The 168,200-nt window shown below is 49.1% G+C and carries 155 protein-coding genes, 14 pseudogenes and 1 riboswitch; of the genes and pseudogenes, 117 read left to right on the top strand and 52 right to left on the bottom strand.

The features are described from left to right. Nucleotides 1-266: 266 nt before the first annotated feature. The 33 genes and pseudogenes from DXA97_RS08180 (at nucleotide 267) to DXA97_RS08025 (ending at nucleotide 31,113) form a co-directional block, all read left to right on the top strand. Nucleotides 267-683 (top strand): hypothetical protein, encoded by a 417-nt coding sequence (locus tag DXA97_RS08180; RefSeq protein ID WP_118719386.1) that lies wholly within the window; start codon nucleotides 267-269, stop codon nucleotides 681-683. Then, on the top strand, nucleotides 667-789 hold the full coding sequence (locus tag DXA97_RS21530) for a hypothetical protein (protein WP_279221141.1): 123 nt from the start codon (nucleotides 667-669) through the stop codon (nucleotides 787-789). Before DXA97_RS08180 ends, DXA97_RS21530 begins: the two co-directional genes overlap by 17 nt. 234 nt (nucleotides 790-1,023) lie before the next feature. Next, nucleotides 1,024-1,218: a hypothetical protein gene (locus tag DXA97_RS08175; RefSeq protein WP_118726331.1), complete on the top strand. Its 195-nt coding sequence runs from the start codon at nucleotides 1,024-1,026 to the stop codon at nucleotides 1,216-1,218. Nucleotides 1,219-1,645: 427 nt separating this feature from the next. Then, nucleotides 1,646-1,804 carry a hypothetical protein gene (locus DXA97_RS20135; protein ID WP_182436837.1) on the top strand — a complete coding sequence of 53 codons (159 nt, stop codon included), beginning with the start codon at nucleotides 1,646-1,648 and terminating at the stop codon, nucleotides 1,802-1,804. A gap of 31 nt (nucleotides 1,805-1,835) precedes the next feature. Then, entirely contained in the window at nucleotides 1,836-2,180 is a 345-nt protein-coding gene (locus tag DXA97_RS08170) for a UxaA family hydrolase (protein WP_118719382.1), read from the top strand. Between the two features lies 1 nt (nucleotide 2,181). Further along, nucleotides 2,182-3,342, top strand: a complete 1,161-nt coding sequence (locus DXA97_RS08165; RefSeq protein ID WP_118719380.1) for a UxaA family hydrolase — start codon at nucleotides 2,182-2,184, stop codon at nucleotides 3,340-3,342. A gap of 32 nt (nucleotides 3,343-3,374) precedes the next feature. Continuing rightward, nucleotides 3,375-3,668: a hypothetical protein gene (locus DXA97_RS08160; protein WP_243107590.1), complete on the top strand. Its 294-nt coding sequence runs from the start codon at nucleotides 3,375-3,377 to the stop codon at nucleotides 3,666-3,668. A 141-nt stretch (nucleotides 3,669-3,809) separates the two neighbouring features. Beyond that, nucleotides 3,810-4,346: a V4R domain-containing protein gene (locus tag DXA97_RS08150; RefSeq protein WP_118719378.1), complete on the top strand. Its 537-nt coding sequence runs from the start codon at nucleotides 3,810-3,812 to the stop codon at nucleotides 4,344-4,346. Between the two features lie 81 nt (nucleotides 4,347-4,427). Beyond that, the gene (locus tag DXA97_RS21525; protein WP_182436836.1) at nucleotides 4,428-5,147 is read left to right on the top strand and encodes a diguanylate cyclase; all 720 of its coding nucleotides are present in this window, start codon (nucleotides 4,428-4,430) and stop codon (nucleotides 5,145-5,147) included. Continuing rightward, nucleotides 5,128-5,325 carry a diguanylate cyclase gene (locus DXA97_RS21520; RefSeq protein ID WP_118719374.1) on the top strand — a complete coding sequence of 66 codons (198 nt, stop codon included), beginning with the start codon at nucleotides 5,128-5,130 and terminating at the stop codon, nucleotides 5,323-5,325. The genes DXA97_RS21525 and DXA97_RS21520 overlap by 20 nt, the downstream gene beginning before the upstream one ends. Nucleotides 5,326-5,638: 313 nt before the next feature. Continuing rightward, entirely contained in the window at nucleotides 5,639-6,388 is a 750-nt protein-coding gene (locus DXA97_RS08135) for a 4'-phosphopantetheinyl transferase superfamily protein (protein WP_182436835.1), read from the top strand. A gap of 35 nt (nucleotides 6,389-6,423) precedes the next feature. Then, nucleotides 6,424-7,127 (top strand): annotated as a pseudogene (gene pyrH, locus DXA97_RS08130) (UMP kinase). Between the two features lie 12 nt (nucleotides 7,128-7,139). After that, nucleotides 7,140-7,694 (top strand): ribosome recycling factor, encoded by a 555-nt coding sequence (gene frr, locus DXA97_RS08125; RefSeq protein WP_118540426.1) that lies wholly within the window; start codon nucleotides 7,140-7,142, stop codon nucleotides 7,692-7,694. A gap of 137 nt (nucleotides 7,695-7,831) precedes the next feature. Continuing rightward, complete coding sequence (locus DXA97_RS08120) at nucleotides 7,832-8,560, top strand: isoprenyl transferase (RefSeq protein ID WP_118719370.1); 729 nt, start codon at nucleotides 7,832-7,834, stop codon at nucleotides 8,558-8,560. 12 nt (nucleotides 8,561-8,572) lie between these two features. Continuing rightward, a complete protein-coding gene (locus DXA97_RS08115) occupies nucleotides 8,573-9,373 on the top strand; it encodes a phosphatidate cytidylyltransferase (protein WP_118706034.1) in 801 nt (266 codons plus the stop codon). 76 nt (nucleotides 9,374-9,449) lie between these two features. Then, nucleotides 9,450-10,592 carry a 1-deoxy-D-xylulose-5-phosphate reductoisomerase gene (locus DXA97_RS08110; RefSeq protein WP_118719368.1) on the top strand — a complete coding sequence of 381 codons (1,143 nt, stop codon included), beginning with the start codon at nucleotides 9,450-9,452 and terminating at the stop codon, nucleotides 10,590-10,592. Between the two features lies 1 nt (nucleotide 10,593). Beyond that, nucleotides 10,594-11,730, top strand: a complete 1,137-nt coding sequence (locus DXA97_RS08105) for a site-2 protease family protein (RefSeq protein WP_347561504.1) — start codon at nucleotides 10,594-10,596, stop codon at nucleotides 11,728-11,730. A 104-nt stretch (nucleotides 11,731-11,834) separates the two neighbouring features. Then, nucleotides 11,835-12,908 carry a flavodoxin-dependent (E)-4-hydroxy-3-methylbut-2-enyl-diphosphate synthase gene (gene ispG, locus DXA97_RS08100; protein WP_118719366.1) on the top strand — a complete coding sequence of 358 codons (1,074 nt, stop codon included), beginning with the start codon at nucleotides 11,835-11,837 and terminating at the stop codon, nucleotides 12,906-12,908. A 3-nt stretch (nucleotides 12,909-12,911) separates the two neighbouring features. After that, nucleotides 12,912-17,547: pseudogene (locus DXA97_RS08095) on the top strand (PolC-type DNA polymerase III). A gap of 212 nt (nucleotides 17,548-17,759) precedes the next feature. Next, nucleotides 17,760-18,689, top strand: a complete 930-nt coding sequence (locus DXA97_RS08090; protein ID WP_118719364.1) for a PfkB family carbohydrate kinase — start codon at nucleotides 17,760-17,762, stop codon at nucleotides 18,687-18,689. Between the two features lie 22 nt (nucleotides 18,690-18,711). Continuing rightward, nucleotides 18,712-19,338, top strand: a complete 627-nt coding sequence (gene udk, locus DXA97_RS08085) for a uridine kinase (protein ID WP_118540433.1) — start codon at nucleotides 18,712-18,714, stop codon at nucleotides 19,336-19,338. Between the two features lie 14 nt (nucleotides 19,339-19,352). Beyond that, complete coding sequence (nhaC, locus tag DXA97_RS08080) at nucleotides 19,353-20,729, top strand: Na+/H+ antiporter NhaC (RefSeq protein ID WP_118719362.1); 1,377 nt, start codon at nucleotides 19,353-19,355, stop codon at nucleotides 20,727-20,729. Continuing rightward, nucleotides 20,730-20,978 carry a hypothetical protein gene (locus DXA97_RS22005; protein ID WP_182436834.1) on the top strand — a complete coding sequence of 83 codons (249 nt, stop codon included), beginning with the start codon at nucleotides 20,730-20,732 and terminating at the stop codon, nucleotides 20,976-20,978. It abuts the gene before it with no gap. Then, nucleotides 20,950-21,141, top strand: coding sequence for an amidohydrolase family protein (locus DXA97_RS08070; protein WP_118719360.1), 192 nt, complete (start codon nucleotides 20,950-20,952; stop codon nucleotides 21,139-21,141). The genes DXA97_RS22005 and DXA97_RS08070 overlap by 29 nt, the downstream gene beginning before the upstream one ends. A 24-nt stretch (nucleotides 21,142-21,165) precedes the next feature. After that, a complete protein-coding gene (gene iadA, locus DXA97_RS08065; protein WP_118719358.1) occupies nucleotides 21,166-22,326 on the top strand; it encodes a beta-aspartyl-peptidase in 1,161 nt (386 codons plus the stop codon). A gap of 54 nt (nucleotides 22,327-22,380) precedes the next feature. Beyond that, nucleotides 22,381-23,475: a GGDEF domain-containing protein gene (locus DXA97_RS08060; RefSeq protein WP_243107589.1), complete on the top strand. Its 1,095-nt coding sequence runs from the start codon at nucleotides 22,381-22,383 to the stop codon at nucleotides 23,473-23,475. Further along, complete coding sequence (locus DXA97_RS08055; RefSeq protein WP_182436833.1) at nucleotides 23,472-23,726, top strand: Smr/MutS family protein; 255 nt, start codon at nucleotides 23,472-23,474, stop codon at nucleotides 23,724-23,726. Before DXA97_RS08060 ends, DXA97_RS08055 begins: the two co-directional genes overlap by 4 nt. A 613-nt stretch (nucleotides 23,727-24,339) precedes the next feature. Next, nucleotides 24,340-25,880 (top strand): annotated as a pseudogene (locus DXA97_RS08050) (L-lactate permease). An 88-nt stretch (nucleotides 25,881-25,968) separates the two neighbouring features. Beyond that, nucleotides 25,969-27,105, top strand: a complete 1,137-nt coding sequence (locus tag DXA97_RS08045; protein WP_118719356.1) for an acyl-CoA dehydrogenase family protein — start codon at nucleotides 25,969-25,971, stop codon at nucleotides 27,103-27,105. A 92-nt stretch (nucleotides 27,106-27,197) separates the two neighbouring features. Further along, a complete protein-coding gene (locus DXA97_RS08040; RefSeq protein WP_118719354.1) occupies nucleotides 27,198-27,983 on the top strand; it encodes an electron transfer flavoprotein subunit beta/FixA family protein in 786 nt (261 codons plus the stop codon). Nucleotides 27,984-27,997: 14 nt separating this feature from the next. Further along, a complete protein-coding gene (locus DXA97_RS08035; RefSeq protein WP_118719352.1) occupies nucleotides 27,998-28,927 on the top strand; it encodes an electron transfer flavoprotein subunit alpha/FixB family protein in 930 nt (309 codons plus the stop codon). A 57-nt stretch (nucleotides 28,928-28,984) separates the two neighbouring features. Further along, a pseudogene (locus DXA97_RS08030) lies at nucleotides 28,985-30,402 on the top strand (FAD-binding oxidoreductase). Between the two features lie 15 nt (nucleotides 30,403-30,417). After that, nucleotides 30,418-31,113 (top strand): FCD domain-containing protein, encoded by a 696-nt coding sequence (locus tag DXA97_RS08025; RefSeq protein WP_118719350.1) that lies wholly within the window; start codon nucleotides 30,418-30,420, stop codon nucleotides 31,111-31,113. A gap of 152 nt (nucleotides 31,114-31,265) precedes the next feature. On the opposite strand, the gene DXA97_RS08020 is transcribed toward DXA97_RS08025, so the two are convergent. Next, nucleotides 31,266-31,394: an SDR family oxidoreductase gene (locus tag DXA97_RS08020; RefSeq protein WP_118719405.1), complete on the bottom strand. Its 129-nt coding sequence runs from the start codon at nucleotides 31,392-31,394 to the stop codon at nucleotides 31,266-31,268. A 299-nt stretch (nucleotides 31,395-31,693) separates the two neighbouring features. Between DXA97_RS08020 and DXA97_RS08015 the strand changes: the two genes are divergently transcribed. The 4 genes from DXA97_RS08015 to DXA97_RS08000 all read left to right on the top strand — a co-directional run bounded on the left by DXA97_RS08015 (nucleotide 31,694) and on the right by DXA97_RS08000 (nucleotide 36,517). Next, entirely contained in the window at nucleotides 31,694-32,737 is a 1,044-nt protein-coding gene (locus DXA97_RS08015; RefSeq protein WP_118719348.1) for a transglutaminase domain-containing protein, read from the top strand. 1 nt (nucleotide 32,738) lies between these two features. Then, entirely contained in the window at nucleotides 32,739-33,602 is an 864-nt protein-coding gene (locus tag DXA97_RS08010) for a DUF3878 family protein (protein ID WP_118719346.1), read from the top strand. A gap of 193 nt (nucleotides 33,603-33,795) precedes the next feature. Then, nucleotides 33,796-34,431: a biotin transporter BioY gene (locus DXA97_RS08005; protein ID WP_347561503.1), complete on the top strand. Its 636-nt coding sequence runs from the start codon at nucleotides 33,796-33,798 to the stop codon at nucleotides 34,429-34,431. 115 nt (nucleotides 34,432-34,546) lie between these two features. Further along, nucleotides 34,547-36,517, top strand: a complete 1,971-nt coding sequence (locus tag DXA97_RS08000; protein ID WP_118719344.1) for an oleate hydratase — start codon at nucleotides 34,547-34,549, stop codon at nucleotides 36,515-36,517. Between the two features lie 75 nt (nucleotides 36,518-36,592). Here the strand turns inward: DXA97_RS08000 and DXA97_RS07995 are convergent, their stop codons facing one another. Together DXA97_RS07995 and DXA97_RS07990 are read right to left on the bottom strand one after the other, a co-directional pair. Continuing rightward, nucleotides 36,593-37,798, bottom strand: a complete 1,206-nt coding sequence (locus DXA97_RS07995) for an iron-containing alcohol dehydrogenase (RefSeq protein ID WP_118719342.1) — start codon at nucleotides 37,796-37,798, stop codon at nucleotides 36,593-36,595. Nucleotides 37,799-37,869: 71 nt separating this feature from the next. Beyond that, nucleotides 37,870-38,718 (bottom strand): polysaccharide deacetylase family protein, encoded by an 849-nt coding sequence (locus tag DXA97_RS07990; RefSeq protein ID WP_243107588.1) that lies wholly within the window; start codon nucleotides 38,716-38,718, stop codon nucleotides 37,870-37,872. Between the two features lie 254 nt (nucleotides 38,719-38,972). Here DXA97_RS07990 and DXA97_RS07985 point away from each other — a divergent pair, with 254 nt between their 5' ends. The 8 genes and pseudogenes from DXA97_RS07985 to hflX all read left to right on the top strand — a co-directional run bounded on the left by DXA97_RS07985 (nucleotide 38,973) and on the right by hflX (nucleotide 45,673). Continuing rightward, complete coding sequence (locus DXA97_RS07985; protein WP_118719340.1) at nucleotides 38,973-40,136, top strand: D-alanyl-D-alanine carboxypeptidase family protein; 1,164 nt, start codon at nucleotides 38,973-38,975, stop codon at nucleotides 40,134-40,136. 88 nt (nucleotides 40,137-40,224) lie between these two features. Beyond that, nucleotides 40,225-41,094 (top strand): metallophosphoesterase, encoded by an 870-nt coding sequence (locus tag DXA97_RS07980; RefSeq protein ID WP_347561502.1) that lies wholly within the window; start codon nucleotides 40,225-40,227, stop codon nucleotides 41,092-41,094. Nucleotides 41,095-41,237: 143 nt separating this feature from the next. Continuing rightward, on the top strand, nucleotides 41,238-42,038 hold the full coding sequence (locus DXA97_RS07975) for a segregation/condensation protein A (RefSeq protein WP_118719336.1): 801 nt from the start codon (nucleotides 41,238-41,240) through the stop codon (nucleotides 42,036-42,038). Nucleotides 42,039-42,045: 7 nt separating this feature from the next. Beyond that, entirely contained in the window at nucleotides 42,046-43,035 is a 990-nt protein-coding gene (scpB, locus tag DXA97_RS07970; protein ID WP_347561501.1) for an SMC-Scp complex subunit ScpB, read from the top strand. Further along, complete coding sequence (locus tag DXA97_RS07965; protein ID WP_118719334.1) at nucleotides 43,016-43,450, top strand: dUTP diphosphatase; 435 nt, start codon at nucleotides 43,016-43,018, stop codon at nucleotides 43,448-43,450. The genes scpB and DXA97_RS07965 overlap by 20 nt, the downstream gene beginning before the upstream one ends. An 8-nt stretch (nucleotides 43,451-43,458) precedes the next feature. Continuing rightward, complete coding sequence (locus tag DXA97_RS07960) at nucleotides 43,459-43,713, top strand: hypothetical protein (RefSeq protein WP_147355550.1); 255 nt, start codon at nucleotides 43,459-43,461, stop codon at nucleotides 43,711-43,713. Beyond that, complete coding sequence (locus DXA97_RS07955) at nucleotides 43,713-44,342, top strand: tetratricopeptide repeat protein (protein WP_118719330.1); 630 nt, start codon at nucleotides 43,713-43,715, stop codon at nucleotides 44,340-44,342. The genes DXA97_RS07960 and DXA97_RS07955 overlap by 1 nt, the downstream gene beginning before the upstream one ends. A gap of 78 nt (nucleotides 44,343-44,420) precedes the next feature. After that, a pseudogene (hflX, locus tag DXA97_RS07950) lies at nucleotides 44,421-45,673 on the top strand (GTPase HflX). A 133-nt stretch (nucleotides 45,674-45,806) separates the two neighbouring features. Here the strand turns inward: hflX and DXA97_RS07945 are convergent. Beyond that, on the bottom strand, nucleotides 45,807-47,081 hold the full coding sequence (locus DXA97_RS07945; RefSeq protein WP_118719328.1) for a peptidoglycan-binding protein: 1,275 nt from the start codon (nucleotides 47,079-47,081) through the stop codon (nucleotides 45,807-45,809). Between the two features lie 274 nt (nucleotides 47,082-47,355). Between DXA97_RS07945 and DXA97_RS07940 the strand changes: the two genes are divergently transcribed. The 41 genes and pseudogenes from DXA97_RS07940 to DXA97_RS07745 all read left to right on the top strand — a co-directional run bounded on the left by DXA97_RS07940 (nucleotide 47,356) and on the right by DXA97_RS07745 (nucleotide 92,310). Then, nucleotides 47,356-48,447 (top strand): carbamoyl phosphate synthase small subunit, encoded by a 1,092-nt coding sequence (locus DXA97_RS07940; protein WP_118719326.1) that lies wholly within the window; start codon nucleotides 47,356-47,358, stop codon nucleotides 48,445-48,447. After that, entirely contained in the window at nucleotides 48,447-52,052 is a 3,606-nt protein-coding gene (carB, locus tag DXA97_RS07935; protein WP_118719324.1) for a carbamoyl-phosphate synthase large subunit, read from the top strand. Before DXA97_RS07940 ends, carB begins: the two co-directional genes overlap by 1 nt. Nucleotides 52,053-52,509: 457 nt before the next feature. Next, on the top strand, nucleotides 52,510-53,739 hold the full coding sequence (locus DXA97_RS07930) for a transglutaminase-like domain-containing protein (RefSeq protein ID WP_118719322.1): 1,230 nt from the start codon (nucleotides 52,510-52,512) through the stop codon (nucleotides 53,737-53,739). Between the two features lie 23 nt (nucleotides 53,740-53,762). After that, nucleotides 53,763-54,245: an S-ribosylhomocysteine lyase gene (locus tag DXA97_RS07925; protein ID WP_118719320.1), complete on the top strand. Its 483-nt coding sequence runs from the start codon at nucleotides 53,763-53,765 to the stop codon at nucleotides 54,243-54,245. Between the two features lie 17 nt (nucleotides 54,246-54,262). Further along, nucleotides 54,263-55,324 (top strand): diguanylate cyclase, encoded by a 1,062-nt coding sequence (locus DXA97_RS07920; protein ID WP_118719318.1) that lies wholly within the window; start codon nucleotides 54,263-54,265, stop codon nucleotides 55,322-55,324. Continuing rightward, a complete protein-coding gene (locus DXA97_RS07915; protein WP_118719316.1) occupies nucleotides 55,321-55,941 on the top strand; it encodes an EAL domain-containing protein in 621 nt (206 codons plus the stop codon). The genes DXA97_RS07920 and DXA97_RS07915 overlap by 4 nt, the downstream gene beginning before the upstream one ends. Before the next feature lie 26 nt (nucleotides 55,942-55,967). Next, complete coding sequence (locus DXA97_RS07910; RefSeq protein WP_118719314.1) at nucleotides 55,968-56,489, top strand: sigma-70 domain-containing protein; 522 nt, start codon at nucleotides 55,968-55,970, stop codon at nucleotides 56,487-56,489. Nucleotides 56,490-56,653: 164 nt separating this feature from the next. Beyond that, a pseudogene (locus DXA97_RS07905) lies at nucleotides 56,654-60,417 on the top strand (phosphoribosylformylglycinamidine synthase). Nucleotides 60,418-60,575: 158 nt separating this feature from the next. After that, nucleotides 60,576-61,892 (top strand): annotated as a pseudogene (locus tag DXA97_RS07900) (aspartate kinase). Between the two features lie 287 nt (nucleotides 61,893-62,179). Continuing rightward, nucleotides 62,180-62,815, top strand: a complete 636-nt coding sequence (locus DXA97_RS07895) for a hypothetical protein (RefSeq protein WP_118719312.1) — start codon at nucleotides 62,180-62,182, stop codon at nucleotides 62,813-62,815. Next, nucleotides 62,764-64,287, top strand: a complete 1,524-nt coding sequence (locus DXA97_RS07890) for a hypothetical protein (protein ID WP_118719310.1) — start codon at nucleotides 62,764-62,766, stop codon at nucleotides 64,285-64,287. Before DXA97_RS07895 ends, DXA97_RS07890 begins: the two co-directional genes overlap by 52 nt. 3 nt (nucleotides 64,288-64,290) lie before the next feature. Then, nucleotides 64,291-65,526, top strand: coding sequence for an NAD(P)/FAD-dependent oxidoreductase (locus DXA97_RS07885; RefSeq protein WP_118719308.1), 1,236 nt, complete (start codon nucleotides 64,291-64,293; stop codon nucleotides 65,524-65,526). Between the two features lie 126 nt (nucleotides 65,527-65,652). Further along, nucleotides 65,653-66,342 carry a (d)CMP kinase gene (cmk, locus tag DXA97_RS07880; protein WP_118719306.1) on the top strand — a complete coding sequence of 230 codons (690 nt, stop codon included), beginning with the start codon at nucleotides 65,653-65,655 and terminating at the stop codon, nucleotides 66,340-66,342. After that, complete coding sequence (gene ispH, locus DXA97_RS07875; RefSeq protein WP_118719304.1) at nucleotides 66,342-67,193, top strand: 4-hydroxy-3-methylbut-2-enyl diphosphate reductase; 852 nt, start codon at nucleotides 66,342-66,344, stop codon at nucleotides 67,191-67,193. The genes cmk and ispH overlap by 1 nt, the downstream gene beginning before the upstream one ends. Further along, entirely contained in the window at nucleotides 67,174-68,256 is a 1,083-nt protein-coding gene (gene rpsA, locus DXA97_RS07870; RefSeq protein WP_118719302.1) for a 30S ribosomal protein S1, read from the top strand. The genes ispH and rpsA overlap by 20 nt, the downstream gene beginning before the upstream one ends. Before the next feature lie 241 nt (nucleotides 68,257-68,497). Next, complete coding sequence (locus DXA97_RS07865; protein WP_118719300.1) at nucleotides 68,498-69,037, top strand: nitroreductase family protein; 540 nt, start codon at nucleotides 68,498-68,500, stop codon at nucleotides 69,035-69,037. Between the two features lie 360 nt (nucleotides 69,038-69,397). Continuing rightward, a pseudogene (gene gltS, locus DXA97_RS07860) lies at nucleotides 69,398-70,605 on the top strand (sodium/glutamate symporter). A 57-nt stretch (nucleotides 70,606-70,662) separates the two neighbouring features. Further along, a complete protein-coding gene (locus DXA97_RS07855; RefSeq protein ID WP_118719298.1) occupies nucleotides 70,663-70,854 on the top strand; it encodes a hypothetical protein in 192 nt (63 codons plus the stop codon). A gap of 290 nt (nucleotides 70,855-71,144) precedes the next feature. Further along, entirely contained in the window at nucleotides 71,145-71,468 is a 324-nt protein-coding gene (locus DXA97_RS07850; RefSeq protein WP_118719296.1) for a PadR family transcriptional regulator, read from the top strand. Beyond that, the gene (locus tag DXA97_RS07845; protein ID WP_118719294.1) at nucleotides 71,461-72,303 is read left to right on the top strand and encodes a DUF1700 domain-containing protein; all 843 of its coding nucleotides are present in this window, start codon (nucleotides 71,461-71,463) and stop codon (nucleotides 72,301-72,303) included. The genes DXA97_RS07850 and DXA97_RS07845 overlap by 8 nt, the downstream gene beginning before the upstream one ends. Continuing rightward, nucleotides 72,287-72,469, top strand: coding sequence for a hypothetical protein (locus DXA97_RS07840; protein ID WP_118719292.1), 183 nt, complete (start codon nucleotides 72,287-72,289; stop codon nucleotides 72,467-72,469). The genes DXA97_RS07845 and DXA97_RS07840 overlap by 17 nt, the downstream gene beginning before the upstream one ends. Beyond that, nucleotides 72,459-72,659: a PspC domain-containing protein gene (locus DXA97_RS07835; RefSeq protein WP_347560284.1), complete on the top strand. Its 201-nt coding sequence runs from the start codon at nucleotides 72,459-72,461 to the stop codon at nucleotides 72,657-72,659. The genes DXA97_RS07840 and DXA97_RS07835 overlap by 11 nt, the downstream gene beginning before the upstream one ends. Nucleotides 72,660-72,728: 69 nt before the next feature. Then, entirely contained in the window at nucleotides 72,729-72,938 is a 210-nt protein-coding gene (locus tag DXA97_RS07830) for a small, acid-soluble spore protein, alpha/beta type (RefSeq protein ID WP_118719290.1), read from the top strand. Between the two features lie 110 nt (nucleotides 72,939-73,048). After that, nucleotides 73,049-74,227 carry a cobalt-precorrin-5B (C(1))-methyltransferase CbiD gene (cbiD, locus tag DXA97_RS07825; RefSeq protein WP_118719288.1) on the top strand — a complete coding sequence of 393 codons (1,179 nt, stop codon included), beginning with the start codon at nucleotides 73,049-73,051 and terminating at the stop codon, nucleotides 74,225-74,227. 103 nt (nucleotides 74,228-74,330) lie between these two features. Further along, entirely contained in the window at nucleotides 74,331-75,434 is a 1,104-nt protein-coding gene (locus DXA97_RS07820) for a cobalt-precorrin 5A hydrolase (protein WP_118719286.1), read from the top strand. A 14-nt stretch (nucleotides 75,435-75,448) separates the two neighbouring features. Beyond that, nucleotides 75,449-76,951 carry a precorrin-6A reductase gene (gene cobK / locus DXA97_RS07815; RefSeq protein WP_118719284.1) on the top strand — a complete coding sequence of 501 codons (1,503 nt, stop codon included), beginning with the start codon at nucleotides 75,449-75,451 and terminating at the stop codon, nucleotides 76,949-76,951. After that, nucleotides 76,948-78,102 (top strand): precorrin-6Y C5,15-methyltransferase (decarboxylating) subunit CbiT, encoded by a 1,155-nt coding sequence (gene cbiT / locus DXA97_RS07810; RefSeq protein WP_118719282.1) that lies wholly within the window; start codon nucleotides 76,948-76,950, stop codon nucleotides 78,100-78,102. The genes cobK and cbiT overlap by 4 nt, the downstream gene beginning before the upstream one ends. Before the next feature lie 2 nt (nucleotides 78,103-78,104). Beyond that, nucleotides 78,105-78,983: a hypothetical protein gene (locus DXA97_RS07805; RefSeq protein ID WP_118719280.1), complete on the top strand. Its 879-nt coding sequence runs from the start codon at nucleotides 78,105-78,107 to the stop codon at nucleotides 78,981-78,983. Beyond that, on the top strand, nucleotides 78,980-79,504 hold the full coding sequence (locus DXA97_RS07800; RefSeq protein ID WP_118719279.1) for a bifunctional adenosylcobinamide kinase/adenosylcobinamide-phosphate guanylyltransferase: 525 nt from the start codon (nucleotides 78,980-78,982) through the stop codon (nucleotides 79,502-79,504). Before DXA97_RS07805 ends, DXA97_RS07800 begins: the two co-directional genes overlap by 4 nt. Continuing rightward, a complete protein-coding gene (locus DXA97_RS07795; protein WP_118719277.1) occupies nucleotides 79,504-80,268 on the top strand; it encodes an adenosylcobinamide-GDP ribazoletransferase in 765 nt (254 codons plus the stop codon). Before DXA97_RS07800 ends, DXA97_RS07795 begins: the two co-directional genes overlap by 1 nt. A gap of 39 nt (nucleotides 80,269-80,307) precedes the next feature. Next, complete coding sequence (locus DXA97_RS07790) at nucleotides 80,308-80,700, top strand: bifunctional adenosylcobinamide kinase/adenosylcobinamide-phosphate guanylyltransferase (RefSeq protein ID WP_118719275.1); 393 nt, start codon at nucleotides 80,308-80,310, stop codon at nucleotides 80,698-80,700. Nucleotides 80,701-80,766: 66 nt separating this feature from the next. Further along, nucleotides 80,767-81,768 carry an adenosylcobinamide-phosphate synthase CbiB gene (gene cbiB, locus DXA97_RS07785; RefSeq protein ID WP_243107587.1) on the top strand — a complete coding sequence of 334 codons (1,002 nt, stop codon included), beginning with the start codon at nucleotides 80,767-80,769 and terminating at the stop codon, nucleotides 81,766-81,768. Continuing rightward, nucleotides 81,768-82,703 (top strand): histidinol-phosphate transaminase, encoded by a 936-nt coding sequence (locus DXA97_RS07780; protein ID WP_118719273.1) that lies wholly within the window; start codon nucleotides 81,768-81,770, stop codon nucleotides 82,701-82,703. Before cbiB ends, DXA97_RS07780 begins: the two co-directional genes overlap by 1 nt. Then, the gene (locus DXA97_RS20125) at nucleotides 82,697-82,843 is read left to right on the top strand and encodes a hypothetical protein (protein ID WP_182436832.1); all 147 of its coding nucleotides are present in this window, start codon (nucleotides 82,697-82,699) and stop codon (nucleotides 82,841-82,843) included. Before DXA97_RS07780 ends, DXA97_RS20125 begins: the two co-directional genes overlap by 7 nt. Next, nucleotides 82,827-84,476, top strand: a complete 1,650-nt coding sequence (locus tag DXA97_RS07775; protein ID WP_347561500.1) for a response regulator — start codon at nucleotides 82,827-82,829, stop codon at nucleotides 84,474-84,476. The genes DXA97_RS20125 and DXA97_RS07775 overlap by 17 nt, the downstream gene beginning before the upstream one ends. A 12-nt stretch (nucleotides 84,477-84,488) precedes the next feature. Continuing rightward, on the top strand, nucleotides 84,489-86,291 hold the full coding sequence (locus DXA97_RS07770; protein ID WP_118719271.1) for a sensor histidine kinase: 1,803 nt from the start codon (nucleotides 84,489-84,491) through the stop codon (nucleotides 86,289-86,291). Continuing rightward, nucleotides 86,288-87,259, top strand: coding sequence for a substrate-binding domain-containing protein (locus DXA97_RS07765; RefSeq protein ID WP_118719269.1), 972 nt, complete (start codon nucleotides 86,288-86,290; stop codon nucleotides 87,257-87,259). Before DXA97_RS07770 ends, DXA97_RS07765 begins: the two co-directional genes overlap by 4 nt. Nucleotides 87,260-87,272: 13 nt before the next feature. Next, the gene (locus tag DXA97_RS07760) at nucleotides 87,273-88,304 is read left to right on the top strand and encodes a galactose ABC transporter substrate-binding protein (RefSeq protein WP_118719267.1); all 1,032 of its coding nucleotides are present in this window, start codon (nucleotides 87,273-87,275) and stop codon (nucleotides 88,302-88,304) included. 151 nt (nucleotides 88,305-88,455) lie between these two features. After that, a complete protein-coding gene (locus tag DXA97_RS07755; protein ID WP_118719265.1) occupies nucleotides 88,456-89,568 on the top strand; it encodes a galactose ABC transporter substrate-binding protein in 1,113 nt (370 codons plus the stop codon). Nucleotides 89,569-89,723: 155 nt separating this feature from the next. Beyond that, nucleotides 89,724-91,235, top strand: a complete 1,512-nt coding sequence (locus DXA97_RS07750) for a sugar ABC transporter ATP-binding protein (RefSeq protein WP_118719263.1) — start codon at nucleotides 89,724-89,726, stop codon at nucleotides 91,233-91,235. A gap of 85 nt (nucleotides 91,236-91,320) precedes the next feature. Next, nucleotides 91,321-92,310 (top strand): beta-methylgalactoside transporter, encoded by a 990-nt coding sequence (locus DXA97_RS07745; protein WP_118719261.1) that lies wholly within the window; start codon nucleotides 91,321-91,323, stop codon nucleotides 92,308-92,310. A gap of 61 nt (nucleotides 92,311-92,371) precedes the next feature. Here the strand turns inward: DXA97_RS07745 and DXA97_RS07740 are convergent, their stop codons facing one another. Then, nucleotides 92,372-92,836 carry a CYTH domain-containing protein gene (locus DXA97_RS07740; RefSeq protein WP_118719259.1) on the bottom strand — a complete coding sequence of 155 codons (465 nt, stop codon included), beginning with the start codon at nucleotides 92,834-92,836 and terminating at the stop codon, nucleotides 92,372-92,374. A 209-nt stretch (nucleotides 92,837-93,045) separates the two neighbouring features. Here DXA97_RS07740 and DXA97_RS07735 point away from each other — a divergent pair, with 209 nt between their 5' ends. The 11 genes from DXA97_RS07735 (at nucleotide 93,046) to DXA97_RS21995 (ending at nucleotide 105,720) form a co-directional block, all read left to right on the top strand. Continuing rightward, complete coding sequence (locus DXA97_RS07735; protein WP_147355549.1) at nucleotides 93,046-94,209, top strand: extracellular solute-binding protein; 1,164 nt, start codon at nucleotides 93,046-93,048, stop codon at nucleotides 94,207-94,209. A gap of 17 nt (nucleotides 94,210-94,226) precedes the next feature. After that, complete coding sequence (locus DXA97_RS20120; RefSeq protein ID WP_118719255.1) at nucleotides 94,227-94,481, top strand: hypothetical protein; 255 nt, start codon at nucleotides 94,227-94,229, stop codon at nucleotides 94,479-94,481. A gap of 10 nt (nucleotides 94,482-94,491) precedes the next feature. After that, the gene (locus tag DXA97_RS07725) at nucleotides 94,492-97,449 is read left to right on the top strand and encodes a bifunctional diguanylate cyclase/phosphodiesterase (protein WP_118719253.1); all 2,958 of its coding nucleotides are present in this window, start codon (nucleotides 94,492-94,494) and stop codon (nucleotides 97,447-97,449) included. A gap of 96 nt (nucleotides 97,450-97,545) precedes the next feature. Beyond that, nucleotides 97,546-98,832, top strand: coding sequence for a trigger factor (gene tig / locus DXA97_RS07720; protein ID WP_118719251.1), 1,287 nt, complete (start codon nucleotides 97,546-97,548; stop codon nucleotides 98,830-98,832). A 156-nt stretch (nucleotides 98,833-98,988) separates the two neighbouring features. Next, the gene (clpP, locus tag DXA97_RS07715; protein WP_279221137.1) at nucleotides 98,989-99,576 is read left to right on the top strand and encodes an ATP-dependent Clp endopeptidase proteolytic subunit ClpP; all 588 of its coding nucleotides are present in this window, start codon (nucleotides 98,989-98,991) and stop codon (nucleotides 99,574-99,576) included. A gap of 56 nt (nucleotides 99,577-99,632) precedes the next feature. Next, complete coding sequence (gene clpX, locus DXA97_RS07710; RefSeq protein WP_118719249.1) at nucleotides 99,633-100,943, top strand: ATP-dependent Clp protease ATP-binding subunit ClpX; 1,311 nt, start codon at nucleotides 99,633-99,635, stop codon at nucleotides 100,941-100,943. An 83-nt stretch (nucleotides 100,944-101,026) separates the two neighbouring features. Continuing rightward, nucleotides 101,027-103,339 (top strand): endopeptidase La, encoded by a 2,313-nt coding sequence (lon, locus tag DXA97_RS07705; protein ID WP_118719247.1) that lies wholly within the window; start codon nucleotides 101,027-101,029, stop codon nucleotides 103,337-103,339. Nucleotides 103,340-103,358: 19 nt separating this feature from the next. After that, nucleotides 103,359-104,012 carry a ribosome biogenesis GTP-binding protein YihA/YsxC gene (gene yihA / locus DXA97_RS07700; protein ID WP_118719245.1) on the top strand — a complete coding sequence of 218 codons (654 nt, stop codon included), beginning with the start codon at nucleotides 103,359-103,361 and terminating at the stop codon, nucleotides 104,010-104,012. Nucleotides 104,013-104,149: 137 nt separating this feature from the next. Then, nucleotides 104,150-104,620 carry a methylglyoxal synthase gene (locus tag DXA97_RS07695; RefSeq protein ID WP_182436831.1) on the top strand — a complete coding sequence of 157 codons (471 nt, stop codon included), beginning with the start codon at nucleotides 104,150-104,152 and terminating at the stop codon, nucleotides 104,618-104,620. 66 nt (nucleotides 104,621-104,686) lie between these two features. Further along, the gene (locus DXA97_RS22000) at nucleotides 104,687-105,175 is read left to right on the top strand and encodes a membrane dipeptidase (protein WP_347561499.1); all 489 of its coding nucleotides are present in this window, start codon (nucleotides 104,687-104,689) and stop codon (nucleotides 105,173-105,175) included. Between the two features lie 29 nt (nucleotides 105,176-105,204). Next, entirely contained in the window at nucleotides 105,205-105,720 is a 516-nt protein-coding gene (locus DXA97_RS21995; protein ID WP_347561498.1) for a membrane dipeptidase, read from the top strand. 21 nt (nucleotides 105,721-105,741) lie between these two features. Here DXA97_RS21995 and citG read toward each other — a convergent pair whose 3' ends face one another. Together citG and citX are read right to left on the bottom strand one after the other, a co-directional pair. Next, nucleotides 105,742-106,608 (bottom strand): triphosphoribosyl-dephospho-CoA synthase CitG, encoded by an 867-nt coding sequence (gene citG / locus DXA97_RS07685; protein WP_118719243.1) that lies wholly within the window; start codon nucleotides 106,606-106,608, stop codon nucleotides 105,742-105,744. Between the two features lie 40 nt (nucleotides 106,609-106,648). Beyond that, nucleotides 106,649-107,155: a citrate lyase holo-[acyl-carrier protein] synthase gene (gene citX / locus DXA97_RS07680; RefSeq protein ID WP_118719241.1), complete on the bottom strand. Its 507-nt coding sequence runs from the start codon at nucleotides 107,153-107,155 to the stop codon at nucleotides 106,649-106,651. A gap of 449 nt (nucleotides 107,156-107,604) precedes the next feature. Here citX and DXA97_RS07675 point away from each other — a divergent pair, with 449 nt between their 5' ends. Beyond that, nucleotides 107,605-108,255: a cytidylate kinase-like family protein gene (locus DXA97_RS07675; protein ID WP_118719239.1), complete on the top strand. Its 651-nt coding sequence runs from the start codon at nucleotides 107,605-107,607 to the stop codon at nucleotides 108,253-108,255. 90 nt (nucleotides 108,256-108,345) lie between these two features. On the opposite strand, the gene DXA97_RS07670 is transcribed toward DXA97_RS07675, so the two are convergent. Continuing rightward, entirely contained in the window at nucleotides 108,346-109,146 is an 801-nt protein-coding gene (locus DXA97_RS07670; protein WP_118719237.1) for a hypothetical protein, read from the bottom strand. A 456-nt stretch (nucleotides 109,147-109,602) separates the two neighbouring features. Beyond that, the gene (gene lexA, locus DXA97_RS07665; RefSeq protein WP_118719235.1) at nucleotides 109,603-110,220 is read right to left on the bottom strand and encodes a transcriptional repressor LexA; all 618 of its coding nucleotides are present in this window, start codon (nucleotides 110,218-110,220) and stop codon (nucleotides 109,603-109,605) included. Nucleotides 110,221-110,408: 188 nt separating this feature from the next. Here lexA and DXA97_RS07660 point away from each other — a divergent pair, with 188 nt between their 5' ends. The 6 genes and pseudogenes from DXA97_RS07660 to thiE all read left to right on the top strand — a co-directional run bounded on the left by DXA97_RS07660 (nucleotide 110,409) and on the right by thiE (nucleotide 115,827). Beyond that, nucleotides 110,409-110,732: a LysM peptidoglycan-binding domain-containing protein gene (locus DXA97_RS07660; protein WP_243032134.1), complete on the top strand. Its 324-nt coding sequence runs from the start codon at nucleotides 110,409-110,411 to the stop codon at nucleotides 110,730-110,732. 74 nt (nucleotides 110,733-110,806) lie between these two features. After that, nucleotides 110,807-111,628: pseudogene (locus DXA97_RS07655) on the top strand (RNA methyltransferase); the annotation flags it as partial. Between the two features lie 296 nt (nucleotides 111,629-111,924). Next, complete coding sequence (locus DXA97_RS07650) at nucleotides 111,925-112,944, top strand: MATE family efflux transporter (protein ID WP_118719231.1); 1,020 nt, start codon at nucleotides 111,925-111,927, stop codon at nucleotides 112,942-112,944. Between the two features lie 139 nt (nucleotides 112,945-113,083). After that, nucleotides 113,084-113,187, top strand: a riboswitch (TPP riboswitch). Nucleotides 113,188-113,636: 449 nt separating this feature from the next. After that, nucleotides 113,637-114,230, top strand: a complete 594-nt coding sequence (gene thiW, locus DXA97_RS07645) for an energy coupling factor transporter S component ThiW (RefSeq protein WP_118719229.1) — start codon at nucleotides 113,637-113,639, stop codon at nucleotides 114,228-114,230. Next, nucleotides 114,154-115,116: a hydroxyethylthiazole kinase gene (locus tag DXA97_RS07640; protein WP_118719227.1), complete on the top strand. Its 963-nt coding sequence runs from the start codon at nucleotides 114,154-114,156 to the stop codon at nucleotides 115,114-115,116. The genes thiW and DXA97_RS07640 overlap by 77 nt, the downstream gene beginning before the upstream one ends. Nucleotides 115,117-115,197: 81 nt before the next feature. After that, nucleotides 115,198-115,827: a thiamine phosphate synthase gene (thiE, locus tag DXA97_RS07635; protein ID WP_118719225.1), complete on the top strand. Its 630-nt coding sequence runs from the start codon at nucleotides 115,198-115,200 to the stop codon at nucleotides 115,825-115,827. A 139-nt stretch (nucleotides 115,828-115,966) separates the two neighbouring features. Here the strand turns inward: thiE and DXA97_RS07630 are convergent, their stop codons facing one another. The 5 genes from DXA97_RS07630 to DXA97_RS07610 form a co-directional block, all read right to left on the bottom strand. Next, entirely contained in the window at nucleotides 115,967-116,467 is a 501-nt protein-coding gene (locus tag DXA97_RS07630; protein ID WP_147355548.1) for a hypothetical protein, read from the bottom strand. 334 nt (nucleotides 116,468-116,801) lie between these two features. Next, nucleotides 116,802-117,218 carry an ABC transporter permease gene (locus DXA97_RS20805; RefSeq protein ID WP_243107586.1) on the bottom strand — a complete coding sequence of 139 codons (417 nt, stop codon included), beginning with the start codon at nucleotides 117,216-117,218 and terminating at the stop codon, nucleotides 116,802-116,804. Continuing rightward, nucleotides 117,218-118,063: an ABC transporter ATP-binding protein gene (locus DXA97_RS07620; RefSeq protein ID WP_118719221.1), complete on the bottom strand. Its 846-nt coding sequence runs from the start codon at nucleotides 118,061-118,063 to the stop codon at nucleotides 117,218-117,220. Before DXA97_RS07620 ends, DXA97_RS20805 begins: the two co-directional genes overlap by 1 nt. Before the next feature lie 326 nt (nucleotides 118,064-118,389). Beyond that, complete coding sequence (locus DXA97_RS07615) at nucleotides 118,390-119,442, bottom strand: tyrosine-type recombinase/integrase (RefSeq protein ID WP_118719219.1); 1,053 nt, start codon at nucleotides 119,440-119,442, stop codon at nucleotides 118,390-118,392. A gap of 52 nt (nucleotides 119,443-119,494) precedes the next feature. Further along, nucleotides 119,495-120,220, bottom strand: coding sequence for a tRNA 2-thiocytidine biosynthesis TtcA family protein (locus tag DXA97_RS07610; RefSeq protein WP_118719217.1), 726 nt, complete (start codon nucleotides 120,218-120,220; stop codon nucleotides 119,495-119,497). A 289-nt stretch (nucleotides 120,221-120,509) separates the two neighbouring features. Here DXA97_RS07610 and rbr point away from each other — a divergent pair, with 289 nt between their 5' ends. Next, entirely contained in the window at nucleotides 120,510-121,049 is a 540-nt protein-coding gene (rbr, locus tag DXA97_RS07605; protein ID WP_118719215.1) for a rubrerythrin, read from the top strand. Nucleotides 121,050-121,518: 469 nt separating this feature from the next. Here the strand turns inward: rbr and DXA97_RS07595 are convergent, their stop codons facing one another. Beyond that, nucleotides 121,519-121,764 carry a hypothetical protein gene (locus tag DXA97_RS07595; protein ID WP_118719211.1) on the bottom strand — a complete coding sequence of 82 codons (246 nt, stop codon included), beginning with the start codon at nucleotides 121,762-121,764 and terminating at the stop codon, nucleotides 121,519-121,521. A 234-nt stretch (nucleotides 121,765-121,998) separates the two neighbouring features. Here DXA97_RS07595 and DXA97_RS20115 point away from each other — a divergent pair, with 234 nt between their 5' ends. From DXA97_RS20115 to DXA97_RS07555, 9 genes are all read left to right on the top strand, one after another. After that, entirely contained in the window at nucleotides 121,999-122,172 is a 174-nt protein-coding gene (locus tag DXA97_RS20115) for a hypothetical protein (RefSeq protein WP_182436830.1), read from the top strand. A gap of 199 nt (nucleotides 122,173-122,371) precedes the next feature. Next, entirely contained in the window at nucleotides 122,372-122,623 is a 252-nt protein-coding gene (locus tag DXA97_RS07590; protein ID WP_118719209.1) for a hypothetical protein, read from the top strand. 226 nt (nucleotides 122,624-122,849) lie between these two features. Next, nucleotides 122,850-122,978 carry a hypothetical protein gene (locus tag DXA97_RS21510; RefSeq protein ID WP_279221135.1) on the top strand — a complete coding sequence of 43 codons (129 nt, stop codon included), beginning with the start codon at nucleotides 122,850-122,852 and terminating at the stop codon, nucleotides 122,976-122,978. A 1-nt stretch (nucleotide 122,979) separates the two neighbouring features. After that, on the top strand, nucleotides 122,980-123,177 hold the full coding sequence (locus DXA97_RS07580; RefSeq protein WP_118719205.1) for a hypothetical protein: 198 nt from the start codon (nucleotides 122,980-122,982) through the stop codon (nucleotides 123,175-123,177). 84 nt (nucleotides 123,178-123,261) lie between these two features. Beyond that, nucleotides 123,262-124,533 (top strand): hypothetical protein, encoded by a 1,272-nt coding sequence (locus DXA97_RS07575; protein WP_118719203.1) that lies wholly within the window; start codon nucleotides 123,262-123,264, stop codon nucleotides 124,531-124,533. A gap of 212 nt (nucleotides 124,534-124,745) precedes the next feature. Further along, entirely contained in the window at nucleotides 124,746-124,985 is a 240-nt protein-coding gene (locus DXA97_RS07570; RefSeq protein WP_118719201.1) for a hypothetical protein, read from the top strand. 5 nt (nucleotides 124,986-124,990) lie between these two features. Further along, nucleotides 124,991-125,392, top strand: a complete 402-nt coding sequence (locus DXA97_RS07565; protein ID WP_118719199.1) for a zonular occludens toxin domain-containing protein — start codon at nucleotides 124,991-124,993, stop codon at nucleotides 125,390-125,392. A 615-nt stretch (nucleotides 125,393-126,007) separates the two neighbouring features. Continuing rightward, nucleotides 126,008-126,397 (top strand): hypothetical protein, encoded by a 390-nt coding sequence (locus DXA97_RS20450; RefSeq protein WP_207666844.1) that lies wholly within the window; start codon nucleotides 126,008-126,010, stop codon nucleotides 126,395-126,397. Beyond that, on the top strand, nucleotides 126,361-127,023 hold the full coding sequence (locus tag DXA97_RS07555; RefSeq protein WP_207666843.1) for a hypothetical protein: 663 nt from the start codon (nucleotides 126,361-126,363) through the stop codon (nucleotides 127,021-127,023). The genes DXA97_RS20450 and DXA97_RS07555 overlap by 37 nt, the downstream gene beginning before the upstream one ends. Before the next feature lie 173 nt (nucleotides 127,024-127,196). Here the strand turns inward: DXA97_RS07555 and DXA97_RS21990 are convergent, their stop codons facing one another. The 9 genes and pseudogenes from DXA97_RS21990 to DXA97_RS07515 all read right to left on the bottom strand — a co-directional run bounded on the left by DXA97_RS21990 (nucleotide 127,197) and on the right by DXA97_RS07515 (nucleotide 138,460). Further along, the gene (locus tag DXA97_RS21990; protein ID WP_347561497.1) at nucleotides 127,197-127,805 is read right to left on the bottom strand and encodes a WYL domain-containing protein; all 609 of its coding nucleotides are present in this window, start codon (nucleotides 127,803-127,805) and stop codon (nucleotides 127,197-127,199) included. A gap of 83 nt (nucleotides 127,806-127,888) precedes the next feature. After that, on the bottom strand, nucleotides 127,889-128,209 hold the full coding sequence (locus DXA97_RS21985; protein WP_347561496.1) for a hypothetical protein: 321 nt from the start codon (nucleotides 128,207-128,209) through the stop codon (nucleotides 127,889-127,891). Between the two features lie 21 nt (nucleotides 128,210-128,230). Next, nucleotides 128,231-128,359 (bottom strand): hypothetical protein, encoded by a 129-nt coding sequence (locus DXA97_RS21505; RefSeq protein WP_279221134.1) that lies wholly within the window; start codon nucleotides 128,357-128,359, stop codon nucleotides 128,231-128,233. 210 nt (nucleotides 128,360-128,569) lie between these two features. Further along, on the bottom strand, nucleotides 128,570-129,778 hold the full coding sequence (locus DXA97_RS07545) for an amidohydrolase family protein (RefSeq protein WP_243107585.1): 1,209 nt from the start codon (nucleotides 129,776-129,778) through the stop codon (nucleotides 128,570-128,572). Nucleotides 129,779-129,854: 76 nt separating this feature from the next. Further along, nucleotides 129,855-132,094: pseudogene (locus DXA97_RS07535) on the bottom strand (DPP IV N-terminal domain-containing protein). A gap of 33 nt (nucleotides 132,095-132,127) precedes the next feature. Continuing rightward, nucleotides 132,128-133,649 (bottom strand): annotated as a pseudogene (locus DXA97_RS07530) (AbgT family transporter). A gap of 126 nt (nucleotides 133,650-133,775) precedes the next feature. Continuing rightward, complete coding sequence (locus DXA97_RS07525) at nucleotides 133,776-134,234, bottom strand: DUF2798 domain-containing protein (RefSeq protein WP_118540570.1); 459 nt, start codon at nucleotides 134,232-134,234, stop codon at nucleotides 133,776-133,778. A 424-nt stretch (nucleotides 134,235-134,658) separates the two neighbouring features. After that, entirely contained in the window at nucleotides 134,659-136,434 is a 1,776-nt protein-coding gene (locus tag DXA97_RS07520; RefSeq protein ID WP_243107584.1) for an LCP family protein, read from the bottom strand. Nucleotides 136,435-136,480: 46 nt separating this feature from the next. Then, entirely contained in the window at nucleotides 136,481-138,460 is a 1,980-nt protein-coding gene (locus DXA97_RS07515) for an NlpC/P60 family protein (protein ID WP_182436828.1), read from the bottom strand. Between the two features lie 484 nt (nucleotides 138,461-138,944). Here DXA97_RS07515 and glmS point away from each other — a divergent pair. Next, nucleotides 138,945-140,770, top strand: a pseudogene (gene glmS, locus DXA97_RS07505) (glutamine--fructose-6-phosphate transaminase (isomerizing)). Nucleotides 140,771-140,837: 67 nt separating this feature from the next. On the opposite strand, the gene DXA97_RS07500 reads toward glmS, so the two are convergent. Then, complete coding sequence (locus DXA97_RS07500) at nucleotides 140,838-141,794, bottom strand: NAD(P)-dependent oxidoreductase (protein ID WP_118719189.1); 957 nt, start codon at nucleotides 141,792-141,794, stop codon at nucleotides 140,838-140,840. A 32-nt stretch (nucleotides 141,795-141,826) separates the two neighbouring features. Next, nucleotides 141,827-143,170: an MATE family efflux transporter gene (locus DXA97_RS07495; RefSeq protein WP_118719187.1), complete on the bottom strand. Its 1,344-nt coding sequence runs from the start codon at nucleotides 143,168-143,170 to the stop codon at nucleotides 141,827-141,829. Nucleotides 143,171-143,387: 217 nt separating this feature from the next. On the opposite strand from DXA97_RS07495, the gene DXA97_RS07490 reads away from it, so the two are divergent. Further along, on the top strand, nucleotides 143,388-143,846 hold the full coding sequence (locus tag DXA97_RS07490; protein WP_117677391.1) for an Lrp/AsnC family transcriptional regulator: 459 nt from the start codon (nucleotides 143,388-143,390) through the stop codon (nucleotides 143,844-143,846). Between the two features lie 226 nt (nucleotides 143,847-144,072). On the opposite strand, the gene DXA97_RS07485 is transcribed toward DXA97_RS07490, so the two are convergent. The 23 genes and pseudogenes from DXA97_RS07485 to DXA97_RS07380 all read right to left on the bottom strand — a co-directional run bounded on the left by DXA97_RS07485 (nucleotide 144,073) and on the right by DXA97_RS07380 (nucleotide 165,264). Continuing rightward, entirely contained in the window at nucleotides 144,073-144,276 is a 204-nt protein-coding gene (locus tag DXA97_RS07485; protein WP_118719185.1) for a hypothetical protein, read from the bottom strand. A 179-nt stretch (nucleotides 144,277-144,455) separates the two neighbouring features. Continuing rightward, nucleotides 144,456-144,809, bottom strand: coding sequence for a ribosome silencing factor (rsfS, locus tag DXA97_RS07480; RefSeq protein WP_118719184.1), 354 nt, complete (start codon nucleotides 144,807-144,809; stop codon nucleotides 144,456-144,458). A 93-nt stretch (nucleotides 144,810-144,902) separates the two neighbouring features. Next, nucleotides 144,903-145,505: a bis(5'-nucleosyl)-tetraphosphatase (symmetrical) YqeK gene (gene yqeK, locus DXA97_RS07475; protein ID WP_118719182.1), complete on the bottom strand. Its 603-nt coding sequence runs from the start codon at nucleotides 145,503-145,505 to the stop codon at nucleotides 144,903-144,905. A 22-nt stretch (nucleotides 145,506-145,527) separates the two neighbouring features. Then, nucleotides 145,528-146,148, bottom strand: a complete 621-nt coding sequence (gene nadD, locus DXA97_RS07470; protein WP_118719180.1) for a nicotinate-nucleotide adenylyltransferase — start codon at nucleotides 146,146-146,148, stop codon at nucleotides 145,528-145,530. Nucleotides 146,149-146,302: 154 nt separating this feature from the next. Then, nucleotides 146,303-146,596, bottom strand: a complete 294-nt coding sequence (gene yhbY, locus DXA97_RS07465) for a ribosome assembly RNA-binding protein YhbY (RefSeq protein ID WP_118534197.1) — start codon at nucleotides 146,594-146,596, stop codon at nucleotides 146,303-146,305. 13 nt (nucleotides 146,597-146,609) lie between these two features. Beyond that, nucleotides 146,610-147,892: pseudogene (gene obgE, locus DXA97_RS07460) on the bottom strand (GTPase ObgE). 114 nt (nucleotides 147,893-148,006) lie between these two features. After that, nucleotides 148,007-148,297: a 50S ribosomal protein L27 gene (gene rpmA / locus DXA97_RS07455; protein WP_118534195.1), complete on the bottom strand. Its 291-nt coding sequence runs from the start codon at nucleotides 148,295-148,297 to the stop codon at nucleotides 148,007-148,009. A gap of 3 nt (nucleotides 148,298-148,300) precedes the next feature. After that, nucleotides 148,301-148,639, bottom strand: coding sequence for a ribosomal-processing cysteine protease Prp (locus tag DXA97_RS07450; RefSeq protein WP_118719178.1), 339 nt, complete (start codon nucleotides 148,637-148,639; stop codon nucleotides 148,301-148,303). 6 nt (nucleotides 148,640-148,645) lie between these two features. After that, nucleotides 148,646-148,954: a 50S ribosomal protein L21 gene (gene rplU, locus DXA97_RS07445; protein ID WP_118540552.1), complete on the bottom strand. Its 309-nt coding sequence runs from the start codon at nucleotides 148,952-148,954 to the stop codon at nucleotides 148,646-148,648. Nucleotides 148,955-149,196: 242 nt separating this feature from the next. Next, complete coding sequence (locus DXA97_RS07440; RefSeq protein ID WP_118719176.1) at nucleotides 149,197-150,636, bottom strand: TrkH family potassium uptake protein; 1,440 nt, start codon at nucleotides 150,634-150,636, stop codon at nucleotides 149,197-149,199. Between the two features lie 38 nt (nucleotides 150,637-150,674). Then, entirely contained in the window at nucleotides 150,675-152,003 is a 1,329-nt protein-coding gene (trkA, locus tag DXA97_RS07435; protein WP_347561495.1) for a Trk system potassium transporter TrkA, read from the bottom strand. 40 nt (nucleotides 152,004-152,043) lie between these two features. Further along, nucleotides 152,044-152,859, bottom strand: a complete 816-nt coding sequence (locus DXA97_RS07430) for a ribonuclease E/G (protein WP_347561494.1) — start codon at nucleotides 152,857-152,859, stop codon at nucleotides 152,044-152,046. Further along, nucleotides 152,840-153,235: a hypothetical protein gene (locus tag DXA97_RS21980; RefSeq protein WP_347561493.1), complete on the bottom strand. Its 396-nt coding sequence runs from the start codon at nucleotides 153,233-153,235 to the stop codon at nucleotides 152,840-152,842. Before DXA97_RS21980 ends, DXA97_RS07430 begins: the two co-directional genes overlap by 20 nt. Further along, nucleotides 153,219-153,941 (bottom strand): TIGR03936 family radical SAM-associated protein, encoded by a 723-nt coding sequence (locus DXA97_RS07425; RefSeq protein ID WP_347561492.1) that lies wholly within the window; start codon nucleotides 153,939-153,941, stop codon nucleotides 153,219-153,221. Before DXA97_RS07425 ends, DXA97_RS21980 begins: the two co-directional genes overlap by 17 nt. Then, a pseudogene (locus DXA97_RS07420) lies at nucleotides 153,916-155,783 on the bottom strand (TIGR03960 family B12-binding radical SAM protein). Before DXA97_RS07420 ends, DXA97_RS07425 begins: the two are co-directional and overlap by 26 nt. A gap of 237 nt (nucleotides 155,784-156,020) precedes the next feature. Beyond that, a complete protein-coding gene (locus DXA97_RS07415; protein WP_118719172.1) occupies nucleotides 156,021-157,478 on the bottom strand; it encodes a site-specific integrase in 1,458 nt (485 codons plus the stop codon). Beyond that, the gene (locus DXA97_RS07410; protein WP_147355547.1) at nucleotides 157,475-157,681 is read right to left on the bottom strand and encodes a hypothetical protein; all 207 of its coding nucleotides are present in this window, start codon (nucleotides 157,679-157,681) and stop codon (nucleotides 157,475-157,477) included. The genes DXA97_RS07415 and DXA97_RS07410 overlap by 4 nt, the downstream gene beginning before the upstream one ends. A 371-nt stretch (nucleotides 157,682-158,052) precedes the next feature. After that, the gene (locus tag DXA97_RS07405) at nucleotides 158,053-159,393 is read right to left on the bottom strand and encodes an amidohydrolase (RefSeq protein WP_118719168.1); all 1,341 of its coding nucleotides are present in this window, start codon (nucleotides 159,391-159,393) and stop codon (nucleotides 158,053-158,055) included. Nucleotides 159,394-159,476: 83 nt separating this feature from the next. After that, nucleotides 159,477-161,195 (bottom strand): adenine deaminase C-terminal domain-containing protein, encoded by a 1,719-nt coding sequence (locus DXA97_RS07400; protein WP_118719166.1) that lies wholly within the window; start codon nucleotides 161,193-161,195, stop codon nucleotides 159,477-159,479. 16 nt (nucleotides 161,196-161,211) lie between these two features. Next, entirely contained in the window at nucleotides 161,212-162,351 is a 1,140-nt protein-coding gene (locus tag DXA97_RS07395) for an ABC transporter substrate-binding protein (RefSeq protein WP_118719164.1), read from the bottom strand. Nucleotides 162,352-162,601: 250 nt separating this feature from the next. After that, nucleotides 162,602-163,642: an ABC transporter ATP-binding protein gene (locus DXA97_RS07390; RefSeq protein WP_118719162.1), complete on the bottom strand. Its 1,041-nt coding sequence runs from the start codon at nucleotides 163,640-163,642 to the stop codon at nucleotides 162,602-162,604. A gap of 13 nt (nucleotides 163,643-163,655) precedes the next feature. Continuing rightward, complete coding sequence (locus DXA97_RS07385; protein WP_118297651.1) at nucleotides 163,656-164,438, bottom strand: ABC transporter permease; 783 nt, start codon at nucleotides 164,436-164,438, stop codon at nucleotides 163,656-163,658. Further along, nucleotides 164,431-165,264, bottom strand: coding sequence for an ABC transporter permease (locus DXA97_RS07380; protein WP_118719160.1), 834 nt, complete (start codon nucleotides 165,262-165,264; stop codon nucleotides 164,431-164,433). Before DXA97_RS07380 ends, DXA97_RS07385 begins: the two co-directional genes overlap by 8 nt. A 175-nt stretch (nucleotides 165,265-165,439) precedes the next feature. Between DXA97_RS07380 and DXA97_RS07375 the strand changes: the two genes are divergently transcribed. Then, nucleotides 165,440-166,363, top strand: coding sequence for a LysR family transcriptional regulator (locus DXA97_RS07375; RefSeq protein WP_118540541.1), 924 nt, complete (start codon nucleotides 165,440-165,442; stop codon nucleotides 166,361-166,363). Nucleotides 166,364-166,480: 117 nt separating this feature from the next. Here DXA97_RS07375 and DXA97_RS07370 read toward each other — a convergent pair whose 3' ends face one another. The 3 genes from DXA97_RS07370 to DXA97_RS07360 form a co-directional block, all read right to left on the bottom strand. Beyond that, on the bottom strand, nucleotides 166,481-166,750 hold the full coding sequence (locus DXA97_RS07370; protein ID WP_182436827.1) for a hypothetical protein: 270 nt from the start codon (nucleotides 166,748-166,750) through the stop codon (nucleotides 166,481-166,483). A gap of 264 nt (nucleotides 166,751-167,014) precedes the next feature. Continuing rightward, nucleotides 167,015-167,323 carry a hypothetical protein gene (locus DXA97_RS07365; protein ID WP_118719158.1) on the bottom strand — a complete coding sequence of 103 codons (309 nt, stop codon included), beginning with the start codon at nucleotides 167,321-167,323 and terminating at the stop codon, nucleotides 167,015-167,017. Then, entirely contained in the window at nucleotides 167,324-167,962 is a 639-nt protein-coding gene (locus tag DXA97_RS07360) for a hypothetical protein (RefSeq protein ID WP_118719156.1), read from the bottom strand. It abuts the gene before it with no gap. Between the last annotated feature and the right edge of the window lie 238 nt (nucleotides 167,963-168,200).

The following is a 168,200-nucleotide window of genomic DNA, read 5'->3' as shown; positions in this document are numbered from 1 at the left end:
CTGCGGAAACGTACTTTGTGCAAGTGTCAAGTTAACTGAACCGCCGGATGCGGAACCGCATGTCCGGTGGTGTGAGAGGTCGGCGGCGATAGCCGCCTCCTACTCGATCATGAGAATAAACCATATATTGCGATATGATAATAGAAATTACTATATGTGGTATACTAACAGTTCGCATTTTGGAAAAAAACATGCGGATATCGGGATAATCTCTTGCGACTTTACACAGAATCTGTTATGATTTTGAACAGATAGGAGCAGAGAAAATGAAATTAAAGAGTGAGATGCGGGTTTATTTTGATATGGATGGCACGATTGCCAAGTGGCGCGATGTGCCGGTTGAGGAAACCAGAAAGCCGGGATATTATGCTGATTTGGAGCCGGAAGTGGAGTTGCTGGATTTCATGCGAGATGCAATGAAGGCTGGTGAGAACATTTATATTCTGTCCTCGTATTATACGGACACCAGAGCACTTCTGGAAAAGAAAAAGTGGCTGGACAAGTATCTTCCGGAGATTGATTCAGCGCATTGCCTGTTCGTGCCGTATGGGAAAAACAAGGCGGAGTTCATCGAAGCTATGCTGCATCGGAAGCTCAGCACGGCAGATATCCTTATTGATGACCATACGCCGAATCTCCACCGCTGGGAGGAAGCAGGCGCTTGGCGTGAAGTGGCTGAATGAGATCAACGGTAATAACGGTCGCTTTGAGGGTGCCCGTGTTGGCACTGCAGAGGAATTAAGAGCGGTTCTGGATGCAGAAATGGAGAAGAAAGCATCCGGTTTTTAAGTTGGAAAAAAGGTTAGGCAAGAAAAATAATAATCGCATAAGAAGAGAGGCTGCTTCGTGATGAGGCAGCCTCTTGAAATTTATACCCTGTCAATTCATTCAACTAGCGGCTGACTGCTATTTACAACATAAGCGTGTATAATAGAAAAAGCAAAGGGAGGAAACCGATTATGAGACAGTTAATCAATTGTCTTTACACAGGAGACCAATCACGCAAAAGAGGTGAAAAGATTCTTGAAGGACGATGCCTTAAAGATCGCCAAATGGCAGCGGGAGCATAAATGCAGATACCGCACGGCCGGAGGCTGCCAGAGCTTTGGCGCGTTTGGCGGAGGATATGGATACTATTTTGTGCCGAATAGCATGGGGATTTCCAGAACGGTAACCTGCGCCTGTGGTGCGGAATTGGATCTGTCCTCATATAGTTAGGATAGTGAGCGTGAATCTTAGGCGGTTCAATTGCCGTTGTAATACACGAAAACATGAAATGGAATTTCTTTTTCATGGTGTCAGGTCATTTTGATGCCGCTCTGAAAAAGAAATTCCTTTTCTTTTTTTGCGCCGGCCATGTTTGTTGACGATGCCCGGACAGAAGGGTATAATGATTCTAATAAAACAGAAGGGGAAGATAGAGCATGCAAAAGACAAATTCTGTAGAAGGCCTGAAGTGTGATCTGGAAAAGCTGCAGCATCTGACAGACGCATTGGTGCCGGATCTATCCCAAATAAATTTCCGGTCATCGAAAAATACCGGAGCTCTTTTATAAAAAAACATAAGGATGCGATCCAGAAGGCACTTCCGGTCAGCAATTCTTATGGACAGAAGGTAACAACCCCGGAGGAGGTCGAGATCGGAATGCTTATTTATATGGTGGGAAACCAGCTGATCCACGTAAGCAGCAGTGAGTATCAGGAAATGGAATGCTTCCGGGATGCCAGAAATAAACTGGCACACTTAAACGTGATCGATTTTGGGAGCGCAGACCTGATCCTGAGGAAGGCAGAAGCCTTATAAAATATATGCTTAAGATGATGGGAGACACACTATGGACGAGACTAGAAAAGCTGAAGGATGGACTGATCGCAAGAAAGGAGAAGCTATGGAAAACTTACAGACTAACGCAATGATCGTAAATGAAAATGACCATGTGATCATGACAACAGAGCTGGTAAAGGGGGGACAGATGCTTTGTTGGAGGGACGCAGGCGGGATTCATACGCTTCCTGCGCTGGAGGACATTCCAAAGTACCATAAGGCCGCGGTAAAAGCAGTGAAGCAGGGAGAGCAGGTGTTGAAATACGGGGAGAATATTGGCCGTGCATTGGCGGATATCGAGCCGGGAGCATGGGTACATACACACAATATCAGCGATTATCCGGAGGTGAAATGATATGAAATTCCAGGGGTATCTTCGAAAAGACGGAAAAGTAGGGATCCGCAACCATGTGGTGGTCATGCCTGGCGTGATCTGTGCGGAAATAGCAGCAAAAAAGATCGCAGCAGCCTGTGACGCAGTATTCCTTCCAAACCCGGTTGGCTGTGGCTTGAACCCGAAGGATATGGTAGTGATGATGGACGTTTTGTCTGGGATTTTGGCGAATGCCAATGTATACGGTGTCCTGATCGTAGGGCTTGGCTGCGAGTTTATTAAGGAGGAGCAGTACCGGGAGGCAATCTGGAAAAAGTCAGAAAAGCCAGTTCATTATGTGGGAATCCAGGCAGAGGGAGGCCTTGGAAAAACCATAGAAAAGGGAAGTGTTCTGGTCCGCCAGCTGCAGCAGGAGGCAGCTGCGGTTCTAAGAACAGAGGCAGATCTTTCTGACTTGATCCTGGGGCTGGAGTGCGGCGGCTCTGACCCGACCTCCGGCTTTTCTTCCAACACTGTGCTGGGGCTGGTCACCGATGAGGTGATCGATGCGGGAGGTACGGCGATCCTGAGTGAGACGGCTGAGGCCATTGGTGCTGAACATATTTTGCGAAAAAGCGGAAGAACCCCAGAGATCGGAGAGCAGATCTACCAGGCCATCATTGACTGGGAGCGGAACCGCTATGCAGAATCCGGGCAGGATGTGCGCTGCGGGAATCCTTCCCCGGGCAATATGGCGGGAGGTATCACCACGCTTACCGAGAAGTCACTGGGCTGTATCCATAAGGCGGGTTCCAGACCGTTTGACGGCTGTTATGAGTATGGCCAGTGGATCGATAAAAAAGGTCTGTATTTTGTAAATGCGGCTGCGTCCGATGTGTTAAATGTCACGGCGTTAGTGGCTGCGGGTGCAACTCTGGTTGCTTTTACAACAGGACTGGGCAACCCGATTGGAAATCCGGTCACACCGGTCATAAAGATCACAGGAAACCACGATACGGCGCAGGCACTGTATGAGATCATTGATGTGGATACCAGTGCCAGCATCCGGGGGGAAAAGACCCTGGAGGAATTAAAAGAAGAGATGCTGTCCTGCTTCCAGGAAGTTATGAATGGAAGACAGACCCGTGCTGAGGAAAACGGAGCGGTCGAGATCAGCATCAACCAGAGCTATAGCTACGCATAGGGTGCAGACCCGGCGCGCTCAATGATCTTCGGATGCTGCGGTCGGTCCGCTACCTTTATACGGCAAAGCGCAATGACGAAGGAAAGCTAGTCTATCATATTGACGGTCTGAACCTGTCAGCGGAGGATTTTGCCTATCCGGGCACACTCATCGAGGACGAGATGATCCCTTATATCGATACGGCCTTATCCGGTGAGACCGTATATTCCCAGGAGATCATGGATAGGATACGACCTGGGGACATATTTTCACAGCCTGCTATCCGGTTTATGAAAAGGAAAACCCGGGACGTTTCCGCACGAAAAGGAAGGCTGGTGTATCACTGAGATTTCCGTAGAAGACAACGGGATCGGTATATCGGAGGAATTCCAGCAGCATATTTTTGAGGCATTTAATAGACAGATAATTGCGAATTTTGTATAATAAAAATTTTGTTAAGAAACAGGAAAGAAGGAACGTGAACGGATATGACAGACAATATTTTTCTTGCGGACAAAAAACCGATCAGCTTCGGTGAGTATTTACAGTATGACCCAGACAGCCGTGGAAACCTGGGAGATGAGCTTCCGGTCATGGTATACCGGATGCTGGAATATTCTATGAAGGACGAGCTTATCCGACGGTTTGGAAAAGAAACCCAGATCGATATCTTCCGGAAGGCCGGATGGAAGGCGGGCGAATATTTTGCAAAGAATTTCCTGGACCTGACGCTTCCGTTAGACCAGTTCGTAGGCGGACTCCAGCAGAAGCTTTCCGAATTAAAGATCGGGGTGCTCCGCATTGAAGATATCAATGAGGAAACCGGTGAGATCATCCTGACTGTATCGGAGGATGCAGACTGCTCTGGCCTTCCGGTACTCGGGGAGACAGTCTGCAATTATGATGAAGGCTTTATTTCCGGGATCCTGTCGACCTATTCCGGGAAAAAATATGAGGCGATCGAGGTGGACTGCTGGGCAACCGGGGACCGTGTGTGCCGTTTCCGGGCTGAGGTTACAGAATAAAGCGCAGCATGGGGCATAACCGGACTGGGAAAGCAGCCATGGCGGGAATGCAAAACAGTGATGAAAACAGGAGCTTGGTGTATGGACGATGAACGAAATTGTGACTTATTATTTGAATATCTGAGAAGCATCTTGTATGATGCGAAGCCACAGCCGCTGGATCTGGAACGTCTGGATGAGCCCTTCAAAAAGCTTGGCATGGGTCTGCAGTATCTGGACCGTGCCGTGCAGGAGATGAAGGCATATTCGGCTGCGCTGTCAAACGGAACCCTTTCGGCAGAGGCACCGGGGAGAGATAATTTTCTCTGTGAAAACTTAAAGAATATCCACGCGAATTTAAATCACCTGACCTGGCAGGCAAAGCAGGTAGCGAAGGGAGATTACTCCCAGAAGGTATCGTACCTGGGCGAATTCTCAGAGGCGTTCAATACCATGACAGAGCAGTTAAAGCAGCGCGAGGGTGTGCTGATCGAGGAGGCACAGCAGGAAAAGCAGCAGGCATCCCTCGATCCGCTGACGCAGATAGGAAACCGCTATTATTTCCAGCGGGAGATCGAGCAGCTGCTGCAGACGGAGGCAGAGCTGGTGTTTTGTTACTGTGACCTGGACCATTTGAAATACATCAACGACAACTATGGCCACAGTGAGGGAGACTGCTATCTCCGCCATTTTGTCGATTCCGTGAAGAAGGCACGCGCGAAAACGACCTGTTTGCCCGTCTTGGCGGTGATGATTCTGTATTATCCTGAAGGATTGCCCAAAGGAGGTTGCGTACAGCAAAATGTACTGGATCCAGCATGATTTTGCGAAGCAATCGGACAAGCCCTATGAGAAAAATTTCAGCTTTGGTATTGTACGGGTTCCGGCTAAACACGGTCCGGTGGACTTAGAAGCGCTGCTTCACAAGGCTGACCAGGCTATGTACCAGCAAAAAAGGATGCATTATCTGGCACAGCACCATCAAATGACGGCAGAGTAAAGGGGGAAAAAGGTATCGCAGGAAAGCTTAATGATTTGAATTGGATAATATGCACAAGAAAACATGACAAAATTTGTCAAGTTTGTGCACACTTTTCGCTTCTGGTATGATACTATAATGGACGTAAATCCCCCAATACATTATATAGTTTTTGCAACAAAACGAAATACCTTCTCCTGAAATGACCGGTTCCCCAACCGGTCATTTCGTCGTTTCATAGGAAATTGTGTCCTATGAAACAAAAACGCGCCGCGAGGATCGCACTGCGGCGGGATAATCAGATAAAATCCGGGGGATGAGGAGGCAAAATCCTATGGAAGTATATGTATATATGATGCGTGTGGATGATCCGATCACGGTTTCACAGGAAGCATCTTTAAAAAGCCGTCTTTCCACAGCAAGACAGAACAAAATAGAAAAGCTCCGCTACGACGCAGACAAACGCCTGTCTCTTGGTGCGGGGCTTCTTTTGGATCATGGGTTAAGCCAGTTTGGACTGAAGGAGCGGGAGGAAGAATTTGGTACGGTTGAAAATGGGAAACCCTGCCTGAAAAACCATCCGGGGATCCAGTTTAACCTGTCGCATTCCGGTGCCATGGTCATGGCTGCCTTTACATGCCAGAAAGCCAAAAAGGAATCCGGATGCGCTGGGACATCCATTTTTTCTGCTGCCGGGGAAGGGCAGGCCTGCCCGGTCGGATGCGATGTGGAGCGGAAACAGAAGGCCCGCATGGATGTAGCCAGGCGTTTCTTTGCTCCTTGCGAGCAGCAGCTTCTTTTGTCTGCGAAGACGCAGGAAGAACAGGATCTGTTATTTAGCCGCTTGTGGACGCTAAAAGAAAGTTTTCTGAAAGTGGATGGGAAGGGCATGGCGATGGCCCTTGACAGCTTTGCCATAGAGCCTGGAAAAACGCCAAGGCTCGCCGGGATACATGGCAGCCAGTACCATTTCCGGGAATTTCAGCTTGCGGATTACTGTGCGTCGGTGTGCGTGAAGCGGAAAGACCTGACAGAGGATGACAAGTTTTTTTTCTCTTTTCAAAACCTGCAAGATATGGTATGATACCGTTAGAATTTAAAAAGGAGAAATCTGACCATATGGATATGAAACGAGTGTTTTTGAAGTTAAGCGGTGAAGCACTTGCCGGACCGAAAAAAACCGGTTTTGACGAAGATACAGTCAAAGAGGTTGCCAGACAGGTGAAAATTTCCGTAGATGCAGGCGTGCAGGTCGGCATTGTTATCGGAGGAGGTAACTTCTGGAGAGGACGCACCAGCGACGCGATCGAGCGCACCAAGCAGACCAGATCGGCATGCTGGCTACCATCATGAACTGCATTTATGTTTCGGAAATCTTCCGCAACGCAGGCATGAAGACAGAGGTTCTGACACCGTTTGTCTGCGGTGCTGTGACAGAGCTGTTTTCCAAGGATAAGGCAAACCGCTATTTCGAGGAAGGCAAAGTTGTATTCTTTGCAGGCGGCACCGGACATCCGTATTTCTCTACCGATACCGGTATTACCCTGCGTGCAGTGGAGATGGACGCAGACTGCATTCTGCTTGCAAAATCCATCGACGGTGTGTATGACAGCGATCCGGCCAAGAACCCGGATGCAAAGCGCTACGACACCATCAGCATCCAGGAGGTCATCGACAAAAAGCTTGCTGTGGTCGACCTGACCGCATCCATCATGTGCATGGAGCACAAAATGCCTATGGCAGTATTCGATTTAAATGAAAAAGACAGCATTGCAAACGCAATGCAGGGAAAAATAAACGGCACGATCGTGACCGTCGATTAACAGGAGGACACTATGCAGGAACACTTAAAGTTATACGAGGACAAAATGGAGAAATCTCTGGATGTGCTGCTCGACGAGTATGCATCCATCCGCGCAGGACGTGCTAACCCGCATGTACTGGACCGCATCCGTGTAGACTATTACGGAACCCCGACCCCGCTCCAGCAGGTCGGCAACGTCAGCGTACCGGAGGCACGCATGATCGTGATCCAGCCGTGGGAGAAGAATCTGTTAAAGGAGATCGAGAAAGCAATCCTGGTTTCTGATCTGGGCATCAACCCGACCAACGACGGTAACGTGATCCGCCTGGTATTCCCGGAGTTAACCGAGGAGCGCCGTAAAGATCTTGCAAAGGATGTAAAGAAAAAAGGGGAAGGTGCGAAGGTTGCGATCCGTAACATCCGCCGTGACGCCATCGACAGCATCAAGAAAATGGAAAAAGCAGGAGACATCTCCGAGGATGATTTAAAGCAGGGCGAAGAGAAGATCCAGAAGATCACTGACAAGATGATCGAGAAAGTGGACAAGGCCATCGAGACAAAGACCAAGGAGATCATGACTGTCTAGTCCCTTGCTGGCTGCAAAACCGACAAGCAGCAATAGAAATGGGTAACTGTGAGACACAAGGCAGTTACAAAATCTGAAAAGGGTAGGGGGAGAGCAATCTTCCCCCTTTTCTTTGTATTGATCATGGGAGGAATATTATGTCTGGACAATTAGAGGGAATGGTGATCCCAAAGCATGTGGCCCTGATCCTGGACGGCAACGGCCGCTGGGCGAAAAAACGCGGTCTGCCGCGCTCCATGGGACACAAGGAAGGCTGTGTGACGGTAGAAAAAACCGTAGAGATCGCAGCCCGCATGGGAATTGAATATTTAACAGTGTATGGCTTTTCCACGGAAAACTGGAAGCGCTCCGCAGAGGAAGTCGGTGCGCTGATGCAGCTGTTCCGTTTTTATATGGTGCGTCTGTTAAAAGTAGCTTCTGCCAACAATGTCCGGGTTAAGATGATCGGGGACCGTACCCGTTTCGACCAGGACATCATCGATGGCATTAACCGTCTGGAGTCAGAAACAAAAGACAATACCGGTCTGACGTTCGTGATCGCGGTCAATTACGGCGGCCGGGATGAGATCACCCGTGCAGTGAAAAAGCTGGCTGAGGACTGTCTGGCAGGAAAACAGAGTGCGGAGGAGATTACCGAGCAGGTTGTTGCATCGTATCTGGATACTGCCGGAATGCCAGACCCGGATCTTCTGATCCGCACCAGCGGCGAGATCCGGCTTTCCAACTATCTGCTGTGGCAGCTTGCCTATACCGAGATTTATGTGACAGACTGCCTGTGGCCGGACTTTGACCAGGAAGAGCTGGAAAAAGCAATCATGGCCTACAATAAACGCGACCGGCGTTACGGCGGGGTAAAACAGGCATAAGGAGGAAACCGTATGTTTACAAAACGGCTTGTAAGCGGTATTATTCTCGTCATTCTTGCTATTATAGTAGTGGGAAAGGGCGGAGCACTGTTGTACGGAGTGACAGCGCTGATCTCCCTGATCGGCCTGTTTGAGCTGTACCGGGTGCTGAAAATTGAAAAGAACGCCATGGGAATCGTTGGGTATCTGACAGCGGTTTCGTATTATGGGCTGGTGTGGTTTGACGGGCATCATTATGTGACTCTGATGGCAATTGCTGCACTTATGGTCATGATGGCGATCTACGTGTTTACCTTCCCAAAATACCGGACAGAAGAGGTGGCAGAATCCTTTTTTGGCGTCTTCTATGTGGCGGTGATGCTGTCCTATCTGTACCAGGTGCGTGCCATGGGAGACGGAAAGTATCTGGTATGGCTGATCTTTTTAAGCTCCTGGGGCTGCGATACCAGCGCCTACTGTGTTGGTATGCTGCTTGGAAAACATAAGCTGGCTCCTGTCTTAAGCCCGAAAAAGTCCATTGAGGGGGCCGTGGGCGGTGTAGCAGGCGCAGCACTTTTAGGCTTCTTATTTGCCACGGTATTTGGCGGACACATGACAGAGCTGATGTATCCAAGACTGGCATGCACGCTGTCCTGTGCCATTGCGGCTGTCATCTCCCAGATCGGGGACTTGGCGGCTTCTGCCATCAAGCGGAACCATAACATCAAAGATTACGGCAACCTGATCCCGGGCCATGGCGGAATCCTGGACCGGTTCGACAGTATGCTGTTTACGGCTCCGGCGATTTTCTTTGCGCTTTTATTTTTGCCGTAACAGGACTCTGTTTTGATCGTCCGTATTGAAAATTATATGCCAGTCTGCATAATACAGGCTGGAAAAGGAGATACAAATGAAACGTATAGCGATTTTAGGTTCTACCGGCTCCATCGGTACCCAGACCCTGGAAGTCGTGGAGAACAATCAGGATATTCAGGTAACGGCCCTGGCAGCCGGAAGTAACATTGTACTGCTCGAGGAGCAGATCCGCAAATTCCATCCGACACTGGTGTGCGTATGGGATGAGAAGAAAGCGGCAGAATTAAAAACAAACATTGCCGATCTTTCCGTGAAGGTGGTAAGCGGCATGGATGGTCTTTTGGAGGTGGCCGTCCAGCCAGAGTCAGAGATTTTAGTAACAGCGATCGTAGGCATGATCGGCATCCGCCCGACGATCGCAGCCATGAAGGCAGGAAAAGATATTGCGCTGGCAAATAAGGAAACGCTGGTAACGGCAGGACATATCATCATGCCGCTTGCAAAAGCGGTTGGTGTGAAGATCCTTCCGGTCGACAGCGAGCACAGTGCTATTTTCCAGAGCTTAAACGGCGAAGACAAAAAAGCGATCCACAAGATCCTGTTAACGGCATCCGGTGGTCCGTTCCGTGGCTGGACGAAAGAACAGTTGGCAGGTGTGCGCCCGGAGGATGCCTTAAAGCATCCAAACTGGACCATGGGAAGAAAGATTACGATCGATTCATCGACTATGGTGAACAAGGGTCTGGAGGTCATGGAGGCGCGCTGGCTGTTTGGCGTGGAGATGGACCAGGTCCAGGTGGTAGTCCAGCCACAGAGTGTCATTCACTCTATGGTAGAGTTTGAGGACGGTGCAGTCATTGCGCAGCTTGGCACTCCGGATATGAAGCTGCCGATCCAGTATGCCCTCTATTATCCGGAGCGGAAGTTTTTGCCGGGAGAGCGTCTGGATTTTGCAAAGCTGGGAAGAATTACGTTTGAGAACCCGGATATGGAAGTCTTCCGTGGCTTAAAGCTTGCTTATGCAGCAGGAACACGCGGCGGTTCCCTTCCGACGGTTTACAATGCGGCAAACGAGTATGCTGTAGGGAAATTCTTAAATCGCGAGATTTCCTACCTGACCATCATCGATATGATCGAGGGTGCCATGGAGCATCACAAGGTCGTGGAAAACCCGGATGTAGATGCGATTCTTGCCGCAGAGCGGGAAACTTATGAATATATAGAAAGCAGGTGGTAGTTTGCTGAACATTCTTGCAGCAGTGCTGCTGTTTGGATTTATCGTACTGGTGCACGAATTCGGACATTTTCTGCTGGCAAAATGCAGCGGGATCGGAGTTGTGGAATTCTCGGTCGGCATGGGACCGCGCCTGGTCAGTTTTCAAAAAGGCGAGACCCGCTATTCCATCAAGGCGCTTCCGTTTGGAGGTTCCTGCATGATGGTGGGAGAGGACGCAGAAAATCCGGACCCGAAGGCTTTTAACAATAAGCCGGTATTATCCCGCATCGCGGTGATCGCGGCGGGGCCGGTATTTAACTTTATCCTGGCATTTTTATTTGCCATGATCATTGTAGCACAGGTGGGCCACGACGCTCCGGTCTTAACCGGGGTTATGGAAGGCAGCCCGGCTGAGGAGGCAGGACTGCAGGCAGGTGACTGCATCACAAAGATCAACGGACGCCACATTACGGCGTACCGGGATATCATGCTGTATACGTTTTCCCACCCGGGACAGGAGATGAAGGTGCAGTTTACAAGACCTTCCTCCGGTCTGGCCGGCACAGAAGCAGGAAACTCTGCGGAAACGGCAACAGGCAACAAAGCCGGAGCTTCTGCAGAAGCAGCAGGGAAGAACGATGGTCCGACCTCCGGTATGGTGGTTCTGACCCCGCGCTTTAGCGAGGAATACAACTCCTACATGATGGGTGTCCAGTTTGGCGGCTACCAGAAGGTACACGGACTTTGGCCGCTCATTCACTACAGTGCCTATGAGGTAAAATACTGTGTCATGTCCACGATGGACAGTCTTGGTATGCTGTTCCGGCATCAGATCCGTGCTGAGGAGGCTGTGACCGGTCCGGTCGGTATCGTGAACATGGTAGGGGAAACTGTGCAGGAGGGGCGCCAGATCGGTGCCCGTGCTGTGGTTTTGGTCTTGGCAAACTGGGTTCTGCTTTTAAGCTCCAGCCTCGGGATCATGAATCTTTTGCCGATCCCGGCCCTGGATGGCGGACGTCTCGTGTTCCTGCTCATTGAGCTGGTGCGCGGAAAGCCGGTCGACCCGGAAAAAGAGGGCATGGTGCATATGGCCGGTATGGCAGTGCTGATGACGCTTATGGTTCTGGTCCTTTTTAATGATATCCGGAACCTGATGTAGTGCGAATAGGATGAGCGAAAGTGAGCCGGAAATCTGCAAGCAGATTTCCGGCGAACGGCATGTGTGATGAAATCACGATATAGAAACGAAAAGGGGAATTGCAAATGGAACGCAAAATGACAAAGGAGATCCAGATCGGAAACCGGAAGATCGGAGGAGGCAATCCGATCCTGATTCAGTCAATGTGCAACACCAAAACGGAGGATGCAGCGGCAACCGTGGCACAGATCTTAAAGCTGGAGCAGGCGGGCTGTGATATCATCCGTGTGGCAGTGCCGACCATGGAGGCAGCAGAAAGCTTAAAGGCAATCAAACGCCAGATCCATATTCCGCTGGTGGCAGACATCCATTTTGATTACCGTCTTGCCATTGCAGCCATGGAGTGCGGCGCAGACAAGATCCGCATCAATCCGGGAAACATCGGAAGCCGGGAACGCGTGCAGGCAGTTGTGGATAAGGCGAAGGAATACGGGGTGCCGATCCGCGTCGGCGTAAACAGCGGTTCCCTGGAAAAGCCGCTCATTGAAAAGTACGGCGGCGTGACAGCGGAGGGCATTGTTGAGAGCGCCCTGGAGAAGGTTGCCATGATCGAGCAGATGGGGTACGACAATCTTGTCATCAGCATCAAATCCTCCGATGTTCTGATGTGCGTAAAGGCACATGAGATCATCAGCAAAAAGACGGATTACCCGCTGCATGTCGGCATTACCGAATCCGGTACGCTGACTTCCGGAAATATCAAGTCTGCAGTGGGACTTGGCATTATTCTTCATGAGGGAATCGGAGACACCATCCGTGTTTCCTTAACCGGCGATCCGGTCGAAGAGATCAAATCCGCGAAGCTGATCTTAAAAACCCTGGGACTCCGGAAGGGTGGCGTGGAGGTTGTTTCCTGTCCGACTTGCGGAAGAACGAAGATCGACCTGATCGGTCTGGCAAACCAGGTAGAAAATATGGTAACCGAGTTTGACCAGCTTGACGTGAAGGTAGCAGTTATGGGCTGTGTTGTCAATGGACCGGGCGAAGCAAAAGAGGCAGATCTTGGCATTGCAGGTGGCTGCGGGGAGGGACTTCTGATCCGCAAGGGCGAAGTGATCCGCAAGCTGCCGGAGAATGAGCTGCTTTCTGCGCTTCACGCTGAGCTTGCGGCACTTGCGAAGGAACAGGGGAAGTTATAATACATGAAACCATTTTTGGAAGTATTTCCGGGCTTACATATGACAGACCAGATGCAGGAGCTTTTAACCCTGGTAAATGTGGACCGCGTGTCCCTCACCAGGGATAGAAGCTCTCTTCGTGTCTATATCGTAAGTCCCAGACTGATCGATAAACGAAATATCTGGTCCCTGGAAAAAGGTATCCGGGACCAGCTTTTCCCGGGAAAGCAGATCCAGATCCGTATTTTTGAGAAATATACGCTGTCTGAGCAGTATACGCCGGAAAAACTGTTAACGGCATACAAAGATAGCCTGCTCGCAGAGCTGAAGGAATATAGTATTGTAGAGTATTCGATCTTCCGGAAAGGAGCATGTACCTTCCCAAAGCCGGATCTTCTTCATATGACGGTGGAAGATACCATGGTCAACCGCGATAAGGCCGGTGAGCTGAAGCGGGTGCTGGAAAAGGTTTTTCACGAGCGCTGCGGACTGCCTGTGGAGATTGAATACGAGTATGTTGAGCCCACTCGTGCCAAGGCTTCCATTGAGCGGGAGCTGCAGGCGAAGCAGGAGGCAGAGCGCATGACGGCGAAGGTCGCTGCGGTGCTTGGACTGAATGCGGCAACCGGAACCGACGGGGAAGCACTCCCGGCAGGAGCCGGTGACTTTGGACACAGCGGACATGGAAACGGAGCAGCCGGTGCAGGAGCACATGGCGCAGCGGGACAGAATGGAAGTGCCGGAAAGAACCAGGCCGGAAGCAATCCGGGAGCGAACGGCCAGAATGGCAAAAACGGACAGGCCGGTGCCGGAAAAGCGGCTGCGGCAAACGGAGCAAATGGCGGCAAGAACGGAGGCTTCTCCGGTGGGGAAGCACGTCCGGGACAGCTGCGCTCCGGCAAGAAAGACTTTAAGAAGAATGACTGGAGCTCCGGCGGCTACCGCAAGAAGTCCGATAACCCGGATGTCTTATTCGGCCGTGATTTCGAGGATGACTTTACGGAGATTGAAAAGATCGAAGGAGAGATGGGGGAGGTTACTATCCGCGGCAAGATCCTGGATAAGGACAGCAGGGAGCTGCGCAGCGGAAAGACCATTATCATTTTCCACATTACGGATTTTACCGATACCATTACCGTAAAAGTCTTTGCGAATGAAGATACGCTGGAAGATCTAAATGCGGCGATCAAGCCGGGACCTTCATCCGTCTGCGCGGCATGACAACGATCGACCGGTTTGACGGCGAACTGACGATCGGTTCTGTGCGCGGTATTAAGAAAGCAGAAGATTTCACCAGCAAACGTATGGACCACAGTCCGGTGAAGCGCGTGGAGCTGCATTGCCATACCAAGATGAGCGATATGGATGGTGTGTCCGATGTGGCGAGCATCATCAAAAAAGCCAAGGAGTGGGGAATGGAGCGCTGGCAGTGACTGACCATGGCTGCGTGCAGGCCTTCACGGAGGCCAGCCATGCGCTGGATAAAAACGATCCGTTTAAGATGCTCTACGGTGTGGAAGGCTACCTGGTTGACGATATGAAGGAGCTGGTAGAAAACGCCAGGGGCCAGACCTTTGCGGACTCCTTTGTGGTGTTCGATATCGAGACCACCGGCTTTAGCCCGGAGAAAAATAAGATCATCGAGATCGGTGCGGTGAAGGTAGAAAAGGGCGTGATCACCGATAAGTTCAGTACCTTTGTCAACCCGGATGTGCCGATCCCGTTTGAGATTGAGCAGCTGACGGGCATCAACGACAACATGGTCCTCCCGGCACCGAAAATCGACGTGATCCTGCCGCAGTTTCTGGAATTCTGCGAGGGCTGCAGCCTGGTGGCGCACAATGCATCCTTCGATGTGAGCTTTATCGCCCAGAATGCCATGCTGCTCGGTCTGCCGTTTGACCCGACGGTCCTGGACACGGTGGCGCTTGCAAGACATCTCTTGCCGAATTTAAATCGTTTTAAGCTGGATACCGTCGCAAAGGCTTTGAATATTTCTTTGGAGAATCATCACCGGGCAGTCGATGATGCAGGCTGTACCGCAGAAATTTTTGTAAAATTCATTGAGATGTTAAAGGAACGCGGCATAGAGGATCTGGAGCAGTTAAACCGCATGAGTACGCTCAGCGCGGACATGATCAAGAAGCTGCCGACCAACCACATCATCATCATTGCAAAAAATGAGGTGGGCCGTATCAACTTATACCGTCTGGTGTCCTGGTCCCATATCGATTATTTCGCAAAGCGTCCGCGTATTCCAAAGAGTGTGCTGAGCCAGTACCGGGAAGGCCTGCTCATCGGCTCTGCCTGTGAGGCGGGAGAACTGTACCAGGCACTGCTTCGCGGACTTCCGGAGGCGGATATTGTCAAGATCGCGAATTTTTACGATTTCCTGGAGATCCAGCCGCTTGGAAACAACGCATTTATGCTGCGCGATGAAAAGAGTCCGGTCAAGACTGAAGAAGACTTAAAAGATTTAAACCGCCGCATTATAAAGCTTGGTGAAACGCTTGGAAAGCCGGTCTGCGGCACCTGTGACGTGCATTTCTTAAATCCGGAGGATGAGGTTTACCGCCGTATCCTGATGGCCGGACAGGGCTTTACCGATGCCGACCAGCAGGCTCCGCTGTATTTAAGAACGACAGAGGAGATGCTGAAGGAATTTGAATACCTCGGCCCGGATAAGGCAGAAGAGGTTGTCATTACCAACACCCGCATGATCGCGGACATGTGTGAGAAGATCTCGCCGGTGCGCCCGGATAAGTGCCCGCCGGTCATTGAAAATTCCGATGAGACTTTGCGTAAGATCTGTTACGACCAGGCCCATGAGATGTATGGGGAAGACCTGCCGCAGATCGTATCAGCGCGTCTGGAAAAGGAGCTGAACTCCATCATTTCCAATGGTTTCGCCGTGATGTATATCATCGCACAGAAGCTGGTATGGAAGTCGAATGAGGATGGCTATCTGGTTGGCTCCCGTGGTTCCGTAGGTTCTTCCTTCGTGGCGAACATGGCAGGTATCACAGAAGTAAATTCGCTAAGCCCGCATTACCTGTGCCCGAAATGCCATTATTCGGATTTTGACTCTGCGGATGTAAAGAAATTCTCCGGTATGGCCGGCTGTGATATGCCGGATATGCGCTGCCCGAAGTGCGGCACCATGATGACAAAACAGGGCTTTGATATCCCGTTCGAGACTTTCCTGGGATTTAAGGGCGATAAGGAGCCGGATATCGATTTAAACTTCTCGGGTGAGTACCAGAGTAAGGCGCATGATTATACCGAGGTTATCTTCGGAAAAGGCCAGACCTTCCGTGCAGGGACCATCGGTACGCTTGCAGATAAGACTGCGTTTGGTTTTGTAAAGCGCTATTACGAGGAGCGCGGTATCCATAAGCGAAACTGCGAGATCGACCGCATTGTGCAGGGCTGCGTCGGTGTACGCCGGACGACCGGCCAGCATCCGGGCGGTATTGTCGTACTGCCGATCGGGGAGGAAATCTATTCCTTTACCCCGGTCCAGCGCCCGGCAAACGATATGACGACCTCCACGGTGACCACACATTTCGATTACCATTCGATCGACCATAACCTGCTAAAGCTTGATATTTTAGGACATCAGGACCCGACCATGATCCGTATGCTGCAGGATTTAACCGGCCTGGACCCGGTAAAAGATATTCCGCTGGATTCTCCGGAGGTCATGTCCCTGTTCCAGAACACCTCTGCTTTAGGCATCACGCCGGACGACATCGGCGGCTGTAAGCTTGGTGCGCTTGGAATCCCGGAGTTTGGTACGGACTTTGCGATGCAGATGTTACTTGACGCGCAGCCGAAATATTTTTCTGACCTGGTCCGCATTGCCGGACTGGCACATGGTACCGATGTATGGCTGGGCAACGCGAAGGACCTCATCTTAAGCGGGCAAGCCACCATTCAGACAGCAATCTGCTGCCGAGATGATATCATGGTGTATCTGATCCAGATGGGACTGGAGGAGGGACTCTCCTTCACCATCATGGAGAGCGTGCGAAAGGGTAAGGGACTGAAACCGGAGTGGATCGAAGAAATGAAAAAGCACGATGTTCCGCAGTGGTACATCGACTCCTGCTTAAAGATCAAGTACATGTTCCCGAAGGCCCATGCGGCGGCCTACGTTATGATGGCATGGCGTGTGGCGTACTGTAAGGTTTTCTATCCGCTGGCTTACTATGCGGCATTTTTCAGTATCCGCGCGAACGGATTTTCTTATGAGCTGATGTGTCTGGGACGTGATAAGCTGGAATACCATCTGGCGGACTTTAAAAAGAGAGCGGACTCGCTCTCAAAGGCCGAGCAGGATACCCTGCGCGATATGCGTATCGTCCAGGAAATGTATGCGCGTGGCTTTGATTTTATGCCAATCGACATTTACCGTGCCCAGGCAGACCGTTTCCAGGTGATCGACGGAAAGCTGATGCCATCTTTAAGCAGCATCGCAGGTCTGGGCCTGAATGCAGCGGAGGGTGTGGTTTACGCGGCGAAGGATGGTCCGTTCTTATCGCGCGAGGATTTCAGAAACCGTACCAAGGTCAGTAAGACGATCTGCGACCTGATGAACGATCTGGGACTTTTAGGAGATCTGCCGGAGAGCAACCAGCTGTCGCTGTTTGATTTCTAAAAGAGGCACAGAATGCTTGGTTTGCAGGGAGATGGTTTCTTTGCCATACAACATTTTTCGACAGAATGTGCAAAAGGGATTTACAACCACAGGTCTTCCTGGTTATAATTAAGTATTAAATTGATGTAAAATCGAAATCAAGATATCTGCTGTCTGCGCAGCGCGTAAGCAGTGGTATAGTATCAAATAAAGGGAAAGTGAGAAACAAAAAGATGGGAATTGTAGTGATCGGTGCTGTATTTATGGACCTTAAGGGGTATTCCACATCCCCGTATATCCCATCCGGACGAAATGCCGGTATCATCGTACAGAACCATGGTGGGGTATCCAGAAATGTAGCAGAGGATATTGCGAATGTAGAATTGAAGCCAACCTTTGTCAGCCTGGTGGATGACAACTCGATGGGAGAGGATATCATCCGCAAACTGGACCGCCATAAAGTAAACACCAAGTATATCCGGAAACTTCCGGATGGCATGGGAACCTGGCTGGCTGTATTTGACCATGAGGGAGATGTGGTGGCATCGGTTTCCAAACGGCCGGACCTTACACCGATTGGGAATATTTTAGACGAGCAGGGCGATGAAATCTTCAAAGATGCAGACAGCATTGCGGTAGAGATCGATCTGGATAAGGATATCATGAAAAAAATCTTCCAGTATGCTGAAAAATATAACAAAGATGTATATGCCCTGGTGTCCAACATGACGATCGCAGTAGAGCGCCGTGATTTCTTAAGAAAGACCTCCTGTTTTGTCTGCAACCAGCAGGAGGCAGGCATTCTGTTTTCGGAAGATTATGAGAACAAGACTCCGCAGGAAATGGCAGATATTCTGGCAGACCGTATCAAGTCCGCACGGATTTCCCGCATGGTTGTGACCATGGGCGGAGAGGGCGCAGTCTACGCGGACAGCCACGGAAACCGCGGCTTTGTTCCGGCACTGAAGGTCGATGTTGTCGATACGACCGGAGCCGGTGATGCATTTTTTGCCGGAGTCTGCATGGGTCTCACCTATGGAAAGACCATGGCAGAAGCCTGCAGTATTGGCACACGTCTGGCTTCTACGGTCATTACTACTTCGGAAAACATCTGCCCGCGCTTTATGCCGGAGGAATTTGGAATCAAACCGGTTCAGAAATAAACGATACGGAAGGGAAAAGAACATGGAGAGCATCATAATCGGAATTGCCGGTGGATCCGGCTCAGGTAAATCTACCTTTACAAACAGAATCAAGAGCTATTTTGGGGACGATGTGGCGGTTTTGTACCACGATAACTATTACCGCTGCCAGGACGGAGTTCCGTTCGAGACACGTGTGAAGGTAAATTATGATCATCCGGATTCTCTGGAGACCGATCTTTTGATCGAACACTTAAAGGAGTTAAAGGCAGGAAGATCGATCGAGAGCCCTGTATATGATTACAGCCAGCATAACCGTTCCAACGAAACAGTCCGGATCGACCCGAAGCCGATCATTATCGTAGAGGGAATTCTGCTTCTGGCTGATGAGCGCTTAAGAAGCCTTCTCGACATCAAGGTTTACGTGGAAGCCGATGCGGATGAGCGTATCCTGCGCCGCATTTCCAGAGACGTATCGGAGCGTGGCCGTGATCTGAATGGAATCATTGAGCAGTATCTGACCACAGTAAAACCGATGCATTATCTCTATGTAGAGCCGACCCGTTCCAAGGCTGATGTTGTCATCAACAGTGGTAAAAACGACGTAGCGTTTGACCTGTTTGTCTCCAAGATCAGCCGGCTTCTGGAAGAACGGGAAAAAGAAAGTTAGAAAGCAAAAAGAAATTGCTTCTGATCTTAACGATCGGAAAGGGCGTATTTGGCTACAGCACAGAGCCGCTTCTGATCATGGTAGCAGCGATCGCGGCATTCATTGCATTCCGCGTTGGTGTGACCTGGGACGAGATGATGGATGAGATCTGCACCAAGATCGCAAAAGGCATGCCTGCAATCCTGATCCTGGTTTGCGTTGGTGCCATGGTCGGCACATGGATGGCAGCCGGAACCATTCCGCTTATGATTTATTACGGCGTACAGATCGTAAACCCGAAATTCATGCTGGTTACCGCATTTCTGATCGAGGCAGTGGTATCCGTTGTTACCGGTACCTCCTGGGGTTCCGTTGCGACCATGGGTGTTGCACTCATGGGAATTGCAAGTGCCCTTGGCGTTTCCCTTCCGGCAACTGCAGGTGCATGTATTGCAGGTTCCTACTTCGGCGATAAGATGTCTCCGCTGTCCGATACCACAAACCTGGCTCCGATCGCGGCAGGAAGCACCTTGTACGAGCATATCGGACATATGTTCTACACCACCGTACCGGCAACCATTGTTTCCCTGGTGGTATATGCCATTGCCGGTATGAATGCAAATGTAACTGCAGATATTACCTCTGATACGGTTACCACCTTACTGGATCAGCTTTCTTCCATGTATAGCTGGAATCTGCTGGTCATCATTCCGGTACTGATCGTTCTGGGCGGTTCCCTGCTTCAGAAACCAACCATTCCGGTTATGCTTCTTTCTACTTTCGTAGCAGGTGTTGAGGGAATCTTCATTCAGCACGTGGAATTAGGCGATGTGCTGAAAGCAACCGTAAACGGTTTTAACGTATCCATGATCCACCGCGCAGGCTTCGACACAGAGACTTGCTCTGAGGCAGTAACCAAGCTGTTAAACCGCGGCGGTATGAACGGCATTATGAGCACCACACTTCTGGTATTCTGCGCATTCTGCTTTGCAGGTATCATGAGTAAGGCAGGCTGCCTGGATGTTGTGCTTCAGAAGATCTTAAGCGTGGCAAAGAGCACTGGTGCGCTGATTACTGCAACCGTTGCAGCATGTATCACTATGGCACTGACAACCGGTAACTCTTACCTTTCTATCCTGATCCCGGGCGAGATGTTCCGTGACGCTTACAAAGAGCGCGGACTGGCAGCCAAGAACCTGTCCCGTACCCTGGAGGATGCTGGTACTGTAGTCGTACCGCTGATCCCGTGGTCCGCAGCAGGTGCTTACATGGCATCCACCCTGGGTGTAGAGACACTGGATTATCTCCCGTGGGCAATCCTGTGCTATACCGGCTGGATCTTTGCAATCATCTGGGGCTTCACCGGTTTTGGTATCGCAAAGCTGGAGAATGAGGAGAAAAAGGAGAACTAAATGGTATGTCCAGAGCATATCGATCCACCGGAACTTCCTGTTCCGGTGGAAGTTGTTTCTGCAGAAGGGAAAACGGTGATTCCGGGTTATGTAGACCAGCATGTTCATGTGATCGGAGTTCTTGGAACCGATGGAACCGGGCGTCACCCGGAACCGCTGCTTGCAAAGGTGCGTGGTCTGGAAACAGAAGGAATCAGTGCCTATATGCTGACTGCGTCCTATGAAGATCTGCGGGGCCAATCCGGCTAGAGCCAATGGTCTGTACCCGAAAAAAGGCTGTATCCGCCCGGGAAGCGACGCGGATATCCTGTTTTTGGATGAGGAGTTTTTGGTTGATACCGTGTTTGCGCGGGGCAGAAAAATGGTAGAGCATGGAAAAGCACTGGTAAAGGGAACATTTGAAACGAACTAAGAGTTTTAAAGGAGAGCAGACATTATGATCAAGTTACTGAAAAATGCAGAAGTTTACGCACCAGAAAAACTGGGCAAAAAGGATCTTTTGATCGAAGGAGAGAAGGTTCTTCTGATGCAGGATACGATCGAAGGTTATGAGGGGTTTCCGGGAGTGGAAACCTATGACCTGGAAGGAAAAATCCTTGCACCGGCTTACATTGATATGCACGTACACATCACCGGAGGCGGCGGTGAGCAGGGACCGGCTTCCCGTGTGCCGGAATCTCAGCTCAGCGAATTTTTCAAGAACGGAATCACCACGGTAGTCGGACTGCTCGGAACCGATGGCGTAACCCGCAGCGTGGAAAACCTGGTTGCAAAGGCCCGCGCCCTGACTGAAGAGGGCATGACTGTCTACACCCTGACCAGCTCCTACGGCTATCCGCCGACCACCTTGACCGGCAGCGTGGAGCGCGACATCATTCTGGTTCCGCCGATGATCGGTGTAAAGGTAGCAGTATCCGATCACAGAAGCTCCAATCCGGGTGGCGAAGAGCTGATCGCCCTGGCAACTGCAGCACGCAGAGCGGGTTTACTTAGCAATACGCCGGGGCTTGTCACCATGCATATGGGTGACGGGGACGGAAAGCTGGATCCAATTTTCTATGTACTGGATCATTCCGATGTACCGGCAAAGAATCTGCTTCCGACCCACATCTTGCGCAATCCGGGCCTGATCGATGCAGGTGCTGAGCTGGTAAGACGTGGCGGCTACATTGACTGCACCGCAGGCGCAGATGATGTCGAAGTCGAAGAGGATACCATGAAGCTTTATGAGCTTTTACACCGCGACGGCGTAAATCTGGATCATGTAACCTTATCCAGTGACGCATTCGGAAGCCAGCCGCGCTTCAATGAAGAGGGCGAGTGCATCGGCTTAACCTACGCATCTCCCAAATATCTGCACCGTACCATCCAGATCCTGGTAAGAGAGGGCATGCCGCTTGAGCAGGCCTTAAAGCTCTTAACCAGCACTCCGGCTGTCTTACTGGGACAGGAAGGAAAGAAAGGCTGCGTGGCAGAAGGCGCAGATGCCGACCTTTTGGTATTAGATAATGACCTGAACATTGACAGTCTGTTTGCACGCGGTAAAGTGGCTGTGTGGAAACAGGAAGTGAAAATGAAAGGCAGATTTGAGCAGTAAATAGTTGAGATATCCTGCAGGAATGGAACGTACTGCTACTTCTGGAGAATAAACATGACAGACTTATACTTTTTTATTTTAACTGCCATTAATCTTTTTGTTTTGGTGTTCATGTGTGTATTAGTGCAGCTGAGCGAGACCTTGAATCCAAAACAGACAAGAGGATTTCTTTTTACCTTCATTCTGATCGGAGGCATCTCAATCCTTGAGATGATCTCTGTTTTGGTGGACGATGGACCAGTCTGGCTCCGCGCAGTCAATATCCTTTCCAATTATCTTGGATTTGGCTTGACTCCGGCGGTGCCGCTCTGTCTGGTTTATACGATGGAGAGGTCTGAACACATGAAAGGAAGCCTCCGTGTTGCGATCGGTATCGAAGTATTCTATTTTGTGGTATTGACGGTTTCTTTGTTTTCGAAAGGACTGGTCTTTTCGGTGGATGCCGCAAACCATTATTCCAGGGAAGCTGGATTCCGCGTGTATATGCTGATGCATTATGCGGGGATTGCCTATCTTTTATTCAATACACTGGAGATGGCGCAGAACTTTCAGAACCGTGGAAGAAAATTGGTCTACGCACTTGCCGGATTTCTTGCGGTTGGAACACTGGTACAGGTTCTGATTCCGTCAGTCCATATCACATGGCTGTGCGTTACCTTGATCGCAGTGCTCTTTTTCCTGTACTGCAATGAAATGTGGAACCAGCTGGATGGCCTGACCGGACTGCTAAGCCAGAAAAGCTATCTGAACCGTACCTTGAACCTGCGTGCAGAGGATAAGATGCTGATCGTGTTCGATGTAGATGATTTCAAGAATATCAATGATACCTATGGGCATTTGGCGGGTGACCGGTGCCTCAGGGAGATTGCAGGGTGTCTGAAAAAAGCATATAGCCGTTATGGAAACTGTTACCGGATTGGCGGTGACGAATTTTGTGTGCTTTTGTGGCAGGTGGAAAAAGAAGAACTCTGCAAGGAAAAATTTTACTGGGTTATGGAAAAACGCAGAAAGATTGTGACGATTCTTCCGGGAGTTTCCTATGGAAGTGCAGAACTTCTGGAGAAAGAAAGCATCTGCGATGCGAAAGCCCGGGCCGACCAGCACATGTATGAAAATAAAAAGGAACGCAAGGAGCAGAAAACAAGATGATAAACAGTCCGATCATAGAATTTGATGTACACGGGATGCGCACGGAGGAAGCGGTTGCAGCTGTCCAGAAAAAGGTCGAGCAGGCTGGAAATGCCGTATATAAGATCCGTGTGATCCATGGCTATAACGGCGGCACCCGGATTCGCAGCGCGATCCGTGAAGAGTTCAGCTACGGGCGCAAGCCGAAGGTGAAGCGCATTACCATGGGAGCGAATGAGGGAATTACAGAATTGATCTTACGTGAATTATAAAAAAGTGGTTGTTGTGAATGGAATTGCTTTGGCTGATCCATTTCATAACAGCCATTTTTTTATTTCTTTAGAAGGTGTCAGGATGCTGCCATGTTACAAAGACAGGAGTACAAATTGAAAAATTCGTCATTTTTACCTATGAAAATATGCTCGAAACAGGGGGAAAAAACCGTGCAAAAATCTTGTGTACTTGTCGACAAGACAAAAAATGATAGAAAATTCTAAAGCGGAAAAAAGGTGGTTGTTAAATTGGTAACGGAATAAGAGTTGTTGAGGAAGGCTTGAGGCAGAAAAAACAGGTAAAATGATATGTATATATCGACATGTTTGCATGGAAATGTCAAGATTTCTGCATGTTTTGATGAATTGACTGTTCCAATTCTATTCCTTTAAAGTGGGTCAACCAATCATACTTTGTTAAGAAAATTACGCCCAAAAACAGCAAAAAAAAATTGTAAAAGTTACATATTGAACAAAAATAGCACTCTGAATATAATCTGATTATCAAAAATGACCGCGGGACATAAAAACGTAACAAGGATTTCCGAAAGAAATCAAAAAATGCAAAGGGGTAAGTGCTGATATTGATTTAGCAAATTTGGGAGGTGTTTCTATGTTTTTGATGTTTCTGTTGGCCATGATTCCGATCCTGTGGCTGGTTGTTGCGCTGAGTATCTTGAAGATGCCGGGACACAAAGCCTGTGTGATCGCCTGGATCTTAACCGCAGTCTTGTCTATAGCCTGTTGGAAATTTCCGGTTTCCGGAATGGTAACAGCGGCACTGGAGGGTGTGCTGAATGCACTCTGGCCAATCTGTCTGGTTATCATCGCAGCGTTATTTACCTATAACCTGATCTTAAAGACCGGCGCGATGGAAGATATTAAGAAGATGTTAGCAAGTGTTTCCAGAGACAAGCGAGTGTTACTTCTTCTGATCGGCTGGGGATTTGGAAACTTTATGGAAGGTATGGCTGGATTCGGAACCGCAGTTGCAATTCCGGCCTCCATGCTGGCGGGTATCGGGGTTGACCGATCGGAGCAGTTGTTGGCTGCCTGGTCGTAAACTCGACGCCGACCGCCTTTGGTTCTGTCGGAGTTCCGACGGTAACCCTGGTTTCCGTAGCAGGAGTGGAAACAATGGCACTGTCCACCCATGTGGCAATGCTCCAGTGTATTCTGGCTTTCCTTTCTCCGTTCCTTCTGGTTGTGATCGGGGCAAGAAGCATCAAGGCTCTCAAAGGAATGGTTCCGATGATCCTGGTTGCAGCGTTATCTTACCTGATCCCATGGTATGCAGCCGCCTGCTTCATTGGACCGGAGCTTCCGGACATCATCGGTTCGATCTGCTCCATGGTATGCATTGTTCTGGCATCCAGGGTATTGAACCGGGAAGCAGATCCGGAGTATTGCATCGAAGTTGCAGCGGATGAAAAGAATCACAGCTTTACCATTGGAGAGGGCTTTAAAGCCTGGTGCCCATTCGTTCTGATCTTCATTTTACTGATGGCAACCTCAAACCTGTGCCCGCCGGTCCACAATGCGATCGCCGGGATCAAAACCTCCGTGCAAGTTTACAATGGAGAAAATGCCGGAAAGCTTTCCTTTAGCTGGATCAATACACCGGGTGTGATCATCTTCATTGCGGCAGTGACCGGAGGCCTGGTACAGGGAGCAACGTTTGGTACCATGGCAGAGGTTCTGGTGGAGACACTGAAAAAGTACTGGAAGACGATCGTTACGATCTGCTCGGTCATGGCAACCGCGAAGATCATGAGCTATAGCGGTATGATCTCCGATATTGCAAACCTTCTGGTGGCAGTTGCGGGAAGTGCGTATCCGTGCATTGCACCGCTGATCGGTGCAGTCGGGGCGTTTGTAACCGGCTCGGGAACATCGACCTGTGTACTGTTTGGCGGACTTCAGAGCCAGACTGCAGCATCGCTTGGCTTTGACCCGTCCTGGATGGCAGCGGCGAACGTATGCGGAGCCGGAATCGGCAAGATGGTCTGCCCGCAGAGTATTGCGATCGGTGCTGGCGCGATCGGAGCAGTAGGATCCGAGAGTAAGATCCTCGGTGCAGTGTTTAAATACTTTGCATTGTTTAGCGTGCTGGCTGGTATCATCTGCTACGCAGGCGTGCTGATGGGGATCTGATCCCTCAGCATGGAGTTACTAAGGTATTTATGAAACTTAAAATACAGATTTTCATGACAACTTATTTCTGAAAGGGAGGATCATTGATATGAGTTACATTATTTCTGAAGATGGCAAGGAGCTTTTAAAGGATGTCCGCGATTTCTGCATTAACGAAGTGAAGGAACAGGTAAAGGAATACGATATTTCCGGTGAGTGGCCGAAGGAGATTTACGATCAGGCTATTGAGATGCAGCTTCATATGATGGATGTTCCGGAGGAGTACGGCGGACTTGGTCTGGATCATATGGACCAGGCAGCTATCGTGGAGCAGATCGCATGGGCCGATGCCGGTGTGGCAGTTACCTTAAACGGAAACGGCCTGGCATTAAAGCCGGTGCTCTTAGCAGGAAATGAAGAGCAGAAAAAGAAATGCTGCGATATCATCATTAATGGTGGCTTTGGTTCCTTTGCCCTGACTGAGCCGAATGCCGGATGTGATGCAGGTGCAGGAAAGACTACCGCAGTCCGCGAGGGCGATGAATATGTATTAAATGGAAGAAAGTGCTTTATCACCAACGCAAGCGTAGCTGATTTCTTTGTAGTTACCGCTATGACTGCCAAGGATCAGGGGACAAAAGGTATTTCAGCCTTCCTTGTATACAAGGGAACTCCTGGCCTGAGTGTAGGAAACCATGAGAACAAAATGGGTATCCGCTGCTCAACCACCAGTGATGTACTTCTGGAGGATGTCCGCATCCCGGCTGAGAACCGTCTTGGTGAAGAAGGAACCGGTTTCATTACCGCAATGAAGACTCTGGATCTGGCACGTACCTGGTGTGCAGTTATCGGTGTCGGTGTTGCACAGAGATGTATCGATGAGGCTGTTGCTTATTCCAAACAGCGCGTACAGTTTGGCAAGCCGATCTGCAAGAACCAGGCGATCCAGTTCAAGATCGCAGACATGGAGATCCGTACCGAGGCATCCAGACAGCTGATCGCACATTCCATCCGTCTGGCTGATATGGGACTTCCGTTCAGCAAAGAATCCGCAGCAGCAAAGTGCTTTGCAGGTGATTCTGTAATGCAGACTGCGATCGATGCAGTCCAGATCCTTGGTGGTTACGGTTACAGCCGTGAGTACCCGGTAGAGAAGCTGATGCGTGATGCAAAGATCTTCCAGATCTTCGAGGGAACGAACGAGATCCAGCGTATGGTAGTAGGAAGAACCGTGATCGGTAAATAAAATAAGAAAGTCTGCGCGTTCCGGGAAATAAAAAAGTTTCCCGGAATGCGAAAAAAGATAGCAAGAGAGGAATAAGGAGGATATAAAATCTTATGGATATTCTGGTATTTGTAAAACAGGTTCCGGATGACAGCGTGGAGATCCACTTAGACAGCGCTGGAACACCGGCAACAAAAGATGTAGAAAAGGTGACAAACGCATTTGATACCTATGCACTGGAGCTCGCAGCCCGTTACACCGAGGCGAATGGCGGTGAGGTTACCGTGGCAGCAATCGGAACCGAGGACTGCACCAGCATGATGAAGAATCTCCTGGCAGTTGGAGCAAAGAAAGCATACTTATTCAAAGATGAGGTATTTGCCGGAGCGGATGAAGGCGCAGTAGCAGCGTATCTTGCAAAAGTAGTAAAGAAATGCGAAGCAGAAAACGGCCAGCCTTACGGCATGATCCTCTGCGGTAAGGAATCCACCGACGAAATCAGCGGCCAGGTAGGCGCGCGTCTTGCTGAACTCCTTGGAACCGGCTTTGTATCCAGCGTGATCGAGGTAGAACCGCAGGATGACAGTCTTATTGCAAAGCAGGAGACCGAGGAAGGCTACATCCGCTATAGTGTGGCACAGCCGGCAGTATTTACCATTGCAAAGCCAGCATACGATCCGCGTTATCCAAACATCAAGGCAAAGCTGGCAGCAAGAAAAGCCGTTGTCCCGGTATTTACTGCAGCAGATGCAGAGGTTTCCAAGGTAGAAGCCCTGGTATCCTTAAAGGGCTACAGCGAGCCGCCGAAGAGAAGCGCAGGCGTCCGCATCAAGGAAAAAGAAGCAGCAGAAGCTGTCCGCAAGGCAATGGAAAAAATGCTGCAGGATAAGGCATTGTAAGGAGGAGACCGAACATGAAGGTACTGGTATATATCGAAGCAAAAGAAGGAACCCCTCTGCAGGGCAGCCTGGAGCTTCTGTCCGCAGCAAACGGACTGGGCGAGGCATCTGCAGTAGCAGTAGAAGATACTGAGGCAGCGAAAAAGGCTGCAGAGTACGGTGCAGAGGTTGTAGTATTAAAGACCGCTGATACATCAGAGGATGCACAGGCAGCAGCACTGGAGGGTTATATCAAAGAGACTCAGCCGGAATTGGTGCTGTTTTCTGGAAGCCAGCTTGGAAAGGACCTTGCACCGCGTCTGGCACAGCGCTTTAACGCAGGCTGTGTTACCGATGTAACCGTCATTGAGAAGTCCGGTGCAGGTGTGGAGTTTGTACGTCCGGCTTACGGCGGCACGGTTCTGGAGCGCATGAGCGTGGCAGGCAGCATTCAGTTTGCAACTGTCCGCAGCGGCAGCTTTGCAAAACCGGAAGCAGCAGAAGGCAGCGTAAAAGAAAAAGAAGCAGGCGTATCGGAGGCAGTAAAGGCTAAGATCGTAGACGCAGCAAAAGAGATCGTAGAGGCAGTTGACCTGGAAGGTGCCGATGTCATCGTAACCGGCGGCCGCGGCATGGGCGATGCAGAAGGCTTCAAGCTGGTAGAAGAGTTGGCTTCCCTGCTTGGCGGTGTTGTTGGTGCATCCCGTCCGGCAATCGAAGAGGGCTGGGCATCCCGTGCACATCAGGTCGGCCAGTCCGGTAAGATCGTTGCGCCAAAACTTTACATTGCCTGCGGCGTATCCGGAGCTATGCAGCATGTATCCGGAATCATGGGATCCAAATACATTGTAGCAATCAACAAGGATGAGGCAGCATCCATCTTTGATATCGCAGATGTAGGAATCGTGGGAGATGTCAAAGAGATCCTTCCGCTTCTGATCGAGGAGATCAAAAACAGAAAATAACGTTCGTTCGATTTGATTATTGGTGAGGCTTACATTATAATATGAGGAGGAATTACAATGGAAAAATATAATCAGCTGACTCCGGAAATTATCGCCCAGATTCAGGCAGTGTCCGATCATGTTCTCGTGGGAGACGACATCAACGTAGATTTCGCAAGAGATGAGATGCCGATCTACGGCACCCATATGCCGGATCTGGTTGTACAGCCGACTTCTACCGAGGAAGTTGCCGCAGTCATGAAAATCTGTTATGAGAACACCATTCCGGTTACGCCAAGAGGCGCAGGTACCGGTCTGGCAGGCGGCGCAGTTCCGTTACTTGGCGGAGTTTTGATGGACACTTCCAAAATGAACCGGATCTTAAACTACGATATGGAGAACTTCGTAGTCGAAATCGAGAGCGGCGTGCTGTTGAACGATCTGGCCAATGACTGCTTAAGCAAGGGTATGATGTACCCGCGGATCCGGGCGAAAAGTTCGCATGTGTAGGAGGTAACGTATCCACCAATGCAGGTGGCATGAGAGCCGTAAAGTATGGAGCAACCCGTGATTATGTACGTGCCATGACCGTGGTTCTTCCGACTGGTGAGATTACCCATCTGGGTGCAACCGTTTCCAAGACCTCTTCCGGTTATTCCCTGTTAAACTTAATGATCGGCTCCGAGGGAACCCTTGGTATCATCACAGAGCTGACCTTAAAGATCATTCCGGCTCCGAAGGTAGTAGCATCCCTGATCATTCCGTTCGAAGACTTAAACACTGCACTTTCTGCGGTTCCGAAGATCAAGATGTCTGGTTTAAACCCACAGGCAATCGAATTCATGGAGCGTGAGATCGTGTTAAGCTCCGAGCGCTACATTGGCCGCAGCGTATTCCCGCAGGAGTTAGAGGGCCAGCAGATCGGTGCCTACCTTCTGGTTACCCTGGATGCAGGAAGCCAGGATGAGCTGGACAATATGTTAGAGCAGATGGCTGAGCTGGTTCTGGATGCCGGTGCTATGGATGTTCTCGTTGCAGATACCCCGGCCAAGATCAAAGACGCATGGGCAGCACGTTCTTCCTTCCTGGAAGCAATCATGCATGAGACAAAGCTGTTAGATGAGTGTGACGTTGTAGTTCCGGTCAATAAAATCGCAGATTACCTGGATTTTGTGAACAAGACCGGCGAAGAGTGTGGCCTGACCATCAAATCCTTTGGTCACGCAGGCGACGGAAACCTTCATATCTACCAGTGCTCCAATGACCTGGAGGAGGAAGAATTCAAGTCCCGCGTTGACAAATTCTTTGAGATCATCTACAAAGAAGCAACCAACTGCGGCGGTCTGGTATCCGGCGAGCACGGTATCGGTTCCGGCAAGATCAAATACCTGATCGACTCTGTCGGTGAAACCAACATGGCACTTATGGAAGGCATCAAGCGCGTATTTGACCCGAAGATGATCTTAAATCCAGGAAAGGTCTGCTATCGTCTGTAGGAGGACTGACTTTACGTGGAAGAAAGAAACAACCAGAAAGCATACGAACGAGTATTTGATTATTTTACGGCGGAGATTACCTCAGGCAATCTCCGCCTGAATGATAAGATCCCGACAGAGCGGGCTTTGTCGGAAACCCTGAAGGTCAGCCGCAATTCAGCGAGAGAAGCACTTCATGTTCTCGAGATGATGGGGCTGATCGAGTGCATTCAGGGAAGCGGAAACTATATCCGCTGCAACACAAAGGAATATATGACAAGGCTGATGTCGCTGACCATGGTACTGCAGCACATCGACTATACAGAGGTCTTTGAGATGCGCTGCGGGTTTGAGCAGACAGCACTTGCGGCAGCCATGGAGGATGCAGGTGCGGAGGAACTGGAGCGGATGCATGAGGTCCTGGAGAAAATGGACCAGCCTATGAGCGCCCAGGAAAGCGCAGCCCTGGATCTGGAATTTCATAAGATCTTAATGGAAATGTCCCACAACCAGCTCATGATCTTTTATGTGGATCAGATGGAGGATCTGCTAAAGCTGTTTGTGAAGGATTTAAGAACCTCGATCCTTTCTGACCGGCGCCGTGCGGCAGTTTTAAGAAAAGCGCACTGGGATATTTACGAGGCGCTGAAAATCCGAGATGAGGCAGCGGGAGCGAAGGCGCTGAAGAAGCATTTTACCGTAGTACGCAAGCACTTGGAGAAGCTGATCTAAAGGCAAGAGCTGAATTTTGCTGATTACTTAGGGCGCACCGTCAGTCTGAGGATGTGCCCGTCTTTGGTAAACAGATTTCCCAGTCCCTCGTAATCTTTATTTTCTATGGCATCAATATACTTTTCAATTGGCAGCATCTGTCTTATCCCCCTTTAGTAAACTTTTTCCGTATTTAAAAGCGCATCGGTACCGCCATCCACAAACATGACAATGCCGTTGATTCCGCAGGCTTTTTCGGATGCGAGAAAAACAATGGCCAGTGCGATCTCCTTCGGATCTATGAAGGTTTCCTACGCTCAGATCGGAGGCATCGAGCGAGGAGACCACACTCCGGACGGTCCGAGGTTTCCGAAACCCAGGAAAGCAGTTCCTGGCGCCGTCTGGCGGTTGTAACTGTGCCAAGCGGGTAGTGGTGCTCCGGGGAAACATGGAGAATATTTGTCTGCAATGATTTGACATTTCGGAGAAGATAAATGAATTCTGGGAAAAATCCGATGCAGAAAATAAGAAAGAATGTTATAATCCTATATGATTAGAGCGTGTTGGGCGAAATTTATTTGCAGAAAGAAGTAGAAACAAGATGGTTGTAACCTATTATTATGATCATATGACAAAACCCCGCCAGGCAGCTTACCGGAGTATGCTTGCTGGGCTTACAGAACTTTCAGACAGCTTCCAGCTGCCCCTTTTGGAGGCAAAGGAGCTCTCGGAAGTATTTTTGCTGCTCAGGATGGATCACCCGGAGCTTTTCTGGGCATCCGGGTTTCATTTCCTGCATTACCAGGATTCCCCGAATCTCATTATGAAGCCGGAGTATCTGTTTGACAAGGGCAAGATCCGCGAACACCAGAAGGCCATGACGGCACGGGTAGAAAAGCTGGTCCGCCCGGCAAAGACGCTTTCCGAATGGGAAAAGGAAAAATATATTCACGATTTTATCTGCGAGAATATCCGCTATGACAAGTTAAAAAAGGCTTATTCCCATGAGATCATTGGTCCGCTTGGACAGGGGGTAGGAGTCTGTGAGGGAATCGCCAAAGCAGTAAAGATCCTTTGCGATGCCCTTGGGATCTGGTGTATGATCGCAATTTGCGGCAATAATCCGGAAAAAGGCATCAAATACCGCCATACCTGGAACATTGTCCGCATCGACGGCGTGTATTATCATCTGGATGCCACGTTTGACAACAGTCTGGGAAAATGCAGTGTGACTGGGGAGGAAATCCGCTACGATTATTTCAATCTGGACGATAAAGCCATCTTCCGGGACCATGAGCCGCTGATCGCGCCTGCACCAGCCTGCAGCAACAGCGATCATTTCTATTATAAGGAAAAGAAGTTGTCGTTTACCAGACTGGAGGATGTAAAAAAACGGGCACTGCAGGCGGCAAAGAAGGGAAAACTCTTGACCTTTCACTGGCGGGGTGGTTATCTGACCAAACAGGTTCTGGAGGACTTGCTGGAACAGATCCAGGAAGCAGGAAAAGAACGCGGAAAAACGCCGCATGTCAATCTGAACTGGTCCCAGGCAGTTTTGCGCATCCACTATACAGATGAGGCAGACATAACGCCGGCAGAGCCAGACATCAATATGGAAGAAGCAAACGAAGGAGAGCAGGAATAACATGAACGCATACCGGATGCTGGAGATTCTGATCCAGCAGAATCAGTTTGAACTCCTGAAGGGGAAAGATGAGTTTCACACACCGCAGGATATCCGCCTGGTTTACCTGATGAACGATGCGGTGGAATGTTTTCTGGCATTCCGGAACGCGCGGATCACCGGAGACTATCTTGCAGAATATGAGGGAGAACTGGAAACTCATCTGGACCGCAGGGAAGAGCGCTCCGCGCTGGTGGTCCACCAGGGACACAATGTCTTCACCCTGTTTTTTGAGAAGCTGGAGTCGGAATATCATCTGTACGATTACGGGCAGATTGGCCATTTCTGGGTGAAGGGTTATGAATATCTGCGGCAGTTAGAATACCGCATTGCCATTTTGTGGGATAAATACGAATATATGGGCGAGGACTGCTGTAATGAGGAAGAACAGAAGCTGGCCTGGCTTGCGAAGTTCCCACCTTTGAATTTTACCTGTTATCCGTCTGTTCCACCACAGTATCTCCCGGACCGGGAAGATGGCTGGGTACTGGCAGAAGAGGCATGGGAAGTTATGATGGAGCTTGCAAAAGAAGCAGGCGATCACTCATTGCAGCGTGCACTGGAGAGATACCGTAAACACCCGGGCAAATGGATGGCGAAGCATGTGGCAAGGCTTCTGCACCGGAAATCCCACGCAAAGACGGTCGACCTTCTGGCAGAAAAGCTAAAGACAGTTGCATCCGCTTATCCGGACCGGAGCTTTGGGCAGGAGCGGGACACCAAGTATGGGATCGCCATGAAGCGGCGCTGGAAGGGCAGAAGGTTCTGGCAGAAAAAGGAATCCAGTCTGTGGTCCTCGGGAAGAACCATTCGTAGAGGCAGCTGATACCCTGGATTTTAAGGCACATCTGATGATCTGGATGCCGGGGATCATAAACCGGAAAACAGAGATCCGGACCTTTACTTTTTCAGCGAAGGAAATAAAATAAGTATTCTTGTATATTCTCGTGATGCACGCTATAATGGTTTATGGATATTTCCTTAGGAAATAAAAGAAGAAAAAGGAATAAGAGAAAAGAATGAGAGACAACATGATTACAAAACGCCATCGCAGTGCGGTGGATGGCGGGACATCACGGAGTACATCCCGCAGCCTGACGATGGATGCGGCAGTCAGCGGCCTGTTTGCCGCGCTGATCGCGATTGGTGCATTTATGAAAATTGTGATTCCGGTTGGCGTAGATACCATGAATTTTACCCTGCAGTGGCTGTTCGTATTGCTGGCAGGACTGCTGCTTGGATCGAGGCGGGCTTCCCGGAGCGTAGCTACGTACCTGATCACCGGACTGATCGGCTTCCCCATCTTTGCCCGTGGCGGCGGCCCGGCTTATCTTTTGCGGCCGACCTTCGGGTTTCTGCTTGGCTTTGCCATTGCAGCGTGGGTGATGGGCTTCCTTAGTGAAAAGCTTCATCCATCCAAAGTTATTTCCTGGTTTTGGGTTAGCCTGGCAGGTTATGCTGTATACTACGGAATGGGAATCCTCTATTTTTATATGATCACACACCTGTTATCCTCCCAGACTCCGACAGCGCTTAGCGTGATCTTCGGCGTGTACTGCCTGCCGACCATGCTTCCAGACCTGATGCTTTGCGTTCTGGCTATTATGATCGCAGGACGGCTCCGCCCGGTGGTACAGGCATCCTTAAATGGATAAGAATTTTACACCTGGGAATACTAAATGAAAAAGCAATGGATCGTCATGGTTTTGACGGTCCATTGTTCATATGAGTATCAAGAACTTTATATTTGCAGGAAAGAAGGAGAAGAGAATGAACAAGAAACTTGCAAAGCTTGGTGCAGCGTCACTTCTGGCAGTTGGGGCTGGAACTATGCTGATGAAAAAGAACAGCATGGGAGAAAAAAATCCGCAGACAAAAGCACAGCGCCAGAAAGAACTGGAGGAGTACCGCAATACCGAGCGCGGGAAACAGGCAAAGAACAGCAAAGGAATCTATTATTCAAATGGTAACTATGAGGCCTTTGCACGTCCAGAGAAGCCGGAAGGTGTTGATGAAAAATCTGCCTATATTGTGGGAAGTGGCCTTGCGGCGCTGGCAGCAGCCTGCTTCCTGGTTCGTGACGGACAGATGAAGGGAGAGCATATCCACATTCTGGAAGCGATGGACATTGCCGGTGGTGCCTGCGATGGTATCGAGGATCCGCTCCGCGGCTATGTGATGCGCGGCGGCCGTGAGATGGAGGACCATTTTGAGTGCCTGTGGGATCTGTTCCACAGCATTCCATCCCTGGAGATACCGGGAGCATCCGTATTGGACGAATATTACTGGTTGAACAAGCATGACCCGAACTACTCCCTCTGCCGTGCGACCAAAAACCGTGGCGAAGATGCCCATACCGATGGAAAGTTCAACTTAAGCCAGAAGGGCTGCATGGAGATCATGAAGCTGTTCTTTACCCGTGACGAAGACCTTTATGACAAGAAAATAGAAGATGTCTTCGATGATGAGGTATTTGGCTCAACGTTCTGGCTGTACTGGCGCACCATGTTTGCTTTTGAAACCTGGCATAGTGCCTTGGAGATGAAGCTGTATTTCCAGCGTTTCATCCATCATATCGGCGGACTCCCGGATTTCTCTGCATTGAAGTTCACAAAATACAACCAGTATGATTCCCTGATCCTGCCGATGCAGAAATACCTTGAGGACGCAGGCGTGCAGTTCCAGTTCAATACCCGTGTTACGAATGTTCTCTTCGATATCGATGGCACGAAGAAGACCGCGAAGAAGATCATCTGCAGTGTCAATGGAATGGAGACCGAGATCCCGCTGACCGAAAAAGACCTTGTTTTTGTCACCAATGGAAGCTGCACGGAAGGAACCATTTACGGTGACCAGGATCATGCGCCGGTGGGCGATGCCGAGCGCCGCGTCAGTGGCTGCTGGGAGCTGTGGAAAAATATCGCAAAGCAGCATGACGCGTTTGGACACCCGGAAAAATTCTGTTCTGATATTGAAAAAACAAACTGGGAATCTGCAACGGTCACCACATCAGATGATACGATCATCTCCTATATCCAGAAGATCTGCAAACGCGATCCGCGAAGCGGCCGTGTGGTGACCGGCGGCATTGTAAGCTGCCAGGATTCCAAGTGGCTCTTAAGCTGGACCATCAACCGTCAGGGACAGTTCAAAAACCAGAAGAAGGAAGAAATCTGCGCCTGGATCTACAGTCTCTTTACCGACGTGCCGGGTGACTATATCAAAAAGCCGATGCGGGAATGCACCGGTAAGGAAATCACGGCTGAGTGGCTGTACCATATGGGAGTGCCGGCAGACCAGATCGACGAGCTGGCTGAAAACCATGCTGTCTGCGTGCCGACCATGATGCCGTATATCACTGCCTTCTTTATGCCGAGAAGAAAAGGCGACCGCCCGGATGTTATCCCGGATGGCTGTGTGAACTTCGCCTTCCTGGGACAGTTTGCCGAAACTCCACGTGACACCATCTTCACGACCGAGTATTCCGTGCGCACTGCCATGGAGTCTGTATACGGCCTGCTTGGAGTAGACCGAGGCGTGCCGGAGGTATGGGGCAGTGTCTACGATATCCGCAACCTCTTAGACAGCACCGTAAAACTGATGGACGGCAAATCCCCGCTTGAGATGGAGCTTCCGGGACCGCTTAACATGTTAAAGAAACCATTATTAAAGAAAATCAAGGGAACTGTAATCGAAAAAGTTTTGCGTGACCATGATATCATTCGCGATGGGATGATTTGAATGTAACAATTTGATTAACTTTAATAGGGCCGTGTGAGTTGCCTTTCGGCAACTTACACGGCCCTTGTCATATACTTAAATTGTTATTTTAAAATTTCGCAGCGTGATTTGCATTTTTGTAGATTTGGCAGATGTCTTCCTCGCCAGGACCTTAAAGCTTCCTATGGTGCGGCTGCGGTGGTAGGAGCAGCGGTAAGCCAGGTCATGGAGTGTGACATCATCCTGCACTCCGATATCTTTATTATCTTCGAATGAGGTCGGCATACCGATGGAGCGGAAGAATCCAACCGTTTTTTTGATTCCCTCCATGGCGGCTTCTGTTTCGTCAGAAATGGTTACACCCCAGACATTTTTCGCGAAGCGGGCAAAACGGGAAATCTTTGCGTCGCAGACATAATTCGCCCAGGAACCCCATACCGTCGCAAGAGAAGCACCGTGTGCAGTATCAAACATAGCGGAGAGCTCATGTCCGATCTGGTGGACTGCAAAGTCTTTGTTGCCGCCAAGTCCGGTCAGGCCGTTGTGGGAAAGGGAACCGGCCCACATCAGTTCACTCATGGAATCGTAATCGTGCGGATTCTGGACTGCGATCCGGCCATTGGCAATGACGGTGCGAAGAAGTGCCTCCGCAATCGCGTCGGTCAGCTCATTGTCGAGCGGATTGAAATAGCGGTCCATGGTATGCATCATGATATCGGTCACTCCGCAGGCAACCTGGTACGGCGGGAGTGTGAGTGTCAGCTCCGGATTCATGATGGCAAAGCGTGGGCGGTTTAATTCTGTGTTAAGGCCACGCTTGACACCTTCTGCGAGATTTGTTAAGACAGCAGAATCGCTGGATTCACTTCCGGCTGCGGAAATGGTTAAGATCGCACCGACTGGCAGAGCCTTTTGCGGGGTTTTCTCCCGGATCCAAAACTGCCAGATATCGGTAGGAACATTGGCAGCACCGATGGCGATCGCTTTGGCGGTGTCGAGCACGGAACCGCCGCCGGCTCCTAAGATGAAGTCTGCGCCGAATTTGCGAGCAAGTGCTACGCCTTCGCGGGCATGCTCCAGCGATGGATTTGCTTTTGCACCGCCAAACAGCTCGTAGGTGACATGGTTTTCTGTCAAAATCTGGCAAAGCTGGGCTAATAAGCCGCTTCGCTCGATACTGCCGCTTCCGTATACGAGAAGAACGCGGCTTCCGCCGTATTTACGGATGTAATCGGCAGTCTTTAACTGGGCATCTTTTCCAAACACGATTTCAGTTGGGCAATGATAGGTAAATGCATGCATGATAAGAATTCCCTCCTTTTTCTACTAGAAGTAATCATAGCACGAAATAACAGAGAATTCCAGCAGCTTTCCTACCCAGTAACAATTTCATCCAGACTTCCAAAACGGTAGCCCATTTCCTCCCATTTTGAAAGAAGCTCATCAAGGATTTCCCCATTTGTCTTTGAAGTGCTGTGCAGAAGGACAATGGCTCCCGGGTGGATACGCCCGAGCAGCTTTTTGAAGGCTTCTTCATGTGCAGGCTGCTTGTTTTCGTACCAGTCTACGTAGGCGAGACTCCAGAAAAAGGTGTGATAGCCCATTTCTTTTGCCATTTTCAGATTGGATTCACTATATTTTCCCTGGGGTGGGCGGTAGTATTTTTTCATAGTCTGCCCGGTGACCTCCTGGTATTTCGCTTCCAGCTTCGATAATTCCTCAGAAAAAGATGCCTGGTCGGCAATCTTTGACATATCCGGATGATGCCAGGTGTGGTTTCCGACAGTATGTCCTTCTGCAACCATGCGTTTGACTAATTCCGGATTGGTTTCGAGGTAATTTCCGACCAGAAAAAAGGCGGCAGGAGCGTTATGCTTTTTTAAGGCATCCAGAATAACTGCGGTGTTTCCGTTTTCATATCCGGCATCAAAGGTGAGATAGATGACAGGGTCTGTGGTGTCTGCGATGTAGTGGGCCTGAAACTGCTTCAGATAATCGGAAGTAGCGTTGCCAACCGGGGGCTTTCCTTCCTGCTGGAAGCTGAGTCCCCAGTTTTCGTAAGCGGGGGAAATGTGGGAAGATGAGGAAGCGGCAAACCTGCTTCCGGCACTGGCTGCAGTTAAGTCAGCAGCAAGTTTGATTCCGGTGTTGTATGTTGGAGCGTTAAGCACCTGTCTGTCGGTTTTGGATGTTATTTCCAGGGTCGAAATAGCATGTGCCACAACACCTCCCGCAAAAAAGGCGCATAAAAACAGGGCGGTTGCAGCGGCCAGTCTTTTACATATGCTGCGTTTGGGATGAGGGAAAAACTGCATGATGATTCTCCAAGACGGAACTTATTACTTCTATATTTACGGTTTCGTTTAGAAAATAGAACGGGAAGATTAAGAAAGTTGTTATGTTTGCGGGAAAGGTTCTATGCTATACTATTGGTATTGTGTATACAGATAAAAGTGATGGAATAAGGAGACTTCCGATGAAACGAAAAAATAAAATACAGATACTTAGTCTTGGCCTTGCCCTGGCTCTTTCCCAGGCTGCAAGTGCATTTGCGGCTGGAACCGTTACTGTAGGACAGGCACCGGGAGAAACAGCACAGAGCAGCGTGGCAGAAACCAGCGCGGCACAGAAAGCATCAGAAACCAGTGCGGCGCAAGGTACGTCAGGGACTGCAACAGCACAGAACGGAACTTCACAGGAAGTTTCCCAGACACCGGGTACGAGTCATACGGTAACAGCGGGAAGCGGAACAACCGCAGACCGTCCGTCTGTGCTTCCGGCTGCTGGCCAGACACCGGTGGCTGGTCTCGATGCGATCATAAATCTTGGACCGGCAACACAGCAGACGGTTTCTGCAGCCGATATCAAGCAGCCGGAGGTGGCAGCCGAGGGTGCGGTTCTCTTAAATGCGGCAACAGGGGAAGTTCTTTACGGCAAAAACCAGGACCAGCAGTTTTATCCGGCCAGCATTACCAAGGTCATGACAGCGCTTGTGGTGCTGGAACACTGCAACTTGAACGACACAGTGACCTTTTCCGAGACAGCGACCACCAATCTGGAATCCGGGGCAGTTGCATTGGGCGTTTCAGCGGGAGACCAGCTGACGGTAGAGCAGTCCTTGTATGGACTTTTGTTAAAGTCTGCAAATGAGATTGGCAATGGACTGGCAGAACACGTATCCGGCAGTGTCAGCGCATTTGCAGACCTCATGAATGCGAAAGCAAAGGAGCTTGGATGCAAGAATACCCATTTTGTGAATCCGCACGGACTGAATAATGAGAACCACAAGACGACACCATACGATATGGCGCTGATCCTGCGTGCGGCAGTGGCAAACGACACGTTCCGCAAGATTGATACCACTACCTCCTATGAGTTTCCGGCGATCAAAAATGCAGCAGCCCATACCATTACCATGGGCCACAAAATGATGTATAAAACCGATTCCCGCTATTATGAAGGCATCATTGGCGGCAAGACCGGATATACTTCAAAAGCAGGTAATACGCTTGTGACAGCAGTAGAGCGTGACGGAGTTCGTCTGATCGCAGTTGTCATGAAGGCCAAGGGAACGCACTATACCGATACGAAGGCTATGCTGGACTATGGATTCCAGCTGCATGCAGCCGGGAAAATCTAATTGAGCAAAATAATGATCAGAAAGGGTAGGATAGAAATTGAATACCGAAATGAAAATCCTTTCCGCCGTTATGGCGGGAGGTGCTGCTGTGGCAGCGGCCGGCCTGATCCGCTCTGGCTATGAGCGCAGGCATTTTGTGACAGAAGAAATCACAATCAGCTCGGAGAAGATCCGTAACCCAAGAACCCTGGTGTTCTTGACCGATCTGCACGATAAAGAATTTGGCGATGGAAATGAGCAGCTTCTCACATCCATTCAGGATATCCGGCCGGATGTGCTCCTGATCGGCGGTGATGTGATGGTCGCAAAACCGGGGAAAGCAAATCTTGAGGTGACCAGACGATTCTTGGACGGGCTGTGTGAGGTGCAGGCCCATATAACCGGGGAAAATTCCGGAAAGCCGTTCCGTATTTACTATGGAAATGGAAATCATGAGCAGCGTCTTGGTCGGGAAACCGATACTTACGGCAATCTTTACCGCCAGCTCCGGGTTCTCTTAAAAGAGCGCAATATTGCATATCTGTCTGACCGGTCTGTAAATTTAAATGAAGAGATCCGGATCAGCGGGCTGAATCTGGACCAGGCCTGTTACCGGGATTTTGTCCCGGCCCGCATGAAAGAAGATTACCTGACCCGTCATCTGGGGCAGGCAGATCCGACCCGGTTCCAGATCCTGCTGGCGCACTCGCCACTGTATTTTGAGCAGTATGCGGACTGGGGAGCAGACTTAACCTTATCCGGGCATTTCCATGGCGGAACCATCCGCCTGCCGTTTGTGGGTGGTGTTATGACCCCGCAGTACCAGTTCTTTCATCCGTATTGTGCCGGACAGTTCGAGAAAGATGGAAAACACATGATTGTCGGAAGAGGACTTGGTACCCATTCCATCAACATCCGGTTCTGCAACCGGCCGCAGCTTCTGGTGATTCGGCTAAAGCCTCAAGAACAGGAAGAATAGTTTTTAAAAACCTCTGTTTTATATTTATGTTGCTGTTTGAGCATCGCGCGAACGGTAACATATTTACAGGACAGAGGTTTTTTGGTATACTGTAATATACGTGTTCGTCTGCCATGGCGGCAGACCAGAAGGAAAAAGAAACTATGACCATTTCTTATAAACTGGAGAAATTTGAAGGCCCGCTGGACCTTCTTTTGCATCTGATCGAAAAAAATAAAATCGATATTTACGATATCCCTATTGTGGAGATCACCAAGCAGTATCTGGACTATGTAAACCAGATGGAAAAAGAAGACTTAAACATTGTCAGCGACTTTCTGGTAATGGCAGCTACCCTGCTGGATATCAAATCCCGTATGCTACTTCCAGCTTTGGAGGTGGAAGAAGACGGGGAGGAAACGGATCCGAGAGCGGAGCTGGTTGCCAGACTTTTGGAATATAAAAAATACAAGCTTCTGGCGCAGGAGCTGGCTGAGATGGAAGACCAGGCGGGCGATGTCCTTTTTAAGAAGCCGACTGTTCCGAGAGAAGTGGCAAAGTATGAGCCGCCGGTCGATCTTGACCAGATGTTAGACGGCCTGACGCTGGCAAAGCTGCAGCGGATTTTTGATTCCGTTATGCGCCGCCAGAAGGAAAAGGTGGACCCGATCCGCAGTAAATTCGGTACGATCAAACGGGAGCCGATCAGTCTGGAAACGAAGATCATGGATGTCATGCATTATGCCAGAAAACACCGGAAATTCAGCTTCCGCCAGATGTTAGAACGCCAGAGAGACAAGCTGGAGGTCGTGGTTTCTTTCCTGGCAATCCTGGAACTGATGAAGATCGGAAAGATTCATCTGACACAGGAGCATACGTTCGACGATATGTGGATTGAGACGCTGGAAGAAGAGGGTGAAGAGGGCGAGCTGGAGTTAGAAGACTTGAGTGGCCTGGAAGGATAGATAACATATGGGTAGTTTTTTTGATGAAGAAGATGAGAAAGTAGATCTGGCTGCGGTAGAAGCCAGGCACGCACAAATGGAAGCCGAGGAAGAACTGGAACGGCTGGAGCAGCAGGGAAAGCAGCCTGAGCATTTAAAACAGTCTGAACGGTCCGGGCAGATTGAAACAGCAGGTGGAAAGGTACTTGGAAACGGAACTGCCGGAAAGTCCACAAGAGAAAATACACAGTACCACGCAGAAGACTGGGAGGCAATCATCGAGGCTGTTTTATTTACCATGGGCAATTCCGTGGAGCTGCGCCAGCTGGCGATCGCAATCGATCAGAGCGAGGACATTGCAAAGCGTGTCGTGCTGCATCTGCAGAAGCGCTACGAGGAAGAAAAACGAGGCATGCGTATTCTGGAACTGGAAAATGCATACCAGATGTGCACCTGCCAGGACTATTATGAAAATCTGATCCGGGTGGCCGTGGCACCGAAGAAGCATGTGCTTACAGATGTCATTTTAGAGACGCTTTCCATCATTGCATACCGCCAGCCGGTGACAAAAATGGAAATCGGCAAGATCCGTGGTGTAAACTCTGACCATGCGGTAAACCGTCTGGTAGAATATGGCCTTGTATATGAAGCAGGCCGTCTGGACGCACCAGGCCGTCCGGCATTGTTTGCCACCACAGAGGAATTTTTGCGGCGCTTTGGTGTCAGCTCCATGGTTGGCCTTCCTACCATGAATCCGGAGCAGGAAGAAGAAATCATCCAGGAGGTCGAGGAGGAGCTGCAGATGAAACTCGGTGAGCAGGGCGAAGAAGCGGCGCAAACACCGGAAGAGGAAGTCGAAGAGGTGCTGACGGAACTCATGGAAGAGCAGGATGACTTGCAAATAGAAGATTTGGAGCAACGTCAGGATTCCGGCAATCAGGATTTAAAAGAACAGCAAGAACGGGAAAATTTAGAACAGCAGAAAGAGGAATCAGAAGATGCAGAAGATCAGAATTAAATATTTTCATGAAGATATGGAGAAATTAACCTACATTGACGGCAAGTCTGACTGGATCGACCTTCGGGCCGCAGAAGATGTAGAAATGAAAGCGGGCGAATTTAAACTGGTTCCGCTTGGCATTGCCATGGAACTGCCAAAAGGGTATGAGGCCCACGTGGTTCCGAGAAGCAGCACCTATAAAAACTTTGGCATCATCCAGACCAACCATATGGGTGTGATCGACGAAAGCTATTGTGGTGACAATGATCAGTGGTTTTTTCCGGCATACGCACTGCGTGATACAAAGATCAGCAAGGGAGACCGTATCTGCCAGTTCCGAATCATGGAGCATCAGCCGGCAATCGAGTTTGAGGAAACCGATTCCCTGGATCATGAAGACCGTGGCGGGATCGGAAGCACTGGAAGAAGGTAAGTGTGCATATGGGCAGGGAAGAGTATACAGATAACAGCATGCACAGACAAACGGGACGCCAAACCAGAAAGCCAGCCGGGAGCCGGACAACAAACCAGGCAGCAAGCCGGGCAGCAAATCGGACAGCAAGTCAGACAGCAAACCAGATAACAAGCCGGCCGATGAATCAGTCAGCATATTCACCGGTCCGGGCCCGTCAGATCGCCCGCCGCCGCAGACAACAGAGAAGACGGCGCCGCCAGATGATGGCAGCCTGGCTGTAGTGGTATTGCTGGCCGGAGGAGGGGCATTTGGCTTTCGCCAGGCATCGCTCCAGAAGCACCGTCAGGAATATGCTGAACAGGGAATTGCTGCGTTAGACAGCCAGAATTACGAGCAGGCGGTCACAGACTTTAATGCGGCCATCGACCTGAACCATGGAAAGATTGGCAGCTTTGAAAGCCAGATGCTTCTTTACCGGGCTGAGACCGAGTACCGGAGTGAGGATTACCAGGCGGCACTCGCGACCTACGAGACGTTGTACGGAAAAGACGAGCAGAATGAGACGTACCGGACGGGACTTGCCCTCTGCCTGCTGGAAACCGGCGATTATGACCGGGCACTGACACTGGGTGTTATTTCTGGTCAGATCTATAACCGTATGGCAAAGGACCAGATCAATGCCGGAAATTATGATGAGGCGTTAAATACCATTGAGACTGGTCTTTCCGAAGCCGGGGCCGATGACGAGGGCAGAAAAGAACTCACCTTCAACCAGGCCGTTGCCTGGGAGTATAAGGGCGATTACAAAAAGGCACTGGAAATCCTGGAGGATTACGACCAGAAATATACAGCAGAAGGAAATGCAGCAAGGGAACTGGCATTTCTGAGAACCCGCCAGGGCAACAACTAAAATTCCAGAAGCCCGCCAGGACAGCCGTGGGAATTTTTGGAAAATCCGATATGGCAACAATTAGGAGTAATAACATTTATGGCAGAATTATTTGATATGAAAGAAATCGAGGAGCGTGTCATTCTTATTGCAGTCAGCACCGACGATGAGGACGATACCCGCGCTTCCCTGGACGAGCTGGAGGAGCTTGTGAAGACCGCGGGCGGTGTCACCGTGGATAAGATGATCCAGAACCGCGAGCGCATCCATCCGGGCACCTACCTTGGAAAAGGAAAGATTGACGAAGTGCGGGAACGGATCTGGGAGCTTAAGGCAACCGGTGTAGTCTGCGACGATGAACTTTCCCCGGCACAGCTTCGAAACTTAGAGGATGCACTGGACACCAAGGTTATGGACCGTACCATGGTCATTCTGGATATTTTCGCATCCCGTGCGACGACCAGCGAGGGAAAGATCCAGGTAGAGCTGGCCCAGTTAAAGTACCGTGCGGCACGTCTGGTCGGCTTGCGAAGCTCCCTGTCCCGTCTGGGCGGTGGTATCGGAACCAGGGGACCGGGCGAGAAAAAGCTGGAGATGGACCGCCGTCTCATTCATGAGCGCATCGGCCAGTTAAAATCAGAATTAGAAGAAGTAAAACGCCACCGTGACGTTATCCGCAAGCAGCGCGAGAAGGCCCACACACCGGTAGCGGCGATCGTCGGATATACCAATGCCGGAAAATCCACACTTTTGAACCGGCTGACGGATGCAGGCATTCTGGCAGAGGATAAGCTGTTTGCAACGCTGGATCCAACCACCCGCAATCTGGCACTGGAGAGCGGGCAGCAGATCATGCTGACCGATACGGTCGGTTTTATCCGCAAGCTGCCGCATCATCTGATCGAGGCATTTAAGAGTACGCTGGAGGAGGCAAAATACAGCGACATCATCCTGCATGTGGTAGACTGCTCCAATCCAAACATGGATATGCAGATGCATGTGGTTTACGAGACTTTGCGGGAACTGAAGGTCGGGGATAAGATCATCGTTACCGTATTCAACAAGATCGACCAGAAGGAAGACAGCGAGTTTCCGAGGGACCTGCAGTCCGACTATCAGGTACAGATCTCTGCAAAGACCGGAGCTGGTTTGGACGAGCTGCTAAGTACCTTGGAACAGATCCTGCGCAGCCAGAAGGTGTATCTGGAACGCGTATTTTCCTATCAGGAGGCCGGAAAGATCCAGACCATCCGCAAGTACGGGGAACTGCTGAGTGAGGAGTATCAGCCGACGGCATCGCCGTGAAGGCGTATGTACCGGCAGAACTATTTGGAAGTCTGATCACAGGATAGATGTTTTTCGAAACGACTATGTTTTATTGTCTGGGCGAAAGTGAAAAAACAACAGCGAAAGTCAGGGGACCGTCAGGCATCCCTGACTTTCGCTGTTTTGCATTATGGGTCCGGAAAATCCGGACGCCACGCTTTATGCCCCATACAACTCTCCAATCCCGGAAACTCCCACATAGATATGCGAAATTTTATACCAGGTTGCAAAGTCGGTAACGCCGGTTTCCCCAAGTCCGAAGATGGACTGGAACTCCCGCACGGAAGCAGCGGTGGAAGGTCCGTAGATGCCGTCTGCAGCTACACGTGGGATGGCAGTATAGACAGTGGCAATGGCATCTAACTGCTCCTGCAGCTGCATCACTTTCTGACCAGAAGAACCAATACCCAGATCATACCCGGGCCAGGAGGCCGGAATACCGGATATTTCTTCTGCGGTATTGATGTAGATACTGTCACCGTAGTAATGCCGCAGGATCTCAATCGGACTGTAGCCGCGTTCCCCAAGGGAGCAGGAGCCCCACTGCGTCATCCATCCGCGGTTTAAGCACTGCACCTGTCTTCCGTCGCAGTACTGGGTCAGGATCGGCTGGCGCACGCCTGGCCGGGAGAGGTAATTGTCAAAGATTTCGTCCACGATGACGGAGATACTTTCAAAGATATTTCTTCCGGGGATCCATTTGTGGTCAAAGGCGGTGGATGAGGTGATGGTGAAGTCATACCCGCGGTTGCGGTAGTGCTCCGTGTAGACCCGGTTTAAAGTAAAGCTCATGATGGCAAGGACATTGGCGGTGATGGAGGACTGCGGCCAGGTGGCATAGATCTCGCTGGAGGCAACATTTTTGATGTAGTCCCGGTACGGGACGTAATAGTCCTGTGCATTGCTGGCTGGCGGCCCGTCGTGAACGACGATCGTCTGCGGCACGACTACCCGGCTTAACACGATCTCGCCGCTTTCCCCTACCGGCTGGATCTCTGTTTCTGCAATCTTGGGCGGGTAGTTCCCGTAGAGGGTATGTTCCGGAATGACGATGGGATTTTCTTCCGGCTCCGGGTCTGATTCCAGTTCCATGCGGATGGGCTGGATGGCCGTTGCGTCGGGCAGAACTTCGGTGCCCTCCACGGTTACCGGCTTAAAACCCGGTGCTTCCACGGTAATGTTATAGTCTGCGTATGGCTGGCCTTCGCCTGGTCGGAGACTGAATTCTAACGGCGGCGCTGCGAGAGAGACTTCTTCTGTCTGGCCAGATGCATTGGTGGTCAGCTCTTCTAATGGGGAGGCGGGTTCGCCGGAATAGGAAATGCGAATCCTGGCATTGCGGATGGGAAAGTTATTCTGGACATTGACCACATTGACCTGCAAGAGGCCGCTGGAGGTCAGCTCAGTGGAAGCGATACCGATGTTTTTTGGCATAAAAGATTCCTCGGATCTTTGGATGGATCATCATAGCAGAATATGAAAGAGAGGCGGCTTGCGTGCCTGTCAAAACAGAGAAAAGAAACGTGCTCCGGCAATGGGGCATAGCGCCTAACTAAAAGTAATATTGAATAAAGATAAATCAGCTTGCATAACGATAGTATATCATGTATAATTCTATCAATTTGGGCTGATGTAAGTGTATACAAAGACCCAAAACCGCATCATACAATACAATAATACGGATGAAAGAAAGGATAGGTACTCCCCCATGAAAGCATTTCTTATTCTGGAAGATGGCACCGTGTTCGAGGGAACCAGCATCGGTTCTACCCGCGAGGTCATCAGCGAAATCGTATTCAATACCTCTATGACCGGTTATCTGGAGGTTCTGACTGACCCGTCTTACGCAGGACAGGCCGTTGTTATGACTTACCCGCTGATCGGCAACTATGGTATTTGTTATGAGGATATGGAGTCTGACAGACCATGGCCGGACGGATATATTGTCCGCGAGCTGTCCCGCATTCCAAGCAATTTCCGCAGTGAGGATACCATTCAGAATTTTCTCGAGAAATATGACATCCCGGGAATCAGCGGTGTTGATACCCGCGCGCTCACCAAGATCTTACGTGAGAAGGGCACTATGAACGGCATGATCACCACCAGAGAGTATGACGATCTGACCGACCCGATCGCCCGCATGCATGCCTACACCGTGACCGGAGTGGTAAAGAAAACCTCCTGCAAAGAAAAGTATATCCTTCCGGCGTCCGATGCATTTGAGAAGCCGATCAAAAAAGTAGCGCTTCTCGATCTTGGAGCAAAGCGCAACATCGCCCGTTCCCTGGCACAGCGTGGCTGCGAAGTCACCATTTATCCCTGTGATACAACTGCAGAAGAAATCCTCGCATCCAGCCCGGATGGCATCATGCTGTCCAACGGCCCGGGAGATCCGAAGGAGAACGTTGAGATCATCAAAGAGATCCGCAAGCTGTACGAGTCCGATGTGCCGATCTTCGCAATCTGTCTTGGCCACCAGCTTATGGCACTGGCAACCGGAGCAGATACCTTCAAATTAAAATACGGCCACCGCGGCGGAAACCATCCGGTCAAGGATGCAGAAACCGGCCGTGCCATTATCTCATCCCAGAACCATGGATATGCAGTTGATCCGAAGAGCCTGGACCCGAATGTAGCCGTTCCGGCATTTACCAATGTCAACGATGGAACCAACGAAGGCTTAAAATATGTAGGAAAAAATATTTTCACTGTACAGTATCATCCGGAAGCATGTCCGGGACCGCAGGACTCCGCGTACCTGTTCGATCGTTTTATCAACATGATGGGAGGAAATAACTAATGCCGAAGAATCCTGAGATTAAGAAAGTTCTTGTACTTGGATCTGGCCCGATCGTCATCGGCCAGGCAGCTGAATTTGACTACGCCGGAACCCAGGCCTGCCGTTCCTTAAAGGAAGAGGGCATCGAGGTTGTTCTGTTAAACTCCAACCCGGCAACCATTATGACCGATAAAGACATTGCAGACCGCGTATACATTGAGCCGCTGACCCTGGAAGTGGTAGAGCAGCTCATCAAAAAAGAAAAACCGGACAGCGTGCTTCCGACCCTGGGCGGCCAGGCAGGCTTAAACCTTGCCATGGAGCTTGAGGAGGCAGGCTTCTTAAAAGAAAATAACGTCCGCCTTATCGGTACCACTGCACTGACCATCAAAAAGGCCGAGGACCGTGAGATGTTCAAGGAGACCATGGAGAAGATCGGCGAGCCGGTTGCTCCGTCTGACATCGTCGAGAACGTAGAGGACGGCCTTCGCATCGCAGACAAGATCGGTTACCCGATCGTGCTTCGTCCGGCATACACCCTGGGCGGAAGCGGCGGCGGTATTGCCGAGAACCCGGAACAGTGCCGTGAGATCCTGGAAAACGGCCTGCGTCTTTCCCGTGTAGGTCAGGTTCTGGTAGAGCGCTGCATCGCAGGCTGGAAGGAAATCGAGTACGAGGTAATGCGCGACAGCGCAGGCAACGTGATCACCGTCTGCAACATGGAAAACCTGGACCCGGTCGGCGTTCACACCGGCGACAGCATCGTAGTGGCTCCGTCCCAGACTCTGGGCGACAAGGAGTACCAGATGCTGCGTACCTCCGCATTAAACATCATCAGTGAGCTGGGCATCACCGGCGGCTGCAACGTACAGTACGCCCTGCATCCGACCAGCTTTGAGTACTGCGTCATCGAGGTAAACCCGCGTGTAAGCCGTTCCTCCGCACTGGCCTCCAAGGCAACCGGATACCCGATCGCAAAGGTGGCAGCAAAGATCGCTCTTGGTTACACCCTGGACGAGATCAAGAATGCAGTTACCAAGAAGACCTATGCAAGCTTCGAGCCGATGTTAGACTACTGTGTCGTAAAAATGCCGAGACTTCCGTTCGATAAATTCATCAGCGCAAAACGTACCCTGGGAACCCAGATGAAGGCAACCGGTGAGGTTATGAGTATCTGCACCAACTTCGAGGGCGCACTCATGAAAGCCATTCGCTCCCTGGAGCAGCACGTAGACTGCCTGCTCTCCTACGATTTCAGCGAGCTGGATCATGACGCACTTCTGGAACAGCTGCATGTGGTAGATGACCGCCGTATCTGGGTGATCGCAGAAGCGCTGCGCCGCGGCATTTCTTATGAAGAAATCCATGCCATCACCAAGATTGATCTCTGGTTCATCGACAAGCTGGCAATTCTGGTTGAGATGGAAGATCAATTAAAGAAGGGACCGCTGACTCCGGAATTATTAAAAGAAGCAAAGCGCATCGAGTTCCCGGACAATGTTATTTCCAGATTGACCGGTGTTTCCCAGGATGAGATCAAGGCAATGCGCCATGCAAACAACATCCGCGCCGCTTACAAGATGGTTGATACCTGTGCGGCAGAGTTCGCGGCCGAGACACCGTATTACTACTCCTGCTTCGACGGCATCAGCGAGGTGGAAGAGGAGCACAAGAAGAAAAAAGTTCTGGTTCTCGGCTCCGGCCCGATCCGCATCGGCCAGGGTATCGAGTTCGACTTCTGTTCCGTGCACAGCACCTGGGCGTTTGAAAAAGAAGGATACGAGACTATTATCGTAAACAACAACCCGGAGACCGTAAGTACCGACTTCGATATCGCAGATAAGCTGTATTTCGAGCCGCTGACCCCGGAAGATGTCGAGAGCATTGTTGATATCGAGAAACCGGACGGAGCTGTCGTTCAGTTCGGTGGCCAGACCGCGATCAAGCTGACTGAGTCCCTGATGAAGATGGGTGTTCCGATCCTGGGAACCGCAGCTGAAGATGTCGATGCAGCCGAGGACCGTGAACTGTTCGATGAGATCCTGGAACAGTGCCAGATCCCGAGACCGGCCGGACACACCGTATTTACCGCAGAGGAAGCAAAGAAGGCAGCCAACGATTTAGGCTACCCGGTTCTGGTAAGACCGTCCTACGTTCTTGGCGGCCAGGGCATGCAGATCTGCATCAGCGACAACGATATTGACGAGTTCATCGGCATCATCAACCAGATCGCGCAGGATCATCCGATCCTTGTCGACAAATACATTGTCGGCAAGGAGATCGAGGTCGATGCCGTATGCGACGGCAAAGACATCCTGATCCCGGGTATCATGGAACACATCGAGCGTACCGGCGTTCACTCCGGCGACAGTATCTCCGTATACCCGGCGCCGAGCATCACACCGGCGGTTGAGGCAAAGCTTGTGGATTACACCGAAAAGCTGGCCCGGGCCCTTCATGTCAGGGGCATGATCAACATCCAGTTCATCGTGTCAGACGGCGAGGTCTACATCATCGAGGTAAACCCGCGTTCCTCCAGAACCGTGCCGTACATCAGCAAGGTAACCGGAATCCCGATCGTACCGCTGGCAACGCAGGTGATCTGCGGACATACCTTAAAGGAGCTTGGATACGAGCCAGGTCTGCAGAAGAAGGCAGACTACATCGCCATCAAGATGCCGGTATTCTCCTTCGAGAAGATCCGCGGCGCAGATATCAGCCTTGGACCGGAGATGAAATCCACCGGTGAGTGTCTGGGTATCGCAAATACCTTCAACGAGGCACTGTACAAGGCCTTTGAGGGCGCAGGACTGAAGCTGCCGAAGCACAAAAACATGATCATCACCGTCCGCGATTCCGAGAAGGAAAACGTGCTTCCGATCGCAAAACGCTTCCAGAACGTCGGCTATAAGATCTTTGCCACCCGCGGCACCGCGAAGTTCTTAAATGAGAACGGCGTGAAGGCCCTGACCGTGCGCAAGCTTGAGCAGGAATCCCCGAACATCATGGACCTGATCCTGGGTCATGAGATTGATCTGGTCATCGACATTCCGCAGCAGGGCGCAGAGAGAAGCCGTGACGGCTTTGTCATCCGCCGTAACGCCATCGAGACTGGCGTGCATGTACTTACCAGCTTAGATACCGCAGGTGCTCTGGCAACCAGTCTGGAGAACCGCGCGAAAGCGCTGACGCTGATCGACATCGCGAAGGTGAAGCCGGTAACCTACAGCGGCATTGAGCGCGTAGAGAAATTCCTGCAGGATGCAGGCACCTACTACCTGGCAACCACAGAGGGCGACCAGCCGCGCGTACGCCCGTTCGGCACTGCACATATCTACGAGGGCAGACTTTACATCCAGACCGGAAAGGTGAAGGATGTTTCAAAGCAGCTGCATGCAAACCCGAAGGCAGAGCTCACGGCATTCAAGGATGGTGAGTGGATCCGCGTAGCGGGCGAGCTGACAGAGGATGACAGCAGAGCAGCCCGGGAGTCCATGCTGAATGCATACCCAACCTTACGGAGCATGTACTCCGAGGATGACGGAAACACTGAGGTGTTTTATTTCAAACACGCAAAAGCAACCATTTCCGCGTTTACACACGGACCGGAAGTGATTGAGTTCTAAATAGTATAAGGGAAGCCGGTCTGTAACACCAGACCGGCTTTTTGTGTGCAAAGAAATACAATCAAAACTTCAATATATCATATCTGAAATCTGCTGTTAAAAATTGGCGAAATCATACAACGTTGCCACAAAAATATGTTAGAAAAAGGCGTGTACGAGGCTGACTTGTTCTCTGATCTGTGATATAATGTGAGCGCTTGCTCCCTACGTTGCTCTATAAATAATCACACACCGTTCCGTGGTGAGCAGCAGGCAACAATCATCATCGGTAGCGCATTTACAGACCTTACTCCGGTAGTCAGACTTATCAAGAAAGGCGAGAGAGATTGATTCGAATTCTAAGATGATTGGCTGACGTCAAATTATAAGATTGGAAATAATGCGAAATGTCGTATCAAAATATTATGAATGCTCCATTATTTGATTTCGGAGATATTAAGAATCTTCTTCAAAAAATATGGTCACTGCGAAACTGGATACGGGATACCGTTCTAAAGGGCTGTTTGGAATCTGGAAATATGATTTTACAGAGCGTTCGGCCGATGTTCCGGGCGAGCTTTTCCAGCTGGACAGCTGGGTTTACCAGCCGGAAAGTGAACAGCAGGAAGCATATTTGACTGGGGAAAGCGTTTACCGCGATTTCGTGTATGAAAATTATCTGGACATTAGTCCGCAGCTGAAGGCAGAAATGGAGCGTTTATTTGCTCCGGACGGCGGACTGGATAAAATTTCTGCTTCCCGGACAGAAGGAAAAACTGGGATCTATGGCATGACACAGACAGTCCGGAGTATGATGGAGCGCAGCTTTTTCTATAAAAAGGAGCCGGAACTGGCACAAAGCGGAGATCCTCTGACGCAATTCCTGCGCGGGAACCAGTATGGTAATTCTGCTTATTATGCTTCTGCCGGTGTATTGGCAATGCGGAGTCTGGGAGTTCCTGCCCGCTATGCAGAAGGTTATTATGCAGACCCGGATAACATTGCACAGTCAAGAAACGGACAGATTCTTTTGACCAGCCAGGATGCGCATGCCTGGACAGAAATATATATGGATGGAATGGGATGGATTCCGGTTGATTTTACGCCGGGTTTTTATTACAATACATATGCACTTCTTCGCATGGCACAGCTTCCGCAGAATGTCAGGAAGACTGCAGCTTTGCAGGATGAAGGGGAAGAAGCAGAAAATGTTGCGGGAAATACACCGCAGATCAAACAACAGGATCAGCTTTCGGAGCAGGTCCGGGCCATGTATGTTAACGTGGTAACCGGGGTCTTACTTCTGGTTTTGTTTTTGTTCCTGCTCTTTATAGTGGTTTTGGAAGCAGGACACCTGTTTTATGAAGAAAAGATCCGCAAGATGGTAAGACAGGAGGAAAAACGCAGCACGGAATATCTCTGCAGGCAGATATCCGGAAATCTCAGCGTTTTAGGTATTGAAGTAAGATTAGGGTGGAATGCAGCTGAGACAGACCGGAGTATCTGTAACTGCATGCCGGATATAGAACCTGGTATTTACCAGAGGGTTAACTATGTATTGGAGAAATATGTTTATGGGACCGGACATCTTGAGCCGGAGGAATTCCGGCTTCTGGGTGCCTTTCTCATTGCAATACGGGAAAGCCGGAAGCTGACGGGGATACGGAAACGTTTCCTGAGCCGTTATATTGTATTTATCCGGGGATAAAACGCATAAGGAGAATCATTACCATGGAAAAAATCACAAGCTTTACGATCAATCATTTAAAATTACTGCCGGGCATCTATGTGTCCAGAAAAGACCAGGCAGGAGACAGCGTCATCACTACCTTCGATATCCGCATGACAAGACCAAATTATGAGCCTGTCATGAACACGGCAGAGATCCATACCATCGAGCATCTGGCAGCAACCTTTTTGCGCAATCACGACGGCATTAAGGACCGCGTGATCTATTTTGGACCGATGGGCTGCCGTACCGGTTTTTACCTGCTGCTTGCAGGCGATTACCAGTCCCGCGACATTGTTCCGCTCATGCGGGAAATGTTTGCCTTTATCCGTGATTTTGAGGGAGAGGTTCCGGGCGCCAGCGCAAGAGACTGCGGCAACTATCTGGACATGAACCTTCCTATGGCAAAATGGCTGGCGGACCGTTTTTTGCGTGAGGTTATGGACAATATCGATGACAGCAGACTGATCTATCCGGAAGACTAGGAGTATTGGCAGAACGAATGAAAAAAGTGATACGTGGTGTACCAAAAGAAGCCATGGCATATATGATCCAGCTGTTTAGCCCGACCATGGACGACTACCTTTATGTAGTGGATCTGAAAGAAGACTACTATATGATATCCCCGCAGGCAGTGGAGCGTTTCCGTTTGCCGGGAGACCATTTTTACCATGCAACAGAGGAACACAAAAAATTTGTTTATGAAGAAGACCAGCCATCCTTATGGGCCGATCTTGCGCGGATTAACGCGGGGCAGACGGATGATCATAACCTGGATTACCGCTGGCTGGACCGCCAGGGGGAACCGGTCTGGATCAACTGCCGCGGAATCGTATTGCGTGACACGGACGGCTCACCGAAATATCTGATCGGCTGTATCAACGAGATCGGAAAAAAACAGAAGGCAGACAATGTCAGCGGCCTGATGGGCGAGGTGGGACTCTGGCATTATGCAAGAAACTGTGACAAGATTCTTCCGGAAGGTTTTATCATGCGGCTTGGGATCGATGATCTGGGCGGCGTGAACGGAATACTCGGCATGAATTACGGGGATTTCCTTTTAAAGGAGACGGCAAACTGCATTCAGCGGGTAATGGAACCGCAGCAGAAGCTGTTCCGCCTGGTTTCAGATCAGTTTATTATCACGGATCTGTCCGGAAAGACCATTTCCGATGCATGCCATTTATATGACCAGATCCGGTTCGAGATTAGCCGGTGGGTGGAGACACACCACTATCAGACGGTATTTACCATTTCTGCAGGGATCATTGGTACCGGCGGGCGCTGGAATGATTATAACCAGCTTTTAAAATATCTGGAGTTTTCGTTAAATGAAGCAAAGCGTCTGGGCAAAAACGAGAGCTATGTATTCTGCCAGGCAGATTACGATGCCTGGAGCCACAGGCAGGAGCTTCGCAAACAGCTCCTGCATGCGATCAATCATGGATATGAGGGCTTTGAGGTGTATTACCAGCCGGTCATAGACCGGAAGGACCACAAGGTTGTCTCGGCAGAGGCGCTGATGCGCTTCTTTGTCCGGATGATACAAATAACCGCCACATGATCTCGCCTGCGGAATTTATCCCCATCCTGGAGGAGAGCGGCCTGATCATTCCGGTCGGACGGTGGTTACTCCATACTGCGGCAAGAGACTGCAGGCAGTGGCAGGAGACCCATCCGGGTATGCGGGTCCAGGTGAACCTTTCGTACGTACAGGTCGCAAAGACCAATGTGCTCCATGAGATATGGGAAGCACTGGATGAACATGATTTAAGTCCGGCATGCCTTGGTGTAGAGCTGACGGAGAGTGGTTACCTGGAGCCTGGCGCACATTTCCAGAAGGTCTGGAAGGGCTTAAAGAAGCTGGGTGTCAAGGTGCTTCTGGATGATTTTGGAACCGGCTATTCGAATTTCCATTGCCTGGGCGACCTGACCCCGGACTGCATTAAGATCGACCGTTCCTTTACCCAGAAGGCCTTGGGGGATTCTTATGAATATAACCTGTTAAAACAGATGATCCAGATGGCAAGACGATTAAAGACCAGTGTCTGCATTGAAGGAATTGAGACGAAAGAAGAGCTGGACCGGATCGCGGTGGCAAAACCGGATTATATTCAGGGATATTTCTTTGGGAAACCGGTTCCGAAAGCAGAATTTACGGAGCGTTTTATCAATAGCTAGAAGCTTGGAAGGAGTAAGATTAAGAAATGCATGATGATGTCTATCAGCTGTATTTAGAGGAGATCGCGGCGATCCGCCCGATGGACGCAGAGGAGGAAACACAGCTTTTAACCAGATTCAAGGATGGTGACACTACGGTGCGTTCCCGTCTTATGGAGGGTTACCTGCCGTTTCTTGCAGAGATCGCAAAAACCTATGAAAACCAGGGACTTCCGCTGGGCGACCTGGTCCAGGAGGCGAATGTAGCGCTGATCATGGCAGTAGACCAGTATCAGGAAGGTGACTTAAAAGAGCAGGTAAAGAGCCTGACCGAGGAGATGATCAAGGCTGCCCTTGAGGAGCAGGGGCTCGAAGTCAAGGTGGAAGAGGAAATGCTGGCCCGCGTGAATGTCTTAAAAGAAGTCAGCAAGCGCATGGCTGAGGAGCTGGGCCGTGAGGCTACGGTTACCGAGTTAGCAGAAAAGATGAAAATGACCGAAGATGAGATCAAAGATATCATGAAGCTGACTCTGGATGCCATGAGTGTCAGCCCGGATGCGGAAGTGTAAGCTGGTATAGAGATAACTTAATAAGCAACAATAATAAATACCATAAGATATATTAATTTTATTTATAATATATCTTATGGTATTATTTATTTAAATGAGATTTATCAGTCTCAATTATGAAACAGAACCATAAAACAGGAGAAATACATAACAGGAGGAATCACATGAGTGTAAGACGCGTGTATGTAGAGAAAAAACCGGAGTTTGCCGTTAAGGCCGGGGAGCTTCGCGAGGAGATCAGCAGTTATCTGAGCATAGATACCGTGACCGGAGTCCGTGTATTGATCCGCTACGATATTGAAAATCTGTCAGAGGAGACTTACAAGCAGGCGCTCGTTACCATCTTTTCCGAGCCGCCGGTTGATTTTGTATATGAAGAAGACTTCCCGAAGGAAGAGGGAGATACTGTATTTTCCGTAGAGTATCTGCCTGGACAGTTCGACCAGAGAGCCGATTCCGCAGAGCAGTGCGTGAAGCTGTTAAAAGAGACCGAGGAGCCGGTCATCAAGACTGCAACTACCTATGTTCTGTCCGGAAAGCTGACGGAGGAGCAGGCTGCTGCCATTAAGGCATTCTGCATCAACCCGGTCGATTCCCGTGAGGCAGGAAGCAAAAAGCCGGAGACCCTGGTAACCGTATTTGAGACACCGGCTGACGTGGCATCCTTTACCGGCTTTACTACCTTTGACAGCGCGAAGTTAAAAGAGCTTTACGATTCCTTAAATCTGGCTATGACGTTCCGCGATTTTGAGCATATCCAGAATTATTATGCAGGCGAGGAGCACCGCGACCCGACCGTGACCGAGATCCGTGTGCTGGATACCTACTGGTCCGACCATTGCCGTCATACCACCTTCTCCACCGAGTTAAAGGACGTGACCATTACCGATGGCGATTACAAGGCACCGATCGAGGCAACTTACCAGAACTACCTTGCAGACCGCGAGGTGATCTACAAAGGCCGTGACGACAAATTCGTCTGCCTCATGGACCTGGCACTGCTTGCTATGAAAAAACTCCGTGCAGAGGGCAAACTGGAAGATCTGGAAGTTTCGGATGAGATCAATGCCTGCAGCATTGTGGTTCCGGTTGAGATTGACGGTGTGACGGAGGAGTGGCTGGTAAACTTCAAGAATGAGACCCACAACCACCCGACTGAGATCGAGCCGTTTGGTGGTGCAGCAACCTGTCTTGGCGGTGCAATCCGTGATCCGCTTTCCGGACGTACTTATGTATATCAGGCAATGCGTGTGACCGGCGCGGCTGACCCGACCCGTCCGCTTTCCGAAACCTTAAAGGGCAAGCTGCCGCAGAGAAAACTGGTTAACGGCGCTGCAAACGGCTACAGCTCTTACGGAAACCAGATCGGTCTGGCGACCGGTTATGTTAAAGAAATCTATCATCCGAATTATGTGGCAAAACGCATGGAGATTGGTGCCGTTATGGGTGCCGCTCCGAGAAAATACGTAAAGCGTTTAAATTCCGACCCGGGCGATATCATCGTACTCCTTGGCGGACGTACCGGCCGTGACGGTATCGGCGGTGCTACCGGTTCTTCCAAGGTTCACACCGAGGCTTCCATCGAGGTCTGCGGCGCTGAGGTACAGAAAGGTAATGCGCCGACCGAGCGCAAGATCCAGCGTATGTTCCGCCGTCCGGAAGTCAGTGAGATCATCAAAAAGTGCAATGACTTCGGTGCAGGCGGTGTTTCCGTAGCGATCGGCGAGCTGGCAGCAGGTCTCCAGATCGATCTGGACAAGGTTCCGAAGAAATATGCCGGCCTGGACGGCACCGAGATCGCGATCTCTGAGTCCCAGGAGCGTATGGCGGTTGTGCTTGACCCGGCAGATGTTGACAAATTCTTAGGGTTTGCGGCTGAGGAAAACCTGGAGGCAATCCCGGTTGCAGTTGTGACCGAAGAGCCGCGTCTGGTGATGAACTGGAGAGGCAAGACCATTGTGGATGTAAGCCGTGCATTCCTCGATACCAATGGTGCGCACCAGGAGGCAAAGGTTGTCCTGCAGACTCCGGTCAAAGAGGGCAATCCGTTTGAAAAGAAAGAAGTAGCAGATGTGAAAGCCACCTGGCTGAACGTCCTGTCCGACTTAAATGTATGTTCCCAGAAGGGTCTGGTAGAGCGTTTTGATGGTTCTATCGGCGCTGGCAGTGTCTTCATGCCGTATGGCGGTAAATACCAGCTGACCGAAACCCAGACCATGGTAGCGAAACTTCCGGTCCTGAAAGGCAGGACCGATACCGTGACCATGATGAGCTACGGCTATGACCCATATCTGTCCAGCTGGAGCCCGTACCACGGTGCTATCTACGCTGTGCTGTCTTCCGTTGCAAAGATCGTGGCAAGCGGCGGTGACTTTAAGAAGATCCGTTTCACCTTCCAGGAGTACTTTAAGCGCATGACCGAGGATCCGGCCCGCTGGGGCGCACCGTTTGCATCCCTGCTTGGTGCTTACAACGCACAGCTTGGCTTTGGACTTCCGTCTATCGGCGGTAAGGACAGTATGTCCGGTACCTTTAACGACGAGAAACACGGCGAGATCAACGTTCCGCCGACCCTGGTTTCCTTCGCAGTGGATGTAGACCATTATCCGAACATCATCACACCGGAGTTTAAGAAGCCGGGCAGCAAGATCGTTGTATTCAATATTGAGAAAGACCAGTATGACCTGCCGGATTACGCGCAGATCATGGATGGCTATGAGAAGCTGAATGCCGATATCAAGGCAGGACGCATCCTTTCCGCTTATGCGGTAGAGGGACATGGACTGGCAGAGGCAGTCAGCAAGATGGCATTTGGTAATAAGCTTGGCGTGAAGATTGAGCATAACGTAGATCCGAGAGACTTCTTCGCAGCAGGCTGGGGCAACATTGTCTGCGAAGTTCCGGACGGAAAAGTTGGCGATCTTTCTATCCGTTACACCGTGATCGGTGAAGTGACCGACAAGGCTGCTTTTGAGTACGGACCGGTATCCATCTCCATGGACGAGGCATTAGGCTCCTGGACCAAGACCTTAGAGAGTGTATTCCCGACCACCTCCGGCGTGAAGCAGACCGAGGTGAAGTCCGAGCTGTTTGAGGCAGATAAGATCTATGTGTGCAGCCACAAGCTGGCTCAGCCGACGGTATTTATTCCGGTATTCCCGGGCACCAACTGTGAGTACGACAGCACCAAAGCCTTTGAGCGTGCCGGTGCAAAGGTTGTAACCAAGGTATTTAAAAACTTAAGCGCAGAAGATATCCGTGATTCCGTAGAAGCTTATAAGAACGAAATCGCAAAGGCACAGATCGTGATGTTCCCGGGCGGTTTCTCCGCAGGCGATGAGCCGGAGGGCAGTGCGAAGTTCTTTGCAACCGTATTCCGCAACACAGTCATTAAGGAAGAAATCGAAAAGCTGTTAAATGAGCGTGACGGCCTGATGCTTGGTATCTGCAACGGCTTCCAGGCACTCATCAAGCTGGGTCTGGTTCCGGAGGGACGCATCTGCGAGCAGACTGCTGCTTCCCCGACCCTGGCGATGAACACCATCGGACGTCATATTTCCAAGATGGTTTATACCAAGGTTGTCACGAATAAGTCCCCGTGGCTGGCAGGTGCAGAGCTCGGCGGTGTATACTGCAACCCGGCATCCCACGGCGAGGGACGTTTCGTTGCAAATGACGAGTGGCTGAAGAAGCTTGCCGCAAACGGCCAGATCGCGACCCAGTATGTCGATGAGAACGGTAATGCGACCATGGATGAGTTCTGGAACCCGAACGGCTCCTACATGGCGATTGAGGGTATCACCAGCCGGATGGACGAATCCTGGGCAAGATGGCACACTCTGAGCGCCGCGGTGAGGCTGTTGCCATGAACATCTACGGAGAGCAGGATATGAAGATCTTCGAGAGTGGCGTGAAGTATTTCAAATAAGATTTTAATTTCTGGTATCATATCTTGAATTTGGGGCTGCCGCATGAGTTGCGGCGGCTCCTTTTTCGTCAGGTATTGACAGAAACTGCGATTTCAAGTATAGTTTGGAGTAACTGCCCTGGAAGGATCCGGGAGCAATATGAGGAGAGACAAGCGATATGAAGAAGGTTGTGAAATTCGGAGGAAGTTCCTTGGCGAGTGCCCGCCAGTTTAAAAAAGTCGGAGATATCATCCGTGCAGACAAGACAAGAAGATTTGTGATCCCGTCCGCACCGGGTAAGAGAAACAGCAAGGATACCAAGGTTACGGATATGCTGTACGAGTGCTACGCGGCAGCATCCACCGGAGCATCTTATAAAAAGATCCTGGATGCGATCAAGGCTCGCTACCAGGAGATCATTGACGGTCTGGAGTTAAACTTAAATCTGGACCACGAATTTGCTACCATCGAGGAAAATTTTGTAAAGGGCATCGGCAAGGATTATGCTGCATCCCGCGGTGAGTACTTAAACGGTATCGTTATGGCAAATTACTTAGGCTACGAGTTCATCGACGCTGCAGAAGTCATTTTCTTTGATGAGCATGGAAACTTTGAGGCAGAGCTGACCAACCAGGAGCTTTCTGAGCGTCTGGAGCATGTAGAGAGAGCGGTTATCCCGGGCTTTTACGGTTCTAAGCATGACGGAAGCATCAAAACCTTCTCCCGCGGCGGTTCCGATGTGACCGGTTCCATCGTTGCACGTGCCATCCACGCAGACTTATATGAGAACTGGACCGATGTATCCGGTTTCCTTGTAACAGATCCTCGTATCGTGGAGAATCCGGAGGTCATCGAGACCATTACCTATAAAGAGCTTCGTGAGCTGGCTTACATGGGCGCAGGCGTACTCCATGAGGACGCGATCTTCCCGGTAAGAAAAGAAGGAATCCCGATCAATATCCGCAACACCAACCGTCCGGAGGACAAGGGCACTCTCATCGTAGAGAGCACCTGCAGAAAGCCGCGCTATACCATCACCGGTATCGCAGGAAGAAAGGGCTTTTGCGCGATCAACATCGAAAAAGCATGATGAATGCCGAAGTAGGGTTTGGGAGGAAAGTTCTTGGTGTATTCGAGAAGTTCGGCATCTCCTTTGAGCATATGCCGTCAGGGATCGACACCATGACCATTATGGTACACCAGGACGAATTTGAAGAGTATGAGCAGTCTGTGATCGCCGGCATCCACCGCGCAGTTGAGCCGGATATGGTCGATCTGGAGTCTGACCTGGCTCTTATCGCTGTAGTCGGAAGAGGCATGAAGGCACCCGCGCACAGTCGGAAGAATCTTCTCCGCACTGGCACATGCCCGCATCAATGTCAAGATGATCGACCAGGGCTCCAGTGAACTCAACATCATCATCGGGGTAAAAAATTCCGATTTCGAGACTGCCATCAAGGCAATTTACGATATCTTTATCACCGCAGCGATTTGATCAGTCTCCGCGAAAATACTGACTGTGGACCGGAATAAACAAGCAACAGGACCAGCGTCCGGCTGTTTTCCGGGATTGTGAAAAAAGGGAATCCCGCACAGGCTTTTGCCAGGTGCGAGGTTCCCTCTTTCGTTGACAGAGAAAATATGATATACTGAATCTTAAGTTTTCCGCCACCAGGTTAGATCGGATTTTCTGTACACGGATACGTGTCTGGCAACGGTCCGGAAGCGGAAGGAAAGGAGTCGTTTTTGCTCATGTGCGCGTGAACAAAAACAGGAAGTCTCATGAACAGAAACAACAGCAGATGCGGCGCAGGCATTTTTGTTGCGGACAAGGCAAAAAACGGAAGATGCAGAGCAGGTGTTTTTGCTGCGGACAAGGCAAAAAAGGGCAGATGCGGTGCAGGCATTTTTGCTGCGGACAAGACCAAAAAAATGGCAGCAGTACTTCTGGCTGCGCTGGTATTGCCGGGCTGCGCCGGTCCCTCGACCCGGGTGCTGCCACAGCGTCAGGGCGGAACCATGCAGGATGTGCCGGAGGAGATCCCGGTAGTGGAGGAGGTAAATCCGTATTATCTCCAGGAGTCCCTTGGCATGCTCTCTGCCGCGCCGCGGTCTGCGGGAAGCCGTGGGGAAGACGGGGCCTCCCGTTATATCCAAAAGCTGTTAAAGGATTATGGTTATACAGTGAACCGGCAGCGCTTCCGCGAAAAAACAGAGCATGAGGAGATCATCGGGACGAATGTGGTCGCTGTGCGTCCGGCGGAAGACCCGGATGCAGACATCCTTTTGATCTGCACCTGGCACGATAGCGCCCCGGAAAGCCCGGAGCCGGTAACAATGCGTCCGGCGTTTCGGTATTTCTTGAGATTGCGCGGATCCTTTCCGGCCTTCCGACCGACACGGAGGTGCGCTTTGTGAGTTTATCCGCGCACGAAAAAGATGCATTGGGTGCGGGAATCTATGCAAAAGGCTTAAGCAAACGGGAACGGGAACGCCTGATCGGGGTGATCACCTTTGGACCGTGCGGGGCAGTCGATACAGAAGGCACCGTGCTTGCAACACAGGATGGGGAAGGCACCATGCTGGGCGACCTGCTTTCGGATGCCTCTGACAGCGTGATGGGAAGCCGGTGGGAATACCAGAAAAGGCCGGGAATGGAAAACGGGGTCTTTGCTTCTTATGCGATCCCATCTGTCCAGGTCGGACAGCGGCAGGACAGCTTTGATTTTGGCACTCCCCTGGATACCGCAGACACCGTGGATGCAGAATGTCTCTCAAACATTGTAGATACGGTCTGCCAGGCGGTTTCCGGGATCATGAGCGTAGATACCCCGTCCATGCGGGCAAAGGCACATTATGAGAACAACTGGAATACCTTCCTTTACAGCCAGCCGCCACAGCAGAGGATTCCGTTTGGCAGCTCTGCAAGAAGGCTTCAGGCCTTGCTTGGGATTCCGGGAAAGCTTGCCGTGGTAAACCGGGACTCCAAAAACCGTCCAATTGAACGATACCGGTTTTCCATGAAGTGGTTTGGCATGGAACAGCCATTTTCTGCCAGCTATTATTTTACGGATGAAAGCCTGGATCTGGTCAGTCTCATGCCACAGGATGAGACCATGACAGCAGGGGAGGTCCGGACGCAGATCACGGCATGCTATGGGGAACCGGCAAAGAAAACAACAGGGCCTTATGGTACGGACTATCTCTGGAAGGATCGAAAGACCGGACAGCAGATCGAACTGATCCCCGGAAAAGAGCAGTTTGAGGTGGAAATCCGCAGCGATACCCCGGATCCGGTCTTGCTTGCCTCTTACAGTGCAGACGGGACGTTAACGGATGGAAACACATCTGTGGAGGAAGAACAAGGTTATTTAACAAAGCTTTGCAGCCTGTTATTCCAGCCGGAATCAGCCGGGCTTCCAAGGGCAGAGCTGCTCTACGAGACAGACGGGGCTGGAAACAACGCAGTTCACGCAGAGAAGCTGTCACAGCCGGAAAAAATAAAAAAGAAACCAGAACACAGCACGGCAGGAACGCAGCCACAGCAGAAAACGCAGCAGGAGGCCGGCTGGCAGGTCCAGATCGATCCGGCGGATCTTCCATCCGATGGAGTGGGATTTACAGACCGCAGTGCATCGTTAAAGGAGCTTCTTAAGACATATGGACAGATCTTAAAGGAGACAGACCCGCAAGCTTATGCAGATGGATATGGGGAGCTTGCCCCAGCCTGTGCTTTTGAAGACGCATTTGCCCTGTATGTGCTTGTGGATATCCCGCCGGAAAGTACCGGGGAATATCAGGAATGTGTGCGTTATTTTGATCAGTTCGAGGAACTGGATACATACCGCAGTGCCGTGAGAAACTATCTTGGCCTGCAGACGGAGGAATAAGCTATGAGTCAGGTAATCATCATCGGCGGCGGTGCCGCAGGCATGATGGCGGCGATTGCCGCAGCAGGCGCGGGACATAAGGTCTGCATTTATGAGAAAAACGAAAAGCTTGGGAAAAAGGTTTACATCACCGGAAAGGGACGGTGCAACATTACCAATGCCTGCGATACAGAGGAGCTGTTTGGAAATGTAGTCCATAATGCCAAGTTTTTATATAGCAGCTTTTATACATTTACCAATACCGATATCGTGGAGCTTTTGGAACGGTATGGCTGCCCGGTTAAGACAGAGCGCGGAAACCGTGTCTTCCCGGTCTCTGACAAATCATCGGATGTGATCCATGCACTGACGGTCTGCCTGCGTGACCTTGGGGTGAATGTAGAGCTTCATGAAGAGGTGGCAGAGGTCCTCCAGGAAGATGGCCATGTGACCGGGGTCCGCTTAAAACGCGGAAACCGGACGGTCCCTGCAGATGCGGTCATCGTTACGACCGGCGGGCTTTCTTACCCGTCTACCGGCTCTACCGGGGATGGTTACCGGTTTGCAAAGGAGCTTGGACACACCATTACGGAGCTTTCGCCTGCACTGGTGCCGTTTGAAGCAAAGGAGCCGGTCTGCAAGGAACTTCAGGGGCTTTCCCTGCGCAACATCCATGCAGAGATCCGCAATGGGAAAAAGGTGCTGTTTGAAGAGTTTGGAGAGATGCTGTTTACCCATTTTGGTGTCAGCGGACCGGTCCTTCTTTCGGCCAGCAGTTATGTGGCTTCCACGTTAAAGAAGGGACCTCTTACCCTTTCCATCGATTTGAAGCCCGCACTTTCCGCAGAGCAGCTGGATGCCCGCATCCTGCGCGATTTTGAAGAGGCAAAAAATAAACAGTATAAGAATTCCTTAAATCACCTGCTCCCGGCAAAGCTGATTTCGGTGATCATTGAGCGGAGCGGAATTTCCCCGGAGAAAAAGGTCAATGAGATCACCCGGGAGGAACGCCACGCCCTTGTCTGCGCAGTCAAGGATTTCTGCATTACGCTGGTCGGACTGCGGGATTATAAGGAGGCGATCATCACACAGGGCGGTGTATCTGTGCGTGAAGTAAATCCGTCGACCATGGAATCGAAAAAGACGGCAGGACTTTATTTTGCCGGAGAAGTACTGGACCTGGATGCGGTAACAGGCGGCTTTAATCTCCAGATTGCCTGGTCCACCGGGTATCTGGCCGGGATTTCTGTTCCGCAGTAGGATCATGTGACTGCAATTTTGCGTTGCCGGCCGCATACACGCGGACCGGGTCATAACGAAAGCTTGAAACACAAAAAACAGGCAGTGAGGAGAAACGCTGCTTCATGCAAGGAGACGACGAAAACTATGGAGAAACATGCATTCAACATTGCGATTGACGGACCGGCAGGTGCCGGAAAGAGCACGATTGCGAAGATGGTGGCAAAAAAGCTGAACTTTATCTATGTGGATACCGGTGCCATGTACCGCGCAATCGCTTTATATCTGCTGAGGAGCGGCATCGATACTGCAAATGAGGCGGCAGTCAGCGAGGCGGTGAAAAATGCGGACATCACCATCCGTTACCAGGATGGCTCCCAGCAGGTTATCTTAAACGGGGAAGATGTATCCGGAAAGATCCGCACCGAGGAGGTGGGAAATACCGCCTCTGCAACCAGCGTATACCCGGCAGTACGCGCCCATCTGTTAGAGCTGCAGAGAAGCCTTGCTGCCAGCCAGAATGTGATTATGGACGGACGCGATATCGGCACCTGTATCCTGCCGGATGCAGAGGCAAAGATCTATCTGACTGCCAGCAGCCGGGTACGTGCCCTGCGCCGTTACAAAGAATTAACGGAAAAAGGAACCATGTGTAATCTGGAAGAAATTGAGCAAGATATCATTGAGAGAGACCATCGCGATATGACCCGCGAGATCGCACCATTAAAGCAGGCGGATGACGCTGTGCTCCTTGACAGTTCGGAAATGACGATCGGTGAGGTGGTGCAGGCCATCATTGATACCGCGAAAGCCCATGGCCTTAAGGAGGATGCCTAATGGAAGTCATCGTAGCGAAGACAGCCGGATTTTGTTTTGGCGTTAAGCGGGCGGTGAAACAGGTTTATGAGCAGATCGGGAAGGCGGAAAAGCCCGTGTATACCTATGGACCGATCATCCACAATGAGTTTGTGGTGAAAGACCTGGAAGAAAAAGGGGTAAAGGTCTTAAATACAAAGGAGGAGCTGGCGGCCCTTACCGGCGGGATCGTTGTGATCCGTTCCCATGGCGTCGGGAAAGAAATCTATGACCTTTTAAATGAACATCATATCACGGTTGTGGATGCCACCTGTCCGTTTGTAAAAAAGATCCACCGGATCGTAGAAGAACAGACGCGGGAGGGACGCCGGGTCATCATCATCGGAAACCCGGATCATCCGGAGGTCCAGGGCATCCGCGGATGGGGAAATGACACGACGCTGGTGGTGGAAAATGCGGACCAGATCGAGCATTTGTCTGTTTCAAAAGAGGAAAAGATGTGTATCGTATCCCAAACGACATTTAATTACAAGAAATTTCAAGATTTAGTTGAAAAATTCGAGAAAAAGGGTTATGATATACTTGTTTTAAATACGATTTGCAATGCAACACAGGAGAGACAAGTGGAAGCTAGACGTATTGCTTCTGAAGTGGACGCTATGATTGTCATAGGCGGCAAACACAGCTCCAACACACAGAAACTCTACGAGATATGCCAAAAGGAATGTAAGAATACTTACTTTATCCAGTCACTCGGCGATTTCAACCCTGAATGTGTGAATTCTGTGCGCAGCGTAGGTATTACAGCGGGGGCATCCACCCCGAATCAAATTATTGAGGAGGTTCATACTAATGTCAGAATTAAGTTTTGAACAAATGTTGGAGGAATCATTAAAAACAATACGTACGGGAGAGATCGTCACTGGTAAAGTCATCGATGTGAAAGAGGACGAGATCGTCCTGAACATTGGATACAAATCCGATGGTATCATCCCGAAAAGTGAGTACACCAACGAAGCAAACGTAGATCTCAGAACCCAGGTTCAGGTTGGCGATGAGATGGAAGCAAAAGTTGTTAAAGTAAACGACGGCGAGGGCCAGGTTGCACTGTCCTACAAGAGACTGGCTGCAGACAAGGGCAACAAGAGACTGGAAGAGGCTTTCGAGAACCACGAGGTTCTTACCGCAAAGGTTGCACAGGTACTGGACGGCGGCTTAAGCGTTGTTGTTGATGAGGCAAGAGTCTTCATTCCGGCAAGCCTGGTATCTGACACTTATGAGAAAGATTTAAGCAAGTACGCAGGTCAGGATATCGATTTCGTTATCACTGAGTTCAACCCGAAGAGAAGAAGAGTCATCGGCGACAGAAAGCAGCTTATGGTTGCTAAGAAGGCTGAGATGCAGAAAGAGCTCTTCGAGCGCATCCACGCTGGCGATACCGTAGAGGGTACTGTTAAGAACGTAACCGATTTCGGTGCATTCGTAGACCTGGGCGGCGCTGACGGCCTGCTTCATATTTCCGAGATGTCCTGGGGCCGTGTTGAGAATCCAAAGAAGGTATTCAAGACCGGTGACCATGTAAAGGCTCTCATCAAAGACATCAACGGCGAGAAGATCGCTCTGAGCTTAAAGTTCCCGGAGCAGAATCCGTGGGCTAACGCAGCTGAGAAGTACGCTGTAGGCAACGTAGTAACCGGCCGTGTTGCTCGTATGACTGACTTCGGCGCATTCGTTGAGTTAGAGCCGGGCGTAGACGCTCTGCTTCATGTATCCCAGATTTCCAGAGATCACGTTGACAAACCGGCAGACGCTCTGACCATCGGCCAGGAGATCGAGGCTAAGGTTGTTGACTTCAACGGCGAGGACAGAAAAATCAGCTTAAGCATGAAAGCTCTGCAGGCTCCGGCTGAGCAGACCGAGGCAGACGCTGAGTAATCTCAAATAGAAAAGATTTGATGATATAGAAAAACACCATGGCGTGGATGAAAATTCCGTGCATGGTGTTTTTTATATATAAAAAGCCTTCTTATTGTTTTACGATTTATCCCCTACAAGAAATTAAAAAAATGTGGTACAATAAAAATGTTTATACGCTAAAAGCAGTGCGGATGTGATGAGTGAATGGATTTTTTGACGTTTTGCGCTGTTATAAGGGAATACAAAGGAGGATAAACTCGTGGAATTTGATAAGTTATTAGAGGAAAGAAGAAGCATCCGGGCATATGACAGCAGCAGACGTGCCACAAAGGAGCAGATCACAGCTATGGTACAGGCGGCTATTCAGGCACCGTCCTGGAAAAATTCCCAGACTTCCCGTTATTACGCTGTTTTAGATGAAGCCCAGTGTGAAGCACTTTCGGAGAACTGCCTGCCGCAGTTCAACCAGAATAATTCCAGGGGAGCAGCTTATATTGTAACCACGTTCGTGAAGAACCGGGTCGGTTTCGATAAAGAGACCGGTGCAGCGGTGAATGAATGTGGAAATGGCTGGGGTTATTATGACCTGGGACTCCAGAATGAAAACCTCATTTTAAAAGCGAGGGAGCTCGGCCTCGATACCCTGATCATGGGAATCCGGGATGGAGCGAAGATCGCTGGGATGCTTGGAATCCCGGAGACAGAGCAGGTGGTATCTGTCATTGCAGCCGGTTACCGCGCAGTAAATCCGGAGAAGCCGAAACGAAAGGCTCCGGAAGATATCCTGAAATTTGTGTAATCTGCCTAACGCTTCATTTGTTCAGTCGAGCCTTCCTTCTGGGTCAGTGCGGTATTTATCGGTGTTTTTATCCGTGCACTTTACAGTCAGATCCAGATCAGCTGCCAGAAGAATGTTCCGCCGCTGAACACTTCCCTGATCTTTTCTTCGGAGATCATCATTACGCTGATCCTGAACCCGTTCCTTTGCTTCTGGGAAATCTGGAAGCTGTGCCTGATTTGGAATTTGTCAATGACCAGCTTTGCGAAAACAATGAATCACAGATGGGGAAAAGTAAATCCCAGCCAGGCAGGTGCTGGTTCGCCAGCCTACGTAAAATAACCGGCTGTGGATTGCTACAGAGAAAGGATTGAGTTAGATTTGATAATTGAACTAGATATGTACCAGACGATCGCGGCCGCTGTGGCCGCGCTGATGCTGGGTAAATTTTTAAGGAGGCGGTGTGCAGTCCTGGAGCGGTTCTGTATACCGGCTCCGGTGATCGGCGGCGTGATCTTTGCAGTGTGTACCTGCATCTGTTATGTCACCGGAATTGCGGAATTTGCATTTGATGATACCTTAAAAGAAGTCTGCATGGTATTTTTCTTTACCTCTGTCGGATTTCAGGCGAATTTAAAGGTGCTCCGGAGCGGCGGAAAAGCATTGGCAGTATTTTTAGGCTTGGTCATCCTGCTGATCATTTCCCAGAATTTCCTGGCGATCGGCCTGGCAAAGCTTTTACGCATTCCGACGCTGGTGGGACTTGTACCGGGTCCATCCCGATGGTAGGTGGACACGGAACGGCAGGTGCCTTTGGACCGGTCTTGGAAAGCATGGGAAGCGAAGGCGCTACCACGGTCTGCACGGCAGCTGCGACCTTTGGCCTGATCGCAGGCAGTGTGATGGGCGGCCCGATCGGAAAAGGCCTGATCGAAAAATATGACCTCCTAAAAACTATTGTTCCGGAGGATGACAGCCTTCTGATCGAGGAGGAAAACCTTCTGATCGAAGAAGAAAAGAAGCATGAGCGCCATACCACGATGTATCCGATGGCGGTATTCCAGCTGATCATTGCGATCGGGTTTGGCACCTTTGTGTCGGATCTTTTGTCCCTGACCGGCCTTACCTTTCCAATTTACATTGGAGCCATGATCGCGGCGGCCATTATCCGCAACATCGGCGAATACAGTGGAAAGTACACGACCCATATGGGCGAGATCAACGACATCGGCGGTATCTGCCTTTCCTTATTTTTAGGAATCGCCATGATCACGTTAAAACTGTGGCAGTTAGCAGATCTGGCGCTTCCGCTTCTGGTGCTTTTGTTTGGTCAGGTTGTTCTGATGTTTGTGTATGCACGCTTTGTCGTGTTCAACGTGATGGGGCGCGACTACGATGCGGCAGTCATCAGCTCCGGCGTCTGTGGATTTGGTATGGGCGCTACACCGAATGCCATGGCGAATATGCAGGTTGTCTGCGAAAAGTATGAGCCTTCCGTAAAGGCATACATTCTGATCCCTTTGGTCGGAAGCCTGTTTGCAGACTTTTTAAATACCCTTTCCATTACATTCTTTATTAACTTTTTATAGGAACCGGCCAGGCGGGGGGATGATTCTGGCCGTAGTAAAAAAGCGGAGGAAAACACTATGTTCTGGAACAAAGAGAAGGATAAAAAACACGGACATGAGTATGAAATTTCCAGTGAGGATCTGGCATTTCCAGAAATCCACATTGGAAAAAGAAAGAAGGAGGAGCATGCATCGGAGCACCATGATTCCATTACTTACGATGATGTAGCAATTCCAGAGGTTCACATTCCGGTAAGAAAAAAGAAATGAGAAAAAAGAGCCAGGGGATGTGTTGACACAAAATTCCTGTTTTTAGGAACTGTGGTCGGCATCGTATTTGTGAAAAATGATAGCCAGGGGCTTGTTGCACGAATGTGCGATGGCTCCTTTGTTGTATGTGCAGATCAAGAAGGCGCGTCTGCTGATGGGAGAACTTGAAACTTCCTTCTTTCTGTCTTGACATGCAATATTATATGTTGTATATTATTTACATGAACAATATTATATAATATATAATATTATAAAAATAAACATACAGAATGACAGAAAGGTGGAGTACGATGGTTTTTAACACAGGATCCGCGCTGCTGGACGCGATCGTCTTATCGGTTGTTTCCAGAGATGTGAACGGGACCTATGGGTACCGTATTACCCAGGAAGTACGGGCAGTACTCGATATTTCGGAATCTACGTTATATCCGGTTCTCAGACGTCTGTTAAAAGATGAATGTCTGGAGACTTACGACATGGCCATCGATGGGAGAAACCGCAGGTACTACCGGATCACGGAAAGCGGGAGATTGCAGCTGAATCTTTACCGCGGAGAGTGGAATGTTTACGCGCAGAAAATTTCCGGAATATTGGAGGAGAAAGATCATGAATAAGGCAGTGTTTATAGAAAGGCTGGAATATCTGCTTTCCGATATTCCGGAGGAGGAACGGGAAGAGGCGATTGCGTATTACCAGGATTATCTGGATGAGGCAGGAGAAGACCGGGAGGCGGATGTACTGAGTGAGTTTGGAAGCCCGGAGCGGATCGCATCCATCATCCGGAGTAATCTGAACGCCGATCTGGAAGATGGCGGTTCCTTTACGGAAACAGGGTATGAGGATGAGCGTTTCCGGGATCCGGGATATCAGGTGGTAAAGCGAAAGGAACTTCCGGATGTCTATGAAGAAGCAGAAGCCGGATTTGACGGGGATGCGTATGAAGGATTCGCTGACAGACGCCGGACAACCGGATTTGATGAGGATATGTTTGAGGAATCCGCCGGAAACCGGACAAATAGAAAATCGAAAAATGTACGTTCAGGAAAAAATAAGAACCAGACACCGGTCGTAAAACTGATTTTGTTTGGTATTTTAGCCCTGATCCTGCTGCCATGGCTTCTTGGAGTGGGAAGCGGAGTTGTGGCTGCGGCTGCGACACTGATTGCGCTGGTGGCCGCTGCGGTTTTTGGAATTGGTTTTCTGACCGTTGCAGCCGGGTTTAGCACCGTGATTCTGACGGTTATGGGAGCAGGAATCCTGGTTTCTGATTTCTGGGGCGGTATTACGGTTGCCGGTTTTGCCGTGTTTGTGTTTGGCTGCGCGCTGATCGGAGTGGCACTTTCCATATTGACCTATGGAAAATTTGTTCCATGGTGTATCCGCACGATTGTGAAGATCCTTTCAGGATTGCTTCGGGGAGGGAAAAAACTATATGAAAAATTGCGTTAAGTGGTTTTTACTGATTGGAGTCGTATGCTGTCTTTTGGGGACCGGAATTGTAACGGCCGGGCTGATGAATGGTGGAGCGAAAAACGCGAAGAGCTATGTGCGTCAGTCCTATGAGCATGCGCAGAAACTGGAAGAACATCTGGAGGATTTTGATTATGGATATTAACAGAAAATTGTATCGTTCTAATACAAATAAGATCATATGCGGTGTGTGCGGTGGCCTGGGAGAATATCTGGGCGTTGATCCGACGATTGTCCGGCTTGTGTGGGTGCTGATTGCCTGTTCCGGAACCGGACTTCTGGCTTACATCATAGCAGCAGTCATCATGCCGCAGAAAGTGGATGAAATAGAATAAATAAGATATTCGCATATGGATAGAAATCGAAAAATCGGGCACACTTCAGGAAAAAAGGAGTGTGCCTTTATGTCTAAGAAAAAAGAACAAAAACCGATTGATGTGGAACATATGTCACCGGAAGAACAGCTGAAATTTGAAATTGCAGAGGAGCTTGGGTTGGGAGACCGCGTACTGAAAGAAGGCTGGCGCTGCCTGACTTCAAAGGAAAGCGGCCGGATCGGCGGTTTGATCACGAAACGGAAAAAGCAGATGCAAAAGGAAGCAGATATCCGATAGAGATGGTTGGGTCTGATGCTTGTCAAACCTGTAAAAAGAAAGTATAATAAAACCGATTACAGCGCATAAAAAAGTTACTGTTGCAAATCATGCGCCTGAACGGAGAACAAGTGACAGAGAAAAGACTGAGGAATGGATACACAACCGGGACCTGTGCGGCGGCTGCGGCGAAGGCGGCGGCCGCTTTTTTTGCGCAGGCAACGCGCCAAAAAACATTTACATATTCCGAGTTAACATTGCCTGGCGGCGGAAGCTGCCGCATTCCGGTAATCCCATTTTTAAAAGAGGGCGAACCGTTTTGTTTTGGAGTACAAAAAGATTCCGGGGATGACCCGGATGTGACCAATCAAACCCTCATATTAGCCAGTGTAAAGCCGGTCAGCCGAAAAATACTGGAAAGGCTGAAATCAACGGGAAGTGGTTATTTCCTTGAAGAATTTCCAGACCTATATTTGAATGGCGGCCTGGGGATTGGTATGGTGACAAAACCGGGGTTAAGCTGCCCGGTGGGACATTATGCGATCAATCCGGTGCCGCGCAGCATGATCCTGGGAGCGGTCGATGAAGTAATGAGGCAGACTCCATATGAAGAATGCCTGCTCATTGAGATTTCAATCCCAGACGGAGAACGGCTAGCGTCCCAGACCTTTAATCCCAAGCTTGGAATTCAGGGTGGAATTTCAGTTCTTGGCACCACTGGCATTGTCAAGCCCATGAGTGAAGAAGCGCTTCTGGAGACAATCCGTCTGGAAATTCACATGAAAGCGGTAAATGGAGCGAAGGTGCTTTTGATGGCTCCTGGCAATTATGGGGAAGAATTTTTGAAAAAAACGCTTGGCGTTCCGGTCGGAAACGCAGTACTTTGCAGCAATTTTGTAAAGGCCGCCGTGCTTATGGCACAGAAAGAGGGATTCCAGAGCGTATTGTTTGTCGGACACATTGGAAAATTAATCAAAGTATCGGCAGGCAGGGAGAATACGCATTCTAAGTATGGAGATGGGCGTATGGAACAGATGGCGCAGCTTACGGAAGCATTGGGATATCAGAAATTAAAGCAGCAGATCCTTTCCTGCAATACCACCGATGATGCTTTGGAATTGCTGAAACAACATGGAATTGCTGGAAAACTGTTAGACCTGACTGCAGAATACGTGAAGCGGCAGTTAGAGCAGTGGAGTGATGGAAAAATTTGCGCTGAGGTGGTGACGTTTTCGACTGCGCATCAGATGTTTGGAACGACCACGGACTGGAAGCGTTTATTTGAGACATGGAAACGTGAACGTAGCTAAGGAAGAGGCCATTGTTCGGAAACAGGGATTTTCTGAACGGAAAATCCTGTATGATATCGTTCTGACAGCAGATGTTGTCGATTGAAAAACGAAAGGATAATGTATGAAGCTTGCAGTGATCGGATTTACAGGAAGAGGAGCAGAACTTGCTTCAAAACTGGTCGAGGCGTTTTGTGTCGCTGGTGATTCCTGCACGGGCTACACGGGAAAGCGCGTTGGCATGGAAGAACAAAAAGGGTTATGCATGGTAACCGGCTCTCTCTCAGACTGGACCAGGCAGCAGTTCGAGGAAATGGATGGCCTGATCTTTGTTGGTGCCGCGGGAATTGCGGTCCGTCTGATTGCGCCTTATCTGAAGGACAAGCTGACTGATCCGGCTGTTGTGGTAGTGGATGAGGCAGGACGTTTCGCAATTTCTCTTTTGTCTGGTCATGTAGGCGGAGCAAACCATCTGGCAGAGTGGACAGCCGGGATCCTTGGTGCTGTCCCTGTGGTGACAACAGCGTCCGATGTGAGAGGGCGGCATGCAATTGACGTCTGGGCTAAAGAACATCATCTGACCATTACAGACCGAAAGTTGGCAAAAGAGGTTGCCGCGGCGCTGCTAGATGGAGAAACAGTCGGTTATTTCAGTGAATATCCATTGGAACTTCCGGATGCAACCGGATACCAGGAAAATAAGGTGAATCGCAGGAATGTGTGGGTAACCTGTCATGTGAAACCGGATTTTTGGACTGGTTTTCCACAAGAAAGAATGCCTGCTGTTTCTAAAGTTACAGATGACGACCAGTGCGAACCACAATTCTTACGTCTTGTGCCAAAATCCCTGATTCTTGGGATTGGGTGCCGGAAACAGACACCGGGGGAAGCCATTGAATTTGCCGTGCAGGAGGCACTCAGACAGGCAAATCTGGATGTTCAGGCAGTGGCAGCCATTGCCAGCATTGACTTAAAAAAAGAAGAGACGGGACTATTGCAGTTGTCTGAAAAACTTGCAGTTCCTTTTATGACCTACACAAGCAGTGAACTGGAAGCAGTGCAGGGAGAATTCTCAGAGTCTGGTTTTGTGCGTCAGGTGACGGAAGTTGGAAATGTCTGCGAGCGTTCTGCGCTTCTTTGCGCCGGAAAAGATGCCAGACTGCTGGTGAAAAAGCAGGTGTATCCGGGTGTGACCGTTGCAGTGGCTGAGACTGCTTTTTACGGATAGGAAGGAGGAAAAGCATGGAGAAACAAAAACAAACACCGGTTGTTATATTTGGCGGTACGTCCGAGGGACGGGAACTGGCTGAATATGCGCAGGAATATCAGATTCCGGTTGTGGTCAGTGTGGTTTCCGGCTATGGGGAAAGCCTGCTTCAGGAAAGCGCGGTTGTGCGGGTACATACCGGTGCTCTGAAGGAAGAGGATATGCGCGCGTTTTTGATGGAAACAGGGACAAAGCTGGTGATGGATGCGACACATCCTTATGCGCGTGTTGTGACAGAGCAGGTATCTTCCCTGTGTGCTGCGCTGCAGATCCCATACAAGCGGATCCTGCGAGATCCTTCCCAGGTTGAGATGGAACAAAATGGCTCCGGCGCAGGTTTATTTCTGGCGGATTCCATAGAAGAGGCTGTGAACTATCTGAAAGCGGATGACCGGCCGGTGCTTCTGACAACGGGAAGCAAGGAATTGGAAAAATTTGCCGCTGATCCTGCATGTAAGGACCGGATCTATGCCAGGGTTCTTCCGGACAGCCAGGTATTGAAAAAGTGTGAGGAGCTTGGAATCCGCGGTGCCCATGTGATCGCAATGCAGGGACCTTTTTCCACGGAATTGAATACTGCATTACTGCGTACGGCACACGCAGGCTGGCTCGTGACCAAAGAAGCTGGAAAACGTGGAGGATTCGCGGAAAAACTGGAAGCAGCCAGAGCGTGCGGTGTTTCTGTGATCGTGATCCGGCGACCGGTCCAGGAAGAAGGAATTTCCTTAAACGAGGCAAAACAGCTGATGGACGCGTACCGGATTTCAAAAAGGCAGGAAAAGAAAGAGAATCCTTTGCCGGATAAAACATCCGAAACTGGTGCACGCAGCCTTAGCCTCATCGGCATGGGAATGGGGGGTGGCAGACAGCTGACCCTGGAAGCTTTGGATGCTCTCAAACAGTGTGATGCAGTCTTCGGTGCTTCCCGTATGCTTCGGGATGTAGAAAAATGGATCTGCGGCAAGCAGCAGGAAGCGTTTTATCAGCCGGATCAGATCCTGGACTGGCTGGAGACGCACCCGCAGGTTTCCCATGCGGCAGTCATCTGTTCCGGCGATACAGGCTTTTACAGTGGCAGCGGCAGTATGATGCGGGAACTTCATACGCGCTGGCCGCAGGAAACAGCATGTCCTTATCAGGTTCAGGTTTATCCGGGAATCTCTTCGGTTTCCGCGCTGGCTGCGAGGTTCCAGATTTCCTGGGAGGATGCCTGCCTGGCCAGTGCCCATGGGCGGGACTGCGATGTGGCAGAACTGGTAAAACAGCATAAACTGGTTTTTTTGCTGCTGGACAGCAGCCAGAACTTAAAAACCATCTGTCAGACGCTGACAGCGGCCGGGCTTGGAAAAACACGGATTTTTGCAGGTGCGCGTATGGGATACGAAGAGGAACAGAACATCTGCGGTATGGCAAAGGAACTGACAGATCAGGAAACAGACAGTTTGACAGCAGTATTTCTGGAGCGGAATGAAGAATGAGAGATGAATGGTTTATCCGGGGAAAAATCCCTATGACAAAGAGTGAAGTGCGGTCTGTGTCGGTTTCCAAGCTGGAGCTGGAGCCGGGCCACATTGTCTATGATATCGGAGCCGGCACGGGATCCGTTTCTGTGGAAATGGCGCTGCATGTGCCGAACGGACATGTGTATGCGTTTGAACAGAAGGAGGAAGGCTGTGAGCTGATCCGGAAAAACGCGGAAAAAGCAGGAGTGCGCAACCTGACCGTGGTTTCCGGGAAAGCGCCGGATTCCATGGAAGGTTATCCAGCACCGGACCGGGTGTTTATCGGCGGAAGCGGCGGAAATTTAGGGGAGATTCTGGATCTTGTCACAAAGAAAAACCCAAATGTGCAGATTGTGATCAACGTGATCGCGCTGGAGAGCCTTTCCCAGACCATGGAATGGATGAAGCGAAACGGGCGGGAGCCGGAAGTAATCTGCATGCAGGTTTCCAGGGCAGAAAAACGTGGCCCTTACCATATGATGCAGGCCCAGAATCCGATTTATATTATTACCATGGGCTCAGAGCAAACAGAAAACAAGGAGAATGAACAAAGTCGTTATCCCCGCATTCTTCTTGCGGCACCGGGAAGCGGAAGCGGAAAAACCCTTCTGACTGTCGGGCTGCTGACGTTATTTCAGCGCATGAGAATTGCCTGCCGATCCTTTAAATGTGGTCCGGATTATATTGATCCGATGTTTCATAAGTATGTGCTTGGGATTGACAGCTGCAATCTGGACAGCTTTTTCCTGCCGGAATCCGAATTGCGGGATTTATTGGAAAGCAGGGCGTCGCAGGCAGAGCTTTCCGTGATCGAGGGTGTTATGGGATTTTATGACGGCATTGGCGGTAATTCCATGGCGGCGAGCACCTATGAGGTCGCAAAGATCACAAATTCGCCGGTCATCCTGGTGGTGGACGGCAAAGGCAGCAGCCTTTCCCTTGCGGCCCAGATCAAGGGTTTTCTGGATTATCAGAAGGACAGCCATATCCGTGGTGTGATCTTAAACCGGACGAATCCGATGGTAGGAGAACGCCTGCGCCCGGAAATTGAAAAATTGGGAGTGAAGTATCTTGGTGCGGTTCCGGTCTGCGAGACGGTAGATATCAAGAGCCGTCATCTGGACTGACCATGCCGGAAGAACAAAAAGATCTGCGGGAGCATTTAGCGGCATTTGCCGGCCAGCTTGCCAAGTGCCTGGATGTGGAAGGAATTCTGGAACTTGCCGGATATTATGTGGGAAAAAATGTGAAAAGTGCAAGATTAGCCGGAATTTCCATGGGTGAAGAAAAGAACACATCAGGTCAATCGGAACTATTTGGTTGTAAAAATAAAAATTTGCCAGATCCTGGCCAAACTCGGATTTGCGTGGAAAACGATGTTTGTGAAATAGAAAACCGGATGAAACCAGAGAAACGAATCGCGGTGGCACTGGACGAAGCGTTCTGCTTCTACTACCAGGAAAACCTGAATTTCCTGAAAGAACATGGCTGGGAGATCGTACCATTTTCCCCGCTGCACGATACCGCGCTTCCGTCTTTTGTGCAGGCTATGTTATTAGGAGGGGGTTATCCGGAGCTTTACGCGAAGGAGCTTTCCGAGAATACATCGATGCTGGAAGCTATACGAAACGCTTCCAAAACCGGTGTCCGGATCCTTGCGGAGTGCGGTGGATTTTTGTATCTGCAAAAATCCCTGGAAGATGAGAACGGCACGGTATGGCCTATGGCGGGTCTGCTTCCCGGGGACGGTTACCGTACGGGAAAGCTTGGCCGGTTTGGCTATATTTCCCTGGAGCAGAATGGAGCGTATCGGATCAAGGGACATGAGTTTCATTACTGGGACAGCACAGCGCCGGGGGATGCGTTCCGGGCCAATAAGCCGCAGTCGAAGCGAGGCTGGGACTGCATGTACCAGACAGACCGGATCCTTGCCGGATTCCCGCATCTGTACTATTTGTCGGGACCGGATCTGATCTTAAACTTTTTAGATGGAGAAGAAACGCTATGATGCATCTGATTACCGGAGCCTCTGCGAGTGGCAAATCGGCCTATGCGGAAGGGCAGCTTGCAAAGGCAGAAGGACCGGAAAAATTTTATCTTGCGACCATGCGCGCCTGGGGCGCGGAAGGGGAAGCGAGAGTCAGGAAACACCGCGCCATGCGGGAAGGAAAAGGCTTTCAGACGATTGAAGCCTTTCACACTTTGGAACAGGTAAGGCTTCCGGGGAAAGGCAGTCTGATGCTGGAATGCATGTCAAATCTTCTGGCAAATGAACAATTTGAGATTGGCGGAACCGATGAAGAAATCCTGGAACGCATTCAGGTGGGAATCCAGAACCTGGAAGCGCAGACGAACGATCTGGTGATCGTGACAAATGAGATTTTTTCGGACGGATGCAGCTACGATGCGGACACCATCCGCTATATCCGTCTCTTAGGAACCTTAAATATCTGGCTGGCAGAGAAGGCTTCCCTGGTCACGGAAGTAGTCTATGGAATTCCGATCCGTCAGAAAGGAGATGCAGGATAATGGTGGAAAGTTTTATCATCGCGTTTTCTATGTATTCCCGGATTCCGATGCCATTTATCGAGTGGAGTGAGCGTGGCATGAAATATGCCTTTTGCTTTTTCCCGCTGATCGGAGCCGTGATCGGCCTTATCATGAATGTATATGTGTTTGCCGCACAGGCAGCAGGACTTGGAATACTGGCGTTTTCCCTGCTTGGAACGGCAATCCCGCTTTTGATCACCGGTGGGATCCACATGGATGGCTTTTTGGATGTGACAGATGCAAGAAGTTCGTTTTTAAGCCGGGAGCGGAAACTGGAAATTTTAAAGGACCCACATGCAGGAGCCTTTGCGATTGCAGGCTGCGGCGTGTATCTGCTGCTTTATACTGCAGCATTTTCTGAACTTGGAAATTCTGCATTTCCTGCGATTGCCGGAATTTATGTGATCACCCGCTCGTTCAGCGGTCTTTCTGTCCTCTGCTTTCCGAAAGCGCGAAAGGACGGGCTTGCTGCAACCTTTGCAAAAGAAACCGGAAGCGGATCCCCGGTTGTAAAGGCGGTTCTGGTGGGATGGCTGCTTGCCGGAGTCCTGTTTTTTCTTGTCACGGCAGGCGTGTTTACAACGCTGATCATGATGGCAGCGGCAGCACTGGTCTTTTTCTGGTATCACCATATGGCATTAACGGAATTTGGTGGAACGACAGGAGACCTGGCCGGTTATTTTTTGCAGACGGCAGAACTGGCTATGGTAGCGGCACTGGCTGTGTGCAGCCATATCTTGTGACAGAATCGTGGCTTACGAAGAAAATGGAGGAAGAAGAATATGATCCTGGTGATCGGAGGAAGCTTTCAGGGAAAGAAAGCGTTTGCAGAACAGATCTGCAGGGAAGAAAAGGAACAGAACAAACAGAATCATCGTCTGAACATAGCAGATACATATCCAAATATGGAGCAGCAGCCCCAGATCCTGCCGGATTTTCATCTTCAGGTCCGGAAAGCCCTGGAGGCAGGCGAAGATCCGGACGCCTTAACGCGTAAGCTTCTCGAAAATCCGCCCGAGGTGATCACACTGGATGAAGCTGGATGCGGGATTGTGCCCATTGAGCGGGAGAAACGCATCTACCGGGAGGCCGTGGGGCGTGCCGGACAGCTTCTTGCTGCCCGGGCAGAGAAAGTATACCGGGTTCAATGCGGTATTGCGACCCGGATCAAGTAAGGCTGAACATAACAGCGCAGCTGCAAAACCGCTGCACATAGACAAACAATAAAGGAAACGAATGACATGATACTCGGACATCTCTGGATGGAATATGCGGCTGCGGCCTGCATCGGTTTTTTATTAGATTTTATTGTGGGAGATCCACACGGGCTCTGGCATCCGGTCTGCGGGATCGGAAAGCTGATTTCGTGTATGGAAAAAAGGCTTCGGAAAAAAGTACCGGATCAGCCGGAAAGCCTGCTCCTTGCCGGGGCAGCGCTTGCTGTGACAGTTCCCTGCGTGACGGTTGTGGTCACGGCACTGATCCTGCTTCTGGCCGGTTTGATCCATCCATATTTTCAGTTTGCCATGATGTGTCTGTTAGACGGGTGGATCCTGGCGGCAAGATCACTGAAAACGGAAAGTATGAAGGTCTATAAGGAATTGAAAACAGGGGATTTAGAGCGTGCCCACTATGCAGTTTCCATGATCGTTGGGCGGGATACCCAGAACCTGACGGCGGAGGGTGTGACGAAGGCAGCTGTGGAGACGGTTGCGGAAAATGCTTCCGACGGCGTGATCGCGCCGCTTTGCTTTTTATTCCTTGCCGGTCCGGTTGGCGGATTTTTTTATAAGGCCGTGAATACCATGGATTCCATGGTTGGCTATAAAAATGAAAAGTACCTGTATTTTGGGCGTGCGGCAGCAAAGCTTGACGATCTGCTGAACTGGATCCCTTCCAGGCTGACCGGATTTTTGTTTGCAGTGGCAGCATTTCTGCTGCCTGGTATGAACGGAAAAGAAGCATTTGCAATCTGGCGACGGGACCGCAGAAACCATAAAAGCCCGAACTCAGCCCAGTCGGAATCGGCCTGTGCCGGAGCACTGGGAGTCCAGCTGGCAGGGGATGCCTGGTATTTTGGAAAGCTGAACCATAAGCCGACGATCGGGGACGCACACCGCCCGGTGGAGCCAGAGGATATTGCGCGTGCAAACCGGTTAATGTATCTGGCTTCGGTGCTGGCACTTTTTGCCGGAACCGGTCTGATCATTTTGCTTGAGATACTGACAGGAGGATTGGTGTAATGGAGCCATACAAAGCATCGGGACACGGTGGGGATGTTTACCGCAATCAGGTAAGCCATGATTTTTCCATCAACTTAAACCCGCTTGGGATGCCGCAGGGAGTTAAGAAAGTATTGAAACATTCGGTAGATGGCTGGGCCAGGTATCCGGACCCGGAGTGTGAAGCATTGAAAAATGCGCTGGCTGGGTATCATCATGTGCCGGCAGAGTGGATCCTCTGTGCCAACGGCGCGGCAGACCTGATCTTTCAGGCAGTGCGGATCCTTGCGCCGAAAAAAGCCTTGCTGTTTGCTCCGTCTTTTTCAGAATACCGGCAGGCATTAATGGCAGCAGGCTGTGAAATTGAAACACTTCCCCTAAAAAAGGAGCAAGGGTTCCAGCCGGATATCGAAGCGGCCCTGGATCATATTACGCCGGAAACCGGTCTATTGTTTTTCTGCAATCCCAATAACCCGACCGGTCATGCTGTGCCGGCGAGCCTGGTAAAAAAGCTTGCTGATCACTGCCAAAAGACCGGGACCTGGCTGATCCTGGACGAGTGCTTTTGCGAACTGCTGGAGCAGCCGGAAGACTTTAGCATGATGCCGTTTGCAGGCCATTACGAGAAGCTGGTCATTTTACGGGCATTCACAAAGACCTATGCTATGGCAGGACTCCGGCTGGGATACGCGTTGTCTTCTTCTGGATCACTGTTTCAGAAAATCCGGCAGGAGCGCCAGCCGTGGAGTGTGTCAGTTCCGGCCCAGGAGGCCGGAATCGCAGCACTGAAGGAGCAGGAGTATCTGAAGCAGGCAAGAATACTGATCGGGACAGAACGTGCATGGCTGAGCGGCCAGTTACAGGAGCTTGGCTTTACGGTATTTAAGTCTGACAGTAATTTTATCCTGTTTTACATCGAAGAAGACCATCCGGGGGAGCTGCTGCAGGCGTGCTAAAACGGAAAATCCTTCTTAGGGACTGCAGCAATTTTGATGGTCTGGCATCCGGCTATTACCGGATCTGCGTGGGAATGCCGGAGAAAAACCGGCTTCTGGTCCGGAATCTGCAGGAAATTAAGAATGAAAACTATGGATGAAGAATTAAAGGAGAAGCAGGCTATGAGTTTATATCGGATCATCCTGGTAGATGACGAGGAAGAGGTGCGCAAGGGCATCATACGGAAAATTGACTGGAGCAGTCTGGGATTTGAAGTGGTCGGTGACGCAGAAAACGGAGCTGAGGCATTGGAGCGGATCGAGCAGCTGGAGCCGGAGGTTGTTATGACGGACATCCGCATGCCATTTATGGACGGGCTGACCCTGACGGAAAAGATCCGCCAGAAATACCCTTCCATGAAGGTGCTGATCTTCTCTGGCTTTGACGATTTTGAGTATGCACAGCATGCGATCAAGCTGAATGTGACGGAATATATCTTAAAACCGGTGAATGTAGAGGAGCTTTCAGAGATTTTAAGACGGGTAAAGCAGAATCTGGATGAGGAGATCAGCCAGCGCCGGGATGCGGCGATCTTACGGGAAAGCTACCAGAGAAGTCTTCCAATCTTAAGAGAAGTATTCTTAAATGACCTGGTGCGCGGAAGTGCGAATACCGCCATGATCGAAGAAAAGCTTCAGGAATACAGCGTTGACATCCTGCATGCGAAGAAATGGATCACAGCGTTGTTACATATTGAGACCGAGGCTTCTGGCCATCCTGCTGCCCTGCAGAAAGAACTGGTGCCTATTTCCGTGCGCCAGATCACAGAGGACCATTTAAAGGACTACTGCCGGTTTACCATTTTTAACTCCTCAGCAGGTATGGCTTTGATCGCGGTGATCGATGAGGACAATTCCCAGACCGGTCTTCTGGACCGTCTCGGCGATATCTGCAAGGAGTGCAGGCGTGTGCTGGATGTCACTGTGACGATCGCAGTCGGGCACAGCTGTCAGGAACTTTCTGAGATCAGCCGGATCTATCAGTCCTCGGTGGATGCCCTTGGCTATAAGACCATTGTGGGAACCGGACATACCATTTATATCAACGACGTGGAGCCGGTGAGCCGCGGAAAACTGAAATTTGATAACACCGACGAAAATGACTTTGTCACGGCGGTGAAGTTCGGGCCGAAAGAAAAAATCCGGGAAACCGTAAAAAAACTGATGTTGCGTATGGACGATGCCAAGGTGCATGCCAGACAGCAGCAGCTCTACATGCTTTCCTTATTCAACTGCGTGACCAGACTGATGCAGCAGTACGATCTGACAACAAAGGAAATTTTCGACACGGAAAAGCAGTATATGGACGTTCCTGCTGCGCTGGGAAAACCAGAGAAATTTGAAGCCTGGATTTTGGGTGCCTGCCTGCGGATCCATGAAAGCTTAAACCGAGAGCGTGACAATACGACCAAAAAGGTGATCCTGGAGGCAAGACGCTATATCGAGAGTCATTATCAGGACCCATCCCTTTCCGTGGAGATGATCTGCCGGGAGCTTCATATGAGTCCGGCTTACTTTTCAACGATGTTCCGCAAGGTGACGGGCCAGACATACATTGCGTACCTGACAGAGGTGCGTCTGCAAAAAGCAGTGGAGCTTTTAAACGAGACAGATGATAAGACCTATGTGATCGCACAGAAGGTAGGTTATCAGGAGCAGAACTATTTCAGCTATGTGTTTAAGAAGCGGTTCGGCATCTCGCCGACCAAATACCGTGGATCACAAAGCAGCTAAAGGGGATAGAATATGACAGGAAAGACATTATCCGAGCGCTTCAGCCGGGTCAGCATCCGCTCTATCATTTATCTTTACTTTACCATCAGCGCACTGACTGCACTGGTCCTGATGGGAATTTCCTTTTACGGGCGTCTGGTAAGCCAGATGACATCTGTCATTCAGGAGGAAAACCAGACAATGTTAGCCCAGGTAAATCATTCTGTGGATTCTTACCTGCGCACCATCATGAAGCTGTCGGATTCGCTGTACTATGATGTGATCAAAAATGCGGATCTCTCGGACGAAAGCATCCACAGCGAGCTGAACCTGCTTTACGACAGCAGCTGCGACTATGTGTCGAACATTGCGCTCTTTTCCAAGGATGGGGAGCTGGTGGATACCGTGCCGGCTGCCCGCATCAAAACAGATCTGGATGTGACAAAGGAGGAATGGTTTTCCGATACGCTGGAGCGGACGGAAAACCTGCATTTTACAATGCCGCATGTCCAGTATATTTTCGATAATGATGAAAACCAGTATACCTGGGTCATTACCCTGACCCGAGCGGTGGAGCTGACCCGTGGTGTTTCCACGGAACAGGGAATTTTGCTGATCGATATTACCTATGGAAGTTTAAAGCAGCTTTTAGACAGCATCACCATGGGAAACCACGGTTATCTATACATGATCAGCTCTGGCGGGCAGCTGATCTATCACCCGCAGATGCAGCTGATCGATGCCGGACAGCTGGAAGAAAACATCCAGGCTGCGGTGGGGCACCGCGATGGAAATTACCGGGAGTCCTACCAGGGCAGGATCCGGGATGTGACTGTCAAGTCGGTGGGCTATACCGGCTGGAAGCTGGTGGGAGTGACGCCGGAGCAGGACAGCTATCTGAATACTTTAAAAACCAAGCTGTTCATGGTATTTCTGGTCGGCCTGTTCCTCTTGATCCTAATGATCATCAATGCCTCGATCTCATCGCGTATCACGGTGCCGATCCGGGAACTGGAAAAATCGGTCAATGCTCTGGAAACAGGAAACCTCGATGCGGAGGTTTACCAGGGCGGCTCCTACGAGATCCGGCATCTTGGCCGTTCCATCGGCGATATGGCCAAACAGATCAAGGTACTGATGCAGGATATCGTGGCGGAGCATGAGTCAAAACGGAAAAGCGAGTTTGACACACTCCAGTCCCAGATCAACCCGCATTTCCTATATAATACGCTGGACATTATCGTCTGGATGATCGAGAATGAACAGAAATCCGAAGCGGTGAAGGTCGTGACGGCGCTTGCCAGGTTCTTCCGCATCAGCTTAAGCAAAGGAAAAAGCATTATCACGGTGCGCGATGAGCTGGAGCATGTGCGCAACTATTTAATGATCCAGCAGATGCGCTTTAAGAACAAATTTACCTACACCATCGATGCCGCCCCGGAGGTGCTGGGACTGGCAAGCCTCAAGCTGATGCTGCAGCCGCTGGTGGAGAATGCGATCTATCATGGCATGGAATTTAAGGATGGAGACGGGATTATTGCGGTAACAGCAGTGCAGAAAGAAGATGGACTGTGGTTTACCATTCAGGATAACGGACTTGGCATGACAGAAGAGCAGGTGGAAAGCCTTTTGACAGAGCATGCCCATGTATCATCGAAACGTGGCTCCGGGATCGGTGTGAAAAATGTCAATGAGAGGATCCGGCTGTATTTTGGAAATGAATATGGACTTTCTATCGAATCGGAGCCGGATGAGGGAACTACGATCCGGATCCATCTGCCGGCGGTCGATTACCGGGAGATCCAGGAGAAAGAGGAAAAGGAGAAGGCACAATGAGAAAGCGCGAAACGTGGGGGTTAGTGATCTTTGGCGTGATTCTGGTCTTTTTGTATCTGCTTTCCTCAACAGACCTGATCATTAAGGAACGGAAAACGGAAATTTACCCGGTGTCGGTGATCCTGGATGACAGCACCGGCGAAGCCTACCAGAATTTTAAGAAGGGGGCTGACCGGGCGGCCATCGAGCTGAATGCGGATGTAAGTATGATCACGCTCTATGAAGGCGAAACTCCAGCGCAGCAGATCGAACGGATGGCCAGAGAACAGCAGGATGGTGCAAAGGCACTGGTTGTGATGCCGGAAGCGGAAAGTGAGCTGGAGGAGGCTCTGGCGGAAAAGCGGATCCAGATCCCTCTGGTGCTTGTGAATGCCGCTCTTCCAAGAGACAAGGTTTCTTCTGTGGTAACTGCGGATTATGATGCTATGGGAAGAGAACTGGCAAAGCAGGTAATGGCCTGCCATACGGCAGAGGTTCCGGTCTATCTGTTTTATACAAAAAAAGAATCTGCAGCCAGACGGCATTTCAGGGACGGCGTGGAAACTGTCCTGTGCGGAGGCGGGTATAAGGTAAAACAGCTGGAGCGGCAGGATGGGGATACCTTCCGGAGGACGATTGAAGGGTTTGTCTATCCGGAAACCTCACGTGCGCTGGTCATTGCCCTGGACCCGGAAGCGCTTTTGGAAACAGCGCAGATCCTGGAAGACAGCAGTGTATACCAGGAACATGTGGAGGGACTCTATGGCCGCGGAACGACAACGCAGATCCTGAACTACTTAGACCGCGGCATCATAAGCGGGCTTTGCGTGACGGATGATTTTAGTATCGGTTATTTAAGCATTAAGCGGGCAGTGGAAATCTTATCGAACCAGAAACTGGAGGAAGAGACGGTGCTCGACAGCTATTACATCCGGAAGGATGACCTGCGTTCCCCGGAATTTGAAAAAATGCTCTATCCCATTGAATAGGAGGTAAACCGGCATGAAATTACAAAATAGAAGCATTGTACGCCTTGCATTTGGTTTGCTTGTGGCCTGCGGTCTTCTTTCCGGCTGTCAGGCGGGCAGGGAACCGGAAAAGAAAAATGCGCTCCGGATCGGCGTCAGCCTGTACCGGGCCGATGATACCTTCATCGGGAATATCCGCACGGAACTGGAAAAGAAGGCAAAAAAGTATGAACAGGAAACCGGCATTAAGGTGACCCTGGACATTCAGGATGCGAAGGGAAACCAGTATACCCAGAATAAACAGGTGGAACGTTTTATTTTCCTGGGCTGTGACGCACTCTGCGTCAATCCGGTAGACCGGACAACCTCCTCCGGCATCATCGATCCGGCCATGGCGGCAGAGGTTCCGGTCGTGTTTTTTAACCGGCAGCCGGTTGAGGAAGACATGGACCGCTGGGACAAGCTTTACTATGTAGGCGCGGATGCAAAGGAATCTGCAGTTCTGGAGGCGCAGATTGTTGCAGACCAGTATACAAAGGACCCTGCATCGCTCGATAAAAACGGAGACGGGGTGATCAGTTATGTGCTTTTAGAGGGAGAGAGCAATCATCAGGATTCCCTGATCCGTACCGAATGGTCGGTGCAGACCTTAAAGGACTGCGGGGTTCCGATCGAGAAGATCACAGGGGGCATTGCAAACTGGGAACGCTCGCAGGCCTCTGCGCTGATGGAGCAGTGGCTCTTGGCTTATCCGGATAAGATCGAACTGGTCATCAGCAACAATGATGACATGGCACTTGGCGCCATCGATGCAATGGATCGCGCTGGCATCAACCGCATCCGTGTGGTTGGGATCGATGGAACGACCCCGGGACTGGATGCGGTAAAAAGCGGAAAGATGCTGGGGACGGTATCTTCCGATAAAAGCGGTTACGCAGACGCAATCTTCACGATTGCGGCATCCGCCGGATTAGGTGAACCAATTTCGGAAAAAATCGGCCTGACAGACGGAAAATACTACTGGACCACGCAGAATCATGTCACAAAAGACAACTTAAATCCATAAAAAATTGTAGAATCAAAAAAAATCCATAATGCTGAAAAGAAAATCCTATGGAAAATTGCACAATCCACCAGTATAATGAGCTTGTCAGATGGAGAAAGTAAACAAAAACTTACAAACTATGACAATTTTATTTAAAGGGAGGATTTACATCATGAGATTAACAAAGAAAGTAACCGCTATGGCAATGGCATCCTGCATGATTCTGTCTATGACAGCATGCGGCGGCAGCAAACCGGCAGAGACCACCGCAGCAGCTACCGAGGCAGCAACTGAGGCAGCTACCGAAGCAGCAGAGACCACTGCAGCAGAAATGAAAGAAGTAGCAGGCGGCGATTACGCAGACAAGAAAGTCGGCATTTCCATTTATAAATTCGATGATAACTTCATGACTCTGTACCGTACCGAGTTAGAGAGATACTTAACCGAGGACCTTGGCTTCAAGAAAGAGAACATCACCGTTCAGGATGGTAAGGGCGATCAGGCAGAGCAGACCAACCAGATCCAGAACTTCATCGCTTCCGGCGTTGACGTTATGATCTTAAACCTGGTTCAGTCTTCTTCCGCACCGCAGGTTACCGATATGTGTAAAGACGCTGGAATCCCGGTTGTTTACATCAACCGTGAGCCAGATACCGCAGAGGAAGAGAGATGGGCTTCCGATGGTATCAACGCTACTTATGTAGGTGCTGACGCAAGACAGTCCGGTACTTACCAGGGCGAGGAAATCCTCGAGACCGAGACCAAGGGCGATATCAACGGCGATGGCAAAGTAAGCTACATCATGGTTCAGGGTGATCCGGAGAACGTAGATGCCCAGTACAGAACCGAGTACTCCATCAAGGCTCTGACCGATGCAGGCGTTGAGGTTGAAGAGCTTCTGCTCCAGAGAGGCGACTGGGATCAGGCAAAGGGCCAGCAGATCGTTCAGGATGCATTAACCCAGTTCGGCGACAAGATCGAGGTTGTTTTCTGTAACAACGATGCAATGGCACTTGGTGCACTGCAGGCAATCGATGCAGCAGGCAGAAAAGTTAACGAGGACATCTATCTGGTAGGTGTTGACGCTCTGACCGAGGCAGTTCAGAACATCACCGATGGCAAGATGACCGGTACCGTATTTAACGATTACATCGGCCAGGCTAAGACCGCAGCTGACATGGCAGTGAAATACTTAGACGGCGAGTCTGTTGATCCGGTTAACATGGTTGACTATGTAAAGGTTACCCCGGACAACGCAGCAGATATTCTTGACATCATCAAATAGTCAGACTCTGGCCTGTAATTAACAGTGATTCATCTTTCGGGTGTGTCGTCTGACACACCCGATTTTTAAAGAAATGCGAACGGCGGCTTAGGATAGCTGGCCGGTGCAGAAAACGGCTGAAAAAGCCGGTACGGAGTCAGAAAGGAGAGAATGGGATGGCAGAGTACAGGTTGGAAATGAAGGGAGTCTGCAAAAGCTTCCCGGGTGTAAAAGCCCTCGACGGCATCAACTTAAGAGTCCGTCCCGGTACCGTCCATGCGTTAATGGGGGAGAACGGAGCCGGAAAATCTACCCTGATGAAATGTTTATTTGGCATCTATAAAATGGATGAAGGCGAGATTTATCTGGATGGACAGAAAATGACGATCCTGAATCCAGATGACGCTTTACATAAAGGACTGGCCATGGTTCACCAGGAGCTGCAGCCGATCCCGGAGAGAACGATCGCAGAGAATATGTATCTGGGCCGTTATCCGTTAAAAAGCTATGGTCCGTTCAAGGTCATTGACCACAAGACCATGAATGAGGAAGCAGCCAAATGGCTGGAAAACGTAAAAATGCCTTATGATCCGAAGGCGAAACTGGGATCTCTTTCCATTGCGCAGATGCAGTCGGTAGAGATCGCAAAAGCAGTATCTATGAGTGCGAAAGTCGTGATCCTCGACGAGCCGACATCTTCTCTTACCGATAACGAGGTAGAGGCGCTGTTCCGCATCGTGCGGGATCTTAAATCCAGAGGCGTATCCATGATCTACATCTCCCACAAGATGGCTGAGATTCGTGAGATCGCCGATGATATTACCATCATGCGTGATGGTACCTATGTAGGAACCTGGGAGGTCAAAGACATCAGCGATGACGAAATCGTCCGCCAGATGGTTGGCCGTGAGCTCACCAACGTTTATCCTCCGATGGAGAATACCATTCAGGATGAAGTGGTTCTGGAAGTGAAGGACCTCTGCAGCATCCACGAGCGTTCCTTCCAGCATATCAGCTTCCAGTTAAAGAAGGGCGAGATCCTTGGTTTTGGTGGCCTGGTCGGAGCCCAGAGAACGGAGCTGATGGAGGCAATCTTCGGTATGCGCCATATTAAGAGCGGTGAGGTTCTGGTCCACGGAAAACCGATCCAGGTATCCAGACCGCGTGATGCCATCAAAGATGGTATCGGAATGATCACAGAGGACCGCCGTGGTACCGGTATCCTTGGATGCCTTTCCATCGCGGACAACGTATCCATTTCCTCCCTTAACAACTACTTAAAGGTCGGACCGATGCTTGACACCGGCAAGATCGAAGCGCTTGTTAAGGAAAATGTAGCAAAGCTGAGTATCAAGACCCCGAGCAGCAAGACACTGATCCAGTCTCTTTCCGGTGGTAACCAGCAGAAGGTTATCATTGCGAGATGGCTGGCCAACAATCCGGACGTGCTGATCATGGACGAGCCGACCAGAGGTATCGATGTCGGCGCGAAGTACGAGATCTACCAGATCATGATCGAACTGACAAGACAGGGCAAATCCATCATTATGATTTCCTCTGAGATGCCGGAGTTAATCGGTATGTCACACCGGATTCTGGTAATGTGTGCAGGAAAGATGACCGGTGAGGTCTCCGATGAGGAAGCAACTCAGGAAAACATCATGAGTATGGCTACTCAGTTCAACTAATGGTAGCAAGGATTCTCTCATCCACGATAGGTGATGAATTGCAAACTGCCAACTGTGGATTGAAACAATTAAGGAGGATACGAGGATGAATAAAAAAAATATTGATATAAAGAAAACCCTGCTGGACAATGGTATCATCATTGTTCTGCTCCTGCTGGTACTCATCACCGGCATTACCAAGGATAATTTCTTCTCCTGGAACAACTTATCCAACATTTCCGTAAATACCGCAGCACGTGTTATCATCGCATTTGGTGTCAGCGGCTGTCTGATCACCAAAGGTACCGACCTTTCCGCAGGCCGTATGGTAGGTCTTGCTTCCTGTGTCGCAGGTACCTTACTTCAGACCGCAGACTACAGCGGTAAGTTTTTCCCGAATTTAGGCGATATGCCGGTATTCGGTATTCTGGCTTTATGTATCCTGATCTGCTGCATCTTCGGCCTGATCAATGGTATCGTTATCGCTTACTTAAATGTACCGGCCTTCATCGGCACCCTGGGCATGCAGCTGGCTGTATACGGCATCTGCCTGGTATACACCAACGCAACTCCTCTGGGCGGCTACCGCAAGGCTTACACCGCGATCGCAACCGGGAAACTGTTTGGCCAGATCCCGTACATGTTCATCATCGCATTTGTGATTGGCCTGGTTATGTGGTTCGTATTCAACTACACCCGTCACGGCAAATACATGTATGCGATCGGCGGCAACGAGGCTGCTGCTGAGGTATCCGGCGTAAACGTAAAGAAAACCAAGATCATCATCTACGTAACTGCTGCAGCCCTTTATGCGATTGCAGGCTTCCTGCTTGGCGCAAAAGCCGGCGGTGCCAGCGTTAACATGGGTCAGGGCTATGAGCTGGAGGCAATCGCAGCATGTACCATCGGCGGTGTATCCGTTAATGGTGGTATCGGCCGTATCTCCGGTGTTGTCATCGGTGTTCTGGTATTCGAGCTGTTGAAATCTTCCATGCAGTTCCTTGGTATCCAGACAAACTACCAGTACATTGTACAGGGTATCGTAATCATCGTGGCAATCGCCCTCGATATCCGCAAATATATTGCAAAGAAATAATAATTTGATTAATTTTAATAGGGCCGTGTGAGTTGCCGAAAGGCAACTCACACGGCCTTTGTCATACATTTAAATTGTTATTTGCCTGGCTCAGACGGCTATTCTGGTACTTGCTGGAGAGGGTGACATCTTCCCCAAACCAGGCAGGGGGAACAAACGCATTGGCCTCGTCGACCGAGGAAAATTCAACCTCTGCCAGCACCAGTCCCTCGTATGCACCGGAGAATACATCCAGCTCGATGGTAAGGCTGGTGCCCTGGATCGGCTTTTTGTAGCGCGTTTTTGTGATGATGATTCCGTCGGCCTTGGAAAGCAGGTGCTCATAGGACTCTCTGGTGAGCGGAAGGTTGTATTCCTCCCGCGCCAGGAGCCCTTTTGATTTGTAGGTGAGATAGTATTCGTCATTCTCTTTCCGGACCCGGACAACCGGGGCTGTGCTTAAATAGCCCTGTTCCATCTGAATGGCTTCCCATGACTGGTAATCCGGCGGCAGAGCCGGGACCAGAAATTTTCGTTCAATTTCCATAATTTCTCCTTCTGTGTCGAATTTTGCGTTCTTTATCAGAAATGCAAGAGAATTTGTAATTCTTTACCATGAGTATACAGGAAATCGTTGGAAAAATAAAGGGTTTGTGGTATGATGGATAGAAATGTGGGAAAACGTTATTGTTCCATTTGCCAGAAAACGGCAATGCGGGAGCAATAAAGAAAAGAAAGGGTCAGGTGAATCATTTTATGAAGAGAACGGTTGTTCTTCCGGTTCTGCTGGCTGGTACTTTCGCACTGGCTGCATGCAGCCGCGCAGAAGCACCGGATGACAGACCGGTACATATTACCATGTGGAATTATTATAATGGAGAGCAGAAGGAGCAGTTCGACCAGCTGGTGCAGGAGTTTAATGATACGGTAGGAGTAGATGAAAAGATCATCGTGGAGACTACCAGCAAGGGAAGTGTGACAGAGCTTCAGGATGCAGTTTATGCAAGTATGGATGGAAAAACCGGAAGTGATCCTTTGCCGGATCTTTGCTCAGCTTATGCAGATACTGCCTATGACCTTTACAAAAAAGACCTGATCGTGGATTATAAATCATTTCTGACCGATGAGGAATATGACAGCTATGTCTCCGGCTATGTGGAAGAGGGCGATTTCGGCGGAGAGGATTCCATGATGATCTTTCCTGTCGCAAAATCATCGGAGGTGCTTACCGTCAACATGACAGCATGGGAGCCGTTTGCAGAGGAGACAGGTGCATCCCTGGAGGAGCTTTCCACCTGGGAGGGCCTTGCAAAAACAGCAAAGGCGTATTATGAGTGGACCGATGCAAAAACAGAACAGCCCGGTGATGGCCAGGCATTTTTCGGCCGCGATTCCTTTGCAAACTATATGCTGATCGGAAGCCACCAGCTGAGACATGCCGTTTATGCGGGGGAGCAGGGCACCATGAAGACCGATTTCGATAAAGAGACCATGCGCCGTCTCTGGGACAATTACTATGAGCCTTATATCCGCGGCTATTATCTGGAGGAGGGAAAATTCCGCAGTGATGACTTAAAAACAGGCCGAATCATAGCATATGTCGGATCTACCAGCGGAGCTGCCTACACACCGGAGCAGGTTACCTACGATGACGGAACGACCCAGGAGATCACCTGCAATATGCTGCCGCTTCCGAATTTTGAAGGAACAGATGCCTGCGCGGTCCAGCAGGGCGCGGGAGTGGTCATGTTTGGTTCCGATGAAAAAACAGAAAAAGCAGCCGTTACCTTTTTAAAATGGCTGACGCAGGACAGCCAAAATGTCCGCTTTTCTGCGGCATCCGGCTACCTTCCGGTCAAAAAAGTGCAAATGATACGGAAGAGATCACCGGCTATTTCAAAGAAAACGGGAAGGAACTGAATCCAAAGCTGGAAGCTATGTTAGACACTGCCATTGCACAGGTGCACCAGTATGAGCTTTACACGGCAAAACCGTTTGAACATGCAAATGATGCAAGAAAGGTGATCGACCGTACCATGCCGGAGCTGGCAAAGGCAAACCGTGAGCAGGTTCTTGCGCTGCTTGCAGAGGGCAGTTCACTGGAAGATGCGGTTGCACAATTTGACACCGCTGAGATCTTTGAAGAGTGGTACGAGGATACGCAGAACCAGCTTGAAAATCTGACAGATTGAGGTTAATTTCATGAAAAGTGCAAGATCCATGAAGTCCAGGCTTATCATTCCATTTTGCCTGATCCTGGTGGTCCAGACCGTGTTTATGATGGTCTTTCTATCCAATGGCATGGTGGCAAAAAGTCTTTATACGAATGAGATCAACTCCTTAGAGAAGGACGTGCAAAACAGTGAGCTTCTTCTGGAACGGGAAATGGTGCAGCACTGGCTGAGCGATATCCGTTCCTCCGATACGATCCAGAAAAGAATCCAGGCGCTTCTAAAGGAACGGGGGATGGAGCCGGAGGCGATCCAGACAGACTGGAAGCTGAATTCCCAGCTCTTAAATGGAATCATGCCGGATGTTCTGAATCTGCTCCACAGAAGCTACGGAAACAGCGTGTATGTGATCTTAAATGGTCCGGTATCCAGCCAGAGCAAAAACGGCCACAAAGCAGGTGTTGCTGTCATGGATACAGATAGCAGCAGCTATGCTGCAGACAATTCGGACCTGCTGTTGCTGCGTGGTGCGGCATCAATCTCCAATAATTATAAGATCCCGCTTTCCAGAGACTGGGAGATGGACTTTGACATGACCTGCAACGCTGCAGGTGTGTATCAGTTTTATGATCCGTTTACCATTGCGAAGGGGGCAAAGACGTTTGGGGTGGCTGCCCAGTACGGTTACTTTGGGGAGATTTCCCCTGTGATCCAGTCCGATACGGACGGCGTCAGCTATTCCATTCCTCTTGTGATTGGAGATGGTGACGTGGTCGGTGTTCTTGGCGGCACCATGAGCAAGAGCCAGATTTATTCCCTTTTGAAAAACGAGCTGTTTCACAGCGATGCAGATACGATCCAGCTGATCGCAAAAAGGGAAACAGGCACAAGCCAGCTGATTCCGGTCGTTTCCTATGGCTCTGCGTATAACTGCTGCTTTGGAAGCATGGAAACACTTTCCTATACGGACACAAAATGGCCGGATATGAAAAAGCTCCTTGATGCGGACGGGGATGCCTGGTATTTAAATTCCATGGAGCTTCCAATCTACGGAAATGATTCTCCATATAACCAGACAGAATGGCTGATCGTGGTACTGCGCAGGCAGAGTGTGATGGAATCCATCTTCCAGAAGCTGATGAACGGGCTGCTGATGGGCTGTGCATTTACCCTGATCCCTGGTATTCTGTTTGCATTGCTGTACGGGGAATACTTTACCCAGCCGATCCGGCGCCTGATCCGGCAGCTGCGCTCCTCAGAAAGTGGAAGCCGCATCCGCCTGCAGAGAACCTGGATCAGTGAGCTGGATGAGCTTAGCCGGGCCATTGAGCATCTGAGCGCAGATGTGGCAGAATCTGCCATGCGTATTTCCCGAATCCTCGATGCGTCCGGGGTTCCGATCGGTGTATTTGAATACTTGCAGGATACCAGAAAGGTATTTTGCAGCCGCAGCCTGTTTGAGCTTCTCGGCCTGCAGGAAACGGATGAGGACTATGCTTACCTGGAGCCTGAGGGCTTTGCAAAGATGATGCAGGTTCTCGGGCCTGGACTGCGGGAAAGTGAGGATGTCAGTCTTTACCAGATCAGCCGTGACGGGTCAGACCGCTATCTGCGCTTAAAGATCGTGAAGGCAGAGAACGGAAATGAGACGGGAGTCTTGTTAGACGTAACGGAAGAAGTAGAAAAACAGAGAAAGCTGGAACTCGAGCGTGATTATGACCAGCTGACCCAGCTTTACAACCGCGGAGTATTCCGAAGAAACACGGAGGCTTTGCTAAACAGTGGCAAGCTGGCCTGTGCAGCGCTTGTTATGTGGGATCTTGATAACTTAAAGTATGTCAATGATACCTATGGCCATGAGATGGGAGACCGCTACATCTGCCTGTTTGCAGACCAGCTAAAGCTTCTTGCTGCGTCCGGTGCAGTGGTGGAGCGCCATTCCGGCGACGAGTTTATGGCATTTTTGTGCGGGGAAAATGAAGCACAGATTCTGGAACAGGTCCGTACGTTTTTTGCAAATGCAAGAAAGGCATCTCTGCAGGTGGAGGATGGCTACGAGCTTCCCCTGCGTGCATCTGCAGGTGTGACCTGGTATCCGCGCCAGGCAAGGGATTTCCAGACCCTGACCAGATATGCGGATTTTGCCATGTATATGGCAAAGCACAGCACCAAAGGCGTATTGCAGGAATTCGATCTTTCCAGTTACCAGAAAAATTCCTATCTGCTTTCCGGCAGGGAGGAGTTAAACCAGCTGCTTGAACGCAGCGACATCCCGTTTGCCCTGCAGCCGATCCTCAGCCGTGACGGAAGTGTTTTCGGTTATGAGGCACTGATGCGCCCGAACAGTAAGAACCTGAAAAATATCCAGGAGGTGCTGACATTGGCCAAGCGCCAGGCTAAGCTGCCGCAGTTTGAACGTTTGACATGGGTCTGTGCACTGAGGTGGTTCCGGGAGCACGATACGGAGCTTCCGGCTGGAAGCCGTCTGTTCATTAATTCCATTGCGAATACCTCGCTGTCAACGGAATGCTTAGAGGAACTGATCCAGACCTACCCGGATCTGTTAAAGCGGGTCGTGCTCGAGGTAACAGAAGGGGAAGAGGTCAACAGCAGCGATATGGAACTGAAAACCCGCGCAGTTGCCCGCACCGGCGGTATGATCGCTTTAGACGATTTCGGGTCCGGCTATAGCAGTGAGGGAAGCCTTCTGAACCTGGATGTGAATATCGTAAAGCTGGACATGGAGCTGGTGCAAGGAATCCATGAAAACCCGGATAAGCAGGAGCTGGCGGCAAACCTGATCCATTACTGCAAGGATCGGAATATTCTGGTTCTGGCTGAGGGCGTGGAGCGGATCGAAGAGCTGCATACCATGCTGATACTTGGCGCAGACTTGTTCCAGGGCTATTATCTGGGCCGCCCTGAGATGGAGATCCGTCCGGTAAACCCCTATGTAGTAGGAAAAATGAGGGCTTTATCGCAAAATTAGGACTGGTAATTATAAAAAGTCTATGCTATAATGGTGAATTGAAGTGTGGCGCCCTGCCGGGACGGCCATACATAGATGTAAGGAGGAACCCATATCATGAGTTTACAGGTAGAAAAATTAGAGAAAAACATGGCGAAATTAACCGTAGAAGTACCGGCAGAGCAGTTCGAGGCAGCTCTTAAAACTTCCTATAACAAGAATAAAAACAAATTCAACATTCCTGGTTTCCGTAAAGGAAAAGCTCCGCAGGCAATGATCGAGAAAATGTACGGCGCAGGCGTTTTCTATGAGGACGCTGTAGACGAGGCAATCAACGCTTCCTACCCGGACGCTGCAAAAGAGAGCGGTCTTGAGATTGTTTCCAGACCGGAGATCTCCATCGAGCAGGTAGAGAAGGGCAAAGCATTCATCTACGTTGCATCCGTAGCTACCAAGCCGGAGGTTACCCTTGGTGAGTACAAAGGCATCGAAGTAGAGAAGGCAAAACCGGAAGTTACCGATGCTGACGTAGAGGCAGAGTTAAAGAAGGTTCAGGAGCAGAACTCCAGACTGGTAACCGTAGAGGACCGTGCAGTAGCAGACGGTGACCAGACCGTGATCGATTTCGAGGGCTTTGTAGATGGCAAGGCATTCGAGGGCGGCAAGGCAGAGGACTACACCCTGGTGATCGGTTCCCATTCCTTCATCGATACCTTTGAGGATCAGCTGATCGGCAAGAACATCGGCGAGGATGTAGAAGTAAACGTAACCTTCCCGGCTGAGTACCATGCAGCTGAGCTGGCTGGCAAGCCGGCAACCTTCAAGGTTAAGATCAAAGAGATCAAGATGAAAGAGCTTCCGGAGCTGAACGACGAGTTCGCAAGCGAGGTTTCTGAGTTCGAGACTCTGGACGCATACAAAGAGGATGTTAAGAACAAACTGGCTGAGACCAAGCAGGCACAGGCTACCGCTGAGAACGAAAACAACGTAGTACAGAAGGTTGTTGACAACGCTCAGATGGATATCCCGGCACCGATGGTTGATGAGCAGGTTCGCAACATGATCGAGGACTATGCACGCAGACTGCAGAGCCAGGGCATCAGCTTTGACCAGTACCTGCAGTTCACCGGCAGCACCATCGAGCAGCTCCAGGAGCAGATGCGTCCGCAGGCTGAGTTAAGACTGCGCACCCGTCTGGTACTCGAGGCTGTTGTAGCAGCTGAGAAGATTGAGCCGTCTGACGAGTTAGTAGAGGCTGAGATCAAGAAGATGTCTGAGAACTACAAGATGGACGTTGAGCAGATCAAGAGCATCATGGGTGAGGCTGGAATGGCTCAGATGAAGGCTGACATGGCTGTTCAGGAGGCAGTAGATTTCCTGGTAGCTGAGGCTAAGTTAGTATAATATCTTCCAGAAAAGGAAATAGTATGATTATGACTAGGTGCAGATTTCGGGCCAGACCTGGAGTCTGCACCTATCATTGCAAAAGACAGAAATCAGCAGATGCGCTGTGGGCGCATTTCTGGTGTGCAATGAAAATGCAATACAAGACAGGAGGATTTGACGATGGCATTGGTACCTTACGTAATTGAACAGACCAGCAGAGGAGAACGCTCCTACGATATTTATTCCCGATTATTAAAAGAGAGAATTATTTTCCTTGGGGAAGAGGTGACCGACGTTTCAGCAAGCCTGATCGTGGCACAGCTTCTGTTCCTGGAATCCGAAGATCCAGGTAAGGATATTAACTTATATATTAACAGCCCGGGCGGTTCCGTGACTGCTGGCATGGCTATCTACGATACCATGAACTACATCAAATGTGATGTATCTACCGTATGTATCGGTATGGCAGCAAGCATGGGAGCATTTCTTCTGGCAGGCGGTGCAAAAGGAAAACGTTTTGCACTTCCGAACGCAGAGGTTATGATCCACCAGCCATCCGGTGGTGCACAGGGTCAGGCAACGGAGATCCAGATCGTTGCAGAGAAGATCCTGCAGACCAAAAAGAAATTAAATGAGATTCTTGCAGCAAATACCGGCCAGCCGTACGAGGTCATCTGCCGCGACACAGAGCGCGACAACTATATGACTGCGGAAGAAGCATTAAAATACGGCCTGATCGACCAGGTGATCGCAAAACACTAAGCGGACGCCAGGCGTGCAGGAATTGTTACAACCAGGAAAGGACAAGGTGTTATTTTATGCCGACAAGAACAGATGACAGGGTCAGATGCTCTTTCTGCGGAAAGACCCAGGATCAGGTAAGAAAACTGATTGCCGGTTCCAACAATGTATTTATCTGTGACGAATGTATCGAGCTTTGCGGGGAAATCCTCGCAGAGGAATTAGAAGAAAATGAAGAGGAAGTAGAAACTGTTTCGCCTTTAGCGGGAATTAATCTGTTGAAGCCGAAGGAGATCAAGTCATTCTTAGATGAGTATGTCATTGGACAGGATGCAGCAAAGAAGGTGCTGTCTGTCGCAGTGTACAATCATTATAAGCGGATCACCTCCGGGGCAGGCAGCGATGTCGATGTACAAAAGAGCAATATCCTGATGCTGGGTCCGACCGGTTCCGGTAAGACCTATCTTGCACAGACCCTTGCCAAGATCTTGAACGTTCCGTTTGCCATTGCCGATGCAACTGCCCTGACAGAAGCAGGCTATGTCGGTGAAGACGTAGAGAACATCCTCTTAAAACTGATCCAGGCAGCAGATTACGATATCAGCAGAGCGGAATACGGTATCATCTACGTAGACGAGATCGATAAGATCACCAAGAAGTCTGAAAATGTTTCCATTACCCGAGATGTATCAGGTGAGGGTGTCCAGCAGGCACTCTTAAAGATCTTAGAGGGTACGGTTGCAAGTGTGCCGCCGCAGGGTGGAAGAAAGCATCCGCACCAGGAACTGATCCAGATCGACACCACCAATATTCTGTTTATCTGCGGCGGTGCTTTCGATGGTCTGGAAAGAATCATCGAGAGCAGACTCAGCGCCGGATCTATTGGCTTCAACGCAGAGGTCGTAGATAAGAACAAGACAGACATCGACGAGCTTTTGCGTCAGGTTGAGCCGCATGATCTGGTAAAATTTGGTTTGATCCCGGAGTTTATCGGACGTGTTCCGGTAACCGTTTCCCTGGATCTTCTGGACGAGCATTCCCTGGCACGGATCCTGACAGAGCCGAAGAATGCACTGACCAAGCAGTACCAGAAGCTGTTTGAGCTAGATGGCGTAAAGCTGGAGTTTACCCCGGAGGCAGTTGCTGAGGTTGCAAAGCTTGCAGTGGCAAGAAAAACCGGAGCAAGAGGCCTGCGTTCTATTCTGGAATCTGTCATGATGGATATCATGTATGAAATTCCGTCCGACAACAATATCGGCATCTGCACCATTACCAAGGATGTCGTAGATAAAACCGGAGAGCCGGAGCTGGTATACCGCGATACGGCTGTGCCACGCAAGACCCTCTCCCAGAGACTGAAGAAAGAAAAATCCGACGAAATTGCTTAAATGACATAAGCCGGATCGTGTAAATGAAAATGGGAGCTTATGGCTCCCATTTTCTGAGTTTAAATCTATTTAGGAGGAACCTGATGGAAGATACAAAAATACTAACTATGCCGGTCATCGCGCTTCGCGGCCTTACCATGCTTCCGGAAATGACCATCAGCTTCGATATCAGCCGCAAAAAATCGATCGCAGCAGTAGAAAAGGCCATGGTCAGTGACCAGAGAGTCTGCCTTGTCGCACAGAAGGATCCAGATATCCAGAATCCGGCATTTGAGCAGCTTTATCATATTGGTACTGTTTCTTACATAAAGCAGCTGGTAAAAATGCCGGGCGGGATCGTCCGTGTCATGGCAGAGGGCCAGGAGCGGGCGGAGCTTCTTGACCTGGACAGCGAGGAGCCTGCGCTGATCGGTGAGGTGCTTCTCACAGAGGAGCAGGAGGCCGATGTAGATGGTGCGGCAGCTGAGGCCATGTCCCGCATCTTAAAGGAAAAGCTGGAGGCGTATGGGCGCCAGCATCCGAAATTTGCAAAAGAGATCCTGCCAAACATGATGCTGTGCGATGATCTGGAAAGCCTTATGCTCCAGATGGCAAGTGAACTTCCGTGGGATTACCGTATCCGCCAGAGTTATCTGGAGGAGCCGACGTTGGCCGGACAGTACGAGGTACTGCTTTCCAACCTGATCCATGAGATCGAGGTATCCCAGATCCACCGGGAGCTTCAGGAAAAGGTAAAAGAAAACATCGATAAAAACCAGAAGGATTATATCCTTCGGGAGCAGATGAAGGTGATCCGCGAAGAACTCGGCGAAGACCTGATGTCCGATGCCGATGAATACGAAAAGCAGCTTGCTTCCTTAAAGGCAGATAAGGAAGTAAAGGAAAAGATCCAGAAAGAGATCGACCGTTTAAAAGGCATGCCGGGCGGCGGACAGGAAAGCAATGTGATCCGCACCTACATTGAGACGGTTCTGGAACTTCCATGGAATAAAATATCCAAAGATAATAATGACTTAAAACACGCGAAGGAGATCCTGGAGGAAGATCATTATGGTCTGGAACAGGTAAAGGAGCGCGTATTAGAGTATCTGGCAGTCCGTGTCCTGACAAAGAAAGGTAATAGCCCGATCATCTGTCTGGTGGGACCTCCGGGAACTGGTAAAACTTCCATTGCCCGTTCGGTAGCACGCGCTTTAAATAAAAAGTATGTGCGTATCAGTCTGGGCGGTGTCCACGACGAGGCTGAGATCCGCGGACACCGGAAGACCTATGTTGGTGCCATGCCGGGCCGTCTGGTCGATGGACTGCGCCAGGCAGGTGTGTCTAACCCGCTCATGCTCTTAGACGAGATCGATAAGATCAGCAGTGATTATAAGGGCGATACCTCCTCTGCACTGCTTGAGGTGCTGGATGGAGAACAGAATGTGAAGTTCCGCGATCACTATGTAGAGCTCCCAATCGATCTGTCGAATGTTTTATTTATCGCGACGGCCAATACGACACAGACCATTCCGGGACCGCTTTTAGACCGTATGGAGGTCATTGAGGTCAACAGTTATACGGAAAACGAAAAATTCCATATCGCACGCAACTATCTGGTGGAGAAGCAGCGCAAACGCTGTGGCTTAAAAAAGGATCAGATCGTCATTTCTGATTCTGCCTTAAAAAAGATCATTCATAATTACACTCGCGAGGCCGGTGTCCGTAATCTGGAGCGCCGGATCGGGGAAATCTGCCGGAAATCTGCCCGTGAGTATCTGGAACACAAAAAGGAACACATCCGTGTTACCGAGTCCAATCTGGAAAAGTACCTTGGCAAGGAGAAGATTACCTTTGAGGATGCGAATGAAGAAGACCAGGTTGGTATTGTGCGTGGTCTTGCGTGGACCAGTGTCGGTGGTGACACGCTGCAGATCGAGGTTAATGTGATGCCGGGCAAAGGCGAGTTAAAGCTGACCGGACAGATGGGTGATGTCATGAAGGAATCTGCCATGACAGCCTTAACCTATGTACGCTCCATCTGCCCGCAGTATGATGTGCCGGATGATTATTTTGCAAAGCATGACATCCATATCCATATTCCTGAAGGGGCCGTGCCGAAGGATGGTCCTTCTGCCGGAATTACCATGGCAACTGCCATGTTCTCCGCAGTGGTAAACCGCAAGGTACTGGCAAAGGTGGCTATGACCGGTGAGATCACCCTGCGCGGCCGTGTGCTTCCGATCGGCGGCCTGAAGGAGAAGATCCTGGCGGCTAAGATGGCCCATATGGAGACGGTTCTGGTGCCGGAGAAAAACCGTGCGGATATTGCGGAATTATCGAAGGAGATCACAAAGGGCCTGAATATCCTTTATATGAAGAGCATGGACGATGTGCTGGCTGCAGCACTTGCATAATAAAAAGTGAGGATGAAACATGATTATTAGAAAAGCGGAACTGGAGACAGTCTGTGGTATTACCAGCACATTGCCGGAAAACCTTCTTCCGGAATTTGCTTTTGCAGGGAAATCCAATGTAGGAAAATCTTCCCTAATCAATGGTCTGTTAAACCGCCGTGCGCTGGCGAGAACTTCCTCACAGCCTGGCAAGACGCAGACGATCAATTTCTATAATGTCAATGACAGCTTGTACTTTGTTGATCTGCCGGGCTATGGCTACGCAAAGGTATCTGTTGAGGTAAAAGCAAAATGGGGCAAGATGATCGAACGGTATTTAAAGAAATCGAAGATGCTCAAATGCATTTTCCTTTTAATCGATATCCGGCATGATCCATCTGCGAATGACAAGATGATGTACGACTGGATCGTTTCCAATGGCTATAAGCCAGTCATCATCGCAACAAAGCTTGATAAATTAAAGCGCAGCCAGATCCAGAAGCATGTGAAGATGGTGCGCGAGGGACTTGGTCTCGCCAAAGAAGATATCCTGATCCCGTTCTCTGCGGAAACGAAACAGGGACGGGATGAAATCTGGGCACTGATCGATTCTTTACAAAATCCTGTTTCCGAAAGCGAAGCTATTTCCGGAAACACATTGCCGGATCCGGAAAATAGACCGGAAAAGGAATAAGATGATACGATAAGATTTTACAAAAATTTCACTTGTATGTTTTTCAAATATGTGATACCTTTTAGCTAATCCGCAGAGGAGAAATATGGTTGTCATTCACACAAGGGTGTATGGCAGCAATAAGGAGGATCTGTTATATGTCTCAGGAATACATTACATTTACTATTGGCAGCAAAAAGAACATTGCACTGATCGCTCATGACAATGAAAAACCAAAGCTGATCGCATGGTGCAAAGAGCATAAGGACGAGCTGGAAAAGCATAATCTGTATGGAACCGGCACGACCGCCCGCATGATCACGGATCAGACAGGGCTTACGGTAAAAGGCTACAACAGCGGCCCTCTGGGCGGTGACCAGCAGATCGGCGCGAAGATCGTGGAAGGCGTCATCGATTTTGTGGTATTCTTTTCCGATCCATTAACAGCCCAGCCTCACGATCCGGATGTAAAAGCCCTGATGCGTATCGCGCAGGTTTATGATATTCCCATGGCTGTCAACAAAGCTACAGCGGATTTCATGATCACATCCTGTTTTATGAACACGGATTATCAGCATGAGGTGATCAATTTTAAACGCAATATTGAAGAACGTGCGGAAACATTATAATATGAAAAAGAAAAGAGACCGGTGGGAAAGCCGGTCTCCTGTTTTTAGAGGGAGGACGAAACGTCCATGAAGGTAGTGGATATGCACTGTGATACGATCTCTGAGCTTTTTAAAGCCAGGGAGCGTGGAGAAGCAGGATCTATTTTCGATAACCAGCTTCACATCGACCTAAATAAAATGAAAAAAGGAGACTATTTCCTGCAGAATTTTGCCATGTTTGTGCATCTTGGAAGAGAACAGGATCCGTTTCATTATGCAATGAAGCTGGTAGATTTTTTTTACACGGAGCTTGGGCGTTATGAAGACCAGATCGGCATTGTGAAAAGCTGGAATGACATTGAAGAAAACCGGAGGCAGGGCAGAATGTCTGCCATGCTGACGCTGGAAGAGGGCGGGATCTGTAAAGGTGACATGGCGTGTCTGCGCGATTTTTACCGTCTGGGTGCCAGAATGATGACGATTACCTGGAATTTCCCAAATGAGCTGGGATTTCCGAATGGAAGGATGAGAGCGTATCCCCGGCCAGACCAGTACCGGACACGGTACACGGTTTAACGGAAACCGGAATTGCATTCGTTCAGGAAATGGAACGGATCGGAATGATCATCGATATTTCCCATTTAAATGATGCCGGAATCTGGGATGTATTCCGTTACACAAAAAAGCCATTTGTTGCAAGCCATTCCAATGCACGGGTACTGGCACATCATCCGAGAAATTTAACCGATGAAATGATCCGGGCACTGGCAGAGCGCGGTGGCGTGGCAGGAATCAACTATTACGCATCATTTCTAAAAGACAGACAAGACGAATCAGCGGACACACCATTGGTCTCTTCCCGGGATGCAGTACAAAAAATGCCGCTGCACAGTCTGTGCAGCGACATGGTGGCGCATATGAAACATATGAAACAGGTTGGCGGTATCGGATGTATTGGGCTTGGTTCTGATTTCGATGGAATCGATACCCCGACAGAAATGAAGGACTGCTCCGGAATGCAGCTTCTGGCAGACACCATGAGCCGGAGTGGTTTTACAACCGGAGAGATCGAAGCAGTTTTTCATGGAAATGTACTGCGGCTCTACAAAGAATTATTGTAGAAGGTATTGAAAGAATGCATGTCATGCCCCAGGCTGCGGGTTTCGCTGTTCCAGCCGGTATAAAAGAATGGTAACGGCAAGCAGATCGGCGCATCCGCCTGGGCTGACATTCATCTGGATGAATTTCTTATTTAATTTCTTTAAGGCATCCATTCCCTGGCTGGTGGAGGCACCGCCCAGCTTTAAGAACTGTGCAGCGGCAGTCTTGACATAGCCCTGGACCACGGGGTTGGTCCGGCTTAATACGTTGGTATCGTCGACGTTAGCCATCAGGGTAAGGAGCGTATTCAGATAAGCTTCATTTTCTGTCTGTCCGGAAGAAAAGGAAGCACGGAGCTTTGGAAGGGAAATGGTGCGGACAGAAGGAAAGCCTTTCTGTGCTTCCCCACGGATCCCCTTTGTGCTATAACGCAGGTACAAAAGCTCACCGTTGGTTTTCGGGTTTTTCCGGTCTATTTTCTGGAAATCCTTTCGCATAGCATCGTAGCAGATGTATCCGGCAAGCATAAGGATCTTTTCAGCATCAAAGCGGTTGTGCCGGTTATAGAAGAGCCCGGCTGCTGCCGCGATCGTTCCCATGGAAAAAATCATACCCTTGTGGGTGTTAACGCCGTCTGTTGCCTGAAACATAGCCTTTTCTGCCTCTACGCCTACTGGACGGATCTGCTCAAACAGGGCATTAAAATCTTTGGAGCTCCACCCATGGCCAAGCTCAAACATCCGGGTCAGATATGGGACAATTGCCTTTGTGCTGGCAGCAAAGGTGTCATAGTTCATATCGGTGTGTGCACCGCTGTCGTGGCGGTCTACCAGACCAGGCTTCGGGGTAGCGCCTACCTCCGCCATGAGCGAATAGGCGCATTCCTCAGAAAAAATAGAAGCAATCATAAATACCAGTACCTCCGCAATACAGGATAGTTTGAAATCTTTAAAGTTTGTTCAGAATCTGCGAAATTTCCGCTGTCAGCTCTGCTACGCTATGGCTGCGGCTGCGGCTGCATACATGGGCAGGCTGTCCGCACAGTAGGCACGTTCTGGGAGAAAAGCCAAGGTCCTCCCTGGAAACCTTGCATGCATCGGGACGGAGTACGTCAATATCGAACAGGCGTCCAATGCGGTCCTGATCTTCTAAGGAAACCATGAGCTCCTTTACAAAATCGGGATTTGCATCGACATTGTAGAATGCCTCATAGCCGGTTTTCTCTTTTATGGTTTCCATATGCTGGATCAAAACAAGACGCTCCTTTAACAGTGCCTCAATCCGGCTGCACCCCAGGGCAAAGGCTTCTGGAACACCTGGAAGCACTTTGATGGGGCCAGGTATGTTTAAGGTAAAGCTGATCAGGCTCTTTTTATATTGCTGTAACAGCTGGGCTTGCAGATAGCAGCGGCGTTCCCTGGCCGCCAGCATTTCCTGCAGGTTTACTTCTTCCATAAAAATCCCCTTATTATGTTTTATTTTTATATGCCAATAAAGCTCCGTATTTCATCCGTATGGCAATGAATTCACGATCATTTGGCAGAAATCGGATAAAAGCCATCGTTTTGAAACAGAAGCTGTATTGGATCTCAGAACACTACTTAGTTGTTACGTTTCTCATTATAGGTGAAACATAGCAAAAAGGCAAATACTTAATAAGTTATGGCTATATAAAGAAGCCTTATCAGTTTTTAACATTAGGTTTACGTGTATTTAAACTGTTGAGATCTGAAGAAAAACATTTAATATTATCAGAAAAAATGAATTTGGGTCGGCAGAGTGTAAAAAAGTTTGGCACAAGAGTGGTTTTGTGATATACTGAACATAGTGGATATAAAAACAAGTTACTGTTTACGCGTTGCGCAGACAGCAGAAAAAAATAATCCTTAGAGGGAGGATTTCTTATGGATAAAAGTAAATTGGTGATCACGATCGAGCGCCAGTATGGAAGCGGCGGCCGTATTGTTGGAAAAAAGCTTGCTGAGGAATTGAACATTCCGTTTTATGATGACGAAATTTTAAGTATGACAGCCGAAAAAAGTGCAGTAGGAGAGCGCTATTTCCGTCTTGCAGATGAAAAAGCAGGAAATAACCTTCTCAGGAAGATTGTTGGAAACCTGCATCTGCCTACCGGTATTTTTGAAGAACCAAAGAAAGAGGGGGATGTCACCTCACCGGACAATCTGTTCCGTTTCCAGTCGGAGGTTATCCGTGAGCTGGCGGCTGCGCAGTCCTGTGTGATTGTTGGCCGTTGCGCGGATTATATTCTGGAGACCGCTGGAAAAGAAGATCTGGTAAAGATTTTTGTATACGCAGACACAGAAACCTGTGTCCGGAGAACTCAGGAAACCGATGGTATTACAGACAGCAAAGAAGCGCTTAATAAATTAAACAAGATCACCAAACAGCGCAGGGCTTACCACAAGTATTTTACCGGAAAAGAGTGGGAGGATCTGACGAACTACGATCTTCCGATCAATGCAAGTAAGCTGGAGCTTGAACAGGTGGTAGCACTGATCAAAGATTATATCCGCATGATCGGCTACGATATTTAACAGCATATAATAGAATGAATATGGCCCGTGTGAGCTATTACTGTTAGCTTACACGGGCCTGTTCTTCCCTATTTTTTAAAATGAAAGCTATTATTTTTTGGTGATCTTTACAATCTGGATCTCTTTGTCATTGATGGAGCCATCGTACTGGATCTGAAGGGTATCGCCCTCAGCGTATTGGCTGAAATCGGTATCGCCAGAAACGAATGTGAAAAAGTCACCGGTCTGTGCTTCCAGAACGATATGATCACCATCTTCACCGATCTGCGCAACTTTACCTACAAAGGCATTGATCTTAGCCTCATCAGAATCCTTCTGGTCTTCGGAAACGATCTTGATCGCCAGAGGCTCATCGTCCAGATCGCCGAGATAGGTTACTTCTACGGTTTCGTCAGCCTTGATGCCGTCCTTTGCAACAACATATGCGTTGCCGGTCAGAACCTTATATTCCTCACCGTCTACCTCCAGGGTCATGCTGTCAGAAGCAACGTCTTTGATGGTACCTTCTGCAACTGGATCTGTGGTCTGCTCTAACATGGATGAGGTAACCTCGAGTGCGATAGCCGGAACCGGATCGTCTGTGCTGTCGGCCGGGAAGGTGATGTCTACCCAGTCACCCTCGGAAAGCGGGAATTCATTGGTAACCTCTGCGCCGGAAATATCGTATTTCTTCTCTTCGTCGTTGTAATCGTCTTTTACGGTAAGGACATCGCCATCGATCGCTGTGATGATACCGCTGGTATAATCCTCGTCGGTCTCAGCCTCGGTTGTGGTTTCTGCTGCTGTGGTTTCTGCCGGTGCTGCTGTGGTTTCCGTTGCTTTTTTGCTGGAGCAAGCTGCTGCACTGATAGAAACTGCTGCGATTGCAGTAATTAATAATGCCTTTTTCATAATATATCACTCCTCTGATCTTTCTTTGTGGTTCTATGCTGTTATCTGTGCGTTTGCGCAAACAGTAACAATCATCTCTCGTGAACCAACAAACAAGAGTTTACTACAAAGCCAGGGAAAAAGCCATTGATTTTTTATTAAGTTTTCCGCAAAATGGTGAACATTTGGTGAACTTTGGCCGATGCCTTGCATTCCAAACTTTGTTCTCGGCATGTTGGTCATGGTATTCCAGATCCCGCTTCCAGGTTTTTTCAGCCTGACGATCAAAAAATCTTTGCAACAAAATGCGTGGTGTTATCGACGCTGCTTTCTATGGTAACAGTTCCGCTCTGATGCCTGGTTCTGGCATAAACAACCCTGCCGGGCTGTCGCCGGACGAGGTTTTCAGCAACAATATGATAAAAAAATACGCCTTGTCACAGAAATGTGCTAAGGCGTATCTTTTTTTATGGTATTTTATGCCATCATACGGAAAAGTCCGATGACCTTGCCGAGGATTTCCACATGGTCAACGATGATCGGCTCCATGGTGTCATTCTCCGGCTGCAGGCGGTAATGCCCGTCTTCCTTGTAAAAACGTTTGACAGTAGCGGAATCGTCGACGAGTGCAACAACGATTTCCCCGTTTTCTGCAGTATTGGTCTGCTCAACGATGACCTGGTCCCCATTAAAAATACCTGCATTGACCATACTCTCGCCCTTGACCTTCAGCATGAAAGTATCCTTGTTTGGGAGCATTTCGGCCGGGATCGGGAAATAATCTTCAATATGTTCCTGTGCCAGGATCGGCTCACCGGCAGCAACTGTGCCGATCATAGGAACCTGCACCACCTCGCGGCGGTTTAATGCAAACTCGTCATCCAGGATCTCGATCGCGCGCGGCTTGGTCGGGTCCTTGCGGATATATCCGTTTGCCTCCAGGGATTCCAGGTGGGAATGGACGGAAGAGGTGGACTTTAAGTTGACTGCCTCACAAATTTCACGTACTGCAGGCGGATAGCCTTTTTTTAAGATGCATTCTTTGATATATGTTAAAATTTCCTGTTGTTTTGCGGTAATTTTGCCCTGTGCCATAATGTTCCCTCCTTGCGGGTGTATTCTGAAAAATTCTTTCTAAGGATATAGTAGCACAGCTTAGCCAAAAAAGCAAACTTTTGTTCGGGAATTTTTGCGAAAACGTATTGACAAACGCATGTTCGGATTCTATAATAGCAACATAGCAAACGTACGTTCGCGATTATTCCGGACAGGGGGAATCACTTATGAGAAGCAAAAGAACAATGAAGCGCAGTTTACGGAATCTTACGGTTATTTTACTTATGATCCTGGCATTTTGTTCCGGTTTTCTGGGACATACACTGTTAAATGCGCGGGCAGAAGAAAAGGCAATACCTGAGCTGAAGCGTTATTACACAAGTGTACAGATCCGCCAGGGAGACAGCCTCTGGGACCTTGCAGGCCAATACTGTCAGGGAAGTCCTTATACCAAGGCAGAATATGTAGAAGAATTAAAGCGCATGAATGGTCTGAAATCCGAACAGATCCATTCCGGTGAATACCTGACGGTCGTGTATTTTTCTGAATAGCTTGCATATGAATCCTGCTTTGGTTATAATAAAATCTGTTTTTTATCCAATATAACCAAGTGAGGAAATTCCCTATGTTACACGATCATATCGTTCCTATAACAGATCTTTCCAGTCCGGAGCTTGAGGTATACTCCAGCTTATCGGAAAACCAGCTATTCCATTATTATGAACCAGAGGCTGGTCTTTTTATTGCAGAAAGCCCGATCGTAATCGGCCGTGCTCTGGATGCCGGATACCAGCCAGTCTCCATCCTTGCCGAAGAGCGGGAATTAAAGGGAGCAGCTGCAGAAATACTGGCCAGATGTGGAGAGGTCCCAGTCTATGTAGCTCCCATGGAGCTTTTAAAACAGATCACAGGTTTCTCTTTGACACGCGGTCTGCTTTGTGCCATGCGCCGCAAACAACTGCCATCTATTGAGCAGATCTGTGCGAAGGCCAGACGGATCGCTGTTCTCGAAAATGTAGTAAACCCGACCAATGTGGGAGCTATATTCCGTTCGGCGGCAGCGCTGAATATGGATGCAGTCTTGCTTACTTCTGGCTGCAGCGATCCTTTGTACAGAAGATCCGTGAGGGTCAGCATGGGAACGGTGTTCCAGATCCCGTGGACGGTACTTAAGCACGACAGTGCCTGGCCGCACCCGGCTATGGAGCTTTTGCGGGATCTGGGCTTTAAAACAGCTGCCATGGCTCTTACAGACCGATCAGTCCGCATTGATGATCCTTGTGTCCAGGCAGAGGAGAAGCTTGCAATCGTTCTTGGAACCGAGGGCGATGGCCTCGCAAAAGAAACCATTGCCGACTGCGATCACACCATCCGGATTCCAATGTCCCATGGCGTAGATTCCCTGAATGTAGCTGCTGCCAGTGCAGTGGCATTCTGGCAGCTTGGAAACATCATACAGAAGGCGGGGAAGCTTAGCATGAATATCAAAAGACAGTTTATCCGCTATGTTTCCCAGAATATGTTAGGCATGCTCGGTATGTCCCTTTACATTCTGGCCGACACATTCTTTATTGCTAAGGCTGTCGGTGCGAATGGTATCACGGCATTGAATCTGGTATTACCCCTTTACAATCTGATCTTTGCGGTAGGCGCAATGATCGGAGTCGGCTCTGCAATCCGTTTTACGGTTGAGCGTAATAAAGGAATGAAAGAAGCGGAAGGCTATTTCTTTCATGCACTGTCATGGGCAGCAGTGATCAGTGTCCTGTTTGTTTTGGCAGGAGCCTTTTTCCCGGGCAGATCATCCACCTTCTTGGAGGCAATGCACAGATTGTATCGACCGGAATCATGTATACCCGCATATTTCTGATGTTTGCCCCGTTTTTTATGTGGAATCATATTATCAGTGCATTTGTTCGCAATGATGGAGATCCATCCATTGCAATGTATGCAACACTTGCAAGCAATCTGTTTAATATCGTATTTGACTATGTGCTGATGTTTCCTTTGGGAATGTCTATGCCGGGAGCGGCACTTGCAACCGCATTATCACCGGTTATCAGTATTCTTATCTGCTTCAGACATTTCCGTAGCAGCAGAAATACGATCCGCTTCAAGCCGGTACGTTTGTCTGTCCGGAAGCTGCTCTTTTCCTGTCAGGTTGGTATCTCTGCCTTTGTAGGGGAAATATCCTCCGGTGTCATCACAATGGCATTTAATACCATCATTCTCCGGCTTTCGGGTAATATCGGGGTTGCAGCGTATGGAGTCGTTGCAAATTTCTCGCTTGTGGCAGTTGCATTATTCAATGGAATCGCGCAGGGCTCCCAGCCGCTGCTCAGCCGTTTCTATGGACTTGGCGATAAAGAAAGCCTGAGAACCGTGATCCGTCTTGCAATTAAAACAGCTTTATGTGTCGCCTGCTTGCTTATTGTGACCGTACAGCTCTGGTCAGAACCGATGGCTGGAATTTTTAACCAGGAACAAAGTGCAGAGCTGGCAGCTCTTGCAAGACAGGGATTAAAGATTTATTTTACCGGTTTTTTGTTTGCCGGAGTTAATATTGTCGGAACCAATATCCTAAGTGCCGTAGAGTCAGCACGCTGGGCGTTTGCAGCTTCTGTATCCCGTGGGTTTGTTGCAATCCTTGCGTTTGCTTTCCTCCTTTCTGCTGTATTTGGCATGAATGGGGTATGGATGGCATTTCCATGTGCAGAATTAACAACCATGTTTTTGACGCTGAACGGTATCCGGAAGCTATAAACTATAACTGTACTATACGGGATTTTCAGTTCAGAAAATCCCTAACTGTGAACAGTAACACAATGGTGACACAACGGTAACATAACGACAATACAGTTGACAGAGTCAAGTCTCTGTGTTATTCTTACTTACGTTAAAAGAGAAAAAGCGCGGGAGTCTGTGAGACAGGCTGAGAGGAAGATCAATCTTCGACCGTACCTGATTTGGGTAATGCCAACGGAGGGAAGCAAGGAATAGAAGTGTGCGTCTTCGGGCAATTTCCTGAAGGCGCATTTTTTGTTTCATAGGAAAGTGCGTCCTATGAAATATAATGATTATAGAAACTAGTATCCGGATGCACTGCAAAAGCTCCAGATGCAGGGGAGACGTCTCTGTCAGCTGGAAATCCTGAAAGTGTGTTTGTGCAACGCATGAACAGGAACAGAATCATATTTTGCAGGAAAAGTAGACTGGAGGGGGAGCGCCCTGCAGTCTGGCAGAAGGAGTTTATATAGCGATGGGAATCCGTGTTTTCGGAGTGAGAGGAAGTAAGTAAACTTCGACCGAACAAGAATTAGTATACTGTCTTATTCACATTTCGCATAATGATGCAGAACGTGAGTCATACCGTACACTACCTGCCGCTATCTGACCTGTTTCTTTGGAATCTGGCTCTGGCGGCAGGATTCTGGAAAAAACAGGAGGACAAACAAATGGAAAAACAAAGAATGAAAACGTTTCGCATGGTATTTTTAGCTATGATGGTAGCAATCGGAGTCGTAATTTCACCGATCTTACGGATTGAGGGAATGTGCCCGACTGCGCATCTGATCAATATTACCTGTTCTGTATTTATGGGACCGTGGTATTCCCTTCTCTGCGCCTGTATGATCGGTGTGATCCGTATGATGTTTATGGGCATTCCGCCGTTAGCACTGACGGGTGCGGTATTTGGAGCGTTTTTATCTGGTGTATTTTACCGTGCATCGAAGGGAAAAATCATCTGTGCTGTATTTGGTGAAATTTTTGGTACCGGAATCATTGGATCCCTGGTATCTTATCCGGTCATGGCGTTTATTATGGGACGCGATGGTCTGAACGCCTTCTATTATACCCCGATGTTTATTTCCGCAACGATCATGGGAGGCATCGCAGCTTATGTATTCCTGAAGGCATTGAGCCAGACCGGAATGCTGGCAAAATTTCAAGAGAGTCTGGGAGCAAAGGTTTATGACAGAAACGGAAGAAAGAAAACTGAAACAGTCCATGCAGCTGCAGGGCATGCTGGAGATTCGAAGGTATATTAAAGAAACGGCACCTCTGATCCATTGCATTACCAATCCGATTTCTATCCATGACTGTGCCAATATCATACTGGCGGCAGGGGGAAGACCGATCATGGCAGAGCATCCGGCAGAAGTAAGAGAGATCACGGCGGTTTCTTCTGCGCTGATGCTGAATCTTGGAAATATCACGGATGCACGGATGGAATCCATGAAAGCTTCGCTTACAGAAGCAAACCAGCGTCATATTCCAGTACTGTTAGATCTAGTCGGGGTTACCTGCAGCAGCCTTCGCCGTGATTACGCGAAGCAATTGCTGGAAAACGGAGTATTTTCTGTGATCAAGGGGAATATTTCTGAGATTCTGGCTGTTGCAGAGCTTCCTTTTCACGGGACCGGAATAGATGCAGGAGTCCAGGATGCACTTTCCGATGCAAACGAGGACTGGTATTGCCGTACAGCGAGGACACTTGCGTTTCACCTTGGCTGTACAGTTATGGCAACCGGAAAGCAGGACCTGATCGCAGATAGCCAGGATGTATTTCTTGTTTCAAATGGAAATGCCAGCTTATCTGGGATTACGGGTACCGGCTGTATGGTAGGCGCACTTACAGCGGCTTATCTTCCAGGAAATAGCAGAAAATCCGTGGTCCTGGAAAATCGTGAGAGCAAAGACATCAAAATGGCTGGCTCTCATGACAATGGTTCTTCCAGAAATACAGGAAATCCTGCCGGGACTGGAACAACAGCAGCACTTCTTGCAGCAGCTACCATGGGAATTGCTGGGGAACATGCTTCCGGGATTTCCCGCGGGCCCGGAAGCTTTCAGGTAAACCTGCTCGATGAAATTTATGCTCTGGGGGAAGATCAGCTTCTGTCAGAAGCAAGAATACGACAGCATGCGTTTTGATTTTCACAGGAAACTGTAGAATGCGGTTCTTGGAAAAATCATTAAAAAGAAAACAGAGAAAACAGAAAAGAGGCAAACCTTATGACAAAAAATCTGGATCTGAGTCTGTATCTTGTGACAGACAGTACCTATCATACAGAGGAATCTCTCTTATATACGGTGGAAGAGGCCTGCAAGGGCGGCGTAACACTGGTGCAGCTTCGAGAAAAAAATACAGGAGGGCATGACTATCTGGAAAAGGCCTGCAAGATCAAGAAAATCACCGATCGATATCAGGTTCCGCTGATCATCGATGACCGTGCCGATGTGGCTATGGCATGTGGTGCAGCAGGTGTCCATGTAGGAGCCTCTGACCTGCCTGTCGCTGAGGTACGTCGCTTACTTGGACCGGATAAAATTGTTGGTGCAACCGCAAAAACAGTAGAAGCAGCAAAGAAAGCTTATGAGGATGGCGCAGATTACCTTGGTGTCGGGGCAATCTACCCGACCACAACCAAGGTAACGACCGTGCTGACTGCAGTTTCGACCTTGTCGGATATCTGTAAGGCAGTTCCGATTCCGGTAATAGCGATCGGTGGGCTGAATTTGGAGAACATGGGAATTCTGGCCGGAAGCGGGGTAGACGGAATTGCGGTTGTATCCGCGATCATGAAAGCAAAAGACCCGCAAAAAGCAGCTGCGGATCTTTTACAGGCAGTAAAGCAGCTGTAGCGATGTTCCTATTTCTGGTTTTGGAGTAAGGATACCGCTACTTTACTTATGAGTAACTTAACAGTTTAACGCCGTTTCCCGGTATAGTCCTGCTTCCGGCGCTCCTGAACCACATGATTCAGGATGCCGCCACCGACGATCATAGCGGCGGCTGTAAGTAAAACACGTTTGGCACCTTCCTGCGGAGGGTGCTTTTTGATTTTATGGAATCTGGATAAAGCTGTAGCTGATACGGAATCTCATATGGCGTGCCCATAGCCAGTGTGTCAGCAATGACATCCAGTTCTCTGGTGAGATCCGGAACTGGAATTGTAAAATGTGAATTCGTCCCCTCTTTGCTGTCGTTTAAGATTTTCTGTTCATTTACGATCATATAATCGTAGTTTGGGCTGCTCCAGGTGATGGAGAGGTAAGCAGTTCCATCTGCCACCGTGAGTAGTGCCGGGCTCTGAACGGATGCTTTTCCGCTTCCTCCTGTCATGCTCAGATCAATGGCATATTCTCCGTCTGCAAGCTCTGCTTTGGGTGAAAGTGATGTCTGAGCCGCTGTGGCATAAGGGGTGCCAGATAAAAATGCAATAGAAAACAGAGGGATGAGAACTGCTTCCCGGAACATTTGGTGTATCGGTATCGATTTCATAAGAAACGGCTCCTTTTTATATTACAGGTTTTTCTTTTTATACAGAAACCAGGATGCTGCACAGGAAAAGCATACCAGATACAGAAGCAAAATGCCGATGCCTGATAAGAAAACGGTTCATGGTTGGCAATGCAGCGCAGTGCAGCACTGGTCTGCGACAATGGCAGATATTCGATCACCTGGCGGATCCCGTCAGGCATATTCTGTGCCGAGAAAAAGGTATTGCAAAGGTATGCCATCGGCATAATGACATAGTTGGAAAAGCGCGGGACATCCGCGTGGTTTTTGGCGTAGAAAGAAACCACAACTCCAATGGTGGAAAACACCGCCCCATTTAAAAACATAAACAGGAACGACCAGCCATTAAAGCATAATCCCGTTCCGATCGGAAGGACCAGAAGAATGATGACCATTCCCGCATAAAGACCACGCAGCTTCCGCCGATGATCTGTCCTGCAATGAATTGCCATAGCGGGGTAGGCGAGATCATGACCTGGTCAAACGCCTTCTCATACAGGCGCTGGACGTTTAAATTCTGTGCGATCGCATTGAAGCTTCCGTTCATTGTGGTTAGTGCAACAACGCCGGGGATCAGGAAGTTCAGATAGGACTGGCCATGCGACATCGTCTGGATGCCTAAGCCGAACACCAGAATATAAAGAAGAGGTGCGATCATGGCGGCTAATGTGATCTTATAGAAATCGCGGCGGAATTCTACCCATTTTTCCCATAGTACGGTTATAATTCCCATTATGATCTGCGTTCCAGTTGCTGCCCGATCTTTTCCAGAAAAACATCTTCCAGCGTTGTGCTGCGCAAGAAAGCCTCCGTGCTGGAAGCGGACAGATAGTGGATTGCATCCTCCTTTCTCTGAAAATAATGGTTTGTGATGCCGCCTTCTGCAGCTTCATCTACGGTATAGCGCCCAAGCGCTCCGATCATATTGGCAGGTGCATCTGTTTCACCGAGTGTTCCGTTACACATAAATCCGACCCGGTCACACAGCGTCTCAGCTTCTTCCATATAGTGTGTTGTCAAAAGAATAGTCAGATTTTGCTGGTTCAGCTTTTTTAACAGGTTCCACATCTGCCGCCGTGCCAGGGCGTCCATACCGGCAGTCGGTTCGTCCAAAAGCAGAATTTCCGGTTCTGTCAGAAGGGCGCGGCAAACCATGAGCTTCCGTTTCATTCCGCCGGAAAGCTTACGCACGGTCCGGCGGCGGTAATCGATCAGACCACAGAACTCTAACAGCTCCTCGGTACGTTCCCGGATTTTTTTTGCCGGCATATAGTAGAGCCGTCCTTGGTATTGCATAATCTCATCCATGGTCATATCCTGGCGCATGGAATATTCCTGGGTTACAACACTCAGTTTCCGCTTCAAGCGGTCATTTTTCCGTGTCAATGGTTCCCCGTCTAAAAGAATTTCCCCGTCTGTGGGCAGCAGGAGAGTGGAAAGCATGCCGATCGTCGTGGTCTTTCCGGCTCCGTTTGGTCCAAGAAGGCCAAAAAACTCCCCAGTAGCAATGCGCAGGTTCAGGTCATCCACGGCAAGAAAATGATCATATTTTTTTGTCAGGTGTTTTAGTTCAATCATGGTTTCAAAGTCCTTTTTACAGTTGATCAGGTGCCAATTGTGTGCGCAATGCGGGAACACGAAGGCACTTGGTAAGTATACCTTATTTCAACTTGCAGTACAATGCTTTTCAAAGAACCAAGAGACTTTCGAAAGCACTTAGAATCTGCGATCCGAAGTGCCTAAACGAAGAATTCATGAAGACATGTCATACATGCGTTGAAAACATTATGACAGCGAATGACCCAGAGATCGTATTCCAGTCGATCAACAGAACATTCGCTATCAGGATTATTGCGACCTGACGAGGGAAGAAACCTGTCTGGTCAATCTAAATTTTACTACAATTAGATCTCGCGCAATTTCACTGCATTTCTTGCGCTTCTCCGGCGTTCATCCTCCAGGGCAGCGTAGTGCTTTTTCGTGGTGTTGACATCTGAATGCCCGAGAACATCTGCTACCAGGTAGATATCCCCGGTCTCACGGTACAGATTCGTGCCATAAGTGCTGCGCAGCTTATGTGGGGTGATCTTCTTTAACGGTGTCACGATCCTGGCATATTTTTTCACCAGATTTTCTACGCTGCGCACGTTGATCCGTTTTCGCTGCAGGGAAAGGAAGAGTGCATTCTCGCTTCCTTCTTCGGCTACGATGCCAAACCGTTCATCCAGATAATCCTGAAGCGCGTTTTCTACCTCAGCTCCAAAATAAACGGTTACTTCCTTTCCTCCTTTCCGGTGAATATGGATACCGCCATTTTTAAAGTCGATGTCATTGATATCCAGTCCCACGCACTCGGAAACACGGATGCCGGTGCCGAGCAGCAGGGTCATCAGAGCCAGGTCGCGCAGGCGTGTGCGGTTGTGAAAGGCTTTTTGTTTCTCGGTAAGGCCGTCTCCCTGTTCTACGGCATCTAAGAGAAGCGCTACCTCATCGACATCAAGGCGGATGATCTCTTTCTCGTGGAGCTTTGGAAGCTGGACAAGGGCAGCAGGATTCGTTGCCAGCTTTTCCGTCCGGAAGAAATAGTTGTAAAAGCTTTTTAGAGAAGATATTTTCCGCATGATTCCGCGTTCCTTGTTTATGACCTCCTGATTATGGTCATTGAACCGGTACTTTAAATATTCCATGTATTCCTCCAGATCCGTTACGGTAATCTGGTCTAAATGCCCAAGCTTAAAGTCCATGCGTTCCATTTTTGCGAATACCGGATTCTCTTTCTTTAGGAAATCAAAAAAGACGGAGAGATCGTATGCATAGGCAATGCGGGTTCTGGTGGAAGTGCGCGGCTCAATCCCACGGAAAAATTCTGTGCAGAATGGAGGTAGCTCCTTCATCATTTCGCGCAGCTTCTTAATGTTTTCAATATCCTTTTGTTCATAATATGGAATATTCGCCATGATATTCAGTCCTTTCTTTGTCAGTCAGAAATGTTCGAGTCGGGATGACATTTTATTTGATATGATCCGGCCAGCCCTCGATATTTCCTGTCGTTACGGCATGAAAAAGCCGCTCCCGCACCCCTGGGCTGTCTGCATTTAGTGTGCGGATCAGGTTTTTTACATATTCCCGGTGGGTATGACCGTCCATAGGGCACGGGTTTTTGCACACAGGAAGCTGATACTTGTTGCGGAATCCCCTAACGTCAGCTTCCGATACCAGCATCAGTGGACGGATCACCGTGAGGTTCGTCCGGTCCAAATGTGTGACAGGAGAAAATGCATAAAAGCGGCCCTCATACAGCAGAGACATCATGGCTGTTTCGATCAGATCGTCTTTGTGGTGTGCATATGCAATCTTGTTGCATCCAAGCTCTAGCGCCTTCTGGTTCAGCGCACCCTTCCGCATCTTTGCACAAAGGGCACATGGATTAGACTCCTTACGCGCCTCAAAAAGGATTTTCCCGATATCAGTGGAGATGATTTCGTAGGGAATGTTAAAACCGTCGCAAAGGGCCTTTACGGGCTCTAGATTCATCGTATCCAGTCCCATATCAACCGTGATTGCAGAAAGCCGGAACGATTTCGGATAAAATTTCTGCAGGCTGGCAAGTCCGTAAAGGAGCGTAAGGCTATCCTTGCCGCCGGAAATCCCAATAGCAATGTGGTCCCCGTCTTCAATCATCTGGTACTGGTCAATTGCCTGGCGCAGCAGGCTTAAGAGGCGCTGAAGCTTCATATCGTTAAATCCTCGTCTTTCGTATAAAAAATATGGTTTTTAAGCATATTGTGAATGCTAATCAAATTGTAGGATGAAGATAATAACACTCTAACACAGAAGAATCAGAAAATCAAATACGGTATTGTACGGGATTTTCAGCCGGGATTTTCAATTTAGAAAATCCCGGCCTGTGAACAGTAACCAAATAATCTTCTGAATTTCACAACAATTTATGAATATGATGGAAAATAACAGAAAAAAGTGGTATACTACAGATAATACAAATGTATAAATGGAGGGTATTCACATGGCAAACAAATATGCAGGAACTCAGACAGAAAAAAACTTAATGGAGGCATTTTCCGGGGAATCACAGGCAAGAAACAAATATACTTATTTTGCTTCCAAAGCGAAAAAAGAAGGCTTTGAACAGATATCCGCATTGTTCTTAAAAACAGCAGACAATGAGAAAGAACATGCAAAGATGTGGTTTAAGGAGTTAAACGGACTTGGCAATACGGCAGAGAATCTGGCAGCAGCTGCAGATGGTGAGAACTACGAGTGGACCGATATGTACGATGGATTCGCCAAAACTGCAGAGGAAGAGGGATTTCCGGAGCTTGCAGCAAAATTCCGTATGGTGGCAGCTATTGAGAAAATGCATGAGGAGCGTTACCGTGCACTGCTTCACAATGTAGAGGCACAGGAAGTATTTGCAAAGAGTGAAGTAAAGGTATGGGAATGCCGCAATTGCGGACATATCGTAGTGGGAGAGAAGGCACCGGAAATCTGCCCAGTTTGCGCACATCCGCAGGCATACTTTGAAGTTCATGCAGAGAATTATTAAATGAAAAAGAGTAGAATGTCAATGTAGGTAAACCAGATACAAAACCGAAATGCTAAAATCCTTTATATTTATAAGCAGTTCGGTTTTGTAACTAGGCATAACTATTCGTTAAACTATTCTTTCGCGAATAGTTAGAAATAGCAAAGGAACACTGCTATTCAGCTTATATGGCTGTTTAGATGTGTTCCTTTGCTATTTATGGCGCATTAACTATAATGCCATTTGGTGTATGTATATCTGTACTGCTTTTATGTATGCGAGAAAAAAATAACACATAAGCCAAAACAGCTATTGCTATAATCATTTGTATTGCCGTGATTATGCCTTTGATAAATCTGCCTATAAAATGAAATACATCGCCTACGGTAATTGCTCCAGGAGGTAAATTCGGATGTCGGTTAACGGGTTCGTTTTCGTAAATATACGTTGGTCTATGGTTTTTATCTGGTTTAACGTGTATTATCATGTCTTACTCCATGTGGATTGAACCACTATTTCCAATAATAGCGTTGTTGCTATTCTTTATGCTGGTTGCGTTCTGCTCCATATCCCGTTTAATTAAATCATTTACATAGGCGTTAAGGGATTTGTACCCTTGCGCTTTTCTATGTTCGTCTATTCTTGCTTTTTCCCCTTTAGGCACTTGCACTTTGAATGTATCGTACTTGTCTTTGATAAAGTCATTAATATATTTGGATTGGTTGAAATCTGACATAGTGTTTACCTCTATGCATTATGGTCATAATGTACGAAAATAATATACAAATTATGGTCATAATGCCAATTTACATTATGGCCATAATACTATATACTATAGTTGTCGATAGGACAGAGGGTGTAGCAATGAGAACCACCCCCGTGTACGGTGGTAGTAATGAGAACGTCCTCTCTCCTGTCGCAGTTACAATATCATTCTAACAGAAATGCTTTAAATGGACAAGGTGAAGACATGACGAAAAAAGAAAAAGCCATATTCCAGCAGTACCGTGAACGGGCAAGCGTGGAATATAGAGCGTGCCTTAAAGCAAATGATACACCGGAGGATGCACTGCTAGCATCTCGTGAAAAGTGGCAGATGCTGGAAGACCTTTATGAAGATTTAAACGATGAGGTATCGGAATAAAAACCATCTCTGACCGGAAACGGTCGGAGGGGTGCAAGTATCACTGGATGGTGACTTGTTGTGTTGTAGTTAGCTATTAGCGCAGTACCTATTGTTGTGAAGCATTTGGGCGGCTGTTGCGTGATAGTCGGCTGGATTGATGGAAATGCTCCGGCTGGCAAATTGACAAATAAATATGACCTCACGAAAGGAGAAAGCTATGAGTAAACTTGTCGGATTTAGACGTTTTACCTCTAAGAAGAACGGAAAGGATTATTGTGTTGCTGAGGTGGTTACACCTTTCAATCAGCGCGAACTGAACGCGGGTGCTGTTGGTAGCAAGACCGAACAGGTCTTTATGCCGGAAAATCAGTATGACCTGTTAAAAACCTCCGATATTGGCAAGGAATTGCAGTTTGACTATGAGTTAAGCGGCGGTCGTGCCTATCTCGTCAATGTAACTGTAAAATGATAACGGTTACGTTTAATGAAGCTACTCTCTCACTTGCATCTGATTCGGATGCAAGTGAGTGGGTGGGTGATGAAATCTTTCTGGAAAATGACTTAGAAACATCTGAGTCAGAAATTGGTTATGCGTCCCAGCTTAATGACATACAGTCGTTGCTGGTGCTTAACATATTTGCCATGGGCGTCTTGGCTGGCGTTATGATGGGCGTTATACTGTGGAGGAAATTGTGATGATTGAGGAAACGGTTGCATTATATGCCGCTGGTGTTGGTTGTGGCGTTTTGCTCTCTCTCATACCCTACGCGGTCGGCGCGGTTATGAAGTTAGCACTGGACATCATGGGGAAAGGGGGATTGTAACATGGGAGTATCTATGTTAGCGGCTGAGGCTGGTACTATCAGCACTGTAACCACTGCTTTAACTAGCGGCGTGTCTACTATCGCAGGCGAAGCAATGTCTGCCATCGGTTCTGTAGTTCCGGCGGCTCTTCCGATTGCTGGCGCGGTTATCGTTGTTGGTATCGGTCTGAAAGTGTTCAAGAAAGTTACCGGACGTTAGTTTCAGTTACTTGGATTATTACACATTTGATGTGGGGGTGTGAGGTTAAGTCTCATACCCCCTGTTTCCATGTTAGGGGGTAAAATGAATAAACGAATAAAAAGGATACTCGCATTAATGCTTGCGTGTACGATTGTCGTAGGTTCTGTGAACAACGCGCGGTTTGAAGCACGTGCTTCTGCCGCTGGTATCATCGCGGGCGGTGGTGCGGCTACGGTTGGTATAGGTGCGGCTTTCCCGTATCTGCTTGGAATCGCGGGCGCGTTGGCTGGCACTGTTGGCATATATAAAAACCGCGAAGCGATTAAAGAATGGGGCACAACGCAGTTTGATAAATTTAAAAGTTGGGCTGGTGAAAATCTTGATGCGTGGGCGGCTGACGCGGCTACGGCTGGCAAGGCGATAGACGAATGGGGAGAAAAGTTATCGTCTGGAACACTTGATAAAGCCAGCGGAGTATACACGGCGTTTAAGCAATGGTTGAAAAATAGTGTGTATAGTGGTGGTGTTAATGAGGGTGGGTATAATGGATATCCGACTATTGGCATCGGTGTGTCAAAAACGCAAGAACTTGTAAATATGAGCACTGGGGAGATATGGACAGCTACATTCGAAACGTGGGACGATGCACCAACTATAATATTTACTATTAAGAATGCAAGAGGGGATTATTATGAAACGTACGCAATGACAACGCAGCAGGGTTATTGTTTAATTTATAATAATGGTGCGTCAAAGTCATATGCGTCTTATAAAGTGACATATAACGGTAAAACTTATTATCGTACTAGCGCAGTTAGCACAATGGTGCAATCTGTAAAAAGTGGAATAGTTAATTATATGGGTGATGCGGCTGCGCAAACATATGAGAGTATGTTTTTGACGGTTGCGTCATGGCTTGAAAAAGGTGTCGTTCCTGGTACTGGTGCTGATACGGATGTAAAAGACGGTGACTATATTCTTGTTGGTGGTCTTGGCGGTGCTGGTGTCTTGGAGGGTAACTGGGATGTTGTAGGAAAAGGACAAAAAGAGGGCGAATTAGAAGTAACATTACCATGGTTAAGGAATCCAGCTATTGACGATGTGCTTGACGGTGTACAGACTGGAGAAAAAACATGGGAAGACGTGCTTGAAGAAACGCAAACGGGTGTAATTGAACGTACCGCTGAGGGTGACATGGTCGTTGATTCGGACGGTGTGACTACAATACCATGGAATATGCAAAAGATGATACTACGACTCCTGATGTTGATATTCCCGATACGTCAGATGGGGGGCAAGCTGGAAAATTTGCAGATTATACGCTTGTTGGGTTGGAAAAGTTATTTCCTTTCTGTCTTCCGTTTGACGCAATAGATTTTGTTAAAATATTGGAAGCTGAGCCGCAAGCGCCGCACTTTACATTTCCGATTAAGTATCCCACTAAAAACGGTTTAGAGACATATAACATAGATATAGATTTGTCGCCATTTGATGTCGCCGCAGAGATACTGCGAGACATGGAATGTTTGTTGTTTATCGTCGGTTTAATTATGATAACGCGATCGCAAATGATAAGGGGGTAAATTGTGCTAAAGTTTATGACAGAGTTGTTGTCGGCATTTGCCGCAACATTGGTAAAGGTTCTTCCATTATCGCCGTTTCAGCAATATATTCAAGCGTTTGGTAATTTGCCGTATTTGGGTATTCTTAACTGGTTTATACCAATATCGGCTATGATTAAAATAGGCGCGGCGTGGCTGGGGTGCATTGCGTTGTTTTATCTGTACTCTATTATTATGCGCTGGGTTAAGATGATTGGAGATTAAAGGATATGATTTATTTATACAGTGGCACTCCAGGCAGTGGAAAGTCATTACATACGGCGCGCGTTATACGCAATACATTGATGCTTAATAAGCCTGTGATTGCGAACATTCCCATTAATACAAGCCTGTGTAAGCATTCGGAACGGTTCTTGCACATTACGGACGGGATGCTTCGCCCATCTGCGCTGGTGGACTATAGCCGCGAATATTTCAAGGACAGACCGGTTAAAGAGGGTGAAATCCTGTTAATCATTGATGAAGCGCAACGTATGTTCAATGCGCGCGATTGGTCGAAATCGGATCGCGCTGGTTGGAATGAGTTTTCCAGCTTCATAGGCATTATGGCTATGATATTATCCTTGTGGCGCAGTTTGATAGGATGCTGGACAGACAAGTGCGGTCTGTGATTGAGTATGAACAAATACACCGTAAAGTATCGAACTATGGATGGCGTGGTATGCTCCTGTGTGCGCTTATGGTATCCCCATGCTTGTTTGTATCGGTTAAGATGTGGTATCCAATGAAAGAACGTGTAGGAAGTGAATTTTTTCGCTACAATCGCAAGTTAGGGCGGCTGTATGATACATACATGACCTTTCCGGCGGTCGCAGATGCGAAGCAATAAGGGGTGGTGACTTGTCTGCCGCTGGGGGGCTGGGGGTCCCTAGCGGCGGACGAGTTACTGCCCCACAAACCTATGACCGGGCGCCCTCTGGGCGGGCATGATAACCAATACGCAGGCGCGGTGAATCTCTCGCTGTCCGGTGCTCGGTCGGTTTGCCAGTACACTTCCATCCGGTTTTCTCTGATTACCCATAGTGCCAGTAAAGCGGCGGCTTCTGTTCCTAGTGGTAGCCGCTAGGCGTATCAGTGCTGTGTGGGCTTTTCGTGAGAAGTTGGGGTTAGTATTACCCCCAACTTCTGTAACAATCTCGCAAACCCTTGTATTTACTGGCTTTGCTCTATGTTACACGAATTTGTAACATTTGTAACATGTAACAAAAGGAAAGGAAGTGGTTGGAATGGCTGAGAAAGATTCGATGTCCCGCAAGTGGCAGATAACAATAAACAATCCAAAAGAAAAAGGTATGACACACGAATACATAGCGCAAAAGGTCGGGGAAATGAAGAACGTCATGTATTGGTGCATGTCTGATGAAATTGGTGAGAATGGAACATATCATACGCATATTTACATGCACGGACGAAATGGCATCCGCTTTAGCACGATAAAGAAACGGTTTGACGGTGGACATTTTGAAATGGCAAAGGGAACAAGCTCACAGAACCGTGATTACGTGAAAAAAGAGGGGCGTTGGTTAAATGATAAGAAGCACGAAACGTGCGTGGACGGTACGTTTGAAGAGTTCGGCGAATGCCTATTGAACGACAAGGGGCGAGAAATGACTTAAGCGACCTGTACGCAATGATTAAAGACGGTATGAGCAACTATGACATACTGGAGCAAAACCCGTCATTCATGCTTAATCTGGATAAAATCGAACGGGCGCGACAAGTAGTCAATGAGGAACGTTACAAGCACGAATGGCGCGAACTGGATGTAACATACATATACGGAACGACCGGAACCGGAAAGACGCGCGGTGTCATGGAGCGTTACGGTTATGAGTCTGTATTTCGTGTGACAGATTATCTGCATCCGTTCGATAACTACAAGGGGCAGGATGTCATTATCTTCGAGGAGTTCCGGTCATCTATCCGTGTTGCGGACATGCTCAACTATTTAGACGGATACCCTCTGGAACTTCCTTGCAGATACAATAACAAAGTGGCTTGCTTCACAAAGGTCTATATCATCACAAATATTCCGCTGTCGGAGCAATATACGAACGTACAAAAGGAATCACCGGAAACATGGCTTGCGTTTCTGCGGCGTATCGGTCATGTGGTGCAGTACAAAGCGCATGACATTCTTACGCATAACGTACGGCTTCTGGATGATGGCTTCATTGAATTGCTGGACGATGAGAAAACGCCGTATGACAAAATCAAGGTGTCTGATGTAAGCAAGCTATAGTAACTGATTCGCGAAAGAACTGTTTCGCAAATAGTTGCGACCCATGCCGCGCTCCGGCGGGAAAATTGATGTCGCGCGGCTCGCAACTACCACTTCCTTGACATGCAAGCATGACGTTTTCGCGAAACATGTGTTCACTTTCGCGAATAGTTGAAAATAGCAAAGGAACGCTCCTATTCAGTTTCGTTTGTTTTTGAAATCCCATATTGCTCCACCATACGCCGTGTTTCTTCCTGCATGGCCGTAACAACCTCTGCGGGTCCGAGAATCTTTACCTGCGGTCCCAACGAAAATACCCATGCCAGAAACTGCCTGCTTACCCGGACATCTACATTTATGGTAATATGTTCGTCATCTGCAGGTATCATCATAATGTCTCTGCCAAAGCGGTCAATCATGACCCCGGCTAGATCATTATGGACCAGAAGCCTGACTTTTTCATCTTTTCCGCCAAACATGCCAAAGCTCTTTTTGGCATAATCGGCCATATCCAGCTTTTTAAAAGAATCTTTCCCATCACGTTTTTCTTCGGACAGCTCAATATCCAGCATCTTATCAACACGGTAATGCTTGATCTTTTGCGCCTCGGAATCAAAGCCGATCATATAATAGTTTTCATCGTCCCACAAAAGGCCCCACGGGCTGATATGGTACAATTTGCCATAATGGCGTAATTCTGGCTTTTTTTTGATATTCCATTGGAAATATTTAAAGTAGATTTTCCGGTTTTCTGAGATTGCTGTGTGGATTGCATCTACGGAATAATAAATACTTTCGTTCATGTTTTTGATCCGGCCGGATACAAACACCTGACGCTGAAGCTTTTGTGCATCGTATTTACTGACCAGCGTCTCCAGTTTTTTGATCAGACATTCGTCTTTTTTTCGGTTATGAATTTGGATGACTGGATTGCGTCTACGAGCAGCTTTAATTCAGGAAGCTCAAAAGGGCGGCTGACAACATGGTAATGATAGCGGTTGCCGGTCTGCTCTCCTTCTACCTCGATCCCAAAGGACGAAAGGTCTTTTAAATCGTTGTAGATGCTTTTTCTGTCTGCAGTGATCTCATACTGTTTGAGTGCATTTAAGATTTCAGACATTGTGATATAGTGGTCTTCGTCGGTCTTTTCCATCATGATCTGGGCAAGACGATATAGCTTAAATTTCTGATTGGTCCCTTTCGGCATAGGCGTACATCCTTTTGTTTATTATAGTTTGATGGTCATCTTTCCGATATTTTTCAACCGGGATCCGGTCTGAGTCACAGGAACCGGTTTTCCGTCTTTGTTTGCGACCATTTTGGCTGGAACGGTCTCATGGGAATGACCGTCGATCACGGCATCTTATCCTTATATTCGTATATATTTTTTATCTTACATTATTTTCCGTGTGTCTGCAATCACATTATGAAAGAAGAAGGAGCAGAGGTGATTCTGCTCCTTCTTCTTTCATGCATATTAGGGAGATGCCGGTGGCGCCTCTGGTGCGTTGTTACAGGCAGCTCTCTGTCTGGTACTGGATGCCCTCCTTCATGACGAAAGCACAGTCTAAAAGAGCTTTTTATCCTGCATCAGATCCCGTTTCCATGCAGAGATATCGGCCAGTTTTCCTGGTTCAAGGGTACCAATCTGGTCAGAAAGCTGCAAAATATCCGCATTCACAGAGGTTGCGGCCTTCAGTGCGGCAAATGGATGCATGCCGCTGCTCATCCATGCTTCGTATTCGTATCCGCTTTCGTAGTTCTGGTGGTTTGCCACAAAATCGGTGCCGTAGCCCAGCTTGATCTTGCTGCTGCAGATGACTTCGCGGCCAGCCTGCAGCGCATCCTTGTAAAGCTCCAGCTTTTTGCGGAATTCCGGCTGCTTCTTTTTGATCTCTTCCGGGTCATAGTGAACAGCTTCTTCGTATGGACTAAAGGTCGGTACCAGATAAATACCTTTTTCTTCTATGATCTGGGCCGTTTCCCGGTTCATCAGGCTTCCGTGCTCCATTCCGTCAATGCCAAAGGAAATCAGCTTCTGCATCAGTTCGTTGGTGTACACGTGTGCAGTCACAGTCTTTCCAAGCTCATGGGCGGTATCCATAATGGCTTTTAATTCTTCGTCATTGAGCTGCTGCTGGATCGGGGTATCATAAGGCGTAAAAAAGCCTCCGGTTGCCATGATCTTTAAGAAATCTGAGCCATATTTGACCTGTTCGCGCACGGCATTTACAAAATAGTCTTTGCCGACGCCAAGGGTTATGCGTTCATTCTGAAGCTTCTGGGACAGAAGCGGGTTTCTGGCAAAGCCCTGGCTTAGATCCCCGTGGCTTCCTGCAGAGCAGAGAAACATCGGGGCAGCCACGATACGGCTTCCGGCGAAGTAGCCCTTTTCAATGGCATGCTTTACATCCAGAACGCCGTAGCTGTTGCTGGTGATGCCGCCTACGTGCCGGACGGTCGTGAAGCCCCTGCGCAGTGCTTTTTTTGCACAGCGGGCGATTGCCAGGGTTTTTGCCTCCTCACTCTGGGAATAAACTTCTTCGCGCACGGTATGCCAGTCAAAAAAGTCCATGTGCATATGCGCATCAATCATACCAGGAGTAACCTGGCAGTCAGTCAGATCAATGATCCTGGCCCCTTCCGGGATATTCACCTCATTGCCGATCTCAGCAATGTGGTCATCTTCGATTAAAATACTTTGCCCAGTCTTCCACTCCGGGGTAATGCCATCGTAGAGACGGCCGCAGCGAAGGACCTGATAACGTTTTTCCATTTGTAAATCCTCTTTATCGTTCATGTTTTATGGTTACCGTTTCTAAATGCGAGTACAGTAGCCTGTTGTTATAATTTTATGTTGCGATCCGGCATTGCTTATTCTCCGAAGATTTCCGGATCCTCTTACCAAGCAGGTTCCGGACAAAATAATCCATCTTCCGGCGCACAAAGTAGGCATTTGCCGGTACATTGTGGTTGGCTCTTGGCAGGACAACCAGATCATACCGTTTGTTGTGTGCGTTGAGTTCATCGCAAAGCCGCAGGGTCTGTGCCATGGAAACATTGTCATCCATAGCGCCGTAAGCCAGCATCAGCTTTCCGCTCAGGTTGCCAGCCAGCCTGGTGATGTCTCCGTACCGGTAAACTTCCTCATTGTAAAGTCCGTTGTAACGCTCGGTCCAGGAATGCTCATACATGCGCTGGTCGTAGTTCCGGAGGAAGCAACACCAACACGGTAAACCTCCGGGTATTTCAACATGGCAGAAACGGTTGCATAGCCGCCGGCAGAATTGCCCCACATGCCGATCCGGTTGAAATCAATCTGCGGATACAGATTTTTCAGCTCATTTAACGCGTAGACATGGTCTTCCAGTCCTGCGCAGGCATGAATGTTGTGGTAGCTGAGCTTATGGAAGTCCATGCCGCGACCGGGGATTCCGCGACCATCGAGGATCAGTCCGGCAAATCCAAGCTTTGCAAACGATTCCAGTCCGCCGTAGATCTCGCGGTCCATGCCGTTATCCCAGGTGAATTCACGCGGGACATTGTAAAGCTGGGCACCGCCGTAAATATAGTCGATCAGCGGCCAGAAATCCTGATGTTCGGAATCCGGTGTATCCGGGCGGAAGAAAACGCCGTAAAGCTTTGTCTTTCCGTCTGCTGCCGTCAATGTGATCCGCTCCGGCATCTGGTAACCTAAGGCAAGAAGATCCGTGATATCAGCCTGCTCCAGTTCGCGCACCAGCGTTCCGTCTGTTTTCCGGAGTACGGTAACCGGAGGAAGGTCAACGCGGGAATAGGTATCCACAAAGGCATCCTGTCCCATAGAAATGTGGTGAACGGCATCCTCCGGGGTCAGGCGGGTAAGCGCGTTTCCGTCAAACCGGATGGAATAAAGCTGGTAATACAGCGGGTCGGAGCATTCCGGCACGTTGTTTGCCATAAAATAGATGGTTTCTGCTGTTTCATCGACCCGGACCAGCTTTTGTACGATCAGCTCCTTATGGGATACATCGAACAGATCGCCCTCACAAGTCCATCCCTGGCCGTTTTTGCGGTAACGGTAAAGATGGGCAAAGCCGTTTCGCTCACTCTGCCAGAAGGCTAAGGTACCGTCGCTCGTGATGCAGTTGGAAAACAGATAGCTTCCGTAGCCATCTACCAGACCAAACGCGCCAAGGTTCAGAAACAGATCGGTAGTTTCGTCTACAACGATCTCGCAGGCTCCTGTTTCGGCATCGCCGAGGTAGAGGCGCCCGTTCTGAAAGCCTCTCGCGGTCCAGGTGAAATAGAAATGTCTGCTATCTTCCATCCATTTTACCGTAGACTGGTTTGCTGCGGTAAACACAGGATAGAGAAACTCCGGTGCATCGACCCGTGTCATGGATTTGTCTTTGACAGAGCCAAGATACAGGCTGTAGTGAGGAACCTCGTCATCGGCATCCGTCACAAACGGGCACGGATATTCATAAAGCTCCGGCCGTAAATCCTTAAGACTGTCAGAATAGGACGCGATCAGCGGGAGCTTCTTGGTCTGTCTGCGGTCTGCAAGGTAGGTGATAAAACGGGTGCCATCCGGACTCCATAAAACGTTCGGGCACTCCTTCATTCCCTGACGCTTTACAGTGATCTGGCTGTAAATGTCAATATAACAGCCGTACTCGAAATCTTCGCTCCCGTCAGAGCTAAGCTGTGTCTGCTCTCCTGTTTTTACCTCAGTCAGAAACAGGTTGTGACGGATATTGGAAATTGCATAATGTCCATCCGGAGAAAAAATTGTATTTTCTGGAATGATTTTTGAAATGTCTGGTGTGATACGATCATCTGCCGGAATACAACCGGAAACAGAGCCGCTTTCGCGGCTCTGTCCGTTACAAGGTAAATTTTGCTGATTCAGGCTTATGATTGTTTCTGTTCCATCGGATGCATTGACGCATACGGTAACGTTTAAAACATCTTCGTTAGAACGGGTCTGGCGTTCATACTGGAATGCAGTCTGATCCGGATTCCAGATGATTTTTGGATTTCCGTTCAGAACGGCATGTCTGGTATGTGCAGTCAGGAGTTTCTCTGCTGCTGCATACCGTGTACTCATAATCCCTTTTTTCATGATAAGTCTCCTGTTTGTTTATAAAAATACGTTGACACCCGGGCCAAGCGGCAGGTTTAACAGTACCCAGACAATCATCTGGACGATCCATACGAGCAGGAATGCAATGGAGTATGGAAGCATCATGGAGATCAGGCTTCCCATACCGAAGTTGCGGTCGTATTTCTTTGCCATTCCGATCGCGATCGGGATATACGGATAGATCGGGGTGATCGCGTTTGTGGTGGAATCACCGATACGGTATACGATCTGGCGAATGCCGGGCTGTATCCGAGCATCATCATCATCGGAACCAGGATCGGTGCGAAGATGTACCATTTACCGGAGCCGCTGGTCATGAACAGGTTAACTACGCAGCAAAGGATGATGAAGAACAGCATCAGCGGGATGCCGGTAAAGCCTGCTGCCTGCAGCGCATCGGCACTCTTCACGGCGATGATCATACCAAGGTTGGTATAGCTGAACATGTTGATGAACTGTGCGATGACAAATACCAGTACGATGTAACCGGTCATGCCTTCCAGAGCCTGCCCCATTAACAGCGGAACATCGGAGCTCTTTTTGATCGTGCCTGCGATCAGACCATACACAACGCCTACCAGGATAAAGTAGATCATCAGGATCGGAACCAGACCTTTGATGAACGGACCATTTAAGATGGAGCCGTCCTCCGCACGCAGGATACCGCCGGACGGGATGACCATCAGCGCGAACAGTACAATGTAAAGAATACTGAAGATGCCTGCACCACGAAGCGCCTTTGCCTGGACCGGGGTGATCTCAGAGCTGGACTCTACGGCATCGACACCCTCTCCGTTTGCCGGATCATAGGTGCCAAGACGCGGAACGATAAACTTCTTGTTAACAAAGACGCCTGCCACAGTCAGGGTAAATACAGATACGAACATGAAGTACCAGTTGCAGGTAGCGTTTACGGTCATGGCCGGATCAATCATCTGCGCTGCGGATTCCGTAACACCGGCAAGAAGCACATCGGTACCGGCTACGATCACGCAGGCGGTAAAACCGGCATTGGTTGCGGCATATCCGGCAAGAAGTCCTGCGATCGGGTGCATGCCAACGGATTCGAAGGCAGCAGCTGCCAGAGCCGGAACAACGATGATGGAAGCCTCAGAAGCGATACTTCCGTTGATACCAAGGAACAATACGGTTGCAGTCAATGCCCAGAGCGGAACACCAAGGATCGCTCTTCTCATTGCTGTGGTAAGAAGCCCCACCTTTTCAGAAAGCCGATCGCGATCTGCATGGCAAGGACCAGACCGAGCGGTGAGAATCCCTGGAAGTTGGAAAGCAGGTTTTCCAGCAGCCAGATGAGTCCGTCTTTGCTGATGAGGCTCTTGGCCAGAACCATTTCTCCGTTGGTTGGGTTTACGACGCTGACACCTGCCAGACTGCAGGCCAGGCTGATCAGCGCAAGGATCAGACATAACCACAAAAACAGAATGTAGGGATGGGGAAGCTGGTTCCCGACCCGTTCAATAAAATCGAGGACTTTTCCGTCCTTTTTCTTTTGTGCCATTCCCTGCATAAAAGTACCTCCTAGTTCGTTTTCTTTTTTAGATCATGGTCTTTATTATAAACAAAAAAAGAGGAAGGTGCAACCGTTCCTGTATACACCCTCCTAAATTTCTTCTTTTTGGGAATACTATTTGAAGATTTTTCCGAAAATAAAACGAACCAGCGGACCTGCTGCAAACAGCTGCCAGAAGAATGCCATCGGGAAGTTCTTGATCGTGGTGGAGATCCAGATGCTTAAGAACTCCGGCTGCAGACCGTTCTTGAATAAAATGGTTGCCATCAGGCTCATGTACGGGCACATCATCCAGATGGAAAGGACAGAGATCATCAGGATTACGAAAATAGGCTTATCTTCTGCCGGATTGAAAATTCGGAATGTAACTTTTTTGGCAATTGGTCCAACTACAAAAAAGTCAAAGATAAACGCCAGCGGACACATGATCGGGAGTTCATGAAGTGCAGCTGCAAATACGAAGTTCTGCATGCCGCCTACGTTCAGCGTTACATTGTAGCAAACCATAGCGTAAACCATGGCAAAGACCATCATGATTCCATAAACAATTTCCTGTTTTAAAGATTTTGGCATAATTTCCTCCTTGATTGCATGAGAACATCGTGCAGCTGCAAAGTATGTGGGAGAACTTCGCATGGATAAAAGAGCTGTCAGCTGGTGTACTGCCAACACCGCATCAATATGAATGCAACAAAAAATGCAGCGAAGCCGTCAAACTCGTTGCGACTCCACTGCATTCTGATTTCAGATATCGGAAACCTCTATGGCAGATTTCCGGTGTGCATCTCACTGCGTTCTCATAAAACTGTATTTTGTATTTTCTTACCGAGGTGCTATTATAGCGGAAATTTTGATTTTGTATAATAGTTTTTTGGTAATTTTTTGAATTTTGTCTCATTAGACAAAAGTATACTCGATACAGACATATTTCTGTATATTATGACGAGTCTCACAGGAAATACGTAAACATGGAACGTCTGCTGTTTGGAATATGGGGTTATACGCCTGGACCGGCTTCTTCTGGCTGGCTTGCTGCGTTCTGGCCCGGTGCTTCCAGGGCTGCATTCGTTTCTGCGGCAGTTGGTGCATTGGATGAAACAGGACCATTTGATGAATTTCCAGGAGCATTCGATGTACCAGGTCCTGTCATTTCATGATCTGGCGCAGCTGATTCCGATGATCCCGGACGATCCTGCGGTGCACTGATCACACCAGAGGAGGTTTCTGGTTCTTCCTGGGATTTTGTTTCTGTGTTTTCCGTTGCTTCCATGGTCTCTTCTGCAGATTCTGAACTCTCCTCGATCCCTGCTGCACTGCTCTCTTCCACTGCAGGCTCTGTCTGGGCCGGCGCTGCAGCAGGCTGCTCTGATTTTCCACCAGTCTGTCCACCGCCGCTGTTGCCCTCTGCGCCGATATTCTTACCGGATTCAGTATCTTTACCAGGATCTCCAAGTCCGGTCTTTTTGGCAATATAGCTGCTGATCTCATGCACAGACTGCGGCGCTGCATAGGAGGTATCATCAAATAAGAATGCATGAAGCTGGCTGACATTGCTTTCCAGTGTGGTTGGGATGACACAGGATTTTTTTCCGATCTTCATTTCCTGATGCGAAAATGGGAAACCGGAGGTCTGTCCGATGTAGTATTTTTTCGCACCCTTTGAAAGGGTGAGGACATCGTTGACGCCGATGCTGGTAGAAATCTGAGGATAAACTGCCCCAACCAGAGTCTTTAAGGTTTTAAATCCAGAAGATTTTGCTTTTTCCATTGCCTGACCCAGCACTTTCCGCTGACGTTCCGTCCGGTTAAAGTCCGTATCCATCAGACGCAGTCTCGCATAAGCAACTGCCTGGACACCATCTAAATGGTTCATACCGCTGTGCTCCAGCTGGTAGGATCCTACTCCGGTGGAGTTTACGGTTTCTGTGATAAAGGAATTGATATAGGCAAACTCTTTGTCGGTGATTTCAATATCAACACCGCCAAGTACGTTGATGGCGTCAACGACTGCCTTCCAGTTGAATGTTGCATAATCATCGATCCGGATGTTTAAATTGTTTTCCAATGCCTGAACCGCCTGCTCATGTCCGCCGAGAAAATAAGCTTCATTGATCTTGTCGTATTTTTCTTCTTCGTTGGAAATGCGCAGGTAGCTGTCACGGAAAACAGATACCAGTCTGATCTCACCGGTCTTTTTGTTGATGCTTGCCAGCATTTCTACATCAGACAGCGCCCCTTTTCCAAGATTTCCGTCGCGGGAGTCTACTCCGAATACTGCAATCGTCCAGTATCCATTATCACGGAAATGATGATAGAGAGAAAGACCGGCGACAAGGATAACAACCAGGAAAAGGATTTTTCCCATTTCTTTCTTTTTTCTGCGTTTTTTATGCGGTCTTTCGTAAGCAGAACGATCCTGTCTCATACGGTTCTGTTGACTCCTCCTTTCTGCTGCATTCCGGTTCTTTGGATATGGATTTCCCATTTCGCTTTGTTCGATGGTGCGGTCCAGTTCTTTTTGCAGTGCATTTTCATAGGTGTCATAATCCTCCAGATCCAGTTCTTCAATCTGGTCCGGACGTAAGTCATCCTCTTCTTCGACTGGATCATAATGTGCTGTTCTTGCTGTATTTCGTGCGTAACCGGTTATTCCAGGATCCGAACTATGCCGTCTGGAACCGGAAGCTTGGGCAGTTCCCTGTTTTTTCCGTTGCTGTCTGGCACGCATGCGGTCCAGCTCATCGCCTTCAAAGGCATCGTCTCTGTAATTCAAAGTTCCTCCTCCCTGATCTCATTCAGGATCTGTAAGATGTTTGGTTTTAATCAATCAGTCTTCGGTAATATGGCCATCCAGCGTCTCTGGTTCCGACGGTGGCATTGTTGATAGAACCGCTGGTTTCATGGACGCAGCGGACTTTTCCATCGGAAGTCCAGCCAAGAAACATGACAACATGGGCATCTGCTCCGGTGCGGATCAAAAGGTCGCCCGGCTGTAAGTCTTCCCGGCTGATCCGTGTTCCAAGGGCAGCCAGGCCACTGGTACTTTCATAAGGCAGATGGTTCCCTGTCACGGACCAGTATACCCAGCTGATCCAGCCGGAGCAATCCAGACCCTTTAGGGTACGGCCATCTACGTCTGGAGAGACCAGGGTACCGAAATGATTTCCATCGTAGTTTTTGGCAGATGGTTTTCCACCCCAATAATAAGGTACCTTACCGACGGAATTCAATGCAAACCGCAAAAGTTCTTTTCTGGTCTCGGAAATGTCCGCTGGCAGCCCATCCAGATATTCTTCAATTTCCGAAGCGGTCAGCGGTGTCCCGGTAGAAATAGAAGATACGCTCAGTCCATATTTCTGGTACCAGTCTTCGGATGCAAGTGCAATCGCAGCCTGCCGGTTCTCTTCTGTCCAGCCCTGCCAGCCACCTTCTGTGAATTTGCTTTCGTCATTTCCGGCTGCATCCAGTGAAAAAAGGCTGGCGCTTTCCGTCAATCCACCAATCTTCATGGTAACGGTCAGGTCGACATGTCCAGGGCAGCTCAGCGTGGCCGGGCCTGTTACGGATGCGGCTGATGTTTCGGCATTTGAAACCGATGCTTCTGAATCCTGTCCAGATGTTGCATGCCCGGATGATTCCGATGATGTTTCCTCTGTAACGGCAATGGACTGTCCGCCTTCGGATGCCTGTATGGAGACTGCCTGTTCGGCATCGGATGGAGATGCAGTCTTTTCCTGTGCCGCATAGGAAGAAGACGCCTGGGATGCATTCGCTGCCCTGGTTGGTGCCGTGATCACACCGCTGGTGGATTCCGGTATGGTTTCTGTTTCCCTGGTTTCAGCAGCAATGCTTTCCGCCTTGCTTGATTCCTGTGCCTTTTTTTCGGCTGTGGCAGCTCCGGCTGTAATCACGCCATGCGCATTGGGTGCTGTTGTTTTATCTTCGGAAGAACTTGTTTCTGATTCTGTATGTTCTCCGGCTGTTTCATAAGGAAGTTCCAGATTATCCTGTTCTTTTTCGGCTTCTGCTTCTTCCAACAATGCCTTTTTCTCCAGCTCTTCCGCAGATTTTCCAACACAGCCGGAACAGTAATATACATCACTGATGGACATAGTATAGGAATGTGCAGCTTCCCACAGTGCTTTTGCATAGGAAAGAAAGGCGGCGCTGTCTTCCGGATTATGATAATAGGTATAGACGTTGGCCATAGCCATGATCTGTGGAACATCGGAATAAGGAGAAATCGTATGACCGTCTCCATCCACTGCCTGGATCCGCACATTGCGGAAGCTGCCGATGGTCCAGGTAGATGGATCTTCTTTTTTATGCTGCGAATCTTCCGGGTTATATTTGCCAAGGATCCGTTCCCTGGGAAGTCCAAGCTTCGCTGCCATATCAGCCGGTGTGACATCGGAATAACTGGAGAGGGCGCTGGACCAGTTTGCGTCACGCGTCATCAGTTCGTGGAATACCTGTCCGGCAAGACTTTTGGTGATATCGGTGGTGTCTTCCCCTTCTGGAAAGTAGTGAGCCAGATTTAACTCATCCAGAGTGGGAATCCAGACGGTCTCGGTTTCGGTCTCTGGTGTTGCAGCTAAAGATGCTGCAGCAGTCGTTTCTTCCTCCGTTTCCTGTTCGGTGGGCGTCTCGTCCACGGCTGGATGATATAGAAAAGAAATACCAATGCTTCCGGCACCAAGAACCAGCGCCATACCGGCGGCGGCCCATTTGTTTTTATAGCGGATCATGGAATCCATCAGAAGTTTCCCGATCTGCTCAGAATGTAAATGTCGTTTCATGTTTATGATCTCGTTTTTCTTTGGTTTCATATAATAATACAACATCGTATTTTAACACAGAAGTTTTCGGAAATACAGAGTGGAAACTTTAATATTTCATGAAGAAACGGTATTTCGTTGACGAAAATACCATTCTGGTCTATAATAGACGCGATTTCGTTTTGAGGAGGAACGACAATCCAATAGCAAAGCTAAGCGCCATGCACCTGAACGCCGCACGTGAAAGCCTTAGGCATAAGGCTGGCTGGCAGGTTAACGAGGTGGAGAGATAATCGAACATTCGGCGGGTACTCTCCCATGCTTCTCCGGGCGTGTGTATTCTGTGAAATATGCGGGCAACTGCAAAACAAACACAGGATAACCGGAGGGTCTTCTTTTTGTACGCATTTTTCCGAAACGATCCGAATCGTGTATGGAATCCGTGAAAAAGAAACCATTTATTTTGGCACCATGACAACAGAACAGAAAGGAATTTTTTGATATTATGTGTGGAATTATTGGATATTCAGGACCTTTAGACGCAGCAAAGATCCTCTTAGACGGGCTCAGCGGTCTGGAATACCGCGGTTATGACAGCGCCGGAATCGGACTCTGTATGGAGGATACCAGCATCTGTATCGCAAAAAAGGTCGGAAAAGTGAAAAATTTGCGGGAGTACTGCAAAGAACATGTGCATGGAACCGCTCACAGCGGAATCGGTCATACCCGCTGGGCTACCCATGGCGGAGTAACCGATGCAAATGCGCACCCACATCGTGCGGGCAAGGTAACTTTGATCCACAATGGAATTATTGAAAATTACCATGAACTGACCGAACGCTTCCATCTGGATGGCAAGCTTGTTTCCCAGACAGACAGTGAAGTGGCTGCACGCGTGCTCGACGCCCTTTACGATGGGGATCCGCTTCTGGCAATCCGGAAACTGCAGGATCTGCTGGAGGGTTCTTATGGCTTCTGCATCATGTTTGATGATCAGCCTGGCTCTGTGTATGCGATCCGAAAGGTAAGTCCTCTGGTAGCATCTTACACTCCGGCCGGTGCACTGATCGCTTCCGATCTTACCGCGCTGATCCCGTACAGCAATCAGTACTTTGTAGTCCCGGAAGATAAGATTGTACGCCTGACTCCGTATAAAGTGCATGTTTACAATCTGGATGATACCTTTTCTAAGGTTTATCCGGAAATCCTGACCGTAAACTGGAACATGGATGCAGCCATGAAGAACGGATACCCGCATTTCATGATGAAAGAGATCCATGAACAGCCGGAGGCAATGAAAAACACGATCATGCCGCGTATCAGCAAAGGGCTTCCGGACTTTTCAGATGATGGGATCCCGGATGAACTGTTCCAGAATTGCGATCAGATCCACATTGTAGCGTGCGGAACGGCCATGCATACCGGCATGGTGGCGCGTGCCTGATCGAACCGATTCTCCGAATTCCGGTTACCGTAACCATTGCTTCGGAATTTCGATATGAACAGCCGTTGATTGATGAGCGCACCCTGGTCTTGATCATCTCCCAGTCCGGTGAAACGATTGACACGCTGGCTGCGCTTCGTCTGGCACATGACTATGGCTCGAAAACCCTTGCAATCGTAAATGTAAAGGGTTCTACCATTGCGCGGGAAAGTGACTATGTTTTATATACGCATGCCGGTCCGGAAATTGCTGTGGCAAGCACCAAGGCTTACTCCGTACAGCTTGCCGCACTTTATATGATCGGATGCCGCATGGCCCTGGTACGTGGGAAATTTACGGAAAACCAAGCCATGGATTTCCTTGCTGATCTTCTGGATGTGATTCCGGCTATGGAAACCATGATCGCACAGGAAGAAAAGATCAAGGCTGTAGTCTCCCATATCATTCCGAAGCCGGATGCGTTCTTTATCGGACGCGGACTGGACTATGCTTTTTCCTTGGAGGGCGCACTGAAGCTAAAGGAAATCTCCTACATCCATGCGGAGGCTTATGCAGCAGGAGAACTGAAGCACGGAACGATCGCTTTGATCTCCGACCAGGTTCCGGTCATTGCCATTGCAACACAGGAACATGTGTTTGCAAAGACCATTTCCAATATCCGCGAGGTAAAGGCCCGTGGGGCATTTGTGATCCTGCTCACGAAGGAATCTTCCGTGGTAGATGAGAATCTGGCAGATATTTTGATCCGCATTCCAGATATGGATGACCACTTTACGGTATTCCCGATCGCGGTCGTACTGCAGCTGATCGCGTACTACGCTTCTCTTGGAAAGGACCTGGATGTGGACCAGCCGAGAAACTTAGCGAAGTCCGTAACGGTGGAATGAGATAAAATCCCAAAAAATTTCTCAGTTCCAAAACCCGGAAGTTATATCATCACTTTGCTGCCAGATACTATAGACCTGATACAACATTGATCGGATTCCCTTCCATAAACTGCTTTATATTATCCGCCAGAATAGAAACCAACCGCTGTCTTGTCTCAAGTCCTTTCCATCCCATATGTGGTGTCAAAAGGACATGATCCATAGTATAAAGAGGGTTGGTTTCTTCAGGTGGCTCAGTTTCCTGAACATCAAGTCCGGCTCCTGCAATCGTACCATTTTTCAATGCTTCTATAAGAGCTGACTCATCAATAAGTGCACCTCTTGAAGTATTAATGATAAACGCTGAAGGCTTCATAAGGGATAAGGACTCTTTGTTTATCATATGTTTTGTACTTTCTGCCAATGGACAGTGTAAGGAAACATAATCACTATTCTTAAGTAATTCCTCAAGCGATACATAGCGGATCCCCTTCTCATCCTCTCTCGGTGTCCTGGTATATACAAGTATGTTCATATCCAAAGCCCGTGCGATCTGGATAACTTTCCTGCCAATGTGTCCTGCACCTATAACACCAAGTGTTTTTCCATTTACCTCAACATGCGGAACCTGAAGATTTCTGGTAAAATTGTCATGATTTCCGCATGCCAGCATCTTCATCTGCACCTGCATTGCAGAACTCAGATTCAATATCATCATGATCACCGTATGTGCTACACGTTCTGTGCTGTATGCCGGGATATTGCAGACTGTAATCCCCTTCTTCCGTGCTGCTTCAAGAGCAATATTATTATATCCTGTACCTGCCTCGCAGATCAGTTTAACAGATTCCGGGAATTTCTGTATCATTTCTGCACTCACAGGCATCTCCTTTGTTACAATGATATCTGCACCCTGAATACGCTCTGACAGCTGCTGTTCTGTTGTATCATCATATACTGTAACATCAGAAGATAAAATGGAAAAATCCAGCTTCCCATCAAAATTCATTTTCTTTGCATTCAATACCACACATTTATCGTTCATACTATAAATTCCTCCATTTAAATTATTTTAGGCTATCGGGATTGCACCTCTTTATCAGTCGGCCATGCTCTCCGAAGAGCCACATAGGATATTAAAAAGTTTGCAAACCAACCTGCTGGTACAGCAAGCCAGACAAATACAATACCAAAACGCGGTGCACAAATCAACGCAACCGACAGGCGGATCGCCAGGTTCACCATATTTGCAATAAGGAACGGGCGCATGATTCCAAGACCACGCAGAACCCCATCGGTTGCCATTTTGATTCCCATAAAGATGAAGAAGTAACCGAGCCATCTCATATAACCCTCGGATACCTGATAAGCCAGGGCAGTTCCATCTTTGCCAAGGAATAGCGAGGAAATCTGAGTATGCAATGTTTCAATGACTATAAAAGCAAGAACTGCAAAACATACATCTAACACCAGTGTAGCGTGATATCCTTTTTTGATCCGTTCAATTTTCTTTGCACCAAGATTCTGTGAAACATATGGGGAAACCGCATTGCCAATGGATACAAAAATCAATGAAAAAACATTCTCTACCCGCATCGTCGCCGCATACCCCGCAAGTGCCTGTGTACCGAAAGGATTTACAACAGCCTGTACGATCATCATACCGATGGACACTGTAGACTGCTGAAGAACCGAAGGTACAGCAATTTGAAGCATGGAATATAACTCCTGCCTGCTAAACCAATCAAAGCGACTTTTATATCGACGCATCCGGCTAAGGAAAAGAAAAAGTGAACACACCGCAGAAATCCCCTGTGCTATAAGAGTCGCAAGGGCTGCACCAAACACACCGAGACCAAGTCCGGCCACCATCCAAAGATCCATAAAAATATTTAAGATTGACGAGAATACCAAGAGTCCCAGTGGGATTTTTGATTCACCAATGGAAGTGAACATGTTGGAAAGAATATTATACATAAACAGAAACGGAAAGCCCACAAAATAGACCCGTAGATATAACACTGCATCATTCAGTATATCGCCAGGGGTTTGTAATACCCGCATCATCGAGTGGGAAAAGCAAAAGCCAAAAACACCAAGGACTATGCTTAGAATTAAAAAGCTAAACAAGGACGTTGACACGATGGTCTTCATTTTTCCATACTCCCTGGCACCGAAATAGCGGCTCACGAGCACACCGGCACCGACACCTGCTCCCAGTGCCACACAAATGAAAACATTGGTCAGCGCTGCGCAGGCCCCGATAGCTGCAAGTGCAGAGGAGCCAACAAATTGGCCGACGATGATAGAGTCAGCCATATTGTATATTTGCTGAAAAAAACTGCCCAAAATCATCGGCATTGCAAAAACCGTCAACGCTTTAAGAGGCGTTTCTGCGATCAAATATTCATCTTTTGACATTATCATATTCCTCCACAGCCTTTATAATTTCACTTATTCTTTCCTTCACCAGAATTGATTTCTTGTGTTCAAAATGCAAGTTTTAAATTACGTTTCGAAATAATTATATGTAGTTACAGCTGCTAAGTCAAGCTAGAGTTTACTTTCAGCAACATAAATGATATGATATTTAAGGAAAATTACTATCCGGAGGATATTATTTTACAGGGGGACACTTATGTACCTGAACGGTTTAGATGAACTGGATCAGAAGATCATCCAGTTGCTTATAGAAAATGCACGTATTTCTTACTCTGATATTGGTAAAGAAACCGGTATTTCCAGAGTGGCAGTAAAAGCCCGGATTCAGGCTCTGGAGAAAAAAGGCATAATTGAAGAATATACAACTATAATAAACCCTCAAAAGATCAGCGGTGCTGTTTCATGCTATTTTGAAATCGAAACAAAACCAGACCATCTGTCGCAGGTGACAGATATATTACATAATAATGATACCGTTACGCAGATTTACCGTGTCACAGGAAGAGACAAGCTGCATGTACATGCCGTTGCTTCATCAAGTGATGAAATGGAACACTTCCTGCACACAGTCATTGATACACTTCCCGGCGTTATCAGCTGCAGCTGCAATACGATCCTATCACGTATTAAAGATATTAAAGGATTACGGCTATAGAAGCCTGCATATAAGGCAATGAACCATTTCTGATCCATTACCTTTTACTTTACATACGCTATAATTGATTCGATCCTGGACCACACTTCACAAAGAGGATGCCCAATTTGGGACACCCTCTCTTTCTTAGCACAGGATACGGAATCCAAATCCGTCATTCCTGTTTCCATATATATTCCATTGTGTCTGTGTCTGCAACTTAAATCCCGGCAGATCGCTCGTGAAATTATGATTCCGGTTCATGTCCGGTACCCAGAGACATTTCTCTTTCTATGACCTGACGAATGGAATTCGATGGCCCAAACTCCTCATACATATCCGCCAACAGCAGTTTCATATCTTCACTGGAAATACAGAAGTCATCCTGTCTGAAACGGTAAATGCTGTTTCTGGTAGTGAGTTTGATGATGCCGTCATCTTCCGCTTCCAAATCTCCCGGTGATGTTTTTTTAAAATGTAATTAAATTATTCCAGTTCATGCCTGGTATTCAGAGACAATTTTTTCCATAGCCTGCCGGATGGGGCATTCCATATTTAAGATATAAAGGGAAATTTTGAAATGCTCTTGAATACGCTTATTTAAGAAATAAAAGGAAAACTACAAGTTGTTTAAGCAAATTCCTTCGCATCCATGATCTTCCCGTCTCTCCAAATACGTTCCAGATCATAGAACAAGCGGTCTTCCTTATCAAAGACATGCACAATGATATCGCTGTAGTCCATCAGGATCCAGTTAGCACTCTGGTAGCCCTCTACCTGCTTGCATGGATATCCGGCTTTTCCAAGCTCCTCTTCTACGTTGTCGGCCATAGCCTGTACCTGGTTTCCGTTGGAACCACTTGCAATGAGGAAGTAGTCTGCCAGTACGGAAACTTCGCGGATATCGATTATGCGGATATCTTCACCCTTTTTATCTTCGAGGGCGGTGATCGCCAGTTTTACCATTTCATTTGCCTGACTCATTCATGTTCTCCTTCTTTGTTTTATTTAATCCATAACTCTATTTATGCACAGAAACCGCAGCTTTCGCTTTATAGCAGCCGGGCATAGCTTTATCTACACGGTTTCTGTCTGTTTCTTTTGTTCCATAACGCCTTCAAAATACTGGTATGCCTGCATGGTCATTGGGTCAATGCTGCTTCCCTTTTTGCCAAGATAATCCAGCGTTCCTTTTAAAATCTCATACATGGTCTGATCCAGATCCTGGAAGGCCAGATAGCGCATCTGCGGAAGATTATCGGCTTTGTCCCTGCGCGGCTCAATGTAATCTGCGATATAAAGAATCTTGTCCAGTGTTGTCATATCTGGCTTTCCGGTTGTATGACAGGCGATGGCAGAGATAATTTCTGCATCCTGAATGCCATATTTATTTTCTGCCAGAAAAGCGCCGTATTTTGCATGGATCACGGCAGGAGCCTTGATTTCAGCTTCGGTCAGCGGGACGTTATGCTTCTGGCATTTCTGAATCAGCTCGCTGTCTGTAAAACGCTTGGCGCAGTCATGCATCAGCCCGGCAAGCTCCGCTTTCTTGATGTCATAGCCATAGCGCATGGCAAGCGCGGTGCAGGTAAAGGATACACTTACGGAATGTTCGTAGCGCATCGGATCCAGCTTTGATTTCAGCTGTTTGCGCAGTGTAATGATCTGTTCTGTTATCATAGGTATTTCCTCCTCCTTATAGTCAGAGCTTCTCAGGATTCTGGTATAAACCGTGTTCTTCAATATAGCGTTCTACGTTTTCCGGAACCAGATTATGGATTCTGCCTCCGTTCATTTCACGCTCTCGCAGTTCCTGGGAAGAAACCTCCATGGTATCGCTGTGCAAAAGAAAAATTGCGGCTCCATATTTCTTGATCAGATACGCAGCCTGCTCTTCTAAGGTACAGGAAGCATCCTCGCATTCCCGCCCAGCAGCCAGGATCGTAACCTGGTGCATAACCTCCTCCGGATGATACCAGCTTTCGATATGATACAGGGAATCTGCCCCCACGATAAAGAAAAAGGTATGCTTCGGATAAGCTTCTTTCAAAAGCTTTAGCGTCTGGGCTGTGTAGGTATTTCCTGCACGGGAAATCTCAAAATCAGAGAAACGGAAACGCGGTTCCCCTGCAATGGCCAGCTTTACCATTTCACACCGGTCTTTGGTGCCGGTTACACGATGATCTGTTTTGTGCGGGGGATTGTGGGAAGGCATAAACCAGATCTCATCGAGGTGATATTCTTTTAAAGCCTGTCTGCCAAGCATCAGGTGCGCATTGTGGATGGGATCAAAGGTTCCACCCATAATTCCGATCTTAGCCAATCACAGTCACTCCCTTCGCAAACAATGTTATTTCTATGATATTACGAACCCACAGGAGCAGATCATATGGTTTGTTCCTGTGGGCTATAGATCAATGTTTTGTAACTGTACAAGCAATGTAATGCGCTGCCTGTACAATTATGACTTTCTTTTATTAAGGCAGAACGATCTTGCGTTTTGCCTCGTCCTTTGCCGGCTTGTAAAGAACGATCTTTTTGCCGATCACCTGAACGACCTCGGAACGAGTGCGCTCAGCCAGAACTTCTGCGATGGAACGTCCATCGTCCAGGCAGTTCTTTAATACGGTGATCTTGATCAGCTCCCGTGCTTCCAGTGCTTCTGCGATTGCTGCAGTCAGCTCCGGAGTTACACTGGACTTGCCGATCTGAAAGATCGGATCCATCGTCATAGCCAGTCCCTTTAAATAGGATCTCTGCTTACTTGTCATGTTTTATCTCCTGTTATTTATAATAATCAAATGCAAGGCCATACATACGGACCGTGTCGCCCTCTTTGATGCCTGCAGCTTCAAGTTCGTCTAAAATACCATTTTCCTTTAAGAACTTCTGGAAGAACTGGAAGCCCTTCTCGGATTCCAGGTTGGTATAACCCAGCATCTTCTCGATACGAGGTCCCTCTACCACAAACTCGCCGTCCTCGTTCTGCTCTACGGTGTACGGCAGGTTGCGGTCGCCGGCGTACTCAATCTCGAATTCTTTCTCAAAGATGACCGGATCGAGGTTTACGGTCTTAAGCAGCTCGTAAACCGCGTATAACAGCTCTTTTACGCCCTTACCGCTGACTGCGGAAATCGGGAATACCTTGATGCCTTCCGGTTCAAACTCCTGTTTCAAGATCTCTACCGGATCCTCATCTTCTGAGTAAACGGCATCAATCTTGTTGGCTGCAATGACCATAGGGCGCTTTAACAGATCCGGATTGTATGCTTCCAGCTCTGCGTTGATCGCGTGGATGTCCGCGATCGGGTCACGCCCCTCGGTACCTGCGGCATCTACCACATGGACCAGAACGCGGCAGCGTTCGATGTGGCGTAAGAAGTCATGACCAAGACCGATTCCCTGGGAAGCGCCCTCGATCAGCCCCGGAATATCTGCCATAACAAAACCGGCTCCGCCGTCTAAGTCAACCACGCCCAGATGCGGGTTTAAGGTTGTAAAATGATAATTTGCAATTTTCGGTTTTGCGTTGGACACGCGGGAAAGAAGGGTGGACTTTCCTACGTTTGGGAAACCAACCAGTCCAACGTCTGCAATGACCTTCAGCTCCAGCTGAACCCAGAGCTCGTGGCCCTGCTGACCTGGCTGTGCATATTTCGGAGCCTGCATGGTCGGGGTTGCAAAGTTCATGTTGCCAAGACCGCCTTTACCGCCCCGTAAAATGGTCTCCCGTTTATTTTCACCGGACATATCCGCGATGACCTTGCCAGTCTCAAAATCCTTGATGACCGTTCCTTCCGGAACCTTGATCACCAGGTTTTCTGCATTGGCACCGTGCACCGCTTCTTGCCCCCTTGTTCTCCATCTCGTGCTACATATTTCCGAACATGACGAAAATCTGTTAATGTATTTAAACCCGGATCCACCTCAAAAATGATGTCTCCGCCTTTTCCTCCATCACCGCCGTCAGGACCGCCTGCCGGCACAAACAATTCTTTGCGGAAGCTTACATGGCCGTCTCCGCCTTTTCCTGATTTAATAAAGATCTTTGCATTATCTGCAAACATGGATTCACCTAAATCCTTTCCTGTGTATCAGCAAACGTATGGGATACGTTTATGATGTCTCTGGCAAAAAAAGGCTTCATACCAGTAATCAGTATGAAGCCTTCGTCAGTGTCATTATTCGTTGATTGTTCTCGGGTATACAGAAACCTGCTTTTTGTCTCTGCCCTTTCTCTCAAATCTTACAACGCCGTCTACAGTAGCGAATAAAGTATCATCGCCGCCGCGACCTACGTTCAGACCCGGATGGATCTTGGTACCGCGCTGTCTGTAAAGAATGTTACCAGCTAATACGAACTGACCATCTGCTCTTTTAGCGCCAAGTCTCTTGGACTCAGAATCTCTACCGTTCTTGGTAGAACCTACACCTTTTTTATGAGCGAATAACTGAAGGTTCATTTTAAACATCTCTTACACCTCCTCAAATCGAATTTTTATATACGGTTCTCCGTACGTTTCCTCAATGTCCTCTAAACCAAGGACCAGAGAATTCATAAGGAGTGCTGCTTCCGGACTAATCGTTCCGGTAAAACGGAAACGGAACATCCCGGACTGCTCGTCCTCATCTGCCTCAAACTGGTCTTCCGTGAAGTGTTCCACAGAGTTTGCCATGTTGAGGGTCAGGGCAGACACGGCTGCACAAACCAGCTCCTGTCCTTCCTGATAGTCATTGGCAAGGCCTGCATGACCCAGAAAAGAAATCCCACGATAACGATGTTCGGAATCAACAGATACGGTTACGTTAATCATGATTAATTAAGCATTGATCTTGTCGATCTTGATCTCGGTAAAGAGCTGTCTGTGACCATTTTTCTTATGATAGCCAGTTTTTCTCTTGTACTTATAAACGATCACCTTTTTTGCTTTTGCCTCTTTAACTACGGTTCCGGTAACAGTTGCACCTGCTACAGTCGGGCATCCGATGGATAACTCTCCGTTGTTAACTGCAAGAACCTGGTCAAACGTAACGGTTTCGCCAGCGTTTACACCAAGCTTTTCAACCTTAATGATATCGCCTTCTGCTACTTTGTACTGCTTACCACCTGTTGCAATAATCGCGTACATATGGCACCTCCTATTATCATTACTCGCCAGTTTCGGTGTCCGGATCCGATGGACTCGGAACTTTCAAACCTCGCTGTGCGGCACATACTCATGTATATTAGCATGAAATGTTGTTGCTGTCAATCTTATTTTTATCTTTTTTCGAACTTTTTTTCGCAGCCCTTTTTCAAAGGGCTTCTGCCCATTTCCGGCCCGAACATTTTCCTGCATAAAAAGCAGTAATTTCGGAAATTTGTCCGGAGTTACTCTCTCACCCACGTACGCGGGGAAAACAAAAGAAGCATCGGGAACAGTTCCAGGCGTCCGGCCAGCATGTCAAACATCAGGATATATTTGTTAAACGGATTAAAAATCCCGAAGTTGCAGGTCGGACCCACTTTTGAAAGTCCCGGACCAATGTTATTCAAGGTCGCTGCTACCGCCGTAAAGTTGGTAGTCATGTCGAAATTGTCCAGGCTGATCAGAAGCAGGGACACGGTAAAAATTAAAATATAAGCCACCAGATACGTGTTAATGGAACGCAGCACATTATGCTCGATCGGCTTTCCTTCATATTTCAATACCTTGACGTTCCGCGGGTGGATCAGGGAAGACAGCTCTTTGTTTACGGTCTTCACGGCAATGGCGATACGGGAAACCTTAATACCGCCGCCGGTACTTCCGGCACAGGCACCCACAAACATCAGACATACCAGGATTGTTTTGGAAAAGCCCGGCCATAAGTCAAAATCGGTTGTGGAATAACCAGTTGTGGTGATGATAGATCCAACCTGGAAGGCTGCATGCTTTAACGCCGTCAGGATATCCGGGAACATACCACGGATATTCCATGTGATGAGAAGTGTGCTGACCAGGATGATCCCAAGATACCCACGCATTTCTTCGCAGTGTAGTGCATCCTTCGGTTTCCGGATCAAAAACAGGTAATATACATTAAAGTTTACGCCAAACAGGATCATGAAAATGGTAAAGATCCACTGCTGCAGCGACGTATAGTCTCCACAGCTGCTGTTGACAATACCGAAACCGCCGGTTCCTGCCGTACCAAAGCTCATCGCCATAGAATCAAATAACGGCATGCCACTGAAAAGCAGCAGGACAATCTGGACGACAGTAATGAAAAAGTAGATCAGATATAAGATCTTTGCGGTCGTGCGCACGCGCGGAACCAGCTTTCCGACAGACGGTCCAGGGCTCTCTGCCCTCATGATATGAATGTTGTAGCCCCCGGCAAGCGGGAGGACTGCCAGGATAAAGACCAGAACGCCCATACCGCCGATCCAGTGGGTGAAGCTGCGCCATATCAGCATACATTTGCTTAAGGCTTCCACATCCGGAAGCACGCTTGCTCCGGTGGTCGTAAACCCGGAAATGACTTCAAACAGTGCATCCTCGAACAACGGGATCTCCCGGCTTAAGAAAAACGGCAATGCACCAAAGAAACTTAATACGATCCAGCTTAAGGAAACTGCCACAAAGCCCTCTTTGGCGTAAAAAACAGTGCTTTTTAATTTTTTATGCGCCAGAAGCCAGCCGCTGATGGCACAAAATAAAGCGACACCAAGAAAATAAAATCCACTCGGCTCCTGATAGACCAATGCCACCACGCATGGCAGGATCATCAGGATTCCCTCAATTCCAAGGACCCAGCCTAAAAAATAAAATACAATTCCAATATTCATGATGCATCCCTCTTATCTTAAGACATCCTTCAGATCCTTCAGGCCCGAATGGGTCGTGACCACGATGACGGTATCGCCCGGCTCAATCGTATCTTTACCACGCGGGTGATGATCTGTCCGCCGCGGTTGATGCAGGCAATCAGAAGGTTATCTTTAAAGGACAGCTTTTCCAGCGGAATGCCGATGAGCGGTGCGTCTTTTTCCACGCGGAACTCCAGCGCCTCGGCTTTGTTCGCAACGATCTTATACAGGGTTTCCACATTGCTTCCCATGGAATTCTGCATCGCACGGACATAACGGATGATGCCGTCTGCCGTGATCATTTTCGGATAGATGATGCTTCCGAGGTTCATCTGCTGGATGATATTTTCAAACGCGATGCGGTTAATCTTGGTGACCAGCTTTGCCTTGGAAACGCTTGCCGCGTAAAGGGAAAGCATGATGTTTTCTTCATCGAATCCGGTCAGTGCCGCAAAGGATTCGGTCTGGGTAATTCCCTCTTCCATTAAAAGCTGCTGGTCGGAGCCGTCTCCGTGAATGATCATGGCCTTTGGCAAAAGCTCACTCAGTTCATGACAGCGGGTCAGATCCTGCTCGATGATCTTAACCTTAATGCAAGTGTCTTCCAGCATCTTGGCGAGGTAGTAAGAAATCTTGCCGCCGCCCACCAGCATGGCGGTTTTGATCGTATTATTGGAAAGTCCGACCTGGCGGAAAAACTCGGTTGCCTGAGATCCGGATGCCACAAAGGAAATTTTATCGCCCTTCTGCAGGCAGAAGCTTCCGCCAGGGATGATGACATCGTTTCCGCGCTCTACTGCACAGATCAGGATGCTGCAGTGAAGACGCGGTCCAACCTCGTATACCTGCATATTGTCAAGCACAGAGTTATCTGGAATGATAAATTTCATCAGCTCCACGCGGCCCTTTGCAAATGCGTCGATCTTAATGACAGACGGGAATTTTAACAGTCTGGAAATCTCGGTAGCTGCTGCCAGCTCCGGGTTGATCGCCATGGACAGGTTCAACTCCTCCCGGATATACTGTACTTCGTTCGCGTACTCCGGATTACGGATTCTCGCAATGGTGTGGCAGTTACCGGCTTTTTTTGCGATCAGGCAGCAGAGCATATTCAGCTCATCGGAGTTGGTGGTTGCGATCAGAAGGTCCGTTTCTTTGATTCCGGCCTCCATCTGCACCTGGTAAATCGCACCGTTCCCCTCTACTCCCATCACATCGATGTTATCGGTCACATAGCGGAGCTTGGCGCCGTCCTTGTCGATCACGGTGATATCATGTCCCTCATTATTTAGCTGTTCGGTCAGGGTCAGTCCGACCTTACCGCAGCCTACAATGATAATCTTCATGCTGCATCCCCTTTTCCTATCCCTTTCCGGTCTACAGGCCCTATTTTGTTGTGATCTGGGCAATCTGTTCCCACAGGGGTTTCTTTTCTTTCTTTCGTGTCATTTCCACCAGGTTGAGCGGTGTCATGTCAACAACGGTCGTTTTGACCGGATCCGGCCGCACGGCAGCTTTTAAGGTGTCCATGAGAAGTGCCTTATCCTCTTCCGTATCCATATCGATAAAATCGACCATGATGATGCCGGACAGATTGCGGAGTCTCAGCTGGTGTGCAACTTCCTTTGCTGCTTCTAAGTTGATCAGGCGAATGGTATCAGCGAGATTCTTCTTGCCGGAATATTTTCCGGTGTTCACGTCAATGACGACCATGGCTTCTGTGCACTCTATTATAAGGTATCCGCCAGACTTTAGCCATACCTTTTTCTGACAAGATTGCTCTAATGCATACTCCAGCGAATATAATTTCGCCAGACTTAAAAGCTTGTCCTCATAAAAACGCAGTCCGGTTGTCTCTGAGAGATCTGAAATGCGGAAATATTCTTGCAAACGTGCAAAAAGATCCGGCTGGTCCGTCACAACCTCCTCCAGACTTCCATTTGGACAGTTGCGCAGCGCTTTTAAGTAATCCGGCTCTGCTTCATAAAGAAGACTGTAACAGGTCCGGTACTGCGCAAGGTTCATGACACGGTCAAACTGCTCCAGTAACGCGGAAAGCTCCCGAAGGAGCTTTGTTTCCTGCCCATATGCATTTGTACGGATGATGACACCGGTGCTTTTGCCGTCTAGAAGCTGCTCAATCTGCGGATGCATGCGCTCTTTCCACTCCCGGTCGTCAATCTTAGAAGAAAAGCCGATCACACGCTTTCCGGCAGTCAGGACTGCATATTTCCGGAAAATTTAAGTTCCCGGACAGCACGGGATCCTTTGTTTTCACCGCATCCTTTGCCACCTGTACGATGATCTCATCGCCTTCCTTCAGTTTCCGGTCCCGGCCGTCGGCAAACAGCGTGACCTTATTGTCAGTCAGACTGTAGTAGCCAGTACGGCCATCGGAGAAATCCACGAAAGCGGAGTTTAAATTTTTTACGACCTTTTGGACTTTACCAATATAAATATTACCCAGAATGGATGATGCATCCTCCAGTCCAAGCTCCAGAGTCTCCTTGCCGGAAACCAGAGCTGTCAGGACGCGGTCATGCCACCGGGTTACGATCAGCTTATTCAATGTCTTCACCAAATGATTCCAGGGTCACGAAGTCATGCTTTTCTTCGCTTCCCTTATCTGCGTATACTTCCAAACGGGTAACCATAAGCGCAAACTCGCCCAGAGTCTCGCCGCGGCTTTCTGCGTAAGCGCGAAGCACGGCATCCGGCTTTAAGTTTGCAGCACTTCCGGTCGCAATTTGTAAAAAGATCTTATGGTCCGGACGGGCTTCCATCTGGTAGATCTGCGGGCGGATATTGATTTCTTTCTCACCCTTTTTGGTCTTCTTTAAAAACAGGATCTCTTCTTTTTTCAGGAATTCCGGGATTCCTGCGAAGAATGCCTCCAGATCTTTTGGCTCATAACCTTCCCGGAAACGGACTTCGTAGTCGGCTGCCGCCACTAAGGACATGGCATTGCCTGCATCATCCGGAAGTGCCCGGTAAGAAAGCGCTTTCATGCCCTCTACCATATTTTCATTGATGCGACGCAGCATTTCTTTGGAAGAATCGGTGCTCAGCACTTCGATATCTACGTATTCGCCACGGCTCTCCAGTCCCACGCCGAGCGGAGCCGCAAACGACATGATCTGGTGCGGGCTGAAGCCCTCACTGTAGCGGATATCGACATCGGCACGGCGCATCACCTTCTGGAAATAACGCATGATATCCAGATGACCGATGAATTTCATGGTGCCTTCCTTAGCAAATTTAATTCTTATCTTCAAAGCAGACACCTCCTCCAAATTTTCTCGCGCCGCAGCCGGAACACTGCTGACGGCAGTTCGGAGTCACCTTCTCGCTGATGGCAGTCAGCCACTCGCGCTTTAAGAACTCCTTGGTCACGCCTGCATCGATGAAATCCCACGGGAAGATTTCATCTAAGCTGCGCTCTCTTACGGTATAGAAATCCGGGTCTATGCCGCAGGTCTCGAGGCCTGCATCCAGGTGTCGTTGTTGAAATACTCACCCCAGGAATCGAACATGGCGCCGTTTTTGTAAACCTCTTCCACAACGCTTGCCACACGGCGGTCTCCGCGGGCCAGAACACCCTCAAGGACCGTCAGGTCAGCCTCATGGTAGTTATATTTTAAGCTCTTGCGGTTTAACATCTCCTTGAACTTATCTTTTACAATGTAAGCGCGCTCCAAAAACTCCTCCTTGGTGCACATCTGCGCCCACTGGAATGGGGTAAATGGCTTCGGAACAAAGAAGGAAGAGCTGGCAACAACCTGAACCTTGCCGTTGCGCTGCTCTTTCGGGATTTCGTCGTAGTAGAGCTCTGCAACCTTCTCAGACAGCAGGGCAATGCCCTCCATATCCTCTCTGGTCTCGGTCGGAAGTCCCAGCATAAAGTACAGCTTTACGCGGTTCCAGCCGCCGTGGAATGCCTCAGCGGCACCCTTTAAGATGATCTCCTCCGTCAGTCCCTTATTGATGACGTCACGCATACGCTGGGTACCAGCCTCCGGCGCGAAGGTCAGGCTGCTCTTCTTGATATCCTGGACCTTGCTCATGACATCCAGGGAGAATGCATCGATACGCAAAGACGGCAGGGAAATGTTCACGCCTTTGCCCTGGAACTCCTCGATCAGGAAGTTTACAATCTCCTTTAAATGGGTATAGTCACTGGAACTTAAGGAGCTTAAGGAAATCTCCTCATGGCCGGTGCTCTTTAACATCTTGTATGCATGATCCTTTAAGAACTCCAGACTGCGTTCACGCAGCGGACGGTAGATATTGCCTGCCTGGCAGAAACGACAGCCGCGGATGCAGCCGCGCTGAATCTCCAGAACCACGCGGTCCTGGGTTACCTTCAGGTACGGAACTACCGGATTTTCCAGATACGGGACATCGTTCATGTCCATAACCAATTCCTTGGTAATGGTAGCCGGAATGCCCTCTTTATTCGGGGTGAAGGACGCAATGGTGCCGTCCTTGTTGTAAGCTACATCGTAAAACATCGGCACGTAGATGCCTGGAAGTTTGGCTGCTGCCTCCAGGAAATCTCTTCTGCTGCCGCCATTTTTCTTGTTTTCTTTGTACAGATCAAACAGTGCATCGTACTGGGTCTCGCCCTCGCCGATATAGAACATGTCAAAGAATACGGCAAGCGGCTCCGGGTTATAGGCACACGGACCACCACCGATCACGACCGGATCTTCCTCCGTACGGTCAGCCGCATGCAGCGGGATGCCGCTTAAATCCAGCACCTGCAGGATGTTGGTGTAACACATCTCATACTGGATCGTAAAGCCCAGGAAATCAAAATTCTTCACCGGATCCTGGGATTCCAGCGCAAACAGCGGGATATGCTGCTCCCGCATCACCTTGTCTAAGTCTGTCCACGGAGAGAACAGACGCTCACACCACACATCGTCCCGCTTGTTAAACATCGCGTACAGAATCTGCATGCCAAGGTGGGACATGCCGATCTCGTACACGTCCGGGAAACACATGGCAAACCGGATGTCCACAAGGGACGGATCTTTCATGACACAGTTCACTTCCCCACCGATGTATCTGGCGGGTTGTTGAACGGTTAATAAAATTTCATCACTTAACGCTAACTTTCTCATAAATCCTTATTTTACCTACATTTCTCACGTTTTTAGCGATGGGTTCATCGCTGTTTTTTAGTTCTTTTTCTCTGATTTTCTCCGTAAGCGTAAAAACACAAATTCTTGTCAAGTGTCTTTTTATCACGGACAGTTTGCATAATATTTTTCGCTCTTACGACAAAAAAATTGTTTCTGAAATACGCACAATTCGGATTTTCCGTTATTTTACGGATAAATCCGCTCTAAATGTACAGATCAGACCGCATTATTATACGGTATTTCGCGTGTTTCCGCAATAGATTCTTTCCCGAAATCAATTTTTCGAGCTGCTATCGTCGAACTTTTTATCAAGTTTTCCGAATATTCGTCAAATCCAGGAACCTCAAAAATCAGGGTTTCCTTCAGAACGATCTCATCATTTTCCAGTTTTACCGGCATGGCATTCAGGAAAATTTTCTCAAATTCCGGAACGTCTTCACAAACTTTTTGGCTCGGAACAACATAGTGTTGCATCGTGAAAATTCCGCTGGAATGTCCGAGTGCGATGGCCAGTTCTTTGATATTGACCTGGTAATGGAGCATCAATGTTGCGTATACATGACGCAGATCGTGCCAGTGAAAATCATCCGGGAGACCGTAAAGTTTTTTCATGGAATTGAAATCATCCTTATAGGACCGGCGGTTATAGGCAGTGCCATCCGCCCGATGCCAGATTGTCACCTCGCCTGCATCCTTCCCTTCTGCCTCCGGCGACTGGGTCCACCTTTTGCAGCTTGCGGCTATTTCGTCCAATACAAAATCAGGCACCGGGAGATCTCGAATTCCGTTCCTACTTTTTGTATCGAGACGTTGTTTTGTCCTGCTGCCTTTTTCAAGCCCGGATATATCTATGGGCCGTCCCGCCTGCGCAGTAACATGGAGCACCTTTTTATTATAATCCACATCCCGATAACGCAGAGCGATCAATTCGCTGATCCGGCATCCGGTTGTACAGGCGATAAGGAGCGGGAGGTACGGACCAGGGTATTTGTTTTTTGCTATCAAAAGCATCTGGCCTGCCTGCTCTGATGTAAGTGCGTATTTTCTTTTTTTGCTTTTATGACCGCAGCCATCTTGTTCATTCGCAGCTGCGGCTCTTTCATTCGCTTCTTTTTTGGATACCTGCTTTCGCTTTATGGAAATTGCGCTTGTAGCAGGATTTTTGTTAATCAGAACGTGTTTTTTGGCATACTTGAAAGAAGAGCCGAAGACTCCGTAAGCCGGTGATAAAAGCCCTGGCGTCATGGAATCCAGAATCTTTAAGAGGTCATCATTGGTTACTACATCCATCGTCCTCCCTTTTATTATGGGCAAAATATAATTTTGTATGATGTTCCGGTAACACACAAAGGTGCCGTATTTAATCTTCCGTACCTTTACCATATGTTCATTCAGCCAGTAATCATAAAAATTTTCTGCCAGAATCTGACTTGCGATGTATTCCTTTCTTGCCAGTTGTCCTATGATTTCATTCTTTTTGTCCTGCGCGTCTCTTTGTGTCTCGAAGCTGCCTATCTGCTTTGGGAGAACGGTTCCGTCAGAAAATGTAAGCGAAAAACGGATGACATATTTCCCATGATCCGATGTTATGCTATCGCGGAACTTCCACTCCACAATAGGCCCTCTTGTGATAATATCCTGCATGCTGGCTTTCAATGATATCTGTTTGCTCATACTAAAACACCCTTTCCTTTCTTTGCATAGAGAATTGGGTCGATATGGTGTTCCAGTTCACTGTGGATTCTGGATTCCGCTTCCATATAAGCAGTATAGACATCAAATGTAGTTCCAATATTGGCATGTCCAAGATATTCTGAAACATGCAACAGGATTTCTTCCGGATGGTCCTGATTACGCGTACCGTATTCAAACATCATAGTTGCCGCAATATGCCGCAGGTTGTGAGTCGTGACGATTGGAATGCCGGCATCCGTAAAACCCGGTCACTTTCCTCGGTTTTCGTTGCTTTTATTTCGATTCCTGTTCTGGAAACGCGAATTTTTTTACCTGCGTAATCGACGTCTGAGAGACGTACAGCCTGCCTTCGGACCGTTACCGTCCGCTCTTGCTTATTAAAATCTGTAAAACGGAGTCCTCGGATTTCCCCATACCGAAGCCCGTGCAGCATCAGACAGTATACCACGAACGCCGGGCTTTTCGAAGCTCGGCGTTTTGTGTTGGGAATATGAAATGAGCTGCCGCACGTTAGTGCGACAGCCCCGTTTTTCTATCTTCTACACCAGATTCTTCATATCCTTAAACGCTGTCCGCTCCATCTTCTCCCGAGGTCATTCCTGATCTTCGCGAAGTCCTCACGGACAAGCTTCTTTTCTTTTACGAGGCACTCACCCGCAACATAAACATCTCTCACATTCGATGCAATCGCGCTATACACAAGAGCCGAATACGGGTCGTATACCGGGAACATATTTGGGGAGTCGGTCTCTACGAGGACGAGATCCGCCTGTTTTCCGGGCTCGATGGAACCAGTGATATCGCCGAGTCCTAACGCTCTTGCTCCCTCAATCGTCGCCATGGAAACGACCTCCTTTGCCGGGAACGCGCTGCGATCGTGGAGCTCATTTTTGTGGAAGTTCTCGCACATCCGCATCTGGATGAACAGATCCAACGTATTTCCGCTCGCCGGACCGTCGGTACCGAAGCCGACGGACATGCCGTGCTTATGCATCAGGGACACCGGAGCCACGCCCTTTGCGGCCTTCGTGTTGGAGGCGATACAGTGGGCCACGGACGCTCCGTGCTTCGCGAGGATCTCTACGTCATGTTCCGTCGTGCGGATGCTGTGGGCCGCCAGCGTATTCGGTCCGAGGACTCCGATATGCTCCATAAACTCGATGGGCGTCATATTATACTGTTCCCTCAACTGGGTCATCTCGTAGTCCATCTCCGCCACATGGAGCGTAAATACGGTTCCCGCCTTCACGTCCTCCTCATATGCCCGTTTTAAAGTCTCCGGGCTGCAGGTCGTCGTTCCGTGGGGCGTGATCGCTCCGGAAACGCGCGGGTGATCTTTGTACGCCTCGATCAGTGCAATTCCACGCTCGATGGCCTCATCCGCGTTCTTACTGTCGCAGGAATCCTTTTCCATCACCGTCTCACCGGCGATTCCGCGGATCCCCATCTCGTCCATGACCTTCGCCACAACTTCCTCGAAATAGTACATATCAAGCACTGTCGTCACACCGGAGAGCAGCAGCTCGCCTATGGCGTATCGCGTGGAAAGCCTGGCCATCTCCGCGTCCATGGCCTGATTCTCCATCGGAAGCAGGAACACCCGCAGGCGATCCTTACAATCGTCCCCGAGGCCGCGGAACGGGATCATGCCGAGGTGGCAGTGGGTGTTTACGAGGCCTGGGATCACGATGGCGCGCTTTGCGTCGATCTCCTCGAAGGTCTCGCCAGCCTTTAAAATCCCCTGCGCAGTAAGCGCCTGAAGCGCCTTCTCAAGCTCTTCCTCCGGTCCTGCTGCCAGAATCTTTGTATCTTCAAACATCACATAACCATGATCCCAGACATCACCTGCCTCGTTCATCGTCACAACAATGCCGTTTTTGATAATCTTCTTCATCGTTCTAATTTCATCCTTCATAATTTCGACCTGATCCGGTTCTTCCACTATCCGCGGAGAAAAACCGGCGGCGGGCCGTAAAACTACTTCCCGTACTTCTCAACCAACGGCACATGTTCCTGCCCCGGCACCGTCAAAAGCCCGTGATCCGTGAGCTTCAGTTTCGGTGACACCGGAAGGCAAAGCGTGGACATGGACATGACCACGTTGTTGTTCACATATCCGAGACCTTCCATCGCCGTCCGCACTTCCTTTAATTCCTGTCCGAGAACCTCGATGGGCTGATCCGACACGATGCCGCCGATGGTGAGTCCCGCCTCTGCCAGGGATCTTCCTTCAGCGAACACCACATATGCCCCCTGGAGCTCTAGGACGCGCCTCTGGGCCAGTTTCATATCGTTCTCATCTGTTCCCAGGACAAACAGGTTATGGCTGTCGTGGGACCACGTGGTGGCCACAGCGCCCGGTTTCGTCAGTGCTCCTTCCACGAGACTATATCCGATATTTCCATTCTTGCCGTACCGCTCGAAAACGACTGCAAGGGAAAGTCCTGCCGACTTCCAGTCAAGCACACCGTCCTTCACCTCGACTCTGCATTTCACCGGTGTGGTTGCCGTTCCGAAGGTGCCGATCTTCATGACATTGACTTCCGCCCATTTCGCCTCCGGATCTTCCGCCTTTAACACAAAGTCGGAGATTTCCGCCGGACGGCAGTTGATCGTGTGGTAGAAAGAAGCCGGGAAACTGCACGCCGCAGCTTCTGCCGCACCGTAAGCCTCCTTGTCCTTGCAGTACACACACTCGCCCTTCTTATAAACCACAACCGGATCGATCCCATCCAGACTGTCCAGCAGCATAAAGTCTGCGATCTTTCCCGGCGCGATCATCCCTCTGTCATCCAGATGCATCCGTCTCGACGGTGTCCAGGTCGCGCAGTAGATCGCCTTCTCCATCGGCATTCCAGCCTTCACAGCCGTCTCGATAATCTTATTGAGATGTCCGGTCAGAAGCTTATCTGCCATCGTGTCATCCGTCACCAGCGCCACATTCTCATAGAGTTCATTGTCGCAGACGGTCTTCACGACCTCCGGCGTCAGGGATTTGAACTGCAGCTCCAGAAACATCCCAAGCTCTGTCTTCTCCATCACTGACTGTGGAGTCTGCTGGGTGTGGTCCGCATCAACACCTTCATAGATAAAGCGGTTAAGATCCGCCCCCGTAAGTCCCGGGCAGTGCCCCTCGATTCGGAGATTCTTTCCCGCGTTCCGGCACACATTGATGAGATCCCTCGTCCGGCTCTCGCCTTCTGCTGAGAGATCCTTATAGTTCATGATCTCTCCAAGGCAGAGAACTCCATCTAAGGATGCCATCTCAGAAATTTCCTTTACACCAAGTGACGCCCCGGCTGTCTCTAACTTCTCATTTGTCGCCGGTACACTGGACGGGATCGCCCAGAAGATATCCTGCTTCGTCTTCTGCGCCATAAAAGCCCGGATGCCGTCCATGCCGAACACGTTCGCCATCTCGTGGGCATCGGCAACCACCGTTGTTACTCCATATGGAAGCGTGATCCTTGAAAACTCGCCCGGATATGTCATCGAGCTCTCGATGTGCATATGGATATCCACGAAACCAGGCAGCATGTATCTGCCTTTTCCGTCGATCTCCCGCACTCCCGGATATGAAATTGCAGGGGAAACGCAATAAAACTTTTCCCCTGCAACTGCCACATCCCGCTTTTCAAAACACTGTCTGAAGGTCTGATAGACCATGACATTTTTCAGAATGAAATCGGGTCTCATATAAAATTCCTCGTTATTAGTTGTTGATCGTTCTGTTCCACTGGTCGATCCAGTTATTTAAGATCGGGTTTACAAAAGCATAGTCAACAACCTTAACTTTTGCAGCCTTGTCGCCGTAGGTCATATCCTTGGACTCTTCCTCAGTGAATGTAACGTCCTTGTTTGTCGGTGCCTCGTTTAATGCCTTACCTGTCTTTGTCTGAAGCTCCTCGCTGATACGGTAGTTGATGTACTCGTAAGCAAGCTCCTTGTTCGCACAGTTCTTTGTTACGTTGATGGTGTTGAAGTTAGCGTAAGCTCCGTCCGGTGTAACGTAAACAAGTGTCGGGTTAGCGGCTACGATCGTCGGAACGCCGAAGTCACCGACAACTGCTGCTGCAACCTCACCGGATGTGAACATGTTGATCAGGTCGGAAGACTTTGTGTAAGTCTTAACAAGGTTCGGCTTTAAGTCAGCAAGTGCCTTGAAAGCAGCCTCGCCGTTGTCTGTTGTTACGTCAACGCCTGCGTGGTCGCTTGCAACGTAAACCATAGCCGGTCCGAATGTTGTTGTGATCTCCGGGATGGAAACCATGCCTGCAAGGCGCTCGTCCCAAAGGTCATCAAAGCTTGTGAGTTCAAATCCTGTAAGCTCCGGGTTGTAGATGATACCGATGCTGTTGATGGTGTACGGAACACCCTGTCCTGCCTCTGCAATCTCCTTTGCAGCCGGGATCAGCTTCTCAGCATTCGGGATCTTGCTTAAGTCGATCGTATCGAAAAGTCCCTCGTCAGTGCCCTTCGCTGTCATAGCCTGGGAGAGCTCGATCACACCGATGGTGGAGTTCGGGTCTGCCGCTAATTTTGTATAACGGTCGTTTGTGCCGCCTGTCTCAGTAACGATCTCACAGCTGAACTCGTTCTCAAACGGTGTGTAAACCTCTTCTTCGGAGATATCTTCGCTGAGGCCGTATGTGGATAATACGAGCTTCTGTGCGTCTCCGGAAGCTGCCTTTGTCTCTTCTGCGGAAGAAGCTGCCTTTGTCTCTTCTGCGGAAGAAGCTGCCTCAGAGCCTGCTGCCTGGCTTCCTGCTGCTGTGGTCTCTGTTGTGGATGCGCCGCCGCAGGCGGTAAGCATCATTGCTGCGCAAAGTACAACTGCTGCTGTTTTTTTCATGGTTTTTCTCCTCTTTCTCTCTTTTTGAGATAATGTTTTGTAACTGTCCGGCAGGTCTGTGCTTTCCGCACAAGCTGTACAAATGGGCAGTTGCATATTTTCCCGCATGAATATGGGTCTGTTTCGGAACTATCCGTTCATATCCCCCACATCCTGCGATGGTTCCCTTCATTGTTTTCCGTCCGGAGAACGATTCGATCTTTCCGGTTCTCCCTTCGGCGCATGACCTGTGCCCTAAGATCTCTGTCTCCTATCTTCTCACGAGAATCAGCTTATCCTTCGGCAGATACAGCCGGATCTCCTCGCCCTCTTTATAAACATGGTCAGTTCCCATATTTACCTTCAGGACACCGGCGGAAGTCTCAACCTCGTACTGATAGCTTTTCCCGAGGAATGTGCGGACACCGATCTTACCGCTTAAGACATTCTCCGTCTGAACATCATCTGCCAGACAGATATCGTCCGGGCGGATCGTTCCCGCGAATTTCTCGCAATCGAGATCCATGGAAGTTAAGAACTCGCTTCCATCCGGTGCTGTATAAACGCCGTCCTGCTTTTTCGCAAGCTCAAGGAAGTTCTCGAAACCGATGAATCTCGCGACGAACTCTGTCGCCGGTCTCTTATAGATGTTCTCCGGTGTGTCAAACTGCTCGATGACACCGCCGTTCATAACAGCCACCTTGTCGGAGATGGAGAAGCATTCCTCCTGATCATGTGTAACAAATAATGTGGTGATTCCAAGGCGCTTCTGAAGTCTCTTGATCTCCACACGCATGGAAAGTCTTAATTTCGCATCAAGATTGGATAACGGCTCATCTAAGAGCAGTAGCTTTGGCTCGATGACAAGTGCTCTCGCGAGGGCAACTCGCTGGCGCTGTCCGCCGGACATCTGCTTCGGGAAACGGTCGGCAAGCTCTGTCAGGCCGCAGACCTCAAGGATCTCCCTGACCTTCTTGTAGATCAGGTCCTTGTCCATCTTTCTTGTTCTGAGCCCGAACGCTACATTGTCATAAACACTTAAGTGCGGGAACAGGGCGTAGCTCTGGAATACCAGGCCGAACTGGCGCTTGTGGACCGGGACCTTTGTCATGTCCTCTCCGTCTAATGTGAAGGTTCCGCCCTGCGGGTCGATAAAGCCTGCAACGACGCGGAGTGTCGTGGACTTGCCGCAGCCGCTGGGACCTAAGAGGGATACAAGCTCGCCCTCCTCGACTTCCAGATTCAGCCCCTTTAAGATCTGTTTCTTTTTATCGTAACTTACGTCGATTCCATTTAAACTCATAAAAGCCATGGTCATATTCTCCTTATTTCGCCAGGGCTGCGATACCCAGTGTGCGGTCTACGATCACCATGATGACTACGGTAGCTGCCATTAAAAGTACGGAAACCGCCGATACGGTCGGATCATAGTTGTATTCAATATAGTTCATCAGTGTTGACGGGAATGTGGAAACTCCCGGTCCGGATAAGAACATGGACACCGGAATGTTGTTGAAGGAATTGATGAACGCCAGCATGAATGCTGAGGAAATTCCGGAGGTCACATTTGGAAGAACGACCTTGAAGAACGCCGCTCCCTTCGGGCATCCGAGGCTCCACGCCGCCTCCTCGATTGAAAAGTCGAACTGCTCCATCGAAGAACCGACTACGCGGATCACATACGGAAGTGTCACCATAAAATGGCCTGCGAGAAGTCCCGCGAACACCGGGATCCTGAGCGTCAGGATCAGGCACTGGTACATAATAAAGCCGATTACAATTCCCGGAACGATGGTCGGGGAAAGGAAGATGGACTTTAATAACTGCTTTCCTTTTAAACCGGCTCTCGCCAGCGCGTAAGCCGCCGGGATTCCGACCAGAAGAGAGATGCATGTCGCGAGGAGCGCGACCTCAAGGCTGGTCAGGAATGATCTGCGGAAAGACTTTAACGCGAACACGTTCGCGAACCATTTCGTCGAGAAGGACTCGATCGGGAATGTGATGGCGCTTCCGCCGCCGAATGCCGTTACGGTGATGATCAGTAACGGGATCATCAAAAATGCAAATACGATCGCTGCCCATATGGTCAACACTTTATTTTTACGCATAATCTTCACCTCTGCGGTCCAGCCGTGCGGCCAGAGCGTTAAATCCTTTGATTACAACTAGGGTTACAATGATCATGATGAGGGCGATCACGGACGCGCCGGTCCAGTCACTGACGGACATCGCTCTCTGGTAGATCAGGGTCGCCATGACCATGTTGCTGTTGCCTCCTAATAACTGCGGCGTCGTGTACGCGGTCAGGGTTCCGGTAAATACCAGAATACCGCCGACGATGATTCCCGGAAGGCTCATCGGGAAGATGACTTTCATGAACGCTTCCGTTCTTGAGGCTCCGAGGCTCTGTGCCGCCTCCATCATATCATCATCAATATTTTCCATAACACCGGCAACCGTTACGATCATTAACGGAAGGAACAGGTAGACAGAACCAATGATGATAGAAAAGTCAGTGTATAAAAGCTTAATCGGCTTCTCGATCAGTCCCATAGTGATCATGGCCTTGTTGATGATCCCGTTGCTGCCGAGAATATTGATCCATGCAAAGCTTCGGATAACAGAGTTTGTCATCATCGGAAAGATCGACGCAGAGAGAAGCAGTCCTCTCCATTTCTTATCACAGCGGCTGATGAAATACGCCGTCGGGATACCGCCCACCATACAGACAAAGGTGGTGATGACCGCGATCTTCACGGTTCTCAAAAAGATCTTTCTGTAATACTCGTCCTTAAAAAAGTCCACGTACGCGCTGAACGGGTAATCCCCCGTAAACACGCTTGGAACCAGAACGCGAAGCAGCGGGATCATCAGGAACAGAAATAAGATCACCAGTCCCGGAACCAGCATGCACCATGCACTGCTCTTTTTCATTGGTTTGCCCCTTTCTCAACTGTGCGTGATAAGTTTTAATTAGTGCTTCTTATAAATATTTGTTTTTTCATCAATTGCACTTATATTTTACATTCATTATAAAAAGTGATATACTATACGTCAAATACATATTATCTATAATTTTTATGCAGTAAAGCTATGAGGAGGCCCCTGTATGGAATTAAAAGAAGCCCGCTATATCCTGGCGATCGCCCGCCACCAGAGCATCGGCAAAGCCGCCGAATCCCTTTATATCTCCCAGCCGTCCCTGAGCAAGTACTTAAAGAACCTGGAAGAACGTCTCGGCGCTCCGCTGTTCAGCCGCCACGAAAACCGCTACTACCCGACTTACATGGGTGAACGCTACCTCCACTACGCCGAACAGATCGTTGCCTGCGGCGATGAGTGGATGCAGGAATACGACGATATCGCTCACCGCCAGCGCGGCCGCTTAAACATCGCCGTGCCGATCATGATGGGTAGCACGCTGATCGAACCGATGTTGGCACCGTTTCATAAACGATACCCCTATGTGACCTTAAATATCATGGAAGCAGTAAATTTCATTGCGGAGAACAGTCTGGAGACCTCATCCATCGACCTGACCCTTTACAATATCCATGAATTTCCCGAGACCATGGACTACCAGATCCTGCGCTCTGAGGAGATCGTTCTGGTCCTGCATGAAAACCATCCTCTCGCCGCAAAAGCCATTACCCGCCCCGGCTTCCGCTACCCGTGGCTGGATCTTTCCCTATTAAAAGAGGAAAACTTCATTCTCCTCTACCCGGACCAGAACACCGGTGGCATCTCCCTGGATCTCTTTCAAGAGTACAACATCAATCCACCGGTCTCTCTCCACACGAGAAACTCCTCCATGTCGATCCATCTGGCCATGGACGGCGTCGGCGCTGCCTTCGCCCCGGAGAGCTATTTCCATTATGAAAACCAGTACACCGGAAACCGCGCCCTCTGCTTCTCCGTCGGCCACAGACCGGCCCTCACAACTACCATCGCCGCCTATCGGAAAAACCGGTATCTGCCGCAGCATGCAAGAGATTTTCTGAAAATGATCCGGGAATATTGCCGTGAGAAATAAAACATTCTCCCAGAAATTTATATCCATCTGCGAGGTGCGCCGTCAGGCGCACCTCGTAAAAGAAGCCGGACACTATCCTTCAGTATCCGGCTTCTTGCTGCGAATCTTCTGGCACCTTTAGCTCTGATAAACAAACAGACGGTTCATTCCCTCCTGCCACGGGTATTCGAATTCCAAATATATGATTTCTTTCCCAAAACGTGTAAATTTTTCTTTCCAATAGTTTGTAGTTGCCTCTCTTAATCTCATAATATGATCTTCTTCATAAATATTATTACCCGCATTTTTATATCCAAAGCTTTCAAGCTCTTCTTTTGAATAGTACGGGTTCATCTTAATAAACCAATATCCGCCGAGCTTCAGCACTCGTTCCAGATCATCGATCACGGTTGTTGATACGTTCTTCGGCATTACATTGCTGAAATGGATAAACCGTGCAGATAATGCCGCCAAATAACAGCACTGTCACAAGGAGCGATTTGAGCGCCTTATTCTGCACCACAAAAAAAGAAATGATACCGCTCACTAAGCCAACCACGCCTACCCAAAACAGATGACGGACATTGCCGGATAATGTCCCAGCTTTTTTGATAGCTTAGCATCTGTTATCTTTACCGGTTTGGAGGAAACGGAACTGCTTATTTTTTTTCTTCATAAATCTCCCTCTTCATCACTCAGATACAGCTGCGAAAAAATAGTTTGGTAAATCTCATCCATATCTTCTTCCATATCCACAGACTCACAGAACCCGTAAAGATAGGTATAACTGTCAGTATCCACAGCAAATACCGTCCATTTCCTGGTATCCTCGTTCTCACCTGCGGTGTACGTTACGATATAAACCGGATAAGTCAGGTTCTCAGTATATTTCTCATTTGCTTTTGCAGATAGCAGTTCACAGGTATCCGTATCACTTAATGACAGGGCGCAGGCTGTCAGATAATCTTCCAGATCCTGCACCTACGGGGCAAACCGGGTCGGCTCTGCCGTATTTACTATAAGGATCTGGCCATCTTGTGTGAAATCCTCATAGCGGTACGTTCCATCCTCATTGTTTTCCGTTCGAAGGTTCTGCATATTGGTAAAGGGAAGCGCTCCGCCCATCAAAACAGGAATACGTTCACTCGGGATCAGATCCCCGCGGCCATCATCGTTCAGAGCATAGAGCTCCATAATTTTTTTGTCACAGACTACCGCATCATAGGCACTGTCCACAAACACAGGAACGCTGATATCCGGCGGTGTAAAAATCAAAAAGCTGCCATTTTCCAAAATTGTCGCGGTATCAGGGTCATAGTTCGGATTTACCGGCTTTTCATCCTCACAGTAAAACTGAACCTGAAAACCTCTGTCCAGTTCTTCCACCGTATATTTTCCCAGATCGATCTTAATGCTTTCGCCTTGGGCCAGTGTTGTCTCCAGGCGGTTCTCTCCCCAGTCTTTCCCATCCGTTTCTCTAATACGGATGTCTTCCGCAGGATATGTAGTACGGTTCACTACGGTGATTTCAAGTGGCTTTCTTCCTCCACCGCAGGCAGCAAGTCCAGGACACACTGCCAGTGTGATTACGGGAAATAAATTACTTTTCCATTTTTTCATCCTGCATTCCTCCTCTATTGGCTAAATGATAGGATGCAATTTCCTATCATATAAAAAGGGGCTGTCGCACTAACGTGCGGCAGCTCATTTTATATATCCAACACAAAACGCCGAGCTTCGAAAAGCCCGGCGTTCGTGGTATAATCAGTTTATGCGACTAAACAAAATAATACAGAGGGATTATACCTCATTTTCGCTGTATTATCAAATCAAACTTCCGCTGGATTTAGAGATTTCT

This window comes from Clostridium sp. OF09-36 (assembly GCF_003481985.1).
GTDB lineage: Bacteria > Bacillota > Clostridia > Lachnospirales > Lachnospiraceae > Brotaphodocola.
This window is presented reverse-complemented; position numbering and strand designations above follow the sequence as displayed.

What these genes read in the sequence shown, in the direction of transcription:
- DXA97_RS08000 (WP_118719344.1), top strand. Translation starts at nt 34,547, where the DNA reads ATGAACAAGAAACTTGCAAAGCTTGGTGCAGCGTCACTTCTGGCAGTT.
- lon (WP_118719247.1), top strand. Translation starts at nt 101,027, where the DNA reads ATGGAAGATACAAAAATACTAACTATGCCGGTCATCGCGCTTCGCGGC.
- DXA97_RS07780 (WP_118719273.1), top strand. Translation starts at nt 81,768, where the DNA reads ATGGAGCCATACAAAGCATCGGGACACGGTGGGGATGTTTACCGCAAT.
- DXA97_RS08035 (WP_118719352.1), top strand. Translation starts at nt 27,998, where the DNA reads ATGAAGGTACTGGTATATATCGAAGCAAAAGAAGGAACCCCTCTGCAG.
- DXA97_RS07440 (WP_118719176.1), bottom strand. Translation starts at nt 150,636, where the DNA reads ATGAATATTGGAATTGTATTTTATTTTTTAGGCTGGGTCCTTGGAATT.
- DXA97_RS08120 (WP_118719370.1), top strand. Translation starts at nt 7,832, where the DNA reads ATGTCTGGACAATTAGAGGGAATGGTGATCCCAAAGCATGTGGCCCTG.
- frr (WP_118540426.1), top strand. Translation starts at nt 7,140, where the DNA reads ATGCAGGAACACTTAAAGTTATACGAGGACAAAATGGAGAAATCTCTG.
- rsfS (WP_118719184.1), bottom strand. Translation starts at nt 144,809, where the DNA reads ATGAGTCAGGCAAATGAAATGGTAAAACTGGCGATCACCGCCCTCGAA.
- DXA97_RS08115 (WP_118706034.1), top strand. Translation starts at nt 8,573, where the DNA reads ATGTTTACAAAACGGCTTGTAAGCGGTATTATTCTCGTCATTCTTGCT.
- DXA97_RS07920 (WP_118719318.1), top strand. Translation starts at nt 54,263, where the DNA reads ATGAAAAAAGTGATACGTGGTGTACCAAAAGAAGCCATGGCATATATG.
- DXA97_RS07725 (WP_118719253.1), top strand. Translation starts at nt 94,492, where the DNA reads ATGAAAAGTGCAAGATCCATGAAGTCCAGGCTTATCATTCCATTTTGC.
- DXA97_RS21985 (WP_347561496.1), bottom strand. Translation starts at nt 128,209, where the DNA reads ATGCCGAAAGGGACCAATCAGAAATTTAAGCTATATCGTCTTGCCCAG.
- clpX (WP_118719249.1), top strand. Translation starts at nt 99,633, where the DNA reads ATGCCGACAAGAACAGATGACAGGGTCAGATGCTCTTTCTGCGGAAAG.
- DXA97_RS07835 (WP_347560284.1), top strand. Translation starts at nt 72,459, where the DNA reads ATGGATATTAACAGAAAATTGTATCGTTCTAATACAAATAAGATCATA.
- DXA97_RS07630 (WP_147355548.1), bottom strand. Translation starts at nt 116,467, where the DNA reads ATGAAATCGATACCGATACACCAAATGTTCCGGGAAGCAGTTCTCATC.
- carB (WP_118719324.1), top strand. Translation starts at nt 48,447, where the DNA reads ATGCCGAAGAATCCTGAGATTAAGAAAGTTCTTGTACTTGGATCTGGC.
- thiW (WP_118719229.1), top strand. Translation starts at nt 113,637, where the DNA reads ATGGAAAAACAAAGAATGAAAACGTTTCGCATGGTATTTTTAGCTATG.
- DXA97_RS07850 (WP_118719296.1), top strand. Translation starts at nt 71,145, where the DNA reads ATGGTTTTTAACACAGGATCCGCGCTGCTGGACGCGATCGTCTTATCG.
- DXA97_RS07915 (WP_118719316.1), top strand. Translation starts at nt 55,321, where the DNA reads ATGATCTCGCCTGCGGAATTTATCCCCATCCTGGAGGAGAGCGGCCTG.
- DXA97_RS07795 (WP_118719277.1), top strand. Translation starts at nt 79,504, where the DNA reads ATGGTGGAAAGTTTTATCATCGCGTTTTCTATGTATTCCCGGATTCCG.
- DXA97_RS07750 (WP_118719263.1), top strand. Translation starts at nt 89,724, where the DNA reads ATGGCAGAGTACAGGTTGGAAATGAAGGGAGTCTGCAAAAGCTTCCCG.
- DXA97_RS08180 (WP_118719386.1), top strand. Translation starts at nt 267, where the DNA reads ATGAAATTAAAGAGTGAGATGCGGGTTTATTTTGATATGGATGGCACG.
- DXA97_RS22000 (WP_347561499.1), top strand. Translation starts at nt 104,687, where the DNA reads ATGAAGGTAGTGGATATGCACTGTGATACGATCTCTGAGCTTTTTAAA.
- DXA97_RS08135 (WP_182436835.1), top strand. Translation starts at nt 5,639, where the DNA reads ATGGAAGTATATGTATATATGATGCGTGTGGATGATCCGATCACGGTT.
- DXA97_RS08070 (WP_118719360.1), top strand. Translation starts at nt 20,950, where the DNA reads ATGAAGATCTGCGGGGCCAATCCGGCTAGAGCCAATGGTCTGTACCCG.
- DXA97_RS07380 (WP_118719160.1), bottom strand. Translation starts at nt 165,264, where the DNA reads ATGAAAAAGAGCAGTGCATGGTGCATGCTGGTTCCGGGACTGGTGATC.
- DXA97_RS07415 (WP_118719172.1), bottom strand. Translation starts at nt 157,478, where the DNA reads ATGAGCAAACAGATATCATTGAAAGCCAGCATGCAGGATATTATCACA.
- DXA97_RS07910 (WP_118719314.1), top strand. Translation starts at nt 55,968, where the DNA reads ATGCATGATGATGTCTATCAGCTGTATTTAGAGGAGATCGCGGCGATC.
- tig (WP_118719251.1), top strand. Translation starts at nt 97,546, where the DNA reads ATGAGTTTACAGGTAGAAAAATTAGAGAAAAACATGGCGAAATTAACC.
- ispH (WP_118719304.1), top strand. Translation starts at nt 66,342, where the DNA reads ATGGAAGTCATCGTAGCGAAGACAGCCGGATTTTGTTTTGGCGTTAAG.
- DXA97_RS07590 (WP_118719209.1), top strand. Translation starts at nt 122,372, where the DNA reads ATGAGTAAACTTGTCGGATTTAGACGTTTTACCTCTAAGAAGAACGGA.
- DXA97_RS07930 (WP_118719322.1), top strand. Translation starts at nt 52,510, where the DNA reads ATGGTCACTGCGAAACTGGATACGGGATACCGTTCTAAAGGGCTGTTT.
- DXA97_RS08090 (WP_118719364.1), top strand. Translation starts at nt 17,760, where the DNA reads ATGGGAATTGTAGTGATCGGTGCTGTATTTATGGACCTTAAGGGGTAT.
- DXA97_RS07410 (WP_147355547.1), bottom strand. Translation starts at nt 157,681, where the DNA reads ATGATGTTTGAATACGGTACGCGTAATCAGGACCATCCGGAAGAAATC.
- DXA97_RS07995 (WP_118719342.1), bottom strand. Translation starts at nt 37,798, where the DNA reads ATGCATGCATTTACCTATCATTGCCCAACTGAAATCGTGTTTGGAAAA.
- DXA97_RS07525 (WP_118540570.1), bottom strand. Translation starts at nt 134,234, where the DNA reads ATGCCAAAATCTTTAAAACAGGAAATTGTTTATGGAATCATGATGGTC.
- DXA97_RS07595 (WP_118719211.1), bottom strand. Translation starts at nt 121,764, where the DNA reads ATGTCAGATTTCAACCAATCCAAATATATTAATGACTTTATCAAAGAC.
- citX (WP_118719241.1), bottom strand. Translation starts at nt 107,155, where the DNA reads ATGGAAGAAGTAAACCTGCAGGAAATGCTGGCGGCCAGGGAACGCCGC.
- DXA97_RS07640 (WP_118719227.1), top strand. Translation starts at nt 114,154, where the DNA reads ATGACAGAAACGGAAGAAAGAAAACTGAAACAGTCCATGCAGCTGCAG.
- DXA97_RS08110 (WP_118719368.1), top strand. Translation starts at nt 9,450, where the DNA reads ATGAAACGTATAGCGATTTTAGGTTCTACCGGCTCCATCGGTACCCAG.
- DXA97_RS07885 (WP_118719308.1), top strand. Translation starts at nt 64,291, where the DNA reads ATGAGTCAGGTAATCATCATCGGCGGCGGTGCCGCAGGCATGATGGCG.
- DXA97_RS08055 (WP_182436833.1), top strand. Translation starts at nt 23,472, where the DNA reads ATGATAAACAGTCCGATCATAGAATTTGATGTACACGGGATGCGCACG.
- yhbY (WP_118534197.1), bottom strand. Translation starts at nt 146,596, where the DNA reads ATGACAAGTAAGCAGAGATCCTATTTAAAGGGACTGGCTATGACGATG.
- DXA97_RS08060 (WP_243107589.1), top strand. Translation starts at nt 22,381, where the DNA reads ATGACAGACTTATACTTTTTTATTTTAACTGCCATTAATCTTTTTGTT.
- DXA97_RS07760 (WP_118719267.1), top strand. Translation starts at nt 87,273, where the DNA reads ATGAAATTACAAAATAGAAGCATTGTACGCCTTGCATTTGGTTTGCTT.
- DXA97_RS07820 (WP_118719286.1), top strand. Translation starts at nt 74,331, where the DNA reads ATGAAGCTTGCAGTGATCGGATTTACAGGAAGAGGAGCAGAACTTGCT.
- DXA97_RS08040 (WP_118719354.1), top strand. Translation starts at nt 27,198, where the DNA reads ATGGATATTCTGGTATTTGTAAAACAGGTTCCGGATGACAGCGTGGAG.
- DXA97_RS07775 (WP_347561500.1), top strand. Translation starts at nt 82,827, where the DNA reads ATGAAAACTATGGATGAAGAATTAAAGGAGAAGCAGGCTATGAGTTTA.
- DXA97_RS07895 (WP_118719312.1), top strand. Translation starts at nt 62,180, where the DNA reads ATGAACAGAAACAACAGCAGATGCGGCGCAGGCATTTTTGTTGCGGAC.
- iadA (WP_118719358.1), top strand. Translation starts at nt 21,166, where the DNA reads ATGATCAAGTTACTGAAAAATGCAGAAGTTTACGCACCAGAAAAACTG.
- DXA97_RS08045 (WP_118719356.1), top strand. Translation starts at nt 25,969, where the DNA reads ATGAGTTACATTATTTCTGAAGATGGCAAGGAGCTTTTAAAGGATGTC.
- DXA97_RS07660 (WP_243032134.1), top strand. Translation starts at nt 110,409, where the DNA reads ATGAGAAGCAAAAGAACAATGAAGCGCAGTTTACGGAATCTTACGGTT.
- cbiT (WP_118719282.1), top strand. Translation starts at nt 76,948, where the DNA reads ATGAGAGATGAATGGTTTATCCGGGGAAAAATCCCTATGACAAAGAGT.
- DXA97_RS07925 (WP_118719320.1), top strand. Translation starts at nt 53,763, where the DNA reads ATGGAAAAAATCACAAGCTTTACGATCAATCATTTAAAATTACTGCCG.
- DXA97_RS07385 (WP_118297651.1), bottom strand. Translation starts at nt 164,438, where the DNA reads ATGCGTAAAAATAAAGTGTTGACCATATGGGCAGCGATCGTATTTGCA.
- DXA97_RS20115 (WP_182436830.1), top strand. Translation starts at nt 121,999, where the DNA reads ATGACGAAAAAAGAAAAAGCCATATTCCAGCAGTACCGTGAACGGGCA.
- DXA97_RS07960 (WP_147355550.1), top strand. Translation starts at nt 43,459, where the DNA reads ATGGGCAGGGAAGAGTATACAGATAACAGCATGCACAGACAAACGGGA.
- DXA97_RS07375 (WP_118540541.1), top strand. Translation starts at nt 165,440, where the DNA reads ATGGAATTAAAAGAAGCCCGCTATATCCTGGCGATCGCCCGCCACCAG.
- DXA97_RS07615 (WP_118719219.1), bottom strand. Translation starts at nt 119,442, where the DNA reads ATGGCGAATATTCCATATTATGAACAAAAGGATATTGAAAACATTAAG.
- DXA97_RS07500 (WP_118719189.1), bottom strand. Translation starts at nt 141,794, where the DNA reads ATGAACGATAAATGTGTGGTATTGAATGCAAAGAAAATGAATTTTGAT.
- rpsA (WP_118719302.1), top strand. Translation starts at nt 67,174, where the DNA reads ATGTCAGAATTAAGTTTTGAACAAATGTTGGAGGAATCATTAAAAACA.
- ispG (WP_118719366.1), top strand. Translation starts at nt 11,835, where the DNA reads ATGGAACGCAAAATGACAAAGGAGATCCAGATCGGAAACCGGAAGATC.
- DXA97_RS07565 (WP_118719199.1), top strand. Translation starts at nt 124,991, where the DNA reads ATGATTTATTTATACAGTGGCACTCCAGGCAGTGGAAAGTCATTACAT.
- DXA97_RS20805 (WP_243107586.1), bottom strand. Translation starts at nt 117,218, where the DNA reads ATGGGAATTATAACCGTACTATGGGAAAAATGGGTAGAATTCCGCCGC.
- DXA97_RS21995 (WP_347561498.1), top strand. Translation starts at nt 105,205, where the DNA reads ATGGAACGGATCGGAATGATCATCGATATTTCCCATTTAAATGATGCC.
- cobK (WP_118719284.1), top strand. Translation starts at nt 75,449, where the DNA reads ATGGAGAAACAAAAACAAACACCGGTTGTTATATTTGGCGGTACGTCC.
- DXA97_RS07515 (WP_182436828.1), bottom strand. Translation starts at nt 138,460, where the DNA reads ATGAAACGACATTTACATTCTGAGCAGATCGGGAAACTTCTGATGGAT.
- yihA (WP_118719245.1), top strand. Translation starts at nt 103,359, where the DNA reads ATGATTATTAGAAAAGCGGAACTGGAGACAGTCTGTGGTATTACCAGC.
- DXA97_RS07770 (WP_118719271.1), top strand. Translation starts at nt 84,489, where the DNA reads ATGACAGGAAAGACATTATCCGAGCGCTTCAGCCGGGTCAGCATCCGC.
- DXA97_RS07965 (WP_118719334.1), top strand. Translation starts at nt 43,016, where the DNA reads ATGCAGAAGATCAGAATTAAATATTTTCATGAAGATATGGAGAAATTA.
- DXA97_RS07545 (WP_243107585.1), bottom strand. Translation starts at nt 129,778, where the DNA reads ATGGAAAAACGTTATCAGGTCCTTCGCTGCGGCCGTCTCTACGATGGC.
- DXA97_RS07740 (WP_118719259.1), bottom strand. Translation starts at nt 92,836, where the DNA reads ATGGAAATTGAACGAAAATTTCTGGTCCCGGCTCTGCCGCCGGATTAC.
- DXA97_RS21990 (WP_347561497.1), bottom strand. Translation starts at nt 127,805, where the DNA reads ATGAACGAAAGTATTTATTATTCCGTAGATGCAATCCACACAGCAATC.
- DXA97_RS07745 (WP_118719261.1), top strand. Translation starts at nt 91,321, where the DNA reads ATGAATAAAAAAAATATTGATATAAAGAAAACCCTGCTGGACAATGGT.
- DXA97_RS21525 (WP_182436836.1), top strand. Translation starts at nt 4,428, where the DNA reads ATGGACGATGAACGAAATTGTGACTTATTATTTGAATATCTGAGAAGC.
- DXA97_RS07360 (WP_118719156.1), bottom strand. Translation starts at nt 167,962, where the DNA reads ATGAAAAAATGGAAAAGTAATTTATTTCCCGTAATCACACTGGCAGTG.
- trkA (WP_347561495.1), bottom strand. Translation starts at nt 152,003, where the DNA reads ATGAAGATTATCATTGTAGGCTGCGGTAAGGTCGGACTGACCCTGACC.
- DXA97_RS08015 (WP_118719348.1), top strand. Translation starts at nt 31,694, where the DNA reads ATGGTTGTAACCTATTATTATGATCATATGACAAAACCCCGCCAGGCA.
- DXA97_RS08005 (WP_347561503.1), top strand. Translation starts at nt 33,796, where the DNA reads ATGAGAGACAACATGATTACAAAACGCCATCGCAGTGCGGTGGATGGC.
- DXA97_RS08150 (WP_118719378.1), top strand. Translation starts at nt 3,810, where the DNA reads ATGACAGACAATATTTTTCTTGCGGACAAAAAACCGATCAGCTTCGGT.
- DXA97_RS07800 (WP_118719279.1), top strand. Translation starts at nt 78,980, where the DNA reads ATGATGCATCTGATTACCGGAGCCTCTGCGAGTGGCAAATCGGCCTAT.
- cmk (WP_118719306.1), top strand. Translation starts at nt 65,653, where the DNA reads ATGGAGAAACATGCATTCAACATTGCGATTGACGGACCGGCAGGTGCC.
- yqeK (WP_118719182.1), bottom strand. Translation starts at nt 145,505, where the DNA reads ATGATAACAGAACAGATCATTACACTGCGCAAACAGCTGAAATCAAAG.
- DXA97_RS08010 (WP_118719346.1), top strand. Translation starts at nt 32,739, where the DNA reads ATGAACGCATACCGGATGCTGGAGATTCTGATCCAGCAGAATCAGTTT.
- DXA97_RS07495 (WP_118719187.1), bottom strand. Translation starts at nt 143,170, where the DNA reads ATGTCAAAAGATGAATATTTGATCGCAGAAACGCCTCTTAAAGCGTTG.
- DXA97_RS08170 (WP_118719382.1), top strand. Translation starts at nt 1,836, where the DNA reads ATGGACGAGACTAGAAAAGCTGAAGGATGGACTGATCGCAAGAAAGGA.
- DXA97_RS07400 (WP_118719166.1), bottom strand. Translation starts at nt 161,195, where the DNA reads ATGAGACCCGATTTCATTCTGAAAAATGTCATGGTCTATCAGACCTTC.
- scpB (WP_347561501.1), top strand. Translation starts at nt 42,046, where the DNA reads ATGGGTAGTTTTTTTGATGAAGAAGATGAGAAAGTAGATCTGGCTGCG.
- DXA97_RS07855 (WP_118719298.1), top strand. Translation starts at nt 70,663, where the DNA reads ATGTTCTGGAACAAAGAGAAGGATAAAAAACACGGACATGAGTATGAA.
- DXA97_RS07390 (WP_118719162.1), bottom strand. Translation starts at nt 163,642, where the DNA reads ATGGCTTTTATGAGTTTAAATGGAATCGACGTAAGTTACGATAAAAAG.
- DXA97_RS07945 (WP_118719328.1), bottom strand. Translation starts at nt 47,081, where the DNA reads ATGCCAAAAAACATCGGTATCGCTTCCACTGAGCTGACCTCCAGCGGC.
- DXA97_RS07765 (WP_118719269.1), top strand. Translation starts at nt 86,288, where the DNA reads ATGAGAAAGCGCGAAACGTGGGGGTTAGTGATCTTTGGCGTGATTCTG.
- cbiB (WP_243107587.1), top strand. Translation starts at nt 80,767, where the DNA reads ATGATACTCGGACATCTCTGGATGGAATATGCGGCTGCGGCCTGCATC.
- DXA97_RS07490 (WP_117677391.1), top strand. Translation starts at nt 143,388, where the DNA reads ATGTACCTGAACGGTTTAGATGAACTGGATCAGAAGATCATCCAGTTG.
- DXA97_RS07395 (WP_118719164.1), bottom strand. Translation starts at nt 162,351, where the DNA reads ATGAAAAAAACAGCAGCAGTTGTACTTTGCGCAGCAATGATGCTTACC.
- DXA97_RS07840 (WP_118719292.1), top strand. Translation starts at nt 72,287, where the DNA reads ATGAAAAATTGCGTTAAGTGGTTTTTACTGATTGGAGTCGTATGCTGT.
- rbr (WP_118719215.1), top strand. Translation starts at nt 120,510, where the DNA reads ATGGCAAACAAATATGCAGGAACTCAGACAGAAAAAAACTTAATGGAG.
- DXA97_RS07555 (WP_207666843.1), top strand. Translation starts at nt 126,361, where the DNA reads ATGCCTATTGAACGACAAGGGGCGAGAAATGACTTAAGCGACCTGTAC.
- citG (WP_118719243.1), bottom strand. Translation starts at nt 106,608, where the DNA reads ATGATTGCTTCTATTTTTTCTGAGGAATGCGCCTATTCGCTCATGGCG.
- DXA97_RS07735 (WP_147355549.1), top strand. Translation starts at nt 93,046, where the DNA reads ATGAAGAGAACGGTTGTTCTTCCGGTTCTGCTGGCTGGTACTTTCGCA.
- DXA97_RS07620 (WP_118719221.1), bottom strand. Translation starts at nt 118,063, where the DNA reads ATGATTGAACTAAAACACCTGACAAAAAAATATGATCATTTTCTTGCC.
- DXA97_RS07790 (WP_118719275.1), top strand. Translation starts at nt 80,308, where the DNA reads ATGATCCTGGTGATCGGAGGAAGCTTTCAGGGAAAGAAAGCGTTTGCA.
- DXA97_RS08160 (WP_243107590.1), top strand. Translation starts at nt 3,375, where the DNA reads ATGCTGCGGTCGGTCCGCTACCTTTATACGGCAAAGCGCAATGACGAA.
- DXA97_RS07695 (WP_182436831.1), top strand. Translation starts at nt 104,150, where the DNA reads ATGTCTCAGGAATACATTACATTTACTATTGGCAGCAAAAAGAACATT.
- DXA97_RS07830 (WP_118719290.1), top strand. Translation starts at nt 72,729, where the DNA reads ATGTCTAAGAAAAAAGAACAAAAACCGATTGATGTGGAACATATGTCA.
- DXA97_RS21510 (WP_279221135.1), top strand. Translation starts at nt 122,850, where the DNA reads ATGATTGAGGAAACGGTTGCATTATATGCCGCTGGTGTTGGTTGTGGC.
- DXA97_RS20450 (WP_207666844.1), top strand. Translation starts at nt 126,008, where the DNA reads ATGGCTGAGAAAGATTCGATGTCCCGCAAGTGGCAGATAACAATAAAC.
- DXA97_RS07755 (WP_118719265.1), top strand. Translation starts at nt 88,456, where the DNA reads ATGAGATTAACAAAGAAAGTAACCGCTATGGCAATGGCATCCTGCATG.
- DXA97_RS08165 (WP_118719380.1), top strand. Translation starts at nt 2,182, where the DNA reads ATGAAATTCCAGGGGTATCTTCGAAAAGACGGAAAAGTAGGGATCCGC.
- DXA97_RS07975 (WP_118719336.1), top strand. Translation starts at nt 41,238, where the DNA reads ATGACCATTTCTTATAAACTGGAGAAATTTGAAGGCCCGCTGGACCTT.
- DXA97_RS07845 (WP_118719294.1), top strand. Translation starts at nt 71,461, where the DNA reads ATGAATAAGGCAGTGTTTATAGAAAGGCTGGAATATCTGCTTTCCGAT.
- DXA97_RS07805 (WP_118719280.1), top strand. Translation starts at nt 78,105, where the DNA reads ATGCCGGAAGAACAAAAAGATCTGCGGGAGCATTTAGCGGCATTTGCC.
- DXA97_RS07575 (WP_118719203.1), top strand. Translation starts at nt 123,262, where the DNA reads ATGAATAAACGAATAAAAAGGATACTCGCATTAATGCTTGCGTGTACG.
- DXA97_RS07670 (WP_118719237.1), bottom strand. Translation starts at nt 109,146, where the DNA reads ATGAAAAAGGCATTATTAATTACTGCAATCGCAGCAGTTTCTATCAGT.
- thiE (WP_118719225.1), top strand. Translation starts at nt 115,198, where the DNA reads ATGACAAAAAATCTGGATCTGAGTCTGTATCTTGTGACAGACAGTACC.
- DXA97_RS07985 (WP_118719340.1), top strand. Translation starts at nt 38,973, where the DNA reads ATGAAACGAAAAAATAAAATACAGATACTTAGTCTTGGCCTTGCCCTG.
- DXA97_RS07650 (WP_118719231.1), top strand. Translation starts at nt 111,925, where the DNA reads ATGGGCAGCAGTGATCAGTGTCCTGTTTGTTTTGGCAGGAGCCTTTTT.
- DXA97_RS07675 (WP_118719239.1), top strand. Translation starts at nt 107,605, where the DNA reads ATGGATAAAAGTAAATTGGTGATCACGATCGAGCGCCAGTATGGAAGC.
- DXA97_RS20120 (WP_118719255.1), top strand. Translation starts at nt 94,227, where the DNA reads ATGTTAGACACTGCCATTGCACAGGTGCACCAGTATGAGCTTTACACG.
- lexA (WP_118719235.1), bottom strand. Translation starts at nt 110,220, where the DNA reads ATGGCACAGGGCAAAATTACCGCAAAACAACAGGAAATTTTAACATAT.
- rplU (WP_118540552.1), bottom strand. Translation starts at nt 148,954, where the DNA reads ATGTACGCGATTATTGCAACAGGTGGTAAGCAGTACAAAGTAGCAGAA.
- DXA97_RS07405 (WP_118719168.1), bottom strand. Translation starts at nt 159,393, where the DNA reads ATGAAGAAGATTATCAAAAACGGCATTGTTGTGACGATGAACGAGGCA.
- DXA97_RS22005 (WP_182436834.1), top strand. Translation starts at nt 20,730, where the DNA reads ATGGTATGTCCAGAGCATATCGATCCACCGGAACTTCCTGTTCCGGTG.
- DXA97_RS07940 (WP_118719326.1), top strand. Translation starts at nt 47,356, where the DNA reads ATGAAAGCATTTCTTATTCTGGAAGATGGCACCGTGTTCGAGGGAACC.
- DXA97_RS21520 (WP_118719374.1), top strand. Translation starts at nt 5,128, where the DNA reads ATGTACTGGATCCAGCATGATTTTGCGAAGCAATCGGACAAGCCCTAT.
- DXA97_RS07450 (WP_118719178.1), bottom strand. Translation starts at nt 148,639, where the DNA reads ATGATTAACGTAACCGTATCTGTTGATTCCGAACATCGTTATCGTGGG.
- rpmA (WP_118534195.1), bottom strand. Translation starts at nt 148,297, where the DNA reads ATGTTTAAAATGAACCTTCAGTTATTCGCTCATAAAAAAGGTGTAGGT.
- DXA97_RS20135 (WP_182436837.1), top strand. Translation starts at nt 1,646, where the DNA reads ATGCTTATTTATATGGTGGGAAACCAGCTGATCCACGTAAGCAGCAGT.
- udk (WP_118540433.1), top strand. Translation starts at nt 18,712, where the DNA reads ATGGAGAGCATCATAATCGGAATTGCCGGTGGATCCGGCTCAGGTAAA.
- DXA97_RS07610 (WP_118719217.1), bottom strand. Translation starts at nt 120,220, where the DNA reads ATGAAGCTTCAGCGCCTCTTAAGCCTGCTGCGCCAGGCAATTGACCAG.
- DXA97_RS07580 (WP_118719205.1), top strand. Translation starts at nt 122,980, where the DNA reads ATGGGAGTATCTATGTTAGCGGCTGAGGCTGGTACTATCAGCACTGTA.